Annotated in this window: 204 protein-coding genes and 9 pseudogenes (2 of these 213 only partly in view); 117 read left to right on the plus strand and 96 right to left on the minus strand. The window is 61.6% G+C overall.

What is annotated here, in order from left to right:
• Window positions 1–452, minus strand: partial view of an ABC transporter ATP-binding protein gene (locus ACL0K2_RS05810; RefSeq protein WP_413043992.1) — the 5' portion only. The gene continues 472 nt to the left of window position 1, outside the view; 452 of the gene's 924 nt are visible here — the first part of the coding sequence; it begins with the start codon at window positions 450–452; the stop codon falls past the left edge of the window.
• 316 nt (window positions 453–768) lie between these two features.
• Between ACL0K2_RS05810 and ACL0K2_RS05815 the strand changes: the two genes are divergently transcribed.
• From ACL0K2_RS05815 to ACL0K2_RS05825, 3 genes are all read left to right on the plus strand, one after another.
• The gene (locus ACL0K2_RS05815; protein ID WP_239611874.1) at window positions 769–1,344 is read left to right on the plus strand and encodes a cysteine hydrolase family protein; all 576 of its coding nucleotides are present in this window, start codon (window positions 769–771) and stop codon (window positions 1,342–1,344) included.
• Window positions 1,345–1,499: 155 nt separating this feature from the next.
• On the plus strand, window positions 1,500–3,983 hold the full coding sequence (gene plsB / locus ACL0K2_RS05820) for a glycerol-3-phosphate 1-O-acyltransferase PlsB (protein WP_413043993.1): 2,484 nt from the start codon (window positions 1,500–1,502) through the stop codon (window positions 3,981–3,983).
• Window positions 3,984–4,155: 172 nt separating this feature from the next.
• Window positions 4,156–5,793: a choice-of-anchor Q domain-containing protein gene (locus ACL0K2_RS05825; protein ID WP_413043994.1), complete on the plus strand. Its 1,638-nt coding sequence runs from the start codon at window positions 4,156–4,158 to the stop codon at window positions 5,791–5,793.
• Between the two features lie 100 nt (window positions 5,794–5,893).
• Here ACL0K2_RS05825 and ACL0K2_RS05830 read toward each other — a convergent pair whose 3' ends face one another.
• A complete protein-coding gene (locus tag ACL0K2_RS05830) occupies window positions 5,894–6,331 on the minus strand; it encodes a TerB family tellurite resistance protein (protein ID WP_413043995.1) in 438 nt (145 codons plus the stop codon).
• 305 nt (window positions 6,332–6,636) lie between these two features.
• On the opposite strand from ACL0K2_RS05830, the gene ACL0K2_RS05835 reads away from it, so the two are divergent.
• Both ACL0K2_RS05835 and trhA read left to right on the plus strand, forming a co-directional pair.
• Complete coding sequence (locus ACL0K2_RS05835) at window positions 6,637–7,323, plus strand: DUF4197 domain-containing protein (RefSeq protein WP_045162766.1); 687 nt, start codon at window positions 6,637–6,639, stop codon at window positions 7,321–7,323.
• A 29-nt stretch (window positions 7,324–7,352) separates the two neighbouring features.
• Window positions 7,353–7,970: a PAQR family membrane homeostasis protein TrhA gene (gene trhA, locus ACL0K2_RS05840; RefSeq protein ID WP_045162767.1), complete on the plus strand. Its 618-nt coding sequence runs from the start codon at window positions 7,353–7,355 to the stop codon at window positions 7,968–7,970.
• Window positions 7,971–8,005: 35 nt separating this feature from the next.
• Here the strand turns inward: trhA and ACL0K2_RS05845 are convergent, their stop codons facing one another.
• Window positions 8,006–8,461 (minus strand): ATPase, encoded by a 456-nt coding sequence (locus tag ACL0K2_RS05845; protein ID WP_413043996.1) that lies wholly within the window; start codon window positions 8,459–8,461, stop codon window positions 8,006–8,008.
• A gap of 285 nt (window positions 8,462–8,746) precedes the next feature.
• Here ACL0K2_RS05845 and ACL0K2_RS05850 point away from each other — a divergent pair, with 285 nt between their 5' ends.
• From ACL0K2_RS05850 to ACL0K2_RS05875, 6 genes are all read left to right on the plus strand, one after another.
• The gene (locus ACL0K2_RS05850) at window positions 8,747–9,010 is read left to right on the plus strand and encodes a heavy-metal-associated domain-containing protein (RefSeq protein WP_045162769.1); all 264 of its coding nucleotides are present in this window, start codon (window positions 8,747–8,749) and stop codon (window positions 9,008–9,010) included.
• Window positions 9,011–9,033: 23 nt separating this feature from the next.
• Complete coding sequence (locus ACL0K2_RS05855; protein ID WP_045162770.1) at window positions 9,034–9,477, plus strand: DUF411 domain-containing protein; 444 nt, start codon at window positions 9,034–9,036, stop codon at window positions 9,475–9,477.
• A gap of 84 nt (window positions 9,478–9,561) precedes the next feature.
• Window positions 9,562–11,409 carry a copper resistance system multicopper oxidase gene (locus ACL0K2_RS05860; RefSeq protein WP_413043997.1) on the plus strand — a complete coding sequence of 616 codons (1,848 nt, stop codon included), beginning with the start codon at window positions 9,562–9,564 and terminating at the stop codon, window positions 11,407–11,409.
• An 11-nt stretch (window positions 11,410–11,420) separates the two neighbouring features.
• The gene (locus ACL0K2_RS05865; protein WP_413043998.1) at window positions 11,421–11,714 is read left to right on the plus strand and encodes a hypothetical protein; all 294 of its coding nucleotides are present in this window, start codon (window positions 11,421–11,423) and stop codon (window positions 11,712–11,714) included.
• 115 nt (window positions 11,715–11,829) lie between these two features.
• Window positions 11,830–12,684 carry a copper resistance protein B gene (locus ACL0K2_RS05870; protein WP_413044444.1) on the plus strand — a complete coding sequence of 285 codons (855 nt, stop codon included), beginning with the start codon at window positions 11,830–11,832 and terminating at the stop codon, window positions 12,682–12,684.
• Between the two features lie 12 nt (window positions 12,685–12,696).
• On the plus strand, window positions 12,697–13,371 hold the full coding sequence (locus ACL0K2_RS05875) for a c-type cytochrome (RefSeq protein ID WP_045162773.1): 675 nt from the start codon (window positions 12,697–12,699) through the stop codon (window positions 13,369–13,371).
• Between the two features lie 46 nt (window positions 13,372–13,417).
• On the opposite strand, the gene mdoH is transcribed toward ACL0K2_RS05875, so the two are convergent.
• The 4 genes from mdoH to ACL0K2_RS05895 all read right to left on the minus strand — a co-directional run bounded on the left by mdoH (window position 13,418) and on the right by ACL0K2_RS05895 (window position 20,827).
• Complete coding sequence (gene mdoH / locus ACL0K2_RS05880) at window positions 13,418–15,991, minus strand: glucans biosynthesis glucosyltransferase MdoH (protein WP_413043999.1); 2,574 nt, start codon at window positions 15,989–15,991, stop codon at window positions 13,418–13,420.
• Window positions 15,984–17,501, minus strand: a complete 1,518-nt coding sequence (locus ACL0K2_RS05885) for a glucan biosynthesis protein G (protein WP_239611932.1) — start codon at window positions 17,499–17,501, stop codon at window positions 15,984–15,986. Before ACL0K2_RS05885 ends, mdoH begins: the two co-directional genes overlap by 8 nt.
• A 288-nt stretch (window positions 17,502–17,789) precedes the next feature.
• Complete coding sequence (bglX, locus tag ACL0K2_RS05890; protein WP_413044000.1) at window positions 17,790–20,081, minus strand: beta-glucosidase BglX; 2,292 nt, start codon at window positions 20,079–20,081, stop codon at window positions 17,790–17,792.
• A gap of 206 nt (window positions 20,082–20,287) precedes the next feature.
• Window positions 20,288–20,827, minus strand: coding sequence for a DUF3087 domain-containing protein (locus ACL0K2_RS05895; protein WP_045162794.1), 540 nt, complete (start codon window positions 20,825–20,827; stop codon window positions 20,288–20,290).
• Window positions 20,828–21,077: 250 nt separating this feature from the next.
• Here ACL0K2_RS05895 and ACL0K2_RS05900 point away from each other — a divergent pair, with 250 nt between their 5' ends.
• From ACL0K2_RS05900 to pdeM, 5 genes are all read left to right on the plus strand, one after another.
• Complete coding sequence (locus tag ACL0K2_RS05900) at window positions 21,078–21,641, plus strand: hypothetical protein (protein WP_413044001.1); 564 nt, start codon at window positions 21,078–21,080, stop codon at window positions 21,639–21,641.
• A gap of 146 nt (window positions 21,642–21,787) precedes the next feature.
• Window positions 21,788–22,804, plus strand: a complete 1,017-nt coding sequence (locus tag ACL0K2_RS05905; RefSeq protein WP_413044002.1) for a ligase-associated DNA damage response exonuclease — start codon at window positions 21,788–21,790, stop codon at window positions 22,802–22,804.
• Window positions 22,805–22,871: 67 nt separating this feature from the next.
• The gene (locus ACL0K2_RS05910; RefSeq protein ID WP_413044003.1) at window positions 22,872–24,581 is read left to right on the plus strand and encodes an ATP-dependent DNA ligase; all 1,710 of its coding nucleotides are present in this window, start codon (window positions 22,872–22,874) and stop codon (window positions 24,579–24,581) included.
• A 136-nt stretch (window positions 24,582–24,717) separates the two neighbouring features.
• Window positions 24,718–27,321, plus strand: coding sequence for a ligase-associated DNA damage response DEXH box helicase (locus ACL0K2_RS05915; RefSeq protein WP_239611864.1), 2,604 nt, complete (start codon window positions 24,718–24,720; stop codon window positions 27,319–27,321).
• Window positions 27,322–27,419: 98 nt separating this feature from the next.
• Window positions 27,420–28,076 (plus strand): ligase-associated DNA damage response endonuclease PdeM, encoded by a 657-nt coding sequence (gene pdeM, locus ACL0K2_RS05920; RefSeq protein ID WP_045162781.1) that lies wholly within the window; start codon window positions 27,420–27,422, stop codon window positions 28,074–28,076.
• Window positions 28,077–28,083: 7 nt separating this feature from the next.
• Here the strand turns inward: pdeM and ACL0K2_RS05925 are convergent, their stop codons facing one another.
• Complete coding sequence (locus tag ACL0K2_RS05925; protein WP_045162782.1) at window positions 28,084–28,317, minus strand: hypothetical protein; 234 nt, start codon at window positions 28,315–28,317, stop codon at window positions 28,084–28,086.
• A gap of 182 nt (window positions 28,318–28,499) precedes the next feature.
• Between ACL0K2_RS05925 and ACL0K2_RS05930 the strand changes: the two genes are divergently transcribed.
• Window positions 28,500–29,831: an erythromycin esterase family protein gene (locus ACL0K2_RS05930; RefSeq protein WP_413044004.1), complete on the plus strand. Its 1,332-nt coding sequence runs from the start codon at window positions 28,500–28,502 to the stop codon at window positions 29,829–29,831.
• Between the two features lie 15 nt (window positions 29,832–29,846).
• On the plus strand, window positions 29,847–30,560 hold the full coding sequence (locus ACL0K2_RS05935; RefSeq protein WP_413044005.1) for a phosphoribosyltransferase: 714 nt from the start codon (window positions 29,847–29,849) through the stop codon (window positions 30,558–30,560).
• Here the strand turns inward: ACL0K2_RS05935 and ACL0K2_RS05940 are convergent.
• The 6 genes from ACL0K2_RS05940 to cysM form a co-directional block, all read right to left on the minus strand.
• Window positions 30,533–30,688 carry a hypothetical protein gene (locus ACL0K2_RS05940; RefSeq protein ID WP_413044006.1) on the minus strand — a complete coding sequence of 52 codons (156 nt, stop codon included), beginning with the start codon at window positions 30,686–30,688 and terminating at the stop codon, window positions 30,533–30,535. The two genes, ACL0K2_RS05935 and ACL0K2_RS05940, sit on opposite strands and share 28 nt — an antisense overlap.
• A 107-nt stretch (window positions 30,689–30,795) precedes the next feature.
• Entirely contained in the window at window positions 30,796–31,335 is a 540-nt protein-coding gene (locus ACL0K2_RS05945; RefSeq protein WP_021207675.1) for a DUF2058 domain-containing protein, read from the minus strand.
• Window positions 31,336–31,440: 105 nt separating this feature from the next.
• A complete protein-coding gene (gene mazG, locus ACL0K2_RS05950; RefSeq protein WP_045162785.1) occupies window positions 31,441–32,271 on the minus strand; it encodes a nucleoside triphosphate pyrophosphohydrolase in 831 nt (276 codons plus the stop codon).
• Between the two features lie 161 nt (window positions 32,272–32,432).
• On the minus strand, window positions 32,433–34,679 hold the full coding sequence (relA, locus tag ACL0K2_RS05955; protein ID WP_045162786.1) for a GTP diphosphokinase: 2,247 nt from the start codon (window positions 34,677–34,679) through the stop codon (window positions 32,433–32,435).
• A 101-nt stretch (window positions 34,680–34,780) separates the two neighbouring features.
• Window positions 34,781–36,136, minus strand: a complete 1,356-nt coding sequence (rlmD, locus tag ACL0K2_RS05960; RefSeq protein ID WP_413044007.1) for a 23S rRNA (uracil(1939)-C(5))-methyltransferase RlmD — start codon at window positions 36,134–36,136, stop codon at window positions 34,781–34,783.
• A 33-nt stretch (window positions 36,137–36,169) separates the two neighbouring features.
• A complete protein-coding gene (cysM, locus tag ACL0K2_RS05965) occupies window positions 36,170–37,072 on the minus strand; it encodes a cysteine synthase CysM (RefSeq protein ID WP_045162795.1) in 903 nt (300 codons plus the stop codon).
• Between the two features lie 234 nt (window positions 37,073–37,306).
• Here cysM and ggt point away from each other — a divergent pair, with 234 nt between their 5' ends.
• Window positions 37,307–39,097, plus strand: coding sequence for a gamma-glutamyltransferase (gene ggt / locus ACL0K2_RS05970; RefSeq protein ID WP_413044008.1), 1,791 nt, complete (start codon window positions 37,307–37,309; stop codon window positions 39,095–39,097).
• Window positions 39,098–40,832: 1,735 nt separating this feature from the next.
• Here the strand turns inward: ggt and ACL0K2_RS05975 are convergent.
• Window positions 40,833–43,586 carry a response regulator gene (locus tag ACL0K2_RS05975; RefSeq protein WP_413044009.1) on the minus strand — a complete coding sequence of 918 codons (2,754 nt, stop codon included), beginning with the start codon at window positions 43,584–43,586 and terminating at the stop codon, window positions 40,833–40,835.
• Between the two features lie 126 nt (window positions 43,587–43,712).
• Window positions 43,713–44,339: a trimeric intracellular cation channel family protein gene (locus ACL0K2_RS05980; protein ID WP_413044010.1), complete on the minus strand. Its 627-nt coding sequence runs from the start codon at window positions 44,337–44,339 to the stop codon at window positions 43,713–43,715.
• A gap of 123 nt (window positions 44,340–44,462) precedes the next feature.
• Between ACL0K2_RS05980 and ACL0K2_RS05985 the strand changes: the two genes are divergently transcribed.
• A complete protein-coding gene (locus ACL0K2_RS05985) occupies window positions 44,463–45,362 on the plus strand; it encodes an HTH-type transcriptional regulator ArgP (RefSeq protein ID WP_045162964.1) in 900 nt (299 codons plus the stop codon).
• A 56-nt stretch (window positions 45,363–45,418) separates the two neighbouring features.
• Window positions 45,419–46,132, plus strand: a complete 714-nt coding sequence (locus ACL0K2_RS05990; protein WP_413044011.1) for a 4'-phosphopantetheinyl transferase family protein — start codon at window positions 45,419–45,421, stop codon at window positions 46,130–46,132.
• Window positions 46,133–46,196: 64 nt separating this feature from the next.
• Here ACL0K2_RS05990 and ACL0K2_RS05995 read toward each other — a convergent pair whose 3' ends face one another.
• Complete coding sequence (locus ACL0K2_RS05995) at window positions 46,197–47,819, minus strand: ATP-binding protein (protein ID WP_413044012.1); 1,623 nt, start codon at window positions 47,817–47,819, stop codon at window positions 46,197–46,199.
• Complete coding sequence (locus ACL0K2_RS06000; protein WP_045162967.1) at window positions 47,816–48,538, minus strand: winged helix-turn-helix domain-containing protein; 723 nt, start codon at window positions 48,536–48,538, stop codon at window positions 47,816–47,818. Before ACL0K2_RS06000 ends, ACL0K2_RS05995 begins: the two co-directional genes overlap by 4 nt.
• A gap of 736 nt (window positions 48,539–49,274) precedes the next feature.
• Between ACL0K2_RS06000 and ACL0K2_RS06005 the strand changes: the two genes are divergently transcribed.
• The 8 genes and pseudogenes from ACL0K2_RS06005 (at window position 49,275) to ACL0K2_RS06040 (ending at window position 59,114) form a co-directional block, all read left to right on the plus strand.
• Window positions 49,275–52,169, plus strand: coding sequence for a ribonucleoside-diphosphate reductase subunit alpha (locus ACL0K2_RS06005; RefSeq protein WP_413044013.1), 2,895 nt, complete (start codon window positions 49,275–49,277; stop codon window positions 52,167–52,169).
• 328 nt (window positions 52,170–52,497) lie between these two features.
• Complete coding sequence (locus ACL0K2_RS06010; RefSeq protein WP_413044445.1) at window positions 52,498–53,751, plus strand: ribonucleotide-diphosphate reductase subunit beta; 1,254 nt, start codon at window positions 52,498–52,500, stop codon at window positions 53,749–53,751.
• A 55-nt stretch (window positions 53,752–53,806) separates the two neighbouring features.
• A complete protein-coding gene (locus ACL0K2_RS06015) occupies window positions 53,807–55,624 on the plus strand; it encodes an HNH endonuclease (protein ID WP_413044014.1) in 1,818 nt (605 codons plus the stop codon).
• 172 nt (window positions 55,625–55,796) lie between these two features.
• The gene (locus ACL0K2_RS06020) at window positions 55,797–56,318 is read left to right on the plus strand and encodes an REP-associated tyrosine transposase (RefSeq protein ID WP_239611849.1); all 522 of its coding nucleotides are present in this window, start codon (window positions 55,797–55,799) and stop codon (window positions 56,316–56,318) included.
• A gap of 120 nt (window positions 56,319–56,438) precedes the next feature.
• Window positions 56,439–57,485, plus strand: coding sequence for a hypothetical protein (locus tag ACL0K2_RS06025; RefSeq protein ID WP_413044015.1), 1,047 nt, complete (start codon window positions 56,439–56,441; stop codon window positions 57,483–57,485).
• A gap of 250 nt (window positions 57,486–57,735) precedes the next feature.
• On the plus strand, window positions 57,736–57,981 hold the full coding sequence (locus tag ACL0K2_RS06030; RefSeq protein WP_155397656.1) for a hypothetical protein: 246 nt from the start codon (window positions 57,736–57,738) through the stop codon (window positions 57,979–57,981).
• A 208-nt stretch (window positions 57,982–58,189) separates the two neighbouring features.
• Window positions 58,190–58,328 (plus strand): annotated as a pseudogene (locus tag ACL0K2_RS06035) (transposase); the annotation flags it as partial.
• 261 nt (window positions 58,329–58,589) lie between these two features.
• Complete coding sequence (locus tag ACL0K2_RS06040; RefSeq protein ID WP_413044016.1) at window positions 58,590–59,114, plus strand: hypothetical protein; 525 nt, start codon at window positions 58,590–58,592, stop codon at window positions 59,112–59,114.
• A gap of 168 nt (window positions 59,115–59,282) precedes the next feature.
• On the opposite strand, the gene ACL0K2_RS06045 is transcribed toward ACL0K2_RS06040, so the two are convergent.
• The gene (locus ACL0K2_RS06045; RefSeq protein ID WP_413044017.1) at window positions 59,283–60,098 is read right to left on the minus strand and encodes an aminotransferase class IV family protein; all 816 of its coding nucleotides are present in this window, start codon (window positions 60,096–60,098) and stop codon (window positions 59,283–59,285) included.
• 83 nt (window positions 60,099–60,181) lie between these two features.
• Here ACL0K2_RS06045 and ACL0K2_RS06050 point away from each other — a divergent pair, with 83 nt between their 5' ends.
• The 8 genes from ACL0K2_RS06050 (at window position 60,182) to ACL0K2_RS06085 (ending at window position 67,443) form a co-directional block, all read left to right on the plus strand.
• Window positions 60,182–60,535 carry a MerR family transcriptional regulator gene (locus ACL0K2_RS06050; RefSeq protein ID WP_045162980.1) on the plus strand — a complete coding sequence of 118 codons (354 nt, stop codon included), beginning with the start codon at window positions 60,182–60,184 and terminating at the stop codon, window positions 60,533–60,535.
• A 176-nt stretch (window positions 60,536–60,711) separates the two neighbouring features.
• A complete protein-coding gene (locus ACL0K2_RS06055; protein ID WP_413044018.1) occupies window positions 60,712–62,052 on the plus strand; it encodes a hypothetical protein in 1,341 nt (446 codons plus the stop codon).
• Complete coding sequence (locus ACL0K2_RS06060) at window positions 62,049–62,438, plus strand: hypothetical protein (RefSeq protein WP_413044019.1); 390 nt, start codon at window positions 62,049–62,051, stop codon at window positions 62,436–62,438. The genes ACL0K2_RS06055 and ACL0K2_RS06060 overlap by 4 nt, the downstream gene beginning before the upstream one ends.
• A 370-nt stretch (window positions 62,439–62,808) precedes the next feature.
• Window positions 62,809–63,180: a hypothetical protein gene (locus ACL0K2_RS06065; RefSeq protein WP_413044020.1), complete on the plus strand. Its 372-nt coding sequence runs from the start codon at window positions 62,809–62,811 to the stop codon at window positions 63,178–63,180.
• The gene (locus tag ACL0K2_RS06070; RefSeq protein ID WP_413044021.1) at window positions 63,177–63,581 is read left to right on the plus strand and encodes a hypothetical protein; all 405 of its coding nucleotides are present in this window, start codon (window positions 63,177–63,179) and stop codon (window positions 63,579–63,581) included. The genes ACL0K2_RS06065 and ACL0K2_RS06070 overlap by 4 nt, the downstream gene beginning before the upstream one ends.
• A 107-nt stretch (window positions 63,582–63,688) precedes the next feature.
• On the plus strand, window positions 63,689–64,147 hold the full coding sequence (locus tag ACL0K2_RS06075) for an ABZJ_00895 family protein (RefSeq protein WP_413044022.1): 459 nt from the start codon (window positions 63,689–63,691) through the stop codon (window positions 64,145–64,147).
• A gap of 347 nt (window positions 64,148–64,494) precedes the next feature.
• A complete protein-coding gene (locus ACL0K2_RS06080; RefSeq protein WP_413044023.1) occupies window positions 64,495–65,352 on the plus strand; it encodes a DMT family transporter in 858 nt (285 codons plus the stop codon).
• Window positions 65,353–65,802: 450 nt separating this feature from the next.
• Complete coding sequence (locus tag ACL0K2_RS06085) at window positions 65,803–67,443, plus strand: BCCT family transporter (protein ID WP_413044024.1); 1,641 nt, start codon at window positions 65,803–65,805, stop codon at window positions 67,441–67,443.
• A 145-nt stretch (window positions 67,444–67,588) separates the two neighbouring features.
• On the opposite strand, the gene gcvA is transcribed toward ACL0K2_RS06085, so the two are convergent.
• Window positions 67,589–68,494 carry a transcriptional regulator GcvA gene (gcvA, locus tag ACL0K2_RS06090; protein WP_413044025.1) on the minus strand — a complete coding sequence of 302 codons (906 nt, stop codon included), beginning with the start codon at window positions 68,492–68,494 and terminating at the stop codon, window positions 67,589–67,591.
• Between the two features lie 117 nt (window positions 68,495–68,611).
• Here gcvA and ACL0K2_RS06095 point away from each other — a divergent pair, with 117 nt between their 5' ends.
• From ACL0K2_RS06095 to ACL0K2_RS06105, 3 genes and pseudogenes are all read left to right on the plus strand, one after another.
• Window positions 68,612–69,334, plus strand: a complete 723-nt coding sequence (locus ACL0K2_RS06095; protein WP_413044026.1) for an FMN-dependent NADH-azoreductase — start codon at window positions 68,612–68,614, stop codon at window positions 69,332–69,334.
• 369 nt (window positions 69,335–69,703) lie between these two features.
• Window positions 69,704–70,543, plus strand: a pseudogene (locus ACL0K2_RS06100) (cache domain-containing protein); the annotation flags it as partial.
• Between the two features lie 159 nt (window positions 70,544–70,702).
• Window positions 70,703–71,549: pseudogene (locus ACL0K2_RS06105) on the plus strand (methyl-accepting chemotaxis protein); the annotation flags it as partial.
• 159 nt (window positions 71,550–71,708) lie between these two features.
• Here ACL0K2_RS06105 and katG read toward each other — a convergent pair.
• Window positions 71,709–73,940, minus strand: coding sequence for a catalase/peroxidase HPI (gene katG, locus ACL0K2_RS06110; RefSeq protein WP_413044027.1), 2,232 nt, complete (start codon window positions 73,938–73,940; stop codon window positions 71,709–71,711).
• A gap of 310 nt (window positions 73,941–74,250) precedes the next feature.
• Between katG and ACL0K2_RS06115 the strand changes: the two genes are divergently transcribed.
• Both ACL0K2_RS06115 and ACL0K2_RS06120 read left to right on the plus strand, forming a co-directional pair.
• A complete protein-coding gene (locus tag ACL0K2_RS06115; RefSeq protein WP_413044028.1) occupies window positions 74,251–74,946 on the plus strand; it encodes a GNAT family N-acetyltransferase in 696 nt (231 codons plus the stop codon).
• A gap of 172 nt (window positions 74,947–75,118) precedes the next feature.
• The gene (locus tag ACL0K2_RS06120) at window positions 75,119–75,562 is read left to right on the plus strand and encodes a DUF2846 domain-containing protein (protein ID WP_045162989.1); all 444 of its coding nucleotides are present in this window, start codon (window positions 75,119–75,121) and stop codon (window positions 75,560–75,562) included.
• A 208-nt stretch (window positions 75,563–75,770) separates the two neighbouring features.
• Here the strand turns inward: ACL0K2_RS06120 and ACL0K2_RS06125 are convergent, their stop codons facing one another.
• From ACL0K2_RS06125 to ACL0K2_RS06145, 5 genes are all read right to left on the minus strand, one after another.
• On the minus strand, window positions 75,771–76,514 hold the full coding sequence (locus ACL0K2_RS06125; protein WP_045162990.1) for a class I SAM-dependent DNA methyltransferase: 744 nt from the start codon (window positions 76,512–76,514) through the stop codon (window positions 75,771–75,773).
• 163 nt (window positions 76,515–76,677) lie between these two features.
• A complete protein-coding gene (locus ACL0K2_RS06130; protein ID WP_045162991.1) occupies window positions 76,678–77,124 on the minus strand; it encodes an SRPBCC family protein in 447 nt (148 codons plus the stop codon).
• A gap of 388 nt (window positions 77,125–77,512) precedes the next feature.
• The gene (locus ACL0K2_RS06135) at window positions 77,513–78,826 is read right to left on the minus strand and encodes a TRAP transporter large permease (protein ID WP_413044029.1); all 1,314 of its coding nucleotides are present in this window, start codon (window positions 78,824–78,826) and stop codon (window positions 77,513–77,515) included.
• Between the two features lie 9 nt (window positions 78,827–78,835).
• A complete protein-coding gene (locus ACL0K2_RS06140) occupies window positions 78,836–79,333 on the minus strand; it encodes a TRAP transporter small permease (RefSeq protein WP_413044030.1) in 498 nt (165 codons plus the stop codon).
• On the minus strand, window positions 79,330–80,343 hold the full coding sequence (locus ACL0K2_RS06145; protein ID WP_413044031.1) for a TRAP transporter substrate-binding protein: 1,014 nt from the start codon (window positions 80,341–80,343) through the stop codon (window positions 79,330–79,332). The genes ACL0K2_RS06140 and ACL0K2_RS06145 overlap by 4 nt, the downstream gene beginning before the upstream one ends.
• Window positions 80,344–80,703: 360 nt before the next feature.
• Here ACL0K2_RS06145 and ACL0K2_RS06150 point away from each other — a divergent pair, with 360 nt between their 5' ends.
• Together ACL0K2_RS06150 and ACL0K2_RS06155 are read left to right on the plus strand one after the other, a co-directional pair.
• Window positions 80,704–81,192: an RNA methyltransferase gene (locus ACL0K2_RS06150; RefSeq protein WP_045162993.1), complete on the plus strand. Its 489-nt coding sequence runs from the start codon at window positions 80,704–80,706 to the stop codon at window positions 81,190–81,192.
• Window positions 81,193–81,709: 517 nt separating this feature from the next.
• A complete protein-coding gene (locus ACL0K2_RS06155; RefSeq protein WP_052679334.1) occupies window positions 81,710–82,186 on the plus strand; it encodes an AAC(3)-I family aminoglycoside N-acetyltransferase in 477 nt (158 codons plus the stop codon).
• Window positions 82,187–82,295: 109 nt separating this feature from the next.
• Here ACL0K2_RS06155 and ACL0K2_RS06160 read toward each other — a convergent pair whose 3' ends face one another.
• Window positions 82,296–82,916, minus strand: coding sequence for a TetR/AcrR family transcriptional regulator (locus ACL0K2_RS06160; protein ID WP_045162995.1), 621 nt, complete (start codon window positions 82,914–82,916; stop codon window positions 82,296–82,298).
• A 100-nt stretch (window positions 82,917–83,016) separates the two neighbouring features.
• Between ACL0K2_RS06160 and ACL0K2_RS06165 the strand changes: the two are divergent.
• Together ACL0K2_RS06165 and ACL0K2_RS06170 are read left to right on the plus strand one after the other, a co-directional pair.
• Window positions 83,017–83,756: pseudogene (locus tag ACL0K2_RS06165) on the plus strand (SDR family NAD(P)-dependent oxidoreductase).
• Window positions 83,749–84,963: an MFS transporter gene (locus tag ACL0K2_RS06170; RefSeq protein ID WP_413044032.1), complete on the plus strand. Its 1,215-nt coding sequence runs from the start codon at window positions 83,749–83,751 to the stop codon at window positions 84,961–84,963. The pseudogene ACL0K2_RS06165 and the gene ACL0K2_RS06170 overlap by 8 nt, the downstream one beginning before the upstream one ends.
• A gap of 52 nt (window positions 84,964–85,015) precedes the next feature.
• Here ACL0K2_RS06170 and ACL0K2_RS06175 read toward each other — a convergent pair whose 3' ends face one another.
• Window positions 85,016–85,444 carry a helix-turn-helix domain-containing protein gene (locus ACL0K2_RS06175; RefSeq protein WP_413044033.1) on the minus strand — a complete coding sequence of 143 codons (429 nt, stop codon included), beginning with the start codon at window positions 85,442–85,444 and terminating at the stop codon, window positions 85,016–85,018.
• Window positions 85,445–85,526: 82 nt separating this feature from the next.
• On the opposite strand from ACL0K2_RS06175, the gene ACL0K2_RS06180 reads away from it, so the two are divergent.
• From ACL0K2_RS06180 to ACL0K2_RS06195, 4 genes are all read left to right on the plus strand, one after another.
• Window positions 85,527–86,024: a DUF2938 domain-containing protein gene (locus tag ACL0K2_RS06180; protein WP_413044034.1), complete on the plus strand. Its 498-nt coding sequence runs from the start codon at window positions 85,527–85,529 to the stop codon at window positions 86,022–86,024.
• A 44-nt stretch (window positions 86,025–86,068) separates the two neighbouring features.
• On the plus strand, window positions 86,069–86,665 hold the full coding sequence (locus ACL0K2_RS06185; protein ID WP_413044035.1) for a flavodoxin family protein: 597 nt from the start codon (window positions 86,069–86,071) through the stop codon (window positions 86,663–86,665).
• Complete coding sequence (locus ACL0K2_RS06190; protein WP_413044036.1) at window positions 86,665–86,892, plus strand: DUF2798 domain-containing protein; 228 nt, start codon at window positions 86,665–86,667, stop codon at window positions 86,890–86,892. The genes ACL0K2_RS06185 and ACL0K2_RS06190 overlap by 1 nt, the downstream gene beginning before the upstream one ends.
• A 217-nt stretch (window positions 86,893–87,109) precedes the next feature.
• Entirely contained in the window at window positions 87,110–87,496 is a 387-nt protein-coding gene (locus ACL0K2_RS06195; protein ID WP_413044037.1) for an ester cyclase, read from the plus strand.
• A gap of 107 nt (window positions 87,497–87,603) precedes the next feature.
• Here the strand turns inward: ACL0K2_RS06195 and ACL0K2_RS06200 are convergent, their stop codons facing one another.
• Complete coding sequence (locus tag ACL0K2_RS06200) at window positions 87,604–88,341, minus strand: GntR family transcriptional regulator (RefSeq protein WP_045163003.1); 738 nt, start codon at window positions 88,339–88,341, stop codon at window positions 87,604–87,606.
• Window positions 88,342–88,551: 210 nt separating this feature from the next.
• Between ACL0K2_RS06200 and ACL0K2_RS06205 the strand changes: the two genes are divergently transcribed.
• The 4 genes and pseudogenes from ACL0K2_RS06205 to ACL0K2_RS06220 all read left to right on the plus strand — a co-directional run bounded on the left by ACL0K2_RS06205 (window position 88,552) and on the right by ACL0K2_RS06220 (window position 93,258).
• Entirely contained in the window at window positions 88,552–89,385 is an 834-nt protein-coding gene (locus tag ACL0K2_RS06205) for an amidohydrolase family protein (protein WP_045163004.1), read from the plus strand.
• Between the two features lie 31 nt (window positions 89,386–89,416).
• Window positions 89,417–90,716 (plus strand): annotated as a pseudogene (locus ACL0K2_RS06210) (SLC13 family permease).
• 94 nt (window positions 90,717–90,810) lie between these two features.
• A complete protein-coding gene (locus tag ACL0K2_RS06215) occupies window positions 90,811–92,733 on the plus strand; it encodes a methyl-accepting chemotaxis protein (protein ID WP_045163006.1) in 1,923 nt (640 codons plus the stop codon).
• A 177-nt stretch (window positions 92,734–92,910) separates the two neighbouring features.
• Window positions 92,911–93,258 (plus strand): cupin domain-containing protein, encoded by a 348-nt coding sequence (locus tag ACL0K2_RS06220; protein ID WP_045163007.1) that lies wholly within the window; start codon window positions 92,911–92,913, stop codon window positions 93,256–93,258.
• A 129-nt stretch (window positions 93,259–93,387) separates the two neighbouring features.
• Here the strand turns inward: ACL0K2_RS06220 and ACL0K2_RS06225 are convergent, their stop codons facing one another.
• From ACL0K2_RS06225 to ACL0K2_RS06250, 6 genes are all read right to left on the minus strand, one after another.
• Window positions 93,388–94,278 carry an NAD(P)/FAD-dependent oxidoreductase gene (locus ACL0K2_RS06225; RefSeq protein WP_045163008.1) on the minus strand — a complete coding sequence of 297 codons (891 nt, stop codon included), beginning with the start codon at window positions 94,276–94,278 and terminating at the stop codon, window positions 93,388–93,390.
• 97 nt (window positions 94,279–94,375) lie between these two features.
• Window positions 94,376–94,834, minus strand: a complete 459-nt coding sequence (locus tag ACL0K2_RS06230) for an Rrf2 family transcriptional regulator (RefSeq protein ID WP_045163009.1) — start codon at window positions 94,832–94,834, stop codon at window positions 94,376–94,378.
• 81 nt (window positions 94,835–94,915) lie between these two features.
• The gene (locus ACL0K2_RS06235; protein WP_413044038.1) at window positions 94,916–95,518 is read right to left on the minus strand and encodes a DJ-1/PfpI family protein; all 603 of its coding nucleotides are present in this window, start codon (window positions 95,516–95,518) and stop codon (window positions 94,916–94,918) included.
• 123 nt (window positions 95,519–95,641) lie between these two features.
• Window positions 95,642–95,770, minus strand: coding sequence for a hypothetical protein (locus tag ACL0K2_RS06240; RefSeq protein WP_268988826.1), 129 nt, complete (start codon window positions 95,768–95,770; stop codon window positions 95,642–95,644).
• 148 nt (window positions 95,771–95,918) lie between these two features.
• Window positions 95,919–96,071, minus strand: coding sequence for a hypothetical protein (locus ACL0K2_RS06245; RefSeq protein ID WP_196298680.1), 153 nt, complete (start codon window positions 96,069–96,071; stop codon window positions 95,919–95,921).
• 160 nt (window positions 96,072–96,231) lie between these two features.
• Complete coding sequence (locus ACL0K2_RS06250; protein WP_045163010.1) at window positions 96,232–96,666, minus strand: transcriptional regulator; 435 nt, start codon at window positions 96,664–96,666, stop codon at window positions 96,232–96,234.
• A 240-nt stretch (window positions 96,667–96,906) separates the two neighbouring features.
• On the opposite strand from ACL0K2_RS06250, the gene ACL0K2_RS06255 reads away from it, so the two are divergent.
• Window positions 96,907–97,371 carry a hypothetical protein gene (locus ACL0K2_RS06255; protein ID WP_045163011.1) on the plus strand — a complete coding sequence of 155 codons (465 nt, stop codon included), beginning with the start codon at window positions 96,907–96,909 and terminating at the stop codon, window positions 97,369–97,371.
• A 91-nt stretch (window positions 97,372–97,462) separates the two neighbouring features.
• Here the strand turns inward: ACL0K2_RS06255 and ACL0K2_RS06260 are convergent, their stop codons facing one another.
• Window positions 97,463–98,314, minus strand: a complete 852-nt coding sequence (locus ACL0K2_RS06260) for a CAP domain-containing protein (protein WP_413044039.1) — start codon at window positions 98,312–98,314, stop codon at window positions 97,463–97,465.
• A gap of 157 nt (window positions 98,315–98,471) precedes the next feature.
• Here ACL0K2_RS06260 and ACL0K2_RS06265 point away from each other — a divergent pair, with 157 nt between their 5' ends.
• The 6 genes from ACL0K2_RS06265 to ACL0K2_RS06290 all read left to right on the plus strand — a co-directional run bounded on the left by ACL0K2_RS06265 (window position 98,472) and on the right by ACL0K2_RS06290 (window position 105,035).
• Window positions 98,472–99,173: a response regulator transcription factor gene (locus ACL0K2_RS06265; protein ID WP_045163013.1), complete on the plus strand. Its 702-nt coding sequence runs from the start codon at window positions 98,472–98,474 to the stop codon at window positions 99,171–99,173.
• The gene (locus ACL0K2_RS06270) at window positions 99,173–100,504 is read left to right on the plus strand and encodes a histidine kinase sensor domain-containing protein (protein WP_413044040.1); all 1,332 of its coding nucleotides are present in this window, start codon (window positions 99,173–99,175) and stop codon (window positions 100,502–100,504) included. Before ACL0K2_RS06265 ends, ACL0K2_RS06270 begins: the two co-directional genes overlap by 1 nt.
• Window positions 100,505–100,637: 133 nt before the next feature.
• On the plus strand, window positions 100,638–102,611 hold the full coding sequence (locus ACL0K2_RS06275) for a ligand-gated channel protein (RefSeq protein ID WP_413044041.1): 1,974 nt from the start codon (window positions 100,638–100,640) through the stop codon (window positions 102,609–102,611).
• A gap of 194 nt (window positions 102,612–102,805) precedes the next feature.
• Window positions 102,806–103,108 carry a hypothetical protein gene (locus tag ACL0K2_RS06280; protein WP_045163016.1) on the plus strand — a complete coding sequence of 101 codons (303 nt, stop codon included), beginning with the start codon at window positions 102,806–102,808 and terminating at the stop codon, window positions 103,106–103,108.
• The gene (locus ACL0K2_RS06285; protein WP_413044042.1) at window positions 103,105–104,703 is read left to right on the plus strand and encodes a PepSY-associated TM helix domain-containing protein; all 1,599 of its coding nucleotides are present in this window, start codon (window positions 103,105–103,107) and stop codon (window positions 104,701–104,703) included. Before ACL0K2_RS06280 ends, ACL0K2_RS06285 begins: the two co-directional genes overlap by 4 nt.
• Window positions 104,700–105,035: a DUF3325 domain-containing protein gene (locus ACL0K2_RS06290; RefSeq protein WP_413044043.1), complete on the plus strand. Its 336-nt coding sequence runs from the start codon at window positions 104,700–104,702 to the stop codon at window positions 105,033–105,035. The genes ACL0K2_RS06285 and ACL0K2_RS06290 overlap by 4 nt, the downstream gene beginning before the upstream one ends.
• Window positions 105,036–105,490: 455 nt before the next feature.
• Here the strand turns inward: ACL0K2_RS06290 and ACL0K2_RS06295 are convergent, their stop codons facing one another.
• Window positions 105,491–107,518, minus strand: a complete 2,028-nt coding sequence (locus ACL0K2_RS06295; protein WP_413044044.1) for a TonB-dependent siderophore receptor — start codon at window positions 107,516–107,518, stop codon at window positions 105,491–105,493.
• Window positions 107,519–107,945: 427 nt separating this feature from the next.
• Here ACL0K2_RS06295 and ACL0K2_RS06300 point away from each other — a divergent pair, with 427 nt between their 5' ends.
• The 3 genes from ACL0K2_RS06300 (at window position 107,946) to ACL0K2_RS06310 (ending at window position 111,550) form a co-directional block, all read left to right on the plus strand.
• Window positions 107,946–109,946, plus strand: a complete 2,001-nt coding sequence (locus tag ACL0K2_RS06300) for a peptidase U32 family protein (protein WP_413044045.1) — start codon at window positions 107,946–107,948, stop codon at window positions 109,944–109,946.
• 18 nt (window positions 109,947–109,964) lie between these two features.
• Window positions 109,965–110,660, plus strand: a complete 696-nt coding sequence (locus tag ACL0K2_RS06305) for a hypothetical protein (protein ID WP_413044046.1) — start codon at window positions 109,965–109,967, stop codon at window positions 110,658–110,660.
• Window positions 110,661–110,773: 113 nt separating this feature from the next.
• Window positions 110,774–111,550 carry a transporter substrate-binding domain-containing protein gene (locus ACL0K2_RS06310; protein WP_413044047.1) on the plus strand — a complete coding sequence of 259 codons (777 nt, stop codon included), beginning with the start codon at window positions 110,774–110,776 and terminating at the stop codon, window positions 111,548–111,550.
• A gap of 22 nt (window positions 111,551–111,572) precedes the next feature.
• Here ACL0K2_RS06310 and ACL0K2_RS06315 read toward each other — a convergent pair whose 3' ends face one another.
• Window positions 111,573–113,717 (minus strand): TonB-dependent siderophore receptor, encoded by a 2,145-nt coding sequence (locus ACL0K2_RS06315; protein ID WP_413044048.1) that lies wholly within the window; start codon window positions 113,715–113,717, stop codon window positions 111,573–111,575.
• 169 nt (window positions 113,718–113,886) lie between these two features.
• Between ACL0K2_RS06315 and ACL0K2_RS06320 the strand changes: the two genes are divergently transcribed.
• Complete coding sequence (locus ACL0K2_RS06320) at window positions 113,887–114,303, plus strand: septal ring lytic transglycosylase RlpA family protein (protein ID WP_413044049.1); 417 nt, start codon at window positions 113,887–113,889, stop codon at window positions 114,301–114,303.
• A 122-nt stretch (window positions 114,304–114,425) separates the two neighbouring features.
• The gene (locus ACL0K2_RS06325; protein ID WP_413044050.1) at window positions 114,426–115,739 is read left to right on the plus strand and encodes a methyl-accepting chemotaxis protein; all 1,314 of its coding nucleotides are present in this window, start codon (window positions 114,426–114,428) and stop codon (window positions 115,737–115,739) included.
• 119 nt (window positions 115,740–115,858) lie between these two features.
• On the opposite strand, the gene ACL0K2_RS06330 is transcribed toward ACL0K2_RS06325, so the two are convergent.
• Complete coding sequence (locus ACL0K2_RS06330) at window positions 115,859–117,049, minus strand: sugar transporter (RefSeq protein ID WP_413044051.1); 1,191 nt, start codon at window positions 117,047–117,049, stop codon at window positions 115,859–115,861.
• Between the two features lie 339 nt (window positions 117,050–117,388).
• On the opposite strand from ACL0K2_RS06330, the pseudogene ACL0K2_RS06335 reads away from it, so the two are divergent.
• Together ACL0K2_RS06335 and ACL0K2_RS06340 are read left to right on the plus strand one after the other, a co-directional pair.
• Window positions 117,389–117,578 (plus strand): annotated as a pseudogene (locus tag ACL0K2_RS06335) (NAD(P)-dependent oxidoreductase); the annotation flags it as partial.
• A 220-nt stretch (window positions 117,579–117,798) separates the two neighbouring features.
• Window positions 117,799–118,395, plus strand: coding sequence for a hypothetical protein (locus ACL0K2_RS06340; RefSeq protein ID WP_045163025.1), 597 nt, complete (start codon window positions 117,799–117,801; stop codon window positions 118,393–118,395).
• 13 nt (window positions 118,396–118,408) lie between these two features.
• Here ACL0K2_RS06340 and ACL0K2_RS06345 read toward each other — a convergent pair whose 3' ends face one another.
• The 3 genes from ACL0K2_RS06345 to ACL0K2_RS06355 all read right to left on the minus strand — a co-directional run bounded on the left by ACL0K2_RS06345 (window position 118,409) and on the right by ACL0K2_RS06355 (window position 121,335).
• On the minus strand, window positions 118,409–119,191 hold the full coding sequence (locus tag ACL0K2_RS06345) for a dienelactone hydrolase family protein (RefSeq protein ID WP_045163026.1): 783 nt from the start codon (window positions 119,189–119,191) through the stop codon (window positions 118,409–118,411).
• Between the two features lie 126 nt (window positions 119,192–119,317).
• Window positions 119,318–120,064: a DUF72 domain-containing protein gene (locus tag ACL0K2_RS06350; RefSeq protein WP_413044052.1), complete on the minus strand. Its 747-nt coding sequence runs from the start codon at window positions 120,062–120,064 to the stop codon at window positions 119,318–119,320.
• A complete protein-coding gene (locus ACL0K2_RS06355; protein WP_413044053.1) occupies window positions 120,064–121,335 on the minus strand; it encodes an acyltransferase family protein in 1,272 nt (423 codons plus the stop codon). The genes ACL0K2_RS06350 and ACL0K2_RS06355 overlap by 1 nt, the downstream gene beginning before the upstream one ends.
• A 235-nt stretch (window positions 121,336–121,570) precedes the next feature.
• Here ACL0K2_RS06355 and ACL0K2_RS06360 point away from each other — a divergent pair, with 235 nt between their 5' ends.
• The 12 genes from ACL0K2_RS06360 to ACL0K2_RS06415 all read left to right on the plus strand — a co-directional run bounded on the left by ACL0K2_RS06360 (window position 121,571) and on the right by ACL0K2_RS06415 (window position 136,480).
• On the plus strand, window positions 121,571–122,611 hold the full coding sequence (locus ACL0K2_RS06360; RefSeq protein WP_413044054.1) for a serine hydrolase: 1,041 nt from the start codon (window positions 121,571–121,573) through the stop codon (window positions 122,609–122,611).
• Window positions 122,608–123,690: a serine hydrolase gene (locus ACL0K2_RS06365; RefSeq protein ID WP_045163029.1), complete on the plus strand. Its 1,083-nt coding sequence runs from the start codon at window positions 122,608–122,610 to the stop codon at window positions 123,688–123,690. Before ACL0K2_RS06360 ends, ACL0K2_RS06365 begins: the two co-directional genes overlap by 4 nt.
• A gap of 113 nt (window positions 123,691–123,803) precedes the next feature.
• Window positions 123,804–126,239, plus strand: a complete 2,436-nt coding sequence (locus ACL0K2_RS06370) for a helicase-related protein (RefSeq protein WP_413044446.1) — start codon at window positions 123,804–123,806, stop codon at window positions 126,237–126,239.
• Between the two features lie 200 nt (window positions 126,240–126,439).
• Window positions 126,440–127,471, plus strand: coding sequence for an ion channel (locus ACL0K2_RS06375; RefSeq protein WP_239611809.1), 1,032 nt, complete (start codon window positions 126,440–126,442; stop codon window positions 127,469–127,471).
• Window positions 127,472–127,684: 213 nt separating this feature from the next.
• Window positions 127,685–128,110: a DUF1810 domain-containing protein gene (locus ACL0K2_RS06380; RefSeq protein ID WP_413044055.1), complete on the plus strand. Its 426-nt coding sequence runs from the start codon at window positions 127,685–127,687 to the stop codon at window positions 128,108–128,110.
• A 462-nt stretch (window positions 128,111–128,572) separates the two neighbouring features.
• A complete protein-coding gene (locus ACL0K2_RS06385) occupies window positions 128,573–129,448 on the plus strand; it encodes an MIP/aquaporin family protein (RefSeq protein WP_045163032.1) in 876 nt (291 codons plus the stop codon).
• Between the two features lie 12 nt (window positions 129,449–129,460).
• Window positions 129,461–130,972 carry a glycerol kinase GlpK gene (glpK, locus tag ACL0K2_RS06390; protein WP_045163033.1) on the plus strand — a complete coding sequence of 504 codons (1,512 nt, stop codon included), beginning with the start codon at window positions 129,461–129,463 and terminating at the stop codon, window positions 130,970–130,972.
• A 143-nt stretch (window positions 130,973–131,115) separates the two neighbouring features.
• Entirely contained in the window at window positions 131,116–131,874 is a 759-nt protein-coding gene (locus tag ACL0K2_RS06395) for a DeoR/GlpR family transcriptional regulator (protein ID WP_045163034.1), read from the plus strand.
• 419 nt (window positions 131,875–132,293) lie between these two features.
• Window positions 132,294–133,853, plus strand: a complete 1,560-nt coding sequence (gene glpD / locus ACL0K2_RS06400) for a glycerol-3-phosphate dehydrogenase (RefSeq protein ID WP_413044056.1) — start codon at window positions 132,294–132,296, stop codon at window positions 133,851–133,853.
• A gap of 218 nt (window positions 133,854–134,071) precedes the next feature.
• Window positions 134,072–135,235, plus strand: a complete 1,164-nt coding sequence (locus ACL0K2_RS06405) for a Na/Pi symporter (RefSeq protein ID WP_413044057.1) — start codon at window positions 134,072–134,074, stop codon at window positions 135,233–135,235.
• A gap of 19 nt (window positions 135,236–135,254) precedes the next feature.
• Window positions 135,255–135,482: a hypothetical protein gene (locus tag ACL0K2_RS06410; protein WP_021207578.1), complete on the plus strand. Its 228-nt coding sequence runs from the start codon at window positions 135,255–135,257 to the stop codon at window positions 135,480–135,482.
• A gap of 20 nt (window positions 135,483–135,502) precedes the next feature.
• Window positions 135,503–136,480, plus strand: a complete 978-nt coding sequence (locus ACL0K2_RS06415) for a PstS family phosphate ABC transporter substrate-binding protein (RefSeq protein ID WP_045163037.1) — start codon at window positions 135,503–135,505, stop codon at window positions 136,478–136,480.
• Here ACL0K2_RS06415 and ppk2 read toward each other — a convergent pair.
• Entirely contained in the window at window positions 136,474–137,400 is a 927-nt protein-coding gene (gene ppk2, locus ACL0K2_RS06420; protein ID WP_045163038.1) for a polyphosphate kinase 2, read from the minus strand. The genes ACL0K2_RS06415 and ppk2 overlap by 7 nt on opposite strands.
• A 198-nt stretch (window positions 137,401–137,598) precedes the next feature.
• Between ppk2 and ACL0K2_RS06425 the strand changes: the two genes are divergently transcribed.
• On the plus strand, window positions 137,599–137,880 hold the full coding sequence (locus ACL0K2_RS06425; protein ID WP_025242533.1) for a peptidylprolyl isomerase: 282 nt from the start codon (window positions 137,599–137,601) through the stop codon (window positions 137,878–137,880).
• 174 nt (window positions 137,881–138,054) lie between these two features.
• Here the strand turns inward: ACL0K2_RS06425 and ACL0K2_RS06430 are convergent.
• Window positions 138,055–138,293: pseudogene (locus ACL0K2_RS06430) on the minus strand (type IV pili methyl-accepting chemotaxis transducer N-terminal domain-containing protein); the annotation flags it as partial.
• 316 nt (window positions 138,294–138,609) lie between these two features.
• Here ACL0K2_RS06430 and ACL0K2_RS06435 point away from each other — a divergent pair.
• Entirely contained in the window at window positions 138,610–138,981 is a 372-nt protein-coding gene (locus ACL0K2_RS06435) for an STAS/SEC14 domain-containing protein (protein ID WP_413044058.1), read from the plus strand.
• Window positions 138,982–138,990: 9 nt separating this feature from the next.
• Here ACL0K2_RS06435 and ACL0K2_RS06440 read toward each other — a convergent pair whose 3' ends face one another.
• Entirely contained in the window at window positions 138,991–139,884 is an 894-nt protein-coding gene (locus ACL0K2_RS06440; protein WP_155397657.1) for a CAP domain-containing protein, read from the minus strand.
• 220 nt (window positions 139,885–140,104) lie between these two features.
• On the opposite strand from ACL0K2_RS06440, the gene ACL0K2_RS06445 reads away from it, so the two are divergent.
• Both ACL0K2_RS06445 and ACL0K2_RS06450 read left to right on the plus strand, forming a co-directional pair.
• Complete coding sequence (locus tag ACL0K2_RS06445) at window positions 140,105–140,839, plus strand: sulfite exporter TauE/SafE family protein (RefSeq protein WP_045163040.1); 735 nt, start codon at window positions 140,105–140,107, stop codon at window positions 140,837–140,839.
• Between the two features lie 467 nt (window positions 140,840–141,306).
• On the plus strand, window positions 141,307–141,786 hold the full coding sequence (locus ACL0K2_RS06450) for a DUF3597 domain-containing protein (RefSeq protein ID WP_045163041.1): 480 nt from the start codon (window positions 141,307–141,309) through the stop codon (window positions 141,784–141,786).
• Between the two features lie 71 nt (window positions 141,787–141,857).
• Here the strand turns inward: ACL0K2_RS06450 and ACL0K2_RS06455 are convergent, their stop codons facing one another.
• The 11 genes from ACL0K2_RS06455 to ppc form a co-directional block, all read right to left on the minus strand.
• Window positions 141,858–142,682 carry an inositol monophosphatase family protein gene (locus ACL0K2_RS06455; RefSeq protein ID WP_045163042.1) on the minus strand — a complete coding sequence of 275 codons (825 nt, stop codon included), beginning with the start codon at window positions 142,680–142,682 and terminating at the stop codon, window positions 141,858–141,860.
• A gap of 184 nt (window positions 142,683–142,866) precedes the next feature.
• Window positions 142,867–143,115 carry a DUF2789 domain-containing protein gene (locus tag ACL0K2_RS06460; RefSeq protein WP_045163043.1) on the minus strand — a complete coding sequence of 83 codons (249 nt, stop codon included), beginning with the start codon at window positions 143,113–143,115 and terminating at the stop codon, window positions 142,867–142,869.
• 164 nt (window positions 143,116–143,279) lie between these two features.
• Complete coding sequence (locus ACL0K2_RS06465; RefSeq protein ID WP_045163044.1) at window positions 143,280–143,540, minus strand: hypothetical protein; 261 nt, start codon at window positions 143,538–143,540, stop codon at window positions 143,280–143,282.
• Window positions 143,541–143,853: 313 nt separating this feature from the next.
• Window positions 143,854–144,273: an HPF/RaiA family ribosome-associated protein gene (locus ACL0K2_RS06470; RefSeq protein WP_045163045.1), complete on the minus strand. Its 420-nt coding sequence runs from the start codon at window positions 144,271–144,273 to the stop codon at window positions 143,854–143,856.
• 358 nt (window positions 144,274–144,631) lie between these two features.
• On the minus strand, window positions 144,632–145,414 hold the full coding sequence (locus ACL0K2_RS06475) for a class I SAM-dependent methyltransferase (RefSeq protein ID WP_045163046.1): 783 nt from the start codon (window positions 145,412–145,414) through the stop codon (window positions 144,632–144,634).
• Between the two features lie 56 nt (window positions 145,415–145,470).
• A complete protein-coding gene (locus ACL0K2_RS06480; protein WP_045163047.1) occupies window positions 145,471–146,163 on the minus strand; it encodes an extensin family protein in 693 nt (230 codons plus the stop codon).
• Between the two features lie 56 nt (window positions 146,164–146,219).
• Window positions 146,220–147,095 carry a DUF72 domain-containing protein gene (locus ACL0K2_RS06485; protein ID WP_045163048.1) on the minus strand — a complete coding sequence of 292 codons (876 nt, stop codon included), beginning with the start codon at window positions 147,093–147,095 and terminating at the stop codon, window positions 146,220–146,222.
• 17 nt (window positions 147,096–147,112) lie between these two features.
• A complete protein-coding gene (locus ACL0K2_RS06490) occupies window positions 147,113–147,475 on the minus strand; it encodes a hypothetical protein (protein ID WP_230623663.1) in 363 nt (120 codons plus the stop codon).
• Between the two features lie 59 nt (window positions 147,476–147,534).
• Window positions 147,535–148,212: a tRNA (adenosine(37)-N6)-threonylcarbamoyltransferase complex dimerization subunit type 1 TsaB gene (tsaB, locus tag ACL0K2_RS06495; protein ID WP_045163049.1), complete on the minus strand. Its 678-nt coding sequence runs from the start codon at window positions 148,210–148,212 to the stop codon at window positions 147,535–147,537.
• Window positions 148,213–148,489: 277 nt separating this feature from the next.
• Window positions 148,490–149,137 (minus strand): adenylate kinase, encoded by a 648-nt coding sequence (adk, locus tag ACL0K2_RS06500; RefSeq protein WP_045163050.1) that lies wholly within the window; start codon window positions 149,135–149,137, stop codon window positions 148,490–148,492.
• Window positions 149,138–149,391: 254 nt separating this feature from the next.
• On the minus strand, window positions 149,392–152,028 hold the full coding sequence (gene ppc, locus ACL0K2_RS06505) for a phosphoenolpyruvate carboxylase (protein ID WP_239611799.1): 2,637 nt from the start codon (window positions 152,026–152,028) through the stop codon (window positions 149,392–149,394).
• A 199-nt stretch (window positions 152,029–152,227) separates the two neighbouring features.
• Here ppc and ACL0K2_RS06510 point away from each other — a divergent pair, with 199 nt between their 5' ends.
• The 3 genes from ACL0K2_RS06510 to ACL0K2_RS06520 all read left to right on the plus strand — a co-directional run bounded on the left by ACL0K2_RS06510 (window position 152,228) and on the right by ACL0K2_RS06520 (window position 154,066).
• Window positions 152,228–152,569: a pilin assembly protein gene (locus ACL0K2_RS06510; protein ID WP_239611798.1), complete on the plus strand. Its 342-nt coding sequence runs from the start codon at window positions 152,228–152,230 to the stop codon at window positions 152,567–152,569.
• A 252-nt stretch (window positions 152,570–152,821) separates the two neighbouring features.
• On the plus strand, window positions 152,822–153,217 hold the full coding sequence (locus tag ACL0K2_RS06515) for a DUF4398 domain-containing protein (protein ID WP_045163053.1): 396 nt from the start codon (window positions 152,822–152,824) through the stop codon (window positions 153,215–153,217).
• Between the two features lie 45 nt (window positions 153,218–153,262).
• Window positions 153,263–154,066, plus strand: a complete 804-nt coding sequence (locus ACL0K2_RS06520; protein ID WP_239611797.1) for an OmpA family protein — start codon at window positions 153,263–153,265, stop codon at window positions 154,064–154,066.
• A gap of 85 nt (window positions 154,067–154,151) precedes the next feature.
• On the opposite strand, the gene ACL0K2_RS06525 is transcribed toward ACL0K2_RS06520, so the two are convergent.
• Window positions 154,152–154,490, minus strand: coding sequence for a hypothetical protein (locus ACL0K2_RS06525; RefSeq protein ID WP_045163055.1), 339 nt, complete (start codon window positions 154,488–154,490; stop codon window positions 154,152–154,154).
• Between the two features lie 282 nt (window positions 154,491–154,772).
• Between ACL0K2_RS06525 and ACL0K2_RS06530 the strand changes: the two genes are divergently transcribed.
• Window positions 154,773–156,332 (plus strand): class I adenylate-forming enzyme family protein, encoded by a 1,560-nt coding sequence (locus ACL0K2_RS06530; protein ID WP_413044059.1) that lies wholly within the window; start codon window positions 154,773–154,775, stop codon window positions 156,330–156,332.
• Between the two features lie 157 nt (window positions 156,333–156,489).
• On the opposite strand, the gene ACL0K2_RS06535 is transcribed toward ACL0K2_RS06530, so the two are convergent.
• The 10 genes from ACL0K2_RS06535 to ACL0K2_RS06580 all read right to left on the minus strand — a co-directional run bounded on the left by ACL0K2_RS06535 (window position 156,490) and on the right by ACL0K2_RS06580 (window position 168,565).
• Window positions 156,490–157,293, minus strand: a complete 804-nt coding sequence (locus tag ACL0K2_RS06535) for a hypothetical protein (RefSeq protein WP_045163057.1) — start codon at window positions 157,291–157,293, stop codon at window positions 156,490–156,492.
• Window positions 157,290–159,725 carry a glycoside hydrolase family 19 protein gene (locus tag ACL0K2_RS06540; protein WP_413044060.1) on the minus strand — a complete coding sequence of 812 codons (2,436 nt, stop codon included), beginning with the start codon at window positions 159,723–159,725 and terminating at the stop codon, window positions 157,290–157,292. The genes ACL0K2_RS06535 and ACL0K2_RS06540 overlap by 4 nt, the downstream gene beginning before the upstream one ends.
• 984 nt (window positions 159,726–160,709) lie before the next feature.
• On the minus strand, window positions 160,710–161,639 hold the full coding sequence (locus ACL0K2_RS06545) for a 2-hydroxyacid dehydrogenase (protein WP_413044061.1): 930 nt from the start codon (window positions 161,637–161,639) through the stop codon (window positions 160,710–160,712).
• Window positions 161,640–161,690: 51 nt separating this feature from the next.
• Window positions 161,691–162,437: a class II aldolase/adducin family protein gene (locus tag ACL0K2_RS06550; RefSeq protein ID WP_045163061.1), complete on the minus strand. Its 747-nt coding sequence runs from the start codon at window positions 162,435–162,437 to the stop codon at window positions 161,691–161,693.
• A 65-nt stretch (window positions 162,438–162,502) separates the two neighbouring features.
• Window positions 162,503–164,185 carry a long-chain fatty acid--CoA ligase gene (locus ACL0K2_RS06555; protein WP_413044062.1) on the minus strand — a complete coding sequence of 561 codons (1,683 nt, stop codon included), beginning with the start codon at window positions 164,183–164,185 and terminating at the stop codon, window positions 162,503–162,505.
• Window positions 164,185–164,988, minus strand: coding sequence for a 5'/3'-nucleotidase SurE (gene surE / locus ACL0K2_RS06560; protein WP_045163063.1), 804 nt, complete (start codon window positions 164,986–164,988; stop codon window positions 164,185–164,187). Before surE ends, ACL0K2_RS06555 begins: the two co-directional genes overlap by 1 nt.
• Window positions 164,985–166,055, minus strand: coding sequence for a phosphotransferase (locus ACL0K2_RS06565; RefSeq protein ID WP_413044063.1), 1,071 nt, complete (start codon window positions 166,053–166,055; stop codon window positions 164,985–164,987). The genes surE and ACL0K2_RS06565 overlap by 4 nt, the downstream gene beginning before the upstream one ends.
• A gap of 10 nt (window positions 166,056–166,065) precedes the next feature.
• Entirely contained in the window at window positions 166,066–166,833 is a 768-nt protein-coding gene (locus ACL0K2_RS06570) for an SDR family NAD(P)-dependent oxidoreductase (RefSeq protein ID WP_045163065.1), read from the minus strand.
• A gap of 33 nt (window positions 166,834–166,866) precedes the next feature.
• Window positions 166,867–168,078 (minus strand): acyl-CoA dehydrogenase family protein, encoded by a 1,212-nt coding sequence (locus ACL0K2_RS06575; RefSeq protein WP_413044064.1) that lies wholly within the window; start codon window positions 168,076–168,078, stop codon window positions 166,867–166,869.
• Window positions 168,071–168,565 carry a PaaI family thioesterase gene (locus ACL0K2_RS06580; protein ID WP_045163277.1) on the minus strand — a complete coding sequence of 165 codons (495 nt, stop codon included), beginning with the start codon at window positions 168,563–168,565 and terminating at the stop codon, window positions 168,071–168,073. The genes ACL0K2_RS06575 and ACL0K2_RS06580 overlap by 8 nt, the downstream gene beginning before the upstream one ends.
• Before the next feature lie 431 nt (window positions 168,566–168,996).
• Between ACL0K2_RS06580 and dctP the strand changes: the two genes are divergently transcribed.
• The 3 genes from dctP (at window position 168,997) to ACL0K2_RS06595 (ending at window position 171,961) form a co-directional block, all read left to right on the plus strand.
• On the plus strand, window positions 168,997–170,031 hold the full coding sequence (gene dctP, locus ACL0K2_RS06585) for a TRAP transporter substrate-binding protein DctP (protein ID WP_052679336.1): 1,035 nt from the start codon (window positions 168,997–168,999) through the stop codon (window positions 170,029–170,031).
• An 83-nt stretch (window positions 170,032–170,114) separates the two neighbouring features.
• The gene (locus ACL0K2_RS06590) at window positions 170,115–170,654 is read left to right on the plus strand and encodes a TRAP transporter small permease subunit (RefSeq protein ID WP_413044065.1); all 540 of its coding nucleotides are present in this window, start codon (window positions 170,115–170,117) and stop codon (window positions 170,652–170,654) included.
• Window positions 170,651–171,961: a TRAP transporter large permease gene (locus ACL0K2_RS06595; protein WP_413044066.1), complete on the plus strand. Its 1,311-nt coding sequence runs from the start codon at window positions 170,651–170,653 to the stop codon at window positions 171,959–171,961. The genes ACL0K2_RS06590 and ACL0K2_RS06595 overlap by 4 nt, the downstream gene beginning before the upstream one ends.
• Before the next feature lie 60 nt (window positions 171,962–172,021).
• Here the strand turns inward: ACL0K2_RS06595 and ACL0K2_RS06600 are convergent, their stop codons facing one another.
• The 6 genes from ACL0K2_RS06600 to ACL0K2_RS06625 form a co-directional block, all read right to left on the minus strand.
• Complete coding sequence (locus ACL0K2_RS06600; RefSeq protein ID WP_045163069.1) at window positions 172,022–173,317, minus strand: flavohemoglobin expression-modulating QEGLA motif protein; 1,296 nt, start codon at window positions 173,315–173,317, stop codon at window positions 172,022–172,024.
• A 374-nt stretch (window positions 173,318–173,691) separates the two neighbouring features.
• Entirely contained in the window at window positions 173,692–175,194 is a 1,503-nt protein-coding gene (gene lysS / locus ACL0K2_RS06605; protein ID WP_045163071.1) for a lysine--tRNA ligase, read from the minus strand.
• A 181-nt stretch (window positions 175,195–175,375) separates the two neighbouring features.
• A protein-coding gene (gene prfB, locus ACL0K2_RS06610) for a peptide chain release factor 2 (protein ID WP_413044067.1) occupies window positions 175,376–176,471 on the minus strand; the annotation gives its coding sequence in 2 pieces (ribosomal slippage) (window positions 175,376–176,398 and window positions 176,400–176,471; 1,095 coding nt in all).
• A 13-nt stretch (window positions 176,472–176,484) separates the two neighbouring features.
• A complete protein-coding gene (locus ACL0K2_RS06615; RefSeq protein ID WP_275589558.1) occupies window positions 176,485–176,610 on the minus strand; it encodes a hypothetical protein in 126 nt (41 codons plus the stop codon).
• Between the two features lie 19 nt (window positions 176,611–176,629).
• Entirely contained in the window at window positions 176,630–177,388 is a 759-nt protein-coding gene (locus ACL0K2_RS06620) for a tellurite resistance TerB family protein (protein WP_413044068.1), read from the minus strand.
• Between the two features lie 31 nt (window positions 177,389–177,419).
• On the minus strand, window positions 177,420–178,529 hold the full coding sequence (locus tag ACL0K2_RS06625) for an NADH:flavin oxidoreductase/NADH oxidase (RefSeq protein ID WP_413044069.1): 1,110 nt from the start codon (window positions 178,527–178,529) through the stop codon (window positions 177,420–177,422).
• Between the two features lie 325 nt (window positions 178,530–178,854).
• Here ACL0K2_RS06625 and ACL0K2_RS06630 point away from each other — a divergent pair, with 325 nt between their 5' ends.
• The 5 genes from ACL0K2_RS06630 (at window position 178,855) to ACL0K2_RS06650 (ending at window position 184,150) form a co-directional block, all read left to right on the plus strand.
• Window positions 178,855–179,751: a LysR family transcriptional regulator gene (locus ACL0K2_RS06630; protein WP_413044070.1), complete on the plus strand. Its 897-nt coding sequence runs from the start codon at window positions 178,855–178,857 to the stop codon at window positions 179,749–179,751.
• 3 nt (window positions 179,752–179,754) lie between these two features.
• Window positions 179,755–180,657, plus strand: a complete 903-nt coding sequence (locus ACL0K2_RS06635) for a LysR family transcriptional regulator (RefSeq protein ID WP_413044071.1) — start codon at window positions 179,755–179,757, stop codon at window positions 180,655–180,657.
• 206 nt (window positions 180,658–180,863) lie between these two features.
• Complete coding sequence (locus ACL0K2_RS06640) at window positions 180,864–181,493, plus strand: glutathione S-transferase family protein (protein WP_045163075.1); 630 nt, start codon at window positions 180,864–180,866, stop codon at window positions 181,491–181,493.
• 51 nt (window positions 181,494–181,544) lie between these two features.
• The gene (locus tag ACL0K2_RS06645; protein WP_413044072.1) at window positions 181,545–183,602 is read left to right on the plus strand and encodes a pyridoxamine 5'-phosphate oxidase family protein; all 2,058 of its coding nucleotides are present in this window, start codon (window positions 181,545–181,547) and stop codon (window positions 183,600–183,602) included.
• 71 nt (window positions 183,603–183,673) lie between these two features.
• On the plus strand, window positions 183,674–184,150 hold the full coding sequence (locus ACL0K2_RS06650; protein ID WP_045163077.1) for a DUF1348 family protein: 477 nt from the start codon (window positions 183,674–183,676) through the stop codon (window positions 184,148–184,150).
• A gap of 53 nt (window positions 184,151–184,203) precedes the next feature.
• Here the strand turns inward: ACL0K2_RS06650 and ACL0K2_RS06655 are convergent, their stop codons facing one another.
• The 3 genes from ACL0K2_RS06655 to ACL0K2_RS06665 form a co-directional block, all read right to left on the minus strand.
• Window positions 184,204–186,300, minus strand: coding sequence for a molybdopterin oxidoreductase family protein (locus ACL0K2_RS06655; RefSeq protein WP_045163078.1), 2,097 nt, complete (start codon window positions 186,298–186,300; stop codon window positions 184,204–184,206).
• Window positions 186,301–186,435: 135 nt separating this feature from the next.
• Window positions 186,436–188,151 carry a single-stranded-DNA-specific exonuclease RecJ gene (recJ, locus tag ACL0K2_RS06660; RefSeq protein WP_045163079.1) on the minus strand — a complete coding sequence of 572 codons (1,716 nt, stop codon included), beginning with the start codon at window positions 188,149–188,151 and terminating at the stop codon, window positions 186,436–186,438.
• A gap of 30 nt (window positions 188,152–188,181) precedes the next feature.
• Complete coding sequence (locus ACL0K2_RS06665; protein ID WP_025242572.1) at window positions 188,182–188,709, minus strand: winged helix DNA-binding protein; 528 nt, start codon at window positions 188,707–188,709, stop codon at window positions 188,182–188,184.
• Window positions 188,710–188,903: 194 nt separating this feature from the next.
• Between ACL0K2_RS06665 and ACL0K2_RS06670 the strand changes: the two genes are divergently transcribed.
• The 4 genes from ACL0K2_RS06670 (at window position 188,904) to ACL0K2_RS06685 (ending at window position 192,661) form a co-directional block, all read left to right on the plus strand.
• Entirely contained in the window at window positions 188,904–189,653 is a 750-nt protein-coding gene (locus ACL0K2_RS06670; protein WP_045163080.1) for a 5-oxoprolinase subunit PxpA, read from the plus strand.
• Window positions 189,650–190,354: a 5-oxoprolinase subunit PxpB gene (gene pxpB / locus ACL0K2_RS06675; protein WP_045163081.1), complete on the plus strand. Its 705-nt coding sequence runs from the start codon at window positions 189,650–189,652 to the stop codon at window positions 190,352–190,354. The genes ACL0K2_RS06670 and pxpB overlap by 4 nt, the downstream gene beginning before the upstream one ends.
• Entirely contained in the window at window positions 190,351–191,280 is a 930-nt protein-coding gene (locus ACL0K2_RS06680; RefSeq protein ID WP_045163082.1) for a biotin-dependent carboxyltransferase family protein, read from the plus strand. The genes pxpB and ACL0K2_RS06680 overlap by 4 nt, the downstream gene beginning before the upstream one ends.
• A gap of 163 nt (window positions 191,281–191,443) precedes the next feature.
• On the plus strand, window positions 191,444–192,661 hold the full coding sequence (locus tag ACL0K2_RS06685; RefSeq protein ID WP_045163083.1) for an NRAMP family divalent metal transporter: 1,218 nt from the start codon (window positions 191,444–191,446) through the stop codon (window positions 192,659–192,661).
• Window positions 192,662–192,709: 48 nt separating this feature from the next.
• On the opposite strand, the gene ACL0K2_RS06690 is transcribed toward ACL0K2_RS06685, so the two are convergent.
• Window positions 192,710–193,252, minus strand: a complete 543-nt coding sequence (locus ACL0K2_RS06690) for a YaeQ family protein (protein ID WP_045163084.1) — start codon at window positions 193,250–193,252, stop codon at window positions 192,710–192,712.
• Between the two features lie 217 nt (window positions 193,253–193,469).
• Here ACL0K2_RS06690 and ACL0K2_RS06695 point away from each other — a divergent pair, with 217 nt between their 5' ends.
• Both ACL0K2_RS06695 and bfr read left to right on the plus strand, forming a co-directional pair.
• A complete protein-coding gene (locus ACL0K2_RS06695) occupies window positions 193,470–193,688 on the plus strand; it encodes a bacterioferritin-associated ferredoxin (protein WP_045163085.1) in 219 nt (72 codons plus the stop codon).
• Window positions 193,689–193,887: 199 nt separating this feature from the next.
• On the plus strand, window positions 193,888–194,358 hold the full coding sequence (gene bfr, locus ACL0K2_RS06700; protein ID WP_021209934.1) for a bacterioferritin: 471 nt from the start codon (window positions 193,888–193,890) through the stop codon (window positions 194,356–194,358).
• Between the two features lie 157 nt (window positions 194,359–194,515).
• Here bfr and grxD read toward each other — a convergent pair whose 3' ends face one another.
• Window positions 194,516–194,842 carry a Grx4 family monothiol glutaredoxin gene (gene grxD / locus ACL0K2_RS06705; protein ID WP_045163086.1) on the minus strand — a complete coding sequence of 109 codons (327 nt, stop codon included), beginning with the start codon at window positions 194,840–194,842 and terminating at the stop codon, window positions 194,516–194,518.
• Between the two features lie 272 nt (window positions 194,843–195,114).
• Between grxD and argF the strand changes: the two genes are divergently transcribed.
• Together argF and ACL0K2_RS06715 are read left to right on the plus strand one after the other, a co-directional pair.
• Entirely contained in the window at window positions 195,115–196,035 is a 921-nt protein-coding gene (gene argF, locus ACL0K2_RS06710) for an ornithine carbamoyltransferase (RefSeq protein ID WP_045163087.1), read from the plus strand.
• The gene (locus ACL0K2_RS06715) at window positions 196,032–197,141 is read left to right on the plus strand and encodes an ABC transporter ATP-binding protein (RefSeq protein WP_045163088.1); all 1,110 of its coding nucleotides are present in this window, start codon (window positions 196,032–196,034) and stop codon (window positions 197,139–197,141) included. The genes argF and ACL0K2_RS06715 overlap by 4 nt, the downstream gene beginning before the upstream one ends.
• Before the next feature lie 19 nt (window positions 197,142–197,160).
• Here the strand turns inward: ACL0K2_RS06715 and tadA are convergent, their stop codons facing one another.
• A complete protein-coding gene (gene tadA, locus ACL0K2_RS06720; RefSeq protein WP_045163089.1) occupies window positions 197,161–197,676 on the minus strand; it encodes a tRNA adenosine(34) deaminase TadA in 516 nt (171 codons plus the stop codon).
• Between the two features lie 69 nt (window positions 197,677–197,745).
• The gene (locus tag ACL0K2_RS06725; RefSeq protein WP_413044073.1) at window positions 197,746–199,116 is read right to left on the minus strand and encodes a multicopper oxidase family protein; all 1,371 of its coding nucleotides are present in this window, start codon (window positions 199,114–199,116) and stop codon (window positions 197,746–197,748) included.
• A 362-nt stretch (window positions 199,117–199,478) separates the two neighbouring features.
• Here ACL0K2_RS06725 and ACL0K2_RS06730 point away from each other — a divergent pair, with 362 nt between their 5' ends.
• Both ACL0K2_RS06730 and feaR read left to right on the plus strand, forming a co-directional pair.
• The gene (locus ACL0K2_RS06730; RefSeq protein ID WP_045163091.1) at window positions 199,479–200,318 is read left to right on the plus strand and encodes a DUF1206 domain-containing protein; all 840 of its coding nucleotides are present in this window, start codon (window positions 199,479–199,481) and stop codon (window positions 200,316–200,318) included.
• Between the two features lie 196 nt (window positions 200,319–200,514).
• On the plus strand, window positions 200,515–201,501 hold the full coding sequence (gene feaR, locus ACL0K2_RS06735) for a transcriptional regulator FeaR (protein ID WP_230623665.1): 987 nt from the start codon (window positions 200,515–200,517) through the stop codon (window positions 201,499–201,501).
• Window positions 201,502–201,543: 42 nt separating this feature from the next.
• On the opposite strand, the gene ACL0K2_RS06740 is transcribed toward feaR, so the two are convergent.
• From ACL0K2_RS06740 to hpaR, 16 genes and pseudogenes are all read right to left on the minus strand, one after another.
• A complete protein-coding gene (locus ACL0K2_RS06740) occupies window positions 201,544–202,218 on the minus strand; it encodes a helix-turn-helix transcriptional regulator (RefSeq protein WP_239611762.1) in 675 nt (224 codons plus the stop codon).
• A 78-nt stretch (window positions 202,219–202,296) separates the two neighbouring features.
• A complete protein-coding gene (locus ACL0K2_RS06745; protein WP_045163093.1) occupies window positions 202,297–202,656 on the minus strand; it encodes a cupin domain-containing protein in 360 nt (119 codons plus the stop codon).
• Window positions 202,657–202,686: 30 nt separating this feature from the next.
• On the minus strand, window positions 202,687–203,985 hold the full coding sequence (locus ACL0K2_RS06750) for an NAD(P)/FAD-dependent oxidoreductase (RefSeq protein ID WP_045163094.1): 1,299 nt from the start codon (window positions 203,983–203,985) through the stop codon (window positions 202,687–202,689).
• 158 nt (window positions 203,986–204,143) lie between these two features.
• Window positions 204,144–204,593: a GlcG/HbpS family heme-binding protein gene (locus ACL0K2_RS06755; RefSeq protein ID WP_045163095.1), complete on the minus strand. Its 450-nt coding sequence runs from the start codon at window positions 204,591–204,593 to the stop codon at window positions 204,144–204,146.
• Window positions 204,594–204,666: 73 nt separating this feature from the next.
• Window positions 204,667–204,882 (minus strand): annotated as a pseudogene (locus ACL0K2_RS06760) (methyl-accepting chemotaxis protein); the annotation flags it as partial.
• A gap of 30 nt (window positions 204,883–204,912) precedes the next feature.
• Window positions 204,913–205,629 (minus strand): annotated as a pseudogene (locus tag ACL0K2_RS06765) (PAS domain-containing protein); the annotation flags it as partial.
• A 15-nt stretch (window positions 205,630–205,644) separates the two neighbouring features.
• Window positions 205,645–206,715, minus strand: coding sequence for an extracellular solute-binding protein (locus ACL0K2_RS06770; RefSeq protein ID WP_045163097.1), 1,071 nt, complete (start codon window positions 206,713–206,715; stop codon window positions 205,645–205,647).
• A 135-nt stretch (window positions 206,716–206,850) separates the two neighbouring features.
• Window positions 206,851–208,194, minus strand: coding sequence for an APC family permease (locus ACL0K2_RS06775; RefSeq protein WP_230623667.1), 1,344 nt, complete (start codon window positions 208,192–208,194; stop codon window positions 206,851–206,853).
• A gap of 282 nt (window positions 208,195–208,476) precedes the next feature.
• Window positions 208,477–209,418: a p-hydroxyphenylacetate 3-hydroxylase reductase component gene (locus ACL0K2_RS06780; RefSeq protein ID WP_045163099.1), complete on the minus strand. Its 942-nt coding sequence runs from the start codon at window positions 209,416–209,418 to the stop codon at window positions 208,477–208,479.
• A gap of 62 nt (window positions 209,419–209,480) precedes the next feature.
• Window positions 209,481–210,650, minus strand: coding sequence for a p-hydroxyphenylacetate 3-hydroxylase oxygenase component (locus tag ACL0K2_RS06785; protein WP_045163100.1), 1,170 nt, complete (start codon window positions 210,648–210,650; stop codon window positions 209,481–209,483).
• Between the two features lie 277 nt (window positions 210,651–210,927).
• The gene (locus tag ACL0K2_RS06790) at window positions 210,928–212,112 is read right to left on the minus strand and encodes a Bcr/CflA family multidrug efflux MFS transporter (protein ID WP_413044074.1); all 1,185 of its coding nucleotides are present in this window, start codon (window positions 212,110–212,112) and stop codon (window positions 210,928–210,930) included.
• 49 nt (window positions 212,113–212,161) lie between these two features.
• On the minus strand, window positions 212,162–213,484 hold the full coding sequence (locus ACL0K2_RS06795; RefSeq protein WP_413044076.1) for a TRAP transporter large permease: 1,323 nt from the start codon (window positions 213,482–213,484) through the stop codon (window positions 212,162–212,164).
• Window positions 213,481–214,011 (minus strand): TRAP transporter small permease, encoded by a 531-nt coding sequence (locus ACL0K2_RS06800; protein ID WP_052679337.1) that lies wholly within the window; start codon window positions 214,009–214,011, stop codon window positions 213,481–213,483. Before ACL0K2_RS06800 ends, ACL0K2_RS06795 begins: the two co-directional genes overlap by 4 nt.
• Window positions 214,012–214,015: 4 nt before the next feature.
• On the minus strand, window positions 214,016–215,032 hold the full coding sequence (locus tag ACL0K2_RS06805; protein ID WP_413044077.1) for a TRAP transporter substrate-binding protein: 1,017 nt from the start codon (window positions 215,030–215,032) through the stop codon (window positions 214,016–214,018).
• A gap of 352 nt (window positions 215,033–215,384) precedes the next feature.
• Window positions 215,385–216,299 carry a 4-hydroxyphenylacetate catabolism regulatory protein HpaA gene (hpaA, locus tag ACL0K2_RS06810; protein WP_045163104.1) on the minus strand — a complete coding sequence of 305 codons (915 nt, stop codon included), beginning with the start codon at window positions 216,297–216,299 and terminating at the stop codon, window positions 215,385–215,387.
• Between the two features lie 29 nt (window positions 216,300–216,328).
• Window positions 216,329–216,748, minus strand: coding sequence for a homoprotocatechuate degradation operon regulator HpaR (gene hpaR / locus ACL0K2_RS06815; RefSeq protein ID WP_045163105.1), 420 nt, complete (start codon window positions 216,746–216,748; stop codon window positions 216,329–216,331).
• A gap of 207 nt (window positions 216,749–216,955) precedes the next feature.
• Here hpaR and ACL0K2_RS06820 point away from each other — a divergent pair, with 207 nt between their 5' ends.
• From ACL0K2_RS06820 to ACL0K2_RS06870, 11 genes are all read left to right on the plus strand, one after another.
• Window positions 216,956–218,452, plus strand: a complete 1,497-nt coding sequence (locus tag ACL0K2_RS06820) for an aldehyde dehydrogenase family protein (protein WP_239611753.1) — start codon at window positions 216,956–216,958, stop codon at window positions 218,450–218,452.
• A 152-nt stretch (window positions 218,453–218,604) separates the two neighbouring features.
• Window positions 218,605–219,264, plus strand: coding sequence for a fumarylacetoacetate hydrolase family protein (locus ACL0K2_RS06825; protein WP_413044078.1), 660 nt, complete (start codon window positions 218,605–218,607; stop codon window positions 219,262–219,264).
• A gap of 10 nt (window positions 219,265–219,274) precedes the next feature.
• Entirely contained in the window at window positions 219,275–220,048 is a 774-nt protein-coding gene (locus tag ACL0K2_RS06830; protein WP_413044079.1) for a fumarylacetoacetate hydrolase family protein, read from the plus strand.
• Between the two features lie 4 nt (window positions 220,049–220,052).
• Window positions 220,053–221,513 (plus strand): 5-carboxymethyl-2-hydroxymuconate semialdehyde dehydrogenase, encoded by a 1,461-nt coding sequence (hpaE, locus tag ACL0K2_RS06835; protein ID WP_045163109.1) that lies wholly within the window; start codon window positions 220,053–220,055, stop codon window positions 221,511–221,513.
• Between the two features lie 72 nt (window positions 221,514–221,585).
• Window positions 221,586–222,443: a 3,4-dihydroxyphenylacetate 2,3-dioxygenase gene (hpaD, locus tag ACL0K2_RS06840; RefSeq protein WP_413044080.1), complete on the plus strand. Its 858-nt coding sequence runs from the start codon at window positions 221,586–221,588 to the stop codon at window positions 222,441–222,443.
• A gap of 20 nt (window positions 222,444–222,463) precedes the next feature.
• On the plus strand, window positions 222,464–222,874 hold the full coding sequence (locus ACL0K2_RS06845) for a 5-carboxymethyl-2-hydroxymuconate Delta-isomerase (RefSeq protein WP_045163111.1): 411 nt from the start codon (window positions 222,464–222,466) through the stop codon (window positions 222,872–222,874).
• 9 nt (window positions 222,875–222,883) lie between these two features.
• Complete coding sequence (gene hpaH / locus ACL0K2_RS06850; RefSeq protein ID WP_239611745.1) at window positions 222,884–223,687, plus strand: 2-oxo-hept-4-ene-1,7-dioate hydratase; 804 nt, start codon at window positions 222,884–222,886, stop codon at window positions 223,685–223,687.
• 95 nt (window positions 223,688–223,782) lie between these two features.
• Window positions 223,783–224,586 (plus strand): 4-hydroxy-2-oxoheptanedioate aldolase, encoded by an 804-nt coding sequence (hpaI, locus tag ACL0K2_RS06855; RefSeq protein WP_045163113.1) that lies wholly within the window; start codon window positions 223,783–223,785, stop codon window positions 224,584–224,586.
• Window positions 224,587–224,597: 11 nt separating this feature from the next.
• Complete coding sequence (locus ACL0K2_RS06860) at window positions 224,598–226,052, plus strand: NAD-dependent succinate-semialdehyde dehydrogenase (protein ID WP_045163114.1); 1,455 nt, start codon at window positions 224,598–224,600, stop codon at window positions 226,050–226,052.
• A 66-nt stretch (window positions 226,053–226,118) separates the two neighbouring features.
• Window positions 226,119–226,718: a hypothetical protein gene (locus tag ACL0K2_RS06865; RefSeq protein ID WP_413044081.1), complete on the plus strand. Its 600-nt coding sequence runs from the start codon at window positions 226,119–226,121 to the stop codon at window positions 226,716–226,718.
• Between the two features lie 139 nt (window positions 226,719–226,857).
• A protein-coding gene (locus tag ACL0K2_RS06870; RefSeq protein WP_045163116.1) for a helix-turn-helix domain-containing protein crosses the window boundary here: on the plus strand, window positions 226,858–227,082 show its 5' end (the start). Its footprint extends 750 nt past the window's final position; the window shows 225 of its 975 coding nt (coding positions 1–225); it begins with the start codon at window positions 226,858–226,860; the stop codon falls past the right edge of the window.

The following is a 227,082-nucleotide window of genomic DNA, read 5'->3' on the forward strand; positions in this document are numbered from 1 at the left end:
GGATCGTGAAGGATCGCCTGGGCCAACCCGACGCGCCGCTTGAAGCCCTTGGACAGGGTCTCGATCGACTGGTCCAGCACCGATTCCAGCTCCACCTGCCCCGCCGCGGTATCGACCCGCACGCGCTTGTCGGCGCCCCGGTAGCCGCGCACTTCGGCGATAAAATCAAGAAAGCCGCGTACGCTCATATCGCCGTAGCACGGTGCGCCCTCCGGCAGATAGCCGATCTGCCGCTGAGCCTGAAGCGTCTGGGTTTGAATATCACAACCGAAAATGCTCGCCGTGCCGGAAGTCGGCGCAAGAAAACCCGTCAGCATCTTCATGGTGGTGGACTTGCCAGCCCCGTTGGGACCCAGAAAGCCGAGCACTTCGCCTGGCTGGACGTTGAATGACAGGGCATCCACCGCCGTGTGTTGAGCAAATCTTTTTGTCAGGTTTTTCAGTTCGATCATCGTTCTCACCCATGACGGACCCACGGCCGAACTCGGCAAGACGGGGCCAATGCGGGCCGGACTATAAAAAGAGCGTGGCGGACATTGCAACCAGCAAGGGAGGGTGTTGCTGGTACCTCACAGCGCAGCGCGTGGGTTCTACTATTCTCGAGCCAGCCCGTAGCTCGCGAGACACGCAACACCAACGGCCGACCGGGCAAGCTCGTGCGATGGCGCCTGACAGGATCGACAAGTAGCGAAACCCAAGCAAGATTCGCTTCGTCGCTGGGATCGGCTACTGTCCGCGCTTTAACCTCAACGTTGGATCGACAAACGAATGGAAGACGCCGCGCTCTTGGTGATTGATCAGCAGAAAGGCATCGATCATCCCAAGTTGGGCCAACGAAACAACCCACACGCAGAAGCGGTGATGCTCGCCCTGCTCGTCCACTGGCAGGAGCACGGGCGGCCAGTGATTCATATCAGGCATCGGTCTTCGGATCCGGACTCGGTGTTCTGGCCCCACCAGGACGGCTTCGAATTCAAGCCCGCGTTTCAGCCAGGTGAGAACGAAACAGTCATCGAAAAATCCACGCCTTGCGCATTCACCAGAACCGATCTCGAAGCGCTTCTGGCGCAGTTGGGTGTTAGCTCGATCGTCATTACCGGCGTCGCAACAAACAATTCGGTCGAGGCAACGGCAAGAACGGCGGGCTGCAAAGGCATCGATGCCTACGTGGTCGAAGATGCCTGTTTCACGTTTGCCAAACGCGATTACCGGGGCCAGATGCGCAGTGCTGAAGCGGTGCATGACATGTCGCTGGCAAACCTGGACGGTGAATATGCGAAGGTCGTCAGCTCGGCGAAAATACTGTCGCACCGAGCCAATACCATCAAGGACGGCGCCCCGTAACAACCCGAACGAGCTAGCGGATGTACGCCGGGTGATTGGCACGAAGCTCATCCGCGAGCAGGCGCAAGCATCCCCCGCCCTTTTGCCTACAAGCCGCTTACGGCACACTTGCGTGCTTCGAGGGTATTAACCCCTTTCACAGTCGAATCTGCCGTATGACCCGTTCCCCAATCCGCCGTCTGATCTTCTCCCTCGTGCGCCGCGTGCTGTACTTCTGGGTGCGCTCCGAAACCATCAACCAGTCCGCCTTCACGCTCAAGCTGGACCGCAGCAAGCCGGTGTTCTACGTGCTGCAACGCGCATCGCTTAGCGATCTGGCGGTGCTCGATCACGAGTGCAGCAAGGCTGGGTTGCCGCGTCCGGTGGCCGAGGTGGCGGTGGGCGATCATATCGAGCCGGCAGCGTTCATCTTTCTCAGCCCAGCGGCCAGCTGGTTCGGTCGGCGGCCGCGGATTGCCGCGCCTGCGCCGCTGGTTCGGCTGGTCGGTGCGCTGGAACAGAACGCGGTGGACAACGCGCAGATCATCCCAGTGAGCGTGTTCTGGGGGCAAAATCCGGCGCGCGAAACCAGCCCCTGGAAGCTGCTGTTCGCTGACAGCTGGGCCGTGACCGGACGTCTGCGCAAGCTGATGAGCATCGTCATCCTCGGCCGCAAGACCCGCGTGCAGTTCTCCGCGCCGATCCAACTCAACGAACTGGTGGCACAGAACAAGGGCCACGAGCGCACCCTGCGCATGGCCCACCGCATGCTGCGGGTGCATTTCCGTAATCAGAGGACGGCGGTGATCGGCCCAGATCTGTCGCACCGTCGCAATCTGGTCAAGGGGCTGGTGCACGCACCGCAAGTACGCCAGGCGATCAAAGACGAAGCCGAGCGCGAGAACATTCCTCTGGAGAAGGCCGAAGCCCGCGCCCTGCGTTACGGCAACGAGATCGCCTCGGATTACGCCTACACCGCCGTGCGCTTTCTCGAGGTGGTGCTGTCCTGGTTCTGGAACAAGATCTACGACGGCATTCGCATCAATCATCTGGAGCCGTTGCAAGATGCGGTTCACGGCTACGAAGTCATCTATGTACCCTGCCATCGCAGCCATATCGACTATCTGCTGCTGTCCTACCTGCTGTTTCGCAACGGTCTGACACCGCCGCACATCGCCGCCGGCATCAACCTCAACATGCCGGTGATCGGTGGCCTGCTGCGCCGCGGTGGCGCCTTCTTCATGCGTCGCTCGTTCAAGGGCAACCCACTCTATACCTCGGTGTTCAACGAATACCTGCACACCCTGTTCAGCCGCGGCTTTCCGGTGGAGTACTTCGTCGAGGGCGGCCGCTCGCGGACCGGGCGGATGCTGCAGCCGAAAACCGGCATGCTCGCCATTACCCTGCGTAGCTATCTGCGCTCCTCGCGGCTGCCGATTCTCTTCGTGCCGGTGTACATCGGTTACGAGCGGGTACTCGAAGGGCGTACCTATCTGGGCGAATTACGCGGTGCAGCGAAGAAGAAGGAATCGATCTTCGACATCTTCAAGGTCATCGGCGCGCTGAAGCAGCGCTTCGGCCAGGTCTGGGTGAACTTCGGCGAGCCGCTGAAGCTCAACGAATTCCTCGACCGCGAGCAACCCGGTTGGCGCCAGCAGAACCTGGGACCAGGTTATCGCCCGGAATGGCTCAACGAGACCACCAACAAACTGTCCGAACGCATCGCCCAGCGCCTCAACGAAGCCGCCGCGGTCAATCCGGTCAACCTGGTGGCGCTGGCCATGCTGTCCACTAGCCGCCAGGCGCTGGACCGGCGCTCGCTGGGGCGCATTCTCGATCTGTACCAATGTCTTCTACGCGCGGTGCCCTACTCGCCCCACGTCACCCTGCCAGACGGCAACGGCGACACGCTGATCGACTATGTAAAAGACCTCGACCTGCTGGCCGAACAGAAGGACGCGCTGGGCAACATCCTCTATCTGGACGAGCAAAACGCCGTCCTGATGACCTATTACCGCAACAACGTGATGCATATCTTCGCCCTTCCGGCACTGCTGGCGAGCTTCTTCCAGAGCAGTTCGAGGATCAGCCGCGATCAGATCCTGCGCTTCACCGAGGCACTCTACCCCTACCTGCGCGCCGAGCTGTTCATGCGCTGGGAGCCGGAAGAACTGGAAGCGGTGATCGATCAGTGGCTGGCAGCCTTCGTCGAACAGGGCCTGCTCAAGCTCGACGGTGAGACTTACCTGCGACCGGCGCCCAGCTCGCGTCAGTTCGTGCTGTTGACGCTGCTGGCGCGGGTCATCGTGCAAACATTGCAGCGCTTCTACATGGCGATTTCGTTGTTGCTCAACAGCGGACAGAACACGCTCGACGCCGAGGAATTGGAAACGCTGTGCACGATCATGGCCCAGCGTCTGTCGATCCTGCATGGCCTGAACGCGCCGGAGTTCTTCGACAAAAGCCTGTTTCGGCATTTCATCAAAAGTTTGCAGGACCAGGATGTTCTGCGCCTGGACGAGGCCGGCAAGCTCGGCTACCACGACAAGCTCGGAGAACTGGCCGAGGGTGTCGCCAAGCGCGTGCTGCCGGCAGAGATTCGCCTTTCGATTCGCCAGGTGGCGCTGGAGCGGCACGATGAGGAACGGCTGACGAACTGATTTCTGTCGCGGACGCTCAAGCACGGGCGTCCCGCAGCGAGGCCATCAGTGAAAATCACGCTAACGACGCTAAGGCTTAATGCCGAAACGTTCGTTCGCCGACAAGCACGACGCCCATACTCAGCAGGCAGTCCAATAAAAATGCTTCGGACGCCTACCGAAAGGGGCCTGTATGACACGCACCGGCGTTATCGCATTGTCTCTGGTCATTGGACTGGCGGGCTGCGCCACCCCCAGCCTGACCAACCTCACGCCCTCCTCCGTTGCTCGCTCACCAGTGCCGCTCTACCCGTTGCGAGCACAGGTTGACGGTCGTGGCAACCGCATCGCGCACGTTAACGCGGTCATCCATGGCACCCCTTGGGCCATGATGCCGTTGCCAAGTGGTCAACACGCGGTGGGCTATTTCGCCGACACCTGCGAAACCAACATCCCATATCACTTCAGTGTTGGTTATCAGCGCCGCAACTGGCTCGGCTCCGGCTACTCGAGCACCGTCCATGAGAAGCGCTTCCCGGAAGCCTCCGGTTACGTCATGAATGTGACCGGCGAACCGGTGCCGGACGATTGTTCGGCACCCGTTGGCCTGACCTTAAGCGTGAACAGTACGGCTGATGAGGTGGATACGGAACCGGGGGACGGCATTTGCCGATCCGTTTCCAATCGCTGCACGCTCAGAGCGGCGGTGATGGAAAGCAACGCGCACCAGGGCCACGATCTGATAGAGGTGCCATCGGGGCACTACGTGCTGTCGTTAACCGGTAGCGAGACCGCGGACATACCGAACGATGCGATCGGCGACCTGGACATCACTGATGGATTGACGCTGACGGGACTTGGACGTGCGGCGAGGAACGCCGATCTCCAGGTCATCGTCGACGCAGGGGCCATCGACCGGATCTTCGATATCTATGCCAGCTCGCCGCGGGCGGTGACACTCAGCTATCTGCGACTGGAAAACGGCCGGCCCATGGGCAGCGGCGGCGGCGCGATCTGGAATCGCGGCAACCTGCGTATGGACCGGATGCTGTTGCGCGGCAACACCATCGATCATGAGCTGGAAACCTCCTGCGCGGCCTTTCCAAGCCGACGCCTGTGCAACCGTGGCGCGGGCCTGTTCAACGAGGGCCAGGCGCTGGTTGCGCGCTCGACCATCGAACAGAACTCGACCGGACGCGAGTCCGGGCATGCTGGCGGCATTTCCAACATGGGCCCGACGGCGCAGCTGTATGTGCGCGACAGTCTTATCACCGGAAATGACGCGCGCTTCTGGGGCGGGCTGCTGAACTATCAGGGCACCGTCGACATCCTGAATAGCACTTTCATCGACAATCGCAGCACCACCGGTGGTGTCCGAGCCGCAGAGATCGGCAATGTCGACGGCAAGATATCGGTCCGCAACGCGACGTTCAGCAATCACTCGCAGTTGTTCAGTCATACCGGTACCGGCGAGTTCCGCCTGGCCAACAGCCTGGTCGAAATACGCGCCTTCAACGATATGCCGTTCTGCAGTGGCACGCTGATCAGCGGCAGCTTCAATGCCATCGGTGGCTCCGGAAGCGGACTTTACGATTTCCTCGGTGGCTGCGGCTTCACCCCCACTACCGCAGACGAAGCCGGGGTACGCCTGTACCTCGGCGCACTGCAAGACAACGGAGGCCCGACTCGCACCGTCGCGCTGCGTGAACCGCTCGAAGACAGCCCCTACTTCGACCCCATCGACATGGGCGGCGTGCTTTGCCCTGACACCGATCAGCGCGGCAGCCCGCGTGATGATCGACAGTGCGATCCGGGTGCGTTCGAGTTCTGACCGGCATGGGGCGGCTTGTCATGACTTAGATCGTCGTCGGTCATGTGCAGGCTGCGGCGCGAACTGGCGAGATGAGTTTTCATCGGGCCCATAGCGGCACTCAGCTGCCAAGCACGTTCAGTTTGGTGCGTATGAACTCTGAATGCGGCACATACAGCAGCTCGGCGATACGGCGAATCAGGTGGTCTTCATACTTGTGAATGTCGCCATCGGCGGCAGCGACGCGCCACAGTGCCTCGATCAGCGCGACTCTATCCTCCATCGAATACTGCGCATTGATCAGCGTTGTGAATTCGTACAGCGATGTCGATCGCTTGGCCGATTCCTGCGCGGCGGCGACCAGGGATGCGAGCTCGGCATCTTCCAACCCCGAGCCCTGGCGAATGGCTTCGATGATAGCTTTCTGTTCTTCGGCCTCGCTTTCATAGTCCGCACGGCCGACCTCGATCAGCAGCGCCGCCGTAGCCACTTCGACGCCGGGCGGCGTACGGTCATCGTCCTCGCTGCGATCGAACAGCGCCTTGAGTGTTTTCAGCATGGTCATCCTCTCTGCACAGGTTGGTGTTCGACTGCGCGGCCTCGGCGAGTTTCGCGGATCCCGCGGCACGTTTCAGGTCACCACTGAAGAAGTTGTAGATCAGCAGGACCGTGATGATGCCACCATGACTGCGATCGAACACGCGTCGAGCATCGCCTCGACGCAGCCACGGTCAACGCCGGTCGACGATTTCGCAGGCTTGCGTCAACGATACGGTCGGTACAAGCTGCGGCCATCGTTTGGCACGCCGCGTCTGGCGCTTTAAGCTCTGCGGCCTGCCCGTTGCATCACTCAGAGGATTCCCCATGTTGCGCACCACTACCCTCATCGCCGGTCTGATGCTGTCCGCTGGCGCTTACGCCCTTTCGCTATCCGACCTCAGCCAAGGCGACGCCAACGCCGGCCTCAAGGATGCCCTCAGCCAGGGCGCGAAGGTGGCGGTGCAGCAGCTCGGGCGACCGGGCGGCTTCAGCAACGATCCGGATGTGCGCATCGAGCTGCCGGGGAATATCGGCAAGGCCTCTCGCATGCTGAAGATGATGGGCATGGGTGCCCAGGTCGAAGAGCTGGAAAACGGCATGAACAAGGCCGCCGAAGCTGCCGTACCACAGGCACAGGCGTTGCTGCTTGATGCGGTGAAGAAGATGACCGTGGCCGACGCCAAGGCGATCCTGGCTGGTGGCAATGACTCGGCAACTCAGTATCTGAACAAGACCAGTCGCGAGGAGATCCGCGCCAAGTTCCTGCCCATCATCAAGCAGGCCACTGACAAGGTCGGCGTCGCCCAGCAATACAATGCACTGGCCAGCAAGGCGTCCGGCCTCGGAGCGGTCGATGCCAAGTACGGCACGGTCGAAGGCTACGTGGCCGAACAGGCCCTCGATGGACTGTTCACCGTCATTGCCGAACAGGAAGCGAACATCCGTCAGAACCCTGCACAGGCGGCTACCAGCGTGGCGAAGAAGGTCTTCGGCGTGCTGATGGGCAATTGATCGCTGGAGCAGGTCGGGGCTGAACACCGATGTATCACGGAGAAAAATTCAACGCCTGGACGCATCTGGCCGGCGGCGTGCTGGCTCTGATCGGCACCGTCTGGTTGTTGGTATTGGCTGCCATGGATGGCGACCTGGCCAAGATCGTCAGCGTGGCCATTTACGGATTCACCCTGGTGCTGCTGTACAGCACCTCGACGATCTATCACAGCGTCCGGGGCCGCGCCAAAGCGGTCATGCAGAAGCTCGATCACCTGTCGATCTACCTGCTGATCGCGGGCAGTTACACACCCTTCTGCCTGGTTACGCTACGTGGCGCCTGGGGCTGGTGGCTGTTCGGCATCGTCTGGTCGCTGGCGGTGATCGGCATGCTGCAGGAAATCAAACCGCGTTCGGAGGCGCGGGTATTGTCCATTGTCATCTACGCAGTCATGGGCTGGATCGTGCTGGTGGCAGTCAAGCCGTTGCTTGCCGCACTGGGCACCGCCGGCTTCAGTTGGCTGGTGGCTGGTGGCGTGTCGTACACCGCTGGCATCGTATTCTTCGCTTACGATGAGCGTTTCCGCCACTGGCACGGCATCTGGCACCTGTTCGTCATGGTCGGCAGCCTGCTGCATTTCGTGGCGATCTTGCGCTACGTGGTCTGACGCCCGGTCGGCCAACCGAAACCCCGTCCAGTCGTTCAGAGTTCGTGCATGCGATTGACCTGCTGCGCCAGGCGCATGGTTTCGTGCTCTTCCAACTGCAGCATTTCCTCCAGCAGCTCGCGTGCCCGGTCAAGGCCGGGGCGGGTTTCCAGCGAACGGTACAGATCGATGATCTGATTGTGGATAGCGAAGATCTCCCGCGAGATATCGTCGACACTCATCTGTCCGTAGGCCTCGCCGTCAAGATCAAGCGCCAGCCTGTCGCCCTCGACGGCATCGTGCAGTCGAGTGTGTAACGCACGCGGGTCGGCATGCTCCTTGATCCGGGCGATGGTGCTGGTCAGGCCCTGCTCATGTTGCGCCAGATAGACCAGCAGCATCTTGGCCAACGAGTCGCTGCGTTCATTCGCCCCGTCGCTCATGCAGGTGGACAGCCGCGCATGGGCCTGGCTGGTCCAGTCGATAAGGTCTTCGCATCGTTCGATGTTCATGATTCCTCCCTGCGCCGCGGTAAGGTTGCCCGGCATCATCTCCGGACAGGTTGTCGAGCAGGACGGCAGCACAACGATGCAATCATGCTCGGCAGTAATTGAACAGTGCTGAGCGTCGGCGGAGGAAAATAACTCGGCGCCGAGCGCGATCAGGCACGACGGCGGAACCGCCTTTGCGCGCTATCTTCGAACAAACGCCATGTGAAGATTACTTGACCTTGCCATAAGGGAAAGCTTGAGGATTCAGCCAAAGCCGGATGGGCCGGCCGCTGGGGAGGACTTTCCGTGAGTTCCATCGATATTCAGGTACAGGGCATGACGTGCGGCGCTTGTGTTCGCCACGTCACTCAGGCGTTGAATCCCATTTCCGGTGTCGACGCGATCAACGTCGACCTCGAGAGCGGCCTGGTTCGCGTCGAAGGCGACCCGGACAGCACCGCGCTGCTTGCCGCACTGAATGACGCCGGCTACCCGGCGCAACTTTCCAGCCAGGCAAGCCCCGCCGCAGCACCCACCAAGGGTTGCGGCAGCGGCTGCGGTTGTCGCTGATTTCCATTAACTGGAGTGCTTTCATGGCTATCACCCAATCCAAACTTGCTGTCATCGCCGCCCTGTTCATGGTCGGTAGCGCCCAGGCCGCCCAGGTCATTGACGTTCACCGCGACGCCAACTGCGGCTGCTGCAAAGACTGGGTCAAATATCTGCAGGCCAACGGCTTCGAGGTTCGCGATCATGTCGAGACCAACATGAGCGCGGTCAAGCAGAAGCTGGGCGTGGTGCCCCGGCTGGGTTCCTGCCACACCGGCGTGATCGACGGGAAGTTCGTCGAAGGTCACGTGCCGGTGGCACAGATTCACGAGCTGCAACGTCGACAGGATCTGCGCGGCGTAGCGGCGCCGGGCATGCCGGCCGGCTCGCCCGGTATGGATTACGGCCAACCCGCCCAGGCCTACCAGGTTATTGGCTTGACCACAGACGGCAAGGACGTGGTGATGGCGGACTATCCGGCAGATTGAAGCAGGCCGACCGCAGAAACCTGACAGCCTGCCAACGGCTACCGTCGGCAGCGCGTTCGACTACGTCTGATGGAACGGAAAACCATGCGCTGCACCTCTTCACGCCGCACCTTCGTCAAAGGCCTGGCCGCCAGCGGCATCACCGCCGGGCTGGGCATCTGGCGCCAGCCGGTGTGGGCCGTTGCACGCCCCGATCAGCTGAGTGATCAGGGTGTGCTGGCTGGCACCGAGTTCGACCTGACCATCGATTCGATGACGGTCGACTTCACCGGCAAACGCCGCACCGCCATGGCCATCAACGGCAGCATCCCCGGCCCGCTGCTGCGCTGGCGCGAAGGCGACACCGTGACGCTGCGGGTGCGCAATCGGCTGCCACAGGACACCTCGATCCACTGGCACGGCATTCTGCTGCCGGCCAACATGGACGGCGTGCCCGGCTTCAGCTTTGCCGGCATCGCCCCGGACGGCCTGTACGAATACCGCTTCAAAGTGAAGCAGAGCGGCACCTACTGGTATCACAGCCACTCGGCCTTCCAGGAACAGCTCGGCGTCTATGGCCCGTTGATCATCGATCCAAAGGAGCCCGAGCCGTTCGCCTACGATCGCGACTATGTGGTGATGCTCAGCGACTGGAGCGACGAAAGCCCGGCCCGGGTGCTGGCCAAACTGAAAAAACAGGCCGATTACTACAATCGCGGGCGGCGCACGCTGGGTGATTTCATCAATGACGTGGCCGAACAGGGCTGGAGCGAAACCCTGAGCAACCGCTGGGCCTGGGCGAAGATGAACATGTCACCGACCGATCTCGCCGATGTCAGCGGCGAAACCTACACCTATTTGCTCAACGGCCAAGCGCCGGACGGCAACTGGACCGGTCTGTTCGAAACCGGCGAGCGCATTCGCCTACGGCTGATCAACGGCTCGGCGATGACCTACTTCGACTTCCGTATTCCGGGGCTCAAGCTTACCGTGGTCGCGGTGGACGGTCAGAACGTCGCGCCGGTGGAAGTCGAAGAACTGCGCCTGGCCGTGGCCGAAACGGTCGACATCATTGTCGCCCCGGTTGGCCACCAGGACGCCTATACCCTGTTCGCCCAATCCATGGACCGCAGCGGCTATGCCCGCGGGACTCTGGCCACGCGCCAAGGGCTGAGCGCCCCGGTACCGCAACCCGATCCTCGCCCCGAACTGAGCATGAGCGACATGGGCCATGGCGATCACGGCTCGCATGGCACTGGCGGCTCACAGCAGCCGATCTCCCCTGGCGCCACCAGGCACGACGCGATGAATCATGGCGAAATAGAACACGGGCAGATGGATCAGGAACAAATGAATCATGCGGGAATGACCGGCATGGGTCATTCAGCGATGGGCCATGGCAGCGCCCGCCCCATGAGCGGCAGCCAGATGCAGACCCACCCGGCCAGCGAAACCGACAATCCCCTCGTGGATATGCAGACCATGATGCCCGTTGCCAAGCTGGACGATCCCGGCATCGGACTGCGCGACAACGGTCGCCGTGTATTGACCTATGCCGACCTGCGCAGCGTCTTCCCCGACCCGGATGGCCGCGAGCCGACACGCACCATCGAGCTGCACCTGACCGGCCACATGGAGCGTTTCGCCTGGTCATTCGATGGCGTCCCCTTCGCCAATGCCAAACCGGTTCGCCTGACGTACGGCGAGCGGGTGCGCTTCGTGTTGGTCAACGACACCATGATGCACCACCCCATCCATCTGCACGGGATGTGGAGCGACCTGGAAGACGAGCACGGCAATTTCAAGCTTCGCAAACACACCATCGACATGCCACCCGGCTCCAGGCGCAGCTACCGCGTCACCGCCGATGCTCTCGGTCGCTGGGCCTATCACTGCCACATGCTGATGCACATGGACCTCGGAATGTTCCGTGAAGTCCGCGTTGAAGAATGAAGGAGAACCCCATGACCAGGTTCAAGCAAAACACCCTGCTCGCCTTCGGCCTGTTCGCCGCCCTGCAACTGGGCGTCGCCCATGCACAGCGCGAACACGAAGGGCATCACTCCGAGAATGCACCGCAAGCAACCCAATCCAGGTCGCAGCAAGGCGGCATGAGTCAGGGCATCGGTCACGACAAGATGATGCAGATGCATGACGAGCACATGGACGGTCACATGGACCACGGCAACATGGACAATGGCCAGATGAACCAGAACATGCCCAAGGGAGCCGAACAGGGCCAGCAGCATGACCACTGACAGGCCGCGCACCACCATAATCCAGGCGAGGCAAAAGGCCTTCAGGTCGCCTGTTCGGCTGTCGCTTGCCATCGCCCTGGGCCTGGTCGCTGGAGCGAGCCAGGCCCAGGAGACCATGGGCCATGCCGGTCACGGAGCGCCGATGGACCACAGCCAGATGAATCACGAAGCTATGGATCATGGCGGCATGCACCACGGCTCCACATCACAGGACGCCGGCGCGCATCCGCCGACAACCGGAATTCCGCCAGGACAGGAAACCCGTTCGCCGGTACCGACGATTAGCGATACGGACCGCGCTGAGGCATTCCCCAACTTGCCGCCACACCAGATGCACCAAGGTGGGTCGAATTTTTTTGTCCTCGCCGATCAGGTGGAATGGCAGGATGCCGGCGACGGCAGCGCGCTGGCCTGGGACCTGTCCGGCTGGCTCGGCGGCGACATCGACCGCATGGCCTGGCGCTCCGAAGGCGAACGCACCAACGGCCACACCGACGAAGCTGAACTGCAGCTGCTCTGGAGTCATGCCATCAGCCCTTGGTGGGAGACTGTCGCCGGCATTCGCCAGGACTTCGAGCCCGGCTCGGCGCAAACCTGGGCGGCTCTCGGCATACAGGGAATGCCGCTGTATGGGTTGGAGACCGAAGTCACCGCTTTCATCGGCGAAGGCGGCCAGAGCGCGCTGCGCCTGGAGGCCGAATACGACATGCTGCTGACTCAGCGCTGGGTGCTGCAGCCCACTGTCGAAATCAATCTGCATGGGCGCAATGACGAATCTCGCGGCGTCGGTTCGGGCCTCAGCGAAGCCAGCGCTGGATTGCGCCTGCGCTACGAGATCAGCCGGCAATTCGCACCATATGTGGGTGTAAGCTGGAACCGTGCTTATGGCAACAGCGCTGACCTGCAGCGTGCCGAAGGTGAAGATGCAAATGAAGCCCGCCTGGTGGCGGGTATCCGATTCTGGTTCTGAGACTGCCGGTCCATGCTTAAAACCCTGACAATATTGCTGCTGGCTGCCCTCGCGATCCTTCTGATCGGAGCAGGTGTGCTGTACTCCGGCGCGATCAATATCGCCGCAGACAGTCCTCACACCTCACCGGTTCACGCACTGCTGGAAATCGCTCGCGAACGCGCCATTACGATTCGTGCCCGCAACATCGAGGTGCCGGATCTCACTGACGCGGAGCTGATCCGATCGGGCGCTGGCAACTATGACGCCATGTGCGTCGCCTGCCACCTGGCACCCGGTATAGAGGCCACAGAACTGAGCAATGGGCTCAACCCGGCGCCCCCGGCCCTCACCGATACCAATCGGACGCATGATCCGGCCAGCGATTTCTGGATCATCAAGCACGGGATCAAGGCCACCGGCATGCCCGCCTGGGGCAAGAGCATGGAGGACCCGTACATCTGGGGTCTGGTCGCGCTTTTGGAGCAACTGCCGTCCCTGACTGCCATGGAGTACCGCACGCTGGTGACCACCAGCGCCGGCCATCAACATGGTGGAGGCGAGACGCTCGATCACCATGGCAGGCAGCCTGATTCGAACGATCACGGGCAGGGCGACCTGCCACACGACGCCAACGGTCAGCGGTCCGTGCCGGCACCTGGCAGCAATGTCCACCACCACGCCGATGGCACCAAGCACGTGCATTGACGGGCCTGCTGCGACGCCTGGAGGCGTCGCAGCAGGCTGTGCGGTGTCAGCTCGGCGGGGTTTCAGGCAGCGCCTGGTTCTGGCTGGGCTGACGGTAGGCATCGCGCCAACCCTGATAGCGCTGCTCCTGCCAGACGAGATGGTGCAGTCGCGCCATACCGTCCGGATCGTTGAGCAGGCGCCAGCGTGCCGCTTCGACTAAACCGTTGGGGCCGGCCTCGAGAATCTGCTGCAGGCGCTGCTCTCGCAGCAGTTCGGCACCGGGTACTACCTTGGCGTGACGCGCCCGTGCCATTGCACACACCAGCGCGTTGTAGATCGGATCAACCGTCGCGGCGAGGAAGCCGTCGTGCAAGGCGTTGTCCTGGTTCTGCCGAGTGTAGCGATCGGTCGAAGCCAACTCCTGCGGCGGATTGAACTCCTCCGGAATCAGAAACAACTTGCGGCGAAAGGCTGCGAGTCCCAGGCCGGTGCGACTGGTGATCACCGACACCGGAGCCGAGAGGATCAGCGACACCACGATCGGTGCCAACCACCACAGGAACGCCGGATCGAGCCAGGCGACCAGACCCGTCCAGAGCACGCCCAGGAGCATCTGCGAACCATGCCGACGTAGGGCCTCGCTCCAGGGCGTGGCGTTGTCGGCGCGCTGCGGTGAGTTCCACTGCACCGACCAACCGAGAAACGCAGCGGTGACGAATACCGTGTGAAACAGCATGCGCACCGGTGCCGCCAGCATCGAAAACAGGGTTTCCAACAGCATCGACAGCAACAGGCGAATGCGCCCGCCATACTCGTGGGCGCCCTGAATCCAAATCAGCAGCACGCTGAGCAGCTTCGGCAGGAAGAGCAGCGTCAAGGTCGCCGAGAACAGCGCAATGGCTTCCTCCGGATGCCATTGTGGCCACAGCGGGTAAAGTTGGTTCGGCTGCAGAAAGTACTCCGGCACCATCAGCGTGTGGATCGCCAGCAGCCCGGTCGACAAGGCCAGGAAGACGAACCAGAGCGGGGCCGACAGGTAAGACATGACACCCGTGAGGAACACGAAACGATGCACGGTGTGCATGCCCTTGACCAGAAACAGCCGGAAGTTCATCAGGTTGCCGTGGCACCAACGGCGGTCGCGCTTCAACTCATCGAGCAGGTTCGGTGGCAGCTCTTCGTAGCTGCCCGGCAGATCGTAGGCGATCCATACCCCCCAGCCAGCCCGCCGCATCAATGCGGCCTCGACGAAATCGTGGGACAGGATGTCGCCGGCGAAGGCGCCTTTGCCCGGCAGCGGCGCCAAGGCGCAATGCTCGATGAAGGGTTTGACCCGAATGATCGCGTTGTGCCCCCAGTAATGGGACTCGCCCAACTGCCAGAAATTGAGCCCGGCAGTGAACAGCGGGCCGTATACCCGCGTCGCGAACTGCTGCATCCGTGCATAGAGGGTATCCATGCCCGACGCCTTCGGAGCGGTCTGGATGATACCCGCACCTGGATTGGCTTCCATCAGCCGCACCAGGCTGGTCAGGCAGTCGCCGCTCATCACGCTGTCGGCGTCGAGCACCACCATATAGCGATAGCTGCTGCCCCAGCGACGGCAGAAGTCGTCGATGTTGCCGCTCTTGCGCTTCACTCGGCGACGGCGACGGCGATAGAAGATGTGGCCGAAGCCGCCGACATCCCGGCAAACCTCCAGCCAGGCCTTCTGCTCCGCGACGCAGGTGTCCGGATCGTTGCTGTCGCTGAGCACGAAGATATCGAAATGCTCGATTTGCCCGGTCGCCTTGAGCGACTCGTAGGTCGCCCGCAAACCGGCGAACACCCTTGGGACGTCTTCGTTGGCGATCGGCATCACCAGCGCGGTGCGCGCCTCGCGCGGAATCGGTTCGTCACCCAGAGTATTGGCCGAGATGTTGTATCGGTCATGACCTTTAAGCAGCTGGAAGAAGCCCATCAGCGCCGTCCAGAAACCCACCGATACCCAGCAGAACAACAACGCGAACAGCATCAGAATGCTGGTTTGAACCACGTAGGGGAGGATCTGCCTCGCAGACTCCTGCCATGGCTGCTGGAACACTTCCTGTAGATCCACCAGCGCCCAACCCTGGTACGGCAGCACTGATTTCATGTGCCAGGTGGCGATGACGGTCTGTACCAGCATCAACACGAGCAAGGTCGTGCGTCGGAAGGCTGCGACCTGACGCCAGCCCGAGCGATCAACGGACTGAGCGGGGGGCAGCTCAACCGTGCGGTTCTTCTTGCGTAGAAAACGCCACCAGCTCAGACGCAACACGTTGGTATGCCAGGGCTCTGGCACCATTCGAGTACGCACGATAGGCGGCGTCGAATGAATGCAGACACGCCCTTGATGATCGAGCCCGAGCGCCCTGGCACGCTCCAGAACGCTCCCCCAGCCGAGCTTCAACCGTGCGGCGACCGAGCCCAGCGGTTCGTCTGCCTGCGCCTCACCGTCACTGGAGGCAGGCAGCGTGCGCGCCAGAACCCGGTGCACATCCTCCAGCCCACCGCCGGCCTGCTCCACCTCGTGAAGCAAGACCTGACGTTGCTCGACATCGAGCGGTAGCTGGCTGACATAGCGGCCTGCTATCGAAGGTTCCCCAGGGTTATTCATGAGTAGGAATCTGGTAGCTCCAGGTTTCGGACAGCGTCTTCTCGCCATCCACCAGCGCGGCGCGCAGCTCGACCGGCCGTTTGGGATCGCGCACCTTCAACCGCAATGTCAGACGCCAGCCCTTGGTCACCGGGTTATGCCGAAGGTTGTTCTCCACCAGCTCGGCATTGTCGCCGATGCTCACCCGTGTGCTGACCGGCGCATCCGCCGCCAGCTCGGCCAGGTTGGGGCCGACAAAATCGACGATCAAGGCGGTACTGCCATCGGGTTGGCGGATCAGGTTGGATTGCTTCACATCGCCGGTGGACAGACGCGTCTGGTGGACCCAGGCCAGCGCGGGATCATGCAGCGCCGGCTCGTCCATGGTGAAGTGCAGGCGATAGTCGAGGTTCAGCGGCTCACCTGGCTCCGGCCGTTGTTCGGGCACCCAGAAGGCAACGATGTTGTCGTTGGTTTCGTCCGGTGTGGGGATCTCTATGAGCTCCACACGCCCTTTGCCCCAGTCGCCCCGGGGCTCCACCCAGCCGCTCGGGCGCAGATCGTAACGATCGTCCAGATCCTCGTAACGGCCGAAGTCCCGAGTGCGCTGAAGCAGTCCGAAACCACGGGGATTTTCAACGCTGTAGCTGCTGATCGACAGCCGCTTGGGGTTATTAAGCGGTCGCCAGATCCACTCGTCAGCGCCGGTATGGATCGCCAGCCCTTCGGAGTCATGCAGCTGCGGACGGTAATTGAGCAAGGCGCTGGGTTGGTTGGCGCCGAACAGATACATGCTGGTGAGCGCAGCGATACCGAGCTTCTGCACCGGCTCGCGCAGATAGACCCGTGCCTGGACGTCGACGGTGCTGTCCTTGCCGGGCGTGACCACCATTCGGTAGGCCCCGGTGGCACGAGGCGAATCCAACAGCGCATAGATCACCAGATTGCGCCGATCGGCTTGCGGGCGCTCGACCCAGAACTCGCGGAAGCGCGGAAATTCCTCACCGCTCGGCAGCGCCGTGTCGATCGCCAGACCGCGGGCCGACAGGCCATACACCTGCCCCTTGCCGATAACGCGGAAATAGCTGGCGCCGAGCAGCGTCATCAGCTCATCCGCCTTGTCCGCCTTGTTCAGCGGATAGAGCACCTTGAAACCGGCGAAGCCGAGATTCTTCAATGATGCAGGGTCGATCTGCACCTTGCCGAAGTCGAACATTTCCGGCTCGTAGCGGACCTCTTCGACCCCCGCAGCGGTGATCTCGTTGATCTTCACTGGCACGTTGAAGTGCATGCCCTGATGGTAGAACTGCACCTCGAACGGCGTCGGCTCGTCGTGCCAGAGTGCCTTGTCGCCCCGAAAGCGAAGTTGCTGATAATCGGCGAACGCCATGTCGCGAAACACCGGCGGCAGATTGCTCTGCGGCGCCGCGTAATCCTGCGCCGCCAGTTTTTCAGCTTTTTTCGCTACATCGTCGAGGTTGAATGCCCAGCCATGGCTGGCAAACAGACTCATGCACAGACTCAACGCCATTCCCAGCGCCCGCCCTTTGCGAGCGCCTGTTCCGAAATGAAAGGTACGTGACACATCGCCTCCTGAGCTATCACGATTACCGCCGACCGTTTTCCGGCCCGGTTTGCTCTCGTTGGTCTACCGCAACGGGAAATGATTCCCTGCGTAAACAAGCGAAGCGGCGAATCATCCCATGCCGCACAAGCGCCGGATAGCTACCTGAAGAAGACTTTTTGCGGTCGCCGAGCAGCTCTGCATCGCCAGTCCGAGAGGGCCAGGCGCGCGACGCCCAACGGCGACCGCGACACCTCACTGCAACCTGAAACGCCCTTGCGTCACGTGTTGCGAATCCAGCCCGACCTGCACCTCGAACTCGCCTGGTTCGGCGACACGTTGCAGCTGCGCATTGACGAATTTCAGGTCGTCTTCGTCCAGGCTGAAACGGATCTCTCGCGCCTCTCCCGCTTTGAGGGCGACCTTGCGAAAGGCCTTGAGTTCCTTCACCGGACGAATCACCGAAGCCACCTCATCGCGGATATACAGCTGCACCACGGTGGCGCCGTCACGCTGCCCGATGTTCTTCACCGTTACGCTGGCTTCCAGGCTACCTCCACGTGGCATGGTTGGGCTCGACAAACGCACCTCGGACAGCTCGAAATCGGTGTAGCTCAGGCCATAACCGAAGGGATAAAGCGGTCCATTGGGCTCTTCGAAATACTGCGACGTGTAGTTGCCAGGCTTGCCCTCTACGTAGGGTCGGCCGACTCGCAGGTGGTTGTAATAGGTCGGGATCTGTCCCACCGAGCGCGGGAAGGAGATCGGCAGCTTGCCGGAGGGGTTGTAATCGCCGAACAGTACGTCGGCGATGGCATGGCCGCCTTCGGTGCCGGTGAACCAGCTTTCCAGGATTGCATCGGCATTCGCCTTCGCCCAGTTGAGGTCCAGCGGTCGGCCATTCATCAGCACCAGCACCAGCGGCTTACCGGTTTCCTTGAGTGCCTTCAGGAGCGCCTGTTGGCTTGGTGGGATCTGCAGGCTGGTACGGCTCGACGCCTCGTGGGACATGCCACGCGATTCGCCCACCGCAGCGACGATCACGTCGGCCTGCTTCGCGACCGCTATCGCCTCATCGATCATCGCCTCGGGCGAGCGCGAGTCCTGCACCACCTCGGGGTTATCCCAGTTGAGAAAGTTCAGATATTCGACCATATGCGGGTCGTCCGTGATGTTAGCGCCCCGTGCATGGAGCAAATTCCCCTCCTCTCCCAGTGCATCGAGCAGGCCTTGGCGCAGCGTCACCGATTGTTTAGCGACCCCCGCTGCGGACCAGCTGCCCATCATGTCGATAGGCGAATCGGCCAGCGGGCCGACCAACGCGACGGTGCTGCGCTTGGTCAGCGGCAGCGTCTGGGCATGGTTTTCCAGCAATACGATCGACTGGCGCGCAACCTCCCTCGCCGCCTGACGGTGCAGCCGGCTTTCCGCATTGACGTCTTTCGGGTCGTCCTTGGCTACACCGATACGCCGGAACGGATCGTGAAACAGACCCATGTCGTATTTGGCGCCGAGCACCTCGCGCACCGCCGTGTCGATTTCAGCTATCGCGACCTCACCTGCCTTAACCAGGCCCGGCAGCTCCTGGCGATACAACGAGTCGGCCATGCTCATGTCAATGCCAGCCTTGATCGCCAACCGGGCGGCCTCGCGTCCATCGCTCGCCACGCCATGACGCAGCAGCTCGCTGATCGCGCCGTGGTCGCTGATGGCGATGCCATCGAATCCCCAATCGCGCCGCAGCAGATCCTGCAACAACCAGGTATTGGCGCTGGCTGGCACGCCGTTGATGGAGTTCAGCGCAACCATCACCCCACCCGCCCCTGCGTCGATGGCGGCGTGATAGGGCGGCAGGAAATCCTGATGCATGCGCATCGGACTCATGTCCACCACGTTGTAGTCGCGTCCGCCTTCGACCGCACCGTAAAGGGCGAAGTGCTTGACGCTGGCAGTCACGCTATCAGGCGCGGCCGGTGATTCGCCTTGATAGGCATGAACCACGGTGCGAGCAATTTCAGAGACCAGATAAGGGTCTTCGCCAAAGCCTTCGGACGTCCGCCCCCAACGTGGATCGCGGGAAATATCGACCATGGGCGCGAAAGTCATGTCCAGCCCGTCAGCACTGGCTTCGATGGCCGATACGCGTCCGCTGGTAGCGATGGCATCTAAGTCCCAACTCGACGCCAGTCCCAACCCGATGGGGAAAATTGTCCGATGGCCGTGCACCACGTCGTAGGCGAAGAAGATTGGGATCTTCAACCGGCTGCGCAGGGCTGCTTCCTGCATCGGGCGGTTGTCGGCACGCGTGACCGTATTGAAGGTGCCACCGATATGGCCGCCTGCCAGCTCTTCGAGGATGCGCTCACGCGGCATGTCTGCGCCGATGCTGATCAACCGCAATTGACCGATCTTCTCCTCCAGCGTCATCTGCTCGATAAGACTGCCGATGAATGCCGGCTTGTTGTCCAACAACGAAGATGGTGGCTCGGCAGCGGCCGATTGCAACGAAAGACCGGCGATCAGACCGAGCAGATAAAGCCTTTTCATTATTTGGATATTCCTTGGCCTGCGAGGCGTATGGACGAACCACTGGGGGCCGGTATGGACCGGCTGGAACAACTGCTGAGTATGGATACTCCACGAGCGCGCAACCAGTGATATACGAGCGCAACACGCCCGCGTTCCCGCATCGGGGTCGACTTGCCCAGCGCGCGGCTCAGCGGAAACCCGCTCGCACGGTATTCGATCAGCTGTTATTTCACCGCGGCGAAACGCTTCACCGAGCCGAGCCAGGCGTCGTCCAGCGCCTGCTGATCGGGATCCAGCCCGCGTGCCTCCATCAACTGGCGGTGCCGCTCGATGTCGCCCCTGACTTCACCAAGCGATGCACTGTTGCCGTCCAACTGATGCATCTGCGTCAGGCCGAGGTGATAAAAACGCAGCAGCTTGATCGCCTCCGGATCGTCCGCCGCGATGCCTGCGGTCACGTGGTGCATGAGGTTGGTCACGCTCATCAGGCTGCGCTTGAGCCGCCAGCCATAGGCGGCAGCCGTCATCCAGGGCTGTTTCCAGTAGACGAAACGCACCAGAGCGGCGGTCAGAAAGAGTCCGAGCGCGACGCCGGCGATGTTCCAGCGCAAGTTATCCGTGCCCGGATCGCCGAACAGCGCGACGGCCAATGCGGCCAGCCCCATCGCCAGCACCGCGAAGGTCGCCACTATCACCAGCGTGCTGCGACGTGTCTGCTGCCGATAGGCCTCAGGATTGAGAGGCTTGATTTCGAATACCACCATGTTCGCGATCCCTTGGTTGAGCAGGCTGAGCAAGGCAGCAGCCGGGGCCACATTATCACCCAGCTCACCGCCGGACAGCTGACGCCGGACAGCGATTGCATCAGTTGACAGCGAACGATGGGGCTGTGTCTGAATCTCCTTCCATCCAAAGGCGTGACGCCGCTACCGAAGCGGGCACATCGACTTTCACGCACCCACCGCAGCCTCTATGATCAGCGAATCGCCGCCGCCCAGAAAAAGGACCACCATCATGAGCCGCTACGAGATCTCGTTTTCCGGTGAGCTCGCACCGGGCGCTACGCTCGAACAGGTCGAGGCCAACCTGGCCCGTCTGTTCCAGGCCGATGCCCAACGGATCGCCGTGCTGTTTTCCGGTCGCCGCATCGTGATCAAGCAGGACCTCGACCATGCCAGCGTGGAGAAATACCGCACGGCCATGGCCCGCGCCGGTGCCGTCGCCGAGGTCAGACCGATGCCGGTGGAGGTTGAGGAAATCGAGCTCGCCCCGCCACCAGCAGAGACGCCGCCAACGGCCACACAACCGACCGCTTCCACACAGACCGGCACGACCCCAGGTCCGCTGAAAGTGGCGCCACGTGACGAATACATGGCCGCGTTCGCCGATGTCGAGGCGCCGGATTTCGGCATCGCGCCCGTCGGTGCCGACCTGCAGGATGCCCGCCCCGCTGCCGAGCCTCCGGCTGTCGATCTGTCACAGTTCAGCCTCGCCCCGGTGGGCAGCGACATGGGCGAACGGCGCCGCGCCAGCGACGCGCCCGTGCCGGACACCTCGCATCTCAAATTGCAGGACTGATCGCCCGTACCCCAGCCGTCCCTTAGATGCTCACCTTGGTGAGCACACCTTCGTTAGGTGGGCTTTAGCCCACCAGTGTCCCCGCGAGCGAACTCGCAGCGCTGCGCCGTGCTCCAACCCTACAAGCCCGCCAAGTGCCTGTATTCATGGATCTCGTCGTTGCCCGCCCCGAAGGTCTCTACTGTCCACCCGGTGATTTCTACATCGATCCCTGGCGGCCGGTAGAGCGCGCCGTCATCACCCATGCCCACGGCGATCACGCGCGTTGGGGCATGGACCATTACCTGGCCTCCAGCGACAGCGAAGGCATCCTGCGCTCGCGCATCGCCGCCGACATGCCGCTACAGACGCTGGCCTACGGCGAATCCATCGAGCATCACGGAGTGAAGCTCAGCTTCCACCCAGCCGGCCACGTGCTCGGCTCGGCCCAGGTGCGGTTGGAGCACAAGGGCGAAGTCTGGGTCGCCTCGGGCGATTACAAGGTGGAGCCGGACGGGACCTGCGCGCCCTTCGAGCCGGTGCGCTGCCATACGTTCATCACCGAATCGACCTTCGGCCTGCCGATCTACAAATGGCCCGCGCAAGCCGAAGTATTCCGCGAGATCAACGACTGGTGGCGCGCCAACGCCGCCGCGGGCCGGCCGAGCGTGCTGTTCTGCTACGCCTTCGGCAAGGCGCAACGGATCCTTCATGGGCTGGATGAAACCATCGGCACCATCGTCGTCCATGGCGCCGTCGAGCCGCTGAACAAGGTATACCGCGAGGGCGGCGTCTATCTGCCACCCACCGTGTATGCCGGCGACCTGAAAAAAGGCGATCCGCGGCTCAAGCAGGCGCTCGTCCTCGCCCCGCCCTCTGCCGGTGGCAGTACCTGGATGCGCCGTTTCGGCGACTACGCCGATGCCTTCGCCAGCGGCTGGATGATGCTGCGTGGCACCCGCCGCCGGCGCGGCGTGGATCGCGGCTTCGTGCTGTCCGACCATGCCGACTGGCCCGGCCTGCTCTGGGCCATCGAGCAGACCGGCGCCGAGCGGGTGATGGTGACCCACGGCTCGGTGCCGGTGCTGGTGCGCTATCTGCGTGAGATACGAGGGCTCGATGCCCAGGCCTTCGAGACCGAATACGGGGAAGAAGACGACGCGAATACCCAGGAGGCTGAATGACCCACCTGCTCTATTCGCGCTATCCGCATAGCGAGTCCGCTCAGGCGTCCCCTGAAGGCGGCTGCCGATGAAAGCCTTCGCCACCCTCTACAGCCGTCTCGATGCCACCACCTCGAGCAACGCCAAGCTGGCGGCCATGCGCGACTACTTCCGCGAAGCCGACCCCGCCGATGCGGCCTGGGCCGTCTATTTCCTGGCCGGCGGCCGGCCGCGTCAGCTGGTGCCGACCCGCGTGCTGCGCGAGACCGCGATGCAGGCCTCGGGGTTGCCGGAGTGGTTGTTCGAGGAGAGTTACCAGGCAGTCGGCGACATGGCCGAAACCATTTCGCTGTTGATTCCCGAAACCCAGCACAGCTCGGACGACGGACTCGCGGTGTGGATGCAGGACAAATTACTGCCCCTACGCGGCCTGCCGCCGGAGCAATTGGCGGAGCGCCTGCCAATGCTCTGGGCGCAGCTGGACCGACTTAGCTTGATGGTCTGCATCAAGCTGATCACCGGCGCGTTCCGTGTCGGCGTTTCCAAGCTGCTGGTGACGCGGGCGCTCGCCTCGCTGGTCGATCTCGATCCTAAACGCGTGGCGCAGCGGCTGGTGGGCTACACCGACCTGTCTCACCGCCCTAGCGCCGAGGGCTACCTGGCGCTGATCGCCGACGAGTCCGAACACGAACATGCGCAACGCGGCGGCCAACCCTATCCCTTCTTTCTCGCTCATTCGCTGCAGGCACCGGTCGAAGAGTTCGACACCCTACTCGGCCCGCCGGAGAACTGGCTCGTCGAGTGGAAGTGGGACGGCATCCGCGCCCAGTTGGTCAAACGCGACGGGCAGATCTGGATCTGGTCGCGCGGCGAGGAGCTGGTCAGCGATCGCTTTCCGGAACTGTGCGAGCTGGCCGACGGCCTGCCGGACGGCACGGTGATCGACGGGGAAATCCTGGTCTGGAAGCATGCCCCCGACGCGTCGCCGAATGAGTTGTTCGACGTCCACCAAGGCCAGCCAGCAGGTGGCTCAGAGCGATTCGGCGTGCAGCCGTTCGCCCTGCTGCAACAACGCATCGGCCGCAAGAACCTCACCGCCAAGGTGCTGCAAGACGCGCCGGTCGCCGTGCTCGCCTACGACCTGCTGGAATGGCAGGGCGATGACTGGCGACAACGCCCGCTGCGCGAGCGCCGACAGCGACTCGAGGCGGTGGTTGAGCAATGCCCCAGCCCGCGCCTGATGACCTCACCGCGGGTGGAGGGAAACAACTGGCCAGACCTGGCCCGCCAGCGCGAGGCCTCACGCGCCCTGGGCGTCGAAGGCATGATGATCAAGGCGCTCGCGGCGCAGTACGGTGTCGGCCGTACCAAGGACGTCGGCGTCTGGTTGAAATGGAAGATCGATCCCTATTCCATCGATGCCGTGTTGATCTACGCCCAGCGCGGTCATGGGCGTCGCGCCAGCCTTTATACCGATTACACCTTTGCCGTGTGGGACGGCGAGCCGGGCGATCCCGAGCGCAAGCTGGTACCGTTCGCCAAGGCCTATTCGGGTCTCACCGACGAAGAGATGCGCAAGGTCGACGCCATCGTGCGCAAGACCACCGTGGAGAAATTCGGCCCGGTACGCAGCGTGACGCCGACCTTGGTGTTCGAACTCGGCTTCGAAGGCATTGCCGCCAGCAGCCGTCATAAGAGCGGCATCGCCGTCCGCTTTCCACGCATGCTGCGCTGGCGCCTGGACAAGCCGGTGGACGAGGCGGATAGCCTGGAGACGTTGAAGGAATTGCTCGGATGAGCAACTGCCGGCAATGCTCGCCTAGGTCTGCGAACCGTGCTTCGATGGGTTTCACCCATCGCCGCGCGCCAATTGAGCGTCCCCACGCTCCCGTACGGGAGCAATTACCAACCGTACCCTTTGCGCGGCGCCACCCATGCCGTTAAAAGCACCAACCCTGCCCGAATTCTGGTTCGGCAGCCGAGGCTGGCAGCCTTTCGCGTTCCAGCAGGAGGTATGGCAGGCCGTGCAGAACGGCGAATCCGGTCTGCTCCACGCCACGACCGGGTCCGGAAAAACCTACGCGGTCTGGCTCGGTGCGCTGAATAGATTCGCCGCCGCGCCGAATGCTAAAAACGAACCGCTGAAGAAGACCGCACCTTCGGACCAGCCCGCGCCCCTGACCGTGCTTTGGATCACGCCAATGCGGGCGCTGGCGGCCGACACCGCCCGCGCGCTGCAAGCGCCGCTGGACGATCTGGGCATCAATTGGCGCGTGGGCCTGCGCACCGGTGATACCTCCAGCACCGAGCGTGCACGCCAGAGCCGACGGCTACCCAGCGCACTGGTCACCACGCCGGAAAGCCTGACGCTGTTGCTCACCCGCGCTGATGCCCGTCAGGCCTTTGCCGGCTTGCGCATGCTGGTGGTGGACGAGTGGCACGAGCTACTCGGCAACAAACGCGGCGTCCAGCTGCAACTGGCGCTGGCCCGGCTGCGCCGCTGGATGCCGGAGCTGATCGTCTGGGGCCTCTCCGCGACGCTGGGCAATCAGCCGCACGCGCTGGACGTCCTGCTGCACCCCGGGAAGGGTCGGCTGGTGCAGGGCAAGGTCGACAAGGAGCTGCACGTCGACACCCTGCTTCCGCCGAGCATCGAGCGCTTCCCCTGGGCCGGCCATCTCGGCCTGCGCATGCTACCGCAGGTGGTTGAGGAGATTGACTCGGCCGCCACCTCTTTGGTCTTCACCAACACCCGTTCGCAGTCGGAGCTCTGGTACCAGGCAATTCTCGATGCGCGCCCGGACTGGGCCGGGTTGATCGCCCTGCACCACGGCTCGCTGGCACGCGAGGTACGCGACTGGGTCGAGCAGGGCCTCAAGCAGGGCGCGTTGAAGGCCGTGGTCTGCACCTCCAGCTTGGATTTGGGCGTGGATTTCTTGCCGGTCGAGCGAGTGCTGCAGATCGGCTCTCCCAAAGGTGTAGCGCGGCTGATGCAACGCGCCGGCCGTTCCGGTCACGCGCCGGGACGGGCCTCTCGAGTCACCCTGGTGCCGACCCACAGCTTCGAGGTGGTGGAGGCCGCTGCGGCCAAGGTCGCGGTTGCCGAACGACGGATCGAGGCACGCAGCGCGCCGCATCGGCCGCTGGACGTGCTGGTGCAACACCTGGTGAGCATGGCGCTGGGCGGCGGTTTTCGTCCCGACGACTTATTCGCCGAAGTCCGACAAGCCTGGTCCTATCGCGAACTGGACGACTCGCAATGGCAATGGGCACTGGCCTTCGTCCGCCACGGCGGGCACTCGCTAACGGCTTACCCGGACTATCAACGGGTCGAACCGGACGAAACGGGCCTATGGAAGGTCCCCAGTCGGCGTGTCGCGCTCCGCCATCGGATGAGCATCGGCACCATCGTCAGCGATGCCAGCCTGACGGTGAAATTCTGGGCCAAGGGTGGCAGCGGCCGCGCCTTGGGGACCATCGAAGAGGGCTTCATTGCCCGCCTGCGCCCCGGCGACAACTTCCTGTTTGCCGGCCGGCTGTTGGAGTTGGTGCGGGTCGAGAACATGACCGCCTACGTCAGCCGCGCCACGGGCAGGAAAGCCGCCGTGCCGCGCTGGAATGGTGGCCGCATGCCTCTATCCAGCGAACTCGCCGATGCCGTGGTCGAGCAGCTCGGCGCCGCCTCGCGTGGCGAGTTTGCCGGCGATGAAATGCACCTGGTAGAGCCGTTGCTGCGGGTTCAGATGGGCTGGTCGACGCTGCCGACCGAAACCACGCTGCTGGCTGAGGTAATGAAGTCCCGCGAGGGCTGGCACCTGTTTCTTTACCCGTTCGCGGGACGTCACGTGCATCTGGGGCTTGCCAGTTTGCTGGCCTGGCGCATGGGTCAGCGGCAGCCCGTGACCTTTTCCATCGCGGTGAACGACTATGGCTTCGAGTTGCTCTCGGCGACCGAAGTGGACTGGCAGCACTGGCTGACCCCGACCTTGTTCAGTCGGGACGATCTGCTGCATGACGTACTCGCCAGCCTCAACGCCGGCGAACTGGCGCGCCGGCGTTTTCGCGAAATCGCCCGCATCGCCGGGCTGGTGTTTTCCGGTTATCCCGGCGCGCAGAAAAGCGCGCGGCAACTGCAGGCTTCCAGCGGACTGTTCTTCGATGTGTTCCGTCAGTACGACCCAAGCAATCTGCTACTGACCCAGGCCGAGGAAGAAGTGCTGCGCCAGGAACTGGAAGTCGAGCGACTGGAACACACACTAACGCGGCTGCAGCAGCGCCGGCTGGATATTCATCCGGTCAGGCGCACCACACCTTTGGCGTTCCCGCTGATGGTCGAGCGGTTCCGCGAAAGCATGAGCTCGGAGAAGCTGGCCGATCGCATTCGGCGGATGGTCGCCGAGCTGGACAAGGCCGCAGGGCCAGGCGGCTATCAGCCGGAAGCGAATGCCCAGATCGCGGTTGAACGCGAAACCAACCCGAAGCGCAAGCCGCGCAAGACCAAGGACGGAACGCCCCGATTGAAAAAGGCGAAACCATAGCCTGCCGCGAAAAACAGCCCTGCACCCGGATTGGTGGGAGGCGCGCCCGTGCCGCAGATGCATGGGAACACGCGCAAGCCCGCGATAGACTTGCTTGCATGACCCCACACCTGCCCATTGAGCTGGAACAGACCGAGCTCTGGTTGCTCGCCGACAAGGCCATCTACTGGCCAGAACGCCAGACGCTGCTGATCGCCGACATCCACTTCGGCAAGGCCGCCGCGTATCGTCGTCTCGGACAGCCAGTGCCGCATGGCACCACACAAACCAATCTGCTGCGGCTCGACGCGCTGCTGGCGCGCTACCCGTGCCATCAGCTGATATTTCTCGGCGACTTCCTGCACGCGCCGGAATCCCAGACGCCCGCCGTCCTGGCGCAACTCCAGCATTGGCGCGCCAGTCATCCTGAACTCGCTATCACGCTGATTCGCGGCAACCATGATCGGCGTGCCGGTGATCCGCCAGCGTATCTCGACCTGACCGTCGTCCCCGAACCGCTGCTGCTCGGCCCTTTCGCGCTGCAGCATGAGCCCGACCCGCACGCCACTCACCACGTGCTGGCCGGTCATCTGCACCCGGCTTTCCGCCTCACTGGGCGTGGGCGCCAACACCTGCGCCTGCCCTGCTTCTGCATCGGCGAGCGGGTGAGCCTGCTTCCCGCGTTTGGCGATTTCACCGGAATGATGGAAGTCGGCGCAAACGCGGGTCGGCGTCTGTTTGTGGTTGGGGATAACAGCGTGTGGCGAGTGGCTTGACCGGCAATCAGGCCTGCGAAATACCGGTTACGGTGATACCAAAGCGCTCGGCCAAGCGTGTGGCCGGTGTTTCCTCTATATCCGGATCATGCTCGTAAGCATCGTCCTCTCCGGCATAGTCCAATTCGGCCTTTTGCGTAACCAGCGCTACCGCCTCGTCGATATCCGGCTGGTGATCGGATTCGGTTCGGAGGATGGAAGTGTTGCCGTCTTTGCTGTACGCGATGATCCAAGTTGTCATGGATGCCCCCTCTTCTAGCGCCTTCGGCAATTCGTTCGCCGATATCGGCGTCGCTTTGTTTAGAGACTAGCCCGTCGTGTTCGGTTCTGCCGCTTATGCTTGATTCGGACGACCTGCCGAACGGTCTGAACAGGGCCTTAGAGCGTAGGTCATCGGTAGAGAGGAGAACAGGAGACGAGGCCATGATTCGATCACGCCCAAGGTCTACCGAGACGACCGAGGAACAACTGGTTGAACTGCTGCGTCACCATGCGACGCCGCTGCCTGCGGTCGACGACCCGGCGTTTGCGGCGCACTTCGACGCGTTCGCCGACGCCCGGGTCGTACTGATCGGTGAGGCCAGCCACGGCACTTCGGAGTTTTACCGCGCCCGAGCCGCCATTACCCGACGGCTGGTCGAGCACCACGGTTTCAACATCATCGCCGCCGAAGCGGACTGGCCGGATGCGGCGAAGATCGACCGCTACGTACGCCACCAACAGCCACCGAGCTGGGTCGAGGAAGGTTTCAAGCGCTTCCCGACCTGGATGTGGCGCAACCAGGAAGTCGCCGATTTCGCCGGTTGGTTGCGCAGTCACAACGAAGCCCTGGCACTCGAGCGACGCGTGGAGTTTCGCGGCCTGGACGTTTACAGCCTCGGCTCCTCGATCCGGGAAGTGCTGGACTACCTTGACCGCGTCGATCCGCAGGCTGCCAGCGCTGCGCGCCGCCGCTATGGTTGCCTCAGCCCCTGGCATGAAGAACCGGCCATCTACGGCCATCAGGTGATGCTCGGCGAGCCGTCCTGTGAGGACGCGGTGGTCGAGCAATTGCGTGCGCTGCTCGATCAGCGGCTGCAATACCTTGAACGGGACGGCGCCAGCTTCTTCAATGCCGAGCGCAACGCCCGCGTGGTACTCGCTGCGGAGCAGTACTACCGGGCCATGTACCAGGGCTCGGCAGAATCCTGGAACCTGCGCGACCGGCACATGTTCGACACCCTCCGCGCATTGCTGGAGCACCGTGGCGCCGATGCCAAGGCCGTGGTCTGGGCGCACAACTCGCATATAGGCAATGCCGCCGCAACATCCATGGGCTGGGGCGGCGAGTTCAATATCGGTGAGCTGTGCCGTACGGCCTTCGGGCGCGACGCGGTGCTGATCGGCATGGCCACCGATCGCGGCGAGGTGTCGGCTGCGGACAACTGGGACGAACCGATGCAACTCAAGCAGGTCCGCCCGTCACGCCCGGATAGTTGGGAGCAGCTGTTCCTGCGCACCGGTATCGCAGCGTCACTGACCAGCTGGCGCGACGATGCGCCGTTGCGCCAGGCCCTAGCCAGGCCGCGTCTGGAGCGAGCCATCGGCGTGATCTACCGTCCGGCGACCGAACGCCAGAGTCATTATTTCCAGGCCATACTGTCTGAACAGTTCGACGCCCTGATATGGCTAGAGCAGACCACCGCGGTGACGCCGATCGGCCCTCAGCAGATCGACGATGAAATCGTTCCGGATACCTACCCATTCGGAGAGTGAGTCATGCGTGCGTACATGTCTGAATCCCATCTGTTTCGCGACCGCAGCCATGCCGGCCAGGAACTGGCCGAAGCACTGCAGCACTTGGCCGACCTGAAGCCGCTGGTGCTCGCCCTACCCCGTGGCGGCGTCCCAGTTGCCTTCGAGGTGGCGCGTATCCTCCAGGCACCGCTCGACCTGGTGCTGGTGCGAAAGATTGGTGCGCCCGGCAATGAGGAATTGGCACTGGGCGCCGTGGTCGACGGCGCAGAACCTAAATGGGTCATCAATCAGGAGTTGTTCAACCAGATCGCACCACCCCCCAACTGGTTCGAGAAGGAAATGCAGCACCAACTCGCGGAACTGGAGCGCCGTCGCCAACGTTACTGTGGCGAGCGAGCCGCACCTGCGCTTAACGGCCGCTGCGTGATAGTCATCGACGACGGCGTCGCCACGGGCGCGACCGTGAGAGCTGCGCTGAAGGGACTGAAGCAATCGAGCCCCAGCAAAATCGTGCTCGCCGTGCCCGTGGGGCCGCGTGAGGAAATCGAGATGCTGAGAACGGAGGTGGACGAATTGGTCTGCCTGGCGATGCCCGAACCATTCATCGGTGTCGGCCGCCATTACGGTGACTTCGATCAGACGAGTGACGAGCAGGTCGTCGACCTGCTCGCGCGCGCTCAGGCCTTCGCTACCGACACGCCGGAGGCAAGTACGGGAAGTCAAGCCACCGGAGCGGGCGGCGGCTGATCCGGAATGGTCGGCTCGCCCGGCTCACTCGGTAGATCCGGTACACCGGGCTCTTCCGGATCGCCTGGCACGCCATTGGCCTGCAGGTCGAACCCGTCCAACGGGTCCGCATAACGGATGTTTCCCATGTCGTTGCCCTCCACTACATTTGGCCGGCAGTTCCGGCTGGTCTATATCAGTAGAGGGCGCGTCATCGGGTTCGATCCGTCCATCTGTCGGACGTGATGGCCAGGTATTACCACATCAGATCATCAGGGATCTGGTAGGCGGCGTAAGGATCGTCCGCATCCGGGGCTTCGGTCTGGGTATTGAGCTGCACGATGCGGCGCGGGTCGCGCTCTTGAATCTTCAGCGCCGCCTCGCGCGGGATCACCTCGTAACCACCTCCGTGGCGGACGATGGCCAGCGAGCCGCTGGACAGCTTGTCACGCATCAGTTTGTTCACCGAGAGGCGTTTGACCTTCTTGTCGTCGACGAAGTTGTAGTAATCCTCGGTGGTCAGCTTGGGCAGGCGGCTGGTTTCGATCAGTTGCTTGATCTGCGCGGTACGGGCTTTCTGCGCGGCTTTTTCCTGCTGCTGACGGTTCAGCTCTTGATCGCGGGCGAGCTTTTCAGCCTGGGCCTTGAGTGCCGCTTCACGCTGAGAGTCATCCTTTTCGATCTGGCCTTTCTTCACCAGGCGTTGCTGTTTCTGCTGCTGCTTGCCGGCCTGCTTGGCCTGCTTCTCATTGACCAGCCCGGCTTTGAGCAGCTGATCGCGAAGGGAAAGACTCATGTGTCGGCTCGTCTCGTGATGAATTCAAAATGGACGCAGGTAAACATGCGTAATGGCGCTGGAGCGCATTGTGGTGGATGTGAAAAGCGACATCCACCCTCGCGGCTAGCCGCAGGACGATGAGCGCTCGGCTTTCTTGGCCTCGCCCCACAGCGCGTCGAGTGTTTCAAGGTCGCAATTTTCGATGGCCCGTCCGCTGTCTCGCAAGGCTTGCTCGATGAAACGGAAGCGACGTTCGAACTTGCCGTTGGCCGCACGCAGGGCGTTTTCCGGATCGACCTTCAGGTGCCGCGCCAGATTCACCACGACGAACAGCAGGTCGCCAATCTCCTCGGCGATCGCCTCGGGATCGTTCTCGCTCATGGCTTCGAGCACTTCGTCCAGCTCCTCGCGGACCTTGTCCACTACCGGCAGTGCGTCCGGCCAGTCGAAACCGACCTGGGCGGTGCGCTTCTGCAGCTTGGCAGCGCGGCTCAAGGCAGGCAGCGCGTTCGGCACATCGTCGAGTAGCGACAACTGCTCCGGCGCGGCGGATTTCTCCGCGCGTTCCTCGGCCTTGATTTCTTCCCAGCGCGCTTTGATGGCTGCCTCATCGAGACGGGGCAGCTCGGGCGAGCCGTAGAGATCGCCGTCAGGGAAGACATGCGGATGCCGACGCAGCAGCTTGCGGGTGATCCCGTCGACCACCGCATCGAACTCGAAACGTCCTTCTTCTTTCGCCAGCTGGCTGTAATAGACGACCTGGAACAGCAGATCACCCAGCTCACCGGGCAAATGATCGAAGTCACCGCTCTCGATGGCATCCGCCACCTCGTAGGCCTCTTCGAGGGTATGCGGCACGATGCTGGCGTAATCCTGCTGCAAGTCCCATGGGCAGCCGTGCTGCGGATCGCGCAGCCGGGCCATCAGGTGCAGTAGGTCATTGAGCTGGTACATGGGAGTCCTCGGGCAAGCGGCAGCCGTTGCGGCAATTCGGTGGATGTAAAAAGCGACATCCACCCTACGGAGTCAAGCCGATTGTAGGGTGGATCGGGGCGCGTAGCTGACGCGTCACCCATCCACCGTGACGCGACCGGCGATTCCGCCGACCTTGTACCTTACGCAGCTCTTTGGCGCTTAGCTTCGATGATATTGGGCAGCTGAGAAATACGGCTCAGCAGCCTTCCCAGCGCATCCAGCCCCGGTATTTCAATGGTCAGGGTCATCTGCGCGGTGCTGTCTTCCTTGTTCGAACGCGTATTGACGGCGAGCACGTTGATCCGCTCGTTGAGCAGAATCTGCGACACATCTCGCAGCAGGCCAGAACGATCGTAAGCACGGATGACGATATCGACCGGGTAGGTTTTCTCCGGGATCGGCCCCCAGCTGACCTGGATGATCCGCTCCGGCTCGCGCCCAGCCAGTTGCAGCACCGAGGCGCAATCCTGGCGGTGGATGCTGACACCACGGCCCAGCGTGATATAGCCGACGATGGGGTCGCCCGGCAGCGGCTGGCAGCAGCCTGCCATCTGCGTGAGCAGATTGCCGACGCCCTGGATCTGTACATCACCACGCTTGCCCGGTCGGGTGCTGGTCGGGCGCCGGGGAATCAGTTCGAGCTGATCGGCGACGTGGCCATCCGGCTCCACCAATTGCTGCGCATGATTGACCAGTTGGGACAGACGCAGGTCGCCTGCACCGAGCGCGGCGAACATGTCCTCGGCGGTCTTCAGGTTGGCTTTTTCCGCCAGCTTGTCGAAGTCCACCGGGGGTAGATCCAGGCGTCCGAGCTCACGCTCGAGCAGCGCCTTGCCGGCCGCGACGTTCTGATCACGGGCCTGCAACTTGAACCAATGGACGATCTTCGCCCGCGAGCGCGAGGTAGTGATGTAGCCCAGGTTCGGGTTCAGCCAGTCACGACTCGGCGAGCCGTGCTTGCTGGTAATGATTTCGACCTGTTCGCCGGTTTGCAGGCTGTAGGTCAGCGGTACGATGCGCCCGTTGATCTTGGCGCCACGGCAGTTATGGCCGATCTCGGTGTGCACGCGGTAAGCGAAATCCAGCGGCGTCGCGCCCTTGGGCAGGTCGATCGCATGGCCATCCGGGGTAAATACATAGACCCGGTCCGGCTCGATATCCACTCGCAACTGATCGGCCAGACCACCGATATCGCCCAGTTCCTCGTGCCACTCGAGCACCTGACGCAACCAGGAAATTTTCTCTTCGTAGTGGTTGGAGCCGGAATTGACGTCAGTGCCCTTGTAGCGCCAGTGCGCACATACGCCCAGTTCGGCTTCCTCGTGCATAGCCTGGGTACGGATTTGCACCTCAAGCACCTTACCTTCCGGGCCGAGCACGGCGGTATGCAGCGAACGGTAGCCATTTTCCTTCGGATTGGCGATATAGTCGTCGAACTCCCTGGGAATGTGTCGCCACAGGGTATGCACGATACCCAGCGCGGTGTAGCAGTCGCGGACTTCCGGCACCAGCACGCGCACGGCGCGAACGTCATAGATCTGGCTGAACTGCAGGCCCTTTTTCTGCATCTTCCGCCAGATCGAATAGATGTGCTTGGCGCGACCGTCGATTTCGGGGTGAATACCGGTAGCGGTCAGTTCATCCTTGAGTTGCTGGACAACGTTCTGGATGTACTGCTCTCGATCCAGCCGGCGCTCATGCAGCAGCTGGGCGATCTGCTTGTATTGCTCGGGCTCGAGGTAGCGGAAGGACAGATCCTCCAGCTCCCACTTGATATGCCCAATGCCCAGGCGATGAGCCAGCGGCGCATAGATATCGAAGACTTCACGAGCAACGCGGTGGCGCTTGTCGTCATCGGCGTTCTTCACCGCGCGAATGGCGCAGGTGCGCTCGGCCAGCTTGATCAGCGCGACGCGAACGTCATCGACCATGGCCACCAGCATCTTGCGCAGGTTTTCTACCTGGGTCTGGGTCCCCAGCACCAACGACTCACGCGGGTTGAGACTGGCGCTGATGGCAGCCATGCGCAGCACGCCTTCGATCAGCTTGGCCACCACCGGGCCGAACTTCTGGTGCACCTCCGCCAGCTGAATCTTGCCCTCGCGTACGCCGCGGTAGATCACCGCGGCCACCAGACTGTCCTGGTCGAGCTTGAGGTCGGCAAGTATTTCAGCGATCTCGAGGCCGGTCTGGTAGCTGGAGGTGCCTTCGCTCCACAGATTCTGTGCCGCGTTGGCCTGCTGTTCGGCTGCGCGAGCGAACTCGCAGGCTTGCTTGAGTGCGTCGCGGTCGAGTGCCGGGTCCATCCCCAACACATGATCGAGCCAGCCATCGAGATTGATACTGCCGTCGGTGTTGATCGGCTGAAGCGCTCTGACCTGGACCATCTTTCAACTTTCCTCTACGCAGTTTCTGCGTCGAATACGCCGACTTTCTGGGAGTCCGTCGGTTGAACCACAGGCCGCTTGCCTGTCGAAAAAATCCGCTGTTATTCCGGTCGCTCGAACAACGCCATGGCCTCGACGTGTGCGGTTTGCGGGAACATGTCCAGCACGCCGGCCCGTTTCAGCCGATAACCCTGGCCGATCAACTCGGCTGCGTCGCGCGCCAGCGTCGCAGGGTTGCATGAAACATAGACCACACGCCTTGCGCCTAAAGTCGTCATCTGCCGCACCATTTCCAACGCGCCGTCGCGCGGCGGGTCGAGCAGCACCCCGGCAAAGCCGCCTTCGGCCCACTGCGCCTCGACAAGCGGCTTCGACAGGTCCGCTTGATAAAAGTGCATACCGTTCAGGCCGTTGTGCGCTGCATTGGTGCGTGCGCGCTCGACCATCTCCTCGCCCCCCTCCACCGCGACCACCTGCGCCCCGGCACGGGCCAGAGGCAGGGCGAAGTTGCCGAGCCCACAGAACAGATCCAGTACCCGCTCGCCCGCTTCGGGCGCCAGCCATTCCAGTGCCTGCACCACCATCGCCTCATTCACCGGGGCGTTGACCTGAACGAAATCACCGGGCCGCCAGGCCAGTTCCAGGTCCCACGCCGGCAGCCTGTAGCCCAGGGCATACGCGGTGTCCAACGGTTGCGGCGCGCCCTCGCCTTGCAGCCAGAGCTGTACGCTCTGTTCCTGTGCGAAGGCGGTCAGGCGCTGCAGATCCGCTTCGGCCAGCGCAACCGTATGGCGCACCAGCACGGCTTCGGCGGTGCCGCTGAACAGTTCCACATGGCCGATCGCCTGCGGCTTGTCCAGCGCATGCAACACGGCCAGCAAAGCCGGCAACAGCGTCTGCAAGGGCTGTACCAGCACAGGGCATTCATGAATGGCGACGATGTCCTGACTGGCGCTGGCACGGAAACCAACGTCCAGCCGCCGGGCCTTGTTGTCCCAGCGCACTGCCAGCCTGGCGCGCCGGCGATAACCGAACTCGGGCCCGCCCAGCGGTGCCGCCCATTCCTGCGGTTCGATTCCTGCCAGCCGCGACAACTGCTCGGCGAGGCTGCGCTGCTTCAGCGCCAGCTGCTCGGACGCCGGCAGGTGCTGCAGCGTGCAACCGCCGCAGACGCGCGCATGTGCGCAGGGCTCGATACGGCGCTGCGTGCTGGCGGTCAGCACCCGCTCGCTGCGCGCTTCGACGATCTGGCTGCGCGCCGTCAGGACACGCGCTTCGACGTCTTCGCCGGGCAAGGCTCCCTCGACGAACCAGGTGCGGCCGTCGACGAAAGCGATACCGCGACCGTCGTTGGCCAGCCGTTGCACGCTCAGCCGCTGCTTCTTGCCGGTCGGGATCTGCTGCTTCTTCTGGCCACCGCTGGGCTGGAAGCGCAAGCCGCCACTGCGTTTGGCCATCAGCAGGTTCCGCCTTGGGCCCGCGCGGTGCGATCAGTTGGGCTGGTCATAAACGCCCGTCGACAGATAGCGGTCGCCACGATCGCAGATGATCGCGACGATCACCGCATTCTCGACTTCCTGCGACAACCGCAGTGCAGCCGCCACCGCGCCGCCAGACGACACACCGCAAAAGATGCCTTCTTCGCGGGCCAGGCGGCGCATCACGCGCTCAGCCTCTTCCTGGGCCATGTCGACGATGCGGTCAACGCGCTCGGCCTGGTAGATCTTCGGCAGGTATTCCTGCGGCCAGCGGCGGATACCGGGGATCGACGCGCCCTCCATGGGTTGCAGGCCGATGATCTGGATCTCCGGGTTCTGCTCTTTGAGGTAGCGCGAAACGCCCATGATGGTGCCGGTGGTACCCATGGAACTGACGAAGTGAGTGATGCCGCCCTGGGTCTGCTGCCAGAGCTCGGGCCCGGTGCTGCTGTAATGCGCCTCGGGGTTGTCGCCGTTGGCAAACTGATCGAGCACTTTGCCACGGCCCTCAGCGGCCATTTTCACGGCAAGGTCACGGGCGCCTTCCATGCCTTCGTCCTTGCTCACCAGAATCAGCTCGGCGCCGTAGGCGGTCATCGCCGCCTTGCGTTCAGCACTGGAGTTATCAGGCATGATCAGAATGAATTTGTAGCCTTTGATTGCCGCGGCCATGGCCAGGGCGATGCCGGTATTGCCGGAAGTAGCCTCGATCAGCGTGTCGCCGGGCTTGATGTCGCCGCGTGCCTCGGCGCGCGCAATCATCGACAGAGCCGGGCGATCCTTCACCGAGCCGGCAGGATTGTTGCCTTCGAGCTTGACCAGAATGGTATTACTGGTTTCGCCGGGCAGACGCTGCAGGCGAACCAGTGGGGTGTTGCCGACGCAATCGGCGATGGTCGGGTACTGAATTGTCATGGCGTCGATGAACCGAGCGGCATTTGGGAAGGCGCACATGATACCGGCAACTATCGGACACGGGCAGACCGCTTGGCCTCGATCGACAATTGCCCACCGCCAGCTCCGTTAGCACCGCGGACTCAGCGGACGAAACGCTGAAGAAACGCAACGATCGGGCTTGGCAGATAGTTACCAGTGGTCTAGGTCTATAAGCAGCACTTCTAAACAGCGTTTCCCACAAGGAATCCCCCCATGTCCGTCAGACCTGACGCCCTGGTCTTCACGTTTCTCCTCACCAGCCTGACCGCCTGCACCAACCCGGACACGTCCAGCCAGACGCCGCCAGCCCCGGAGCGCGCCAGCGGTTACACCGCCAAGCCGGGCTGGGCCACCGAGCGCTTCGCCGTCGCTGCCGCCAACCCGCTGGCCACCGAGGCGGGCTACAGGATCCTCAAGGCCGGCGGCAGCGCGATGGATGCGGCCGTTGCCGTCCAGATGGTGCTGAGCCTGGTAGAGCCGCAGTCCAGCGGCCTCGGCGGCGGCGCCTTTCTGCTGTATTGGGATGGCGCGCATGTGACGGCATTGGACGGGCGCGAAACCGCCCCGGCGGCGGTCGACGAAACACTCTTCCTGAAGCCTGACGGCAAACCGATGGACTTCCAGCAGGCCGTCGTCGGCGGCCGCTCGGTGGGCGTTCCGGGCACCGTGAAAATGCTCGAACAGGCCCACCAGCAGTACGGCAAACTCCCCTGGCGGGAGCTGATGCAGCCGGCCATCCGTCTCGCCGAGGACGGTTTCGAAATCAGCCCGCGATTGCATGGACTGCTCGAGAGCGATCCGGCGCTGCGCGACAACCCGCCGGCGGCCGCGTTCTACTACCAGCCCGATGGGTCGCCGTGGCCGGTGGGCCATCGTCTGCGCAACCCGGCCCTGGCCCAGCTGCTGCGCAACATCGCCGAGCGCGGCAGCGATGCCTTCTACCGAGGCGCCAACGCCCAGGCGTTGGTCCGCCAGGTAAACGAGCACTACAACGCCGGCGCAATAACCCTCAGCGACCTGGAGGTCTACAAGCCGCGTCAGCGCGATCCGCTCTGCAACCTCTGGCGGCAGCGCTATCAGGTATGCGGTTTTCCGCCGCCCTCTTCCGGACACATCACGCAGATGCAGATCCTCGGCATCCTCGAGCAGCTGTCGCCGCTGCCGGCGCTAGACCAGGGCGTACCATCGGCCGAATTCCTACACCACTACACCGAAGCGTCGCGGCTGGCCTACGCGGACCGCGCCAAGTACCTGGCCGACCCCGATTTCGTACCGGTACCGGGGCGAACCTGGAACAGCATGCTCGCGCCCAAGTACCTCAAACAGCGCGCCGAGCTGATCAAGTCACGCAGCATGGGGACCGCCGAACCAGGTAACCCAGGCGAGATGCCCGTCACGTTCGCCTCCCAGCCCACGCAGCCGGAATACGGCACCAGCCATATCAGCATCGTCGATGAACAGGGCAATGCGCTGGCGATGACCACCACCATCGAACAGGCCTTCGGCTCACGCCTGCTCAACGACGGCGGTACCGGCTTGCCTGGCGGTTATCTATTGAACAACGAGCTCACGGATTTCTCTTTCGAGCCGCGTGACGCTCAGGGTCAGCCGATCGCCAACCGGGTCGAGCCGAACAAGCGCCCCCGTTCGAGCATGAGTCCGACGCTGGTATTCAATGCCGCTGGCGACCAGCTGCTCGCCAGCGTCGGCTCACCCGGCGGTGCGGCGATCATCCACTTCACGGCGAAGACCCTGCTGGGCATGTACGGTTGGGGGCTGGATGCGCAGCGGGCGATCGACCTGCCGAACTTCGGCAGTTTCAACGGGCCCACCGTGCTCGAAGCCGGACGTTTCCCTGAAGCCACGGTGGAGTCGCTTGAGGCCCGCGGGCATCAGGTCAACGAAGTCGAGATGACCAGCGGATTGCAGGCGATACAGCGCACCAGCAGCGGTTGGTTCGGCGGCGCCGACCCAAGGCGAGAAGGCGTGGTGATGGGCGAATAGCCCAGCCAAAAGCGGCGTTCAGCGCACCTCTGTGGGAGGCCCGACGTCGGGCCGAATGAGGTCGAGCACGCCTGACCGGATCACGCCTGACCCCGTGTTCGCGCCGAACCCATTCGCCGCGGGGGCGCGGCTCCCACAAAAGCGGCTTCCTGCGTCACTCTGTGGGAGGCCCGACCCCGGGCCGAATGATGTTGAGCACGCCTGATCACGCCGGCTCGGTGCGCGCGCCAACCCATTCGCCGCGGGGCGCGGCTCCCACAAAAGCGGCTTCCTGCGTCACCTCTGTGGGAGGCCCGACCCCGGGCCGAATGATGTTGAGCACGCCTGATCACGCCGGCTCGGTGCGCGCGCCAGCCCATTCGCCGCGGGGGCGCGGCTCCCACAATAGCGGCGTCCTGCGTCACCTCTGTGGGAGGCCCGACCCCGGGCCGAATGAGGTCGAGCAGCCCTGACCGGATCACGCCAGACCTCGAATTCGCGCCAACCGAATTCGCCGCGGGGGCGCGGCTCCCACAAAAGCGGCGTCCTGCGTCACCTCTGTGGGAGGCCCGACCTCGGGCCGAATGATGTTGAGCACGCCTGATCACGCCGGCTCGGTGCGCGCGCCAACCCATTCGCCACGGGGCGCGGCTCCCACAAGAGCGACGTCCTGCGTCACCTCGGTGGGAGGCCCGACCTCGGGCCGAATGATGTTGAGCACGCCTGATCGGATCGCCCCAGGCCTCGTATTCGCGCCGAACGAATTCGCCGCGGGGGCGCGGCTCCCACAAAAGCGACGTCCTGCGTCACCTCTGTGGGAGGCCCGACCCCGGGCCGAATGAGGTCGAGCAGCCCTGACCGGATCACGCCAGACCTCGAATTCGCGCCAACCGAATTCGCCGCGGGGGCGCGGCTCCCACAAAAGCGGCTTCCTGCGTCACTCTGTGGGAGGCCCGACCCCGGGCCGAATGATGTTGAGCACGCCTGATCACGCCGGCTCGGTGCGCGCGCCAACCCATTCGCCGCGGGGCGCGGCTCCCACAAAAGCGGCTTCCTGCGTCACCTCTGTGGGAGGCCCGACCCCGGGCCGAATGATGTTGAGCACGCCTGATCACGCCGGCTCGGTGCGCGCGCCAGCCCATTCGCCGCGGGGGCGCGGCTCCCACAATAGCGGCGTCCTGCGTCACCTCTGTGGGAGGCCCGACCTCGGGCCGAATGATGTTGAGCACGCCTGACCGGATCACGCCAGACCCCGTGTTCGCGCCGAACCCATTCGCCGCGGGGGCGCGGCTCCCACAAGAGCGGCTTCCTGCGTCACTCTGTGGGAGACCCGACCTAGGGGCGAATGATGTTGAGCACGCCTGATCAGATCACCCCAGGCCTCGAATTCGCGCCAAATGAATTCGCCGCGGGGGCGCGGCTCCCACAGAGCGACGTCCTGCGTCACCTCTGTGGGAGGCCCGACCCCGGGCCGAATGAGGTCGAGCAGCCCTGACCGGATCGCCCCAGGCCTCGTATTCGCGCCGACCCCATTCGCCGCGGGGGCGCGGCTCCCACAAGAGCGGCGTCCTGCGTCACTCTGTGGGAGGCCCGACCCCGGGCCGAATTGATGTTGAGCACGCCTGATCAGATCACGCCGGCCCGGTGCGCGCGCCAACCCATTCGCCGCGGGGGCGCGGCTCCCACAAGAGCGGCTTCCTGCGTCACTCTGCGGGAGGCCCGACCTCGGGCCGAATGAGGGGTCGACGACGTCGCGCTAGACGACGCGAGCCTCTACTTCCAGGCGTTCGATGGCGCTGTCGAGCTCATCCAGCGCCTGCGCAGCGCTCGGATGGTTCTGCTTCAGCAGGGTTTCACTGCGCTCGCAGGCCGCCCGCAACTGCGGAACGCCGCAATAACGGGTGGCGCCGTGCAAACGGTGCACCCGATCGATCATGGCCTGCCGATCATTAGAAAGACGCGCCTCGCGAATCACCTGCCGATCGTCCTCCAACGATGCCAGCAGCATGCTCAGCATATCTGCCGCCAGATCGGCCTTGCCCGCCGCCAGGCGCAGCCCCTCTTCCGCGTCCAGCACCTTCAGGTTGTTTTCCGGTAGTAGCACTTCCACCGGCACGGCCAGGAAGCTGCGCGACAGCGGCAAGCCGGTCCACTTCAATACCACCTGGGCCAGTTGCCGCTCGCTGATCGGCTTGGTCAGGTAATCGTCCAACCCACTCTGCAACAGCGAGCGCTTTTCATTGGATAGCGCATGCGCGGTGAGCGCGATGATCGGCATCGGCGGTTGACCGCTATCACCCTCCCAGCGGCGAATCGCCTCAGTGGTCTGGCGTCCGTCCATGCCGGGCATCTGTACATCCATGAACACCATATCGAAGGACTTGTGCTTGACCGCCTCCAGTGCCTCCGGCCCACTGCTCACCGCTTCGACTTCGCCGCCCATATCAATCAGCAGGGTTTCCAGCAGCAACAGGTTGGCCGGGTTGTCATCGACGCACAGGACGCGAGGCGGACGCGTATCGGGCAGCGCCAGGCTCTCGGGCAGCGTCTGTGGCGGGCGCAGCAGATCGAGCAGCACCCGCTGCAGCTTGCGGGTGCACGCCGGCTTGCTCTGTAGCTGGGTATGTGTGTGCGACTCGGGCAGGGCTTCGTGATACTGCGCCTGCTCGCTGGTCGGGCAAAGCACGATGCACTTGCAGCCTAGCGCTTCGAATTCCCACAGCCGCTGACAGAGCTGCTGCGGTGCGATTTCACGATGCGCCACGCCGAGCACGGCAATTTCGATCGGCGTCTCACTCGCCTGCGCCGCAGCCACCGCCTCTTGCAATTGGTCAAGCGTATCGAACGGCAACACTTCCAAGCCGCAGCTTTCCAGCTGATGTTGCAAGGCCTGACGCGCCAGCGGATGTCCCTCCAGCAAGCCGACCGTGCGCCCCAACAGCGCCGCCCGAGGCAGATCCTCGATATCATCGCGGGCTTTGGGCAGGCTCAGGCTGAGCCAGAATTCAGAGCCCTCATCCGGAATGCTGTCGACCCCGATCTCGCCGCCCATCTGCTCGATCAGGCGCTTGGAAATCACCAGCCCGAGCCCCGTACCTCCGGGCTGGCGTGACAACGAGTTATCCGCCTGACTGAAGGCCTGGAACAAGGCGCGCAGGTCCCGGTCGGTCAGGCCGATACCGGTGTCCTGCACGCTGATACGCAGTTGCGCGCGATCCGAGCGCTCGTCCTCGACCATGGCACGGACCACCACGGTGCCTTCGTTGGTGAACTTGATGGCGTTGCTGACCAGGTTGGTCAGCACCTGCTTGAGCCGCAGCGGGTCGCCGACGAGCGACAGCGGCGTGTCGCGATAGACCAGGCTGACCAACTCCAGATGCTTGGAGTGCGCCGCCGGGCCGAGAATGGTCAGGGTGTCCTCGATGAGGTCGCGCAAGTTGAACGGGATGCTGTCGAGTACCAGCTTGCCGGCCTCTATCTTGGAGAAGTCGAGGATCTCGTTGATGATTCCCAGCAGGCTGTCGGCGGATTTCTCGATGGTCGATAGATAGTCCTGCTGACGCGGCGTGAGATCGCTCTTCTGCAGCAGATGGGTGAAGCCGAGGATGCCATTGAGCGGGGTGCGGATCTCGTGGCTCATGTTGGCGAGGAATTCGGATTTGATCCGACTGGCTTCCAGCGCCTCCTTGCGTGCCAGGTCCAGTTCGATGTTCTGAATCTCGATGGTTTCGAGGTTCTGCTGCACGTCCTCGGTGGCCTGATCGATGCTCTGTTGCAGCTCCTCACGCGCACTGAGCAACGCCTCGGCCATCCGATTGATGCCCGCCGCGACCTCATCCATTTCGTGGCTGCCGAGCGGTGGCAGCCGGGTTTCCAGATAGCCGTCCTTGAGCTGCGCCACCGCTACCTTGACCTTGTGCAGCGGCTTGCTGATCGCGGTACTCATGCGCAACGCCAGCAGCGCGGTGATGATCAGCCCGGCGCCGATCAATAGCAGGCTGGTGAACAGGCTGCGATAACCGCGCAGCAACGTGCCCTGGTGCGACAGTTCCAGTTCCAGCCAGCCGATCTGACGGAGATCGTCGTTGGGATTGTCCGTGGCGAGGTTCAGATGCTTGCCGAGCACAGGCAGGAGGATGCGTGTGGTGTCGACGCTGCTGACCTGGGTGAGGGCCTCAGGATCGCTCGGCGGCGAGGGGGTGATCATGTTCGGCCCTGCGTGGGCCTGCAGGTTGCGGTCGAGATCCAGGACGGACACCGCCCGCACGTCGGGCTGATCCAGCACCTGTTGGAGGATCCGCTCCAGACGCTTGCCATAGCCCTGAGCCATGGCAGGCGCCGCCAGAGGCGCCAGTTGCTCGGCAATCAGCTCGCCGCGCTCGTCGAGCTGGTGACGCATCTCCGCCAACTGCATCCATGTGAAGTACACGCCAAGCGCCACGGCCAGCGCCGTGCTGGGCAGCAATATCAGCACCAGCACGCGACTCTTTATTCCTAGGTCTTTAAGCACGGATCCATTCCCCTGGTTGCCAGGCCGCTAGTGTAGCGGCTCGCAGAAAGGGAATCTGCCTAGCTGATCCTTCTAGCGACGGGGAGCGAGCAACCAATGGATCAGCGCCGGGCAGTTTGCCGCTGCTCAGTCCAAGCCGCGGATATCGCGCCCCTGGAAGCCGGGAAGCTGCCACTCAAAGGTCATCGCCAGCACTCGGAACAGAAAGCCGGCACAAAGCGTGGCGAGCGAGGCGATGGTGTTGTCGACGCCCAGCCACAACAGCGCGACGTAGAGCACACCGGTGAACAGCGCCACCGTGGCATACAGCTCGCGCCGCAGCACCATCGGCACCCTGTTGCAGAGGATGTCGCGCAGCAGCCCGCCAAACACGCCGGTGATCACGCCGGCCAGCACGACGATCGAAAGGTGCGCGCCCACCTCCATCGCCACACCGCAGCCGATTACCGTGAACGCCACCAGGCCCAATCCGTCAACCAGCAGAAACACCTGCCGCAGGTGATGCATGTGCCGCGCCACCATGGCGGTAACGATGGCCGCACTGACGGTGAAACCGAGGTACTCGGGATTGGCAATCCAACTGATTGGATAGTGTCCCAGCAGCACATCGCGCGCGGTCCCGCCACCCAGCGCGGTGACCGTTCCCAGCATGCAGATGCCGAACAGATCCATTCCACGGCGCATGCCCATGATGGCGCCGGACATGGCTTCGGCGGTAATCGCGATGAGATAGATGATGTGCAACAAGGTCACGGCTCGACTCCAAAGGGTGCGGAACGCTGAAAGGCGCGCAATTATGGAGCACACTCCGGTTAGATCGGCGTAGCTAAGTAAATTTAGGCTATACGAATATTTTCTTAATCAGAGGGCCAGCGCGTGAATCTCGATCCCAAGCAGACCGAAGCCTTTCGCGCCGTCATCAAGACCGGCAGCTTCGAACAGGCAGCGCTGCGCCTGCACCTGACGCCGCCGGCGATTTCGCAACGTGTACGCGCCCTGGAAAGCGCGCTGGGTAACGCACTGGTGGTGCGCAGCCGGCCCTGCCGCCCTACCGAAATCGGTCAGAGGCTGATGCAGTACCTCAAGCGCGCCTCGCTGCTCGAAGCCGACCTGATGGCGGACCTGGCCGAACGCAGCGATGCCCCCTTGGTGGTGGTCGCCGCACTCAACGCCGATAGCCTTGGCACCTGGTTCTTCCCGGCGCTAGCCAAGGTACTGATTCGCGAGCGGGTGCTCTTGGACCTGACCATCGAAGACCAGGATCACACCTACAACCTGCTGGAAACCGGCCTGGCGATCGGCTGCATCAGCACCGAACCCAAACCGATGCGCGGCTGCACGGCAAGCCCGCTGGGCAGCATGCGCTATCGCCTGGTGGCGTCCGCTACATTCCGCCAGCAATACTTCGCCCATGGCCTGACCCGCCATGCCGCGCGCAAGGCGCCGGTGGTGGCGTACACGAGCAAGGACCGACTCACTTCCTCCTTCCTGCTGCGCCAGCTGGGGCTTCCCGAAGGCGCCTATCCCAGCCACTACGTACCCGGCGCCGAGCCACGCTTCCATGCGATCCGCTGCGGGCTGGGCTATGGCATGGTGCCGGAACTGCTGTTGCACGATGCACTGGCGCAAGGTGCGGTAGTCGACCTGGCCGCGGATACGCCGTTGGATATTTCGCTGTACTGGCACACCTGGAAGGTGCAATCGCCGCGGATGGAAAACCTCTCGCGGCAGATCATCGAGGCCGCGCCCAGGATCCTTGCGCGACCCACCGAATAGCCCGCCAAGCGCATCGGGCCTGCGTTCACAGCATCGGTTGAGGCACACTAGCGACCATGAATCGACCTCCGCAACATCCCGCTTGCTGCTCGCCGTTGCAGGATCACTGGCCGCTGCCACGCGCCCTTCCCGGCGTGCGGTTGCTCAGTACCCGCTTCGATCCCGACCGGCTCGACCCCGAAGACTTCCAGCGCTGGGGCCTTCCCGCCATGCGCGCGGTGAGCAAGCGCCAGACCGAGTTTCTCGCCGGTCGCATCTGTGCCCACGAGGCCTTGCGCAGAGTCACCGGCGTGGCGGCGATTCCCGAGATTGCACAGGACCGCTCGCCCATCTGGCCGACCGACGTGGTCGGCTCCATCACCCATGGCGCCGGCTGGGCCGCGGTGGTCGCGGCACGAAGCGATCAGTGGCGCGGCCTGGGCCTCGATGTGGAAAAATTGCTGCCAACAGCACGCGCTGACCGCCTGGCGGAAGAAATCCTCACCCCGCTGGAACTGGAAGCCTGCACCGGGCTCGACGATGCACAGCGAGCCTTGCGAGTGACCCTGACCTTCTCGATAAAGGAGAGCCTGTTCAAGGCACTCTACCCACTGGTGAAGACGCGCTTCTACTTCCACGAAGCCGAACTGATCCATCAGGGCACCGATGGGCATGCTCGCTTGCGCCTGCTCAACGATCTGTCTGAAGAATGGAAGACCGGCACCGAGCTGGAGGGCCAGTTCGCGCAGTTCGAGGATTACCTGCTCAGTTTGGTCAGCATTCCGGTCTGACCGCTTTCGAGCAAGGCAATGATGGCGCTTGCGGCTCGATGAGATTGATCCACGCAGGATGGGTCTATGACCGCGCCGGGCGCCGTGAATCCGTCTGTTTCCGTGGCCACACCAGGCTGAAGCGCGCACCACCCAGCTCACTGTGGGCGATCTGCGAGCGGCCGCCGTGCCAGTAGGAAATCCGCCTTACGATGGACAACCCCAGGCCATGTCCGCCGGAGGCGCGCGTGCGGCTATCGTCCAGGCGCAGGAACGGCGCGAACACCTTTTCCCACGCCTCTTCCGGCACGCCCGGTCCATCATCGTCGACCATCAGCTGCGCCCGCTCGGCATCGAGCACGAAACTCACCTGGACCCGTGTTTCGGCATGACGCATGGCGTTGGTGATCAGGTTGCTCAAGGCGCGGCGCAGGTAGTGCGGTTCGGCCTCGACGACGCTGCTGCCATCATCGGCCGGCACGCAGGGCCCACGCTCGACCCGAACATCCGCGCGCAACGGTGCCAGCTCACCGATCACTTGATCGACCAAGGCCTCGAGGTCGACCGCTTTGAAGGTGAGCTCCGGCGAACCGCGCTCCAGACGCGTATACACCAGCATTTCGTCCACCAGCCGGTCGAGGTCATCGATGTCGCCGTCCATGCCTTCCAGGTACTTGGTCCGCGCCTCTGGCTTCTGGGCCGAGCCGGCCATTTCCAGCCCGAAGCGCAGACGCGCGACCGGCGTGCGCAGCTCATGGGCCACTGCGCTGACCATCTCCCGCTGCACCGCCAGCAAGCGCTGCAGATGGCTGGCCATGCCGTTGAACGCCTTCGCCAGTCGTCCGACCGAATCGGTGCCGGCGTCCGGCACGCGGGCCTCCAGATGGCCACTGGCAATGCGCGTGGCGGCGCTTTCCACCTCGCGCAGACGCTGTTCCAGATGACGCACCAGCAGATAGACCGTTAACCCGATCAATGACAGGCCAAGCACACCGATCAATACCAGCAGCTCGGGCGGATAGGGATTCATCTGATGCAACGGCCCCAGCGCCATGATCCAGGACGTCCCGGCGATCGCTGCGAACACCCGGATGGCCTCGCCACCACCGACCAACGCCATCACCGTGTCACCCTCATCGAGCCGGCGGCGCTGATCGTCATCGAGGCTGGCACTGTCGCGGGTGAGCAGTTCCAGATCATAACCAAAGCCGCGCGCCTGCTTGAGTTCGGCCAGACGCCGAGGTTGCTCGGCTTCGGGATAGCGAATCAGCTCGTCGATCAGCAGGTAGATGGTGGCGCGCGCCAACTGCTCGCTGAGCTGCTCCACCTCACCGGTCAGGGCCAGATGATCCTCGGCGCTGACCAGCGAAAAGATCGTCACGCTGTTCGGCCGGATCTGCTCGACTAGCACCTGCCCGTTCAGCAGCCGCGCTTCCAGGCGACTCTCCAGACGGATGTCTTCCAGCGTACGCACGCGCAGCGGAATTCCCAGCAAGCGCCCCCAGAGATTGGCCGCCTGGCGCCGCTCGATGGGCGTCATGTTGCTCATGTTGTGCGCCATCAGGCGAAAGGTGCCACTGGCGAGCGCCTCGCGATGCTTATCGGCGCGCACCTCGTTGAGCAGATGCAGGCCGCCGGCGCCCAGCAGTCCGACCAGCACCAGGACGGCGAGCATGCCGCCGTAGATGCGCAGGAAGATGGAGTTCACTGCAGCGCTTCAGCCGCTTCGGAGACGAACAGGTAGCCCTTGCCGCGCACTGTCTTGATCAAGCGGGGATGATCGGGATCATCACCGATCTTGGGGCGGATTCGCGAAATGCGAACGTCGATCGAACGATCCTGGCCGTCGTATTCGATGCCGCGCAGCTCGGCGAAGATCTGCTCGCGGGACATGATCCGCCCGGGGTTGGAACTGAGCAGCCACAACAGGTCGAACTCTGCCCCGGTCAGCTCGATCCCCTCGCCTCGCAGCCAGGCCTCGCGCAGCGCGCTGTCGACCACCAGCGGGCCGTACTGGATACGCTTGGTACCGCTGGCAGGCGTGGCATCGGTACCCTCGCGCCGGCGCAGCAATGCTCGGATACGCGCCAGCAACAGCCGCGGGCGCACCGGTTTGCAAACATAATCATCAGCGCCGATCTCGAGTCCCAGCACCTGATCGAGGTCGTCGGCACGGGCCGTCAGCATCAGAATCGGGCCGTCGTAGCGATCACGCACCTTACGGCAGATCGACAGCCCGTCTTCACCTGGCAACATCAGGTCGAGCACCACCAGATCGGGCCGCTCGGCGATGATGCGTTCGGCCGCCAGAGCGCCGTTCGCTTCGATCGACACCTGCATGCCATTACTTTCCAGATACTCACGGGTCAGCTCTGCCAACCGCTGGTCATCTTCGACGATGAGAATTCGCCAAGCTTCCTGATCCATTCGCGCCTCCGCACAGCATCGCCACGCCCAACGAGGGGGCGCGCCATTGTACTCAAGCCCGGCCGTCAGACGAGCCTCATGAAAGGGCTTGCAATAAACACAACATATAGTGTTAGCCGCTTTGTCGAGAGCAGCCCGCAAGGCCTTGAAAACTCTTGGTAGTTCGTCGGATGCGGCGCAAGCCTTTGCCCGTGCGGGCTGGCCGCGTGCCAGCGCTTTTCACCCACAAACCACCCACATGTTATCCACAGGTTGTTCCTCTTGAACGCCTTGCGTTGCCCCAAAACCGGCACTATCGTGTCGTCCTTGGACGCCAGAACCCTACATATGGGGTTAAAAGCGCCGCACAGACACAAACGCCGAAAAAAGCAAGCAAAATAATTCGCTCTGATTTTTGACCGGTTCGCGCCCGCGCCGAGCGCAATGGATCGATGCCGCAGGCCGCGCGCCTGCGGAGCCCAACGTTGATTTCGCTCAAGACCAGCAGTAGCGCACGCGCCAAGTGCATCACACTACATGTTGTGTTTTGAGGTTGTGAACTTCACAACGCCTGACTATGCTTCGGGACATTCGATTCGCCACCTCCAGTGCTGGATCGTTACCCCTTATCGAGACACCCATGCGCCGGTTCGCCGGGGCATGGTTCATGCAAGAAACAAGCAGTACCCGACAGGGCCGCCCATGAAGCCGGCCTGCCACCAAACGTGCACCGAGACAGAGAGAATCCGGAGACCCCATGCAGAACGAGTCCATTCGCGAGAACCCGCAGGCAGCCGACAGCACGCTGGACCTGGCCGCTACTGCGCCGGGCCAGCTGCGCGTGATCAAGCGCAACGGTACAGTCGTCCCCTACACCGATGACAAAATCACCGTCGCCATCACCAAGGCGTTTCTCGCAGTGGAAGGCAACAATGCCTCCGCCTCGTCGCGCATCCACGACACCGTCGCGCGCCTGACCGAACAGGTCACCGCCACCTTCAAGCGCCGCATGCCTTCGGGCGGCACCATCCACATCGAAGAGATCCAGGACCAGGTCGAACTGGCCCTGATGCGTTCCGGCGAGCAGAAAGTCGCCCGCGACTATGTGATCTATCGCGAATCCCGTAGCCAGGAGCGCAAGCGCGGCGCAGTCGACGCACCGGTCGACGCCCATCCGAGCATCCGCATCAAGCGTGCCGACGGCAGCCTGTCGCCGCTGGACCTGGGCCGCCTGAACACCATCATCAGCGAAGCCTGCGAAGGCCTCGAAGAAGTCGATGGCGCACTGATCCAGAAAGAAACCCTGAAGAACCTCTACGACGGCGTCGAGCAGACCGACGTCAACACCGCCCTGGTGATGACCGCCCGCACCCTGGTAGAGCGCGAGCCGAACTACTCCTACGTCACCGCACGCCTGCTGATGGACACCCTGCGCGCCGAAGCCCTGAGCTTCCTGGACGTCGCCGAGGCCGCCACCCATCACGAAATGGCCGACATCTACGCCAAGGCGCTGCCGGCTTACGTGGAAAAGGGTGTGGAATTCGAGCTGCTCGACCCGCGCCTGAAGGAATACGACCTGGCCAAGCTGGGCGCCGCGATCAACCACGAGCAGGACCAGCAGTTCACCTACCTCGGCCTGCAGACTCTCTACGACCGCTACTTCATCCATAAGGATGGCGTGCGTTTCGAGCTGCCGCAGATCTTCTTTATGCGCGTCGCCATGGGCCTGGCCATCGAAGAAGAAAACCGCGAAGCCCGCGCCATCGAGTTCTACAACCTGCTGTCGTCCTTCGACTACATGGCCTCCACGCCGACCCTGTTCAACGCCGGCACCCTGCGTCCGCAGCTGTCGTCGTGCTACCTGACCACCGTGCCGGACGATCTGGGCGGCATCTACGACGCCATCCGCGATAACGCCCTGCTCTCCAAGTTCGCCGGCGGCCTGGGGAACGACTGGACCCCGGTGCGCGCACTCGGCGCCTACATCAAGGGCACCAACGGCAAATCCCAGGGCGTCGTGCCCTTCCTGAAAGTGGTCAACGACACCGCCGTTGCGGTCAACCAGGGCGGCAAGCGCAAGGGTGCGGTCTGCGCCTACCTGGAAACCTGGCACCTGGACATCGAGGAATTCCTCGAGCTGCGCAAGAACACCGGTGACGACCGTCGCCGTACCCACGACATGAACACCGCCAACTGGATTCCGGACCTGTTCATGAAGCGCGTCTTCGACGACGGCAAGTGGACGCTGTTCTCGCCAAGCGAAGTACCCGATCTGCACGACCTCACCGGCAAGGCCTTCGAGGAGCGTTACGAGTACTACGAAGCCCTGATCGAATACGGCAAGATCAAGAACTACAAGACCCTGCAGGCCAAAGACCTGTGGCGCAAGATGCTTTCCATGCTGTTCGAAACCGGCCATCCATGGCTGACCTTCAAGGACCCGTGCAACCTGCGCAGCCCGCAGCAGCACGTCGGCGTGGTGCACAGCTCCAACCTCTGCACCGAGATTACGCTCAACACCAACAAGGACGAGATCGCCGTCTGCAACCTGGGCTCGGTCAACCTGCCGAACCACATCGTCGACGGCAAGCTGGACACCGCCAAGCTGGAGCGCACCGTGCGCACCGCCGTGCGGATGCTCGATAACGTCATCGACATCAACTACTACTCGGTGCCGCAGGCGCGTAACTCCAACTTCAAGCACCGCCCGGTGGGCCTGGGCATCATGGGCTTCCAGGACGCGCTGTACCTGCAGCACATCCCCTACGGCTCCGATGCCGCCATCGACTTCGCCGACAAGTCCATGGAAGCGGTCAGCTACTACGCCATCCAGGCCTCCTGTGACCTGGCCGACGAGCGCGGCGCCTACGAAACCTTCCAGGGTTCGCTGTGGAGCCAGGGCATCCTGCCGCTGGATTCGCAGCAGATCCTCATCGAAGCGCGTGGCCAGAAGTACATCGACGTCGACCTGACCGAGTCCCTGGACTGGGCCCCGGTACGTGCCCGCGTCAAGAACGGCATCCGTAACTCGAACATCATGGCCATCGCGCCGACCGCGACCATCGCCAACATCACCGGCGTGTCGCAGTCCATCGAGCCGACCTACCAGAACCTGTACGTGAAATCGAACCTCTCGGGCGAGTTCACCGTGATCAACCCCTACCTGGTTCGCGACCTCAAGGCGCGTGGCTTGTGGGATGCAGTCATGATCAACGACCTCAAGTACTACGACGGTTCCGTGCAGCAGATCGAGCGCATCCCGCAGGAGTTGAAAGACCTCTACGCGACCGCCTTCGAAGTGGAAACCAAGTGGATCGTCGACGCCGCCAGCCGCCGCCAGAAGTGGATTGATCAGGCCCAGTCGCTGAACCTCTACATCGCCGGCGCCAGCGGTAAGAAGCTGGACGTGACCTACCGCATGGCCTGGTACCGTGGCCTGAAAACCACCTACTACCTCCGTGCCCTGGCCGCGACCAGCACCGAGAAGTCCACCGTCAACACCGGCAAGCTCAACGCCGTGTCCAGCGGTGGCAACGGCAGCGCCAGCACTGCTCCGGTGAAAGCTGCGCCAGCTCCAGAAATGGCCGCAGGCCCAGCACCGGTGCCGAAGGCCTGTGCCATTGATGAGCCAGACTGCGAAGCCTGCCAATAAGGAGCCTGGCTGACGCACGAATCTGAGCGGACCGCGCGTTGTTGTCCGCCAAGCCGGCCCTCATCACGTACAGCTGTACGCTCAGGGGCTCCGACTTGGCAGACGCCTAGCGCTGCCTCGCTCAGCTTCGCGCTCACACAGAGCTGCGCTGATAAGCGCTACTCCGGGGCAACGTAACTCGTAGGGTGGATGCCGCCTTTTGCATCCACCGATGGGCACCACTCCGCTGCCCACAGACACAACACATTCCGCGCTTTTGCGTGCACAACCAAAAGCCACCCAATATTTTCGACCGGCCATGACCGGTCCCCAATCAGGAGAAACCGCCATGCTGAGCTGGGACGAATTCGACGAAGAAGAAACCACCACCGCCACCGCGCAGGCCGCCCCGCAAGCCGCTGCCGCAAAGACTGAATCTCCCGCCAAGCTCGACCAGGACGCTGCCGGCTCCGTCGAAGAAGCCCGTGCCGTCGCCTCTGACGACTCCGCAGCCGTCGCCCGCGCTAAGAAAGCCCTGGACGACCTCGACATCCAGGAAGGCCTCGACGAACTCGAAGGCGAATCCGCCCGCGTTCACGTCGGCGACAAGCAGATGATCAACGCCCGCGCCGACCTCAACCAGCTCGTACCCTTCAAGTACGACTGGGCCTGGCAGAAGTATCTGGATGGTTGCGCCAACCACTGGATGCCGCAGGAAGTGAACATGAACGCCGACATCGCCCTGTGGAAGACGCCGGACGGCCTCTCCGAGGACGAGCGTCGCATCGTCAAGCGCAACCTTGGCTTCTTCTCCACCGCCGACAGCCTGGTCGCCAACAACCTCGTGCTGGCCGTGTACCGCCTGATCACCAACCCCGAGTGCCGCCAGTACATCCTGCGCCAGGCCTTCGAAGAGGCGATCCACACCCACGCCTACCAGTACTGCATCGAATCGCTGGGCATGGATGAAGGCGAGATCTTCAACATGTACCACGAGATCCCGAGCGTCGCGAAGAAAGCCTCCTGGGGGCTCAAGTACACCCGCTCCATCTCCGACCCGACCTTCCAGACCGGCACCGTCGAGACGGATAAAGAATTCCTGCGCAACCTCATCGCCTACTACTGCGTACTGGAAGGCATCTTCTTCTACTGCGGCTTCACCCAGATCCTCTCTATGGGCCGCCGCAACAAGATGACCGGCACCGCCGAGCAGTTTCAATACATCCTGCGCGACGAGTCCATGCACCTGAACTTCGGCATCGACGTGATCAACCAGATCAAGATCGAAAACCCGCACCTGTGGGACGCCGCCATGAAGGACGAAGCAACCCAGATGATCCTCCAGGGCACCCAACTGGAAATCGAATACGCCCGCGACACCATGCCCCGCGGCGTCCTCGGCATGAACGCCGCGATGATGGAGGACTACCTCAAATTCATCGCCAACCGCCGCCTGACGCAGATCGGCCTGAAGGAAGAGTACCCAGGCACCACCAACCCGTTCCCGTGGATGAGCGAGATCATGGACTTGAAGAAGGAGAAGAACTTCTTTGAGACGCGGGTTATTGAGTATCAGACGGGTGGGGCTTTGAGCTGGGATTGAATTGATACTACTTTTAAAAAGCGGCCACTGAAGCCGCTTTTTTTTGGGGGACAACATGTCAAACGAAGCACGTGTCTATCTGGATCACCTAATTGAGCGGCAGAGCCTACGTTACTCTCCAACAGTAAACTCTGGCGCAAGCTACAACGACAGCTCATCACAACGCTCCGACCACAGCATCCGATTTGATGACATTCGCCAAAAAGATGGCTGGTTCACTAAGTTAGTAAAGCCAGACTTTCAAAGAGCCACTTGCGCTTGGAGTCCTGAGGGCTGCGTAAATTTCTTAAGCTCTGTAATTCGCCGTCGCATTATTCCGTCGATTATTCTATGGCGCAATGACGAGACTGGTTTGGTATACGTACTAGATGGCGCCCATCGTCTGTCTGCTCTGAGAGCGTGGATGTTAGATGACTGGGGCGATAAAGCTGATGGTTTCTATGAAAAAAACGAAAACCTTGACGAGATAATCGCCTCAGCCGCAACAACTAGACAGTTAGTAAAAGACCAAATCGGCAATTTTGTAGAATTCGCGGAGGCGGAGAAAGAATGGCGAAAAATATCTTTCGACGGGGAGGCCCCGAAAAAGATAATGTCAGCGAAACGCTTCGAAATGGCACGCTTCTACTCGGACATTACTTCTTCCACAAGAACATTGCATGCTCAGTGGGAAGGTGGTGATTATGAAGCAGCCGAAGAGTCCTTCCTTGCGATAAATAGGCAAGGTGCACCTTTAGACGACCTTGAGTCAACGCTAATTGAGTTTAGAAAAGGCAGCTTTGCGCGTGTAATCATGAGCATCGCGAACAATGGGGCATCCGGTCACTACTGGCCCACCCCAAACACGTCTGACAGTATAAGTGCCGAACTCATCGAGAAAACAGCCAGCTTCAGTAGTCGATGCAGAGAGCTTCACAACATATTTTTCATTCCGCCGTTCGACTCAAAAATCCTAGATATAAACGTACCCTTTATGGTTGCGCCGGGTCATTTCCGCAAACACCAACACTTAATAGAGCTACTACCTCTCCTGGTAGAGGGAACAGCGATAAGCAAAGAAAATATCAATGACCTCTTGAGAAAGGACCACTTGTCCGCCCCTAGCACAATAATAATTAATGCCGACCTCATTATATCCACGCTTGAAGAAAAAGCAGCGCACCTAGGAAATAGAAACCATAGCTCCCACTCCCTATCACTTGTACCTCTTATATATTGGTACAACAAACAAGGTAGTTATGTCCGCGCACTATTTTATGGGCTCTGTCAGTGGTTATTTTCAGGTTCAGCTGAGGAATTAAAAACAAGAAAAATTGCATTGTCTTCTATTAGAGGTGAGCTTGAATCAACCTTAATTAACTACAAAAATGAATTCGCTGAAATCCAGCATCGTGGAGGCGCCGGCTTGAAATCTACGACTCGGATCGCAGACACTATTCAAAACCTAGTAAGCATTTTAATATCAAACAGAAGAACTGACAAAGAGACGTTAGATGCAAATATTAAGGAGCTGTTAGGCTCAAAATCTAAACCTACCACGAAAACTAAAATTGGTCGCGCTTTTACGACAAAGAGTAAGGCTGAGATTAATATTCGAGAAATGCTCCTGTCTTCTGTCAAGTGCCAAATATGTGATGGCGTGGTCGACTTAAAACAGGGGGTCCAGTACGACCATATAAATCACTGGTCAACGGATAAAAATAGCTCACCGGATAACGGCCGACCAACGCATCCTTTTTGTAACTTGTTTAGGGAGCATATACTAGAACTTAGATCTGGCGCCCGGAGCATTGAACTACCCCGAATTAGCTCCGATGGTTTCTCCGAGATCGGCACGCAACTGACTTTATTTGACTCATTTCCAGGCAGCTAGCGAGGTAGCCTGGAAGAGACGCGTGGAATAGGCTTCGCCGTTTTCCACCCTACGCTCCGGCAACGTCCATGCGTCGGCGGTGTGGGCAGGTGAGATGGCGTAGGGTGGATAACGCGTTGCTTATCCACCGATACCGACCTCCCGTCAACACAACGCTCAAGGATGAGCCGCCATGTCTCGATACCGCCGCGCCCAAGTGCCGGGCGCAACCTATTTCTTCACGGTCAATCTGCGTAACCGCCGAAGCGATCTGCTGGTCCGCCATGTCGACCTGCTGCGCGAAACGGTTCGCGCCACCAGAGAACGCCACCCCCTCCATATCAATGCCTGGGTTGTCCTGCCTGATCACATGCACTGCGTCTGGACGCTACCCGACGGCGACGCCGATTTCGCGCTGCGCTGGAAGGTCATCAAGTTTGCGTTTGCAAGGCGGCTACCAAAAACGGAGGTGCTGACGGCAACGCAACGATCCCGTGGTGAGCGAGGGATCTGGCAACGGCGCTATTGGGAGCATCTGATTCGTGACGAACGCGATTACCGACATCACGTCGACTATGTCCACCTCAACCCGCTGAAGCATGGATGGGTTACCCGCGTCGCCGATTGGCCCTACTCAAGTTTCCATCGTGCCGTCAGGGCTGGGATTTATCCCAACGACTGGGGCGGGGAAGAGCTGCCTGCTCCAATGCCTTAAGCACAAGGCCATACGCTGTGACCCAAGGTAAGAACCAACGCATTCCGCGCGATGTATATTGCAGCGCTCCGCTCGCTCCCGTAGCTTGGCCGCCTTCGAGTCGGCTTCAAGGATGACGTGATGCAACAACGATGGATCGACCAGCCAGCGTCAGATGAAGAGGTATTTGACCGCTTTCTTGAATCATCGAGCGCGTTTCTCAGTCGGTATATATCGATCATTCTCAAGGCCGGACCACCACTGTTCGGCTTCGCGATATTTGTTCTCTATTTCTACCGTCATCAGTTTTATCCGAGCTTCGATCTGTTCCAATTTTCATCACTACTAATCGCCGCGGCCGCTATTGGATTCACGATTATCGGCTTGCTTGTTTTGGCGCTGTTCAGCCCAGGCATATGGATCTATTACCAATTTCTCCAGCACAAACAGGTCAAAGACGATCTCAAGTACTCACTGCCGTATCTGAAGGACCGTCGAGGTTGGTGGGTACTTAAATTAGGAAGCCTGGTCTTTGGGGGACCGTTCATAGCTTGCACGTTAGGCCTGATGGCCGTGCTAATCCTGGCGCCATCACTATTCCCGTTATCAGTCGTTCTGGTCCCGATAGCGGTCACACTTTTGTTCGGTCTGATCATCCAAATCGTCTTCGAACTGAAGCCATTCAGCTTTCTTCGATACATGTGGACGGCAGACATTGGGGTGATGATTGCAGGACTCCTGACGACCTTTACGCTCGGTCAATCCGCTCCGATCATTGAAGGCTTTGAGATCGGCGTGTGGAGGTGGGCAATCTACGTAGCTGTAGTTCTAGTCGTTCCGCTCATTGCAGCGTTGTGCGCGTTCGTTTTCATTGCGGGTTGGAACGCCGCTTTGCACTTTTCGATTTTCTTCGCACTAGTGATTGCACTCTACAGCGGCCTGCTAACCACTTTGCCCGATAAGACTGTGCATGCATTGGGGTTGGGTAATTTTCGAGCCGAATCGATTCTGTTCGAACCTGGCTTTTGCGATGAGCCAATGGAGCATCTGCCCTTGGATGGCACTTGTGTAATGAATAACGTCCAAGTTATATGGTCCCTTGGCGAGACATTGATCCTGCGGCGCGACAATCGCGTTGTGCAAATCCCTTCCAGGTTCGTTCGGGCAATAATCAAACCAGCTGAGTAACGCATGGGCTGGCAGCGTAGCCCGCAGCAACGCGTGGAAAAGGCTTCGCCGTTTTCCACCCTACCTGGCTAAGCCGGCGGGATAGCCGCATTGATAATGGCAGCCGCTAGGTTCTCTGTGCTTGCAAGAAGCGTGAACACAGACCAGCTCACTTTTTCGAAAGCATCACGTATGTAGAATTTGCCGCGCTAAAGAGGCGCCTTTGCTAATGAGGGACTGCCGCCGCGCCAACACTAGGAGCGTCATCAATATGGATATCAAACGTTTCGAAAAAACGCGTCTGTCATATGAAGCCGTACCCATTTACCGAAAGCGCTGGTTCGTCTTACTTACACTGCTGCTCTGCCTACCAGTCACGATTCTTATCGCGCTGACTGGAGATGTTTACGCCAAAAAGGACGGTACGGTTTATAAATTCAAAGACGGCGCCCTACTCCATCTGGCCTTTATGGCAATGATCTTTCTGATCGTTGGACTTTTTCTGGCGGCGAGGTAGCCGGAAACGACGGGGAACTTCCTAGGAAAAGGGAACAGCGAGGTAGCCTGGAAGAAACGCGTGGAAAAGGCTTCGCCGTTTTCCACGCTACGCTCGGGCAACGTCGATGCGTCGGCGGTGTGGGCGGGTGAGATGGCGTAGGGTGAATAACGCTTTGCTTATCCACCGATATGGACTTACCGCCAACACACGCTCAAGGATGAGCCGCATGTCTCGATACCGCCGCCCCTAGTGCCGGGCGCAACCTATTTCTTCACGGTCAATTTGCGCAACCGCCGAAGCGACTTCTTGTCCGTCACATTGACCTTCACCGCGAGACGGTACGAGCCACCAGAGGAACGCCACCCCCGTGGGCGTTCTTTTTTGCTTACTTTTCTTCGCGCCAGCCTGCGCTCCGGCAGCAAAGAAAAGTGAGGCGCCCGATGGGGCGCAACGCCTTCTTATAACGATTCAAAGCTGCGGCCAAATGTCTGTTGAGAAGCAACCACAAGAAACCGGGGGGCAGACCACGTTTTCCGAGATTGGCTAGCGCAGCCAGCGCCCTGATCTGCTCAAATGCCCTATAGCTCATCGGCGCTCTTAAACAACTTCGAGGGGATAACACGCGCATGGACACCCGCTTTCTGACCCTAATGGAATTCCACAACGTCCATTTTTATCGATTTATTACGCTCGCCATTTTCGTGACGAGCGGCGTTCTGTTGTTGTTCGCACTGCCCGAAATGAAACGCTCCGAGATATGGGTGATTGTGCCGGTGCTTTTCATCCTGGCGGGCCGCTTTGCCGTTGAGTATGTCCGGGTCAAGAAATGTGGCCCTGCGTTTATCCATAACGATGAGCTGGTGATTACCCGCGCCGCAAGTCACCGGCAAATACCCTTGACCCGCATTCGCTCGATTACCTCAAAACACAGCCTGTTCATGGTGCGCCGTTATCGCTCGTGGACGGATCACCTGGCATTTCTCCAGGTCACGCTGAACAACGGCGAGCGCGTTTACACCCTGGCTGAGAGCAAAGTGTTTGAATACCCGGCGGGCAAGAAAACGTTGAGCGCGATTCAGGCTGCTGTTCTTGCGGCCAAGACAAAGAGCCTCACATCACAGCCAAACCATGATGCGGGACGTTCGGTTTAGCGAGGCAGCCTGAAAGTCACGCGTTGAAAGGCTTCGCCGTTTTCCACCCTACTTGCTCACGCTTTCCTCGACCCGACTAACAGGTTAAGCACCGCTCGATACCTCTGGAGCAACGACGGAACCCGCCGAAGCCGGCGGGACTCAGGGGCAATATCTCTCCAGCCATTCTCAAGGAAAGTCGGCCGGCTCAGCCTCGTAGGCCTTGTGCAGCAGCTTGATGAAAGGTCTTGCCTCGTCAAGGGTATGGGAGGCGATCGCGGTAACTGGAATCCCCGGCGTCCATGAGTTCATCACTGCCGCACCGGAGAGTTCGTTCAGGCGTTCAAGCGTGATGAACTCGTGGCGCTGCGGCACATCCAGGCGTGCGAGTTGACGCTGAACCATGCCCATCATGGTGCCTTTCAGCATTTCGGCCCGGGGCCAGATCACCGTATCTCCATCCCAGAACACCAGGTTCCAGATGGTGGCCTCACTCAGATGCCCGCGAGCATCGAGAAACGCCGCATCGTCAAAGCCCTGCCGTATGGCCTGGTGCAGGTAGTAGGTCTTGCCTACTTCGCCGACATGCTTGATCGCGGCCAGAGGCCGCTGGTGCGCGATGGCACTCAAGCGTAACGGGCCTTTCGGTCCATCAGACGGAGCGGCGGTACGCACGAGCACGCCAGGCTCAACATCCATACTATCGGCGGTGAATTCGCCATGGGGAGAGAAGACGGTGACCGTCAGCGACTGGTCTCTCGCCCCCTCTTGAATCGCCATCCGAATGTATGAGCGCAGAAGCTCATCGGACGGCGCCCGGCCAAAAAACTCCAGGGAGGCATTGCGCAGACGATCGAGGTGAAGATCCAGCGCCTTGACCTTGGCGTTTCTCACCTGCATCGCCGTGAAGTGTGCAAACCCAGCAAAAGCCAGCGGGTTGAGTTGCAACGCGGTGACAGGTTGACCATTGATGAATGAAAGGTAAGGGTTCGGTTGGGTCGCCATGAGAACAGCTCCTGATGGTGCTCAGTTGATCGAGCCCCTATCATCGACTCTGACAGCGCTGTCAGAGTCAAGGCGAAAAAACGATGAAAATAGGCGAGCTATCCAAGCGTTCTGGCGTCAGTGTCAGAATGCTCCGTTACTACGAAGGCGAAGGACTGCTGAAACCCAAACGCACAGCCAGCGGGTATCGCGATTATGCTCCGGAAGAATTACGCACCGTCGAGCGCATAAGGTTACTGGGCGCGGCCGGCATGACCCTAGCGACCATATTGAAGTTCTTGCCATGCGTGAGAGGCGAAGGCCTGGCGTTCGAGCCCTGTGACGAGCTGCGTAACGTCTTGTATGAGCAAATCCGCGTTGCCGATCAGAAGGCCGCAGAGCTGGCTCAAAGCCGAAAGGTTCTGGAGAGTTTTCTGCACGAAGTTGAGCGAGGCTAAGAAGTCCTGGGCACTAGTTATTTCCTGGCCCTATCACTGGGTCCTGCCTCACTTCCGTCAGCCCTACCGACAGCTTCGCCTTTGCACGACGTGCGAAGTGGGCGGAAGAAGCGACAGTGACAGGCAGGTATTGACTCCGAACGAAATAGCCACTGGCCGCACCAGACGCAACTTTCGTGAACAGGAACTGGTTAGCAAAGGACTTCAAACAGATAGACTGCCCCCGATTCAACAGCACAGGGAAGATATCCATGGGGACGGACACCCTCAAAGACGCGAGCTACACGTTCGATCAGGACTGGGACTTGGACACTGGCTGGAAGCCTGACAGCACTGGCAGCCGCGACTCAAGTTGGCGGCCTGATCATGGCTGGGGCCGCCAGGCCGAGCTGCCAAAGACTAAGTCCGGTAACGGCGGCGCCTCCTTTGCCGCCTGGGAGCAGAAGGTCGAAACCACTCCAGAGCTTTCGAACTGGCCCCCACCCGATATGCTCAAGCTTCCCGAGGCCCCTCCGCCCGGCTTCTACAGGGTACCGCGTAGCATGTCCGGCGAGCAGGTGCTTGCCAGGCTGTTCGCCGACGCGCCTAACAAACATCTGGTCAATCGCATCAAGGCGCTGAATCCAACCTTTGCGAAAGGCTTCAAAGCCGGGGAAATGTTCGTCCTGGGCAACCTGATCAACCCAGCCGCGTGCTCACGTGAAGAAGCTGACCTAATGGCGGCTGCCGCCGAGGTGCGCGCGGCTCTGGAGTCATTGAGCGAGAGCGAAGCCAATTTCATGGCTGACCATCAAGCCGAAATCGCTTTGATGGTGGGTGGCGCAAGCGGGTCGCTGGGGCTCGGCACTGACGTGCTCGGGAACGGCTTGAAGCAAATCGAGAACACGCTGCGCGATATCGAATACCTTCATCAGCGCGAGTTCGCAGCGCATGGTCATCTGCGCAGCCAGCTATTCTTCACGTCCCGCCAACAGCTATACCGACAGCTCGACAATCAGCTGAAGGCGACCTTTCTCGGCAAGCAACTGGGACTGGGCAACTACCCAACCCTGCGCCAGGACCTCGGTATTTCCACCCGTAGCTTGGTGCACCATTGGAGCAAAGGCGGCGCACCGGGGCAGACTCCCGGATACGCGACCCACATGAATGAAATTGCTAAGGCGGCGAAGTACCTCAAGAACGGCACCTATATAGGTATTGCCCTGGGCGGCACGGCCTCTGCCTTGAAAGTCCAAGAGGTTTGTCAGGCCGGCGAAACCCAGGCTTGTCGAAAGATTAGATTTGCAGAGACGGGGGGTTTTGCCGGAGCACTGAGTGGCGGAGGTGTTGCTGTACCACTGGCTAGCCGTTTGGCAGCAGCGCCTATTTGCGCTGCAATTGGTTTGGGATCAGGCGGTATAGGCGGCGTTGTATGCGGCTTGGTGGTGGTCGGTGGGGCTTCCATTGCGGGCGGCGCTGGCGGACAGGCAGGCGGAGAGTGGATGGGCGAATTCTTGTACGAGCAAACCAGACCATGACTGCTTTCTGGGACTCCTGGTGGGCATTCGCTTTTATGCTGGCCCCCTTCGTGATCGGAGCAATCGGGCAGATTATCACCATCTACATGGTTTATTACGACTTGGATGAAATGAAGGCGGCGTTCCCTAACAGCAAACATATCCGCAACCAGTTGAATATATGGTCTGGCCCAGGATTTGTTGCACGCTATATGCAGGTAAACGCAATAACTGGCGCGGTGCTACTTTCTAACTTCTATATCCGCCGAGCCGAACTTGAAGCTGATGAAGTGGAGAGATTTCCGAAGCATCTCAAACATCGAATGGTTTGGTCGACATGGCTATTGGGAATTGCTCTCGCGTGGTTATTCATGGCAGTCGGTCTTCTTAAACTCAGCAATGGCTGAACATATTGATAGTCCAAAGCAAACCGAAGTTGTGATCATCGCCAGTGGCGCCACCAACTAGCCGGGGCTTGGTACCTATGTGCTGGGCAAAGAGTTGAAGCAAATCGAGAACACGCTGCGCGATATCGAATATCTTCATCAGCGGGAGTTCGCAGCGCATGGTCATCTGCGCAGCCAGCTATCGTTCACGTCCCGCCAATAGCTATACCGACAGCTCGACAATCAGCTGAAGGCGACCTTTCTTGGCAAGCAACTGGGCCTGGGCAACTACCCAACCCTGCGCCAGGATCTCGGTATTTCCACCCGTAGCTTGGTGCATCATTGGAGCAAGGGCGGCGCGCCAGGCCAGATACCCGGATACGCGACCCATATGAATGAAATTGCCAAGGCGGCGAAGTACCTCAAGTATGGCGGCTACGTTGGTGTCGCTCTTGGCGGGACGGCCTCATTATTGAAGGTCCAAGAGGTGTGCCAGGCAGGCGAAACCCAGGCATGTCAGAAGATTCGATTTACCGAGACGGGTAATTTTGCTGGGGCGCTGGGTGGTGGAGCGCTAGCTGTGGCCCTTGCTAGCCCAGCGGCGGGTTCGATTTGCGTCGCCCTTGGAATTGCGACAGGCGGACTGGGCGGTGTTGCCTGCGGTCTGGTAGTGGTTGGCGGAGCTTCGGTTGCTGGTGGGGCCGGTGGCGGATGGGCTGGCGAGCTTGCGGGCGAGAAGATTTATGAGGGGAGTAAGCATTGAACTTCAGCACATGGTTTGAAACCTGGCCGTTAGACCTTCAAATCACCTTTCTCTTAGCCCCTTTCGCAATCGGGTTCTCAGGCCTGCTCATGATTCTTGTAATGGCCTACCGAAATCTCGACACGATACTCCATACGTTCCCAAACAGCGGATACGTGATTAGACAGAAAATGCTTTGGGGTGACAGCGGCCTTTACTCCCGTTTTGTGTTAACCAGCAGTTTGGCAGCTATAGCATTGTTCCCCAAAGGTCACATAAGCCGGGGAGACCTGTTGGAAAGCGAACTACGCAATCTCCCCCACTTCATTAAACACCGCATGGTAGTGGCCTGGTGGCTCTGCTTCGCCGGGATGGCTTGGCTGCTTCTCGCAGTCGGCCTGCTGAAGCTCACGTCAGATTGAAGGAGACACCAGCGATCAACACCCTCTCGTTGATCGCTTTGCAATTGACTCACATACGTGAATTCTAGCTCACCTGCTAATTAAACGATGAAATACAAGGACGTTCCATGACATCTAAAAACGAGATACCTGTTACTAAATATGTAGGATTGTTTGCATTGCTAAACGCAGCATTAATGCTATTTTTCAACGTGCTTGCACACGGCTTCGACATTGACCTCGGCTCCGGAGCAAACATAGCAATGCTTATGGGCGCATCTATAGTCACTTCCAATAAATTTGTAGCAATCAACAAAAGAGCACCAGATAAGACAGAAAAAAACAAGTTGATATTAGGCTGCCTATTATCATCAGTTGCCATATCGGCTGCTGGCGTTGCGATATTGATTTCCGTTGCATTAGGCCCACAAGGGCTTGTTGAAATAACCAGAATTCTTCCCGCGCTCTCTACGCAGACGTGGCTCATCATGATAACCGCAGTAACCTTGTTCTATTATTTAATGCTAAGCCTTTCATTCGGATGGCATGCAAACAAATTAGCCGCGAAGATTCGATCAAAAACGTAACGCAACATTGCGGGTCCGGTCATTTCATGCGCAGTGATGGCTTATGCACGCCCCCATGCTTCACGGGGGGCGCGCTAAGGCGTTGGCCTGCTCAAACTCACCGAAAGTCGAACGAACAAAAGAGCAGATTTATTCCCCTGCATGGCAGTCTGCATTTTCGCCACGCTTTCCCTGCGCCACAGCGTGAGCCGAACGCCTTAGGTCGCGAACCGAAGCGCCCGGGCCGCTTCTGGGCAGGCTTAGGGGCAGTACGGAGGCCATCATAGGGGCCCGTCTGGGGCGGTCCTTCATCATGGTGCGCCGAGGCGACGTAACAATGCTTATCAAGGGCTGGCCGAGGGAATTAGATGAAAGATTCAGCACGCGGTTTGTTGCTCGTGACGAGCGGTATCGTCTTACTCAGCTTCGATGGCCTATTGGTGCGGCTGGCGCAGGCAGACGGCTGGAACATCGTGTTCTGGCGCGGGCTGTTGATGTTCGTGGCCCTGGGCGTGTTCTCGCTGTCCGCCAAAAGCCGGGTAAGTATCAAGGCGCAACCGCTGATCAGCGCGGGCTCCGCACTGCTGCTGGCGTTTACTTCGATCTTTTTCGTGCTGGCTGTTATTCACACCACGGTTGCCAATGTGGTGGTCGTGCTCAGCACGGCACCGTTGTTCGCTGCGCTGTTCACACGCTTTTTCTTGCGCGAGCACGTGGGGTTGCACACCTGGCTGGCGATCGGCGTGGCTGCGCTGGGGATCATGATTGTATTCGCCGGTGCCTTTACTCCGACGGATCTGGCCGGTAACGGCTATGCGCTGTTGTCCTCGGCGGCGGTGGGCGCCAACCTCACGCTGCTACGCCGCCATCCGGCTATTGATCGGATGCCGCTGATCGCGCTCGGCGGGTTGGCGGCCGCGCTAATTGCCCTACCCAACGCCCAGCCGTTTAGCCTGGGCGCCACCAGCTACTGGGTATTGACTGTCATGGGTCTGGTCCAGATGCCGCTGGCCACGCTGCTGATCAATAACGCGACCCGCTATCTGCCCTCGGCCGAAGTGGCGCTCTTCTATCTATTGGAGAGCGTGCTGGGATCGCTGTGGGCCTGGTATTTCCTGCAGGAGATGCCCGCCAGTGCGACGCTCTACGGCGGAGCGCTGGTTATCGCAACGCTGGTGGTACACGCCGGTTTGACCTTGCGCCCACGCCCGGCGCTGCCGGCCTAAACGGACCGGCTAGTCGTCCGGATAATCGCCTCGATCGGTGCATGGCTAGCTCGGCTGCCTCGCGCGAGCCAGCCCGAAGAAAGCACCGGAAAGGCTTGCACCGACAGACCGCCCTCTTCACGCATCGATGGGCAGTCAGGAGCATATCCACGCCGCAACCGGCCAAACGCCGTGCATTCGAACAAAGGCCGGTCAGTTCCCTGAACGCTCGAAATAAACGCCACTGCTGACGGTGACAAAGACGCCGCTGTCGCAAGGGGAGCGGTTTCGGCTATGAATCCTGTGTAAGGATGGCTGAACAAGCAGGCAGGAACCACTGGTGCCGGAACCGTGGTTATTCTTGTTGGCCTCAGGGCCAGCAAACTCGTCAATACCGATACCAAGGGTGGAAAGCAAGCGCGGGGCAGTACGCGCGCACGGACAGGTTTCATTATCACTGGAGAGCAAGCAATGGCCGATACCAGCGAAATCCCGGCGCCAGGCGGGAATCTGATCGACACCGATTATCAGATCGGCCAGGACAATCTAGTCACGAACATCGGCCCCTTCGATGTCGACATCCACAACCCCGTGTTTGCTATCTCCGGTCTGATGACGATCGTATTTGTCATCTTCACGCTCGCGTTTCCGGACTTCGCCACCGGCATATTCAACGCTGCAATGAATTGGGTGACGGTCCGCTTCGACTGGCTTTTCATCCTTGCCTCCAACATCTTCCTGGTGTTCGCCATCGCGGTTGCTCTCTCGCCCTATGGCAAGGTCCGGCTCGGCGGAGTGAATGCGAAACCCGATTTCTCCCTCCTCGCATGGCTTTCCATGCTGTTCGCAGCGGGCATGGGTATCGGGCTCCTGTTCTGGAGCGTAGGTGAGCCGATGACGCACTTCGTGAGCTCCGTAGCGGAGGACGCCGGAAGCCCTGACAGTTGGGCTCCGCTGGGTGGATTGCCCGGAGACGTAGAAGGCTCTACTAGGCTCGGGCTTGCCGCCACGCTCTATCATTGGGGGCTTCAAGCGTGGGCCATCTATGCCGTCGTGGGGCTTGCTCTAGCGCTGTTCGCCTTCAATAAAGGCCTTCCGCTGGCGATAAGATCCACCTTCTATCCGATCTTCAAAGAGCGGGTTTGGGGCTGGGTCGGCCATACCATCGACATTCTGGCCGTGCTTGCGACGCTATTCGGCCTTGCGACCTCGCTTGGGCTTGGCGCCGAACAGATCAACGCGGGCCTGTTCTTCCTTTATGGTGTTCCGGTTAGCGACACGACGAAAATCGTGCTGATTACGGTGATCACCGGTATCGCGACTTATTCCGTCCTGCGTGGACTCGAAGGCGGCGTCAAGCGTGCCTCGGAAATAAACATGATCCTTGCGTTCGTGCTGCTGGTCGCCGTGTTCGTGTTTGGCCCGACAGTCGCAATCATGGAGCGGGTCGCGGACTCGGTCGTGAGCTATTTCGCCTATCTGCCGGCACTGTCGCAGCCCTTTGGTCGCGAGGACGCGAACTACGCACAGGGCTGGTCGTCGTTCTACTGGGCGTGGTGGGTTTCGTGGTCGCCGTTTGTTGGGATGTTCATCGCACGTGTGAGCCGCGGCCGCACGGTGCGCGAATTCATGATCTGCGTGCTTATCGTGCCTTCTGCCGTCTGCATCCTCTGGATGTCGATCTTTTCCGGCGTCGCCTTCGACCAATACATCAATGACGGTTACCGCGCGGTGGCGGATGCGGCGCTGGAGGTAAAACTCTTCGCAATGTTCGACCTCTTGCCGTTTACTCAGGCGATGTCTCTCTTGGGCATTGTGCTTGTCGCCGTTTTCTTCATCACCTCATCGGACAGCGGCTCGCTGGTCATCGACACCATTACCTCCGGCGGCAAAGACGACGGCCCCATTCCCCAGCGCGTATTCTGGTGCGTGTTCGAAGGCCTCGTTGCCATCGCTCTGCTCTTGGGTGGTGGCCTCAAAGCCTTGCAGTCCATGGTGGTAACGACTGGCTTCCCGTTCACCTTTGTCTTGCTGCTGATGTGCGTCAGCATCATCATCGGCCTGAAAAGCGAGCTCAAGGCGCCACGCCCAACGGTCGCAAAGGCGAGATAACACCGCGCCGCGTCTTCCTCCGCCTCGTTGTGCATTTAGCGCGCTGGAGAGCTAGCAAGTAGCCTGGAAGATACGCGTGGAAAAGGCTTCGCCGTTTTCCACCCTACGGCCGGACCTCGCGTAGCGCGGCCCGGCGTTGTCGGTATCATCCCGTCAACTCACACAACCCGCCCGGCACCGCCATCACCCAATCCCGCACTGCCTGAATCGTCGGATCGTCCCGACGGCTTTCCGGATACACGAGGTGAAACGGCTTGCCCGGCATCTCCGGCCCAAACGGCTGCACCAGCCGCCCTTCCTTCAGTTCATCTTCGATCAATTGACGGCTCATCAAAGACACGCCTTGGGCGCCGATGGCAGCTGAGATGGCGTGGGTCTCGTCGGAGAAAACCAGCCCCGCGCTGACGTCCAATCCTGGCACGTTGGCTAGCTTCTGCCATGACGCCCAATGAATCGGGGCGGAGGCTGCGGCTTGAGCATGAAAGTGAATCAACGGGTGCTTGGGCAGCTCGGCTACATCACGCAACCCGAGGTGTGGGCTGCAGACCGGGACGAAGGTGTTGTCGAACAACTTCTCCGCGACCAGCCCTGGCCAGCGGCCATCGCCGTAACGGATGGCGATATCCGCCGTGACGCCATCCAACGCGACCGGCTCGTGGGAGGTGTGAAAGCGCAGATCGATATCGGGATGGGAATCGCGCAGCATGCAGACCCAAGGCACCAGCCAGCGGACCGCTATTGCGGGTGTGGTGCTCAGGGTGATCGCTTGCCGACAGGGCTTCGCACGGAGGCGTTCGACCGCCCCGCTGATGCTGTCGAACGCTGTTTCCAGCACCTGGTGCAGCTCTCGTCCCTGAGTGGTCAGCTCCAACTTTCTTGGCTTTCGCAGGAACAGCGAGACGCCGAGCGATTCTTCCAGCAAGCGAATCTGGTGGCTGATCGCCGTGGCGGTAACGTTCAGCTCCTCTGCGGCCTGCTTGGCACTCTCGTGGCGGGCCGCCGCTTCGAAAGCACGCAAAGCGGAAAGCGAAGGTAACCGGCGGTGTGCCATGGCTGAGTTTTCCTCATCTGTATTGGAAAGAAATGGTCGTTTGTCGCCCATCGAGCCTAACTCTAGGCTGGGTCTACCGCGAATGACAGATGAATTCATTCACAGAGGAGACTCACCATGACGCACCTTCTGCACCTTGATGTCAGCGCCCGCCCCGGCCTTACCGGCAAGGACGAGCACGGCTCCCACAGCCGCAACCTCACCCATCGCTTTGTAAGCCAGTGGCGGGCCCAACGCGCCCAAGACAGCGTCATCTACCGAGACATCGGGCAATACCCGCCCTCTTTCATCAACCATGACTGGATCGCCTCCTCCTTCACGCCGGCGGAACGTCGTGAGCCGTGGATGAAGGAAACGCTGGCGGAAAGCGACAGGTTGGTCGATGAGCTGATTGCAGCTGATGTGCTGATCATCGGGACACCGCTTTACAACTTCGGCATGCCCGCCGCGCTCAAGGCGTGGATCGACCAGATCGTGCGCCCGGGCCGGACGGTCGAGGTCGACGAAACCAAACTGCCCGATCCTTACGTCCCCTTGCTGGCCGATCGGCCACGGCACGCAGTCATTCTCACCGCCCGGGGCGGCATCGGTTTTGGCCCCGGCGGCGAGATGGCGCATATGAATCACCTGGAGCCGAACCTGGTGACGGCGCTTAACTTCATCGGCATCACCCGCATTCATCAGATCGCCATCGAAGGGCAGGAAACAGGTGGCGACGTGTTGGCGGCCTCGGTGGCCGAGGCGCTGCGTCAGGTGGACGTGTTGGTGGCGGATCTTCAGATGGCGCTTGAGCCTAGTCCTTCCATCCAGGCCTCCCAATGGCAGGTCGAGGCAGTCTAGGACTGCGATTTTGGCGGGGCTTGATCGTTCCCGCGTTTGAGTGGGAACGCAGCCTCTAACGCCCCAGCATCCACCAGCCAGCCAGCCAGCCAGCCAGCGCCTGAGGCAAATGCCCCGTCGCATTCCCGCTCGGAAGAACCCCGGCTCGACGCCCCCTACCGCGCATCCGAATCGGGGCGCCCGACTCAAGCCGTGACGGCTACCTGCCGATAACTTAGTTACCCGCTACCGCTTACCAACGCATCGACTGGATGCGCTGCCAAGGCGCGGGGCCGCTCATCGCATTGGATTAGCGTAAAGAGCTCTCTAAAAGACGAAAGCGCAGGCCGGCGTGTGCGTCTTAACAATCGGCTAGAGGCTTCTACTGCAATGAAAATAAAGCACAAGCTGCTGCTGAGCTTTCTGGTCGCGACGCTTGTTCCCGTCCTTGTCGTGGCGCTGTTCACCATCCGCAACGTAACCGAGGAGGCCAAGATCCAGTTCGAGGAAAGCAGCAGCCTGGACGTCAAACTGGTGAACAACACCTTCGTGACCCTATTCGATTCGGTTGGCCACACCGTGTCGGCCATGGCCGACTACCCCGCCGTCCGTGACACCGAGGGTGGCGAGCTGACCACTTACTTCGGGCCGGCCCGTAAGCCCGGAGCGACCGCCACAGCTAACGGTGGCCGCGAAAAAGCTATCTTCGACTACTTCTCCGGTATCGGTAACAACAACCCGACCTTTGGCTACGTCTATATGAGCGATACCAAAGGCGGCTACGTGGAGTGGCCGGGCACTGGAGATTACGGCGATTGGGATCCGCGGCAGCGCCCCTGGTACGGCCTGGGTAAAGATGCCAACTTCCAGCTGGCACGCCGCGACGGCTACTACTGGGTACCGGACGACGCGGTTTATGTGTCGGTGCTCAAAGGCTTCAAGGATCAGTCCGGCAACTTCGCCGGGGTGGTCGCGGCGGATGTATCGCTCAAGGCCCTGACCGACATGGTCCAGAAAACCCGCTTCGGCGAAACCGGTTTCTTCATGCTGGTGGAGAGCAGTGGAACCTTGCTGGTCGACGGCCACCAGCCGGCCAACAATTTCAAGAAGCTCAGCGAGCTGCCGGGCGATTACGTCACAGAAATCGCCAAAACAGAGAACGGCGTGATCGAGGTGAGCATCGATGGCGTCGACTACCTGGCCAATGTGTTCACTTCGCCGACCCTGGGCTGGAAGTTCATCGGCTTCATGCAGACCGATGAAATCCTGGCCGGCGCACACAGGCTGGCCTGGCTGACGCTGATTGCCTGCGCCGTACTGGTCGTGCTGTTCGGTGTCGCCGGGGTCGTATTCGCCAATCGCATCGTCACCCCCATCAATCTCGTCAAGGAGGGACTGCGCACCATCGCCCAGGGCGAGGGTGACCTGACCCATCGGCTCCCGGTGCTGGCCCGCGACGAAACCGGCGAATTAGCCAAGTGGTTCAACCAGTTCATCGAATCCACACAGTCGATGATCACTGTCATCAAGGAAAACGCCATCAGCATGCACGGTGTTTCCACCCAGACCAACGATCGCACCACCGCCATGTCGGACAGCTTGCACCGGCAGTCGAGCGCGGTGGAGCAGATTGTCACCGCCGTGACCGAAATGTCTTCGGCCGCCAACGAGGTCGCTCATACCTGTGTGAGAACGGCTGAAATTTCCGAGCAAGGTCTGAGCGCGACGCACAACGGCAAACAAGTCATTGCCCGAAGTACCGCAGGCGTTAACGATCTGGGCGCGAGTATTCAGGCCTCGAGCAAGGTGATCCGCGATCTCGAACGCGAGACCGTGAGCATCAACAATATCCTGTCGACTATCCAGCAAATTGCCGAACAGACGAACCTTCTGGCGCTCAATGCTGCGATAGAAGCGGCGCGGGCGGGCGAACAGGGACGCGGGTTCGCAGTGGTGGCCGATGAGGTCCGCAACCTGGCCAAGCGCACCCAGGACTCCACTGGCGAGATCAACACCATCATCACCCTGCTGGTCAGCCGCATCACCGAAGTGACGGTGAGCATGGATCGCAGTCTGTCGGAATCGACCAAGGCCATCGAGCGGTCCGGTGAGGTCATGGGTGCTTTCGAGAACATCGAGAGTGCGGTGCAGATGATTCGCGACATGACCACGCAGATCGCCACCGCCACCGAAGAACAGCACCTGGTGACGGAAGAGATCAACCGAAACGTAGTCGCCATCAACGACGCGGTCGGACAGGTGACCGATCAGGCGACGGAAGTAGAGCGCTACTCACATGAGCAGCGCGAACTCAGCAGTGCACTCAAACAATTGGTGGGACGTTTCCGTACCGAGTAGCGGTTCAGGCGGCGCCTTGAGGGCGCCGCCGCGAGCCTTACGCTGAGAGCTTCTGGCTGAAATTATCGGCTGGCTTGCCAATATCGAGCCGATCCGCGTTCATCACCTTGTCCCAGGCTTTGACGAAGTCGTGGACGAACTTCTCGTTGCCGTCGGCCATGCCATACACCTCGGCCTGAGCACGCAGCTCCGATTGCGCACCGAAGATCAGGTCCACGCGGGTGGCGGTCCAGGTGGGCTGGCGGGTTTTACGGTCGAGGCCCTGGAAGCGGTTCTTGTGCTCGGTGGCGACCCACTCGTTCTGCATGCTCAGCAGGTTGACGAAGAAGTCGTTGGACAGCGTGCCCACTCGGTTGGTGAAGACACCTTCAGGACCACTGTCCGCGTTGGTGCCCAACACGCGCATGCCACCGACCAGCACGGTCATTTCCGGCGCACTGAGGCGAAGCAGGTGCGCCTTGTCGACCAGCGCTTCCTCGGGTGCCATGAAGTGCGACTCGTGATAGTAGTTGCGGAAGCCATCGGCCACCGGGCGAAGCGCTTCGAAGGACTGTGCATCGGTCCACTCTTCCGAGGCATCCATGCGACCCGGTGTGAACGGCACGGTGACGTTCACACCACCCTCCTGTGCCGCTTTCTCGATCGCGGCGCAGCCGGCCAGCACGATCAGGTCGGCCATCGAAACCTTCTTGCCGCCGGTGGCCGAGCCGTTGAACTCGGTCTGGATATCGGTGAGCTTGTCCAGCACGCGGGCCAGCAAGGCCGGGTTGTTGATCTCCCAATCCTTCTGCGGCGCAAAGCGGATTCGAGCGCCGTTGGCGCCACCACGCTTGTCCGAGCCGCGATAAGTCGATGCGGACGACCAGGCCACTGACACAAGCTCTGGCACGGTAAAGCCCATGTTCAACGTCTTCTGCTTCAACGAAGCGATGTCGGCTTCATCGATCAGCGGGTGGTCGCACTCTGGGATCGGGTCCTGCCAGATCAGTGTTTCCTGCGGCACCAGCGGGCCGAGGTAGCGTCCGATGGGCCCCATGTCGCGGTGGGTCAGTTTGAACCAGGCCTTGGCGAACGCGTCGGCGAACTCGTCCGGGTTTTCCAGAAAGTGCCGTGAGATCGGTTCGTAGATCGGATCGAAGCGTAGTGCCAGGTCGGAGGTGAGCATGGTCGGCTTGCGCTTCTTGTTCGGGTCGAACGGGTCGGGAATGATTTCCCCCACGTCCTTGGCTTGCCACTGGTGCGCGCCGGCCGGACTCTTGGTCAGCTCCCATTCGAAGTTGAACAGGTTTTCGAAGAAGTAGTTGGACCACTGGGTCGGCGTCTGGCTCCAGATGACTTCCAGGCCGGAGGTGATGGCGTCCGCGCCCGCCCCGGTCTGGAACCGGCTGCGCCAGCCCAAACCTTGGTCTTCGATCACCGCGCCTTCCGGGTCCGGCCCCAGCAGCGAGGGATCGCCCGCACCGTGGGTTTTGCCGAAGGTGTGACCACCGGCGATCAGCGCGACGGTTTCGTAATCGTTCATCGCCATGCGGGCGAAGGTTTCACGAATGTCGATGGCGGAGGCTCTCGGGTCCGGGTTGCCGTTCGGGCCTTCCGGATTCACATAGATCAAGCCCATTTGTACGGCGCCTAGGCCCGGGTGCAGCTGGCGCTCGCCACTGTAGCGCTCGTCGCCCAACCATGTGCCCTCGGGGCCCCAGAAGAGCTCTTCAGGCTCCCAGGTGTCGGCACGGCCGCCGGCGAAGCCGAAGGTTTTGAAGCCCATGGATTCCAGCGCTACGTTGCCGGTAAGCACATAGAGGTCGGCCCACGAGAGGTTGCGCCCGTATTTTTGCTTGATTGGCCACAGCAGGCGGCGGGCCTTGTCCAGCGAAGCGTTGTCCGGCCAACTATTGAGCGGGGCGAAGCGCTGCTGACCGCCGCCCGCGCCGCCACGGCCATCGGTAATACGGTAGGTGCCGGCGCTGTGCCAGGCAAGCCGGATGAACAGGCCACCGTAATGACCAAAGTCCGCCGGCCACCAGTCCTGAGAATCGGTCATCAGAGCGTGCAGATCGGCGATCACCGCGTCGAGATCGAGGGAATTGAACGCGGCGGCGTAGTCGAAATCGCCCCCGTATGGATTGGAGCGCGGCGAATGCTGGTTGAGCGATGTGAGGCTCAGTGCCTCAGGCCACCAGTCTCGATTAGTTGGGCGTTTGCGGGGCGCACCTGCGCCATGCCCGAACGGGCATCCACCACCAGTGTTTTCTCCAGACTCAGCGTTCATGTTTTGCTCCTTATGGCTGTCGTTGACGCACTCACGCGTCGCTGAATAGAAACTTAGCAAACGTGCCAAGCCCGACCGAGCCATATGGATAGCAGCTTGTTACCGCTAAAATCCTTAAACGGTTCTGAAAATAACGCGATCATGCCGCGTACAGCAGCACATGAATTTGAAAATGGCCTGAGCATCATATTTGCCTATGCGTACGATAGGCGATGCTTGTTACGAGCAACGCAGCCCCTGCCATAGCTCGCTAGGCACCAATCGCCCGGTACAATGCCGCGTTTGCCTCACCGTCCCGGAGCCATTGTCAATGTTCACCCTCGCCCACTTGAACACCCCGCCGCCGGAATCGATCAAGAGCCAGGTGCTGCAGATGGTGGTGGACTATCTCGGCGATATCAGCCCTGTGTCCCTTACCCCCAACAACCCGCTGTATCAGCTGTATCAATACGTCGTGGGTTACGAAGTGCACCGCTACCTGGACAGCATGAATGGAGCGCAAGCAGGCAAGCCCGAACTGATCATGGCGCTGGATGCCAATGACCCGGCAAGCCTGCTCGGCTTCGCGCTGTATTTACCCTATGTGAATGATCCCGAAGCCTGTGCCCTGGTCTACCTGGCGGTGCACGCCGAACATCGACGACAGGGCGTCGGCCGAGCCATGGTCGACGCGATGGTGGCGCGCTATCCCCATGCGGAAGTAGCCTGCGTGGCCAGCAAGGTGCCGTACTTTCAAGCGCTGGGCTTTCAGCCCTTGGCCGCTCGCGGCCCGCAAGTGGTGATGAACACCCGGAGCCAAGCGTCCAGCGGCATGGTGGCGGTGCAAGACCTGGAGCCGATTTTCCAGTCACAGGAAGTTCGCCAGATTCACACTTACCTGGTGCAGCAACACGGCACCAAAGCCATGAGCGACGCGGAAAAAAGCCGCGATCAGTTACTTGATGAGCTGGCGCAACAGGCCATTCATCTGACTCAGACGTCCTCGACGGCCAATCGCTTGCATTGACCGGGTGATGAAGCACATACGCCGAACCGCCCATCCGACCCTTCCGCGTAAAGCGTGACCCACACCACCAAACCGCTCACCAAGCCTTGCCTGGCTGGACCTTGGCGCTAATGTGCGCATGCTGGCAAATTAATATCACCAGCTATCTGCCTACACTCAGGAACGAGTATCTATGTTTAAGCACTTTATGATGAGCGCCGCGGCGCTGAGCTTCGCCGTGTTGTCCGGTTGCGCGTCGGTACCAATGGAATCTCCAGAAAAGGATCAGGCGTTCAAGTCCTTCTCTGCCCCTCCGCAAGACCAGGCTGGCCTGTACATCTTCCGTGACTCAATGCTCGGAGCCGCACTTAAGAAGTCGGTGAAGATAGACGGCGAAGTTATCGGCGAGACCGCCGCGAACACCTACTTCTACCGTCTCATCACGCCGGGCCCACACACTCTGGCCACCGAGTCGGAGTTCAGCGATAACCTCCTGGAGCTGAACGCCCAGGGCGGCAAGAACCACTACGTACGTCAGTCCATCAAAATGGGTCTGTTCGTTGGCGGTGCCAAGCTGACCGAAGTCTCGGAAGCCGAGGGCCAGAAAGCCGTGGCAGAGACCAAACTCGCACGCTAGTGCAAGTGACGTTCGAACGGAAAGGCCCAGCAGATTGCCGCTGATCCCGGCACGCTAGCGGCCCGGACTAAATCCGTCGCCACAGCACAGAAGCCCCGCAATTGCGGGGCTTCGTTCATTGTTCGGTCGCAAAACGTCCGGATGGCTCGTAGTCTCACATGAAACAAGCCCTGACGCGCCGGCGGTTCCGGCCTCAACATTCAAGCTGTCAAAGCTTCACACAGACAAATATCGCGTTCCCCGAAGTCCCATTCCAAGGGACAATCTTCTCGTAATCGTGCTCAAGCACATGAACTTCGAAGGTCGGCTGCAATAGTTCGATCAGCTCCCCGAAGCTCACCGCCACCATGCGGTGTTCGTCATGCCATACCTGGCTTTCATCGGCGACCGTCTTTTCAATGCGGAGCTTCAACAGCTGCTGCTCGCCTGCGCCGGGGTAGTGCCAACCGGAGCTGAAGCTGAACAGGCCGTCGGCATGCTGGGCGCTATGCGAAACGAACGAGCGGTTGTCGATGCTGTGCTTGTCCACTGCGTTGAAGCAGAACAGCCCGCCCGCCTCCAAGCCGCAGTGCACGCTCGCGATACAGGCTTTCAGCCGTTCGACGCCGGCGCTGTAGTGGATGGAGTACAGAAAGCAGGTGATCAGATCGACCGACCCATCCAGAGCGAAACCACACATGTCCTGCACGGAGAAGCATGCTTCCGGGCAGCGCAGCGCCGCGCGGTCGAGCATCGGCTGGTTGATATCGAGCCCGCCGCTCGTGTATCCGGCATCGATGAAATGCCGCACATGCGGCCCGGTACCGCAGGCGAGATCCATATGCCGCCTGCCGCCGTTGCCGAACAGTTGCTGCAGCCGCTGGATACAGTGGCTCTGCGCGCGGTAATCGATATCGGCGCACATGAGATCGTAGTAGCCCGACAGGTCGGTATACAGAGCATTGCCGGGCATGATGGCCTGCTGGTCGAGCGGAGCATTGAGGGGCGCGCATCATAATCTCAACCCAACCACGGTGGAATGGCCACGTGGCTAAGGCGTCATCCACGAGGAAGCGGCAGATCATCTGCGCCATACAGGCGCCCCGAAGCTCCGCCGTCCTCGTCGCGCCAATCAATTACTCGTCCGGAATATCCGCCTCGACCAGCTTTGCCAGTAGCGTCAGCGATTCCTGCCAACCGAGGTAGCACGCCTCGGCTGGAATGACGTCGGGAACGCCTGCCTGGGTGATGTTCAGCTCGGTACCACAGGAAACCGGTGTGAACGTCACGGTCACTTCCATGGCGCCCGGCAGGCCCGGATCGTCGAACCTGTCTTCGTATCGGATCCGCTGGTTTTCCAGCAGCTCAAGATACTGGCCACCGAAGCTGTGGGTCGCCCCTGTGGAGAAGTTGGTGAAGGACATCCGATAACTGCCGCCAACACGGGCATCGAGCTCATGCACCTTGCCGGTGAAGCCATTCGGTGGCATCCATTTGGCCTTGGCGTCAGGGTCGAGAAACGCGCGGTAGAGTCGATCAGGTGAAGTTCGCAAGACGCGATGAAGGCGGATGGTGCTGGGCATGGCTGTCTCCTTTGATTGCGGGTTTGCCTTGATGGCCTTGATAGTCGAACGAAGGAGAAGGATTTCGACGCCAGGCTTAAAATTTCAGCGCACTCGCACTCGCCGCGACCCAGCGTGAAGCCACGAACGATATGCCCGCATCGGCCTGAGCCGTCCGACAATGCCGTCCAACGCCGAGCCGGTAGGTGCACGATTGGCCGTGATGGCGGCGTATTTTTCATCAGCACGCGCCACGACCGCGCCAAAGGACTTTAAGAAAGACATTCAGAAGGACCGCTAGGACAACGTTGATGATCCTCGCAGGATTCCGCCGCCCGGCGGCGTACCGGTAGCGGTGAAGCTGGCCGAGGGTGTCTCTGAACGGTCTGCGCATGAAAGATGGTGCCCGTTACGCCCGGCCCCCGCTCAGCACCTGCGGCAGCCACAGCGCGATTTGCGGCCAGCCGGTAATCAGGGCGGCGGCAAGGCACATCAGCAGGAAGAACGGCAACGCCGCCATGGCCACGCGGCCTATCGGCTCGCCCGACAGCGACTGGATGACGAACAGATTGAAGCCAACCGGCGGCGTTATCTGCCCGAGTTCCACCATGATCACGAGGAACACGCCGAACCAGATCGGATCGTAGCCGGCGGCGACGATCACCGGCAGGGTGATCGGCAAGCTCATGACGGTCAGCGAGATACCGTCGAGAAACATCCCCAGCAACACATAGAACAGCGCGATGGCCAGTAGGAGCAGGACCGGCGACAGCTGCTGAGCGGCAATCCAGGCCGCCAGCTCGCGGGGAAGATGCAGATAGGCCATGGCCGCCGATAGCATCGCGGCGGCCACCAGCAGACTGCAGACCATGGCGGAGGTCAGCAACGTGCCCTTGAGCGCATCGAGGATCAATCCGACGCTCAATTGCCGCTCGGCCAGCAACAGCAACAACGAGGCCGTGACGCCGATGGCGGCCGATTCCGACGGGGTCGCGATGCCGCTATAGATGGCCCCGATGACCAGACCGATCAGCAGCAGGATTGGCATCAGCAACCCCAGCGCGGCGAGCAGACTGGTGTCGCCGCGAGGCTCACGAGGCGCGACCTTGGCGTTCGCGACGGTCCGCACGATGATGAACGCAGAGAACAGCGCCGCCATCATCAGACCGGGTAGCAGGCCGGCCATGAACAGCTTGATGATGGAAACCTCAGCCTGCACTCCGTAGACGATCATGATGATCGACGGCGGAATCAGCAGCCCGAGACTCCCTGCGCCGGCCAGCGAACCGAGCGACAGGTCGCGGTTGTAGCCGCGGTTCGCCAGTTCGCGTGTGGTGATCTTGCCCACCGTGGCGGTGGTCGCCGCGCTGGAGCCGCAGACCGAGGCGAACAGCGTCGAGCCGAACACGTTGGTGTGCAACAGCCCACCGGGTAGGTAACGCGTCAAAGGCGCCAGGCCCCGGAACAAACGCTCCGAAATATCCGACCGAAAGATCAGCTCGCCCATGAGGATGAACAAGGGGATCGCTGCAAGCTCCCAACTGTTGCTCGCGCGAAACAGGATTTTCGACATCATCAGGCCGATGCGTTCGAACCCGAAGCCGCCGAAGCCCCACAGGGAAAGAATCGCCGCCAGGGCCAGCGCGGCGAATACCCAGACGCCGAGCGCCAAGGTAGTGAGCAGGATGGCGACGACGCCAAGCGCGACTACGATCATCTCCATGCTTGCTCCTTAGGCGCGATAGTCGCCGCGCTGTTGCAGTATCACCAGTGCGCGCACCAACAGAGTCAGGCAGAGCATGCAGAGGCCGACCAGCACGGCCGACTCGGGGATCCACAGCGGCGTCTGCGCCATGGTGTCGCTGATCAGGTTGCGCTGATAGCTACGCTGCACGCCCTTGAACCAGATGGTCGCCACCAGGCCGAATGCCGCCAGTGCGCCCAGCGTGGCAGCCAGCTCCAGCGGCCAGCGCCACCGCGGCGCCAGGCGCTCGAGCAGGATCGAGACGCGGATCAGTCCGCCCTGCTCCAGTGCGTACGGCAGGCTGAGGAAGATCATCGCGGCCACGGCGTAGCCGATGAACTCATCGAGTACGTAGGTGGACTGGCTGAACAGGCGCAGCGCCACCTCGGCGAGGATGTGACCCAGCATATAGACGATGATCAGCATGCTGACGCCGGCGCCGAGGCGGTTGAGCCCGCCCGACAGACGCGCCATGGTTTGGATCACTGTTTGGCCTTCCATGCATCGAAGGCGGACATCACCTGCTGGCCTCGTTCGCCGGTATCCTCCAGCCATTCGGCAATCGCCGGCTTGGAGGCATTGCCGAGGAATTCGCGGAAGTCGTCCGGGATCGGATCATGAATTGCTACCTTGTGCTCGGCGAGCGTCTCGTAATTGCCCGCAACACGGCCACGCACCGCCTCCCAGTTGCGCGCCTCGGTGCGTTTGGCCGCCTCCAGAATCGCCGCCTGGGCCTTCTCGGATAGCTCGTCGAAGGCGTCTTTGTTCATGTGCACCATGTTCAGCGGAACGGCGTATTGCACACCACTGAAATCGCTCTGCTGCTCCCAGAAGCTGGCAGCCGCGCCGAGATCAGCCGAGGTCAACACCGCTTCGATGCCCCCGGTGGCCAGTTGCGGAACGACGTCGCCCCAAGCCAGGCTGATGGACGCAGCGCCGGCTTCCTTGAAGACCTGCGTGCCGGTGCGGTCGAAGGTACGAATCTTCAGATTCTTCAGGCTGTCGGCGGACACGATGGGCTTCTTGGCCCAGATTCCGGTAGGCGGCCAGGGCGAGGAATAGAGCAGGATCTGGCCGTTCTCGGCGAAGACCTTTTCGTATTCGGGACGCGCGATGTCGTACAGCGCCTTGGCCTCGCTCACGTCACTGACGATGAAGGGCAGGGACGACAAGAGCAGGATCGGGTCCACCCCACCGAAGAATGCCGCCAGGGTATCGGCGATCTGAACCGCATTGTCCGCCACGGCATAGAAGTGATCGGGCGATTTGTAGCCCAGGCTGCCGCCCATGTGCAGGGTGATGTCCACCTCGTCGCCAGCCAGTTCCTCGACCTGCTGGACGAAGAAGGTGTCCCCTTCGACATGAATGGAGCCGGCGTTGTATTCGCTGGAGAAATCCAGCTTCGGCGCCGCCGTCGCGGTGTTCAGGCCAAGCCCCAGGCAGACCGCCAGAGCCATTGTCTTCCATGTACAAGCACGCGTCGCAGTCGTATTCACGTTTCTGTTCCTCGGTGGCTGGCAATGTCGCTTCGCGATCCGGGCGTTGCGTAGCCTGCGGCCAAAGTCCGCCCGCCTCGACGGAGCCGGATGCGAAAAGCGCTTCGGTTGAGCTTACGGGCTATCTGATGGCGCTATTAGCCGGAAAAACGACGGCCAAGTGCCAGTGAGCGTCGCGTTTCGCGGTCAAGACAAGATGCCGAAGCGGCGAATCGGGACATCAGCTCAGTTTTTTTGATCAGTCTCGGCCGAAGTAGGCCATCTGCGTGCGGGCAAGCTGAGTCCCTGATCACGGCAAGCAACCGGCCGCGGACAGAGCTGTCCCGTATACTCGCGCGTTTTCCGCGTGAGTCTTCCCTTGTGAGCAACAAACGATATGCCTGCATCGGCCTGAGCAATCCGAAATCGCCGTCCAACGTGGGGGCAATCATGCGTGCGGCAGGCTGCTATGGCGCCGCCTCGGTGTTCTACACTGGCACCCGCTACGACCGCGCCAAGGATTTCATCACCGACACCAAGAAGGTCCATCAGGATATTCCACTGATCAACATCGACGACCTGCGCAAGATCCTGCCGCTCGGTTGCGTGCCCGTCGCCGTGGAGCTGGTCGAGGGTGCTCGCGCCCTTCCCGAGTACACGCATCCGGATCGTGCGCTGTACATCTTCGGCGCGGAGGATGGCTCGCTGAGCAAGGAAATCCGCGACTGGTGCGAAGACGTGGTCTACATCCCCACCAACGGCTGCATGAATCTCGCGGCGACAGTGAACGTGGTGCTCTACGACCGCCTGGCCAAAGGCAACAACACCCGTTCCGGCCCGCAATTTGGCGCCGCGGCGAAAGGCACCTGATTCGCCGCCGCCACGCCTCGGCCACCCTGGCCGCCGACGTCAGCGATCGACTGACGGGCCACGATTAGCGCACGATATCCATGAACGGCGTGACGATCAGGCTGTAGAGCCAGGATCGACGAATGGTTGATCTCAAGAACGCCCCATGAGCCGGCCGCCTCAAGGAAAAGGTCGCGAATCGTCGATTCAGCCTAGTCGTTGGTGAATGCCAATCCATATCAGCGCTTGGCCAAGCCGAACAGCGCGCCTGATTCGGTTGGCGGTGTGATGACGCGCGGATGACGACGACGCCTGGCCCCGCCTTTTCTCCGGCGCATGACATCCAAGCCCTTGCAACGAGCCGGGACAAACCAGACGAAGCCGTACCGGTACGGGCCCTGCGCGGTCGCAGGCAACCGATCATGAGGCAGGCGCCGAGCGTCTATCGTTATGGGCGAAGAACCTGAACCAACCCTGCCGACCAAGCCGGTCAACCCGGCCTGACAACCTTAACGCCAGACGGCACGAGGCGATCAATATGACTCCGGAGATCAACATACGCCGGCTCACCGCGAACGATGTCTTGCACATGCGGAACATGCTCGCCATGTTCGGGCAGGCTTTCGAAGACATTCCCACCTATACCAAGGATCAGCCCTCGACGCCGTATCTCGCCGAGCTTCTGTCTGGCAACAGCTTCGTCGCGCTCGCTGCGTTCGAGGACGATCGCGTCATTGGCGGGCTGGCTGCCTACGTGCTGCCGAAATTCGAGCAGCCGAGGCGCGAAATCTACGTCTACGACCTGGCAGTCGCACAATCGCACAGACGCCTCGGCGTCGCCACGGCACTGATACGAACGCTACAACGCGTGGCCAAGGAGCTGGGCGCCTATGTCATCTTCATCCAGGCCGACTACGGCGACGAACCGGCAGTGGCGCTTTACACCAAGTTGGGCACTCGCGAAGAGGTTCTGCACTTCGATATCAACACCGAATCCCAGGATAACCCCGCCTGACGCGCTCATTCCTTGTGGGCACATCAGTGCGCGACCCGGTACGTTTTAGCTCCCACAGCCCCGCTTGCCGGTCTGCCACCAGTGCAATGGAGCCGGCAGGCAGACCGAATCACGCCGGTGAAGGCGTCGCCTGCGTCAGCGGCTGCCACGCCGCCAGTGCGCTACGAGCGATGCTTTCGAGCGCCTCGCGATCCGCACCGTCGCGCGCCTGGATCGACATGCCCTGTTGCACGGTGATGTAGTAGCGGGCCACGGCTTCGAGATCCACGGTGGGTGAGAGTTCTCCACGCTCGATGCCCTGGGCCAGATGTTCGGCGAGCAGGCGGGTGTTATGCGCGCGCCTGGCGGCTAGCTCGGCGCGGACGTTCGCACTGGCTTCCGTCGCGTGCAGTGCGGAAAGGATCACCAGGCAGCCACGCGGCTTGTCGCTGCGGCTGAACTCGCGCGCGGTGGTCATGAGCAATGCCTCGACCGTGCCATAGGCGGTCGACGCAGCCAGCGCCGACGCCCAGATCGGTGCGCCGTCCGTGGCGCTGTAAAGCGCTACTGCCTCGCGGAACAAGCCTTCCTTCGAGCCGAAGGCGGCGTACAGGCTCGGTGAGCCGATGCCCATCGTCGAGGTGAGTTCCGCCATCGAGGCGCCTTCGTAACCTTTTTCCCAGAACAGCTCCATCGCCTTCGCAAGCGCCTGTGTCCGGTCGAAACCCCTGGGTCTGCCGCGCTCTGCCATCGCTCTCACCAATTATGTATTGATCGACACAGAAAATGATTGACAGCCTTTCCGAGGCCACCGCATTCTGTATCGGTCATTATATATTGAGGAACAGCTCATGTATCCACTCGAAGGAAAACGCGCTTTCATCACCGGTGCAAGCCGGGGCATTGGCGCAGCCATCGCACGTCGTCTGGCAGCAGACGGTGCTGACGTCGCCATCGGTTATGAACGTTCTGCAGGCCCAGCACAGGCGCTCGCCGACGAGATCGTCGCCCAGGGCCGACACGCCGTGGCGGTCCAGATGCAGGCCTCCTCGCCGGATTCGATCCGCGAAGCGGTGGACCAGGCGGCTGAGCAGTTGGGCGGATTGGACATTCTGGTCAACAACGCGGGCATCATTCGCGGCGGCCCGATCGAGACGATGAGCCTGCAGGACATAGACGACACGCTGTCCATCAACGTGCGTGCGGTAATCCTTGCGTCGCAGGCGCGCTGACACACATGCCGGAAGGCGGCCGGATCATTTCCACCGGCAGCAACCTGGCCGAGCGCGTACCCGAAGACGGCCTGAGCCTCTATTCGGCAAGCAAGGCGGCGCTCGTCAGCTGGACCAAAGGGCTGGCACGTGATCTCGGCCCGCGAGGCATTACGGTGAACGTGGTGCATCCCGGTTCGACCGATACCGACATGAACCCGGCCGAAGGCCCCCGTGCCGAAGCCCAACGCAACCGCATGGCGATCAAGCGCTATGGCCAAGCTGCAGACGTAGCGGCCCTGGTCGCGTTTGTCGCCCGCGACGAAGCCCGCTCGATTAACGGCACCGGACTGACCATCGATGGCGGCGCCAATGCCTGAGCCGGGGCAAACCGGGCGCGATGCGGTCTTGCGGCACGCACTCTGGCTACTTGCACCGGCCATCACACTGGTGGTCGCCAGTGAGTTCGTGGTGGTGGGGCTGCTGCCGCTGGTGGCAGGCGAACTGGGCGTCTCGCTCGCCGAAGCGGGACGCCTGACCGGCCTGTTCGCGGTGTCCGCAGCGGTGGCCGGCCCGGGGCTGACCTTGCTGGCGAGCCGCTGGCCGCCTCGCCACGTCATGGCGGCGACGTTGCTGCTGTTCGCGCTGGGCAATGCGGTGATGGCCTGGGCATCGGATTTCAGCCTGTTGCTGATGGCGCGTATCGCACAAGGCGCGGTGCTCCCTGCGTTCATCAGCGTTGGTGCGGCAGTGGTGACAGCGCTGGCGCCACCAGAGCGCAGAGGCAGGGCGCTGGCCAACGCCAACCTCGGTTTCGTGCTGGGCGTGCTGTTGGCATTACCGGCGGGTGCAGCACTCGCCCAATGGGGCAGCTGGCGTTTGCCGTTCATGCTGCTGACGGTCGGGTCGTTGGTAGCGGCGGTGGTGATAGGGCGAAGCTTTCCCGTGGGGCGTCCCGCCGACGCTCCTTGTGTAGCCGAACAGCTCGCTCTATTGCGTCGGCCGACGTTCCTCGGCCATCTGCTGGTGACCATTCTGTTGTTCGCCTCGATGTTCGCCGCCTACACCTTCGTTGGCGCCTGGCTGGATGCGTCGTTGGCCCTTTCCGGAAGCCAGCTCGCCATCGCCCTGCTGCTCTTCAGCGCGGTGGGCGTGCTCGGCAATGGTCTAGCCGCTCGTGTGGCCGATAGCGCGCCGGTCGCAGCAACGGTAACGGCCGTGCTAGCGCTGGTCGCCGCCATCAATCTGGCCCAGGCATTTGTCGGCGTACTACCGGCGATGGTCGTGCTGCTTGGCGTCTGGAGCGTCGCACACACGGCCGGCGTCACACTGAGCCAGGTGCGGGTGACGATGGCTGGCGATCACGCACCGGCGTTCGCCATGACCCTGAATATTTCGTGCGCCAACCTGGGCATCGCCGCTGGTGCGTTCGCCGGTGGCTGGGGCATCGATCGATGGGGCCTGGACGCTATCGGCTGGGTACCGATCACCTTTGCGGCGCTGGTCGTGGTGCTGAGCGCCCTGCTCGTCCTCCCGCCCTCACGTCGTCCCCGCCCCCTTGGGCAACGCCGCGAATCCGCCGGATAAGCGCGCGGTAGAGCAGGCCCTGGGTGGCGCTTAGGTACAGTGCGCCTGTCGATCACCTCTCCGGGCGACGGGCGCGCTTGGTCCGCCCGCGCTTAAGCGTTCCCGGCACCGCCGCTTTCAGCAATCGCTGGAACGTAGGGCATTCGGCATGGCTGGGTGCCGGACAGACGGCGGCGTGGCGCAGACCTTTGCTCATGGCACGAAGACGCCTGATGGTCGCGTCCAGTTCATCGGCCTTGGCCACCAGCATGGACCGGTCGATGTTGGGTGTGCCGTTGGGCGCGAACATCGCGCGAATTTCCTCGAGCGTGAAACCGGCCGACTGGCCGAGCGCGATCAACGCCAGTTGATCGAGGACCTGCGGCGCGAAACGACGCCGTTCGCCGGGGCGGCCGAGCGAGGTAATCAACCCCTTTTCTTCGTAGAAACGCAGCGCTGACGCCGGTACGCCAGAACGTCTGGCCACGTCTGAAATATCCATGAGCGAGCCTCTTGACCTCAAGTTCACTTGAACTTGTAGAGTCGCGCCGAAACACCATTCAGTCAATCAGCGGGAGGCTCCCATGACATCACTGACGCACTTATTCATTCTGGCCTGTGGCCTGGGTATCGGCGCAACCGCGGTCATGGATCTGTGGTTGATGCTCCTCAACCGCCTGGGGGTGGCGACCCTCAACTTCGCCTTCATCGGACGCTGGGGCGGCCATCTGCTGCACGGCCAGTGGAGGCACGCGGCAATTGCCAAGTCGTCGCCGATCAGAGGCGAGCTGGCCTTCGGCTGGCTGTTGCATTACGCCACTGGCATCGCCTTCGCCGCGCTGCTGCTCGCCCTGCAAGGCAACGCCTGGGCCTTCGAACCGACCCCGCTGCCCGCGCTGGCTCTGGGACTCGCCACCGTCATGGTGCCCTTGTTCGTCATTCAGCCTGCCATGGGGTCGGGCTTCGCTGCGCGCCGGACACCCACGCCCCTGAAGAACTGCCTGCGCAGCCTGGCCAACCACGGCGTGTTCGGACTCGGTCTGTACCTGACCGCCGTCGCGCTCGCCGCCTGGCTGAAATGAACACGCCACTTTCTTACCCACGACCCCCCGTTGGAGAGCACGCCATGACACAGATCGCAATCATCTACCACAGCGCCAAGGGCCGCACCGCGCACATCGCCCGAATGATCGCCGAAGGGATCGGCCAGGTGTCCGGCACCGAAGCGCAGCTGCTCGAGGCCGGGGCGCTTGCCTCAGCGCCCGACACCATGCTGCCGTTCGACGGTTATATCCTCGGCTCGCCGACCTATCTGGGTGGCGTGTCGGCGCCGGTCAAGGCGTTCATGGACGCCACCGGGCCGCTGTGGCGCACGCAGCGATTGCGCGGCAAGCTGGCCGCCGGCTTCACCGTGTCGTCGCTACCGGCCGGCGACAAACAGTCCACGTTGCTGTCGATGTTCACCTTCTGCATGCAGCACGGGATGCTCTGGGTGGGCAACCCGATCCTGCCGGAGCAGCACCAGGGCGTGCCTTATGAGGAGGCTGCCAATCGTCTGGGTTCCTGGTCCGGGCTGATGGCTCAGGCGGACAAACGGTCGGCTGCCGATGCCTTCGCGCCGGGCGATATCAGGACGGCGCGGATGTTCGGCCAGCACTTCGCCGAAACGCTGCTGCGCCTGCACGGCCAAGTGCCAGTCGCACCGACGCTGGAGGCCTGCTGATGATCGCCCGTCGATACGCCCCGCTGCTGTTCGCACTGCTGCTTTCCGGGTTCATGTCGCTGATGGTATCCGGCATCTCGACGCTGCGCGCGACAGGCCCGGTACCCGGCTTCCTGGGTCTGTGGGTCAGTGCCTGGCTGGCGGCCTGGCTGTTCGCCTTTCCTGCGGTGCTGCTGGTCACGCCGTTGGCCCGTCGCGCGGTCGGGCGGCTGGTCAAGGCCGAGTGATTGGCAGGTCCGTCCCGACGTGGCGAGCTGTCCCGCCACATCGTCGCCGGATCTGCCGGCTCGCGGCCAGCGTTATCGCGATGGTATGGACTGGAAATGACGCGTGGAAAAGGCTTCGCCGTTTTCCACCCTACGCCCCCAATCAAATGCCGCAGCTCTGCTAGGCTCAGTCGTTCGCACTTCACTGAGAACCAGCAGTGACACCTGGAGGGCAACCATGACCGGCGCCGAGCTCACCGATTGCTACCGCGGCTATATTGCCTGCCTGAATAGCCAGAACTGGCCGGAACTGGGCCGTTTCGTCGACAACGAGGTGCAGTACAACGGTCAACGAGTCGGTCTGGACGGTTATCGCAGGATGCTAGAGGAAGACTTCCTGGCGATCCCGGATCTGCATTTCAACGTGGATCTGCTGGTAGCCGAGCCGCCTCGCGTGGCGTGCAGGCTGCTGTTCGACTGCACGCCAGCAGGCACGCTGTTCGGTTTTCCGGTCAATGGAAAGAGGGTCGCCTTCAGCGAGAACGTGTTCTACGAATTCCAGAATGGGAAGATTCGGCACGTTTGGTCAGTGATCGATAAAGCGGCGGTTGGCGCCCAGGTCTAGCACCCAAGGCGCGCGATCACGGTTACAGGTCGTTTGCATGCCAACGCGATGAAACGCCGCTGGGCAATCCACGCAGCCCGTTAGCCCGACTTTCGTTTGCGCTCGCCTCAGGAAATGTCGATCTGATAGCGAAAGCCATCGGCCGTCGCGCGGGACATGCGGTATTCCAGTGGGGATCGATCGTAGCCCAGAGCCGTTCGCTCGATAACAACTACCGGCGCGCCCTCGTCGATCGACAGGGTCTTCGCCATGGCGCTGTCGGCTGCGCCGACGGTGAGCGTTTCCTTGGCCGAGGCGATGCACTGGCCGCACTGCTGCTCGTAGAACGGATAGAGCAGTTCGCCAAAATCCTCGGAGTCGATCTCCAGTAGCGCCCCGAAACGTGTGGCGGGCAGCCAGATCTCTTCATGGAACAGGGTCCGGCCTTCGATCATGCGCAGCCGTTCCATGTGCACAACCTTCTCGCCGTGCTCCAGTTTCAGTGCCATTGCTACCTTCGGCGACGGCTTTTGCAGCGTCTTGGACAGGATTCGGCTGGTGGGAATTTCGCGCCCACCGCTGGCGTTCACCTGCCGGAAGAAGCGCGCCAGCGACGCATCGAAGTTGGGTCGGCGGACGAAGGTACCGCGACCCTGGCTACGCAGCAGCAAACCTTCATTGACCAGCGTATCCACGGCCTTGCGCACCGTGCCGATGGCCACGCCGTAAAACTTGGTCAGTTCCGCTTCGGTCGGAATGGGCGCACCGGGCGTCCATTCGCCGGCCGCAATCTTGGCCAGCATTTCTTCCCGCAAACGCTGATAGAGCGGCAAGCGTTGGTCGTATCCAAGTGTCGGGGCATTCATCTTTTATCGGTCCTGTTCCGCAGCGCAATCACTCTACCACTGACCCGTCGATTGACAGATATCCACTGCTGCATATATGGTCATCCATTCATATATATGACTAGATGTCAGCGTAATGATATGACCACACCTGTCGGCTTGCGTTTCGCGGCCTGACGTTAGCGGACGAAAGGACGTTCGTCACAACAATCGACCAGGGTTATTTCGCTTATGACCGGCCTTCAACCGCCCGCGCTCACCGGCGTGGACACCCACGCTCATATTTTCCGCCAGGATCTGTCGATGGCTCCGGACCGTCGTTACAGCCCCCATTACGATGCGCAGGTGGAGCAGTTCCTCAAGCATCTCGATCGCAACGGTTTATCGCATGGCGTGCTGATCCAGCCGAGCTTTCTGGGGACGGACAACCGGTTCATGCTCGATGCGCTCCGCCGTTACCCACAGCGGCTGCGTGCCGTGGCGGTGGTCGAGGTGGATATCAGCGAGACGCAGCTGGACGAGCTGGCGGCAGCCGGCGTGGTGGGTATCCGCCTGAACCTCATCGGCAAGACGTTGGCCGACTACTGCGGGCCCGCCTGGAGCGCCCTGTTCGAGCGCCTGGCCCGACGCGGCTGGCAGGTCGAGATCCAACGCGGCATCGATGACGTGGCGTTGATCATCCCGGCCATCGTGGCTTGCGGCGTCGACGTGGTGATCGATCACTTCGGCCTGCCCACCGGCGGCATCGACAGCGAGAAGCCCAGCCACAAGGCCTTTCTCGCGTTGCTCGGCGACCCGCGCGTATGGCTCAAGTTGTCGGCGCCTTATCGCAGCCAGTCGGACCTGGCTCGGGCACGGCAGATTCTGGCGCAGGTTCGCGAGGCCAGCGGTGGCCTTTCGCGCTTCCTCTGGGGCAGCGACTGGCCCAACACCCAGTTCGAAGACCAGACCGACTACGACCGACAGGTCGCATTCATCACAGCGCTGCTACCGGACGCGGACGAACGCGCCCAAGTGCTAACGAAAAACGCGGCGAAGCTGTTCGGCTTCGACGTTTCTCGCTAAACGATCCATAACAACAATAGGACTTCCTCTCATGATGAGCCTGCTCGTCGTCGCGGCAATCGTGGTTGCCGTCGCCCTTGGCTACAAGACCAAGATCAATATCGGTCTGTTCGCGATCGCCTTTGCCTACCTGATCGGCTGTTTCGGGATGGGACTCAGCCCCTCTGAAGTGATCAGCATGTGGCCGCTGAAGATCTTCTTCATCATCTTCGCGGTGTGCCTGTTCTACAGTTTCGCCACCGTCAACGGCACGTTGGAAAAGCTCGCCGAGCACCTGATCTACCGCTGCCGGACGATGCCACAGCTGCTGCCGTTCGCCGTCTTCTTCACCGCCACGGTGATCTCGGCGATGGGCGCTGGCTACTACACGGTGCTGGCCTTCATGGCGCCGATCACCCTGCTGCTCTGCGAGCGGACCGGCATGAGCCTGATAGCCGGCGGCATGGCAGTGAACTATGGCGCCCTGAGCGGGGCGAATTTCGTTTCCAGCCAGAGCGGTATCATCTTCCGTGGCCTTGGTCAACGCCGGCATCCCGGAAAACGACGCCTTCATCAACGCGGCAGCGATTTTCACCAGCACCCTGGTGATCCCGCTACTGGTGATCTCCGTGCTGGTATTCCTGACCGGGCATGGCAAGGCCATGAAGACCTCGGCCTACGTGGCGGCGGAACCGACGCCGCTGAACCGCGAACAGAAGATCACGCTATGGCTGACCCTGACGATGATGGCCATCGTGCTGGTGGCGCCCATCATGCGGATCGCTTTTCCGGATAACGCCACGGTCGGCTTCATCAACTCGAAAATGGACATCGGCCTGATCGCCAGCCTGTTTTCCGTGATCGCCCTGCTGCTCAAGCTGGGCGACGAGCGCAAGGCCATGGCCTCGGTGCCCTGGGCGACGCTGATCATGATCTGCGGCGTGGGTATGCTCATCTCGGTCGCGATCAAGGCCGGCACCATCGACCTGCTCGCCTCGTGGATGGGCAGCAGCATCCCGCCGATCATGGTGCCGATCGTCTTTGGCATCGTCGCGGCGTTCATGTCGCTGTTCTCCAGCACCCTGGGCGTGGTCACGCCGGCGCTGTTTCCGATGGTGCCGCCGATTGCCGCAGCGCTCGGGATCGACCCGATGATCCTGTTCGTTGCCATCGTGGTCGGCGCGCAAGCCACCTCGATCTCGCCGTTCTCCTCCGGTGGCAGCCTGATCCTCGGCTCCTGCCCGACGGAGCAAAGCCGCTCATCGCTGTTCCCGCAGTTGCTGTTCCGCGCTGCGCCCCTGGGCTTCGTCGCGGCACTGATCTTCAACGCGCTGCTGACCTTCGTCTACTGAAACCACGCAGCCCGGCGCATAGGCACCGGGCTGCGCGCTGGCCCCGCGCAGGGCAATCGGCACCGAATCGATTTTTGGAAAGGAGAAACACTCAATGAAGAACTGGTTCGCCGATATCAGCATGACCAGGAAGCTGGCGATCGGCTTCGGCTCGGTGTTGCTGCTCACCGCCGCGTTGGCCGTCTATGGCTGGCTCAGCCTCGGCAAAGTGACCCACCGCGGCGAGCTGATGGCCCAGATCGCTTCGCTGAACGAAGCATTGGCCGAGCTGAAGGTCGCACGCCTGCAGTACATGCTCGATAACGGCGACGTGAAGTCGTCCGAGGCCGTCGACGAGGCCATCGAGTGGTTCTCGACTCGGCTCGAGGAGATCTCTCCGAACTTTTCCAGCGCCGAAGATTTGGCGCTGCTGCGCAAGCAGGGTGAACTGATCCAGCAATACCGCACCTCGCTGCAACGGATGCGTGACGCCTATGCTGCCGGCGCCGCCGCCCGCGCGAACATGGGTCAGCAGGCAATGCTTGCCAGCAAGCCGATCGACGCCATGGGCAAGACGATTGAGCAGATGCCGGCGGACGCCGAAAACCGCTACGCAGGCCTCAAGGCGATCTCCGAGCTGCGCATGAACTGGCAGCTGGTGCGCTACCAAATGCGTGGTTACAACACGACGCCGACCGACCAGGTCGCGGCGCTGGTCGAACAGCAGATCGGGCAGGCTCGGCAATCCGCCGCGCGCCTCAAGACGCTACTCGGGGAGTCGTTCTCCACTCAGGTCGCCGTCACCGAGCAAGCCCTCGACGGCTATCTCGCCGCGCTCAAGGCGGTGGTCGCGCAGACCGAAGCGATCGCGACAGCGCGCCAGGCCATGACGAACCAGACCGCCGAAATAAGCCGTCTCAGCAAGGCCCTGACCCAAGCCCAGGATGCCAGACGTGCCGACGAGACCGCACAAGCCCGCATCACCCAGATGACGGTTGCCGGTCTGGCCCTGCTCATCGGCCTGCTGGCCGCCTGGCTGATCACTCGGCAGATCACCCAACCGCTGGCGGATACGCTGGTGGTGGTCAGGAAAATCGCCGCCGGCGATCTGACCGACCAACGCCGCATCGCGCGCCGGGACGAAATGGGCGCGCTGCAGCAAGGCGTGATGGGCATGGCGGCAACCTTGCGCGAACTCATCAGCGGGATCCGCGACAGCGTTACGCAAATGGCCAGCGCCGCTGAGCAATTGTCCACCATCACCGAGCAGACCAGCGTCGGCATGAACGGTCAAAAGATCGAGACCGATCAGGTGGCAACGGCGATGCACGAGATGTCTGCGACGGTGCAAGAAGTTGCACGCAACGCCGAGGAGGCCTCGCAAGCCGCCAGCGAAGCGGATCGCGAAGCACGCGCGGGCGATGCGGTGGTGGCCGAGGCGGTCACCCAGATCGAACGGCTGTCGCAGGAGATGCTGCGCTCCACCGAAGCCATGGCCAAACTGGAGTCCGAGAGCAACCGAATCGGCAGTGTCATGGACGTGATCAAGACGGTGGCCGAGCAAACCAATCTGCTGGCCCTCAATGCGGCGATCGAGGCGGCGCGTGCCGGTGAAGCGGGACGTGGTTTCGCGGTGGTCGCCGATGAGGTTCGCGGCCTGGCCCAGCGCACACAGAAGTCGACCGAAGAGATCGAGCTACTGGTTGCCGGTTTGCAACAGGGCACACAACAGGTGGCCGTCGCCATGCAGAACAGCCACAACCTGACCGAAAGCAGCGTCGAACTCACGCGCAAGGCCGGACTGGCGCTCAACGACATCACCGCCAAGGTCTCGAACATCCAGGCGATGAACCAGCAGATCGCCGCCGCTGCCGAGGAGCAAGGCGCCGTCGCTGAAGAGATCAGCCGCAGCGTGATCAACGTACGCGACATCTCCGAGCAGACCGCCACGGCCAGCGACGAGACCGCTGCCTCGAGTGTCGAACTGGCTCGTCTCGGCAACGAGTTGCAGGCGATGGTCAGCCGGTTCCGTGTGTAAACGCTACGTATCGCTGGGCAGGTCGACGCACGAACGCCGGAGCCTAAAAGCGCTGCGCACGGCAACGTTCACTGCCGCGTACAGCGCAGATGGGCATCCAGGCGTCGACCCCAGACAATTGGACAACGTAACGCCGCTCTATGGTGGGCGACCTACCCCGCCTCACCAGGAGCGCCCATGGCCAACCCACCGATCACCGTACTGCGCGATACCCAGCCCATGCCCGTCGTCGATGCCTGCAAATGGGAGCGAATCGAAGGCGAACCGCATACCGTCAATCTCAATGCCTACACCTCCGATGACGGCAGCAAAATCATGGGCACCTGGATCTGCACGCCGGGCAAATGGCGGGTGGAATACGTCAAATGGGAATACTGCCATTTCCAGGAAGGCTACTGCATCATCACGCCGGACGGCATGGAGCCCATCCACCTCAAAGCCGGCGACATCTTCGTAGTCGAGCCGGGCATGACAGGAACTTGGGAAGTCGTCGAGACCGTCCGCAAGTACTTCGTCTTCGCCTGACGGCCGCGGCATTGGCGAGCGTTCCCATGTGCGATATGGGAACGTCTCGGCTCCAGCCTTACTGCCTCCAAACCGTTGAATGGTAGAGGGACTCGCGTTTCACTACCGACGTTTCGCCGTTCTTCGCCGTCAGATCCCGAACATCAGCGCCCGATGTGCCGCGGCACCCGCCATCGCACCATCACCTACCGCCAAGGGCACCGATCCTGCCGCTCGTGCCGCGTCGCCGCATGCGAATACCCCCGGGATCGAGGTGGCCTGGGTAGGATCGGTTTTGATGAAGGGCCCCAGCGGGCCCTCCTGCATCGCGCAACCCAGTTGCTCGATCAACGCCGAAACGCGTATGCGCGGCGCGAGGAAGATGCCGTCGAACGGCAACCGGCGACCATCGGCCAACTCCACATTCATCGGTTCGCCCTCCTTCAGCCGGATCACCCGGGTTCGCTCCAGTGCGGCGCCTCGCGCTTCGAGCTGCGCCAGTTCTTCGGCGGAAGGCTCGAACACCTCGTTGAGCAGTAACGTCGTGCTGCCCCAGTCGGGCAGCATCAGGGCTTGGTGCATCGACAGCGACGAAGTCGCCAGCACGCCAATCCGGCCCTGGTCGAGCTCGTATCCGTGGCAATACGGGCAATGGAAAACCTGCTTGCCCCAACGCTCGGCCAGCCCCGGGATCGCAGGCAATTCATCGACGATGCCGTTGGCCAGGATCAACAGCCGTGCCCGGTGGTCGTTTCCGCGTGCATCGGTCAGACGAAAGCCCTGCTCGTCGCGCTCGACCCGCGTTACTTCGGCGTGTAGCCAATCGACGGTGTCGTAGTTCATCAGTTGGGCACGACCTTCGGCGGCAATTTCATCCGGGGGAGCGCCATCCTGAGTCAGAAAGCCATGGGACGCCGCAGCAAAACGGTTGCGCCGCAAACCTGCATCAATCACCAACACCCGCCGGCGGGCCCGCGCCAAGGGTAGTCCTGCCGATAACCCCGCATAGCTCCCGCCGATAATGATCACGTCATAGAACACAGCGCTCACCTCTTCGGCAATTTATGTATCTTTTAAAGTTACACTAATAATCGAACGAAAAGAAACTGCTTTCCATTGAGGCTTCAGATGAGCTTGATCAGTGGGGCTTATGCGTGGCAGGCATCGCCTGGCAGGTGCTGTAAAGCGCGTTGAACTCGTTCGACAGATCGGCCAGGGTCAGCGAGCCCAGCCTTTGCAACAGCAGGGCTTCAGCTTGTTGCAAGGCTTCTTCGAGTGCCGAATTGACCACCCGTTCGACCAGGCAATCTGGGTTGTCGCGATCCGCGCCGATGGCGAAGATGCGCGGTCCGCCAACAGCGTGATGAATGTCCAGCAGCGTCACCTGCTGCAAATCGACCGACAGGCTCCAGCCCCCGTTGTAGCCTTTGTCCGCACGCACGTAGCCGGCTTTGCGCAGGCCCGTCATGGTGCGGCGCACAACCGCCGCGTTGGTCCCGAGCATCTGCGCGATCTGCTCGGAGGTGACCGGGCGTTCGTCACGCGCCATGTGCAGCAGGACGTGAAGCATGCGGGAAAGACGGCTATCGGTTCTCATGGCGGGCTTTTCGAGTGGCGGCAAGGTCGGCTCGCACCATACCTCGCAACCGGTGCGAAGGCACGCGGCGGGTCGTTCGCGCTAGGGCAGATAGGGCTCGATGTTGCGCAACCCACGTTCGACGTAATCCGCCTTTTCTCCTACGGGTGCGACGTAATGCAACGCCTCGGCTGCAGCATCGAGCCCGACCAGGCGCGCAAGCGTCCAGGCGGCGAGGTAGATGGAGGCCAGGCAGCCCCCGGCGGTGGCCAGGTTGCCTCGCGCGAAGAAAGGCTGTTCGAGCACCTCGATACCGGTTTCTTCTACCCACGGCCGGGTCGTGAGATCGGTGCAGCCGGGAACGCCGTTCAGCAGCCCCAGTTTCGCCAGGATCAATGTGCCGGAGCACTGTGCGCCGATCAGCTGCCGTTCGCTATCGAGCCGCGCCAGAATCTGCATCGCGGTGGGGTCCCGGGCAATCTCACGGGTCTTGATACCGCTGCCAACCAGCACGGCATCGAATGATTCGATCTCATCCAGAGCGGCTTGGCGATGCAGCCGCACGCCGTTCATCGAGGTCACCGTTTCACTCGGCGAGGTCAGGGAGACGCGCCACTCCGACTGCCTGACACGATTCAGGATGCCCAGGGCAATGAGCGAATCCAGTTCATTGAAGCCGTCGAAAGTCAGAATGGCGATATGCATGGCAAAGCTCGGCGCTGGGCAGGTTGGATCATTCTCAGCGCGACGAGGATCGGCGAGTAGGCACAGTTATCCGTCGCGATACCGGTACAGGCCCGGAACGATACGGCTTCAACCAGCCGCCGTTCAGGACTGTTTGGCCAGCACCAGCACGAACCCCACCACGATCCCGGCCAGGGAGATCAACCAGCCGATCCGGTGCGCACGGTTCTTTTCGGCTTGGCGAACGGGATCTACGGGCTTCTTTTTTCTCACGGTTCCACTGCCTCTCGCTGAATAGGGCGCGTTCCGGGAGCGAACCGTCCCAAACGCAACGCGCGCCTTTGTAGGCCGTGAGCGCGGAATTGTCCAGCGAGCAGCCTGTCCTTCACCCTGGAAATACGTCTGGGCTGCTACCGCGAGACTACCCCAGCGGGCTTTCTCCCGGATTCGGTTCATTGCCGGGATCACCGCCCTCGTCCGGCTCGGCCGAATCACCCGACCCGGGTGCATCACCGTATTCATCGTAATCGGGTGGTGTCAGGCCATCCTTGAGTGGATCTTTCGGATCGGTCATGGCTGCACTCCTCTTCGCGATGAAAAGACCAGAACGACTTCCCCCTTTTTGATGCACGAGCCGCTTCATCGTTCGCCGTCGGCGAGCTAGCGCACGTCGGGTCGTATTTGACACAGACTTGCCGCTTGGGAATCCGTGTCGGACCGCAAGCGCGGTTGGCTCAAGGAGATCGCTTCGTGACTGTCCGAGCCGGAGGCCTTCCGGCTGCTTCGCCTGTCTTGGCGAAAGCCTTGATCACGTCGCGTACGACCTTACGCTGCTCATTTGGCAGTGCCAGGAAGGCGTCGATGGCCTCTCGGTCGTCATAGAAAGCCGGGTCTTCCCACTGCGCCCGCTGCTCACGGATCGCAGTCACCGCCCTGTCACCAAATCGCAAGGCCTGAGGCTCGACCTTCAACCACTGCGCGATGACCTGAAGCTTGTCCTGCGAGGGGATGGACTTTCCGCCGAGCCAGCGTGAAACAGCCTGAAAGGTCACCGACCGTCCCCAGTAACGCGAATTGAATTCGCGTTCCAGAACAGCAGGGCGATCAGGGTATCCCGCGGCAAGCATCGCAGTGCGCAGGCGTTCGGCAAATTCCATCTTCTCGTTCATGGAGTGGACGTTAAGTTCCAGCCCCATGCCCAATTGAACATGCTGTTGTACAGAAAACTGAATTCATGCTTTCATTTCTCAAGAATGCTGTGAAGGACGACGGCATGTCGTTCGATCACGGCAATACGCTTGGTATCCTGAGGCCGTGCACGATAGTTCGACGCATCAGGACACGGGGTAGCTGGGTAACGAATGAAGAAGCCTGACGCCAATGCGGTTCGGGCAGCACGAGGACAAGGAATGCCTACCCTTCATTATCTGAATTTCGAGGGCCACAACCTTTGCGTAGCGCATCGACCAGACGGCCTTGTGCTGCTGGACGGTACAGCGCTGGCACGTTTGCTCGGATACGTCGACGAACTCGGCGCTCTGCATTCACATTGCCGGGTCGAGGGTTTCATCTTCGGCAACCAGCCTCGTCCAACGATCTGGATCGATATACACAACACCTACTGCCTGGTAACTCACAGCGAATCGTCGGTAGCCGAGCGCCTTGGCCATTGGATCAGCCATTGGTTGCTACCGCGCTTCAGCGACCAACGCTCGCAGCCCCATGTTCGAAAGGCCGTTATCGGTGAGCAGCCCCTACGGGTGCTGAACTGGCGGGACGAGTGCTGGATTTCGCTTCACGGAGCGATACGGCTACTCCGCATCGCTGACCAGAACGTGGTCAAAGCACTCGCGGACTTACGCAACTTTCGCTAATGCCAACAACAAATGCGCAGCTCAATGCCGACCCCTAATTGCCCCTGAGCGGTTGCCAGGGAGCGATAGCGCAGCGTCTCGGCCCGCCTGTTCATCGACCGCCAAACATCCCCACCCAGTAGATTCCCGCATCGCTCTGCGGGTCCACCGCGTAGGCGCCGCCCAGCTCGCTGAATTCCGGGTTCATTACATTGGCACAATGCCCCGGGCTTGCCAGCCAGCCCTCGACGATCTGCCGGGGACGGTCGAGCGCCGCGGCGATGTTCTGCCCGACCGGCGAACCGGGATAACCCGCCAGCTCGGCGCGGTCGCCCGGGGTGCGACCTTCAGGGTCGAGATGGCCAAAAAAATTGCCATTGGCCATGGCGCGGCTGTGGGTTTCGGCGAGGCTGGCGAGCGTCGCGTTCCAGCTCAAGGGCGGTGCGGCGGCAAAAGCCTTGCCAGCGCACTGATGAGCGGTTCCGCGGACGCGGTTGACCTCTTCGAGCAACCGCTGCCCTTCGCTCTGGGAATCCTTCAGATGGCCGCCGATCAGCGGGCGCGCCAGCACGATGCGCCAGTCGCGTCCGGCACGGCTGACGCCGACATCGGCGTACTGCGGATCGAGCACCACGCGACAGAAACTTTCACGCAATGCCTGCATGGCCGACGCGGCGTCGCGCGGGCCGGAAAGGCTAATGGCCTGCACACTGACCATAGGGTAACCAGCACGGGCCAACGCGCCCTGCAGATCACCGGAGCCGGTCGCCGGCAGCACCAGGCGCGAGTCGGACTGAAGCGGTGTCAGCTCTTCGCTGGCGCGGTTGTCGCAGCGCTGTACCTCACTGCGATAGGCATTGATCGAGTCGATCAGCTGCGCCTCCCCTCCCACATCGGCGGCGACCACAACGCGACCGCCACCGAGCAGTGCCATCAGAAACAAGGAAGACGAAAGCAGGCGCACGAAATATCTCCAGCAACAGTTGGCGGGACGCTGAAGATGCACCCAGCACGCCCCGAAAGTCGAGCCGGTGCGGCAAAACGCTACCTACCGCGGCCCACTTGCCGTATGGCGAGGACTCCAACTTATAATAGTTCTTATTTGCACCGGAGCCTTTCCATTGGCAACTTGCTCAGCTCAGCGGCTTCTGGCTATCGAGGACGACCCGATCCTGGGGGCGCACTTGAAAACATCGCTGGAAAACCGTGGATTCGACGTAACACTCGCTGGCGACGGTTCTACCGGCCTGGCACTGGCTCGCGATTCGACCTACGACCTGATCCTGCTGGATGTCATGCTGCCGGAACTCAGCGGTATGGAGCTATTAACCCAGCTGCGGAAGCAACGCCGCACACCGGTGCTGATGATGTCCGCGCTGGGCAACGAGGCGCACCGCATCCAGGGCTTCGACAGCGGCGCCGACGACTACCTGCCCAAGCCCTTCAGCGTCGAGGAATTACAGGTTCGCATCTCCGCCATCCTGCGCCGCGTGGCCTATGAGCGCAGTGCACCATCGGCGGTGAATCATGAATCGATACGCTTCGACGATCAGCGCTGCGATCTGCGCTACGAGGGGCGCTGGGTTGGCCTGACCGCCACTGAATACCGGCTGATGAAGGTGCTGCATGACACTGCCGGCGAGGTGCTGAGCAAGCCGTTTCTCTACCAGCAGGCGCTGCGCCGCGGTTATTCGCAACATGATCGCAGCCTGGACATGCACATCAGCAACATCCGCCGCAAACTGGCGCGCGAACAGGTGCTGAATTTGCGCCTGGAATCGGTATGGGGCAAGGGCTACGTGCTGGACCTGCAGGTCGGTTGATGCCCAATCGTCATTCACTGTTCTGGCGCCTGGTGGTGCTGGTCGCGGGCTTCTGCCTGGCAATGATCTGGGCCGGCGGCTACGTCGGTCATCATATCGACCGGACCAGTTCCTATCTGTCGCAGGAAGCCCACAGGGTACTCGCCGGCTATGCCGACGAGGCCCAGGCTGCCTTGCAAACCGGGCCGCAGGCACTGGCCCGATGGCTCGCGGACATGCGCCAGCGAGAGCCGGGCTGGCTGGTCGTGGTCGACGAACAGCTGCAAGCCCTCGGCGGCCAAACCCTGACCGCCGCGGAGCGGCAGGGGCTCACGTTCGTGCGGCACTACGAGTGGCCAATGAGCCGCCGCTATGACGGCCTGCCGCTGATTTCCATCCCGATCGCTGATAGCGGCGCACGGCTGGTGATGCGTCTACCGGAACGCTTTCGCCCGTGGCGCCACTATGCGCTGCTCAGGGCCGGCGCGGTGTATCTGCCCCCGATACTGCTGTCCGTGCTGTTCTGCTGGTTGCTCTATCGCCTGTTGGTTTCGCCGCTCGATAGCTTGCGCCGGCAGGCCAATGCGCTACGCGGCAACCGCCTCGACTCGCTGCTGCCGCCCTCCATTGCCCGGCGCAACGATGAACTCGGCGAACTGGGCCACTCGCTGGAATACCTCACCCAGCGCCTGCGCGATTCGATCAACCAGCAACAACAACTGCTACGCGACCTGTCCCATGAATTGCGCACCCCGCTCAGCCGCCTGCGCGTGGCCTGCGAGAGCGAGCTCAGCGCGGAGGAAATGCGCAGCCGAACCGACCGCGAGATCACCCGTATGCAGCAGCTGGTCGATAGCACCCTGGAGTTCGCCTGGCTGGACAGTGAACAGCCCCGCTTTGAATGCGAGCCGGTGGACGTCGCAGCCCTGTGGGACGTGATCAGCGAGAACGCCTGCTTCGAAGCCGGCTGGCCGCGCGAGCGCATCCGGGCGCAGGTTCCGGAAGATTGCCAGGTGCTCGGCAACCTCAACGCGCTGGCGCAGGCCATGGAGAACATTCTGCGCAATGCCGTTCGCTACTCTCCCGCTCAGGGAACGGTGTGCCTGTCCGTCGATCGCGACGGGAACCACTGGAGGCTGCGCATCGAAGATCAGGGCCCGGGCGTGCCAACGGATCGGTTGTCGGTGATCTTCCTGCCATTCGCGCGACTCAGTGCCGCCCGTCCCGGCGGCGATGGTTTCGGCCTGGGCCTGGCGATCGCCCGTGGCATGGTGCTGATGCAAGGCGGCTCGATCTGGGCCGAAAACGGCGATACCGGCCTGATAATGACCATTCGCTTGCGAAGTGTATAGATTGTAAATGCGCTTTACTCTCAAATGAGAATACTTAGCATTGCCAGCAACATTGCGGCGCTCGATGTGCACGCTGGCATGTGGCGAGCTTTTAGCCGCGGACTATGTAGGTTTCTCAGGGAGACGGCAGTAAATGGTGATCTTGAATCGGCATCGGCTGGCTTGCGCAATCGCTGTAGCAACATGGATGAGCACTCCGGTCAGTGCCGAAGAGCCGGTCGAACTATCGAACGTCGTCGTGACCGCGTCAGGCTTCCAGCAACAGATCAAGGAGGCGCCCGCCTCCATCTCCGTCGTTACGCGGGAAGAGCTGGAAAAGAAGTCCTACCGCGATGTGACCGATGCCCTACGGGACATCCCCGGCGTCGTGATCACCGGCGGCGCCAGTTCCAGCGACATCAGCATTCGCGGCATGGCGTCCAAGTACACCTTGATCCTCATCGACGGCAAACGCATGGAGTCGCGTGCGACGCGCCCCAACAGCGACGGCCCGGGCATCGAGCAGGGCTGGACGCCTCCCCTGGAAGCCATCGAGCGCATCGAGGTCGTGCGCGGCCCGATGTCGTCCCTGTATGGCTCCGACGCCATGGGGGGAGTGATCAATATCATCACGCGCAAGGTGGCGGACACTTGGCATGGTGGCGTACGAACCGAAAAGACCTTCCAGGACCGCTCAGACTCCGGTGATTACCACAGCCTCAACGGATACCTGTCAGGTCCTCTGGTCGATGGTCTGCTAGGGCTACAGGTCTATGGGCAGGCGTCTCGCCGAGACGAGGACGACATCCCTAGCGGGTTCAACGAGCAGAAGACCAACAGTGGAACGGCGAAACTGTCTTTCACGCCCAACGCGGCTAACGACATCGTTCTGGAAGCGGGAAAGACCGAGCAGGAACGCAACGCCAAGATGGGCCGCTCCGGCACGGGTAACAGTGATTCGCTATCGGATTACGACCGTACTCATTATTCCATCAGCCATACCGGGCGCTGGGATTCGGGCCAGTCGGAAAGCTATGTGCAGCAGGAGCGTATCGAGAACCCAGGCCGCGAGATGGAGCTGGAGAACAGCGTCTTCAATACGCAGACCTCGCTCTTTCTGGGCGATCACATCGCCACGCTCGGCGGCCAGTACAAGTACGAGGATCTCTCGGACAAGGGCAACCAGCTGGCAGGTGCCGAAGACCTGACCCAACTGACACGCTGGTCCTGGGCGCTCTTCGCCGAGGACGAGTGGAGCCTGACCGACAGCTTCGCGCTGACCACCGGCCTGCGCATGGATCGTGATGAAAACTACGGCACTCATTGGTCTCCGCGCATCTATGGCGTGTGGCAAGCCGCGGAGCAATGGACGGTGAAAGGTGGCGTATCCAGTGGTTATCGCTCGCCTGACATTCGCGCCGCGGTGGATAACTGGGGGCAGATCACCGGCGGCGGCCGAGGCGATCCAGCAGTGATCGTGGGCAACTCCTCTCTCAAGCCAGAGGAAAGCCTGAGCCAGGAAATCGGGGTGTTATGGGACAGCCTGAACGGCCTGTCGGCCGGTGTGACGCTGTTCAACACGGACTTCAAGGATAAGATCACCGAGCTTCGTCGCTGCACGGATACCACCGGCAATGCGTCGGGCCAATGTGTCGTCAACGGCGCGGCGTACCGCTTCATCAGCGACCGAGTCAATGTCGATGAAGCTCGCATGCGCGGTGTCGAGGCAACGTTTGACTGGGACATCACCGAAACCGTTTCGCTGGGCGCCAACTACACCTATACCGAATCGGAGCAGCGCAGTGGCGACTTTCGTGGCGAGCCCCTTAATCAGATGCCCAAGCACATGTTCAACACCACGTTGGACTGGCAAACCAGCGACCGCCTCGGCACTTGGGCTCGGCTCAATTACCGCAGCGAAACATCTGAATACCTGTCGCGTACCAGCATGGCCGAAAGCACCCCTTCATACACTTTGGTTGACCTTGGCGGCACCTATGACGTGAACCGCAACGTCAAGCTGCTGGCGGGTGTTTACAACATTTTCAACGAGCAGATCGACTACAACAGCTACGAAACGGTGCTAGACGGGCGTCGATACACGGTCGGGATGAGCGCCTCTTTTTGATGCGATGAACGAGACGCCCATTACCAGGAGCGTCTCGATGGTCGACATGGGACCTGCGTCGCCAATCTTGAGCTTGGCCCCGAGCGTATCGGCGTAGGTCTACTCACCGCTCAACACAGACTCAATGCCCAGCCAGCTAACGCAGCAACGGCTGGGTATTTTCCGTATGGATTCGTTCGGTTCCGGAGCTCGTCGTGACCCGTTCCACATCGCAACCGGGTGGTAACTGGCGAGACATCGCCACGCGTACCGCCCTCGCCATCCTCGGTGGCTATACCTTCACCTACGCCGCGACCGCCGCCCTCGCGCGGCTGCTGCCACTGGACCGGATCGATGCACTGACTGCCGCCTCGCTGCTGTCGTTCGTGATCTATCTGGTATTCATTCTGTGGACGTTTTCCGCCGCCTCGGTGCGACGCGTGCTGATCGTTTTGTGCCTAGCCATACCCATGGCGGGCGTCGGCTTCTGGCCACAACTGCTGGAGGTCCTGCGATGAAACGCAGCCTGACACAATCCATGGCGTGGCTGCACACCTGGTGCGGACTGCTGCTCGGTTGGGTGCTGTTCGCCATTTTTCTCACCGGCACCCTGGCGGTGTTCGACAAGGAGATCAACTGGTGGATGCAGCCGGAGCTGACCGATCGGGCACAATCACCGGCGGCCGCCGCCAACGTCGCGCAGCGTTGGTTGACGGCGCACCACGGCGACGAGTCGAACTGGAACATCAACCTGCCGACCGAGCGCTCGCCGAATCTCGGCGTATCCGTCGGCGAGCGGCGCCGGGGCGGTGGTGGCACTCAGCTGGATCCGCTGACTGGCGAGACCATCCACGCGCGTGAAACCATCGGCGGCAACTTTTTCTTCCATTTCCACTACACCTTGCATATGCCGCGGCTGCTCGGAATCTGGGTGGTCGGGTTCGCAGCCATGGCAATGCTGGTGGCGCTGATCAGTGGAATCGTCATTCACAAGAAAATCTTCAAGGAGTTCTTTACCTTCCGCCCCGCCAAAGGCCAACGCTCCTGGCTCGACGGCCATAACGCCAGCGCCGTCCTGCTGCTGCCGTTCCACCTGATGATCGTCTATACCGGCCTGGTGATTTTCTTCCTGATCTACATGCCAGCAGCGGTAGACGCCCTCTATGACGGCGATCGTCAAGCCTACTTCCGCGAGGCGCAGCCAGCCCGTGCTGCCGAGCAAGGTCGAGGTGAGCAACAGAACACGCGTGAGCAGCAAGCGAGGCGTGTCGAAGGTCGCAGCGACAACCCAGCCTCCGCGCCGGCAGCCCCTCTACTGGCGTTGGGTGAAATCGTCAGCCGTGCCGAGGCGCACTACGGCAAGGGTATGATCGGTGCGCTGGCGGTGAGCAACCCAGGCCGCGCCAACGCCCTGGTCACGGCGCGTCCCGTGCTGGGTAATCGCATCGAGCTGACCAAGGGTGAAGGCATGGTCTTCAATGGTGTCACCGGCGAGCTGATCCAGGCACCAGAACCTTCTCGCCCCAGTCTACTGACCCAGCGGGTGATGGCCGGCCTGCACTTCGCCCAGTTCGGTGGCTACCCAATGCGCTGGCTGTACTTCGTCTGCGGCCTGATCAGCTGCGCGATGATCGGTACGGGACTGGTGCTCTATACCGTCAAACAACGCAAGCAGCCCAAGGCCAACGCGCACTTCCTGAGGATGGTCGAGAGCTTAAACGTAGCGATCGTCGCCGGGCTTTCGCTGGCCTGCGTTGCGCTGCTGTGGGGTAATCGCTTGCTGCCGTCGGAACTGGCTGGTCGGCAAGACTGGGAGCTGCGGCTTTTCTTCGGCGTCTGGGCTTTGAGCTGGTTACACGGCTGGGTCCGCAAGCCGCTGCGCGCCTGGCGCGAGCAGCTGTTCGTTGCCGCCGGATTGTCGATCGGACTGCCACTACTGGACTTGATGACTGCGAGCCCGGCGCTGGATCCCATGCGTCTATCGCTTGTCGCCAGCGTGTCGGTGATAGGGCTGACGCTCGCCTGGACAGCCTGGCGAATCCCGAACGCCGTTGCCGCCAGAAAGGCGCGTTCCACCCCACTCAACCACCCCGCTCCAGGAGCCTCGTCATGAACGGCTCAGCTTTGTTTGCCAGCCTCCTCTTGGCCTATGGCGGCATGCTGGGTTTCTGCCTCGGTATGGAACGGCACTGGAAGCAGCTGGTCAGCTCGCGAGCGCCCGCCCGGCTGCGCCGCCTCGGCACCCCGCTCGGCAGTCTGCTGCTCGGGTTGGCGGTCTACACGGCTGGCGACGTCTGGCCCGGCGGCATGGCGCTGGTTGGCTGGTTTGGCCTGATCTCGCTTGCCGGCTTCGCCCTGCTCATGCTGATTCCTTACGCGCCGCGCCTGGTTGTCAGATTGCCCGTGGTAGGTGTTCTGCTGTGGATAGTCGTCGCCTGGGTGTGATGTAGGCACGATGGTTGGAGCAGGCAGCGGACTGATCCGGCCATAGCTTAACGGTCACTGCTCGAACCGGCGCGGCCCGGGACCGAAAGGACACCACGTCAAATCTGGCCACCGGGAGGCCTGCACGGAGCTGACCGAATGACGCGTGCCTCTGCCCAACCGGAACGCGTCCGTGAAGCTGCTCGGAGTAGTGCCGGCGACGAGCTGCTTCCCCGATATAACGCATAGCGTCTCGGCCGGTTCGGCACAGAAAAGCGAGAATTAGCGAGCCTGGTGTCGGCTGTTCGCTCAGGGGTAATCAAGCCGCTCGCAAGACGGTATCCCCACATCGCAGCGGTATGATCGAGCGCAGATGAAGCTGACCGTTGTGCCACTTCCGTTTCACAGCGTAAAAAGCGGCACGGTCTGAAGAAGATCCGAGCTCGCCGTAGCGGCAAGGATCTTCAGGGCACCGCTTACCAGTTGTAGCTAACCTTTGCACTGATTTCACGGCCGGGGTTGTAGTAGTCCGCAGTGGCCGAGCCGACCACATGCTGCTCGTCCAGCAGATTACTGACGTTGACCGCTAGGTCGGTGCCTTTGGCGATCCGGTAGTTGAAAGCGGCATCAAAGAGCGTAGCCGCGTCGCTCTCAGAGGTGTTTTCAGCGTCGAAGTAATAGGCGCTGGTGTAACGGGCACCCAGACCAACGCTCATCTCCGTGCCCGGCAAGGTGTAGTAGCCCCAGAGTGACGCCGTATGATTCGGCGCGACGGTGAACTCGTTTCCTTCGATGGACGTGCCACTACGGAGCGTTCCGCGCACTACTTCAGATTCCATGTACGAATAGCCACCAATCAGGCTCAGGTTGGCGGTCAGCTCCGTCTTGGCTTCCAGATCAAGGCCACGTACACGTGATTCGCCCACGGTTTCGCGCTCGATGGTGCCGTTGGGCTGCACGATAGCGATGGTCACGTCTTCCTGATTGAGGTCGTAGATGGCTGCTGAATATAGCGAACTCGTGCCAGCAGGCGCGTACTTCACGCCGACTTCGTACTGCTTGCCGTGCTCTGGATTGACACCCACATCAGGCGGCGCGACAGATTCCACCATGCTGACGTAGGTGGAGATTTCATCGGTGACCTTGTAGGTCAGCGAGCCGCGAAGGGAGGTTTCCGAGAAGTCAGACGTGGCGGAGGCTCCAGAGATGCCCGTTTCAGACAGATCCAGGCGATCGTTGCGCACACCTGCAGTCACGATGAACCGGTCGATGGAAAAGTTCTGCTGCACGAAAGCTGATTTAGTCTTGAAGTCCCGGTCATAGCGAGCGTAGACATTCAGACTGGTCGGTGCGCCGCTGTACACCGGATTGGCAAGGTCGATCGAAGTGGCGTCGCCGTAGAAAGAAGATTCTTCAGTCGATGCATCACGGTACTCGACGCCCACCAATGTGCTGCTGTCGATGCGCTCGAAGCGGGCATCGTATTGCAGCATCACGTTGCCTATAAATTCCTGGGCTTCGCTATCGGTGCCGAAGTAGTCGCGGTCCACCACCGTGCCCGTCCGGGCGGCGGAATCGGTGATGTAGACGTAGCCGAAGCTGTCGGTCAGCTCGCTGTAACGCAGGTTACTGCGCAGGGTGAAGCCGTTGTCGAAATCATGGGTCACGGTACCAGTCACGCTGGTGCGCTCGACATCGTGGAAGTTGAAGCTGGGCTCGCCGAAGAAGTCGCTGCGGTCGTATTCGTCATCAAGCGGGTAGCCACCGCTGTTTGGCGTGCTGTCACGGTTGAGGTAGTCAAGGATGACGGTGGCCGAGGTGAATGCTGTCGGCTCCCACGTCAGGCCACCCATCAAGAACTCGTCATCGTCCTTGGAGTTATCGTATTCGCGCTCACTGTCCTGAAACTTGCCGGTGAGGCGGTATGCCAAGGTTTGGTCGGTGTTCAGAGCATCGCCAACATCAATGCCGGCTTCCTTATGATCAAAGGAGCCGTAGGTCACGAAACCTTGGCCGAAACTCTCGAACCGGGGTTGCTTGCTCACGAAGTTCACCGAGCCACCTGGATCTGCCGGGCCGAACAGTGTGGAGTTCGCACCGCGCAGCACTTCAACGCGCTCGTAGGCGAAAGGCTCTTCGCGAACGCCCCGCATCGAGCCCAAGGTCAGCCCGTCACGGTAAGTGGTGGCATCGAAGCCACGGATTTTGAAGTAATCGTTACGATCATCGGTGCCGTAAAAATCGGTGATGACGCCAGGAGTGTATTGCAGAACCTCTTCGGTGGTACTGGCGCTGCGTTGCTCGATTTCCTTTTCTGTAACCACTGAAACCGAGGCCGGTGTATCGAGGATACTGGTTGCGACCTTGCCGCCTACCCAAAGCTCCCTGGCAACTACCGAGTTCGCATCATCGTCGGGGGCAGCCTGGGCATTAACGATGATGGGCGCAAGACGATACGGTTCATCGACACTCCTGCCGCTCGACTCTTGCGCATTGGCGCTCAAAGGCGCAGCAACCAGCGGCGCGCAGCACAAGAGCGCGGTGGTGGTACGTCGCCAAGGTGTCTGTGCTTGATCAAGCCGGGCCTTACTACCAGTCATACTTGGGCTCCTTAAGTGTGGGAGGCGTGTCAGCGCGCCTTGTAATTTTTGTGCGAGGATGTTGTGCGTTTCGCGGCGAGATAATAATCAATCGCGAATAAGAAACGTAATCATTTTACAAAACTCATCACCTGCTAATGTTCTTCGGGCTTTGCTTTAGCCGCCCGAGCGCTCCAATGCCCATTCAGGTGCAGGTAAACAGGAGCGGTGCTCTCTCGGCCTCGGCCAAACCCCAGCGAAGGATCAACCCGACGCACTCGCCCAGCGGCCGTCCCAAATGGTCCGTAAGTCTTTACAATGCGCGCCTTCGATCTGCATCCGGTCCGCGCCCATGTCCTTGCCCCAACACCATCTCGAACTGCTCTCCCCTGCTCGGGACACCGTTATTGCACGCGAGGCCATCCTGCATGGCGCCGATGCGGTGTACATCGGCGGGCCGAGTTTCGGGGCGCGGCACAACGCCGAGAACAGCGTGGCGGACATCGCTGAGCTGGTGACATTCGCGCATCTGTTCCATGCGCGGGTGTTCGTCACCATCAACACCATCCTGCATGACGATGAGCTGGAAGCCGCGCGCACACTGATCTGGGAGCTCTACGAGATCGGTGTCGATGCGCTGATCGTGCAGGACATGGGCGTGATGGAAATGGACATCCCGCCCATCGAAATCCACGCCAGCACCCAGACTGATATCCGCACCCTGGAGCGCGCCAAGTTCCTCTCCAAGGCCGGCTTCTCGCAGTTGGTATTGGCCCGCGAGCTGAACCTGCAGGAGATTCGCGCGATTGCCGATGAGGTGGATTCAGCCATCGAGTTCTTCATCCACGGCGCGCTATGCGTGGCGTTTTCCGGGCAATGCAACATTTCCCATGCCCAGACCGGGCGTAGCGCCAACCGTGGCGATTGCTCCCAGGCGTGCCGTCTGCCGTACACGTTGAAGGACGACCAGGGCCGCGTCGTCGCATTCGATAAGCACCTGTTGTCGATGAAGGACAACAACCAGAGCGCCAACCTGCGCGCGCTGGTCGATGCCGGTGTGCGTTCATTCAAGATCGAGGGGCGCTACAAGGATGTGAGCTACGTGAAGAACATCACTGCTTACTACCGGCAGCGCCTCGACGAAATCCTCGAAGACCGCCCTGATTTGGCCCGCGCCTCCAGCGGCCGCACCGATCACTTCTTCGTGCCGGACCCGGACAAGACTTTCCACCGCGGCAGCACCGACTACTTCGTGACCGATCGCAAGATCGACATCGGCGCCTTCGACTCGCCGACCTTCACCGGCCTCGCCGTGGGCGAAGTGCTCAAGGTGGGCAAGCACGACCTCACCGTGCAGACCCGCGAGCCGCTATCCAACGGTGACGGCCTGAACGTGCTGGTCAAACGCGAGGTGGTGGGCTTTCGCGCCAGCGTGGTCGAGCCGCTGGGGCAGTTCGAAGAAGACGGCCAGCAGCTCCTGCAGTACCGGGTCGAGCCCAACGAGATGCCCGCTGCGCTGCGCCAGTTACGGCCGAATCATCCGCTAAACCGCAACCTGGATCACAACTGGCAGAACGCCCTGCTCAAGACCTCCGCCGAGCGCCGTATCGGCGTGCGCTGGCTGGCCAAACTGCGCGCCGATGAGCTCGAACTGCATGTCACCAGCGAAGAAGGCGCTTATGTCAGCGTCTCACTGGCCGGCCCGTTCGGCGAAGCGAAGAAGCCCGAGCAGGTGCCCGGTCAGATTGCCGATCTGCTGAGCCAGCTCGGTACCACGATCTACCACGCCGAAGAGGTGGACGTGGACGCGCCGCAGGCGTTCTTCATCCCTAACTCGCAGCTCAAGGCCCTGCGCCGCGAAACTATAGAGGCGCTGACCGAAGCCCGCGAATCGATTCGCCCGCTGGGCAGCCGCAAGGCCATCAGCGTGCCACCGCCGGTCTACCCGGAAGCGCACCTGTCATTTCTCTATAACGTTTACAACGAGAAAGCCCGCGCCTTCTACCACCGCTACGGCGTGCAGCTGATCGATGCGGCCTACGAGGCCCACAAGGAAACCGGTGAAGTCCCGGTGATGATCACCAAGCACTGCCTGCGCTTCTCGTTCAACCTCTGCCCGAAGCAGGCCAAGGGCGTGACCGGCGTGCGCACCAAAGTCGCGCCGATGCAGCTGGTGCACGGCGACGAGGTGCTGACCTTGAAATTCGACTGCAAGCCCTGCGAGATGCACGTGATCGGCAAGATCAAGGGCAACATTCTCAATCTCCCGCAGCCGGGCAGCGCCAGCGGCGTTGTCGGGCATATCACGCCGGACGACCTGAAAAAGACCATTCGCAGCAAGCCGCACGCCTGAAGCTCGAAAGGCACCGCCATGACTTTAATCGCGACATGGGCGGAAATTCGTTCGCTCTATCGGGAGTGCCACCCCAGCGTGTTCAAGGCAAGCTTCGTGCGGGGTGGGCTTCGCATGGTCTGGCCGTCCTGGGGACTGACGCTGGCTGTCGGCGTATTGCTGGTCAGCACCTGGTTCAATGGCCAATCGCCGCTGCAAGGGCTGGCTGCACTGGCGGGCACGACGCTGGCCCTGTTTGGCATGGTGCTGGCCCGCGAGCGCTATTGTGCCTGGCACTTCCGAGATATTTATGCGCGCGAAACGCTGCATCGTTACAGCTTCCTGCGACGAGAGGAGCTGCTCCGCTATGCGCTATTCAGGGACGCCCTACTCGCCCGTGGACTTGGTGCCGCGGATATCGACGAACTGGCACGCATCGCCGAGCTTGCCGGCCAACCGGCGCAGGAACGTTGGATCTCCCAGAACTTGGTGATCGTCATGCTCGTTTCGGCGATCGTCAGCCTGTCGACCGACGTCATCAAACTCACTGATACCTGGATCGCCGGCAAAGGCGTCGTCTTCGTGTTCGCCTTGGCACTGGTCACATATCTGATTTGCTCAGTGCTGGATGGCCTCCGCAGCAACCAGCACCGCGACCGCGTGATCCAACGCCATCTGGAGCGGGCGGCCTTGGACATAGCGCGCCACCCCGAGGCCATGAAAGGCCACACGTGATCTGTTCGGCCTTGTGAGTACCTGCCTGCGTCCGGTACGTTTCAGCTGTCCGCCGTATCTTGCGGACCCAGAACAATAACCGGGCCGCTGCGCCCGCCTTGCAAGGAACAACCATGAGATCTCTGATGGCGGCCGGCGTCTTGCTGGCCAGCGGCGTGAGTTTCGCCGCACCCTCTTCCTCAGTACTCGATCAAGTCCAACAGCGCGGTACGCTGAAGGTCTGCACGACCGGCGACTACAAGCCCTACACCTTCCTGCGCGACGACAAGCAGTACGAGGGGATCGACATCGCCCTGGCCGAATCGCTGGCCAAGTCGCTCGGCGTGACGGTCCAGTGGGTGCCGACGACCTGGAAGACACTGATGCCGGACTTCCTGGCTCAGTGCGACATGGCCGTCGGCGGCGTCTCCATTTCGCTGGAGCGGCAGAAAAAAGCGTTCTTCAGCGACCCGATCGCGGTGGACGGCAAGATTCCCTTCGTCCGCTGCGACGAGGTCGAGAAGTACCAGACCATCGAACAGCTCAACCGGCCTTCGGTCCGTCTGATCGAGCCACCGGGCGGCACCAACGAGGCCTTCGTCCATCGCGAATTACCCAAGGCACAGCTGGAGCTGTTCCACGACAACACGGTGATATTCCAATCCGTCGCCGATAACAAGGCCGACGTGATGATCACCGACTCGTCCGAGGCGCAGTACCAACAACGCAACTACCCTACGCTGTGCGCGGTGAACCCCGACAAGCCGCTGCAATACAGCGAGAAGGCGTTTTTGCTACCGCGTGGCGACGTGGCGTTCAAGGCCTATGTTGACCAATGGCTGCACCTGACCAAGGCGACCGGCGAGTACAAGCGCATCGCCGATAGCTGGCTGGCCAAGCCCGGCGAATGACGCGCCGGGATGAGCCGCACGTTTAGAAGGTCACGCTGGCGCTCAAACGTGCGGTTCTTGGCTCGCCGACGTTGACCTGCAACTGGCTGCCGGTGCTCGACGGGTAGTAGTGCTTGTCGAACAAGTTGTCTACGTTGAGCTGCAGCCGGACCTTCTGACCGAGCAGCGGGTACTCCCAACGCAGGAAAGCATCGGCCACCGTGTAACTGCTCATCCAGTAGTCGTTGGCGTTGTTGCCGGCGCGCTCGCCCACGTAACGCGCGCCGCCGCCGGCATGCCACTGGCCGAGACCGCTCGGCACACGCAGGTGGTGCGTCAGGTACAGGCTGGCGGTGTGTTCCGGCGCCTGAGTCAGGCGGTTGCCCTCGTCTTCGGGGTCGTCAAGGATTTCGGTCCGGGTGTACGCGTAGGTACCGATCAAGTCCCAGCGCTCGGCGAGGCGCCCGGTAATGTCCAGTTCCAGGCCGCGCGAGCCGACGGTACCCGCCGCATCGCTGACCGTCACGCCCCCGACCGTAGTGCTGGTCACCACGTTGTCCTTCTTGATATCGAACAACGCCAGGTTGGCGCTCAGGCCGGACGCAACCTCGTACTTGGCGCCGATCTCAACACTGCGGCCCTGCTCCGGATCGAAAGTATTGCCGGCATCGTCCATGCTCGTGTTGGGTACGAATGAGCGGCTGTAGCTGCCATACAGCGACAGCGCGTCGTTAACCTCATACACCAGCCCGGCAAATGGCACGGAGGTGTGATCACGCTTATCCAGATTCACCTTGTGATTCGCCCCAACCCCCTGCGCGGCGTGCTGCTCGTAGGTCTGATAACGCCCGCCCAGTACCAGAATCCAGCGCTCATCGAGGTGCCAGTTGTCCTTGACGTAGAAGGATGTCGATTGCAGCTCGCTGCGCTGATTGCTTTGCGCGGCGCTGACCACGCTCGGTGGGGCCAGATCACCTTGCACTGGTTCATAGATATCAATGGCGCGGCGGGTGGCGTTGGGATTGCGGTAGGTCTTGCCGCGATATTGGTCGGAGAGTTCATTGTCGACACCGACCAGCAGGTCGTGACGCTGGCCTAACAGCTCGGCCCTGCCAATGAAATCCCAGCTGGCGTAGCGGGTTTCATAGTCATAGTGGGCGCCGTTGGCGGCGCGGGTCAGCTGTCCCGAGGCTGACAAGGAGATCGGCTGGGCGATGGATAGCCCGTAGCGGTCGTTGTTCCAGCCGTAGATCAGCCGCGTCTTCCAGCTGTCGTTCAGTTCGTATTCGAAACGCGCCATCGCGGTCTCGCTGATACCCACCGCTTTCGCCCAGGTTTCATCCAGACGCTTGTCGTAGTCGACATCCGCTGGGTGCCCATCGACGAACACCGTGCCGCGATCGAAGGGGCTGGAGTAGTCGTTGTATTCATAGGCCAGGGTCAGGCTGGCACGCTCACCGACCCAACTCAGCGAGGGCGCGACCAGGCTGTGTTCATCAACACCGTAATTGCGCCAGTAATCCTCGTGTTGTCGCTCGGCGATCAGCCGATAGGCGAAGCCGCTATCACCCAGCGGGCCGGTGGTATCGATAGAGACGCTGCCGCCATCCTCGCTGTACAGCGAGCCGCCCAGCGTAGTGCTTTGGCTGTAGCGAGGCTGTTTGCTGATCACATTGATCAACCCGCCCGGATCGAGCGCGCCATAAAGCAGCGAAGCTGGGCCCTTGAGCACCTCAACGCGCTCGGTGGTGGCGCTGAAGTTGCGCGACAGGCTGGAGCGGATACCGTCGCGTAGAAACGAGCCATCGGCGTTGGTGCCGAAACCGCGCTTGATGAACGCATCCTTGGTGTTGCCCAGGGTATTGCTCTGGCTTACCCCACTGACGAACTTCATCGCATCGTCCAGCGATCGCACAGCGAAGTCGTCGATGACTTGCGGCGTCACCACGTTAACCGTTTGCGCCTCCTCACGGATCGGCACACTCCCCTTGCTCGCACTGCTGACTTGCCGCGCCCCGTAGCCCAGGTCCGATTCGACAGGCGCGCCGACGATTTGAACTTCGGGCAATACTGTTGTCTGCTGTTCAGCGCCGATGGCGAGTTCCAGCGGGCTGAGGGAAAAGGACAGTAGCAGGCAGCGCGAAATGTGCGCGCCGGTGTGGCGCGGAAGCGGAGAATGCACGGACAAACCCTGTTGGCGATGAGAAGGATTCGCAATTTACCACCACCAAACGCACACGGCTCGCATTCGAGAATAATTCTTATAAAGAGCCTGAGTGGGAGCCGGACGTGATCTCAATCTCGACATCGTCGGATGGCACGCCTGCCTGGTCCCGCCGGCAAACCAAGGACTGAACATGCTTAACGGATCAGCTCGCTGGATCATCACCCTGTCACTGGTCGCTGCGCTCGCAGGCTGCGCGACGCCGACCCCGGAGCCTGGATCCGTCCCCAGTCCCGCGCCACCATCGCCTGCGGGCGAGCAAATCGGCTCGGGAAAGGCGTCGTACTACGGCAGTCAGCACCACAACAAGCTCACAGCCAGCGGCGAGCGCTTCGACCAGGGTGCGCTGACGGCCGCCCACCGTACCCTGCCGTTCGGAACCAAAGTCCGGGTGGTCAACGCCCGCAATGGTAAGAGCGTCGTGGTGCGCATCAATGACCGCGGCCCCTATGTCCGCGGACGCGTCATCGACCTCTCCAAAGCGGCATTCCAGCGCATCGCCAGCACCCGCGCCGGGGTGATCCGAGTTCGACTCGAACGGGCTGACTGAGCAGAGCGACCATGGCGGAGGCAAGCTGAACGACCGCTTGCCGCTGGCCGCGGACGAGCTGCATCAAGAACCCGGAGGCAGCGCCGATAGAGCTGGCACACCAACTCACCTTTCGGTGCCACATGTTCAACGGCCATCTCAAAAAACAACTCGAAGAACAATCCGCGGAGCTGCTGCAGCTACGTCAGCTGCGCGAGCAGATGGAGGCCACCAAGCTCACCATCACGCTCGATCGCGATTTCCGCATGATGGCCATGAACCAGCGCTTCGCGCAGACCCTCGGCTACCCCGTGAGTCAGCTGCAGGGCCGGGTCATGACCGACATCGTGCCGGCTTATGTGAGGAACCTGTCCTGTTTCAAGAGTTTCACCAGCGCCGTGTCCCGGATGGAACCCATCAGCGACAACTATCGTTTCCTGGGCGGCAACGGCAACCTCGTCTGGCTGCACATCGAGTGGTATCCGATCCGCGACGCGAAGGGTGGGCTGCAGCACATGAGCGGCTTCGCCCGCGAAGTGACGCGAGAGCTGCAGCTGGCCAAGGAGAACGAAGCCTTCATCAAGGCCCTGCTACGCTCGACCGCGGTCATTCAGTTCAACTTGGACGGCACAATCGTGACCGCGAACGAGCAATTCCTGAAGGGCACCGGCTATTCGCTCCAGCAGATCGTCGGCAAGCACCACCGCATGTTCTGCACCCAGGAAGAGGCCTCGTCCACGCAGTACAGGGCGTTCTGGGAAACCCTCAATCGCGGCGAGTTCGTCGCCGACCGCTTCAAGCGTATCGACAGCCATGGGCGCGACCTCTGGCTGGAAGCGACCTACAACCCGGTATTCGATGCCGAGGGCAAGCTTTGCAAGGTGGTCAAGTTCGCCAGCGTGGTAACTGATCAGGTGGCGCGTGAGGAAGAAGTGCGTGAGGCGGCCAGTATCGCCTATGACGTCTCCCGGCAGACCGACACCCGTGCCGAACGCGGTGCTGTCGTGGTCAAGGACACAGTAGCGACCATGCAGCGCATCGCGGCGGAGGTGGAATCGGCCACCCAGGGTATCGAAGCCCTGGGCCAGCAATCGTTGCTGATCAGTTCGATCGTCCAGACCATCGGCGGCATCGCCGCGCAGACCAACCTGCTCGCGCTCAATGCGGCCATCGAAGCGGCACGCGCCGGCGAACAGGGCCGGGGCTTCGCGGTCGTGGCCGACGAAGTTCGCCAGCTGGCGGGCCGGACCAGCGCAGCCACCGAAGAGATCGTCGCCGTGGTGCAGAAGAACCAGACCCTGGTCGACGACGCCGTGCGGGAGATGGCCAACAGCCGGGAACAGGCGGCCGAAGGGCTGTCACTGGCCAACCAGGCCGGTGCCGTGATCGTCGAGATCCAGGACGGCGCCAAACAGGTCGTCAGCGCGGTCGGTCGCTTCGCCAACGAACTGAACTGACGCCACCCGCACCCCAAGCCGCCGGCCCTGCACTCGAGCAGGGCCGGCGTTCTGCTAGCCCGAGGCGGCCAAGGCCTGCCGGGGACCGCCTCGCTCGGCACCCCGCGCGAGCTGACGCCTCAGCCGACCGCCGTTTCCACCGGCCGCGCGAAGCGATAGGCGGCGAAACAGCAGAGCACCACGCCCGCCAGCGCCAGCAACCCGCCGACCATTCCCACATTCGCCAGGCCCAGCTGACGCACCACCAGACTGCCCATCAGGGCGCCTGCGCCTATGCCAATGTTGTAGATACCCGAAAACATCGCCATGGCCACGTCCGTCGCATCCGACGCCAGGTTCAGCACCTTCGCCTGCAGGCCAAGGCCGAAGCACATGCCGGCGATACCCCACACCACCACCAGCGCCCCGAGCAGCGAGCTGTCACGCGCAGCGGGCAGCAACAGCAGCAAGCAGGTTGCCATGACCGATATCGCCGCGATCAGGAACCCCTTCGGATAACGCGTGCTGTATCGGCTGAACAGCATCGAGCCGAGGATACCGGCACCCCCGAAGAGCAACAGCAGCGCCGTGGTCATGTCGCCGCTCAGGTGAGCGATGGTCTGAGCGAAGGGTTCGATGTAGGTGTACGCGGTGAACTGCGCAGTGATGACCAGGGCCGTCAGCACATAGGTGGCGACCAGCGCCGGGCGGCGGAACAGCACCGGCAGGCTGCGCAGCGAACCGGAGTTCTGGCTCGGCAGCAGTGGCAGCGTGCGCGCCAGGCAAATCACCACGAGGCTGGCGATGATCGCGATAGCGAGAAAGGTGGTCCGCCAGCCCAGCATCTCCCCGACCACACGCCCCAGCGGGATGCCCAGCACCATGGCCAGCGCACTGCCTGTCGCGAGCAACCCAAGCGCCTGCGCCTGCCGGCCCGGCGGCGCCACTCGCACCGCCAGGGACGCTGTGATCGACCAGAACACCGCATGCGCCAGGGCAATCCCGACACGACTGACCATCAGCATGCCGAAGCTCGAGGCCACGCTCGACACCAGATGGCTGCCGATGAACACCACGAAGACGAACATCAGCAAGGTGCGCCGTTCGACGTTGCGTGTCATCAGCATCATCGGCAGCGACATCAGCGCGACCACCCAGGCGTAGATCGTCAGCATCAGCCCGACCTGCGACGGTGGCATGTCGAACGAGCGACCAATATCGCTGAGCAAGGCGACCGGGACGAATTCGGTGGTATTGAAGATGAAGGCGGCCAGGGCCAGTGCGACGACACTGAGCCAGCTTCCGCCGGTGGCGCTTTGGGTTTCGTTCATTCGGGCAGTTCTGAAAAGCAATGCCTTCGTCCGCCAGAGCCTCCGGAACGGAGGTCAGCGCGAAGGACGGTGATGAAAAAGTGGATGCACCTGAAGCCGAACGACGAGGTCGCCCGCAGCCTCGAGCAAGCGCGGGGACGGGGACGGAAGAAAATTCAGGCGGCAGGTCTGAGCGGCGCGGATTTTACGCCTGGCGCGGAGCGCTGTCAGGTGCCGCGCGACCCCGGCGACCAGCGGCCACCTTCGCTGAGAAGCGAGGCCCTCCACTCGGCACCCGACCGAAACTTTCCTGGCGGGTATCAGCCGTAACTAGACCGACCCAGCCCCTTGGGAGCAGTCATGGCCCACCCAAAAATCCCCGCGCAGAAACAGGACCGCCAGCCCGGCATAGAAAAAGTGAAATGAACCCGCCCGCCGAATTCATCCGCGACAGCTACAAGGGCAGCGGCAAGGTCGCGCTGGTCAGTGATGGCGACAGCGGCATCGGTCGCGCCGCGGCGGTGCATTCGCCCGCGAGGGCGCGGACGTCACTCATCGTACGTTAGCGGCCAAACCATTCATGTCAACGGCGGGAAAGTGGTGAACGGCTGAGCGGCCACGGTGGCGTATGACGGCCTGTCGAAGCATCGCGTAACCCCTGCGCAGGGAACCATCGTCGAGCCTGTCGCGCCCAAGACTGAGGAAGGCTGGCAAGACGCCCGGCCCGTATCTCAATCGCAGCCAGCGCTGCCCATGAAACAGGTGAAGTCATGCCCCAGATCCTCATCGCGGCTTTCGACCGCTACGCCGAAGCCGAGCAAGTCAAAACCGAGCTCCTGAGCCAGGGCGTGGCCAGCACGGATATTCAGATTTCCGCGTCGTTCAATCCGGAGACGGTCAACAGCAGCCGGGTGGAAGTGATCGGCGAAGAGCCGGATGAAGACGCGACGGTCGCCGACAAGATCGGCAGCTTCTTTCACAAGGTATTTGGAGACGGTTCCAGCCAGCATGCCGGCCGTTATCCCGAGGCGGCTCGCCGCGGTTCGACGGTGGTGACCGTCAGCCTGGACGATGAAAGCCAGGTCTCGATGGTGGAACGCATCATGGAGCGAAACGGTGCGATCGATATCGACGAGCGCAGCGCAAGCTGGGGCAGCGACGAAGCGACTCCGGTCACCGCCAGCACCGAGACGCTGACCACCGGCTATCCCGAAGCCGCCTCGGTCAGCGAAGACGAGCGCAAGCTCAACGGTATGGCCAGCGCGGATCGCGGCGCGGACGACGGCTCGGTCCCGGGCCGCGCCGAGAATGACAAGGCCTCGCGCCGCGACAACACGGCGGGACGGGTCAGAATCATTCCGCGCTGACCATGAGCAGCGTTCACGGCGCCGTGAACACTTCGTCGAGCAGGTCGTTCATCGCCGCGAAGGCACGTTTCGCCACCTCCGGGTTGTACTCGTTGCGACCCGGTACGTTGGCGTAGGGATCAGTGAACGAGTGCACGGCGTTGCCGTAGCTCACGAGTTGCCAGTCCACATCGGTGGCTTTCATTTCGGTAATGAATCCCTCGACCTGCTCCGGCGGAACAGCCGGATCATCGGCGCCATGCAGCACCAGCACGGGCGCCTTGATCTGTTTAGCGTCATCGGGATCGGGCGTATCGAGGTTGCCGTGGAACGATATGAAAGCGTCAAGTTCCGCGCCGGATCGAGCCAGTTCGAGCACTGATCCGCCACCGAAACAGAAGCCGATCGCCGCCATTCTCCCGGTGTCGACCGGCACTATCGATTGCGCCTTTAATGCATCCGTCGCCGCCTGAGCACGCTTGCGCATGAGCGGGCGATCGCCGCGTACCGAGGAGGCCGCCGCCTTGGCCTCGTCGGGGTTGGAGGGGCGTACGGCCTTGCCGTACATGTCCGCCATGAACACTACGTATTTCTCACCAGCCGCACGCGCCGCCTTCTCCGCCGAACGCTCGGTCACGCCCAGCCAGTTGGGCACCATCACCAGGCCGGGCCGCGCGGTAGTGACCGCATCGTCATAGACGAGCAGCCCCTCGAAAGGCTCGCCGTCGATCTCGTAGGCGAGCGGTTTGACGACGGTTGCCGCCTCGACGGCTCCAATCGATCCCACCAGTGCCAAGGCCAAGCATGACTTTTTCATCGACGGACTCCCTCTCGTGAACGCGTTCATCAACAGTAGAGGAAATCCGCGCAGGCGCTTTACCGACTGGCCGGGAGAGCGTTTCGATTTATGTCGGCCGAACCCGGCCGGCCAGCCGTAATGCCCTTATCCGCATGGGTGCCGACCACCGGATCGCAACTCGTCCAGCGCGAGGGCGTTGGCTGTCGCGGCGCCGCTGGCAGTGTTATCGAAGATGCACCATTGCGGCACATCGACCGGAGCCTTGGCCAGCCGTGCGTCCAATCGGCACAGCCATTCGGGCTCGTAGGAGGAGTAATAAAGACGCGGCGAGCCGTGTAGCCGGTAGTAACGCAGGCCGGCCCAACCACCCGGATCGGCCGCCTCGGCAAATGGCGCCGGATCGGCGGCGACCCGTGCGATCCGCATGCGCTGAAGCAGAGCTTCGGACTCGAGCCAGCTCGGGTGGCGGGGCTCGAAGGCCACGAAGCCCTCATGGCGGGCCCGTAGCGCATCGAAGAAGGCCTCGGCACGGCCTGCTTCGTAGACAAGCGAGGGCGGCAACTGCACCAGCAGGCAACCCAGTTTCTCGCCAAGATGCCCGCACTCATGCAGGAAGGCCTGGAGCAAGTCCTCGCACCCGACCAGGCGCGCTTCGTGGGTGATCTGCTTCGGCACCTTCACGCTGAAGCGAAAGCCGGGCGGTACGCTGTCGGCCCAGCGCGCATAGGTCGCCGGCCGGTGCGCACGGTAGAAGGAGCTGTTGATCTCCACTGCCGGCAGCCGAGCGGCATAGCGCTGCAGGTGCGTGCCCACGGCCGGAAAATGCGGCCATTGTTCACGCGGCAGGCTCCAGCCCGCAGTGCCGAGATGAAGGCCGGCTACGGCGCGCATCAAGCTCGCCCCTCAGCATGCTTCGTCTGCACGGGCAGCCGCCTGAGCAGCCACTTTCGCACCGGCACCACAGCGTGTTCCTGCGCCCAGACACACAGCACGACGGTCAGTAGCAGATACAGCGGGTAGAGCCTCAGCGACAACGTCTGCTCTGCGGCTTGGGCGGCACAGGCCGCCCAGTCGTCCAGACAACGAGCCGAAGCCACGCCGAGCAGTTTCTCCATACGCGAGAACAGCACGAATGCCGGTACGTGCAACACGAACAGTGGCAAGGACGCGGTACCCAGGCGTTGCGCCCAGACGTTCAGCCGCTCGCGCTTAGGCATACGGATCAAGGCGAACAGATAGATCAGCATCAATTGCGCAGGCAACAGCAAGCCGTTGTGCAGCAGGAAGTACCAGTACTTCTCGCCCTTGAGTAGCCAGATGGCGAGCAGGAAGCAGAACAGGACGAACCCGGCCATCAGCAGCCGCAGCGCCCTGTTCGGCAGGCGGCCGGCGGTCTGGTGCTCGCGAAACAGCCCGTAGGCGAGAATGCCCGCGAGGAATTCCGGCAAACGCAGCAAAGGCATGCGGTGCAGCATGCCGGTGAAGGGAGTCCCGTACTCCTGCTGCAGGATGACCCACACCGGCGGGATCAGATAGAGCAGCACCACCACGGCCAGCCAGACGACCTTGTGCGGCGTACGCATCAACCGGGGCGCCAGCAACGGGAAAGTCAGGTAGAAGAAGAACAGGGTCGAAATCGACCAGAGCGGCGGATTGAAAGTCAGGTAATAGGGATTCCACGCCTGAAGCATGAACAGCTGAAGTACGAAATTGAGCAGCAGCTCGCCATTGCTCATGAAGTGCTCCAACGTCTCGCGCGAGGCGTCGCCCAGGTCCTCGTTGGTGTCATAGACGACGAATCGCAGCGTGGCCTTGGTGTCGTCCGGTGGGATGCCAAGGTTGGAGATGATCAGCAGCACCACGGCCGTCAGCGCCAGCGAGAACAGGTGCAACGGGTAAAGATTGGCGAAGCGCCGGCTGAGGAAACTCCGTCCGGGCTCGCGCATCCGCCCCTGTTGGCAGTAGACATGCGCCAGCAGGAAGCCAGACAGCGCGAAGAAGCTGCTGGTGGCGAAGAAGCCGACGCCGGTGAGATCCGCCACCCAGTCGGGCAACGAGGTCTCGGCATAGTTGTGCAGGGTGTGGAAACACACGATGTACAGACCAAGCGAGAAGCGCAGCCACTCGAGCCCGATGAATTTGTCCTTGCTGACCTGCTCCACTCGAGGCTCCTACATCCAAGACCGGCGAACATCCCAGCACTAGGACGCACAACGGCGGTCAGTCGTTCGATCAACGAGCGCAGCGGCGGTGCGCCGGATGAATTTAGTTACTATTGAGCGGCGCACGGGCCACGCCGGCTGGGGTCAAAACGGCAGAACCCATCCTGCAGGAGGTCCGACCGCAGTGCTGTCCCGAGTCATTAATCGCCTTCCCGCTAGCCATACCCTTTCCCTGATGCTGGCCGTACTCCTCCTCAATGTCTCGCTGCCGGCCTGCGCCCAGGAAGGCTTCAGTTGGGCGGAAGAATTTCTCCAGCGCGTGGCCGAGGTGGACGAGCGCACGCCCGGCGAGCTGGGCGTTTTCGTCAAGGATCTCGACAGCGGCGTATCGGCGTCCTATCACGGCGATGAACGCTGGTACCTCGCCTCGACCGTGAAGGTACCGGTGGCGATCGCTATCATGCGCCGCGTCGACGAGGGCGCGCTGAGCCTGGACAGCACCGTGCGGCTGATGGAGTCCGACTACGTCGACGGCGCCGGGCCGACCAACAGCCATGCGCCGGGGACCCGCCTCAGCGTGCGCTATCTTATGGATCAGATGCTGATCCACAGCGACAACACCGCCAGCGACATGTTGATCAGCCTGGTCGGGCTGGAGGCGGTCAATGCCGTCACCGCCGAGCTGGTCCCGGAGGGCTTCGGCCCCATCACGTCCCTCGCCGATGTGCGGCGGCTCATCTACGGCGAATTTCACCCCGCCGCACGCCAGCTGTCGGGCCGCGACTTTCTGCGCCTGAAACAGCAGCGCGGCGAAGCCGGCCGTTTGGATTTGCTGGCCAGACTGCTCGGCGTGCCAAAAAGCGAACTGCGCGCCATTCGCCTGCGCGAAGCCTACGAACGCTACTACGCCACCCCGAACAACTCCGCCACGCTGCAGGCCTACGGTGACTTGCTCGCGGCGCTGGTGGCCGGCAAGGCCGTGTCCCGGGCGAGCACCGAATATCTGCTGGGCGTGATGACACGGGTGCAGACCGGCGACCAGCGCATCAAGGCCGGCCTGCCGGCCACCGTCAGCTATGCCCACAAAACCGGCACTCAGGTGGCACGAATCTGCGATGCCGGTCTGATTGCCCCGCCCCCGTTCCACGTCGCCGAGGCCACCGGCCGCATCGTAGTGGTCGCCTGCGTGCGCGGCGCCGCCTCGACCGTGAAGGCCGAACGCGCCTTGCGGGGTGCCGGCGAAGCCATTACCGCCTCCGGAGTCTTACGCCTATGACAAGCGTCGCGCTCGGCAACGGAAAGCTTCTCGCATTGCCCGTGCTGATCGGCCTCGGCATAGCGCTTTGGGCGTACCGGGAACAGGCCTATTCGGACTCCTGGCGCAATGAGCTGGAACAGGACATGCGCCGCATCGACGAAGGCTCGCCAGGGCGGCTGGGGCTATACGTCAAACATCTGGGCGACGGCACGGCTTTCGTCTACGAAGCGGATCGATTCTGGTACCTCGGCTCGGCGGTCAAGGTACCGATCGCCGTGGCGGTGCTGCAGGGTGTCGATGAGGGCGAACACAGCCTGGACGATGAGCTGGCCCTCGAAGCCCGCGACAAGGTCGATGGCTCCGGCGATCTGGTCTGGCAAGACAACGGCGTCGCGTACTCGGTGCGCACCCTGCTCAACGAGATGCTCATCGAGAGCGACAACACCGCAGCCAACATGCTGATTCGGCTGGTCGGCGAGGACCGGCTCAACGAGCGCACCCACGAGAACATGGGCGGTAAGGGCTTCGAGCGCATCACCGACTTCACCCAGGTTCGCCGTGACGTCTATGGCGAACTGCACCCGGACGCGCGCGAGCTGGACAACCTCGACTTGGTCAAGCTGGCTTCCGCCCCGTTCAGCCAGCCGCGCTACGAGGCGGTGGCACGAGTGCTCAACCGCTCGCCCGATGAGCTCGAGGCGGACAGCATGGAGCAGGCCTACGAGCGCTACTACGCACGCAAGCTCAACTCCAGCACGCTGGAGGCCTACGGCACGCTGCTGGAAAAGCTGGTGAGCGGCGAGCTGCTCTCCGAATCCAGCCGGGACCTCCTGTTCAAGAACATGAAGCTCGACCGCTATGATGCCTACCGCCTTGAAGCGGGGCTGCCGCGCGACGTACCTTTCATTCAGAAGACCGGCACGCAACTGGAACGCGCCTGCCATGTGGGCGTGATCGACCCACTGTCGGAGGATCAGACCAATACCGTGATCGTCGTGGCCTGCGCCGAAGCCATGGACGAGGACAAGGAAGCCGGCGCCGCCTTCGAGCAGCTCGGCCAGGCAATAACCCAGGCATTGCTGGGCAAGCCCGAGTGACCCCTTCACGCCGCGCAACGCCTCAAACCACGGCCGCCCGTCGAGCCTGATGCTCGTATTCAGGCGAGTGATTGTCCAAACTGCGCAGTCATCTGATCAGTGAGGCGTCGATCATGCGCAAGGCCGGAACCAAACAACGCCACGCCTACAAGCTCGAAAGACTTCAGCGCTTTTTGGACTGGGCCAACACGCGCCATCCCGATTTCGTGCCGAAGAAAAATCACCAGGAAAAATGGTTCAGCACCTATCTCGGCCATCAGCCACCGGAAATCGGCCGCGCGGCGCGATTGTTCTGGTTGGGACTGGACCTGCCCACGGTCGAGGCGAATCTTGGGGACGCCGAACCGACTCGCCTGATCGGCCGGCTGCTGAACCGGGACGTGAACGATTTCAGTTGTACCGTCGATATCTTCGGTGTCGAAAAATCGCTGGATTGCGGCCCGGTGCAGAACCTGCTCGAACCCGAGTTCGCGCTGCGCATCGACGACAGCGGATCGATAGACGACTTCGAACGAAACGTGTGCGCCGCGGTGGAGGCCTTGGTCCGGGATCGCTTGCATGTCCTGGAACAGCCATTCACCAGCCTCAGCGAAGAACAGAAAGTTCAATGCTTGGAGCGCCTGCCCGTGCGGCTTTCACGCCTCGACGATTTCGCGGCGCGTGCCGTCGACATCGTCAACGAGGTCAAACACGACCTGCGCTATGTCGTCGAGCTGCGCCACGGCGACGTCGCGCTGGACATGCAACGGCGCATCTCAGGTGGCCAAGGCCATGTGCTCAGCGCGGACGAGGTCGCCGCGATCAAGCGCGAGGACCGCCAGGCCCTGCAGGCCAAGTTCGAGATGATGATCGAGGAGGCGCAGGACTTCGATCTGCAGTTGCTCGGCGAGAAGCGCCTGACTGAAGTCTTCTTGATGGAGCCGAAAAAGCTGCGCCGGACCATCCGTTTCGCCCGCGAGGACAACCGGGAAAAGATGGCCTTCGCTGTGCTGCTGGAGAACAACCCGCGCTTCGTCCACTACCACAAGCTGTACGCCGCTCGGCGCATCACCCGTACCTGGACCGCCCTGCTCGGCCCGACCAACAGCGGCAAGACGCATCAGGCCATCGAGGCGATGACCGCGGTCGAGCATGCCATTTACCTGTCGCCGCTTCGCCTGATGGCACTGGAGAACCAGGAGCGCATCGAGTCCATGGGCGTGCCTTGCTCGCTGGTCACCGGCGAGGAAGAGATCATTCGCGAGGGCGCCACTCATTTCTGCTGCACCGTCGAGGAGTTCGCGCGCTTCCGGCACGAATCCTGGGACGTGGTGGTCATCGACGAAGTGCAGATGATGGCCGACTCGCAACGCGGCTGGGCCTGGGTCGATGCGCTGGTCAGCGCCTACACGCAGGATCTGATCATGACCGGCCCGGAGCTGATCCAGCCGTCGCTGAAAACCCTTTGCGACCTCTGCGAAGACCAACTGGTGGTCAAACGCACCAAACGACTCTCACCGGTGGACGTGGCGCGCCGCTCGACCACCCTCAAGCAGCTCGAGGCAGGCTCGATGCTGGTCGCCTTCAGCCGCAAGACCGTGCTGGAACTCAAGGCATTGCTGGAGATGACCGGCAAGACCGTTTCGGTGGTCTACGGTGCGCTGTCGCCTGAAGTGCGGCGTGAGCAAGCCCGCCGCTTCCGTGAAGGCGAGGCGGACATCATGGTTGCCACCGACGCCGTCGGCATGGGCCTGAATATGCCGGCGCACACGCTGTGCTTCTACACCGACGAGAAGTACGACGGCATCCAGAGCCGTCAGCTCAAAGTGCAGGAGGTCAAGCAGATCGGCGGGCGGGCCGGACGCTTCGGGCATCACGACAGCGGCGTCATCACCGCGCTGGATGTGCAGACACTGCAATCGATCAGGCGTCTGTTCCACAGCCCGGACCTGCCAGTGGACCTGACGCAATTCCAGGTACGGCCTTCCATCGAGCACTTGCAGGCGATCGCCGAGCTGATGAACGAGCCGAGCCTGCTGCGGGCATGGCTGACCTTCAACCGCAACATCAACTACGGCGACGAATTCATCTCGATCCTGCCCGACGAGCTGGCGGAGTGGATCAAGCTGGTCGACGACCCGACCATCGATCTGCCGTTGCGCTGGATTTTTGCCTGCACGCCGATTCGCGGTGGTCTGGACAGCCCGGCGAGCATCTTTGCCCAGCAATGGCTGAAAAAGGTCGCCCAGGACAAGGAGATCCCATTGCCGCGGATGATCATCGATGCCGATTTGGCAACACTGGAAAGCTCGCTGCATGTCATCGAAACCTACCTGCACCTGTCGCGCACGCTGCCGGCACACTTCCCGGCGTTGGAGCAGGCCGAACAGCATCGCAGCCTGCTCAACGGTGCGATCACCCGCGAGTTGTCACGCCAGCGTAAGCCACGCAGTTCGGATCGCCGGCGGATTTCCGGAGAGACCCGCAACTGCGAGGGCTGCGGCAAGGCGATGCCGATGGCGGCGCGCAAATTTCGGCTGTGTCAGAACTGCTTCCGCGAGCGGCGTTGAGGCAGCTTGGGCGTTTCGGGCGACCAAAAGCAGGCGCTCGACAAGCGTAGTTGGTCGATGTTCGAACGAGCGACACGAGGCATCGAGGCTGGCCAGGGACGGCTTCGGCCCTTAGGATGCCGCAGGTTTATCCAGATGGGCGGCGCCTTTTCGGGCGTCGGTCATGACCCTAATCACCGCTTGCCAAGGAACCAGGGCCGATGTCGATCATCCTTCAGTTGCGCCAGCAACTGGCCGCGATCACCAGCAAGTTCGGCTGGGCCGCACTGTTGCTCGCACTAGGCGTCCATGTTGCCGTGTCCTATGCCGGCCTGCGTCTGTTCGAAGAAACACCACTCACCGAGCTGAAGACGTTCGTCTATTTCTATCTGACCACCGCGCTGACCGTCGGCTACGGTGACTTCTCACCGCAGACCGCTGGCGGTCGCATCTTTGTTTCCACCTGGTTGATGATCGGCGGCATCGCGCTGCTGACCGCCATCATCGGCAAAACCACCAATTCCATAATCGCAGTCTGGAGGAAAGGCATGAAAGGCAAGGGGACGTTCGCCACCTGCACGGGCCATACCGTTGTGATCGGTTGGGAAGGCGAAATCAGCGAGCGCGTCGTCGAACTGCTGCATGAAGACGAAACCTCCAACGACCACCTGATCGTCATCTGCGACACGGTGCTCGAAGAAAACCCAATGCCAGGCAAGACCGAGTTCATCCATGGCGAGAGTCTGTCGTCTCTGGCGCTGCTGCAGCGCGCCGGGGTGAAAGGGGCCGAACGCACCCTGGTGCGCACCGGCTCGGACGACCTGACGCTAGCCGTCGTGCTGACCATCAACCAGCTCAATCCGGTCGGCCACGTGGTTGCCCACTTCAGCAGCAGCGAGACCGCCCGACTGGCCCGCAGTTATGCGCCCAAGCTGGAATGCACCTCCAGCATGGCCATCGAAATGCTGGTGCGCTCATCGCAGGACCCGGGCTCCTCAGTGATCATTAATGAGCTGTTAAGCGTGGGCCAGGGCGCGACCCAATACCGCCTGCTACTGCCCGAGAGCTACGAAAGCACGGTCGGCGCGCTGTACAAGCAATTGAAAGACCGGCACAACGCGACGCTGATCGGCTACCGCGCCAAAGATCAGCCCCAGCCGACCATCAACCCGTCCAACGACACACCGGTACGAGGCGGCGAATTGTTCTATATCGCCAACACGCGCCTCGCTGGCCTGGGTGACGCAAGCTGAGCATGGCGCTGCGCCGAGCAGAGATGCGCCTGTAGGGCCGAACGAGTCGGCCCTACAACAAACGCATCGACACCGCGATCGCCGATAGGCCCAACGAAGCGCCACGGGCGTAGCACCTGCCCCCCGGCTACGACACCCGGCTCCCTTCATTTCGGGAATCAACCTCGCCATTCCGGCTCTGATTAGGACAGCCATGAGCAGCCGGGAGACACCATGAGCGACCCACACGACCTGCAGCGATTCGTCGACGCCCAGCAATCGATCTATGACCGCGCACTGGCGGAGCTGAAGGCCGGCCATAAGCAAAGCCACTGGATGTGGTTCATCTTTCCGCAGATAGCCGGCCTCGGCCGTAGTGATATGGCGCGTCGCTACGCCATCAAGGATGCAAACGAGGCGGCGGCCTATCTACAGCACCCGCTGCTCGGGCCCCGTCTTGAGGAATGCGCGGAGGCGCTGCTTGCCCATGCCGAGCGTCCGGCACGGCAGATTCTTGGTTCACCCGACGACATGAAGCTGCGCTCGAGCATGACGCTATTCGCCACCGTTGCGCCTGAGCGAACCGTATTCCAAACGGTGCTGGATGCGTTCTTCGCGGCCGACCCTGACCCGGCGACACTGTCGCGCCTGCATCGTTGAGCGGCGCGGAACGGACCTGCGATAGGCGAGCCAAGGCCGGCACGATAGGCTTCTCGCTTTTCCGGCAGGCCCGCCGCCCCCACACAGGTGCAATACATGGCGCAGGCCGACAGCTTCGAAGCCATGCCGCGGAAGACCGAGTGCGGTACCGCGCAAGCTGATCAGCAAAATCATGCTGCAGCGGATCTCCCCCAGACGCGATCCGGCTTGCGTGTCCCGCCCGGCCCTTAACACACGATCATCGCCACGCATCGAGTCAGCCGTTGCGACCGCTCACCTCGCCACGCCAGAAAACCGTCATCAGTGGCGGCGACAACAGCCTTTCGTCAGCTTTCCGTTGAAATGTTCAAGTTTTTACTTTGACAGCTCGGTGTTTTGACTTTAAGTTTTCATTTCCGAACATTTCCGAACCCTCGCAGTATTCGGACTACAACAACAACAGACTCAGAAGAGGACCTGCGCATGAGCAACCCGTCCACCCCGACGCTACGGGGGCAATGCATTGCCGAGTTTCTCGGCACCGCCCTGCTTATCTTCTTCGGCACAGGCTGCGTGGCCGCGTTAAAGCTTGGCGGCGCAGAGCTAGGTCTTTGGGAAATAAGCGTTATTTGGGGTATCGGGGTCAGTATGGGAGTCTACCTTGCCGCCGGTGTTTCCGGCGCTCATCTGAATCCCGCCGTGTCCATCGCGCTTTGGTTGTTCGGCACGTTCGAGCGCAACAAGGTCCCTGCCTACATCCTCGCTCAGACAGCGGGAGCCTTCTGCGCCGCTGCGTTGGTTTATGGTCTTTACAGCAGCCTGTTTTTCGATTTCGAACAGACGCAGCACATGACCCGCGGCAGCATCGCCAGCCTTGAACTCGCATCGGTATTTTCCACCTACCCTCATGCATCCTTATCGGTCGGTCAGGCGTTTGTGGTGGAAGTGGTGATTACCGCTATCCTGCTGGGGATGATCATGGCCCTGACCGATGACGGCAACGGCCTGCCTCGCGGCCCGCTGGCACCCTTGCTGATCGGCCTGCTGATCGCGGTGATCGGCGGCGCGATGGGCCCTCTCACCGGCTTCGCAATGAACCCGGCGCGTGATTTCGGACCGAAGCTGATGACGTATTTCGCTGGTTGGGGTGAAGTGGCCTTTACCGGTGGCCGGGAGATCCCCTACTTTCTGGTTCCATTGATCGCCCCGGTGCTGGGTGCCTGCATCGGCGCCGCAGGCTACAAGGCGCTGATCTGCAAGCATCTGCCAAATCTGGATGGAGGCGCTTGCGCCGCCGAGCCGGACCGCAAGGCCGAGCGCTACACCGCACACGATGTCACTGCCCAAGAAGCTCGTTAAGGAATCGACACCATGAGCACTCAGAACAACAAGCAATTCATCGTCGCCCTCGACCAGGGCACCACCAGTTCCCGCGCCATCGTGCTGGACCGCAACGCCAACGTGGTCACCATTGCTCAGCGCGAATTCGCGCAGATCTATCCGCAACCGAGCTGGGTCGAGCATGACCCCATGGAAATCTGGGCCACCCAGAGCGGCGTGTTCGTCGAAGCCCTGGCACAGGCCGGCATCACTAACGAGCAGGTCGCAGCGATCGGCATCACCAACCAACGCGAAACCGCCATCGTCTGGGACAAGAGCACCGGCCGGCCGATCTACAACGCCATCGTATGGCAGAGTCGCCAGAGCACGCCGATCTGCGATCAGCTCAAGCGTGACGGTATGGAAGAACACATCCGCAACACCACCGGCCTGGTCATCGACCCCTACTTCTCCGGCACCAAGATCAAGTGGATTCTCGATCACGTCGAGGGCAGCCGTGAACGCGCCCGTCGGGGCGAACTGTTGTTCGGCACCGTCGATTGCTGGCTGATCTGGAAGATGACCCAGGGCAAGGCTCACGTCACCGATTACACCAACGCCTCGCGCACCATGCTCTTCGACATCCACAAGCTGGAGTGGGATCCGGTGATGCTGGAGGCGCTGGATATACCGCGCGAAATGCTGCCAGAGGTGCGCTCATCCTCCGAAGTCTACGGTCACGCCTATCTGGGCTCCGGACAGAGCACCGGCATTCCGATCGCGGGTATCGCGGGCGATCAGCAAGCCGCGCTGTTCGGCCAGATGTGCGTCGAGCCCGGCCAGGCCAAGAATACCTACGGAACCGGCTGCTTCCTCCTGATGAATACCGGCACCAAGGCCGTTCAGTCCAAGCACGGCTTGCTCACCACCATAGCCTGCGGGCCGAAGGGCGAGGTCAACTACGCCCTGGAAGGCGCCATCTTCAACGGTGGCTCGACCGTGCAGTGGCTGCGCGACGAGCTGAAGGTGATCAACGACTCGCTGGACTCCGAATACTTCGCCACCAAAGTACAGGACAGCAACGGCGTCTACCTGGTGCCAGCGTTCACCGGGCTCGGCGCGCCCTACTGGGATCCGCGTGCCCGTGGCGCACTGTTCGGGCTGACCCGTGGGGTCAAGGTCGACCACATCATCCGCGCCGCGCTGGAATCGATCGCCTACCAGACCCGCGACGTGCTCGACGCCATGCAGCAGGACGCCGGCGAGCGCCTGCGCTCACTGCGTGTGGATGGCGGCGCAGTGGCCAACAATTTCCTCATGCAATTCCAAGCCGACCTGCTCGGCACGCACGTGGAACGTCCCCAGATGAAGGAAACCACCGCCCTCGGCGCCGCCTACTTGGCAGGCCTGGCGACCGGTTTCTGGAGCAGCCTGGACGAGTTGCGCAGCAAGGCCACAATCGAGCGCATCTTCGAACCGGCCTGTGATGACGAGAAGCGTGAAGCGCTCTACAAGGGCTGGAAGAAGGCGGTGGGTCGCACCCGCGACTGGGAAGAGGAATAGCCTCGACTACCGAATCGGCATCTTGATTGCGCCCAGCCGGATTCACTTCCGCGCTGGGCGCTGCTATTCGCAAATGAACAATTCTTTAATCACGGACCAGACTGCGGCATGCTTCCCGGCATATCGATAACAAGGAAGCCTCCATGAGTCTGGCCCCACGACAGCAGAGCATTCTCGAATTGGTGCGCGAACGCGGCTACGTCAGCATCGAAGAGCTGGCGCAACAGTTCTCGGTGACGCCCCAAACCATCCGTCGTGACATCAATCAGCTGGGCGAAGCCGGCCTGCTGCGTCGTTATCACGGCGGTGCCGCCCACGATTCCAGCGTGCAGAACACCGCTTACACCCAGCGTGCCCGGCAGATGCGCGACGAGAAACGCCGCATCGCCGACGCCATGGCCGCGCACATTCCTGATCAGGCTTCGCTGTTCATCAATATCGGCACCACCACCGAAGCCATCGCCCATGCGCTGCTCAATCACCGCGATCTCAAGATCATCACCAACAACCTGCACGTGGCGAGCATCCTCAGCCCCAAGGAAGACTTCGACGTGCTGATCGCCGGCGGCAATGTGCGCAGCGACGGCGGCGTGGTCGGCCAGGCCACAGCGGATTTCATTAGCCAGTTCAAGGTAGATTTCGCCCTGATCGGCATCAGCGGGATCGACGAAGACGGCACCCTGCTGGACTTCGACTATCAGGAAGTGCGCGTCTCCCAGGCCATCATCAGCAACGCGCGCAAGATCTTTCTCGCGGCGGATTCGAGCAAGTTCGGCCGCAGCGCCATGACCCGACTCGGCTCGCTGGAGCAGATCGACATGCTGTTCACCGAAGCCCGGCCACCGGAAACCTTCATGGAGCTGTTGAATCGCCACAAGGTCAAACTCGAAGTCACGGGTTGACCCGCCATTACAGAGCGTCTTCGGCGAGGCGCGCAACTCGCCACGACTGGATGGATGCCTCTACAAGCGCCAGCGCCGTAGGGTGGCTTTAGCCACCAATACGGACCATATCCCGACACCGTGGCTGGCGCCTACGAAACTGAGCCGTTCCACGAACTGCGTGCAGGCAAGGCGTTGCGCTTAACCGAACCAAGCCGAGTGACTTTCTGTCACACCCGCCTGCCACATTTCTTTGCTCGGCCCGCCTCTGCTTCCACTCCGAGCGGGACAATCCCGAATCACTACAACTGCACAAGCGCCGTCGCTAGCACCAATTGGCAGTTCGAATAGGTTCGATTACTTTCTTTTGATATAAAAAACGAACATACCACCTGGAGAGCGAACTTCTTCTGCGCTAGGATGTTCATATTCGAAAATAAATGTTCGTTCTTGAGGAGAACCCCGTGATCGAAGCCGCCTGCCCCGTCTCCGAACTCTACGACATCGCCGTCATCGGCGGTGGAATCAATGGTGTGGGTATCGCTGCGGACGCGGCTGGTCGCGGACTTTCGGTGTTTTTGTGCGAGCGCGACGACTTGGCGAGCCATACATCATCGGCCAGCAGCAAGCTGATCCACGGTGGCCTGCGCTATCTCGAACATTATGAATTCCGCCTGGTCCGCGAAGCCCTGGCCGAACGCGAAGTGCTGCTGGCAAAGGCGCCGCACATCGTCAAGCCGATGCGCTTCGTGTTGCCGCACCGCCCTCACCTGCGCCCCGCATGGATGATCCGTGCTGGCCTGTTCCTGTACGACCACCTCGGCAAGCGCGAGAAGCTACCGGCTTCGCGCGGCCTGCGCTTCGGCGATGACAGCCCGCTGAAGCCGGCGATCCGCCGCGGTTTCGAATATTCCGATTGCTGGGTCGACGATGCGCGCCTGGTCGTGCTCAATGCCATGGCCGCGCGAGAAAAAGGCGCGCATATCCATACCCGTACCCAATGCCTGAGCGCCAAGCGTGCCGCCGGTATCTGGCATGTCGAACTGCAACGTCAGGATGGCAGCCGCTTCTCCTTGCGGGCCAAAGCGCTGGTCAACGCGGCCGGGCCTTGGGTGGCGCAGTTCATCGGTGAGAACCTGCAGCAGCGCTCGCCATACGGCATCCGCCTCATCCAGGGCAGCCATATCATCGTGCCCAGGCTGTACGAAGGCGAACAGGCCTACATCATGCAGAACGAGGATCGGCGCATCGTTTTTGCCATCCCTTATCTGGATCGCTACACCATGATCGGCACCACCGATCGGGAATATCACGGCGATCCGGCTACGGTCAGCATTACCGAGCAAGAGATCGTCTATTTGCTGGGTATAGCCAACACGCATTTCCGCACGCAGTTGGAGCCTAAGGACATTCTGCACACCTTCGCTGGCGTGCGGCCGCTGTGTGACGACGAATCCGACAACCCCTCGGCCGTCACCCGGGACTACACGCTATCGCTGGCTGCCGAGCACAAGCAGGCCCCGCTGCTGTCGGTGTTTGGCGGCAAGCTCACCACCTACCGTAAGCTGGCCGAATCGGCGATGGCGCAGCTCAAACCGTACTTCCCGGACATGAAGCCGAGCTGGACGGCCAGCGCCCCGCTACCCGGCGGCGAAGGGATGAGCACCGTCGAAGCACTCATCGAAGCGCTGATGGGCAAGGTGCAGGGTATCGACTTCGCGTTGGCCAAGCGCTGGGCAACGCTTTACGGCAATCGCATCTGGCGAATGCTGGGCGATGCGCGCTCGGTCGACGCGCTGGGTGAGGACCTGGGCCACCAACTGTACGCGCAAGAGGTCGATTATCTTCGCCGCGAGGAGTGGGCGAACGATGTGGACGACATTCTTTGGCGTCGCACCAAACTCGGTCTGGCCTTCAGCGAACCGCAGAAGGAGCGCCTGCAACGCTATCTGCTCGAGCAGCCCAATGAGAACTCCGCGCGCAGCAGCGACGCCGCCTGATTCGATCGGGCCTGCCCATGGCAGGCCGGACATTAGCTCGACGACTAGCCCGCAACTGTCCGGGAAGTGTCCGCGATAGCGTATCGCTTACCCATTAAGCCGCCCTTCTGCCGAATCGAAACGCCTTCAACCCTTCGTCCCGCAGTCCGCTGCGGTCATCAAGCGTTCACACCAGCGCGGCACCGTTAAGCGACCTACACGCTCACGGGAGTTGCCTGATGACGACGAATACCGGTGCCTTGGCGGAAAGCCCCTCCTCCCCGATCACACGCCAATGGCTGTCCTGGCTTCTGGTCATCACGCTTATTTACCTCTTGCTGGCTGCAGTGGGCGCGATCGGCGACGGCTTCAAAGCCGCCACTGGCGATAACGCCAAGGAGCTGTTTGCCTTTGCCACCAACCCCTTCGTCGGGCTGATGATCGGCTTGGCAGCCACGGCGCTGATCCAGAGCTCCAGCACGGTAACTTCGATCATCGTTGGCATGGTCGCCGGCGGGCTGCCGATCCCGATTGCGATTCCGCTGATCATGGGCGCCAACATCGGCACCTCGCTGACCAGCACCATCGTCAGCCTGGGCCACATCCGCAGCGGGCCGGAATTTCATCGCGCCTTCTCGGCAGCGACCGTGCACGATGCGTTCAACATCACCGCCGTGACGATTCTGCTACCGCTGGAACTGCTCTTCCATCCTCTGCAGCGCATGTCCGAAGTCCTGGCGGGTCTGCTGGTAAACGACAGCGCCGGGGTCGACATGAAGAGCATGAACTTCATGAAAACGCTGCTCGCCCCGGCTAGCGACCTGCTCGATGCCAGCGTCTCCTGGTTGCCCAACAAGGTGTGGGCCGGGATCGCACTGATCACCATCGGAATCGGCCTGATCCTGTTCGTGGTGCAAGCCATCGGCAAAGTGCTGCGCAAGGTGATGGTCGGGCGCGCCAAGGACATCATGCACGCCAGCGTCGGACGCGGCCCGCTGTCGGGCATCGCTTCGGGCACATTGATCACAATGCTGGTGCAATCCTCCTCGACGACAACAGCGCTCATCGTGCCGCTGGCGGGCACCGGTGTGTTTACCCTCAAGCAGGTCTATCCCTTCACGCTGGGCACCAATATCGGAACCTGCGTCACTGCCCTGCTGGCCGCCACGGCAATTGCGGGACCAACGGCGGAACTCGCGATGCAGATCGCCTTGGTGCACCTGCTGTTCAATCTTCTCGGTATCTCGATCATCTACGTACTGCCCTTCCTGCGCGGAGTACCTCCGGCCATTGCCAACTACCTGGCGGATCTGGCGCAACGCAGCAAGCTGTATGTCGGGGCGTATATCGGAGGCGTGTTCTTCGGCCTGCCCTTGCTACTGATCGGCGGCAGCCAACTCTGACCCAGCCTGGAGCCCAATCATGCAAAGCGAACGTCGCATCCAGACCGAAAACCGCATCCGCGAATTGCGCGAATCGCTCAATGAGCTCGAAGCCCAACTGGAACGCATCGATGCCCAGGAACAACGTGCGCAGCACCGTGAGATCGAGCACCTGGACGAATACATCAATGCAGTGGATACCCGTTTCAACAGCCTTCAGCTGTTCTGGACCACCCTCAAGGCCGAATGGCTGAAAGCGAAATCCTGACACCCGTAGAGGAACGACACATGCGCGTCAAACCAGGCCCTCTGCTGCTGATCAGCCTCACGCTGAGTCTGCACACGGTGCTCGCCCCGTCCTCACATGCCGTTGAGCCGGTGTCCGACGGGCTGCTCGTCGATGGATCCAGCACCGTTTACCCACTGACGAAGGAAGCGGCACGACGCTTTCAACGCGCCCGGCCCGGCCATCCCATAGAGGTCAAGTTCTCCGGAACCACTGCCGGCTTTCGCCGCTTCTGCGCCGGCGAAACGGACATCAACGACGCTTCGCGCGAGATGAACGCCGAAGAGCAAGCGCATTGCGCCGAGAATGGCATCCGCTATCGCCAGGTTCCGCTGGCCATGGATTCCATCGCCGTGGTGGTACACCCGAGCAACCGCTGGGCAAACGACATCACGGTGGATGAACTCAAGACGTTGTGGGCACCGGCTGCAGAAGGGCATGTCATGCGCTGGAACCAGATCCGCCCGGATTGGCCGGATCGCCCGGTGAAGCTGTTCGGGCGAGGACAGGATTCAGGTACCTATGATGTTTTCACTCAGGAGATCGTGGGAACCACCCATCGCAGCCGCCAGGACTACACCGCCAGCGAAGATGAAGAGCAGTTGGCCGCAGGCATCGCGGCAGAGCCTAACGCGCTCGGCTTCTTCGGCATCGGCGCCTACCATCGGCACTGGGAGGAATTGAAGCTGCTCGCGGTGGACAATGGCAGCGGCCCGATCTTTCCAACGCTCGAAACGGTCAGCGACAACCGCTACAGGCCGCTGACACGCCCGCTGTTCCTGTACCTGAACGAACAGAGCCTTCAGCGCAAGCCCATCACCCAGGCATTCGTTGAACACTACCTGGACGGCTTGCCCAGCTGGATTCATTTCACCGGCTACATGCCACTCAAGGCCGAGCGCTATGCGCGCAGCCTTGCAGCTCTGCAGCAAGCGCAGGAACCGAGCACGACCGACGCAAACCGAACCGGCGCTCAATAGAGCGTCGGCACGACCATGTTGTCCGGCACCGGATTGCGCAGATAGTCCGGGTTGTAGACGCGCTCGGGCAACTTCACCGGGGCGCGTTCCACCTCGCCGTAGGGCAACTGGCTTAGCAGGTGACTGATGCAATTCAAGCGTGCACGCTTCTTGTCGTCGGCCTCGACGATCCACCAGGGCGCGTCGTCGATGTGGGTACGCTCGAGCATGATTTCCTTGGCCCGCGTATAGGCTTCCCAACGACGCCGGGATTCGAGGTCCATGGGGCTCAATTTCCATTGCTTCAGCGGATCATGGATGCGCGCCAGGAATCGGCGGTTCTGCTCTTCATCCGAGATGGAAAACCAGTACTTGATCAGGATGATGCCCGAGCGCACCAGCATCCGCTCGAACTCCGGGACCGAGCGGAAGAACTCCTCATATTCGTCGTCGCTGCAAAAGCCCATCACCTTCTCGACACCGGCGCGGTTGTACCAGCTGCGGTCGAACAGGACCATTTCGCCAGCGGCGGGTAGATGCGAGACGTACCGCTGGAAATACCATTGGGTGCGCTCGCGGTCGTTGGGTGCCGGCAAGGCGGCAACGCGGCAGATGCGCGGATTGAGCCGCTGGGTCACGCGCTTGATGACCCCACCCTTGCCCGCCGCGTCCCGTCCCTCGAAGAGCACGACCACGCGTAGCTTGTGATGCACGATCCAGTCCTGCAACTTGACCAGTTCGCCTTGCAGACGCAGCAGTTCGGAGAAATAGACCCGTCGGGACAACCCACTATCCGACGGTTGCGGCATGCCTTCGCGCCTTATCAACGCATCCATGCGCGCATCGTCCAACTCCATTTCAAACTCTTCGTCGAGGCTGTCCTGAAACTCGTGCAACAGGTGCTCGTATACCTGGAGCGAATTACTCAGATCATCGGTCATCGTCGGCTTCCGGTAAGCGTGAGATAAAAGCCAGGTTTGGTGGCTCCCAGGCTCACGCTAGTGAACAGCAATGACGAGATCATGACCGAAGCCTCCGCTGCGCCGATGGCCGACGTGCGAACAGACTTGGATGGAGGCAGCGTTTGAATCGCAGGGCAAATCCGGTAGGCTCGCAACTTTCCAACTGGAGTACACCCCATGGCCCGAGCCACTGCCCGCCACATCCTGGTTCCCACCGAAGAAAAGTGCAACGAGCTGAAAGCTGCCATCGAAGGCGGCGCCGATTTCGCTCAGGTTGCCAAAGACAACTCCACCTGCCCCTCCAGCCGCCAGGGCGGCGATCTGGGATCGTTCGGTCCGGGCCAGATGGTCAAGGAGTTCGACACCGTGGTGTTCAGCGCGCCGATCAACGTCGTGCAGGGCCCGGTGAAGACCCAGTTCGGTTACCACCTGCTGGAAGTGACCAGCCGCCAGGATTGATCCTGAGCCCCTGCGCCAAGGCGCGGGGGCTGTTCGCCTTCCCCTCGAATCCCTCTCCTACCCTTCTCCGATACCGCGAGATCGATCGCCCTGCCCCGCTCGCATACGCACGCTGTTACACGCAAGCCGGCGTCAGGCTTCCAGGCGGAAACGCCCGGTCAGGCTCTTCAAGCTTTCCACATCGCCCGCCGCGCCAACGCCCTGCGCAGCCAACAGCGCCTCCTTGACCATCTTCTGGCTCAGCATTCGCTGGGCTCCGGCCATATCGAGTTGTGAGGCGTCCCTGCTGGAAAGAAACAACCCCCTGCCGTGATCGCCGCGCACAGAAAGGTCAGGCTGTAGGAAAAGAAGATCTGGAGATTGATGGTACGCAGGCGGAGGCTGCGTAACAGGGTTCGGATGGCGTTCGCCAGAGCTGATCATGTGATCGTCCAGTGGCCAATTAAAAAGAGCGTCACGGCCATTGAAACGTCCTCCGACGCTGGCGCAGTTGCCCTTGTCTCGGCCTGGAATGCGCTACCTTTAATACCGTTGATCATGACTGAACTTACTGATCCAGACGGGCTAGTTGGCCTTCAAAAACAGTCCTGAGACAGCGTTTCAGCGCATTGACGAAGGTCAATGAAAACGAAAAATCAAGGTGCTTTTTTTCGAGCTGATGCGCCTCGACAGCTATGGTTCAAGTAAACGAGCCCGAGCCGTCATTCCCCGTGCTAAAGGAGCGATGAGATGTTCCATGTAACGCGTATAGGCGACAAACGTATCGACGTGGATTTTTCCGGCAAGCTCGACAGCAACGAAATGCGCTTTGCGCTTGATGAGCTGATGAGAAAGTCCGAAGGCATTACCCATGGGCAGATGCTCTTCCGAGTTGGGGACTTCGACATGCCAACGCTCGGCGCGGTCGGCGTCGAGCTGTCGCGAATTCCGCAGATGTTCCGTTTCATGCGCCGCTTCGACCGTTGCGCGGTCGTTTGCGCCAAGGAGTGGATGAGGAAGGCCAGCGAGATCGAAGGGGCGCTTATTCCTGGCCTGAAGGTCAAGGCCTTCGATCAGCATCAGTCCACCGAGGCGCACGAATGGCTGGAAGGAGCGCTGTAACGCGCCAGGCTAACGCGGCGTACCGAACACCTGCGTCCAGTAGATGGTCGCCGCGCTGCGTGGATGGGTCGCATAGGCGGCACCCATTTCCGTGAAGTCCGGATTCATGATGTTCTGGCAGTGGCCTGGGCTGGCCAGCCAGCCCGACACCGCCTGTTCGGCAGAACCATGACCAGCCGCGATGTTTTCACCGATGCGCTGCCAGCGGTAGCCCTGACGCCTGGCGCGGTCACCAGCCAGGCTCTGATCATGACCCTGGTGAGCGAAATAGTCCCTTTTAGCCATGTCCTGGCTGTGGGCCAACGCGGCTTCCCCCAGTTGCTCGTTCCAGCTCAGCGGCGGCGCCGCATCGAACCGTTGATTGCCACAGCGCCGCGGCTCGGCACGCGCTCGGTTGACCTGTTCGAGAACCGTCTTGCCGGCCTGCGGCCAGTCGCCGATATCGGCGGACAGCAACGGTTTTGCCAGAATCAATTGCCAGGTATTGCCCTCATGCGAGACGCCGATCTCAGCGAAATCGTCGTTCATCAATGCACTGCAGTAACGCTGCTTAAAGACGCGCATCACGGTGTTCGCATCGCCAGGACCGGTCACCGCCATGGCCTGCAGGCTGGCCGCCTGGTAGCCCGACTCCACCACCGCCTGCTGGATCTGCGCGCCGGCACCGGCAGGTATCGATGCCAGTGCAGCGGCGGGTGCGAGGGGGCCGACCGGTTCGGCCTTGGCGCCGCCACAACCTTCGCCCGAGGCGCGGAACTCGTTGACCAGACTCACCAACTCGTCCGTATCATCGGCGCTCGCGCCATTGGCGAATATCGCGGTCAGCAGTGCCGAGCCGACCACAAGACGGCGCAGCGGCGTTCCGAAGATGGATGACCATAAGGCTGATTTGCGTACATCCATACGGCACCTGGATCGAGCGGGAGAGAAAGACCGGTGACGTTCACCAGCCTTCCATGCTGACCACATTCAGCCCCGAGCTATCCCGACCAATGCATCTGGCCGGCACCACCGAGCGCATCGGCCCCATCGCGGCAAACTGATCGACCGGTAAAAAATGCGATGATTGATCCGTCGCCAAAACGACTCATCCGCACTCTTCCCGTCGAGCGCCAACACCGTCATGAACCTTGCCGATTTTCTGCTGTTCGCGCTGCCTGCGATCTTTCTCACAGGGCTATCCAAAGGCGGCTTTGGCGGTGCCCTGGGGGGCATCGCCGTACCCTTGCTGGCGCTGGCCATCTCACCGAAACAGGCAGCGGCCGTGATGCTGCCGATTCTCTGTCTGGCTGACGTGGTGGGTCTGAAAGCCTATTTCGGTAAATGGGACACCGCCAATCTCAAGGTCATGCTGCCTGGCGCGCTGATTGGCATTGCCCTGGGTTCGCTCACCTTCGGCCTGCTCGACGAGCGCATGATCGGCCTGATGATGGGCGTGATCGCGGTGGGTTTCGTGGTGCTCGGGCTGATCACCAACAACGACAAGCCACGACCACTGCAGCGCGGTCGCGGCACGCTGCTCTCGTCGATTGCCGGCTTTACCAGCTTCGTCGCCCATGCGGGCGGCCCACCGATCATGATGCATCTGCTGCCGCAACAGCTGGACAAGCTGCGCTACGTGGCGACCATCAATCTGTTCTTCCTGATGACCAACGCGATCAAGCTGGTTCCCTACGCCGCACTTGGCCAGTTCAGTCGCGAGAATTTGCTGCTGAGCCTGACGCTTGCGCCCATCGTGCCATTCGGCGTCTGGGCCGGGCTTTGGCTGCACAAACGTATCGATCACACCTGGTTCTACCGAATCGCTCGGATCGGCATGCTGCTCGCCGGCTTGCAACTGATCTGGAAGCACCTTTGACGCGGCATTTGCGCCGCTTACCCGCCGCTGTCTGAACGATCACCGCCCGCCCCAGTCGGAATTAGTGAACCCACTGCAACAGGAGTCATCCTCATGCTGAAGTTTCTGGGCAGCACCATTGGCATCATTTTCCTGATCGGTCTGTTGGTGGTGATCGGCCTGTTCATGCTGGTGTTCTGACACCGCTCCAGCCGAACAGCGCGACGAGGCGGCAGCAGTCGAGTCGAATGCCGAGTGAACGCGTTATCGCAAGGCCGCCGCGGCTCCGGCGGCTTGCTTATACCCGCCTACGTCATTGCGCGTCCTTTGATCCATCCATGCAAAAGCACATAGCCGACTCGCAGCGAAGGTCCGGTGCACCAGATGCGTACCAAATGACACCAGCGTCCGGCTTCCGACCTGCGGCGGTGAATGACCTGAGCGCCGCGAAGGTCCAACGGAAACCTACATCAACCGAGGATCGTGCAATGGGCCTGTTCGACAAGATCAAAGATGCGCTGGGCATGGGTGGCGTGAGCAACGAAGCGCACAAACCTGCCGCCCCGGATTCGGGCGTCAATCAGCACGCCACCGATACGGTGGTCGACTCCGAGCGGCCCACCGCGGCCAACAACGCGACCACGGCACCGTCTACCGCCGGTGGAGTGACCGCCGGCACCGTCGGCACTGCGGGCGGGACCACCAGTGCCGTTGACGTGCCCGCAAAGCTCGACGGTATGGCGGCCAATTTTCCGGAAAAGCTGAACTGGCGTACCTCCATCGTCGACCTGCTCAAACTGCTGGGCCTCGACAGCAGCCTGGAGTCACGCAAGGAGCTCGCCTCCGAGCTGGGTTGTCCGCCAGACAAAATGGCCGACTCGGCGCAGATGAACATCTGGCTGCACCGCACCGTGATGCACAAACTCGCCGAACACGGCGGGACGGTTCCCCCCGAGCTACGCACCTGATACCGAGCCATGGTCCGTTCGCACGCGGCCGTGCGAACGCAGCTGCGGACGCTTCGACGTCCGCTGCGACCTCAACCGTCCAGCGAAGGACCGATCATTTCCGCTAGTTGCGGATAGACGCCCGGGCAGGCGACCAGATAGGGATTGCCACGTAACAGCCCGTCATTACGGAAAAAGTCGTTCACGCAGCCACCCGCCTCCTTCACCAGCACCAGGCCGGCCATGCAGTCCCAGCTTTTCAGCTCGGTTTCGTAATAGCCGAGCAGACGCCCGGCCGCCACATAGGCGGTCATCAGCGCGCCGGAGCCGTTGCGAAAGAACATACCGCCTTCGGCCAGCAGCTTTTCCAGAAACGGGATGAAATGCTCCTTGCCACGCGGGTGAAAGGTGCCGGTGGCGGTCACGCCCTGTCCCACATGAGTGGCGCCGCTCACCTTCAGGGGCGTGTCATTGACGAACGCACCCTGGCCCAGGCAGCCATGGAACAGCTCGTTGTGATTGGGATCGGCGATGGCGCCCAAATGCGGCTCGCCGTCGATCAGCAGGCCGATCGAGACGCACCAGTTATGCAGTCCGTTGACGAAGCAGGCCGTGCCGTCGATGGGATCGATCACCCACACGCAACGGGCGCCGAGATCGGCGGAACCGCTCTCCTCGCCGAGAAATCCATCCTCTGGAAAACGCTCAGCCAGTCGGGCACGAATAAAATCTTCGATCTGCTTATCTGCGATGCTCACCACATCCTGAAGGTCGTCGCCCTTGTGCTCCACCGTCAGCACGTCGCGCTTGCGGTAGTAGTCCAGGCCCAGCTGCGCCGCCTCGAGTGAGAGGGCTTTGGCGCAGGCGTAACGGGCCGCGATATCGAGAGGGCTGGCCGCCGATGGGTCGCTATTCATGGTTGTCCTTCTTGCAGCGGGTCTACAACGAAGCGCGGCATCGCGCGGGAGCGGCGAATTCTAGTGAATCGTCATGGGCAGGCAAACACCGGCCTCGGCTAACCGCTCCCAGCACCACGTCAGGCTCGCGCTCGACCCAGTGGATTGGTTGGCGTTGCGCGCTCGCTGCAAGCCCAGGTTTGGGTCAGGGCTGTGCCTGCTTTTCGTGAAGGCGAGCGTTCAGTTCATCAATGATCGGCACCCATTCGGCGTCCTCTATCCATTCATCGGCGAGGAAGGCACGCTGCGCGTCGCTCCAGAACGGCGCTTCGGTAAGCTTGACGTGGTTGGGTAGCGGCGCATGCTCGGCGATGAAATCGTCAATGCTGGCTGGATCCGAAGGTAGGCCCAGCTGCTCGAACAGTGTGGTCATGTCTTTGTTGGGAAGTTCCATCGAACGGGTCCTCGTCCTGGTGGGTTTGGCGCTGCTCAGGCGCAGGCGACGTCCCCAGTAGAGGCTCCAGCACGGCTAACAGTTCAACGGAACGCTTAGCCACGCGCTCGGCAGTGGCCGTAAGAAAGAAGCGGGCCGCGCGAGGGGCGCGGCCCGCAGGAAATTCAGGCGGCCTTGTCGAACAGTTGCCTGCCTTGATCCAGATATTGGTCCACCAGCCACTTGCCGTGGGCGATGGATGCCCGCTGCGCTTGCTCGAGCTCCGCCATGAAGGCGTGCCCGACCGGAAGCGCCATACGCCGAGTGACCTGTCCCTGCGGGTTGCTGATTCGGCACCCACCGGCCCAGGGAGTCGGGGTGCCGGGATGTTCCATCACTTCGGCCGTAATGACGTGATCGCGGTACTCGCATTGCATCATGGTCATGGTGTCACCTCGCTGTTGATAGCCGTGAGCAATTATCAACAATGCTCATACGGCAAAATTGCCCCCCCTCGTCATGGTCCGCCACGAGCCGAGCGCGCCGTTAGCCGACGCTCCTCGCGCAGTACCTTGACTGGGTATAGCACAAGGACCGGCGTGCGAAAGGGCCGATGGTCGCTTAAGGGAAGATGGTGGAGCCGGCAGATTTGCGAGCAAGGCGCAGGCACCGCGGAGCGATGCCTGCCTGCTGAGATGGGAAATGAATGACAGGTGTAGCCATCAGGTTACGTCCCGAAGGAGCGATGGATGGCCAGTTTCAGGAGGTGCGCAGCTGCTCGTCCGCAAGGAAATCTTCTTCCAACAAGGCGTCCCGGCCCTCGACTTCGAGGGTCTCGCCTTCGATCGGCGTAGGTGCCGATACGCGCTTGCTGCGCAGTTTGCCGAATTGATGCTTGAGAGCGTTATTGAGCTTGTCGATGGCACCGTCCACGGCCAGTTCCAGGGATGCCGCCTTGTGTGTAACGGAGACCGGCTGCTGTCCTTTCGGGCGTGCCTCGATCTGGCATCGTTTGTCGTGGGCGCCGGCCTTGACGCCGTTTTCGTCGTTCAGATGCACCACGACGCGGGTGACTTCGTCGTCGAACCGATCCAGCTTGTCGGCAACATTGCCGCTGACCCAGTCCACGAGACGGGCGCTTCCTTCGATGTGGTTATCGCTATGTACTTGGATCTGCATATGCTCTTCCTTCTACGCGATCTAGGTAACCACCGTTCAGCCCACAAACGGTCTGATCCAGGACGTGTCCCGGTTCACTGCCGGCCACACCAGCCCTTAAAGGCGCGCGGCCCTTGGCTCAGCAGCCTGGCTTGCAAAGCAACGGAACACGGCCTAGAAATGCCATTGTTGGCGACATTAAGCAAGGCCAACGCAACGCCGCGAGCACGATGGTGGTCGGCCAACCGAACCCGCCCTTCGTGCAGCCACTGCCGAGCAGCCGGCGCACAAGACCTCCAGCCGCTTGGTTACAGAAGATTGCGAAGACTCATAAGTGCCCTGTGCTCCACCGCCGAATCGGATCATCGCCAGCCAGTGATCATTGACCGGCGGATAGCTTCTTTTTCGGGTAAATGTCGTAGCGGCTGGACTTACCCTCCAGGCTATAACCCGGTTTGGGTCCGTCAATGGCAGGCGCTTTACGTGGCCGCTTCACTACCACTCGGTGGCTGGCCAGCGCCAGCGCCCGCTCGAGCAGGACACCCGCGTCCAGATCGTCCCCGACGAAGGGTCTGAACAGGCGCATTTCCTTTTTCACCAACGCGCTCTTTTCACGATGCGGAAACATCGGATCGAGATAGATCACCTGCGGTGGATCACCCTGCCACTGGGCCATTAGCTCGATGGCATTGCCATGCCGCAGGCGCATGCGTTCGACGATCGATCGCACGTCGGCGTCCTCACACCCGCGCCTCAGGCCGTCCTCCAGCAAGGCGGCGATCAGCGGCTGGCGCTCGAACAGCACCAGGTCGCAGCCCAACGTCGCCAGCACGAAGGCATCGCGGCCAAGTCCGGCTGTTGCGTCCAGCACGCTGGGGCGAATCCCGGGTTGAATGCCGACCGCCTTGGCGATCATCTGCCCGCTGCCTCCGCCGAACTGACGACGATGTGCGGCGCCGCCCTCAACGAAATCCACCCGGACCGGGCCCGGCGCCTGAGGGCCGAGCAATTGCAGCTGCAACCCGCTCTCACCCAGTTGCAGGGCGAACTCTGCCTCGTCCGCCCGCAAAGGTAATTCCAGTCGCGATGCCCAGGCACCAGCCTGCTCGGCAAATTGAGGTGCAAGGGCTTCGACACGAACTAACGGGGATGAAGCAATCATACGGAGCTCGGTGGCGGGAAAACGCCGCATTCTGCCAGAGGCGACGCCGGCGTGCCTCAGCGACAGAGGCCAAAACCGCCCATATCCACATGGAAATGATCGTGATGAGCGGCGTTGTACTCCGGGCTCAGAGTAATCCTGAAGGCATCGCAGGCGGCTGCCTTGACCCTGCGAAGGAAGCGCGCCTTGGCGTCATCGCCTTTCCAGTCGCGAGCCACGGTAATGCGCGTACCGTCCTGCAGCCAAAACCCGGCCAGATCCAGCGCATTGGCCGAAGCATGCTGGCTGCGCCGGTTGCTGCGGGCGATGTTGCGGCAGGCGAAACTACCGAAGTGATCGACGCGCACCACCGGCTGACCGAACACCTGTTGCGCTGCGGGCTGCAAGCCATGGCGTTCGAACAACGCATAGGCGGCAGCCAGCGGGCAAGTCGCGAGAAAGGGGCCGTTGAAGCGCACCGCCGAGCCGCTCACGCGCACGGCATTCTCGACCGGACAGCCGGGTTGCGGCGTGCTGTCCGGCACGGCAACGTAGCTCAGATCGGACGTTTTCAGCGCCTGCTCGCATAGTTCCCGATCTTCCTGCAGACGCCGCAGCTTGAAGGAAGTGAGCAGGTTCGGCGCCTCGCGAATATCCAGCGGCGCCCAGGGATTCCACTTCGGCGGGACATCGACGTGACCGCGCCATACCGCGTAGACGAACCCGCCTAATGCGAGCAGCAGCAACAGGAAGAATCGGCCGAAAGTCATAGCGATTTTGGCAACGCCGACACGCCAAGGTTGCAGCGCCGCCCGCTACCGGCAAATCACGAGCAGGGTTCGCTATCGAGCAGAGACATCTGCGACTCGCTCTGTGTCGGCGCTACCGCCAGTGGGGGCAAACCCGGCAGCCGTCCGCTGAGCTGCTCATGGAAACGCATGGCCAAATCCGGCGCCAACCGGTTGTCCGGCGTATGCAGATATACATGCGGACGCTTGCCTGCCTCGATCCAGCCCGCCACCTTGTCCAGCCAGGGCGCGAGAAAGCGATCATTGGCTGCCAGCTCGGGATGCCCGACGAAGCGCAGCTGCGGTGACTGGCTGAACGCCGCCGGACGCACAGGAAGCCGCGGCTTCTTGCTTTGTGCATGAAGCACGGCGGGATCGCTCGTCCGGCAGCTGAACAGTGCGCGAGTGTCCATGCAGACGCGCTCGACACCGCATTCGTGCAATAAGCGGTTCAGCGCCCGCTCCTCCTCGCCTCTGGCGAAAAACGCGGGGTGACGCACCTCTACCGCCAACGGTCTATTCAAGGTTTCGATCAGAGGCACCAGTTCGCCCAGGCGAGCCGGGCCGAAGGTGGCGGGCAGTTGCAACCAGAACGGACTGACCCGCTGCCCCAGCGGAGCCAGCAGCGAACGGAACGACAGGATCAGATCCGTTGTTTCACGCAGATCCGTCGCTTGACTGATCTCCCGTGGCAGCTTGGCGCAGAAGCGAAAGTCGTCCGGCATCAGCGCCGCCCAACGTTCGATCTTCGCTACGGACGGCCAGGCGTAGAGCGTGGTATTGCCTTCGACGGAATTGAAGACCGCGCAATAGCGTGCAAGGAACTCAGTCGCCGGCAAACCTGGCGAATAGAGCGCCCCGCGCCAGGCGGCGTCATTCCAGGACGGGCAGCCGAGAAAGTAGGGAAGGTTCACGCGCGGTTCGCTACGCCTCAGGCGTAGAGATCCAGACCGAGCACTTCGTGGGCATCAAGATCGGCGCTGAAGCTCGCCGTGGTGCCGTAGCTCTGCAGCGCTTGAGAAGCACGACTGGTCAATGGCCGCTCCATCATGGCTTCGAAGCGGGCCGGCATGAAGTCGCCGGAGACTACCGAGGCATAGTCGGTGGACTCGCTCCGAGTGCCTCTGGAGAGGTGTTCATAGGTGGAATCGGCCTGGCTGGACGGGGTAACGATCGACTCACGCGCTTGCTCCGCAGCCCTTTCACTTTCGCGATAGGGCACCGGCGCGCTGCCATGCGGGGCAGGACGTTCGATGGGATAGGCAGAGGGGGCGAGACCGTTGAGGCGCATCATTCACCTGTTCAAGTGCCGCCGACTCTAGCGATCCGCCAGGAGTTTGGCAATGCCGCTGGTCACCGAGTGGCTTTCGGGGTGGCGACGTTGTCGCGAAGATAGGTCGGCTGGGCCTGATCGGCCTCCACCGCTTCTCCGCGTCGCCAGCCATAGGTCGCCAGACACAACAGATCCTCGGCGTGTGGCAGCAACGCCGCATCGACCGCGGCAGGCTTCAGCGCAAGCCGCTCGCCATAGCGCCAGCCCGTGCCAGCAGCGAACCAGTCTCCGCTGCCATCGCGTGGCAGGCTGACCTGTTCCGGCGGCAACACGGCTTCGATCCCAGCCAGCTGCATCTCGCCCTCATGCACGCGATAGCAGCCCCAATAGACCTCATCCATGCGCGCATCGATGGCCACCGCCACCTGCCCTGCGTCATGCTCGCGATACGCGCGCTGGGCGATCGTCGCCAGCGTGGAGATCGGCAGTACCGGGCGCTCCAGCGCGAACGCCAGCCCCTGCACCACGCCAACCGCAATACGCACCCCGGTGAAAGCGCCGGGGCCGCGACCGAAGGCCAGCGCATCAACCGCCGACAGGGCGATTCCCGCCTCGGCCAGCAGGGTCTGGATCATCGGCAGCAACCGTTGCGCATGCAGCCGCGGAATCACTTCGTAGTGGCTGATTACCTTGCCGTCATGCAGCAATGCAACGGAACAGGCTTCGGTCGCAGTATCCAGCGCCAGCAGAGTGGTCATGATGATTTATGCAGGTTGCCGAGTGGGCGGGCATTAAAACGGTTTAGGTCTTTTTTTGCCAGCGTTGCGGCCCGCCGAGCGACGGGGCACAGCGTCGTACGCCTGCGGGCGAGGCCAGGCGTAACGACATCATCCGAAAGCATGCGATTTTCCGGAGCTATGTCAAATTGCCTAGCCGAGCGCTGTAGCGCTCAGCGGCGTTTTTGCCTACCACTTCGATTTGCCTTGAAACGACAACGGCCCGCAAAAGCGGGCCGTTGGTTGACAGCAAGACCGTTTAGCTGAGTGCAGCCATCACCTTTGCAGTGATCTCTTCAACCGAGCCGACGCCTTCGACGCGGCTGCACTTGGGCGTGCCTTCGCTAGCTTCGAGGTTCTGGTAGAAGGCCACCAGCGGTTTGGTCTGCGAGTGGTAGACGCTCAGGCGATGGCGAACGGTTTCTTCCAGATCGTCCTTGCGCTGGATCAGCTCCTCGCCGGTGAGGTCATCGACACCGGCGACCTTCGGCGGATTGTGCTCGGTGTGATACACCCGACCGGAGGCCGGATGCACACGGCGGCCGGACAGGCGACCGACGATCTCTTCGTCATCCACGGCGATTTCAAGTACGTGATCCAGCTTGACACCGGCATCACGCAGCGCCTCGGCTTGCGGGATGGTGCGCGGGAAGCCATCGAACAGAAAACCATTGGAGCAATCGGGCTGCTGCAGCCGCTCCTGGATCAGCGCGATGATGATTTCATCGGAGACCAGACCACCGCTGTCCATGACGTCTTTGACCTGCAGGCCCAGCGGCGAACCGGCCTTGACCGCTGCACGCAACATGTCGCCCGTGGAGATTTGCGGAATGGCGAACTTCTCGGTGATGAAGCGTGCCTGTGTGCCTTTCCCGGCACCGGGCGCTCCCAGCAGAATTACGCGCATGGAGTGAGTCCTCAAGTTTTGCAAAGGGTGCCGCCAGGTCGATGAATGCAACCCTACCTCTGGCGAATCAAAAAATCGGGTTTGCCGCCATGCGACAAAAGGTTGAACACGATACACAGCGCACAGAAAGCAGACAAGCGACCCTCATGGCCCCCTTTGCGGTGAGCCTGCCGCCAAGGGTGAGGGCGGTAAAACGTCGCCGCGCGGGCGTGACGACGTTTACCCGACGCGCCACGCGCCGTCCTCTCATGCCGTCAGCCAGTGTTGCGCAACCCGGCAGCAATACCTGCGACACTGACCAGCAAGGCTTGCTCCAGAGGGCTTTCCGCCGGGCTCCGCTGTTGCCGTGAGCGGGCCAACAACTCGGTCTGCATCAGGTGCAACGGGTCGAGATAGGTATTGCGCAGACTGAACGCCTCAAGTGTCTCGGGGCTGTGTGCCAGCAGTTCGGACTGACCGGTCAGATCGAGTACCGCCGCCACCGCCTGCGACAATCTGTCACGTAAATCCTCACCCAGGGGCTGCAATTGCGCAGAGACCAGGCGCTCGTCGTAGCGCTTGGCGATGTCGCCATCGGCCTTGGCCAGCACCATCTCGAGCATATCGATACGGGTACTGAAGAACGGCCAACGCTGCCGCATCTGTTTCAGTCGATCACCTTCGCCACGCTCCAGTGCGGCTTGTAGCGCCTGATCCCAGCCAAGCCAGGCGGGCAACATCAGCCGTGTCTGGGTCCAGGCGAATATCCACGGGATTGCCCGCAGGCTCTCGACGCCACCCTCACGGCGTTTTGACGGACGGCTGCCCAACGGCAGGCGTCCGAGTTCCTGCTCGGGCGTGGCCTGCCGGAAATACTCGACGAACTGCGGGTGATCACGCACCACCCCGCGGTAGGCCTTGACCCCAGCGCTAGCCAGTTGCTCCATGGTTTCGCGCCAGTCCGGCTCCGGCATGGGTGGCGGCAGCAGCGTTGCTTCCAGAACCGCCGCCAGATACAGGCTGAGGTTCTGTTCAGCTATATCCGGCAGACCGAATTTGAAACGAATCATTTCGCCCTGCTCGGTGGTGCGGAAACGCCCCGCTACCGATCCGGGCGGCTGCGAGAGGATCGCCGCATGAGCCGGTCCGCCACCGCGCCCAACGGTGCCGCCACGGCCATGGAACAGCAGCAATTCGACCTGGTGTTGGCGGCAGATCTCGACGAGGCTTTCCTGCGCGCGGTACTGCGCCCAGGCGGCGGCCGTGGTGCCGGCGTCCTTGGCCGAGTCCGAATAACCGATCATCACTTCCTGCGGACCATGCAAACGCTGGCGATAGCCGGGCAAGCTCAACAACCGATCGATGGTCGGGCCTGCATTGTTCAGGTCGTCGAGCGTCTCGAACAGCGGCACGACCCGCATCGGTCGTTGCAGGCCCGCCTCTTTCAATAGCAACTGCACCGCCAATACATCCGACGCGCCGCGGGCCATGGAGATGACATAGGAGCCAAGCGATGCACCGGGTGCCTGCGCCACCACACGACAGGTCGCCAGCACTTCGGCGGTCTCGGCAGACGGCTGGAAATGGGGTGGCAGCAGCGGGCGGCGATTGTTCAGCTCGCGCTGGAGGAAATCCAGGCGCTGTTGCTCGTCCCACTGGTCATAGTGGCCAATCCCCAGGTAATCGGTGATTTCCGCCAGCGCCGCGACATGCCGGGTCGAGTCCTGGCGGATATCGAGGCGCACCAGGAACAGGCCGAACGCGGCCACCCGACGCAAGGAGTCGAGCAAGGTGCCGTCGGCGATCACGCCCATGCCGCAGGCATGCAGCGAGTGATAGCAGAGTTCCAGCGGTTCGCGCAGCTCACGGTTGTCCTGTAGCACGGCAGGGGGTGGCGGCTGGTCATGTTCAACCGCGGCGCTGGCCCAATCGCGCGTCGCCTGCAGTCGCTCGCGCAGGCCCTTGAGCAATGCCCGGTAGGGTTCGGCCGATTCGCCACTGTGACGCAGAAGTTCTTCGCTGGCAGCCTGCATCGACAGGGCGGTAATCAACCCCTCGATATCGCGCAGGAACAGATCCGCCGCCACCCAGCGCGCCAGCAGCAACACTTCACGGGTCACCTTTGCCGTCACGTTGGGATTGCCGTCGCGATCACCGCCCATCCAGGAGGCGAAGCGGATCGGCGCCGCATCCAGCGGCAAGTGCAGGCTGGTGCTGCGCTTGAGCGCCTGGTCGGTCTGCCGCAGCACATTGGGCAGCGCCTGCCAGAGCGAATTCTCGATAACGGCGAAGCCCCACTTCGCCTCTTCCACTGGCGTCGGCCGGCTGCGACGGATTTCCTCGGTGTGCCAGGCTTCGGCGATCAGCCGCTGCAAGCGCAGTTCGATACGTGCCAGCTCCGCCGTGCCGAGGTCGGTGTGATCGCGTGCAGCCAGTTGCGCGGCGATGGCGTCGTATTTTTGGATAAGCGTGCGTCGCGACACCTCGGTCGGGTGCGCCGTCAACACCAGTTCGATATCCAGCCGCCCCACCTGCCGGGCCAGAAATTCCTGCCCGAACCCCTCGCCCTTGAGCCGCTCTAGCAGGCCACCCAGCACGCCGATTTCGAACGGAGCCGGCTCGCCGGGCCGACGCCTGCGCACCTGGTGATACTGCTCGGCGATATTGGCCAGATTGAGGAACTGATTGAAGGCGCGGGTCATCGGCAGCAGCTCGTCGTCGGCCAGCCCGTCGAGGGTTTCCTTCAACAGTCTGGCCCCGTCGGCCGAACCACGGCGTGCGCCCTTGGCACCCTTGCGGACGCGTTCGATCTTGTCGAGGAAGGCATCGCCGTGTTGCTCGCGAATGGTGTTGCCCAGCAATTCGCCGAGCAGGTGAACGTTCTCGCGCAACCGCGCGTCGATCTTCGCCATGTTCTGTCTCCTCAGGCTGCGCCCCCAAAGGCTCACAACCGATATGCAACCGATGCTGAACGGCTACGCTGTAAGAACCCTCCAAACAGAGTGCCCAGCGTGTCCGTCGAAGACAAGGCGTCGCGAGGCAAGTCTGTTCGACGGTCGCTCGCATTACACGCCAATATCGCTCGCCACGGCGGGCTAAGGATGGAGCTAGATGAAGATTTCAGAACTTGTCCGTGAATGGGAAAGCAGCGCCACCGGGCGCATGAGCGCCACTCGATACACCATTCCACTGGACGTCGAAAGCGCCGCGCGGCTGGCCGCGCTGGCGGAGATGTATCCCAAGCGCAGTACCGAGGAACTGCTGGGGGAACTGGTCGGCGCCGCGCTCGAAGGCATCGAGACCAGTCTTCCCTACCAACGGGGTACCAAGGTGATTTCGACCGACGAGCAAGGCGATCCGATCTATGAAGACGTCGGCCCGACACCGCGTTTTCTCGCCCTGTCGCGCAAGCATCTCGAACGCCTGCTGGCCGAGCAATCGGCCGAGTCCTGACACCCACCACGGACACGGCCGGCCCCCGGCCGGCCAGCCGTTCAACTCAGCGAGGCGTTCTCATCCGGCCGCCCCGCTTTTCTCTCGACAGCTCTAAAAAGCCATCTTCAGGCGCTCCGTTTGGCTTTTCACTGGAACGATTGCGGCCTGACGCCCTCACAAAAACATGCCCGTTCTGATTGCTGGGTCCTCCCTAGGGGCCAAACACACGGCTCGCGGGCACCGTTCCCGATCTTCCACTGGAGACTGGCTATGAAAACGAACACCATCGAAAGCCCCCTATCGAGATTTCAGCTACCCAAGCTGGCAGCCGTTGCGCTGGGAGGTCTGCTGCTGGTTGGTTGTGCCGGCAATCCACCCAATGAACAGTTCGCGGTCACCGAGTCCGCAGTGCGCAGCGCGGTCAGCGCGGGCGGCACCGAATATGCCGCGGTGGAAATGCGCGCCGCGCAGGAAAAATGGAAGCAGGCCGAACTGGCCATGCAGAAAGAGAACTACGACGAAGCGCGCAAGCTGGCCGAACAAGCCGAGTGGGATGCACGCGTCGCCGAGCGCAAGGCTCAGGCGGCCAAAGCGCAGAAGGCTGTAGAGGACGCCAACCGGGGTATTCAGGAACTGCGCGAAGAAAGCATGCGCAGCGTCCAGTGATCACCACGATCAACTCTCCACGCCTTCAACACAGGATGATTCGCTATGAATAAATTACTGACGCTCCCTACCCTACTCGCCGTGACCATCGGACTGGCAGCCTGTTCTTCGCAGCCCAACCAGAACCTCGAGCAAGCGCGCGGGCAATATTCGCAACTGCAGGCCGACGCGCGCTCCAGCCAACTGGCCGCATTGGAAACCGAAGATGCGGGCAAGATGCTGGAAAAGGCCAACCAGGCCTACCTCAACGATGCCGACGAGGAAAAAGTCGATCAGCTCGCCTATCTGGCCAAGCGGCGCATCGAGCTCGCCGAGCAGACCATCGCCCTGCGTACTGCCGAGCAGGAGATCGAGAAGGCGTCCGCCAAGCGCGCCGAAGCCCGGCTCGAGTCTCGCGAGCAACAACTCAAGCGCCAGCAGGACGAAATCCGCAAGTTGCAGCAGGATCTGCAAGCCAAACAGACCGAGCGCGGCACACTGGTGACCTTCGGCGATGTGCTGTTCGATCTCAACAAGGCAGAGCTCAAGCCGGCCGGTATGCGCGGCATACAGAAGCTCGCCGACTTCCTGAATGAAAATCCCGAGCGCAAGGTGGTGGTCGAGGGCTATACCGACAGCACCGGTTCGGACTCCTACAACCAGCAGCTGTCCGAACGCCGTGCCGAGTCCGTCCGGCGCGCACTGACCCGCGCCGGGGTCGATGTGCAGCGCATCCAGGCGGTCGGTTATGGAGAAGAGTATCCGGTGGCGAGCAACGACTCGAACTCAGGTCGGGCAATGAACCGCCGTGTCGAGGTCACCATCTCTAACGACAACCAGCGTGTGGCACCGCGCTCATCGATGCAGTGATACTGCGCTGCCGTCATACGGCTGAGAGCATCTATCGTCGAGGCCCGCCATCATGGCGGGCTTTTTTTTGCGCCGAAGCGACGCCTCAGGGCCTGGTTGCTGGCTCTGCGGCAGCCGGCACCTTCTGCCCCATGCAACGAATCGCACGCTTTTTGTTATCCACCAGCACACCGCTCAGGCCCTTCTGCTCGGTGTCGAAGAGCACCAGCACGCCGTCGATGCATTCGGCTACCTGCGGTGCCGGCTTCAGCGAGACGCGATAGTCTTCGCCCGGAACGGTCTTGAGCATGGTGTAGTCAGCCAGCAAGAGCGCGTCTTCCGGCTTGGCGATGTGCACATAACCATAGTAGGTGAGCACCGCAACGGTGCCGATGACGCTGCCGATAGCGGTAAGGATCAGCGGGATGGGATTGCGTTCGGACATGGACGGATTCGCCTGATCAAAGAGGCGGCATTGTCGCAAAAAATCAGCGCGCCGAGGGACGCGAGCTTGGCCGACCGGACATGCAACACGGCCACCGTAACGGCCATTCGGCAATGGCGCCCACAGGTGGTAAGGCTGGTCTGTACTGATTGCTCGTCATCGCCGGTACGAATAACACTTCACGCACGCGCGTTTACCGCTGAAGGTGGTTTCCATTCCGGTGCCTGCCGTGCCTGCTGTTGCACGGCGCCGCCTTTCCCCATTCGACAGGACGAGCCAGCCATGGAATTTTCTGACCGCCCCGACGCCCTTCTTCTCGACCAACCTTTCGCGGCGATTCCCGATCTGATTGCGCACTGGGCCGAACGGCGGCCCGATCACCCCGCCTTGCTCCAAGACGAGCGGAGCATGAGCTTCGCCGAACTGGATGCACAGATGAACCGGGTCGCTTGCGCACTGCAGCGCGATGGCATGAAATCCGGCGACGTGTTGGCGATCTGCGCGCTGAATTCCATCGAATACGCCACGGCATTTCTCGGGGCGTTGCGCGCCGGCATGACAGTCGCGCCGCTGGCTCCGTCCGCCAGTGCCGACAGCCTGCTGACCATGCTGGCGGACGCCTCGCCCCGCCTGTTGTGCTTGGATGCGCTATCGGCTCAGCACCTACAGTCGGTCGCGGCACAGCTGCCTTGTACAACGATGCGGCTGGATCAGCAGGATGAGTGGTCCGCCTGGCTGAGCGATGCGACGCCTGAGGCCGTGACGATCCAGCCGGCCTGGGCGTTCAACATCATCTATTCGTCAGGCACCACGGGAGAACCCAAGGGCATCGTGCAGTCCCATGCCATGCGCTGGGCCCACGTGCGCCGCAGCGCCGCCTATGGTTATGACGATGCCACCACGCTGATTTCCACGCCGCTGTACTCCAACACCACGTTGGTGGCCTTCCTGCCGACCTTGGCGCTGGGCAGCACGGTGGTGCTGATGGGCAAGTTCGACGCCGGCCAATACCTGAGGCTGGCCCAGCAGCATTGCGTTACCCATACCATGCTGGTGCCGGTGCAGTACCAGCGGATCATGGCGCGCGACGACTTCGACCAGTACGACCTCAGCCACTTCCGGCAGAAGTTCTGCACCAGCGCACCGTTCAACGCGGCGCTCAAAGCCGAGGTGCTGGCACGCTGGCCGGGGGGGCTGGTCGACACCTATGGCATGACCGAAGGCGGCGGTACCTGCATCCTGGCCGCCCACGAGCACCCCGACAAGCTGCATACCGTCGGCAAACCCGCCGAGGGCCACGATATTCGCGTCATTGACGACGAGGGCAACGAACTACCCAAAGGGGAAATCGGCGAAATTGTCGGTCACTCCCCGGCCATGATGACCGGCTACCTGAACAAACCGGAGAAGACCGCCGAAGCTGAATGGTTCGACCCCAGCGGTAAGCGCTTCATCCGCACCGGCGATGTGGGTCGCTTCGATGAGCAGGGCTTTCTCACCCTGCTGGACCGCGAGAAGGACATGATCATCTCTGGCGGCTTCAACCTCTATCCGAGCGATCTCGAGGCCATCCTGCGCCACCACCCGACCATCGCCGACGTGGCCGTGGTCGGCGTGCCGTCCACACGCTGGGGCGAGACCCCGGTGGCCTTCGTGGTGCGCGTCACGGGCGCTGCGGTGGCACCCGAAGCGCTACTGGACTGGTTCAACGGACGCGTTGGCAAGACCCAGCGCCTGGCACGCCTGGAGCTAGCTGACGAACTGCCGCGCAGTGCCATCGGCAAGGTACTCAAGCGCGAGCTGCGGGATCGGTATCTGGCGGAACACGGCACGGCCGCTTGATGGGGAATACCCGACGTATTGGCACGCCTTGGTGGGTCAAGGCAGGTCAGTGGCCTTATCCAGCGTCGGGTTTGGTCTTGCAGCGCTCGGCCTCAAGGCGCTTTAACCACAGCAAAGGCCGTTGCGCTCCTAGTAGCCCAAGGCGACTGGTTTCAGTTTATTTTTTTAGAGAGCGGTTCTGATCCGAACATTCGAGCGTGTCCCGACACAGAACCCAGCCTTTGATGTCACCCTTTTTATTGTGGAACACAGCCTCCAACCATCCCGCTTGCCGATCGAGCACCTGTATCTGATCCCCTGCTACCAGATAACTGGTGGTCTTATCTGCGGTGTTGGCTTGATCGTATAGGTAGGTTTTTCTCATGATCCGGGTGACAACACGTTTTTGTTCGAGCCAAGCTCTATATCGCGTGGAGTCAAGCTCGCTTTCTACCTGTGCTTTGGACTTGTAAGGGTGCTTGTATATAAGATCGTCGCTAATCGGTGACGACAGAACATCCGCACCTGAACCAAAGTAGTTGCTGATACGCTCGTCCAGTTCGTATTTTTCTGCTGACCTGGGCCTGTATACCAGGGTCGTGAAGTAATCGGAGCCATAGCTTGTGCCGGTATCCGAGTAAAGAGTTGCCCGATGAATGACAAAAAGCTCGCTAATTCCGTCGAAATCTGCATCTTTCAAGAAGGCGCTCTCCACCTTCCCCGGGTCACCAAGGTAGGGAAGCTCAGCAACCTGCTTTTCGCTACTGGTATCGCATTTTTGCTCGAATATCATGATGGGATAGATATCACCATCCGGGTCAACCGATTCTTCCGCCTTATTAAATCGTATGGCAGTGTTAATACCTAGGCGCACAGAGGGGTATAGGTCATTTTGAGATGCTGTACAGGTCGAGTCGGCTGCATAGGCATTGAGAGCGATAAAGAGTGTGATGACACATGACATGGCCTCAAGGCTATTCATGAAGAACAGGCTCCATATAGTTCAACGAATACATCAGTGATTTCTCGCTTGAATTGTATTCTTTCTGCGAGGCCTTTGGCCCCACCATTGATGACCCGTGTGATTTTTTCCACGGCCTCATCGTCAGTAAGGTCGATGCTTTCAGCATATATTTTTAAGTTGTTGGTTTTCCAGAACCAAAGTCCTGTTTCGATAATCACAGAGGTGTCACTCTGCACCAGAATAGGCTCCGCATCGATCGGCTTTCCTATTGCCAAGGCACAAGCGTGATAGTTGGCGTAATGTGTGAGGTGGAGCAAACCTCGTCCTCGATAATCATTGCCAGGGTACTCGTTACTACCAAAGCAATGTTGCCCATATCCCGCGTCATTCTTAAGCAGGTGATCCTCAATATATTGGAGTTTGGCAGCATGATTGGGAAAGGTAAGGCCGTTCCGGGAAAAACCATTGTTTATTGCTGTCGGCGCCATGTTATAGAGAGACTGAGCTGAATAGCTGGAATAATAGAGCGATTCGCGAAACGCAGTGAAGCGCTTTGTCTCATGCTTTGCTTGGGCAAGCAAATGGGTTATTTGCGCACAGGAATTCACACCATACCGCTCAAATAGCCCGTCAGCATGCAGAGCAAAATCTCTGACAAAACCATCTTCTGCAGAGTTGCCGCATATCCTTCTCAGAAATTCATAGGTTATCGCAATTTGCTTTCCGCACTTGGTGCAGGCATTGCCCCTCTTCGTCTTAAAATTGTCGATTAACATCATGGCATGTATATGCCAGCTTTCCCCGTCTTCGGAAATCCCATGCTTCCCGCCCAACTCCTTCCACCACGACAGTTTCTCGATCCGCTTCTTCTCTTCGGTCCAGTCCAGATTCGGATCGGCGGGGCTGTGTTCCATTAGTTCATCCAGCTCGTCCCACTTGTCCGGGTTCCAGAGCCATTCGCTTTCATGTTTGGTGATCAGCTGTGCGATGGATTGGGCGTGCCAAGGCTTGCCGAGAGCAGTTCGGATTTCTTCCGGAGTGACCTTTTGATCGTCGTTACCGTCGAGGATGGCATATAGGCGTTGCTTGACCGGGCCCTTGTCGGATTGGTCGATCATGCCTTTGTAGCTAGCACGTTCGCTGTCGATCAGCCGACGCAGGGCTTCGAGGTGATACGCCAGGGCGCCTGCCGGGCGTTCACGGTCTTCGATGAAGTCGTAGCCTTCCCACTCCCAGGGGCTGTGGCGAGTAGTGATCATTTCCTGTTCGGCCAACCAGCCGCTGATCGGCTGGCCGTCCTTGTCGGCCAGCAGGTTATCGAGACGCCACCAACGGGTCTCGGGGCTGCATGACATGTCGCCAGTGCTGGCCGTCACCACCAGCTTGGCGTCTGCCGGCAGGCTGTCGAGCAGGCTCTGCGGCAGCACGAGGTCGACGCCGACCATCACGCCTTCGTCGCTGAGCCTGGGGGGATTGTCGGCACCAATGCCCTGGCGATGCGGAATCAGTTTGCTGGCGCCTTTGTAGACCTTTAGCAGGGTTTTCTGCGTCTCCGGCAGGCGAGAGGCATAAGCCCTGCTCTGGGCAACGAATGCAGGCACATCATCGCAGCTGAATAGCTCCAGATGCAGCAGGGGTTGGGGCATGGCTTCGTCGTGGTTCTGATAGCGGCCGAGGTGGCCGATAAGGCCGCCGGCCTTTATCGGCACGGGCTGGTCCAGTACCACGACGCTGCCTTTGGCTTTGGGTTCGCTTTGTGCCTTGAGGAACTTAAAGGCCAGGTAACCCGGTAGGATTCCCTCACCATCGGCGGGCGTCAGAGCAGGCCGTGCCGCTCCGCTGACAATGCTCAGCAACTTGCGAAACTGACCGTTGCTGGCGCCAACCTTGACCCGCGTTCCCTTGGGTAAAGCAGCCAATATGCTCGCGCTCTGGCTGGGCTCGGCACGGACATTGAGGTCCGAGCCCTGTGTTTCGACGCAATAGATCCCTTCGCCCCAGAAGTCAGGGCGTGGCAGGCTCGCTTGAGCTTGGTATCCGGCCCAGTCCTGCAGATGCATGTAGAGGCTATAGAACGTCAAGGCCGGCTCTGACGCGTCCGATGCAGGCGCAAGGTGCAATGACGGAAGTGCCAGCCGATGCCTGACCAACACGAACCCGGTGGAAAAAAGCGCGCGCTTGATTAGCGGAATCTCGCCGGTGTACTCGCTTATCGGATATTGCTCGTCGATGCGGTAGGCAATCACCTCGCCGTCGGCAATGCAACGCACGCTGGACTGATCGAAGGTACCAGCGGTGCCTTGGTCGAAGTGCACACCGCCATGCCACAGGCCGTTGGCGCCCATCGGGTAGTAGCCGCCCCTGGCCTGGGCCAAGCTGGTCAGGTTGGCTAACGGATTGCCTGCGTTGCCAGCACAGGGATAGCTCCAATGGTTAACGTTGCTCGTCATGGCTACTTACCTAAAGTCCTTTTCCTGGGTAACGCCGGCGTTCATTGCCTGCGCGTGTTGTGTCCCTTCAACCCGAGAGGTTGAGCCTTTGCCTCGCCGCTCAACCTTGCGACAAACCGCCTGGCGGGTGCAATTGAATAGAGCGGTTTTATGTTCTGGTTCGCGATAAAAAACCAAGCTGCGCAGTAAGTTGCGCAGCTTGGTATGGGCCTCGGCGTATGGCCCGCAGCAAGTAGCGCCAGTTCTTCCCAGAGCTGCTACATGCTTCCCGACCTTGGTAACCACAGCCAAAACGGGACGATTGTGGACAGAAGCCCGCTCCGGGATGAAGCGTTGTACCTCGCTGGGCAGGCCTGCAGCTGCATTCGCCGCGGGGGCGCGGCTCCCACAACGGCCGGGGCGGTTGGCCGGTTAGCCGTGGAGCCCCGACCTCGGGATGAAGTTTTCGGCTTCTGGATGCGAAGCGAGTATGGGGCGTTCTTCAGCACGACAGCAGGCTTGAGCGCTTAAGCAGGCCTGCAGCTGCATTCGCCGCGGGGGCGCGGCTCCCACAACGGCCGGGGGCGGTTGGCCACTTAGCTGTGGGAGCTCCGACCCGGGGGCGAAGTTTTGGCTTCTGGATGCGAAGCGAGTATGGGCCGTTCTTCAGCGCGACATGACCCTGAGCGCTTAAGCAGGCCTGCAGCTGCATTCGCCGCGGGGGCGCGGCTCCCACAACGGCCGGGTGCGGTTGGCCACTTAGCTGTGGGAGCTCCGACCTGGGGGCGAAGTTTTGGCTTCTGGATGCGAAGCGAGTATGGGCCGTTCTTCAGCGCGACATGACCCTGAGCGCTTAGGCAGGTCTGCGGCCTACATTCGCCGCGGGGCGCGGCTCCCGCAACGGCCGGGTGCGGTTGGCCACTTAGCTGTGGGAGCCCCGACCTCGGGGCGAAGTTTTTGGCTTGTGGCGGCAAACCGGTCGTTCGGGCCTGTTTCTACAGGGACTCAGTAGCCGCGCTGTATATCGATGACGCCGCTGATGGATTGACCCTTTTCCAGCGCCACGATCTTTTCCGCGATCTGGGCAACGGTCGCTTCGCGCAGGGTGCGGGCCGACACGTGCGGGGTGATGGTCACCTGCGGCATCCGCCAGAACGGATGCTCGGAGGGCAGCGGCTCCTCACGGAACACGTCGAGCACCGCGCGGGCCACCTTGCCCTCGTCGATGGCCCGGCAGAGATCTTCGTCGACCAGATGCTCGCCGCGGCCGACGTTGATCACCACCGCGTCGGGCCTTAGCCGCGACAGCAGGGAATAGTCGATCAGATCGCGCGTGCTGTCGGTCAACGGCAGGGTGTTGATCAATACCCGTGTCTGTCCGAGAAACCCGTCGAGCCCAGCCTCGCCGGCAAAGCTGCGTACGCCGTCGATGGCATGATCGGAGCGCGCCCAGCCACAGACCGGGTAGTCCAGCGCAGCGAACGTGCGGGCGACGCGCTGGCCGATCTGCCCCAACCCAAGCACGCCGACCGGCCATTCACTGCGCTCGATGGGCCGGCGCAGCTTCCACTGGCCCGCCGCCTGCTGGTCCCGGTAGTAGTCCATGTCACGGCTGATACCGATGACGTGATAGGCGACATATTCGGCCATCTGCACCGCCATACCGGCGTCTTCGAGGCGAACAATCGGGAGATCGCGTGGCAGGTTCGGTATCCGCACCAGCGCATCCACCCCGGCGCCGAGGTTGAACAGCGCCTTGAGTTGCGGCTCCTTGTCGAACAGCGCCGCTGGCGGGTGCCAGACGATGGCGTAGTCGGCCTCCCAACTGGGGTTGTCCGGCTTCCAGACCTGGATCTCGGCGTCCGGCAAATGCTGCTGGATCAAGTTGGTCCAGCGCTCGGGCTTGGGGTCGGCGGCGACGAAAAGAATCTTCATGGGCACTCGGCAATATTCCCTGGCAGGTAAGCGGATCGCGCTAGCGTAGCGCTATATCGCGTAGACGTGACCGTTGGCCTCCAGCAAGCGCAACAGTGCCGGCCAGGTCAGTTTCGACACCATGCCCAGCTCGGTCGACTGTTGGCGAGTGGTCTCGATGGCGGCCGCGGATGGCGTGTGCGTCGGACCGCAGGCCTGGGCGCGCACCTGAATCTCGCAGGCCTTCATCAGGAAATAGAGGTAGGTGAAGGCTTCGGCGACGGTGCCGCCCGCCGTGAGCACGCCATGGTTGCGCAGGATCATCATCTGTTTGTCGCCGAGGTCGCGAATCAATCGCTCCCGTTCGCTGAGGTCCAACGCGACGCCCTCGTAATCGTGATAGCAGAGATGACCGAGACAAAGCATCGCCGTCTGGCTCAGCGGCAACAGACCATCGCGATGCGCCGAGACTGCCACGCCATCAGCGGCGTGCAGATGCATCACCGCACCGGCGTCTTCCCGCCCCATGTGCACGGCGCTGTGAATGGTGAAGCCGGCCGGATTGACCCGGTGCAGGCTGCCGCTCTGGACGATCTGCCCTTCTTGGTCGACCTTCACCAGCGAAGAGGCGGTGATTTCCTGGAACAGCAAACCGTAGGGATTGATCAGAAAATGATGCTCAGGCCCCGGCACCCGCGCCGACAGATGCGTGAAGACCAAATCGTCCCAGCCGAAGTGCGCCACCAGCCGATAGGCCGCGGCAAGGTCCTTGCGCACCTGCCATTCCGCGTCCCGATTCGTCGAGGTTGAATCTTGCATAGCATCTTCTCCATTGGTTGCGAAGGCGCCAGGTGGCGCATTGGCCTGCAGTCGGCACGGTGTCGTCAGGCTTCTTGCGTATCGGCCGCGTGCTTGCGGTTTTCCTCTTCCTGCAGGACACGCCACATCAGCTTGCCGGTGGACGAACGCGGCAACGATGCGACGAACTCGACGTAAACCGGTGCCTTGTAGGCCGCCATCTCGGCCTTGCACCAGTCGATGATGTCCTGCTCGCTGACCTGCCCGGCCTGACCGTCGCGCAGTATCACGCAGGCCTTCACCGTCTCGCCGCGCTTGGGATCGGGGCGCGAGATGACGCAGCACTCCTGGATCGCCGGGTGGCGGTACATCAGGCTTTCGACTTCCGACGGCCAGACCTTGAAGCCGGACGCATTGATCATGCGCTTGACCCGGTCGACCAGGAAGAAATAGCCCTCTTCATCGTAGTAGCCCATGTCCCCAGTGCGAAAGAAACGCTTGCCGTCCAGCTCGATGAACGCGCGCTCGGTCTCATCCGGGCGGTTCCAGTAGCCTTGGAACAGCTGCGGGCCGTGACTGATGATTTCGCCCACTTCGTTGGGGCCCAGCTCCCGCTGCGTCTGCAAATCAATGACCCGGCTGTCGACATCGAACACCGGAATGCCCAGGCACTGTGCCTTGGGCCGCGGCACCGGATTGATATGGGTGGCGGCGATGGTTTCCGACAGGCCGTAGCCTTCGATGTAGCGCAGGCCGGTCAGCCGATGCAGTTTTTCCTCCACCGCCTTGGGCATGGCCGCGCCACCGCCGCCGACGCTGACCAGACTGGACAGGTTGTAGCGCTCCAGATCCGGGTCTGAAAGGAAATCGATGGCCATGGTGGCGATGTTGACCCAGCCGGTCACCTTGTGCCGCTCGATCAGCTCGGCCGCCACCTTGCGGTCCCAGCGAGTCATGATCACTGCGGTGCCGCCGTTATAGATCGGCCCGCTCATGGCGCCCTGCATGCCGGTCACATGGAAGTACGGCAGCGTGGCGAGGATCACCGATTCACTGGTGCTGTTGGTCCAGACCACGCGGTGGATGATCGTCGCCATGGCCGAGCGATGGGTGTGCATGCAACCCTTCGGCGCGCCGGTAGTGCCGGAGCTATAGGGAAACACGCAGAGATCGTCCGGGCCGGCCGTGTGGGGCCCCGGTGTATGGCCAGCACGGATGGCCTCATTCCAGCCGATGCCGCCAGTGAAGCTCGGTATGACCGCTGCTGCCTGGACCTCAGCCGGCAGGGCCAGGTCGGTGGATTGCCGCACGTATTCGGAATAGGCCGCGACGACCACATGGCGCAGCTGCGCCGTGCCGACCAGCGGCGCGATGAAGCCGGTCAGCTCCTGCCCGCAGAGACTCACCGTAGCGCCGGTGTCATGCAGATAGTGCTCCAGCTCGGCGCTGTGGTTCATTGGGTTGACGGGCACCACCACCGCGTCTGCACGAAGAATCGCGTAGTAGGCGATGGTGAACTGCGGTGAGTTCTGCATGTACAACAGCACCCGATCACCCTTGGCAACCCCCAGGTGCTGCAGATAGCCGGCCAGCGCTTCCACTTCACGCAGCAGCTCGGTGTAGGTGATCAGGGTGTCGTAATAGATGATCGCCGTCTTGTCCGGAAAACGCCGCGCGGATATCTCCAGATTGGCGAACAGACTGGTTTCCGGCACCGTCAGATGTTTCGGCAGATCCTCGGGCCAGACCGCGTGATGACGAGTGAACATTAAAGAACTCCTGAATCGCTATGGAGGGCCAGTTCGGCCATGGCCCGTTCTTCGCCCCACTCGAGCCAGCCCCGGGTGTCGCGCAAGGGAGTGATGGCGATGCGCTTGTCGCGCAGCGCGGTGACATCGAGTTCGGGATCGACGAGGTGCGCCGAAGAGTGCTCGAAACCGAGCCACCAGTACGGCAGTCCACGACCGTCCCGACCCGCCTGCAGACGCGGCCGGGCAATCGAACCACGTGATTGCCGGGCCAGTCGCAGATGGCTGACCGCATCGGCCGAGCAAGCCGGGAAGTTCACATTCCAGCAACAGCCGTTTTCGTCACGACGCGCCCAGAGCGCACGTATCGTGGTGGCCGCGTAGGTTTCGACGCACGACCAATCGATCAGCGTGCGATCAAGGAAGGCCTGGCTGAGGCCGATAGCCGGAAGGCCCAGCAGATCAGCGCTGAGCACCGCACCGAGGGTGCCCGAATAAGGCACGGAATCGCCGATGTTCGCCCCGCTGTTAACGCCGGAGAGCACCAGGTCCGGCGGAGAATCCTGCAGCCATTCGGCCATGGCGAACATCACGCAGTCCGACGGCGTCCCGGAGACGGCGAAGCGTCGCTCGCCATGGTGATACACGCGCAGAGGTGAATGCACCGAGATACCCTGACCGGTGCCGCTCTGGTCATGTTCAGGCGCGACTATCCAGACTTCCTCGGCCAGTTGGGCCGCAATGCGCTCGAGCAGTGCGAGCCCCGGCGCGGCGATGCCGTCATCGTTGGTCAGCAGGACGCGGCGCAGCAATGGACCGTTCATAGGGCCTCGCCTCCGTCGCCGGCTTGGGCGATGCGCCAACCGGCATCGGCGAGCAGACCGGCGCGTTGTCCAACCTGCAGCGCATCGGCGTTACTGGCATTGCCCTGCAGCGCACGCGCATAAACGCCCTGCAGAATGGCCGCGAGACGAAACAGCGAAAACGCCACGAACACGTGCCAGTCTTCAATGCTCGGTCGCCCGCTCTGCTGGCAGTAACGCGCCAGCAACTCCTGCTCGGATGGAATGCCCTGAGCTTTCAGATCGATCCCGACCAGGCCACGCAGGCCTTCGACGCCCGCCGGCAGGTGATACGGCAAACAGAAGTAAGCGAGGTCCGCCAGCGGATGGCCGAGGGTCGACAGCTCCCAGTCGAGAATTGCCGCCACCTTCGCCTGCTCCGGTTCGAAGATCAGGTTGCCGAGCCGATAGTCACCGTGGGCGATGGCGCATTCGTCGCGCTGCGGCGCCTGCTCCGGCAACCATTGCATCAGCCGCTCCATCGCCGGCATGTCGCCCGTACACGAAGCCTGATACTGGCCGGACCAACGCTTGACCTGGCGGGCGAAGTAACCCTGAGCCTTGCCGAAGCCGCCAAGCCCGACCGCCTCGACATCGACCTGGTGCAGCTCGGCCAGGGTGTCGATGGCGGCCAGATGGAATGCCTGGCGGTCCTGATTAGGCAGCTCTTCCAGCGCCGGGTGGCTGAAGATTCGTCCCGGAACGTAGTCCATCACATAGAAGGCCGTGCCGATGATGCCTTCGTCTTCGCATAACAGGCGCGCAGGCGGTACCGGCACACGGGTGTGCTTGGACAGCGCACGGATCACGTTGTATTCGCGTTCGACCATGTGCGCCGAGGGCAGCACCTTGCCCGGCGGTTTCTTGCGCAGCACGTAGCGGCGACCGGCGCTTTCCAGTAGGTAGGTGGGGTTGGACTGACCACCCTGGAACTGCTTCAACTGCAGACCATCTTCGATCTCTGGCACATGCTGGCGCAGGTAGCGACCTAGCGCGGCCTCATCGAAACGATGCGCCGGCAATACCTCGATCAGTTCGGGCTCGCTCATTACCGGTCCCTCAGCATGCGGTTTCGCCACCATCGGCGACGATTACCTGCCCGGTGATATAGGCACTGGCCGGTGTCGCCAGAAACACCGCCAGACCTGCAATGTCCACCGGCTCGCCGATGCGGCGCAGCGGAGTCCTTTCGGCGGCGCGGCGGACCCGCTCCGGATCGTCGAGCAGTGCCTTGGCGAAATCGGTACGCACCAGTCCCGGGGCGATGGCATTGACGCGAATGCCCTTCGGCCCCCACTCCGCCGCCAGATTGCGGGCCAGCGCCGCCTCGGCCGCCTTGGACACGCCATAGGTACCGATCACGGTGTTGCCGCGCAGCCCGGCGATGCTGGAGAGCATGATCACCGCGCCCTCGCCACGCTCGGCCATCTGCGGCAGCACCATGTTGGACAGCCAGAAGGTGCCCTTGACGTTGGTGTCCATGATCTTGTCCCAGGCGTCGTCGGTCAGCTCGCTGGTCGGGCCATAGACCGGATTGGTGGCCGCATTGCAGACCAGTACGTCGATACGCCCCCAGGTATGCAGGGTGGTATTGACCAACCGCTGCAAATCTTCCTTACGGCCTACATGACAAGGCACCGAGATAGCCTCGAAACCCTCAGCCTTGAGCTCTGCGGCCACCGTCTCGCAGGCATCGGCCTTGCGGCTGGAAATGACGACGCGCGCGCCGCAGCGGGCCATTTCTTCGGCGATGGAGCGGCCAATGCCGCGAGTGGAGCCGGTGATCAGCGCCACCTTCCCGGATAGATCGAATAGCGGATTGTTCATGACGGCATCCTTCTTGTAGGTTTTGTCGGAGGCTCAACGCTTGCTGGAGTAGTTCTGCAGCTCGAGTTTGGCGATGGTGTCCAGATGAACCTCGTCCGGGCCATCGGCCAACCGCAGCGTCCGCTGGTGAGCCCAGGCCGCCGCCAGGAAACTGTCCTGGCAGACGCCCTTGGCGCCGTGCACCTGGATGGCACGATCCAGCACCCGCAGCGCCATGCTCGGTGCGGCCGCCTTGATCATGGCGATCTCCTGCCGCGCCACCTTGTTGCCGACGGTGTCCATCATGCGCGCCGCCTTCAGGGTCAGCAGGCGAGTCTGTTCGATCTCGATGCGCGAGCGAGCAATGTCCTTGCGGATCGAATCGAAATCAGCCAGCGGCCTGCCGAACGCCACACGGGAATGCACGCGCTCGCACATGGCCTGTAGCGCGCGTTCGGCCACGCCGATGGTGCGCATGCAATGGTGGATGCGCCCCGGGCCAAGACGACCCTGTGCGATTTCGAAGCCTCGACCCTCGCCGAGCAGTATGTTGCTGGCCGGCACCCGAACATTGTTGTAGCGAATCTCGGCATGGCCATGGGGCGCATGGTCATAGCCGAACACGTGGAGTGCCCGGGTGATCTCCACGCCGGGCGTGTCCAGCGGCACGAGGATCATCGACTGTTGCCGATGGCGCTCAGCGCTGGGATCGGTCTTACCCATGACGATGGCGATCTTGCAGCTGGTCGCCATCGCGCCGGACGACCACCACTTGTGTCCATTGATCACATATTCATCGCCTTCACGGCGGATTTCACAGGCGATGTTGGTGGCATCGGACGACGCCACTTCCGGTTCGGTCATGGAAAAGCAGGAGCGTATCTCGCCGTTGAGCAGCGGTTTGAGCCATTTTTCCTGCTGCTCCGGCGTGCCGTAGCGCGTCAGCACTTCCATGTTGCCGGTGTCAGGTGCCGAGCAGTTGAAGATCTCGGCGGCACCGTGCGAGCGCCCCATGATTTCGCAGAGGTGGGCGTATTCGAAATTGCTCAGGCCGGCGCCGAATTCGCTTTCCGGCAGGAACAGATTCCACAGCCCCTGCTCCCTCGCCTTGGCTTTGAGCGCTTCGAGAACTGGCGGCGGCGCCCAGCGATTTTCTGCCGAGGCGGTCTGCTCGTGGAACAAGTGCTCATTGGGATAGACATGCGCTTCCATGAATGCCGTAAGCCGTTCATGAAGTTGTAGCGCTTTACCGGTCAGTTCATACATCGCCGTTTTCCTTTTGGTTGTGCTCCGCCAGAAGCGTTAACGGCACCCCTTGCGGGTGCTCGCTGCCGGAGCGCAGACGGAAAGTCGCTTCGCCGATCGCCAATAGACGGTCGTGCTGGTCGCGTATCTCGCCCGAGCTATTGAATATGCGGGTGCCGCCGGCACGCCGCTTGCCGATGGCGCGGATCACACCACCTGAGCACTGCCCAGTGAAGGTTGTGTTCAGCACCAGCGTGATGGCCTTGCGCACCCGTCCCGGATGGGGGCAATAGGTACCGGCCTCGGCTAGCACCACATCGAGTAGCGAGGTCAGCACGCCGCCATGGAGCACGCCGGCCATGTTCAGGTGGCAGGCCTGTACATCGAGCTCAATGACCGCCTCGTCGTCAGTCCAAGACACCTGGCGATAACCCAGCACCTGATGGAAACCCGGCAGGTCCTTGCCTCCGCTGATCGGCAAGCCGTCTGTCCGGGCTTCGCTTGGCATCGCGTCAGCGTCAGGCCGCTTCATTGCGCTGAATCTGCGCGGGGCGGTTCCATCCCGATGCTTGTTTAAGGAGTCGCATGGCCTGTCCTCTCGATTGTTTTTATGGCGAGTCTGCGTCTTTTTGAAGCTGGCACGACTGAAACCATGCGTCAATTCGAAATCAAGTTCCATCAGGCAGAATTATGATACCCCACAAACATAACGGTCTAAGATCAGTATCGAAGTGCCATATGCCCGGCGAGCCAGCCGCTTGGACACATCATGAAAAATTAGAAGGGCGACGATAGCCTTCTGCTAGTGGTTGAAAAAGCTCCCCGCTATGTTAGCTTTCGGATAACTTTGTAAAAATCAGTTTTGCTGTGCGAAACGCAAAGCGAAGCAAGTGCTAGAAAATGGCCGTCAGCCAGACAATTACAAGAAGAGGACGCGATATGAAATCCATGTTCAAGAAGCTGCTCGTTCCAGCCAGCCTGGTCGCCTTGGCGGTCTCGGCAGTGCTTCCGCAGATGGCGGCCGCCGCCGATGTCACGAAATGGCGTGTTCAATCGCACTGGCCGAGCGCCAGTAGCTCCTACAAAGACAGTCTTGTGCGCCTGAAAAACCAGATCGAACAGCGCACCGAAGGCCGGCTCGAACTGCAACTGTTCGAATCCGGCGCCCTGTTCAAACCGCAGGAGACGTTCAACGCGGTAAGCCGCGGCATCATCCAGATGGGCACCATCTCCCCCGGCTACGCACAGGACAAGATGACCCTCGCCGGCATCGCCTCCGGTCTGCCCTTCGCCTTCGATAACGTCTGGGAGGCGTCCTACTTCCACAAGCACATGGGCTTCGAGGACATGCTCCGCGAGGAAGCGGCCCAGCACGGCGTCTACTGGTCGACGGACAAGGTCTATCCCACTGAGATGGTGGTGAAAAAGCCGATCAACAGCTGGGAGGATTTCACCAAGCTGAAGATCCGCTCCTCGGGCGCCCTGCAGAAATTCCTCGATGAGGCCGGCGCTTCGACCACCTACCTGCCAGGTGGCGAACTCTATCCGGCGCTCGATACCGGCGTGGTAGACGGTGCTCACTGGGGTGCGGTGCAGGGCGCGGCGAGCATGAGCTTCTATGAGGTGGCCAAGTACCACGTCAGGCCCGCGCTCAACATCGCCGGCACCGATGTGATCATCATCAGTCAGAAGGCGCTGGAGAAACTCTCCGAGCGCGACCAGGAAATCGTCAAGCAGATCCTCGACGAGCAGTTCTGGTACCGCACCAACGAGTACCTGTATCAGGAGCAGGTCACGCTGCGAAAGGTCATGGCCGAGCAAGGCGTTCAGGTCAACACGCTGCCGGATGATGTGCAAAAACGCCTGCGTGAAGTGGCACAGAAGACCTGGGAAGAAGAAGGCCAGCGCAGCGACAAGGCGGCCGAAGCACTGAAGAAGCTCAAGTCCTTCCTCGGCGAACTCGGTTACCTCTGACACCCCTCGCCTGTTCGGCTCGTCCGGCGCGATAGCTCGCGCCGGGCAGCTGATCCGCTCAACCCTTGCTCGTAGGGCTCGTCATGCGCGCGATTCATGCCTACATCAATGGCATCACCCGGCTCAACGAATTCATCGGTCGCTGGGTGGCCTATCTGATCTTTCTGATCTTCGTGCTGTTGCTGCTCGAAGTGTTCATGCGCTACCTGTTTTCGAGCCCGACCTCTTGGACCAACGAGCTCGGCCAGATGCTGTTCGGTGCCTACGTGGTCCTATCCGGCGGTTACGTCATGGCGCACCGCGACCACGTCAACGTCGACCTGCTCCATTCAACCTTCAGCCCGCGTGTTCGCGCCTGGGTCGATATTTTCACCTCGAGCATGTTTTTCCTGTTCATGGCCGCACTGCTGTACTTCGGCAGTTCCATGGCCTGGGAATCGGTACAGGGCATGGAAACCTCCTATTCGGCGTGGAACCCACCGGTGTGGCCGATCAAGATCATGATTCCGCTCGGTACCCTGCTGCTGTTATTGCAAGGCATCGCCAAACTGCTGCAGGACATCCTGATCGCGCTGGGCCGCGAGCCCACTAACGGCGCCAAGCACGCGGAGGATGCCCAATGAGCATCGAAATCACCACGCTGCTGTTCTTTTTGACGCTGGTGTTTTTCCTGGTGCTGGGGCTGCCGCTGGCCTTCGTGCTGGGCGGAGTCTCGGTACTGTTCCTGTATTTCACATGGGGCGTCGATGCCTTCTACATGGTGGCCTCGCAGATGTGGGGCACCATGGAAAGCTTCACCCTGGTGGCTATTCCCTTGTTCGTCTTCATGGCGATGTTGCTGGAGCGCACCGGGGTCGCGCGCGATCTCTATCGGATGATGCACCTGTGGTGCGGCGGCATGCGCGGCGGGCTGGCGATCGGCACCTTAGGCATCTGCGCGGTGTTCGGCGCCATGGTTGGCATCAGCGGCGCGGCGGTAGTGGCGATGGGCACCATTGCCCTACCGGCCATGCTCGAACGCGGCTACGACAAACGCATGGTGCTCGGTTGCATCAACACCGGCGGCGGCTGGGGCATCCTGATACCGCCGAGCATCATGATGATTCTCTACGCCATGATCAGCGGCCAGTCGGTCGGCAAGATGTTCGCCGCCGGAGTGCTGCCGGGCCTGTTGCTGGTGGCGCTGACGGTCACCTACGTGCTGGTTCGCTCTTTCCTGCAACCTCATCTCGCACCGGCACTGCCGAAGGAAGAGCGAGGCAGCTGGGGCGAGAAACTACGGGCGATACGCGCGGTGCTGCTGCCCATTGGTATCGTGGTAATGGTACTCGGCTCGATCATCGGCGGGCTGACCACACCCACCGAAGCCGCCGCCATGGGCGTGTTCGGCGCGCTGATTTCAGCCGCTGTCTACCGCAAGCTGAACTGGCCTGTGCTGCAGGAAGCCGCTATCCGCACCTTCAAACTGACCGGTATGATCGCCTGGATCCTGTTCGCAGCCCACGCGTTCAGCTCGGCCTACCAAGGTATGGGGGCGCAGTCGCTGATCGAAGGACTGATGATGGATCTGCCTGGGGGCAGCTGGGCCATCATCATTTTCATGATGGCGATCGTCTTTGTCATGGGCATGCTGCTCGACCCTGTCGGCATCATGCTGATCACGCTGCCGGTATTCCTGCCGATCGTCGCTTCACTCGGCTTCGATCCGATCTGGTTCGGCGTGCTTTTCGTGATCAACATGGAAATCGGCTACATGACGCCACCGTTCGGGTTCAACCTGTTCTACCTCAAAGGCATTGTGCCGCCCGGCATCACCATGAAAGACATCTACTGGTCGGTCATACCCTTCGTGATCGTCAACATCATTGGCATGGGCATCATCATGCTATTCCCAGAGATCGCAACCTACCTGCCGAATACGTTGTTCTGACGACGGGCCGCTTAAACGAAAAAGCCGGAGCGAAAGCTCCGGCTTTTTTGTGCGCTCCGATCAGATGATGTTGGCGTAGTCGGCTTCGATGCGATCCAGGCTCAGATGATTGAGGAAGTTGGAAAAGCACATCCAGGCCGACAGCGCGTTCAAATCCTGGAATTGCTGCGGCAGGTACTTGGGCGGCACCACCATTCCCTCCTCGACCAGCTGGCGCAGGGTACGCATGTCTTCCAGCGTGGTCTTGCCGCAGAATAACAGCGGGATATGTTCCAGCTTGCCCTTGCGCACCGCCAGCTGAATATAGTTGTAGATCATGATGAAACCCTTCAGATAGGACAGGTCCTTGGTGAAGGGCAGACCATTCGGGAGCGAGCCGCGGAAAACCCGACTGGCATTGCTGTAGCACTCGTCCTCCGTATAGCCCTGGTCACGGAAAAAGCCGAACACATCGAGAAAGTCCGCGCCCTCCTCGGCCATGTGGATCGCACGGGTACGGTTGGTCAGCTTGCGCAGGCGGGTCGGGTAGGAGGCAAAAGCGATTACCTCCATCAGAATCGCCAAGCCTTCCTGGGTCACTGTCGAGGACGGCGGGCCCTTCGCGAGGAAGGTGCAGATCGGCTGGTTCTGGCCGTTGAGCGTGGTGCCGACGTGCACCAGCCCCTCATGGACTTCCAGCGCACGCACATCGCGGGCATTGAACATCGCGTCGCTGCGGATCTTGATGTAGTCGGCCCCCGCCGCGGCGTCGGCGAGAATGCCGTCGGATTCAAATACGCGAATCACGCCTTCACCCTCACCGAACACCAGATCCAGCCGCTGCTGCAACATGTCCACGGCTTGCGGCGCACTGAGTGTCTTGGCTTCGTCTTTGAGATCGCCCCGGTCGGCGATGTTGTTCAGGTAGTCGGAAAGCATCAGACCGAGGTCCGCCAGCGTCGGATCGCCCGCGTGAAAGGCGTCCGAAGCGGCGCCGTAAAGCTCTTGGGAAATCAGACCGAAATCGGCGGTGCCACGCGCTTCGAGCATGCGGATCACCATGCGGTACTCCTTGCACATGCGCCGCATGATCTGCCCGACCGGATTGAACTGTCCTAGCTGGCGCGTGATGTCACGCTCGATATTCTGAAATTCTTCCTTCTTCGCACTGGAATCGAAGCCCAGCGGCCGTCCCTCGTAATACCCACGATCAACCTGTGGCAGCTCGCGAGCACCCGCGGCGAAGAAGCCCTGGCGAATGCTGTCGTCCCACTTCACCGCATCAAGCACCCGCATAGGGGTTTGCGCCTCGACGATACGATCGGACAGGCCGCGCACCGTGCTTTGGTACTCATCGAGATTGTTACGGGTATTCATCCGTACCTCGTCAGTGATGATCCGTAGCGTTCAAGTTATACATCAGTGGGCCCTCGCCTTCCGTGTTCGGTTCACGAACGCCGCGTGCCATATATGAAGCTTTCGGCAGGCGACGACCGATCTGAAGCCATCGAGCCTAGCGCTCGATCGTGGTGCCATGCGGCTCAGCTGTGCATCTTCGGTGCTGACGCAACCACCACGATGGGCGAACGCGGCCGGCTGCGGCGTGGCGCCTGTCCGTGGCGGTTCCACCTGCGGATGGCCCGTCCGTCGCTTGCGTGCACCGACGCAGGCCAGCAGAACGATGTCGGGCGCAGCCAGTCGCCGAGGACGATTGGCTCCGTCCACGGCGGATTTTGCGCGTCCTGGTCTGATCAGACTTCTGGACGCATATGCGGGAACAGAATTACGTCGCGGATCGACGGCGAGTTGGTCAGCAACATCACCAGACGATCGATACCGATGCCCTCACCTGCGGTCGGCGGCATGCCGTATTCCAGCGCGCGGACGAAGTCGGCGTCGAAGTGCATGGCCTCATCGTCACCCGCGTCCTTGTCACGGACCTGCGCGTGGAAGCGCTCGGCCTGGTCTTCGGCGTCGTTCAACTCGGAATAGGCGTTGGCGATCTCGCGGCCGCCAATGAACAGCTCGAAGCGGTCGGTCACACTCGGGTCGTCGTTGCTACGACGCGCCAGCGGCGACACTTCGAACGGGTAACGGGTGATGAACGTCGGCTGCTCGAGCTTGTGCTCGACCAGCTCTTCAAAAATCATCACCTGCAACTTGCCCAGCCCCTCGAAGCCGAGCACCTTGGCGCCGGCTTTCTTGGCGATGGCGCGCGCGGTGTCGATGTCCTGCAGATCGGCGGCGCTGATGTCCGGGTTGAATTTGAGGATCGAATCGAACACCGACAGCCGCGCAAAGGGCTCGCCGAAATGAAACACCTTGTCGCCGTAGGGCACGTCGGTGCTGCCGAGGACCAGCTGCGCCAACTCGCGGAACAGTTCTTCGGTGAGGTCCATGTTGTCTTCGTAATCGGCGTAGGCCTGATAGAACTCGAGCATGGTGAACTCGGGGTTGTGCCGAGTCGAAACACCTTCGTTGCGGAAGTTGCGGTTAATCTCGAAGACCCGCTCGAAGCCGCCGACCACCAGGCGCTTGAGATAGAGCTCCGGCGCGATACGCAGGAACATCGGCAGGTCCAGCGCGTTGTGGTGGGTCTCGAACGGCTTGGCCGCGGCACCGCCAGGGATGGTCTGCAGCATCGGTGTCTCGACTTCGAGGAAGTCGCGTTCGTTGAGGAACTTGCGGATGTGGCCGATCACCTGCGAACGCACACGGAAGGTGTGGCGGGTTTCTTCGTTGACGATCAGGTCGACGTAACGCTGGCGGTAGCGCTGCTCGGTGTCGGTCAGGCCGTGGTGCTTGTCCGGCAGCGGACGCAGCGACTTGGTCAGCAAGCGTACGTCGGTCATCTCGACGTAGAGGTCGCCCTTGCCGGACCGCGCCAGCGTGCCTTCCGTCGCGATGATGTCGCCCAGATCCCAGTGCTTGATGGCTTCCAGGGTCTCAGCCGGCAGCGTCTTGCGGTTGACGTAGACCTGAATGCGCCCGGTCATGTCCTGCAGCACCATGAAGGCGCCGCGGTTGAGCATGATGCGCCCGGCAACCTTCACCGGGATCGCCGCTTCTGCCAGCTCTTCCTTGGTCTTGTCGGCGTATTTCAGCTGCAGGTCGTTGCAGTAGCTGTCGCGACGGAAGTCATTGGGGAAAACATTGCCCTTGGCGCGCTCGGCGGCCAGCTTTTCCTTGCGCTGAAGGATCAGGCTATTTTCTTCCTCTTGGATGGCGTGCTGGTTCAGCGGTTGTTCGCTCATGGTTTCAAAATGCCTGGATCGATTGGATGAATCCTGGGACGACCGTGCCGGAAAGTGCTCCGCAGCAGGTACTGCCCCGTTTTGGTCGGCTGAAGCCCACCCTACTTGTATGCAAAGCTGATGCAGAGAGGGCCAGGCGACGTTCCGCTTCAGCCCACCTCCACTCGCCAAGCACAGCGGCTTAGAGCCCCTGTTTCAAACTGGCTTCGAGGTACTGGTCGATGTCGCCATCCAGAACCTTCTGGCAGTCGCTACGTTCCACACCGGTACGCAAATCCTTGATGCGCGAGTCGTCGAGCACATAGGAGCGAATCTGATGACCCCAGCCGATATCGGACTTGGTGTCTTCCAGCGCCTGGGAGGCCGCGTTGCGCTTCTGCATTTCCTGCTCGTACAACCGGGCCCGCAGCATTTTCATGGCGGTGTCCTTGTTGGCGTGCTGGGAACGCTCGTTCTGGCAGGCCACCACCGTGTTGGTTGGTACGTGGGTGATACGTACCGCCGAGTCGGTGGTGTTGACGTGCTGACCACCAGCACCGGATGACCGGTAGGTGTCGATGCGCAGATCCGCCGGATTGATGTCGATCTCGACCCTGTCGTCGATCTCGGGCGAGACGAACACTGCCGAAAATGAGGTGTGGCGGCGGGCGCCAGAGTCGAACGGGCTCTTGCGCACCAGGCGGTGCACGCCGATCTCGGTGCGCAACCAACCAAAGGCGTACTCGCCTTTGATGTGTACGGTCGCGCCCTTGATACCGGCGACTTCACCCTCGGACAGCTCGACGATCTCGGCGCTGAAACCGCGCTTGTCTGCCCAGCGAAGGTACATGCGCAGCAGGATGTTGGCCCAGTCCTGGGCTTCGGTGCCACCGGAGCCGGCCTGGATGTCGAGGTAGGCGTTGTTGGGGTCCATCTCGCCGCTGAACATGCGGCGGAATTCCAGCCCTTCGAGGATGCCGCGCAGGCGGTCGAGTTCGGTGACGACATCGTCCACGGCGCTCTGGTCGTCTTCTTCGACAGCCATGTCGAGCAGGTCGCGGGAATCGGCCAGGCCGCCCTCGAGGTCGTCGATGGTCTCGACGATCTGCGCCAGGGTCGCGCGCTCACGGCCCAGGTTTTGGGCGTACTCAGGTTTGTTCCAGACGTTGGGGTCTTCGAGTTCGCGGTTTACTTCGACGAGACGATCATGCTTCTGATCGTAGTCAAAGATACCCCCGAATTGACTGGGTGCGCTCGGACAGGTCCTTGATGCTGTTGAGGATCGGGTTGATTTCCATAGGTAGGCAGCTCTCAATCGGACGGTGCGAAAAGCCGGCGATTATAGCGCAGCAGACCGCCGCTGACAGCCCACGCGAGACCGCCGGCATCGCCGCTGTCAAGCAGCTCGACCGGAAAGAACACAGCCAGGGCGATCAAGCACCGCCCCTACAAGGCATCAGGCGGAAACGCCGCGCACCTGGCTCTCCAGTTCGACCTTCAACTGCGCATCGAGCTTCAACTGCCGAGCTAGTTCGTCGAGGTAGGCTCGCTCCATGAATTGCTCCTCATCCACCATCAGCACGCTGGCCAAGTACATTTCCGAAGCCATTTCCGGTGTGGTGGCGGCCGCGGCGACATCAACCGGATCCAGCGGCTTGTTCAACTCCGTCTCGAGCCAACGCTGCAATTCGGGATCATCAGTGAGCTGGGCCAGCTCGGCTTCGATCATTTTCCGCTCCTGGTCATCGACGTGGCCATCGGCTTTTGCCGCCGCGACCAGCGCCTTGAGGATCCCGCGGCTGTGCTCCTCGACCTGATCCGGAGGCAGCCGATCGACCGTCTTCGGCTCCGCCCGTGTAGCGGTTGTTCGCGCTGTGCCACCCTGCTGTGCCTGTTGTGCCTGCCAGTTACCGTAGGCCTTGTAGGCCAGCATGCCGAGGGCGGCCAGGCCGCCATAGGTGATCGCCTTGCCACCCAAGCGGCGGCCGCCCCGGCTTCCGAGGAGCATACCCAGTGCCCCGGTCGCCAGCGCGCCTTTTCCAGCTCCGCCGACGCCACCGAGTATGCTTCCAAGCGGGCCACCGGCACCGGCCAGCATGTCGCCGAGCGACCCCTTTCCATTGGTCGTCGGTGAACGGGAGACCGACCCTTGCTGCTTCTGCAGCAGGTCCTGGCCGGACTTGAGTAGCTGATCGAGCAAACCACTGGTTTTCATGGAGATTACCTGAAGCGAGTTTATGGGGGATTCAATCGAGCGAATCGGGAACTTGGCGAATGGGCGTGTTTCGGTGAGCTGCGCGGACGTACTGGGCGGGCCAAGGCACCGAGCTGTCACGTAGGTCCTCAGCCGCGTGCAACGGCCAGTAGGGATCACGTAGTAGCTCGCGCGCCAGCAGGATCAGATCGGCCTGGCCGGTACGCAGGATGTGCTCGGCCTGCACCGCCTCGGTAATCATGCCGACCGTACCGGTGGCGATGCCGGCCTCACGCCGCACCTGCTCGGCAAACTGGGTCTGATAGCCCGGGCCGACCGGGATCTCGGCATTGACGGCCGTGCCACCAGAGGACACGTCGATCAGATCGACGCCGAGAGTCTTCAGCCGCCGCGCGAGTTCAACGGTTTCTTCCGCATTCCAGCCGTCCTGTACCCAGTCGGTCGCCGACAGCCGCACGAATAGCGGCAACGCCTCCGGCCATACCGCCCGCACCGCCTGGGTAACCTCCAGCAGCAAGCGGATACGGTTGTCGAAGGAGCCGCCATAGCGGTCCTGACGCTGATTAGAAAGCGGTGAGAGGAACTGATGCAGTAGATAGCCGTGCGCCGCGTGCACCTCAGCCACCTTGAAGCCTGCCGCCAGCGAGCGCTCGGCGGCACGCACGAACGCCTGGATGATCTCGTTGATTCCCGCCTCGTCCAGCGCGGTGGGCACCGCATGCTCCGGATCGAAAGCGATGGTCGAGGGGCCGACCGGCGTCCAGCCCCCGGCCGCGATCGGTACGCTTCCGTGCCGTCCGAGCCAGGGCTGCCAGGTGCTCGCCTTGCGGCCGGCATGGGCCAGCTGAATGCCGGCTACCGAACCCTGAGACTCGATGAACCGCGTGACGCGGCGCAACGGTTCGACATGATCGTCGGACCAGATACCCAGGTCTTCCGGCGAGATGCGCCCATCAGCCGTCACTGCGGTGGCTTCGATGATGACCAGCCCCGCCCCGCCGACGGCCCGGCTACCCAGATGAACCAAATGCCAATCGTTGGCCATGCCGGCTTTGGCCGAGTACTGACACATGGGAGAAACGGCGATGCGATTGGGCAGCGTCAGCTGACGCAGGGTGAGCGGCTGGAAAAGCTGTGTCATGGAAACCTCACTGCGATGGATGCGCGTTGGACATCCTCCAGTACAGACTGTTTCGACGACTTTGCTCGGCCAACGTCGCATGGGTGGCGAATCGGTGACAGAGTGTTGCAGTTGGCTAGCTCATCACTGTGGGTGGGCGGTTTCGTGGGAAAACAAATCAGCCTTGGACGATCGATTCGTGCCTGCCCTTTCCCAGCGCAGCGCAAATGGGACGGCACTGCCCGTGCCGGTTGTTTTCTTTCGACGGTGACTCGCAAACACTAAGCTGGAATCCATTTAACGAAGACTCGAATCTGGACGGTGGAGTGTGGACAGGTTTCAGGAGATGAAAGTACTGCTGGCGGTTGCTGATGCGCAGAGCTTTGCGGGCGGGGCGAAACGGATGGGCATGTCGCCGCCGAGCGTGACGCGCGTGATAGCGGGTCTGGAGCGCCGCCTAGGCACTCTGCTATTGGCGCGCAGCACCCGCAGTCTGCGTCTGACCGAAGCAGGCCGGCGCTATGTGGAAGACTGCAAGCGCATCCTGCTGGATCTGGAAGAAGCCGAAGAACTGGCCACCGGCAGCAGCATTCGTGTGCGCGGCAATCTGACCGTGACAGCTCCGGTGATGTTTGGTGAGTTATTCCTGATTCCGCTGATCACCGAGTACCTTGGTGAGCACCCGGACGTAGTCATCCACGCGCTGTTGGTGGATCGTCTGGTGAACGTGGTTGAGGAAGGCGTAGATGTGGCCATACGCATCGGCCAGCTGCCTGAGACCGGTCTGCAGGCTATCCATGTCGGGCAGATCCGCCCTGTCATCTGTGCCGCACCCGCATTCCTCGATCGCGTCGGCAGACCGATATCCCCAAAAGAGGTACTGGCGTCACCGATAGTGATGTCCTCTACGAGCAGCCTGCTTACCGATTGGCAATTCCAGGTGGGGCCGAACTCCATCACCTTGCACCCCAAACCGCGGCTGGTGGTCAGCTCCAATCAGGCGGCAATCAATGCCGCGCGCATTGGCTGGGGGTTCACCCGGGTGCTGTCTTACCAAGTTGCCGACCTGGTATCGAAGGGGGAACTGGAAATCGTCCTCGATGAGTTCGGTACATCGGCATTGCCGGTGCATGTGCTCTATCAAGGCGGTAAACGGGTGCCTGCCAAGGTGCGCACTTTCGTCGACTATTGCGCCAGTCGGTTTCTGGAAAATCCAGGGCTGCACGTGGTTACACGGACCTAGCGCATGAGCCGATACCGCGAAATGCAGGTATTCGAAGCCGTTGTGAAATCGGGCAGCCTCGCCGCTGCCGCGCGGAATCTGAATCTATCGCCAGCGACAATCACGCGCACGGTAGCGTCATTGGAAGCACGCCTGAATAACACCCTGTTGATTCGTGGTCCGCGCGGCGTCGAGCCGAGCCCTGCAGGCGAACGGTTTGCCTTGGACTGTCGAGAAATCCTGGAGCGAATCGACCACGCCGAACACTCCGCTGCCGGCTTGCATGCATGTCCCACCGGGGAACTCACCGTCTCGCTACCGCTGCTGATGGATCCCCACGTATTCACGCCGATCGCCACTGCTTACTTGGCGGCCTTTCCTGACGTAAGTCTGGTTATCCGGACCAGCGAAGGCGTGCCCAAACTCCTCGAGGAGGGCATCGATGTCGCCCTTGTCGTTGGCCAGCTGCCAGACTCGTCCGGGTTCGCCATGCTAGTGGGCATGGTGAGACCCATTGTCTGTGGTTCGCCCGGCTACCTGGCAACATGGGGGCGGCCCGAGACCCCCGACGATCTCCACGCTCACCGCACCGTCCTTACCGCGTCCGCAAGCCCTGAGGCCGAATGGCGTTTTCGCGGCGAGCGCGCCACACGGCTGATGCGGCCTGCCCCCGTGCTGACGTGCACCACCCAGCGTGCGGCTATTCGTGCCGCCACCCTGGGGTTGGGGCTGATTCGCTGCATGAGCTACGAAGCGCACCATGAGCTGCAGAGCGGCTTGCTCGAGCCCGTCTTGGACGGCTTCGCCAACCAGAGCATGCCGGCCCATTTGATCTACCGCGATGGCCGCCGGGCCGAGGCGCGCGTGCGCACCTTCGTCGACTTCGCGACGCCCCGATTACGCGCCCACCCGGCCTTTTCCAGATGAAGCCACCAGGCTTCGATCGATCCATTTCCCACCGTCGCCCTTTGTCAGCTGGCAATACGATTATTTCGTAGAACGAAATTATGGATTGCTCCGTGTGGCGATTCTATCGAGCCGCGAGCAGGCGCAGCATTCATCTGGCAGCGCAAGGTTCTCTACCCGACTCGAAGCTGCGCTGACTTCTCTCAACCAGCTACGGAGCCACGACCATGACCCAAGCCGCCATCAAACTGTATCGCCATCCTCTTTCGGGCCATGCCCATCGCGTCGAGCTGCTGCTCTCGTTGATGAAGCTGCCAACCGAGCTGGTTTTCGTAGACCTGGCGAATGGTGCGCACAAAAAGCCTGAATTCCTGGCCATCAATGCGTTTGGCCAGGTTCCGGTTATCGAAGACAACGGCACCACGCTCAGCGACTCCAACGCGATCCTGGTCTATCTGGCAAAAAAATACGGTGGCGGCAGTTGGCTGGCTGAAGATTCCCTCGGTGCCGCGCGCATTCAGCGCTGGCTATCGGTTGCCGCAGGCCAGATTGCCTATGGGCCGGCCGCCGCGCGCCTGATCACGGTATTCGGCGCCCCGTTGAATGCCGATGACGTCACCGCGCGCTCCCACGCCTTGCTCAAGGTGATGGACAGCGAGTTGACCAACTCGCCGTTCCTGGCCGGCAACACCGCAACCATCGCCGATGTCGCCAACTACACCTATATCGCCCATGCCCCGGAAGGCAACGTGTCGCTGCAGGCCTACCCCAATGTGCGCGCCTGGCTGGAGCGTATAGAAGCGCTTCCCGGCTTCGTACCCATGCAGCGCACTGCCGTCGGTTTGCAGAGCAACTGAGTGGGCACCGGCTGCTGGGCTTTCCGGCAGTCTTCCCAAGGAGCGTCTTCCATGAATCATCTCCCCAAGCACCGTCAGTCACCCTGGCATGCCGGCGAAAAAATGCTTCAGGAAACAGTCGGCGCGACCGAGCGAATGGACGTTGTTGGCCAGAAGGCCATTCGTGACTACATGCCCGACCAGCACCGGGAGTTCTATCATCAATTGCCCTTCATGGTCGTCGGCGCGGTCGATGCGCGGAACCGTCCTTGGGCCACGCTGATGGAGGGGCCGGAGGGTTTCGTCGTTTCTCCGGATCCACAGCATTTGGTGCTTGCGGCACCTCTCGACAGCCAGGACCCGGCCGCGGCTGGCCTGCAGGCGGGTCATGCCGTCGGCATGCTCGGTATCGAGCTGCATACGCGCCGACGTAATCGCATCAACGGCATGATCGAACACGCCGCACCGGACCGCCTCGAGGTTGTGGTCGAGCATTCCTTTGGTAACTGCCCGAAGTACATCCAGGAAAGGTCCTATACGCGCTCGACGGAGCGGTGGAAAGACCGCGGAGCGCGCGAGGATTTCACTGCGTTGAACCCTCGAACCACCGAGATGATCCGCGCCGCCGACACATTTTTCATCGCCAGCTACTTCGATCATGACGACCACCACCGCTCCGTGGATGTCTCCCACCGGGGAGGTCGCGCCGGGTTTGTGAAGGTCGAACGCAACCGGCTGTTCATTCCCGACTATGCGGGCAATCAATTCTTCGCCACGTTGGGGAATCTGAAGGTCAACTCCCGCGCCGGGCTGTTGTTTGTCGACTTCACCAGCGGCGACATGCTGCAACTTAGCGGGCGCACGGAACTGATTCTGGACGGCCCGATCGTCCGCGCCTTCGAAGGCGCCGAGCGGCTGTTTACCTTCGACGTGGAGCACGTGGTGCTGAGGCCGGCCGCCGTGTCTCTGCGCTGGACGTTCCATGGCTACGCACCGACCAGCTTGATGACCGGCACCTGGGCCGCGGCAGACGAAAAGCTGCGGCAGAACGAACAGCATCGGCGGTGGCAACCGTGGCGGGTGATGCGGCTGCAGGACGAAAGCAGAGACATTCGCTCATTCATCCTCCAACCGCTGGACGATACTCCGGTGGAATTCAACCCCGGACAGCACCTGCCGATGCGCCTATACGCCGACGGTGAAGCGGCACTGATCAGGACCTACAGCATCTCCAGCGCCCCTTCCGATGGTCACATTCGCATCAGCGTCAAGGCGCAGGGGCTCGCATCCCAACATCTCCACGACAAGGTGCAGGTGGGCGACATTCTGGAGGTTCGTCCGCCACTGGGCGGCTTCACCCTGACGGTTGACACCGCAAGACCGGCGGTATTGATTGGCGCGGGGGTCGGCATTACACCGCTTATTTCCATGTTCAGGGAGCTGGCCTGGCAAAACCAGACGCAGCAAAGGGAACGCCACATCCATCTGTTCCAGAGCGCCAGGGCGCTGGAGGACCTTCCGTTTCAGGAGGAGCTTGAGCAACTGTTACAGCGCGATGCTGGGCAGCTGCACGTCCACCGGGCGCTGAGCAGGCCGGGCACGGAAGCGGTTCTTGGGCGCGACTACGAAATAGCCGGTCGCCTCGGCTTAGCCGACGTCAAGGCCAGGCTCGCGTTCGATGACTACGACTTTTATCTCTGCGGGCCAGCCGGGTTCATCCAGGACCTGTACGACGGTTTGCGCGCACTGAACATTGCGGATGAGCGAATCCACGCCGAGGCATTCGGCCCTTCGATGCTTCAGCGGTCAGCGGCCGAACATTCCACCGCCTTGATTCAAGCGCCGGCTGCCAGCGCTCCGGTGCCGGTGCTTTTCTCGTTATCGGCACTGGAAGCACGCTGGACTCCAGGAAGCGGCAGCCTGCTGGAGCTGGCGGAAAGCCGCGGTCTGAACCCCGATTTCAGCTGCCGTGGAGGCTCCTGCGGGACCTGCAAGACACGTCGGATCAGCGGCATTGTCCATTACCCCAATCCTCCGGTGGAAATGCCGGAGAGCGACATGGTGCTGATCTGCTGCGCCGTACCCGCGGAAGGTGAGAATGGGAGTCAGCCCTTGGTCCTTGAACTCTAGTGCCGCCAGCCGCAACAGCCCGAACCGACGACTATCCTCAATATCTCTTTCTCGAAACCGGAGCGATCGCCATGTCTACCACCGAAATCCGTCAACCTGTTCCTCCCTTCACTCGGGAGTCAGCGGTATTGAAAGTCCGACTGGCCGAAGATGGCTGGAACAGCCGCGATGCGGCAAAAGTGGCCATGGCCTATACCCCGGACACCAAGTGGCGAAACCGCTCGGAATTCGTCACCAGTCGAGCTGAGGCGCAGGCGTTTCTGACCCGCAAATGGAACAAGGAACTGGAATACAGGCTGATCAAAGAGCTTTGGGCGTTTACCGATAACCGAATCGCCGTGCGTTACGCCTATGAATGGCACGACGATTCGGGTAACTGGTTCCGCTCCTACGGCAACGAAAACTGGGAGTTCGCTGAAAACGGCCTGATGGCTCATCGATTTGCCTGCATCAATGATTTACCCATTCAGGAGTCCGACAGGAAATTCCGCTGGCCGCAAGGTCGCCGTCCCGATGACCATCCAGGACTGTCGGATCTAGGCCTATAACAGCCCACCTCGCGCCCGCCAAAAGCTCCGGTGATCGCCCGATGGCCGGGACGCTAGGCGGCTTCCACCCGCACCGGCACACCGTTGAGCGCAGCATTGCCGGACAGCGCGTCCAGCTGGCGCTCATCGGTCAGATCGTTGGCGCTGGCGCCCGGCTGGCTGCTGGCGATGCCCATCTGCACGCCGGGGCGAGCGTGGCCCCAGCCATGCGGCAGGCTGACTACACCGGACATCATCTCGTCGCTGGCAGCAACCTCCACCTCGATCATGCCGACCCGCGAACGAACCCGCACACGCTGACCATCGGTCAATTCGAGGCGGCTCAAGTCCGCCGGATTCATCAGCAACTGATGACGCGGCTTACCCTTCACCAGACGATGGTAGTTGTGCATCCAGGAATTGTTGCTGCGGACATGACGGCGTCCAATCAGCACCAGTTGATCCGACGCCGACTGCGGCGCGGAGGCGAAGCGCTTCAGGTCTCCGAGGAACAGTTCCGGTGCGACCTGCACCTGTCTGGTCGCGGTCTTCAGGCGGCCGGCGAGGTTCGGCTGCAGCGGCCCCAGATCCAGGCCGTGCGGGTAATCACGCAGTTTGGCGAGACTCAGGCCAGACGTGCTGCCGTCGCCATGCGGACCGGCACGCAAGCCCAGATCGATCATCTGCTCGGGCGCCATGGTCGATTTCAGCTCGATTCCGGTACGCGCCGCGAACGCCTTGGCCAGCCCGACGAAGATTTCCCAGTCATGCAGCGCACCCGCCGGCTTGGCGAGCACCGCTTCGTTGAAGCGAGTGACGTTGCGCACCGCGAAGACGTTGAAAGTGGTGTCGTAGTGATCATGCTCCAGCGGCGCCGTCGGCGGCAGGATCAGATCGGCGTAACGGGTGGTTTCGTTGATGTAGAAGTCGACGCTGAGCATGAACTCCAGCCCATCCAGCGCCTGTTCCAGCTGACGGCCGTTGGGCGTGGACAGTACCGGATTACCGGCCACGGTGACTAACGCACGCACCTGCCCTTCCCCTTCGGTGAGCATCTCCTCAGCCAGCGCCGATACCGGTAGCTCGCCACCATATTCCGGCAGCCCCGAGACTCGGCTTTGCCAGCGATTGAAGTGGCCACCCGAAGTGCTGGCCACAAGGTCCACCGCCGGCTGGGTGCAGAGCGCGCCGCCCACCCGGTCGAGGTTGCCGGTGACCAGATTGATCGACTGCACCAGCCATTGGCACAGCGTGCCGAACGCTTGCGTGGAGACGCCCATGCGCCCATAGCAGACCGCTTTGTCGGCCGCAGCGAAATCCCGGGCCAGTTGACGAATCTGCACGGCCGGCACCCCACAGCGTGTACTCATAGCCTCCGCGGTGAAAGGCGCCACTGCCGTGCGCAGCTCATCCAGCCCCTCCACAGGTAAATGACTGGCACGGGTCAGGTCTTCTTCGAACAGGGTATTGAGCAAACCGAACAGCAGCGCTGCGTCTTCGCCAGGGCGAACGAACAGATGCTGGTCGGCAATGGCCGCCGTTTCACTGCGACGCGGATCCACCACCACCAGTTTGCCGCCACGCGCCTTCAAGGCTTTGAGACGCTTTTCCACATCCGGCACGGTCATGATGCTGCCGTTGGAGGCCAACGGATTGCCACCCAGTATCAGCATGAAATCGGTGTGATCGATGTCCGGGATAGGAATCAGCAGACCGTGGCCGTACATCATCAGGCTGGTCAAGTGATGCGGCAGCTGGTCGACCGAGGTGGCGGAGAAACGATTGCGAGTCTTCAGCTGACCGAGGAAGTAGTTGCTGTGGGTCATCAACCCATAGTTGTGCACGCTGGGGTTGCCCTGGTAAACGGCCACCGCGTTATTGCCATGGCGCTCGCGAATCTCGGCGAGGCGCTCGGCGACCAGCTCGAACGCAGCGTCCCACTCGATGGCCTGCCACTCGTTGCCGACGCGGCGCATGGGATGACGCAGACGGTCCGGATCGTTCTGGATGTCCTGCAGCGCGACGGCCTTGGGACATATGTGGCCGCGACTGAAGCTGTCCTGCGGATCGCCCTTGATCGAAACGATTTGCTCGTCGCGAGTTTCGATTGTCAGGCCACAGATGGCCTCGCACAGATGGCATGCACGGTGGTGCTGGGTCGATTCGCTCATCGCGGGCTCCGAAGGATTGTTCTTTTAATCCAATCACTCTAGGCCCACGACGACCAGGCAACAATCAATTGCGCCCTGGTAAATGCTCCTCGATTCAGCAGGCCGATCTTGGATCCCGAACGAGGGCCTGGCGAATCAACGCGCGGCGATATGCGCCACCAGCAGCTGCACGCTTTCACGGCCGCGGAATTCATTGACGTCCAGCTTGTAGGCCAGGTCGGCCCAGCGCACGTTGGGGTTGGGCCAGAGATCCCGGTCGATATTGAATGCGATGCCATCGAGAGTCAGCGAGCCGCATTCGCTCTTGAGCACCATCTTCAGGTGCTTCTCGCCGACCAGGCGCTGCTGCACCAACTGGAACACACCGTGGAACACCGGCTCTGGGAAATGCTGTCCCCAGGGGCCGGCGTTGCGCAGTGCCTTGGCCAGTTCGAGATGAAACTCCTCGATGCTCAACTGCCCATCGGTGAGCAGCCGTCCGGTCAGATCGTCTTCGCACAACTGCCGGCGCACTTCGGCATCGAAGGCGGCCGCAAAGGCGCCAAAGTTCGCTTCTGGCAGCGATAGACCTGCCGCCATCGCATGGCCGCCGAACTTGCTGATCAGACCCGGATGACGTGCCGCCACCGCATCCAGCGCATCACGAATATGGAAGCCCGGCACCGAACGTGCCGACCCCTTGAGCACGCCTTCGCCAGCATCGGCAAAGGCGATGGTCGGCCGGTGATAGCGCTCCTTAAGCCGCGAAGCGAGAATACCGATGACGCCCTGGTGCCAGTCCGGCTCGAACAGGCAGAGGCCGAACGGCATGTCTTCGAGCGGCAAGTCCTTGAGCTGGGCCAGCGCCTCGCGCTGCATGCCCTGCTCGATACCCTTGCGGTCCTGGTTGAGTTGATCCAGCTGCACGGCCATGTCCCGCGCCAGTGCCTCGTCTTCGCAAAGCAGGCATTCGATGCCCAGCGCCATGTCATCCAGGCGCCCCGCCGCATTCAGCCGCGGGCCGAGAATGAAGCCGAGATCGGTCGAGGTGATCCGCCGATGATCGCGCCCGGCAACCTCGAGGATTGCCCGCAGCCCAGGCCGCGCGCGACCCGCGCGTATGCGCGCCAGGCCCTGGTGCACCAGGATGCGGTTGTTGGCATCCAGCGGGACCACGTCGGCGACGCTGCCCAGCGCCACCAGATCCAGCAATTCGCCCAGGTTCGGCTCCGCCCAACCATTGCGGGCGAACCAGCCCAACTCGCGCAACCGGGCACGCAGCGCCAGCAGTACGTAAAAGATGACGCCGACGCCCGCGATGCACTTGCTCGGGAAGGCGCATTCCGGCTGGTTGGGGTTAACGATGGCGTCCGCCGCCGGCAGTTCGGGCCCGGGCAGGTGGTGATCGGTTACCAGTACTTTGAGTCCGGCCACCTTGGCTGCCGCCACGCCGTCGACACTGGAGATGCCGTTGTCCACCGTCACCAGCAGATCGGGCTGGCGCTCCAGCGCCACAGCGACGATCTCAGGGGTCAGGCCATAGCCGTACTCGAAGCGATTGGGCACCAGGTAATCCACATGCGCGGCGCCCAACTGGCGTAGGCCCAGGACGCCAACCGTGCTGGCGGTGGCGCCGTCGGCATCGAAGTCACCGACGAAGAGAATGCGCTGACGCTTTTCCAGCGCCTCGACCAACAGCGTCACGGCCGCGTCGATACCTTTGAGCTGGTCGTACGGGATCAAGCGCGCCAGGCCCTTGTCCAGTTCAATCACCGACTGCACGCCACGTGCCGCATAGAGGCGTGTCAGCAGAGGCGGCAGGTCACCCAGATCGGGCAACAGGTCGGGCAACGGGCGGGGTTCAATGCGCATTCTGGGATTATCCGGTTCAGCGTGAGGCGTTCAGAGCGAAGTCGCGGCGCGCGCGGCCTGATCGTACAGGCCCGACATGGCGCGCAGCATCCCGGCGAGGCGGTGAATCTCCTCCGGGTCGATATTCAGGTTCTCGAAGGACGCGATCAGGCATTCGCGACGGATATCAGCGTATTCCTGACACAGCTCGCGGCCTTTGTCGGTGGTTCGGTAGAACATTTCCTTGCCTTGCTTCTCACCCGTCACCAGGCCCAGCTTGCCGAGCTTTTTCAGCGCGTAGGTCACGGTGTGCGTGTCTTCGATGTTCAGCAGCAGACAGATATCCGCCTGTCGCTTGGCACGGCCGCGGCTGGTCAGGTTGTGCAGCACCATGACGTCCAGCGCATTCATTTCCACCGCACCGGAGGCCTTCATGCAGCGTTCCATCCAGCGCATCAGCGCGGCGCTGGCGATGATGATGCCGTATTCGAGTTCTGAGAGTTCCTGCGACTGCTCGGCGAGATGCGCCGACGCCACGATGGACGATCGCAACGGACGAGGGGATTTGGCGTCAACCATCTTGCGGACCATGAAAAATGAGGATGGCCGCTGGCTGCCATCCAGGTGAATCGGGTCCGCAAGCATACAGCAATGCGCACCGAGAGACGGCTCGGCGGCGCTACGAAAAATATTTATTGATAAATTATCGATAATTTATCATCGTATTTCCACGCATCGACTTGTTACACGGGACAGCCCGTTACAGAGGACCCATGAACGCCCTACTCCTGAATTGCGATATCGGCGAAAGCTTTGGCGCCTGGACCATGGGCATGGACGCCGAGGTCATGCCCTTCATCGACTGCGCCAACATCGCGTGCGGCTTCCACGCGTCGGATCCCCAGGTCATGCGGCGCACCGTGGCGCTGGCGACACAGCATGACGTGCAGATCGGCGCGCATCCGGCTTATCCCGATCTGGCCGGGTTCGGTCGCCGCTCCATGGACTGCAGCCCGAAGGAAGTGGAGAACATGCTGCTCTACCAGATCGGCGCGCTGGACGGCATCTGTCGCGCCGAGGGCACCCGGGTTCGCTACGTCAAACCCCACGGCGCGCTGTACAACGACATGATGCGCAAGCCAGAACTGCTGCGCGCCGTGATGACTGCAATCGTTTCCTACGCGCCGTCGCTGCCGCTGATGCTAATGTCGACACGCGACAACAGCGCCAGCCAGACAATGGCGGACGAGCTCGGCATCACGCTCTGGTTCGAAGTATTCGCCGATCGGGCCTATGACGCCTCCGGCATGCTGGTTTCCCGCGCCCTGCCCGGTGCGGTACATCACGATGCCAATACTGTCGCGGCCCAGGCGCTCAGCCTGGCCAAAGGCGAACCATTGACCGCCAGCGATGGCAGCGCGCTGGTTCTGCGCGCTGACACGCTCTGTGTGCATGGCGACAACGCCGGCTCGGTTGCTGCGGTGCAGCGCATCCGCCAGACGCTCGAGAGCCTTGCGGGATGAAGCCGCGTATCGAAGTGGTCGGCATCGACAGCCTGATGCTGCGCCTGTTCGATGAGATCGACGAAGCCCATATGCCCTGGCTTCTGGCTGCGGCCAGCCGTCTGCGTGAGGCCTTCGGTGCGGCGCTGATCGACCTGGTGCCCTCTTATACGACGCTGCTGGTGCATTACGACCTGACACGACTGGACGACCATCAGGCGCGCCAGTGCATCGCCGATGCCCTGCATGAATTGCAGCCGGACGCAGGTGGTCAGGCGCGCGAGCTGAACATTCCGGTGTGGTACGACCCCAGCGTCGGGCCGGAGCTCGAGGCCCTCGGCCAGCGCAGCGGGTTGGGAATATCCGGTGTGATCGAGCAGCACAGCGCCCGAACTTATCAGGTGTTCGCGCTGGGCTTTGCGCCGGGCTTCGCCTTCATGGGGTTGGTCGATGAAATCCTCGCCAGTCCTCGCTTGCAGACACCCCGTAAACAGGTCCCGGCTGGCAGCTTGGGCATCGCTGACCGCCAGACCGCGATCTATCCGCTCGTTTCGCCCGGGGGCTGGAACCTGATCGGCCGCAGCCCAACCCGGCTGTTCGATCGAGAAATGGAGGGTTACAGCATCTGGCAGCCTGGCGACCATGTGCGTTTTCAGCCTATCGAGCACGATGAATTCGTGCGCCTCGGCGGTGACGACAGCCCGTTCGAGGTGATGCCATGAGCCTGCTGATCGAACGCAGTGGCGCGTTGGCCAGCTTGCAGGACGGCGGCCGGTTCGGTGTCCGTCACCTGGGCGTGACCCAGGGCGGCGCTGCTGACTGGGTCTCCCAGGCTTGGGCCAACTGGCTGCTGGGTAATCCGCTGCAGGCCGCTACCCTGGAAATCACCCTTGGTAATGTCGTGCTGCTCGCCGAAGCCGATACCTGCGTGGCGCTGTGCGGCGCCGATCTGGGCGCCACACTGGACGGTCAGCCCATCGCGCCGGGACGCAGCTTCAGCATTCGCAGGGGGCAACGGCTCAGCTTCGCCCAGCCGCGCCAGGGCGTGCGCGCCTACCTTGCCGCGCCCGGTGGTTTCGTGGCCCCGCAGCTACTCGGCAGCTGCGCGACGGTACGCCGGGAAGAACTAGGTGGGCTACACGGAAACGGCCAACCATTGGCGTCAGGCGACCGGCTGCACTGGAATGGCGCAGCCCCCCTACCGCGAACTCTGGATGCCACCCAGACACTGCCGCTGATCACTTCTGATGCGCTGCCGGTGGTATTGGGTGCACAGATCGGTGACTTCAGCGGGCGAAGCCTGTTCGATGCATTCAACTGCGAATGGACCGTGGACCAGCGGGCCGATCGTATGGGCGTTCGCCTGCGCGGGCCGGTACTGCGCAGCTCGCGCCAGTCGATGATTTCCGAAGGCGTTCCGCTCGGGGCCATTCAGGTCCCGCCGGATGGCCAGCCCATCGTGTTGCTCAACGACCGGCAGACCATCGGTGGCTATCCGCGGCTCGGCGCCCTAACGCCCCTGGCAGTCGCTCATCTGGCTCAGTGCATGCCGGGAACCACATTGCGGCTCAAACCAATATCCCTGGAGCGCGCGCAGAACGAGCAACGCGGGCTGCTAGGTAGCTGGCGTCGTCCGCCCTCTCGATAGCGAAGCGAATCAACGGACCGTACTCCCGAACGCGATAGAAAACCCAAAGGTGATCCGACCCAGACCAGACCACACAAAACCAAAACAACAATTACAAGAGAGTCCGGTTCACGCCCGGCTGCATTCCTACCTGCCCCAACGCCAATAAAGAAAAGGTACTCCAATGCACCCCACCTCCAGCGCCACCCCTGCGTCGCAACGCAACGTCCTGCGCGGCGCCATCTTCATAATGGCAACCTCGTCGATCGGCCCCGCCTTTCTGACCCAAACTTCGCTGTTCACCGAGAAATATCTGGCGAGCTTCGCCTTCGCCATTGTCATTTCGCTGCTGATCGACATCGGCGCCCAGCTCAACATCTGGCGGATCATCACCGTTGCCAACATGCGCGGTCAGGACGTTGCGAACCGGGTTCTGCCGGGGGTCGGCCACCTGATTTCCGCATTCATCGTGCTCGGCGGAGTCGCCTTCAATATCGGCAATATCGGTGGTGCCGGCCTGGCAATGAACGTGATTTTCGGCGTACCGCCGGTGATCGGCTCACTGATCGCAGCGGTACTGATCATCGGCATCTTTCTACTGCGCAACGCCAAAAGCGTCATGGACTCGGTGATGCAGCTGCTTGGACTGGTCATGCTGTGCATGATCGGCTACGCCATGCTGCAATCGAGCCCGCCGGTCATGGAAGCCTTGAACCGCAGCTTCAATCCCGACGACCCGCTGATCCTGCTGCTGCCGATCGTGACACTGGTGGGCGGTACCGTGGGCGGTTATATCTCGTTTTCAGGCGGCCATCGCCTGGTGGAAGCCGGCATCACCGGCGTACAGAACGTGGGCGTCGTGACGCGCGCCGCAGTGACCGGTATCGCGACGACGGGCGTAGTACGGATCTGCCTGTTCCTGGCCGCCCTGGGCGTCGTCAGCCAGGGGCTGAGCCTGGATCCCGGCAACCCGGCCGCGTCGGTGTTCTCCCATTCGATGGGTACGGTGGGTTACAAGATTTTCGGTGTGGTGCTGCTGGCCGCTTCAGTGTCTTCGGTGATCGGTGCCGCCTATACCAGCGTAACCTTCATGTATTCGCTGCATGAGAGCATCCAGCGCAACAATCAGCGCGTAGTGATCGCTTTCATCGCCTGTTCGACATTGATCTACAGCCTGGTCGGCCAACCGGTCAAGGTACTGGTCATCGCCGGCTCGTTGAATGCACTGGTGCTGCCGCTGGCACTGGGTTGTGTCCTGTGGGCAGCCAAGAAGCCGAGCATTGTCGGCACCGAGTACCGCCATCCCTCCTGGATGCTGGTATTCGGCCTGCTGGCAATGATCGCCACCGCAGCGGGCGTGGTGCTCTCCTTCAACGCCCTGGTGCAGTTCTGGCAGTCCTGAATCGCTGCTTGCCGGGGCACAGACGCCCCGGCGAGTCCTTCCGGCGCTTTAGCCGCGCTCGCCGATCAACCATTCCAGCGGTACTTCATGCTGGCCGCGCTCATCGGTGATGAACAATCCGCCCTCGCTGATCATGACACTCCAGCTGATTGCCCGCGGCAGATCACGCGCCACGGTTTCCAGCGCCTCCTGATCGACCGCCACCACGTTGATCTTCTTCAGGCTGCGCACGCTGTCGAGAACCTTGGTCTGCCAGACACGCAAGTTGCCGTAGGCCACCAGGCTGAATCGTTCCGCACGCCGTGAACACCAAGTGATCCGCTCGGCGTCTGGCTGGCCGACTTCGATCCAGTGCAGCACGCGATCGTCCAGGCTTTTCTCCCATAGCGCCGGCTCGTCGACATCCGATAGCCCGCGGCCGAACGCCAACTGCTCGCCGTACCAGAGCACATAGGCGATCAACCGGGCGGCGAGACGCTCTTCGGTTTCCGACGGATGCCGGGCAACCGTAAAGCGCAGATCCTGATAAACGTGGCGATCGAGGTCAGTGAGATTGATCTCAACTTTATAGGGCGTGGCTTGCAGGGCCATGACGGCTCCAGACACAGAAAAGGGGACGCAGTTTAACCCATCGCGCGTTCGGACTTTTATCACTCGATTAGCGCAATTCAGCCAACCGTCTATACGCATGCAACCACAGCGACAATTCGGCTATCCAGGCGGCGCACGCTACCCGACGAACGATCTTTGACAATCATTCTCATTCTGTTTAGCATCTCAAACATCGCAGACCCAACGGGTAGTTCATATGTACGTGTGTCTTTGCCAGGGTGTTACCGACGGCCAGATCCGTGAAGCCATCTACGAAGGCTGCTGCAGCTATCGTGAGGTGCGTGAGGCCACCGGCGTTGCCAGCCAGTGCGGCAAATGTGCATGCCTTGCCAAGCAAGTGGTCCGTGAAACGCTGAGCAATGTCCAAAGCGCTCAGGTTTCCCTGGCCTACCCCGCCGGTTTCGCTCCCGCCTGATAGAAACAGCATATTTAGAAGCCGGGCCTATGCCCGGCTTTTTTCTGACCATAAATCAAAGTGTTGCTCCCCATTCGCGGAACAGACGTATTCTTATTCAGTTTTACCCTTTTGCATTCAACGACTTAGGTTTGACAGCCCACGAGTTGGTGGCCAGACTGCCTGCATCGAACATATTGATTCAACGCAGGACACCGACATGAAAGGCGACAAGCTAGTCATTCAGCACCTCAATAAAATCCTCGGCAATGAGCTGGTCGCCATCAACCAGTATTTTCTGCATGCCCGCATGTATGAAGATTGGGGACTCGGCAAGCTCGGCAAGCATGAATACGACGAATCCATCGACGAGATGAAGCATGCCGACAAGCTGATCAAGCGAATCCTGTTTCTCGAAGGTCTGCCCAATCTGCAGGATCTCGGCAAGCTGCTGATCGGCGAGAACACGCGTGAAATGCTCGACTGCGACCTAAAGCTCGAGCAGGGGGGCGTCCAGGATCTCAAGGTTGCCATTGCCTACTGCGAGAGCGTCGGCGACTACGGAAGCCGCGAGCTGCTGGAAGACATCCTCGAGTCCGAAGAAGAACACATCGATTGGCTGGAAACCCAGTTGAGCCTGATCGACAAGGTCGGCATGGAAAACTATCTCCAGTCCCAGATGGACGACTGATTCTTCTGCCTGTAATGCGAACGGGAGCCATCGGCTCCCGTTTTCATTCCAGCATCTACCCAGCGCAACGCGGCTTTGCAGCGACCGCCATGCCTCGATCGAAAGGCGTCGAGACATAAAAAACCCGCCGTGCGGCGGGTTCAGTCGGGCATCGCGATCAGGCGCCGGCTTTCTGCACGGCTTCCTTGATCAGCGGTTGCAGTTCACCTTTCTCGAACATTTCCAGAATGATGTCGCTGCCACCGACCAGCTCGCCGTTGACCCACAGTTGTGGGAAGGTCGGCCAGTTGGCGTATTTCGGCAGGTTCGCCCGAATCTCGGGATTCTGCAGGATGTCCACGTAAGCGAATTTTTCGCCGCAGCCCATCACAGCCTGCGTCGCGCGGGCGGAGAAGCCGCACTGCGGGGCGTTGGGCGAGCCTTTCATGTACAGCAGCACCGGGTTCTTTTCGATCTGCTCTTTGATGGTTTCGATGATATCCATGGGGCACCTCGGCTAGTCACGGTTGGCGCGCATTGTACCGTAACAACAGGTTAAAAGCCGAGTCGCGGACTCGGCTTTTCTCTTCCACCACTTATAAATGCTCGCTTGTGGGGCACGTTTCCAGCGTGCTGAGGCCGATTTGCGCCCGTGAATGCTTTCTGGATAAGATCGCGCCTTTCCCGTTTCGTCGCTTCTGGTGCGACCCCTGTCGTAGGCCCCCTTTTTTCTCGAAAAACCCCCAGGCCTCGATTGCGGCAATAAAGGTAGTTGATATGAGCGCAAGGCATTTTCTCTCACTGATGGATTGCACGCCCCAGGAGCTACTTGGCCTGGTTCGTCGCGGCATCGAGCTGAAGGATCTGCGCGAGCGCGGCATTCTGTTCGAGCCGCTGAAGAATCGGGTTCTGGGAATGATCTTCGAGAAAGCCTCGACGCGGACTCGATTGTCGTTCGAGGCCGGCATGATTCAGCTGGGCGGCCAGGCGATCTTCCTCTCGCCTCGCGATACTCAACTGGGGCGCGGCGAGCCGATCAGCGACTCGGCCATCGTCATGTCGAGCATGCTTGATGCGGTCATGATTCGCACCTTCGCTCACGCCACCCTGACCGAGTTCGCGGCCCACTCATCGGTGCCCGTCATCAATGGCCTGTCCGACGATCTGCATCCCTGCCAACTGATGGCCGACATGCAGACGTTCCATGAGTACCGTGGCAGCATCGCCGGCAAGACGGTGGCCTGGATTGGCGATGGCAACAACATGTGCAACTCCTATATGGAAGCAGCGATCCAGTTCGATTTCCAACTGCGTATCGCCTGCCCTGAAGGCTACGAGCCCGAGGGCGAACTGCTGGCCAAAGCGGGTGATCGGGTAAAGATCGTCCGCGACCCGCGAGAAGCGGCTGCCGGCGCTCATCTTATCAGTACCGATGTATGGGCCTCGATGGGCCAGGAAGACGAAGTCGCCGCGCGGATCGCCACCTTCCGCCCCTATCAGGTCGACCGCGCCCTGCTCGACGTGGCGGACGAAGACGTGCTGTTCATGCATTGCCTGCCGGCTCATCGAGGCGAGGAGATCAGCCACGACCTGCTCGACGACCCTCGCTCAGTCGCCTGGTCCCAGGCCGAAAACCGTCTGCATGTACAGAAGGCCCTGCTTGAATTTCTGGTCGAGCCGGCCTACCACCACGCATGAGCCATCAGCCGCTGCTGCATCTGCGCAATCTGGACTGCGGTTATGGCGGACAGAGCGTCGTCCAGAACCTCAATCTGCACTTGAATCGCGGCGACATCGGCTGCCTGCTGGGGCCTTCCGGCTGCGGCAAGACCACCACGCTAAGGGCCATCGCCGGTTTCGAGCACATTAACGAAGGCGAGATCCAGCTGGGCGACGCCGTACTCTCGCGACGTGGCTTCACGCTCTCGCCGGAGAAGCGCCGGATCGGCATGGTTTTCCAGGACTATGCACTGTTCCCCCATCTGACCGTGGCGGAAAACATCGGCTTCGGCATTCGCAAGCACCCGCACAGCCAACGTATCGTTCGCGAAATGCTCGAGCTGGTGCATCTTTCGCCCCTCAGCAAGCGCTACCCGCACGAGCTATCCGGCGGTCAGCAGCAACGTGTCGCGCTTGCTCGAGCACTCGCTCCCGAACCCGAGCTGCTGCTGCTCGACGAGCCTTTCTCCAACCTTGATGGCGACCTGCGGCGCCGCCTGAGCCATGAAGTACGAGAGATTCTCAAGGCGCGAGGCACCAGTGCGATTCTCGTCACCCATGATCAGGAAGAAGCGTTCGCCGTCAGCGATCAGGTCGGGGTATTCAAGGATGGTCGCCTGGAACAGTGGGACACGCCGTTCAACCTGTACCACGAACCGCTTACGCCTTTTGTCGCAAGCTTCATCGGCCAGGGTTACTTCATTCGCGGACAGTTGATCGATCCGGAAACGGTACAGACCGAGCTTGGCGTCATTCGCGGCAACCGTGCCTATACCATGCCGGCCGGCAGCTCGGTGGACGTTCTGCTGCGCCCCGACGACATCGTCTATTCGCCGCAAAGCGCGCTCAAGGCGCTCATCGTCGGCAAGACGTTCCTCGGCGCCTCGACCTTGTATCGCCTGCAATTGCCGACCGGCAATCTGCTCGAAGGGATCTTCCCCAGCCATGCGGACTATCCGACCGGCCAGGATGTCGGTATTGGCATCGCCGCCGACCATTTGGTGGTATTTCCCGCCCAGGGCAGCATTGCCGCCCACGAAAAGCTGCCGGAAGCAGGCGTGCGTCGCTACAGCGGCAACGTCTGATCGTCAGACGTTCGCCCTCTCAGCCTTCCACCTGCCCCAGTGCCCCACCTTCACGAGCCTTGAGGCGCCGAGCCCGAAAGAACTCGCTCAGCATTGCGCTGCACGCATCTGGCATAACGCCACCTTCGACCACCACGCGGTGGTTGAGAAACGCCTGGGAAAAGAACTGCCCGCGGCTGATCGCTACACCAGCCTTGGGCTCCGTAGCGCCGTACACCACTCGTTGGATGCGTGAATGCACAATCAGTCCGGCGCACATACTGCAAGGCTCTAGCGTCACGTACAGCGTACTGCCCGACAGTCGGTAGTTTGCGATATTCGCTGCTGCGTCACGGATCGCCACCATTTCGGCATGCGCGCTGGGGTCGTGGCGAGATATCGGACAATTGAAGCCGCGGCCGATGACCTGGCCGTTCTGCACCACTACCGCCCCTACCGGAACTTCTCCCAACTGCGCACCTTCTGCGGCCAGCGCTAACGCTTCACGCATGAAGTCCTCGTCACGAGAACGATCGATGATCACGGGTCTTTTCATTTCAAATCCAGCTTACCCACTCCAGACACTCGCTGTTCACTTGCTGTTGTGACGCTTGGCAGCAGCTGCTTACACCACTTCGATGGCCGCCATCAGCCCGGTTTCCATATGGTCGATGACATGGCAGTGAAACATCCAAACGCCCGGATTATCCGCCACCAACGCGATTCTGGCGGTTTCATTCTTGCCCAGCAGATAGGTATCGGTGAGCCAGGGGTCGATCTTCTTGCGGTTGGACGAGATCACCTTGAAGGTCATGCCGTGCAAATGAATCGGGTGTTGATATTGGCTGAGGTTACGCAGTTCGAAGATGTAGTGGCCGTTCTTTCTCAGCGTCGCGATTGGTCGGTCCGCACAGGTCTTGTCGTTGATGTCCCAGGCCTGGCCGTTGATTTGCCAGAAGGTGAACGCCTTGTCCTGCCCCGCGTCGCTGGACAAGGTGCCGGCCCATTCGAAGTTGAAGCGCAGGGTTTCGGCCTGCTGCAGATTCGGCTCGGCGATAGGATTGGCGGGTAGCGCCGCAGGCCAGTCCCCCCCTACCTCGTTGGTGTTCACCGACTTCAGGGTGGCCAACCGTAGCGGACCATTACGCAGCGACAGCTCCTCGCCAGCCGGCGGAACCTTCAACGCCAAATCCGCGCGCATGCCCGGCCCCAACCAATAACCCTTGCCGAGCGGACGCGGATCGATCGGGTTGCCATCGAGCGCATAGAGACGCGCTTCTCCGTCCGGCAGATTCAACCGGTAGGTCAGCGTGTTGTCCAGGTTGAGAATGCGCAGGCGCACCACCTGTCCGGCGGGTAATTCCAATGTCGGCGCATGCTCGCCATTGACGCTCGAGAGCACGCCCGGAGTGCCGCCGCGTGCGGCTTCGCGCGGTACGCTGAAGGCTGTGAATGCGCCTTCCTTGTCGACGTGCCAGCTCTTCAGGCTCAGCGTGCGCTCGTGGCGGAAGCCGCTCGGCTCACGTTCCTCAATGATCAGCGGCCCGACCAGGCCGCGACCAAGCTGTTCGGCGCTGCGAGTGTGCGGGTGATACCAGAAACTGCCTGCATCAGGCACCTGAAAGCGGTAATCGAATGACTCGCCCGGCAACACCGGAAGCTGCGATACGTACGGCACGCCATCCATGTTCAACGGCAGACGGATGCCATGCCAGTGGATGGTGGTCGGTTCCGGCAGATGATTGGTGAAGCGCACCCGCAGCCAGTCACCCTGTCGTGCACGCAATTCTTGGCCTGGAGCTTGCCCGCCGTAACACCAGGCGGGCGTCGCCGCACCGGGAATCAGCTCGATATCAGCGGGTGCTGCGATCAGGTCGTAATCATGGGTGGCGACATCAGCGGGACGCCCGAGCCAGTAGCGTACGCCCCCGACGCCTGCGCCGACGGCGCCCAGCCCGACCAGCCCGGTGAGTATCTGTCTACGGCTAAACGACATGATGCTCGGAAGTTCCTTACGTGAAGACGGCACAGTTTCTCATTAACTGTCGGGATTGTGCGACCGCCACGACGCCTTGATCTGTGTCCGATAGCCGCAACCTCGCGACGGCCAACCGTGCCGGCAGGATTTGCCGCGCTCAGAAGCCGCTGGCAATCGGCATCAATAGCCCTGCAGCACTAGCAGCCATGCCGACGGCTCAGTGGTGCCTGGCGCCGCTGCCTAGCAGGCTCGGCTCGGCGTCCCGTTTACGTTCGCTCTCATTGCTACCACCACCGGCCGGCAGCTGTGTCCCGAGTTTCGCGAACCGTTGCGCGACGTTACGCGTCTACTGAACACACTTACATACACAAGGATGCTCTATGCACACCAACCCAGCCAGTGCAAAAGATGACGACAGCATAAGCAAAGGCATCGTCTGGCTCGCACGGAGCGGGTACGCCGCTCGAGGCGTGGTCTACCTGATCATCGGCGCTTTCGCGTTCCTTGCCGGTATCGGCAGCGGTGAAACCATCGGCACAAAAGGCGCCATCCAACAATTGTTGAGCCAGCCGTTCGGTGAAACCTTGCTCTGGATCTTGGTGGTAGGGCTCGTGGCCTATGCGGCATGGCGCCTGACTCAGGCAATCGCCGATCCGGAAGGTCATGGCGCCGACGCCAAAGGCCTCGCGATCCGAGCTGGTCTGGTCGGCAGCGCGATCGCCTATGCCCTGCTCACGCTGTTCACGCTGGGCCTGCTCGGCAGTCCGATAGGCAATGCAGGTGGCAGTGGCGGCTCTGATGGCCAGGACTTCCTATCGGGTCTGCTCGGCTGGAAGTTTTCCAACTACCTGGTCTACGCCGTTGCACTGATTCCGCTTGGCGTGGGTATCGCTCATATCATCAAGGGCTGGAAAGCAAAGTTCGAAAAATATTTCTACGCCTCCGAAGATGTCATGCGCTGGGTCCGACCGATTTCACGCGCAGGTCTGATTGCGCGAGGTGTTGCCTTCCTGATCATTGCCGGCATGCTTTTCAGTGGCGGAGCGCGCTACGAACCAACCGATCCGCCTGGTCTGGAAGATGCGCTGAATGCGTTACAAAGCCTGCCCTTCGGTGCCTTCTGGCTCTCGCTGGTCGGTCTCGGGTTGGCGGCTTTCGCCCTGTACAGCGTCTTCGAAGCCATCTGGCGCCGTATCGATATGCCGGCGGTCATCCACTAGCAGCAAAGCCGGGAAAGCTTTCGTACAAGCCGACGCAATGACTAGGCGCGAACCAGCGTACTGCTATCCACAGCAGCTCGATCAGGAATTATCCATTCACCGCTGACGAGCGCTGGCACAAAAAATGCTCCTTTCTAATTATGGTTGGCCTAAAGGAGCAAATTGCTCCGATAGGTAACATATTAACGAATTACGAATGAGCAGCTGTGCTTCGGAGGGCGCCATGTTGGGGCAACAGACCACACACCACGCATTGGAACGTTGGCAGCAATCAATCGAATCGGTTTGCGGCGCCTATGAAACACAGCTCGCCTATAACCGCTCCCTGTTCATTGGCGAAGTTGAAGCCCGAGCTCATGCAGGAATCACACTTGCCCACTTGAAGACCAATGCCGGCTTGATCAGACGCACTCGCCGCCCGGACCGCGAGGATGAGAGCAATTGCTTTCTGGTCAGTCAGCGCAGCGGTACGTCTCAGATTTCACAGAACGGCATAACCTTCACGCTCGTTCCGGGCGATATCGTTTTGATGGATTCGGTGGGCAGTTGCGAAATCACTCCCCAGGGACTGATCGAACATGCCTCCTTTGCGCTCCCCCGAGCTGAGGTGGTCAAAGTGCTGCGCAGCCCCGGTACACAGTTCGGCAAGGTCTCGACCAATCACACCAGCGGCCGCATGCTCAAGCTGCTCATCGACCAGCTCTGCCTGTATGAAGAAGGGTCTACCGCAGATACCAGCGAGGCGGGCTCCCTACTATCTGCGTTCACGACGCTGCTAAGTCCGTCGCTTTGCCGCAACGCCAACCAGGACATGGTGTTCGAGTCGCTGGACAGCCAAAGCCTCCGTGCTTGCGTGTACAAGCTAATCGATGAGTCGCTCGGTCAGCCGAACCTCACACCCCTCTCGCTTGCGACTCGGTTGGAAATATCCGTTCGACATCTGTACCGCCTGTTCGAAGAGCAGGGAGACAGTGTCTGCCGTTACATTCAGCGCATGCGACTCAAACGCAGCGCGGCCGACCTGGCCAACCCGAACCTGCGCCATCAGTCGATCACCTCGATCGCATACAAATGGGGTTTCACCGATTCGGCGCATTTCAGTCGCTCGTTCAAGAAACAGTACGAGGCCAGTCCCAAGGACTATCGTGCCGTCTCGCTCCAGGCGTTGATGCGCTTGAACTAAGCCGGGGCAAGCGATTTACGCCGGACGCTTACTGCAGAACCCTCAGTTCTGCAGAAAAAGCGTCGCGATCAGCTCGGTGCGATTATGCACGCCCAACTTGCGATAGAGGTTGTTGAGATGCGTCTTGATCGTGGGCAAGCCAACCCCGAGTGTCTGGGCCAGCACCTTGTTGCTCGCTCCCTGACGGAGCAGTTCGGTCAATTCGCGCTCACGACTGGTCAAGCGCTTGAACGCGTCGGCCGACGGTGGACAGAGCGATGGTAGAGCCAGCTGGAGCAAGCCGCGCATGCCCGCCAGGCAGTCAAGGTCGCGATCATTGAACGTCCCCTGCCCTACGATACGCAGCAGCGAGATACCCAACACAGGTCGGCCTTGATCGCTGACCAGCAGCTCCACGACATCGCACACGCCAAAACGGGCAAGAAATCGGCCGTAGGTATCGCAGGCAGAACGTGACTGGACGGCCCGGGCTTCATCGAGGGTGACGAGATCCAGGCCTAGCGCCTGACATCGGACGGGTCTCAACGGATCGAAGCGCTGGTAGGTATCGAGGTAGCGCTGGTGCATGGTGGGCGTCAGCCCGAGCAGTTCGTAGTCGAAGGCGTCGAGCCCCTCATCGATGCGGTACAGCGCAGCGCTAGCCGCAGGAACCGCCAAAGTCACCGCCCTGAGGCATGCCTGGGTGGCGGACACCCCGGACCCTTCAATCGCAAGCATGTAAGGCCCCCCTTGTATGGCTCTTCGAAGCCAACCGAGAGAATGAGCCCGCCAGACCTTCCGGCGGGCTCGGATGGGTCAGACGACCGCGAGGTAGTGCTTGGTGAAGCTGTCGCTGACGACGTCCCACAGAACGGGCGTGCCTTTTTCGACGAACCAGCTCTCGCCAGCTTTGTATCGGGTGCTTTGTCCGGTCTTTTCATCGGTCAGGACCACTTCGCCGTGCACGACGGTGGCCTGTTCGGTGAACGGATAGACCATGCGGAACTTGCTCCTGGTCGCGGCGAAGTAGCCAGCGCTGACCGGATCGGTCGGTGCACCGAAGGTCATGCGACCGGCTATCTTCGCTTCACCTTCGAGGATTTCCGAGCCAAGGTCAGCGACAGTGCCCCAGCTATCCAGTTCTTGATACGTAACACCCTGTTTGATCGGGGTCATGGCAGTTCCTCCAGTTGAGGTGAGTCGTTATTAGCGGCGCCCGGTCCAGAAGCCTTCGAGCTGATGCCAGGTTTTGCCGCCCGTGAGAATGAGGGCACGCAAGGTGTCCTTGGCCGGGATATCGGCATGCTGTACAGAACTGATCAGATCGTAGCGGGCCGAACCTTCGTTCATCCCCTCGGCGAGAACCTTGCAGATGATGTGGCTCGGAGTGACGCCGAATCCTGCGTAACCCTGTACGAAGAACACGTTTGGATGACCGGGCAAGGAGCCGATCTGCGGGAACAGGTTCGCACCGACGGCCATCGGCCCGCCCCAAGCCAGATCGATCTTCACGTCCTTGAGATAGGGGAAGATCTTAAGCATCAGGTTGCGATTCCAGGCCTTCAGGTCGCTGGGAATATGCTCCACGTACGGGGTAGCAGAACCGAACAGGAGCCGGTTCTCAGCCGTGACCCGGTAGTAGTCGATGACCGGACGGATATCGCTGAACGCACCGCGGATCGGACTGATGCGCTCGATGAGCGCGTCGGACAGCGGCTCGGTCATGATCTGGAAGGCGTAGGTGTTGAGCGTCTTCTTATGCAGCGTGGGCTCGAGCTTGTTGAGAAAGCTGTCGCAGGCCCAGAGCAGCTTGCTCGCCCTGACCGAGCCCTTGGCGGTGCGCACCGTGACTCGGTCGCCGTACTCGACGGCCAGCGCCGGGCTGTTTTCGTAGAGCCTGGCGCCATGGCTGGTCAGAGCCTGTGCTTCGCCGAGCAGCAGATTGAGCGAGTGAACATGGCCACCGCCCATGTGAAGAAGACCACAGCTGTAAGCATCCGACCCGACCATCCGCTTCAGATCAGACCCGGTCAGCAGCTCGATTTCCTGATCCGGCGCGATGGCGCGAAATTCTTTTTCCCAGCCCCGCAGCGTCTTCTCCTGGCGGCTGTTGAAGCCCATGTAGCCATAGCCATGGGTGAAATCCGCATCGATGTTGTAACGCTCGATACGGCTCTTGATGATCTTGGCGCCCTGATCACTGATTTCGAAGATCTTCGCCAGGCCATCCTCGCCCACTTGCTTGCGGATCGTTTCAAGATCATGGCCAATACCCGCCATGATCTGTCCGCCGTTGCGCCCGGTGCCGCCGAAGCCTAGATAGCGCGCTTCCAGCAACACGATATTGGTGATTCCTTTCTCGGCCAGTTCCAGCGCGGTGTTCACGCCGGAGAACCCGCCACCAATCACGACGACATCCGCCTCGATATCACCTTCGAGTGAAGGGAAGCTCAGGTCGTATTTCTTCGTGGCGGTGTAATACGTCGGGGTTTCGATATTGATCATGGGACAACCTGCACGAGGTGAACGCTCTGGCGGTAAACATCTGGTTTGCCGGCAAAGCTACAACGGAGTGGCCTATTAACGGTTTTCAGCGCGCAAAAGTCTTGACCATCACTGACGCCGGCTTGACCGATCATGCCAGGACTGAAAAAGCCGGGCATCTAGTCGGGCAGGCCCTGCAGCAAGGCCTTCACCCGTTCGCTGGCCGCGCGAGCGCACGCGACATCGACCGACTCGGACGCACCTGAAAGACCAACCGCACCGATGACGTCGCCCTGATGCACGAAGGGTTCGCCGCCACCGAAAAATGCAAGACCCGGCTGCAACGGTAAGCCTTGCCTGACCATTGCAGAGCAGCAGGCCAGCCGCTCCTCCCACTCGGCCGTTGAGTCACGGAACGCGGCAGCGGTCATCGCCTTGCTCAGCGCAATGGCGCGGCTTGGCGGCGGTGCGCCATCCATATGCGCGGTCAACACCACTTCGCCTCCGGCACCGACAATAGCGACGCTGACGGCCACCTCCTGGCGCTCGGCCTCCTCAATCACGCACGCCAGGATTTCGCGGGCCAGGCTCAAGGTAATGCTCGGGACGACACGCAGCAGCTTCGACATGGCGTGACTCTCCTGGCTCATTTACTTGTCAGCTCGCCTCGGATCCACTGCCCGTACCGCGCAGCGTCTGCGCCTCGAGCATCTCCTGGATCTGCTGGGTGGCCTGCCGAGTCCGGTCCGCCAGTTTCTTCACCTCGTCGGCGACCACCGAGAATCCCCGCCCCACTTCGCCGGCGCGGGCGGCCTCGATCGCCGCATTGAGCGCCAGCAAGTTTGTCTGATCAGCGATGCCCTTGATGACGCTGACGACCTGGGCGATCTGCGCGTAGGTCGCCTGGTTCTGCCGCACCATCTGCTCATGGACCGAGCGCGCGCTGTGTTCGTCCGAGATGTCCCTGACCGCCCCGATCACCCGATAGAGCACGCCAGCGGCGTCGCGCACTGCACGCCCGCGCTCGCGGCACCAGATATAGCCGCGGGTCTTGTGCCGCATACGGTATTCGATGACGTACTCACCGCTACCGGCGGGACTGACGATTTCTCGCTCGAACAACGCGAAGATGGCCGGCGCATCGTCCGGATGAGTAATGCTGACCTGGCTATCCCAGCCATCGGGCAGCTCCTCCGCACCATACCCCATCAATGCTCGGAACTGCCCAGACAGCCGCATCAGGCTGGCCGGGTCGTCGACTCGTCCGTTGACTACCGTGATGTCCCAGCAGCCCTCGGTGAGCGTCGACTGCATGATCTCCCAGACATGCGCTTCACGAGCATGCAGTTCGTTCTGTTCCGCGAGGACTTCACGCGCACGAGCGGCCTCGCGGTGCGCATGCTCGAGGGCGATGCAATCGCGCTCCAGGCTCGCGATACGTTGCTCGGCCGTGCTCAGAGCGCTACGGGAGCCAGCCGCCTCGTGTTTGAAGCGCTCTAACCGTTCGGCTGTAGCTTGTTCCCGGCGTTGAAGCTGGTCGAGTGCCTCGATCAGCAGCGGGAACGGCCGCAGAGACGCGGATGCCGCGACGGGTTCGCCCCGCCCCAGGGCCTCCAGCTGCTGTACGAGATCTTCGGCGAGCCGTTGGCGTTTATCGATGAACATGAGCACTCCACACGGTTATGGCACCAGGTCAGGCGCCCGATCCTGTTTCAAGCGCGACCACTCTCGATCAATGACCGCTTTCTGATCAGGGGACAGCTGCTCCAGGAAATACAGGCGCTGCCGCGCAGCGGCGGTTGGCACAAGACGGGCGTCGGTGATCGCCAAAGCCTCCATCTCGGCCAGCGTGGTCTTCATCGGTGAGTAGAAGCCCGTCGCCTGGGTGTTGCGGACCGCAACCGGAGCCATCAGCATGAAGTTGATGAATCGATGGGCAAGTTCCGGGTTGCCGGCATTGGCAGGTATCGCCCAGCTGTCAATGGTCAGCAAACCGCCTTCACGCGGGATCCGGTATCGCAGCGACGGGCGCTGCTGCGCGGCGGTGATCGCGTGCCCTGCCCACGCCATGGCAACGCAGAGCTGCCCCTTGGCGAGGCCATCCACATAGGCGTCATTGTTCAGCGAGCCAACCCGTGAAGCCGACTCGCCAATGCGCCGCGCATAGCGCTCCAGGGCCCGTGGGCTGGCTCGCCCAAGCTGTTTGCCGCGATAGTTCAACCAGAGCGAGAAGATTTCCTCCGGCGCGTCTATCCAACCGATGCCGCAATCGCTCAGCCTGTTGGCAATAGTTGGATCGAACAGAACGGACCAGCTGTCGGCTGGCGTCTCACCAAGCCGCTCGGCCAGCTTGGCGTCATCCGTCACGAGGCCGACGGTGGTCCAGAGATAAGGCACGACGTAATCGTTTGCCCTGGAAAAGGCCGCCAGGGAGGCGAGTAGTTTCGGATCCAGATTGTCGTAGTGGCTCAGGCGGAATTTATCCAGGCGCAGGAGCCGGCCGCTGTCGATCAATCTGGTGAGCTGGAAATGCGAGGGCACGATCAGGTCGTAGGGCGTGCCGGCATCCAGCAGGCGGTCGAGTTCATCGGCCGAGGTGAAGGTCTGGTAGTCGATGCGCACCGCATGCTCGGCCTTGAAGCGTTCCAGCACCTCGGGTTCGATGTAGTCCTTCCAGTTGAGCACTCTGAGTGTGGTATCGGCCCGGGCCAGACCGGCCAACAGCGTCAGCAACAGCAGCAATCCTCTCATGAGCACTCTCCCCCCGATCCGTTCAGAGAATTAAGTCCTCAACCGCACCCCCCGTCTTGCCTCTCGCTGCTGTGGTGTTGTTTGCCGCTGCCATGCAGACGAAAAAAAGGCGCCTTGCGGCGCCTCGTCGAGCGGTTACGACAGATCCGGTTCGAACAGGTTGCGCTTCATGTAGAACTTCACCCAGAGCGCCGCAATGACACTGATCAGCAACAGGATGCCACCGGTAATCTTGTAGACCAGCGCCGTGATTTCCGGCGACGGCGAGTTGTTCAGAGCCACATAGGCCATGCCGAGAATACCCAGCAGCTGTGGCAGCGGATAGAACGGCGTCCTGTAGGGACGCGCGTGCTCCGGCATGCGGCGGCGCAGAACCAGCACGTTGACGTGCGCGACGATGTAGGCGAGCAGCCAACTGGTGGATGCGGCGATCACCAGCGTGATGAGCGAATCGATATCGGCGAGCAGCACAGGAACGGCGATGATGATGGCCATGAACAAGATCGCAACCCAGGGCGTGCCGAAGCGCTCGCTGACGATCTTCATCTGCGGGAACGCCTGACCATTCTCGGCCATGCCCTGCAGCATCCGCGGTACGGCCGCGAGTACGGTATTGATCGTGCTGCAGGTCGCTGCGATAGCCATGACGGTAGCAACCAGCAGACCGGCCTTACCGAACACAGCGTTCGCATAATCCAGGTACGGCAACGGCGCCGTCGCCAGGGTTTCCGCGCTCAGGTAGCGAGAAGCGCCAACCACGAACGTCAGGAAAATCGCCAGCATCAGCACCAGCGAAAGCATCATCGCCCGCGGGATGTTGCGTTCGGGCTTGTCGACCTCGTTGATCATCGGGCAGATGAATTCGACCCCGACCATCAGCCACATCGCCAAGGCGACCAGCCCCAGGAAGCTGCCATCAGCGACCGAGGCGAAGCTCCAATCGACCCCTGCTCCCTCGATCGCCGGATACGGCTCGGCGATACCGGTCACAGCGCACAGGCCAATCAGCACCAGTGCGCAGACGAGGACGAACGCCAGCAGATTCTGCACCCTGGCGAAAACATCTGCCCCCACCAAGTTAGTGATCGTCAGCAGGACCAGGATGGCAATAGGCACGACCTTCGCTGGAAACATGCCGGGGAGCAACTCACCGATGATGGCATCGACCAGGAACATCTCGACCGGCAGCGCCAGCATTGCCACCACCACGTAACCTGCAAACACCGCGACGATGGCCGGGAAATGGCCGATCGCTTTCTGCGTGTAAGTGGCCAGCGTTCCGGCCTGCGGGAACATCAGCGATAGCTCGGAAAAGGTCATGGCGTTGAATTGCGCCAGCACGAAAGCGACGAACATCGCCGCGATGAAGCCCATGCCGCCGATACCGATTCCCTGCGTCGCCGAGATCATCGAGCCCTGCACGATGACCACGCCGATACAGATCGACATCATGGTCAGAAAGCCCAGCTTTTTCGTCATGGTCGAAGCGCTCCCTGGTGCAGCGTTCGCAAGACTGGATACCTGTGTCGGGTTCATAATTGTTCGTCCCGTATTCGTATTCGGCCCAAGCCGTCGGTTGCAGTAGTACGCGATCGTCTCGATCAGGCGTCGCGCAATCGCTTGCTACTGTGAAACGCGGCGGCCGGAGTTTCTTGCCCCTGGCTGCCGAGCTCTTGCATCGGGCTGTCATGGTGGCTTTTCAATATCACAGCGCGATGGAGCCGCCAAACGTAAAACGGCGCCCTGAGGCGCCGTCCGTACTCAACAACCGGCTATCAACGCTCTCAATACCTGCTTGAAGGCCGACATCTGCTCGTCGCTGAAACGTCCGAACACAGCGTCTTGCTGTTCCTTGGAAATGCTCCAGAGATCCTCGGTCTGCTCGTTCCCTGACGGGGTGAGCGCGTAGCCGGCAGCGCTGTCACTGACCAGCCCCTTGCGTTTGAGTATCTCGGCCGCCTGCTCGATCTCGCGCAGGGGCATGTCGACCTCACGCTGCAGGTCCGCCATGCTCAGGCCCGAATCGTTCTCGAGCACCATCAGCATGCGCGCCTCGCTGGTGCGCAAACCGGTGGACAGCTGACGAGGTTGATAACTGGCCTGGTAGCAGCGCACCGCTTGGGTCATCAAGTAGTACATATTGTCGGCCAGACGTCCCTGAAAGGCGCTCGTCGGCCGCTGCACTTCGTCCTGACGGTGCATCCGCGTGTGCGGCAGCACCATGGAATAGGCGCCCTGGTGATAGAGCAGCGGCGACCGACCGAAGTCGTCGAACGCAACCACCTTACCGATCAGAATCCAGTGATCACCACCTTCGACGATCTGATGCCGTTCGCACTGGAAGCGTGCCGCGCAGTCGGCCAGTAGCGGCGCGCCACCGGCGCCGCGCTCGAAGTCGATCCCGGCGAACTTGTCGTCCTTGGGGCGGGCGAACTGGTTGGATATCTCGATCTGGTCTGCCGCCAGGATGTTGACCGCGAAGTGGCTCGCCTCCGCAAACACCTCATAGCTGGTGGAACGCTTGTCGATGCTCCAGAGGATCAGCGCGGGGTCGAGCGATACCGAGTTGAAGCTGTTGGCCGTGACGCCGGCCTGCTGACCGGCAGGCGTGGCGGCCGTCATGACGGTTACGCCTGTGGCGAAATTGCCGAGCGCACGGCGGAAGGCGCGCGGGTCGAAACCCGACTCGTGGGGGGTGTTCATGCAGGGCTCCTCGGCTGCCGGCGCCCGACAGCCAGTTGTTCTTGTAGTGAAAGGGCAGCGGCTCAGAGCAGGGTCGGATCGGGCTCCAGGCCCATAAGCTCTCGGCCGAGGATCTGTGCGCACACGTCGTAATCGGTGTAGGCATGAGCACCGGTCATGTGCACGTCGCGGAACAAGCGCTGCATTTCGTTGGCTTCCATCCAGGCGCCACCGCCCGCTGCCTCGAACAGGCGATCCACTGCTTGGATGCACATCTTCACCGCATAGGCCTGGTTGGTCCGCCAGAACGCCAGCGTCTCTCGATCGGGATAGCGATGTGCTTCGCTGTACTCGGCATGCTGCTGCCAGGTTTTTTCCAGAAACGCGCGAGCTGCGGCGACCTGGTGGGTGGACTCGGCCAGGCGCATCAGCGCTGGTGTTGCCGCACCGACATTGGCGCCGGTGTATGCCCGCACGCGGTTTTTAGTCTTTTCCTTGAAGGCGACGAGCATGCGTTCGGCGATCCCGAGACTGACAATCGAGAAACCACTGGCGAAATATGGACGGTACGGCGAATAGAAGATTTTGCTGTCCGGGTACAGACCAAAACCGGCCGACTTGCCTTCCATCATGTCCTTGGCGGTCTGGATGCGATGGTTGGGCACGAAGGCATCCTTGACGCTTAGCGTCTTGGTGCCGCTGCCCCGCATGCCGACGGCATACCAGTCGTCACGGATTTCGTAATCCGAGCGCGGCAGCACCGCGAAACAGTAGTTCAGGTTGCCTTCAGCGTCTTTGCGCTTGCAACCCATGATTGCCCACTCAGCGTGGTCGGAGCCGCTGCTCCAGCCCATCTCGCCATTGAAGATGACCCCGCCTTCGACCTCCTCCACCTTGCCGAAGGGCGCGATGCTGCTGCTGGCCGTGGCATCCGGGTTCTCGCCCCAGACTTCGTCCTGTAGCTGCCTGGGAAACATCGCCAGTTGATGGCTATGCGTGCACAGCAAGCTCATCGCCCAGGCCGTGCTGGCGCAGGCGCCGGCCAGCGCGGCTATGCAATCGGCAAATTCGGGCAATGAAATCTCAAGGCCACCGTAGGGCTTGGGCTGGAAGGCCCGATGCATGCCAATGCCCTTGAGCATCTCGATATTTTCCGGTGGCACCATGCGCAGCCCTTCGGCTTTGGAAGCATTGGCGGCAATGGCAGGCAGGATGTCCTGAAGGCTTTCGAGTAGCGGGTTTGGCTTTTTCATACGGTGACCCTGATTATGGTTGTGCTTTCCGGCCGACCCATTCGTGACAGGACAACGACGGGCATTCACGCAAGGATGCCCCGCCCACGCCACGACTGGATCGACTTGGGTATGGCTCGATTATGAATGTGTGAACGATCCATCGAAATGTATGTTCCGGGGAGTGAGTTGCACTTTTCATGAAAATACGGCAGCCCCCGAAACACCCTAAACACACACCATTCGCCGCCCCTCGGATGTTCCCCCGTACAGGTGCCCATACGGGCTAAGCCGAGTCTTACGGGTGAGTCCGGCAGGCCAGACCATAGGCCAGCGCACTGCCGATTCCGGTGGTCGCGATGATCAGGGTCATGGGGAGCGGCGTGCCGTCATGCCATGCGCTGACCCAGGCACTCGCCAGCATGCCCAAACCGAACTGGGTAGCGACGGCCAATCCCGCAGCGGCCCCCGCCTGCTCGGGAAAGTCGCCAAGGAGCCGGGCCAGGCAGTTGGCGCCCAGCAGTCCGGTGACGCTGATATAACAAAGCAGCCCGACCACGATGGCAGCGAGCCCGCCGGCTTCGATCAACCCAACGATCAGCAGCCCAATACCCGATGCAGCTGCCATGAGCACGCCAAAGACCAGCATGCGGTGGGGCCCGACGCGGGTCACCAGCCGTGCGTTGAACAAGGTGACGACAATGACGCCGACGATATTCAGTGCGAACAGCAAACCATAGCGCTGCGCCGACACGCCGAAGTAATCGATGTAGATAAAGGGCGATGCGGTGATGTAGGCGAACATCCCGGCGAAGCACAGCGACATGCAGAGAATCAGCCCCACCGCGTGCGCGCTGCGCAGCAATCGTCCATAGGCACGGAACGCGCGGCTCACCGACGCGCCCCGCCGTTCCGAGGGATGGGTTTCAGGTATCGCCAGATAGACGCACACCAGGCAGATTGCCGCATAGCCTGCGAGCGAAATGAACAGTGATCGCCAACCGGTGGTCAGCATCAGGTAGCTGCCGAGAATGGGCGCGATCAGCGTCGCGACCATGGTCACCAGATGCATCAGTGAAAGGGTTCGGGCTGCCTGCGACACCACGAAAATATCGCGCACGATGGTTCGCGCCAGCACCGTCGCCGAAGCGGCGCCGAGGGCTTGGACCAGCCTTAGCACGGTGAGCTGCTGCGCATCGGCGCTAACCGCACAGCCCAGGCTGGCGAGAATGTACAAGAGCATGCCGCCAAGCAGGAGCCGCCGCCGACCGAAGCGATCGGACAACGGCCCATAAAGCAACATCCCGGCGCTGACGCCGCCCAGGAACACCCCGATGGTCAGTTGAATAGCCGACTCGGTCGCGCCGAGGTCGGCAGCGATCACGGGTAGGCTCGGCAGGTACATATCGATGGAAAGCGGACCGAATGCAGTCAGTGCCGCGAGCAGCACGATCAGCCGCTGCGGTCGGGTTACGGTGGTCATTGTTTGCTCCAGCAGCTGCAGCCGTCAGGGCGACGGCTGCGATGTCGATCTACAGGCTAAGCAAGCCGAGGCTGATGATCGGAAACAGCGCCAGCAGCACGATGCGAACCAGGTCGGAGGCCAGGAACGGCAGCACGCCCCGCGCCGTCTCGGAGAACGGCACGTCGCCCGCCGCTTTCTGCACGATGAACAGGTTCATGCCCAGCGGCGGCGTGATCAGCCCGATCTCCACCACCATCAAGGCGAGGATGCCGAACCAGATGGACTTTTCGGAGGCATCGAGCCCGTAGAAATCCAGCCCGATGATCAGCGGATAGAAGATCGGGATGGTCAATAGGATCATCGCCAGCGAATCCATCACGCAGCCCAGCAGTAAGTACAGCACCAGGATCGCCGCTAGCACGATCATTGGAGCCAGGCCGGACTCGCTCACCCGTGTGGCCAGTTCGGTCGGCATCTGGGTCAGCGCCAGGCCTGAATTGAGCAGGTCAGCTCCGAGCAGCACCAAGAAGATCATCGCGGTGGTTTCGGCCGTGCCCAGCAGGCTGGTACGCATGCCGGCCCAGCGCATGCCGCCCTGCAGCACCGCGAGAATGCCGCAGGCCGCCGCGCCGATGGATGCCGCCTCGGTCGGGTTCGCCCAACCGCCGTAGATCCCGACGATCACCACCAGAAATACCCCGATCACCGGTAGAACACGCACGAACGCACGCAGACGCTCGCTTGCCGACGCTTTTTCGATCACATCGATGGTGTCCTCGTCGCGTGCCACCATGATGCGCAGGACGATCATGTAGCCGATCACCGCAAGGATGCCTGGGATTACCGCCGCGACGAACAGCTTGGCGATCGACTCCTGGGTCAGCACCGCATAGATGATCAACGGCACCGAGGGCGGTATGAGAATGCCCAGGGTGCCGCCCGCCGCGACTGTGGCCGTCGCCAAACGTCCGGAATAGTGATGACGCCGCAACTCGGGTAACGCCACGTGACTCATGGTCGCCGACGTTGCCAGCGAGGAGCCGCAGATGGCACCGAAGCCGGCGCAAGCGCCGATGGCGGACATTCCCAGCCCGCCCCGCAGATGCCCCACGAAAGCCGCTGCGCAGCGGAAGATGCCCTTCGACAATCCTCCGTGCGTGGCGAACTGCCCCATCAGCACGAAAAGCGGGATCACCGCCAGGTCATAATTCGATAGGCGCGAATAGGCCAGGTTATTCAGGGTGAACCACAACGCGTTGAAGTCGCCGTCATTCACCGCCAGGTAGCACAGCGCACCGCCAACCAGCATGGTGACGCCGATATGGATGCGCATCACCAGCAGGAACATGGTCACAGCCAGCGCGATGAGCCCCAACGTCAAGCCGCTCATGCCCGCACTCCCGCACCGCGAATGATGTCTGCCACCCTTGCCAGCGCACACAGCGCAAGCAATGCAAGGCTGGGCACAATCAGCGCCAGCGGAATCCACAGAGGAATGGAAAGCAGCGTGGTTACGTCCCCGTATTCCAGGCTTTCAAGTGCCTGCAGGCTGGTTCGCCAGACGAGAATCGCGGCCGCGAAGAAACACAGAAAATGGGCGAGCCCATCCAGCACTCTTCGCACCATCAAGGGCGCCTTGAGCGTGAAGGCATCAGCCTTGAGATGGTTGCCTCTGAACTCACACAGAGGCAGAAAAGCCGCAATGGCTACGGCAGCCCCCACTTCCATGATCTCCATGTCACCGCGTATCGGCGTGGAGAACAGCTTTCTACCGACGATCGATACCAGCGACATGTTGATCAATCCCAGCAGAATCAGCCCGCCCGCCAGGGCGAAGGATCGGGTGGTGATATCCAGCACACGCCGGAGGAAGCCGGCATGCTGAGGCGTAGTGGGAAAGGACAGGGACTCGTTCATCTAATCACCGGTCACCGGCAACCAGCTTGCGCACGCCGTCTACCAGCGCAGCACCGTCGAGCCCGTTATCGCTGGCCTCTTTCGCCCACTGATCCGGTACCGCAGCCACGGCGGCTTCCATGGCTTGGTACTCCGCGTCAGCAATCGGCACGATCGAGTCAGCCGGTACCTTCTGTTTGGCCTCGGCGATCGCCTTGTCCCAGGCGGCACCAAAGCGCTCGGCCAGCGCCTTGCCGCTGTTGCGGTCGAGAATGGCCTTTAGATCATCCGGCAGTTGCTCGTATTTGCGCTTGTTCATCAGCATCGTCAGCACCGTGTAGCCGAATGCCTGGCGGCCTTCGGCAGCGCTGTGATATTGGGTGACTTCATCGAGTTTGGTAGGCGGCACCACTTCCCAGGTCGCCATCGCACCGTCGACCACGCCCTTGGATATCGCCTCGGTCATCTGTGCGGGGGGCATGCTCACGGGCGTCGCGCCGAGGCTTTCCAGGGTCCTGGCAATGGTTCGGCTGGATGCGCGCAGTTTCAGGTCCTTGAAGTCCGCTGCCGTTCTTACCGGTGTGCTGCGCGTGTGTACATCCATGCCGCCGTCGCCAAACAGCGCGAGCATTTTGTAGTCTTTGAAATCATCCTTCGCGTACTGCTCGTAGAAGTCCCAGATGATGCGATTGCCAGCCTGACCGCCATACGGGAGCAGGAATGGCAGCTCCAGCGCCTCTACCCGCGGGAACTTGCCCGCGGAGTAGCCGGGAGCTGTCCAGACGATATCAGCCACACCGTTTCTGGCCATGTCCGCCAGCTTGGCCGGGGTGCCGCCCAGTTGCATCGACGGATAGATCTGGCATTTCAGGCGACCCTGCGACTCTTTTTCCAGATCTGCACACCAAGGCTCGATGACGTTGGCATGCGCATTTGACGCGGCGGGAAGGAAATGGCCGATCTTGAGGGTGACGGTCTCGGCACTGACCAGTGACGATATCCCGAGCAGGACGGCAGCGGCAGCAGCTTTGGCGGTATGCATCGTAGGGTCCCTTCGTTGTTGTTTTAGAGACAGGGGGCAAGGTCGCCCGGACTTTGGTTAATACATTAACCTTCTAACGACTAAAGTCAACATACAGACAAATGGGCCAAGCTAGTTATGCGTTGCTCCATCTAGGCATGAGTAGATAAATACTTTAAATTCAATCGCTTATTTGTTTTCACTCACGAATAAAAACAACGACCGCTATCAAAAAAGCGCCGATCCAACATTGTTAATCTATTAATAGTAGATCGCTGGCTAAGCAGCGCTTACCTCCGCGCGCAACGCGCCAGCGCCGTCGACGAAAGGTGCATCCTCAGAGGGCGATCGGGTGCAACCGGCAGGCGCCCTCCTAGCCTGCGTGCGGATCGTTGCGAGCCGCACGCAGGCGGTACTCACCCGGCGTGACATCCGCGTTACGGCTGAAGAAACGGCTGAAATACGCCGGGTCCTTGAAGCCCAGCTCGTAGCAGATCTCGTTGACCGAATGCCCCGTGAACAGCAGAAGCCGCTTGGCCTCTTGCATAAGCCGATCATGGACCAGTCGTTTGGACGGCAGGTCGGCGATACGCCTGCACACATCGTTGAGTCGCGCTTCCGTCGCGCCCAACGCCTCGGCATATTGCGACAGCGACCAATGCGCCTGGTAGTGCGCCTCGATGAGTTCGTTGAAGCGTTGATAGATGTGAAGGTCCTCGCCGCGTGCCGGCTGTGCAGTGAGCGAGCGCGAGGACAGGCGCAGCAGGCTGATGAAGATTAGCCGTGTCAGCGAGATAAGACTCAATGCACGGCCCGGACGCTGCTCGGCGAACTCGCTGCGCAACTCGTCGAACAACAGATTCAGGCGCATGATTTCACGTCCGAACTCAGGCCCCAGCTCGGCCAGCCCTACACAAACCGGCGAGATGTTCGGGCCCGACGCAAGCCCGAACTCCTCGGACAACAGCGGCCAGATCAGTTGCTGGCGAACCGTAATGACGTGCCCGTCGCTTTCGGCATCCGTGACGAAGGCATGGGTGAAGGTCGGCGGCGTGAGAAAGAACATCGGCCCTTGCTGCTGATAGCGCTGGTCATCGAGATAGACCCGCACCGTGCCGCTCTTGACGTAGTGAACCTGAAAGAAGCGGTCATGCCGATGCACGGGCATGTTGCGACCGAAGAAGTCAGCCAGATTGCCAAGCGCCTCGTAATGCACCTCGGCGTCGGCGTAGCGCTGGTCGTAGACCTGGCCGATATCGATATTGGGAATGGGTTGCTGATCTCGCATGTGCCCTCCCGATGCCTGCATTTAGCCCGTCAGGGCTTGATCTGCTTGAACTCGTTGAGCAAGCCGAACAGCTGCTGCAGTTTTTCCTCGCCGAATTGCTCCTGGATCCGCCGATAGTTGGCTTCCATGTCCTCGCTCATGGACAGGAAGCACTGATGCCCCTTCTCCGTGAGGTTGATGTGCACGCGCCGCTGGTCGTGGGCCGGCTTACGGCGGCTGACGATACCGTCGCGCTCCAGACGCGTCAGCACGCCAGTCATGCTCGGTTTGAGAATGCAGGCGAGCTCGGCCAGCCGATAGCTCTCCATCTCGCCATGCTGGCGGAGTATGCGTATGACCCGCCATTGCTGCTCGGTCAGGCCGTGCTGATTGAGCGACGGACGGAAAAAGCTCATGGCGGCCTCGCGGGCCTGCAAGAGTGTCAGCGTGAGGGATGGACGTGTTGGCATGGGATTCCGAGTTCGAGTTGGAATGATGAACATTTTAACGTTCGCATGATGATCCCTGGCAAGCGCTGCCGACAAAAGCAGGCTTCTGGCAAGCATGAACATATCGCGCTGCACGCAGAGTCAAGCCACCTGCAACGAGGGATCTTAACCTCCGACATCCAAGAGGCATCTGTTCAGCGATGCCAACATTGAAGCGGGAGCACTCAAATGTCTGCCTTGATCGACGTGATCCAACCAGTAACTCAATTCCTTCAGAAACGACACGCCTCGTTCATTGACGGTCAATCCTTATCCGACCAAGGCGGCGCCAGCCACACGCTGCATAACCCGGCCACCGGCGAGCCGTTGGCTACAACAGTCCAGGCCGACGCTGCCGAAGTCGATGCGATCGTGCTGTCGGCACACCAGGCGTTCACCTCCGGGCGTTGGAGCAAGCTAGCACCGGCCGAACGCGAACGTACACTGCTGCGCTTCGCCGATCTGGTCGAAGCGCACGGTGAAGAACTGGCGCAGATCGAAACGCTGAACCAGGGCAAGTCGATCCACCTGTCCCGCGCCATCGAGGTTGGCGCCTCGGTCAACTACATGCGCTACATGGCGGGCTGGGCCACCAAGATCGAAGGCCAAACCTTCGACGTCTCGATCCCTATCCCGGCTGGTGCGCGTTTCAATGCTTATACCCGTCGCGAGCCTGCAGGAGTGGTTGCGGGCATCGTGCCGTGGAATTTTCCGATGATGATCGCGCTGTGGAAGGTCATGCCTGCACTGGCCTGCGGCTGCACCATCGTCATCAAACCGGCCGACGAAACGCCACTGACGGCATTACGCCTGGCCGAACTGGCCATCGAAGCCGGCATCCCTGCAGGCGTGTTCAACGTACTGATCGGCAAAGGTTCGCAAGCCGGCGCAGCACTGGTCGCCCATCCGCTGGTCAACAAGGTCTCGTTTACCGGCTCGACCGCGGTCGGCAAGCAGGTCGGTATCGCCGCGTTGAACAACATGACCCGCTTCACCCTGGAGCTCGGCGGCAAGAACCCGATGCTGGTTCTGGAAGACGCGGACATCGAGAAAGCTGTCGCCGGCGCCATTGGTGGCGGTTTGCTCAATCAGGGACAGGTGTGCGCAGCCGCCTCTCGCCTCTATGTGCACCGCAGCCAGTACAACCGGTTCGTCGAGGCGCTCAGCGCAGCAGTGTCGGGAATGACCATCGGCGCGGGCCTGGACCCGAATGCGCAGATCAACCCGCTGGTATCCCAAAAGCACCAAGCCAGCGTATTGAATTACCTCGAAATCACCCGAAGGGAAGGCGCACGTTTCGCAACCGGCGGCCAGACCATGGACCTTCCGGGCTATTTCGTTCAGCCCACGGTGCTGTGCGACATGGAACAGAAATCCACCCCCATCCAGGAAGAAATCTTCGGCCCGGTGCTTTCAGTCATGGCCTACGACGACCTGGAGCGCGCGGTGGAGATGGTCAATGACAGCCGCTACGGCCTGACCGCGAGCATCTGGAGCAACGATCTGGGCCGGGTCATGGACCTGATCCCCCGTATCGAAGCCGGAACCGTCTGGGTCAACAACCACGTGCCGGTCGATCCGAACATGCCGTTCGGCGGTTTCAAGCAGTCGGGCATGGGCCGTGAATTCGGCCGCGCAGCGATTGAAGGATTCACCGAAACCAAGTCGGTGTGCATCACCTACTGATCGAAGTGGATGCCGTGGGCGCACGGCTCGGCCAGCAAGTCGACCAAACGACCAGCAGACTCCCTTGACATTCATTAACATATTAACTACAAAGTTAACATCTTAACGAGCTGCAGACGGACAGGTTCGCAGCCAAGTATCGGAGAACAACGATGGCCCGCTCCCTAGACCAGGCAGCCTCCGGCACCCTGTTCGGCATTGCGCTGAACTACAAAGGGCTGCTCGATAGCCGGATGGATGAGTTCCAGCAAGCGCCTTACCAAAAGCCGCCGGTCAAGCCGGTGCTGTTCATCAAGACGCCTAATACGCGCAATGCCGATGGTCAGCCGGTGGTATTCCCCGCTGGGGTGGAACGCCTTCAGCCCGGCCCTGCACTGGGCGTGGTGATCGGCAAGCGCGCCAGCCGCGTGAGCGAAGCCGACGCCATGAGCCATGTGGCGGGCTACACCATCGTCAACGAATTCAGCCTGCCGGAAGACAGCTACTACCGCCCCGCGGTGAAAGCCAAATGTCGTGACGGCTTCTGCCCGATTGGCCCTGAGCTGGTGGAAGCCAGCCAGATCACCGACCCGAACGCCCTGACCCTGCGCCTGCTGCTCAACGGCGAAGTCCGCCAGGAAAACAGTACCGCCAACTGGGTGCGCACCATCCCCCAGCTGATCGCCGAACTGAGCGACTTCATGACCCTGAACGAAGGCGACGTGCTCATCACCGGCACCCCGGAGGGCCGTGTGGACGTCAAGCCCGGTGACACCGTAGTGGTGGAAATAACCGGTCTGGGCAAGCTGACCAACACCGTGGTTGCGGAATAAGGAGCCAATGATGAAACGCGCACGTATCCGCTATCAGGGCGAAACCTATGACGTCACCGTCGAAGCCGAAAACGCCGTCCGCCTGCCCAGCGGTGAGCTGCTGCTCGAAGACCAGGTCGAATGGCTGCCCCCGGCCAATGGCAGCATGTTTGCCCTGGGGCTGAACTACGCCGACCACGCCGCCGAGCTTTCCTTCAAGGCGCCGACCGAGCCACTCGCCTTCATCAAGTCGCCGGGGACCTACACCGGCCACAAGCAGGTCACCTGGCGCCCGGACAACGTGAAGTACATGCATTACGAGTGTGAACTGGTGGCCGTGATCGGCAAGCCGGCGCGCAACGTCAAACGCGAAGAAGCCCTCGACTATCTGGCCGGCTACACCGTCTGCAACGACTACGCGATCCGCGATTACCTCGAGAATTACTACCGTCCCAACCTGCGCGTGAAGAACCGCGACAGCACCACCCCGGTCGGCCCCTGGATCGTCGACGCCGCCGAAGTGCCGGACCCGTCCAATCTGAAGCTGCGCACCTGGATCAACGGTGAGCTGAAGCAGGAAGGCTCCACGTCGGACATGATTTTCGATATCCCCTACCTGATCGAATATTTCTCCAGCTTCATGACCCTGCAGCCGGGCGACATGATCGCCACCGGCACGCCCGAAGGCCTGGCCGATGTGGTGCCGGGTGATGAAGTCGTTGTGGAAGTGGAAGGCGTAGGCCGTCTCGTCAATACCATCGTCAGCGAAGAAGAGTTTTTCGCGGCGCGTGCAGAAGAGGTTTGAATACATGATCAAGCATTGGATCAACGGCCGTGAGGTCGAGAGCAAAGAGACCTTCACCAACTACAACCCGGCCACCATGGAAGCCATCGGCGAAGTCGCCAGCGGCGGTGCCGACGAGGTGAACCAGGCTGTTGCGGCCGCCAAGGAAGCCTTCCCCAAGTGGGCTGGCCTGCCGGCCAAGGAACGCGCTCGCCTGATGCGCAAGCTGGGTGAGCTGATCGACCAGAACGTGCCGAAGCTGGCCGAACTGGAGACACTGGACACCGGCCTGCCGATCCACCAGACCAAGAACGTGCTGATCCCGCGGGCCTCGCACAACTTCGACTTTTTCGCTGAAGTCTGCACGCGCATGAATGGTCACACCTACCCGGTCGATGACCAGATGCTCAATTACACCCTGCATCAGCCGGTGGGTGTGTGTGGCCTGGTGTCGCCGTGGAATGTGCCGTTCATGACAGCCACCTGGAAAACCGCGCCCTGCCTCGCACTGGGCAACACCGCCGTTCTGAAGATGAGCGAGCTGTCACCGTTGACGGCGAACGAACTGGGCCGCCTGGCCCTTGAAGCCGGCATCCCCAACGGCGTATTGAACGTCATCCAGGGTTATGGACACATCGCCGGCGACGCGCTGGTCAAGCACCCGGACGTGCGTGCCATCTCCTTCACCGGCGGCACCGCCACCGGCAAGAAGATCATGGCCAACGCCGGCCTGAAGAAGTACTCCATGGAGCTGGGCGGCAAGAGCCCGGTACTGATCTTCGACGATGCCGATCTCGACCGGGCGCTGGATGCCGCGCTATTCACCATCTTCTCGCTCAACGGCGAGCGCTGCACCGCTGGCAGCCGTGTCTTCATCCAGGAAAGCGTCTACGCGAAGTTCGTCGACGAGTTCGCCGCCCGCGCCAAGCGGCTGATTGTCGGTGACCCGCAGGATCCGAAGACCCAGGTCGGTTCGATGATCACCCAGGCTCACTACGACAAGGTCACTGGCTACATCAAGATCGGCATGGAAGAAGGCGCCACCCTGGTTGCCGGTGGCCTCGAGCGCCCTGCGGGCCTCCCGGCTCATCTGTCCAAAGGCCAGTTCATCCAGCCGACGGTGTTCGCCGACGTGAACAACAAGATGCGCATCGCCCAGGAGGAAATCTTCGGCCCGGTGGTCTGCCTGATCCCCTTCAAGGACGAAGCCGAAGCCCTGCGTTTGGCCAACGACACCGAGTACGGCCTGGCCTCCTACATCTGGACCCAGGACATCGGCAAGGCGCACCGTCTGGCTGCGGGTATCGAAGCGGGCATGGTGTTCATCAACAGCCAGAACGTGCGCGACCTGCGTCAGCCGTTCGGTGGCGTGAAGGGCTCGGGCACCGGCCGCGAAGGTGGCGAGTACAGCTTCGAGGTGTTCACCGAAGTGAAGAACGTCTGCATCTCCATGGGCAGTCACCACATCCCGCGTTGGGGCGTGTAAGGCAGCCGGCGGGCGCCAGCGCGCCCGCCACCACTGAACAACAAGAGCCCTCCGGGGCCAGGGAGAACCGTCATGGGCGAAGTCGTCCTCGCAGCAAAGATCTGCCACGTTCCTTCGATGTATCTGTCCGAACTGCCCGGCCCGAACCACGGCTGCCGGGAACAAGCGATCGCCGGCCACAAGGAAATTTCCCGCCGCGCCCGTGAGTTGGGTGCCGACACCGCCGTGGTGTTCGATGTGCACTGGCTGGTCAACAGCGGCTATCACATCAACTGTGGCGAGCACTTCAAGGGCATCTACACCAGCAACGAGCTGCCGCACTTCATCAAGGACATGGACTACGAGTATCAGGGCTGCCCGGAGCTGGGCGCGTTGATCGCTGAAGAGGCCAATGCCGCCGATGTGCGTACCCTGGCGCACAACATCCCGAGCCTGGAGCTGGAATACGGCACCCTCGTCCCGATGCGCTACATGCACATGGGCGTGCCCGACGATCAGCAGCTGAAGGTGGTTTCCATCGCCGCCTGGTGCGCCTGGCACCGCCTGGAAGACAGCTTCACCTTTGGCGCAGCCGTGCGCCGCGCCATCGAGAAGAGCGACCGCAAGGTGCTGGTGCTGGCCTCCGGCTCGCTGTCGCACCGCTTCTCCGATGACCGCATCGCTCAGCAGAACCTGAACAACTGGAGCCGCGAATTCGACAAGCAGGTCGACCATCACGTGGTCAAGCTTTGGCAGGAAGGCCGCTTCAAGGAGTTCTGCGCCATGCTGCCGGACTACGCCGAGCACTGCTATGGCGAAGGCAAGATGCACGACACCGCAATGCTGCTCGGCCTGCTCGGCGGCCCGGAATATAGCGGCAAGGTGGAAGTCATCACTCCGCTGTTCGGCAGCTCCGGCACCGGCCAGATCAACGCCATTTTCCCGCTCTGACCCGGCACTCGGAGGCCCCTATGCCACATCTGGTTCTGCTCTATACCGCCGACCTGGAAGCCGAGGTGCCGATGGGCACACTCTGCCGCGAGCTGGCTGACACCATGCTCGAGCAGCGCGACGAGGCCGGCAAAGCCGTGTTTCCCAAGGGCGGCACCCGTGTGCTGGCCTACCCTGCCGCGCATTCGGCGGTGGCTGACGGCCAGGGCGACTATGGCTTTCTCTACGCCAACCTGCGGATGGGCAGCGGTCGCAGCCAGGCCGTGCACCAGACGGTCGGCGCGGCCCTGAGCGCCGTACTAGCGCGCCACACCGAGGCCGTGCGAGCGCGTCGCCCAGTAGGCGTGACGCTGCAGATCGATGAAAGCCCGGGTCAGGTATTCGATGCCAAGCACAGCAGCCTGCACCCCCTGTTCAACAAGAATTCCTGAGGACACCCAATGCTCGACGCCTCCGTCATCCAACAGTGCGCCGCACGGCTGGACGCAGCCGAACGCTCACGGCAGCAGATTCGCCAGTTCTCGCTGGAGCATCCCGAAATCTCCATCGAGGACGCCTACGCCATCCAGCGCGCCTGGGTGGACATGAAGATCAAGGATGGCCGCAAGCTGGTCGGCCACAAGATCGGCCTGACCTCGCGAGCCATGCAGGTCTCGTCCAACATCACCGAGCCGGACTACGGCGCGCTGCTCGACGACATGCTGTTCGACGAGGGCACCGACATTCCCTTCGAGCGCTTCATCGTGCCGCGCGTGGAAGTCGAACTGGCGTTCATCCTCGGCAAACCGCTGAAGGGCCCGAACTGCACCATCTTCGACGTGCTGGACGCCACCGAATACGTGATTCCCGCGCTGGAAATCATTGATGCACGCATCCATCAGGTTGACCCCGACACCAAGGTCACCCGCAAGGTCTTCGATACCATCTCCGACAACGCGGCCAATGGTGGCGTGGTCATGGGCGGCCGGCCGATACGACCCCACGACATGGACCTGCGCCGCGTCCCGGCGATCCTCTACCGCAACGGCGTCATCGAGGAGTCGGGCGTTTCCGCCGCGGTGCTCAATCACCCGGCCAAAGGCGTGGCCTGGCTGGCGAACAAGCTGGCGCCGTATGACGTCACCCTGCAGCCGGGCCAGATCATCCTCGGCGGCTCCTTCACCCGTCCGGTCGCCGCCAACCCAGGCGACAGCTTCCACGTCGATTACGACCAGCTGGGCTCCATCGCCTGCCGGTTCGTTTAACGAGCACTGGGGCTGGGGACGGGGGGTAGGCATGGGACAGACAGAATTCCGTGAGCCGTGCACCCAGCCCCAGCGCCTCAATTGAGGAGTCCACCATGGACCTTCCAGTCAACACCTTCAAACAACGCCTGAAATCGGGCGAAGCGCAGATCGGCCTCTGGGTCGGACTGGCCGAACCCTATTGCGCCGAGCTGGCAGCCAATGCCGGCTTCGACTGGCTGCTGCTCGATGGCGAACACGCGCCGAACGATGTCCGCAGCCTGCTCGGCCAGCTCCAGGCCGTGGCCGCCTACCCTTCCCATCCGGTGATCCGCCCGCCCATAGGCGATGCCGTGGTGATCAAGCAGCTACTGGATCTCGGTGCGCAGACGCTTCTGGTACCGATGGTGGATTCCCGTGACCAGGCCGAGCAGCTGGTACGCGCCATTCACTACCCGCCCAAGGGCATTCGCGGTGTGGGCAGTGCGCTGGCTCGCGCCTCGCGCTGGAACACCGTTCCTGGCTACCTCACTCATGCCGACGAACAGATCTGCCTGCTGGTGCAGATCGAGAACCTGGAAGGTCTCGCGCATCTCGATGAAATCGTCGCAGTCGATGGCGTGGATGGCGTGTTCATCGGCCCGGCTGATCTATCCGCTTCGATGGGCCATCGCGGCAATCCGGGCCATCCGGATGTACAGGCTGCCATCGAGGATGCCATCGAGCGTATCCGTCGCGCCGGCAAGGCCGCGGGCATCCTCTCGGCCGACCAAACGCTGGCACGCCGCTACATCGAACTCGGCGCAGCCTTCGTCGCGGTCGGCGTCGATACCACCATTCTGATGCGCGGGCTGCAGAGCCTGGCCGCCGCATTCAAGGACGCCCCCGCCCCGACTACCGGTGGCGGCGGCGTTTACTAAACGAGGTCGAGATGAATCTGAATGACTCCTCACTGCTGCGCCAGAACGCCTACGTTGATGGCCAGTGGATCGAAGCCGAAGACGGTGCCCGCTTCGCCGTGCGTAACCCAGCCGATAACAGCGTCATCACCGAAGTCGCCTCGGTTGGCGTGAGCGAAACCCGCCGCGCCATCGAGGCCGCCGAACGGGCCTGGCCGGCCTGGCGCGACAAGACCGCCAAGGAACGCGCCGCCATCCTGCGCCGCTGGTTCGAACTGATCATGGCCAATCAGGAAGACCTGGCGCGCCTGCTGAGTTGGGAACAGGGCAAGCCGCTGGCCGAAAGCCGTGGCGAAATCGCCTACGGCGCGAGCTTTATCGAGTGGTTCGCCGAAGAGGCCAAGCGGGTTTACGGCGATGTGATCCCGCACGACAAACAGGGCCGTCGCCTCGTGGTGATCAAGCAGCCGATCGGTGTGGTTGCAGCCATCACACCGTGGAACTTCCCCAATGCCATGATTACCCGCAAGGCCGGTCCGGCCCTGGCCGCCGGTTGCACCGTGGTGCTCAAACCCGCCTCGGAGACGCCGCTGTCAGCCCTCGCACTGGCCGAACTCGGCGAGCGTGCGGGCATTCCGGCCGGTGTGTTCAACGTGGTGCCGGGCACCAATTCCCGCGCCATCGGTGGTGAACTGACCGGTAACCCGAAGGTGCGCAAGCTCTCCTTCACCGGCTCCACCGGCATCGGCAAATTGCTCATGGCCCAATGCGCCGAAAGCATCAAGAAGGTCAGCCTGGAGCTGGGCGGCAACGCGCCCTTCATCGTCTTCGACGACGCCGATCTGGATGCGGCCGTACAGGGCGCGCTGGGATCGAAGTTCCGCAACACCGGGCAGACCTGCGTCTGTACCAACCGCGTATTGGTCCAGGCCGGCGTGTATGAAGAATTTTCCAAGCGTCTGAGCGAGGCCGTTGCCGCCATGAAAGTCGCCCCGGCCACAGACGACGGCGCTCAACAGGGCCCGCTGATCAACGAGAAAGCAGTCGCCAAGGTCGTCGAGCACATCGAAGATGCCGTGTCCAAGGGTGCCCGCGTGCTCACTGGCGGCAAATCCCATGCCCTGGGCGGAAGCTTCTTCGAGCCGACCGTGTTGGCCGATGTCACGCCTGACATGCTGGTCGCACGCGACGAAACCTTTGGCCCGCTGGCGCCGATCTTCCGCTTCGAGACCGAAGAGCAGGCAATCGCCATGGCCAACGATACCGAGTTCGGTCTGGCCTCCTACCTCTACACCCAGAACCTGGGCCGCGCCTGGCGCGTGAGCGAGGCACTGGAGTACGGCATGGTGGGCGTCAACGAGGGGCTGATTTCGACCGAAGTCGCTCCCTTCGGCGGCATCAAGCAATCGGGCCTCGGTCGCGAAGGCTCCCATTACGGAATCGACGATTACATCGAGCAAAAATACATGTGCCTTGGCATCGGCTGAGGCTTCCGAACTCCTCGTGTCACCTTCTTAGCCGGCTCACCACCGGCTCTTTTTTGGGAGTTGAGTATGAATAGACGCCTCCTACAGGCGGTTCTCCCACTGGCCGTAACGCTTGGCTTATCCGGCTGCAGCACCTCCAGCGATACCGATCTGCACGCGCGCTTCACCGCCGCGCTGCAGAAGGAAATCGATAACCGCGCGCTCGCTAGACACGTAGTGCCGGTTCTGGCTGAACGGCATGCGGGTAGCGACCAAGGCCAGTTCTGGTCCAGCTACACCGCGCTGGAGATTCTTCAGGCGCCCCGTTACACCGCCATTGCCGAACGCCACGGCTTCGCACCCGCCAGGCTGAAGACGCGGATCAAGGGGGATGCTTCGCTGTTGATCAGTTGGGCTTTCCCGCAGCGCTTCACTCGCTCTCTGGCCGGCGCAACGGAGAAATACGTCGAGGAGCTGCGCGCCATCCCGGTGCCACCTGATCCGGAAGATGCCGAATTCCGTCAGTACATGATCGAGCAGGAAGAGGCTCAGGTTAAGGCGCTCGCCCAAGCGGCCGCTGGGCGCTATCAGGCAGCGGCTGACGAACTTGAGGCGTTCATTGCCATGACCCGATGCGCCTCGGGTGAAGCCAACAGCTCGGCAGCTCTGGCGGGCTGCGATGGCTGAGCCGTAAGGCGCACAGAACCGTGTTCCCTGCGCTCGGCTTCTAGCCGATATCGGCAAATATTGAGCGCATCGGCCCGCATGGGAATGGAAATTGCCTTAACCAGATATCGCAGGATTCAACCCCCAGAGGGTTACCGAAATGCACAGTGCCATCATCGATCAAGCCGTGCCGCTACCGATCATTCGCTATCGGCAGACATTCGACATCGAGGATCACGCCGGCGGCTTGGACGGCTGGCAGTTGCGCTACGACCAGCTCACCCCCGGTGTATTCAAGGGCAGCATCAGCCAGATGCACCTCGAAGGCCTGCAACTGGTTCATGATCGAGCCAACCAGGCAATGACCAAGCAGGGCGAAACCTGG

The organism is Pseudomonas sp. YJ42, from assembly GCF_047225135.1.
Classification (GTDB): domain Bacteria; phylum Pseudomonadota; class Gammaproteobacteria; order Pseudomonadales; family Pseudomonadaceae; genus Stutzerimonas; species Stutzerimonas stutzeri_E.

Excerpts from the sequence above, each read along its gene's own strand:
- ACL0K2_RS05815 (WP_239611874.1), top strand. The coding sequence starts at position 769 with ATGGAAGACGCCGCGCTCTTGGTGATTGATCAGCAGAAAGGCATCGAT.
- plsB (WP_413043993.1), top strand. The coding sequence starts at position 1,500 with ATGACCCGTTCCCCAATCCGCCGTCTGATCTTCTCCCTCGTGCGCCGC.
- ACL0K2_RS05825 (WP_413043994.1), top strand. The coding sequence starts at position 4,156 with ATGACACGCACCGGCGTTATCGCATTGTCTCTGGTCATTGGACTGGCG.
- ACL0K2_RS05830 (WP_413043995.1), bottom strand. The coding sequence starts at position 6,331 with ATGCTGAAAACACTCAAGGCGCTGTTCGATCGCAGCGAGGACGATGAC.
- ACL0K2_RS05835 (WP_045162766.1), top strand. The coding sequence starts at position 6,637 with ATGTTGCGCACCACTACCCTCATCGCCGGTCTGATGCTGTCCGCTGGC.
- trhA (WP_045162767.1), top strand. The coding sequence starts at position 7,353 with ATGTATCACGGAGAAAAATTCAACGCCTGGACGCATCTGGCCGGCGGC.
- ACL0K2_RS05845 (WP_413043996.1), bottom strand. The coding sequence starts at position 8,461 with ATGAACATCGAACGATGCGAAGACCTTATCGACTGGACCAGCCAGGCC.
- ACL0K2_RS05855 (WP_045162770.1), top strand. The coding sequence starts at position 9,034 with ATGGCTATCACCCAATCCAAACTTGCTGTCATCGCCGCCCTGTTCATG.
- ACL0K2_RS05860 (WP_413043997.1), top strand. The coding sequence starts at position 9,562 with ATGCGCTGCACCTCTTCACGCCGCACCTTCGTCAAAGGCCTGGCCGCC.
- ACL0K2_RS05865 (WP_413043998.1), top strand. The coding sequence starts at position 11,421 with ATGACCAGGTTCAAGCAAAACACCCTGCTCGCCTTCGGCCTGTTCGCC.
- ACL0K2_RS05870 (WP_413044444.1), top strand. The coding sequence starts at position 11,830 with ATGGGCCATGCCGGTCACGGAGCGCCGATGGACCACAGCCAGATGAAT.
- ACL0K2_RS05875 (WP_045162773.1), top strand. The coding sequence starts at position 12,697 with ATGCTTAAAACCCTGACAATATTGCTGCTGGCTGCCCTCGCGATCCTT.
- mdoH (WP_413043999.1), bottom strand. The coding sequence starts at position 15,991 with ATGAATAACCCTGGGGAACCTTCGATAGCAGGCCGCTATGTCAGCCAG.
- ACL0K2_RS05885 (WP_239611932.1), bottom strand. The coding sequence starts at position 17,501 with ATGGCGTTGAGTCTGTGCATGAGTCTGTTTGCCAGCCATGGCTGGGCA.
- bglX (WP_413044000.1), bottom strand. The coding sequence starts at position 20,081 with ATGAAAAGGCTTTATCTGCTCGGTCTGATCGCCGGTCTTTCGTTGCAA.
- ACL0K2_RS05895 (WP_045162794.1), bottom strand. The coding sequence starts at position 20,827 with ATGGTGGTATTCGAAATCAAGCCTCTCAATCCTGAGGCCTATCGGCAG.
- ACL0K2_RS05900 (WP_413044001.1), top strand. The coding sequence starts at position 21,078 with ATGAGCCGCTACGAGATCTCGTTTTCCGGTGAGCTCGCACCGGGCGCT.
- ACL0K2_RS05905 (WP_413044002.1), top strand. The coding sequence starts at position 21,788 with ATGGATCTCGTCGTTGCCCGCCCCGAAGGTCTCTACTGTCCACCCGGT.
- ACL0K2_RS05910 (WP_413044003.1), top strand. The coding sequence starts at position 22,872 with ATGAAAGCCTTCGCCACCCTCTACAGCCGTCTCGATGCCACCACCTCG.
- ACL0K2_RS05915 (WP_239611864.1), top strand. The coding sequence starts at position 24,718 with ATGCCGTTAAAAGCACCAACCCTGCCCGAATTCTGGTTCGGCAGCCGA.
- pdeM (WP_045162781.1), top strand. The coding sequence starts at position 27,420 with ATGACCCCACACCTGCCCATTGAGCTGGAACAGACCGAGCTCTGGTTG.
- ACL0K2_RS05925 (WP_045162782.1), bottom strand. The coding sequence starts at position 28,317 with ATGACAACTTGGATCATCGCGTACAGCAAAGACGGCAACACTTCCATC.
- ACL0K2_RS05930 (WP_413044004.1), top strand. The coding sequence starts at position 28,500 with ATGATTCGATCACGCCCAAGGTCTACCGAGACGACCGAGGAACAACTG.
- ACL0K2_RS05935 (WP_413044005.1), top strand. The coding sequence starts at position 29,847 with ATGTCTGAATCCCATCTGTTTCGCGACCGCAGCCATGCCGGCCAGGAA.
- ACL0K2_RS05940 (WP_413044006.1), bottom strand. The coding sequence starts at position 30,688 with ATGGGAAACATCCGTTATGCGGACCCGTTGGACGGGTTCGACCTGCAG.
- ACL0K2_RS05945 (WP_021207675.1), bottom strand. The coding sequence starts at position 31,335 with ATGAGTCTTTCCCTTCGCGATCAGCTGCTCAAAGCCGGGCTGGTCAAT.
- mazG (WP_045162785.1), bottom strand. The coding sequence starts at position 32,271 with ATGTACCAGCTCAATGACCTACTGCACCTGATGGCCCGGCTGCGCGAT.
- relA (WP_045162786.1), bottom strand. The coding sequence starts at position 34,679 with ATGGTCCAGGTCAGAGCGCTTCAGCCGATCAACACCGACGGCAGTATC.
- rlmD (WP_413044007.1), bottom strand. The coding sequence starts at position 36,136 with ATGGCCAAACGCAGTGGCGGCTTGCGCTTCCAGCCCAGCGGTGGCCAG.
- cysM (WP_045162795.1), bottom strand. The coding sequence starts at position 37,072 with ATGACAATTCAGTACCCGACCATCGCCGATTGCGTCGGCAACACCCCA.
- ggt (WP_413044008.1), top strand. The coding sequence starts at position 37,307 with ATGTCCGTCAGACCTGACGCCCTGGTCTTCACGTTTCTCCTCACCAGC.
- ACL0K2_RS05990 (WP_413044011.1), top strand. The coding sequence starts at position 45,419 with ATGAATCGACCTCCGCAACATCCCGCTTGCTGCTCGCCGTTGCAGGAT.
- ACL0K2_RS06000 (WP_045162967.1), bottom strand. The coding sequence starts at position 48,538 with ATGGATCAGGAAGCTTGGCGAATTCTCATCGTCGAAGATGACCAGCGG.
- ACL0K2_RS06005 (WP_413044013.1), top strand. The coding sequence starts at position 49,275 with ATGCAGAACGAGTCCATTCGCGAGAACCCGCAGGCAGCCGACAGCACG.
- ACL0K2_RS06010 (WP_413044445.1), top strand. The coding sequence starts at position 52,498 with ATGCTGAGCTGGGACGAATTCGACGAAGAAGAAACCACCACCGCCACC.
- ACL0K2_RS06015 (WP_413044014.1), top strand. The coding sequence starts at position 53,807 with ATGTCAAACGAAGCACGTGTCTATCTGGATCACCTAATTGAGCGGCAG.
- ACL0K2_RS06020 (WP_239611849.1), top strand. The coding sequence starts at position 55,797 with ATGTCTCGATACCGCCGCGCCCAAGTGCCGGGCGCAACCTATTTCTTC.
- ACL0K2_RS06025 (WP_413044015.1), top strand. The coding sequence starts at position 56,439 with ATGCAACAACGATGGATCGACCAGCCAGCGTCAGATGAAGAGGTATTT.
- ACL0K2_RS06030 (WP_155397656.1), top strand. The coding sequence starts at position 57,736 with ATGGATATCAAACGTTTCGAAAAAACGCGTCTGTCATATGAAGCCGTA.
- ACL0K2_RS06040 (WP_413044016.1), top strand. The coding sequence starts at position 58,590 with ATGGACACCCGCTTTCTGACCCTAATGGAATTCCACAACGTCCATTTT.
- ACL0K2_RS06045 (WP_413044017.1), bottom strand. The coding sequence starts at position 60,098 with ATGGCGACCCAACCGAACCCTTACCTTTCATTCATCAATGGTCAACCT.
- ACL0K2_RS06050 (WP_045162980.1), top strand. The coding sequence starts at position 60,182 with ATGAAAATAGGCGAGCTATCCAAGCGTTCTGGCGTCAGTGTCAGAATG.
- ACL0K2_RS06060 (WP_413044019.1), top strand. The coding sequence starts at position 62,049 with ATGACTGCTTTCTGGGACTCCTGGTGGGCATTCGCTTTTATGCTGGCC.
- ACL0K2_RS06065 (WP_413044020.1), top strand. The coding sequence starts at position 62,809 with ATGAATGAAATTGCCAAGGCGGCGAAGTACCTCAAGTATGGCGGCTAC.
- ACL0K2_RS06075 (WP_413044022.1), top strand. The coding sequence starts at position 63,689 with ATGACATCTAAAAACGAGATACCTGTTACTAAATATGTAGGATTGTTT.
- ACL0K2_RS06080 (WP_413044023.1), top strand. The coding sequence starts at position 64,495 with ATGAAAGATTCAGCACGCGGTTTGTTGCTCGTGACGAGCGGTATCGTC.
- ACL0K2_RS06085 (WP_413044024.1), top strand. The coding sequence starts at position 65,803 with ATGGCCGATACCAGCGAAATCCCGGCGCCAGGCGGGAATCTGATCGAC.
- gcvA (WP_413044025.1), bottom strand. The coding sequence starts at position 68,494 with ATGGCACACCGCCGGTTACCTTCGCTTTCCGCTTTGCGTGCTTTCGAA.
- ACL0K2_RS06095 (WP_413044026.1), top strand. The coding sequence starts at position 68,612 with ATGACGCACCTTCTGCACCTTGATGTCAGCGCCCGCCCCGGCCTTACC.
- katG (WP_413044027.1), bottom strand. The coding sequence starts at position 73,940 with ATGAACGCTGAGTCTGGAGAAAACACTGGTGGTGGATGCCCGTTCGGG.
- ACL0K2_RS06115 (WP_413044028.1), top strand. The coding sequence starts at position 74,251 with ATGTTCACCCTCGCCCACTTGAACACCCCGCCGCCGGAATCGATCAAG.
- ACL0K2_RS06120 (WP_045162989.1), top strand. The coding sequence starts at position 75,119 with ATGTTTAAGCACTTTATGATGAGCGCCGCGGCGCTGAGCTTCGCCGTG.
- ACL0K2_RS06125 (WP_045162990.1), bottom strand. The coding sequence starts at position 76,514 with ATGCCCGGCAATGCTCTGTATACCGACCTGTCGGGCTACTACGATCTC.
- ACL0K2_RS06130 (WP_045162991.1), bottom strand. The coding sequence starts at position 77,124 with ATGCCCAGCACCATCCGCCTTCATCGCGTCTTGCGAACTTCACCTGAT.
- ACL0K2_RS06135 (WP_413044029.1), bottom strand. The coding sequence starts at position 78,826 with ATGGAGATGATCGTAGTCGCGCTTGGCGTCGTCGCCATCCTGCTCACT.
- ACL0K2_RS06155 (WP_052679334.1), top strand. The coding sequence starts at position 81,710 with ATGACTCCGGAGATCAACATACGCCGGCTCACCGCGAACGATGTCTTG.
- ACL0K2_RS06160 (WP_045162995.1), bottom strand. The coding sequence starts at position 82,916 with ATGGCAGAGCGCGGCAGACCCAGGGGTTTCGACCGGACACAGGCGCTT.
- ACL0K2_RS06170 (WP_413044032.1), top strand. The coding sequence starts at position 83,749 with ATGCCTGAGCCGGGGCAAACCGGGCGCGATGCGGTCTTGCGGCACGCA.
- ACL0K2_RS06175 (WP_413044033.1), bottom strand. The coding sequence starts at position 85,444 with ATGGATATTTCAGACGTGGCCAGACGTTCTGGCGTACCGGCGTCAGCG.
- ACL0K2_RS06180 (WP_413044034.1), top strand. The coding sequence starts at position 85,527 with ATGACATCACTGACGCACTTATTCATTCTGGCCTGTGGCCTGGGTATC.
- ACL0K2_RS06185 (WP_413044035.1), top strand. The coding sequence starts at position 86,069 with ATGACACAGATCGCAATCATCTACCACAGCGCCAAGGGCCGCACCGCG.
- ACL0K2_RS06190 (WP_413044036.1), top strand. The coding sequence starts at position 86,665 with ATGATCGCCCGTCGATACGCCCCGCTGCTGTTCGCACTGCTGCTTTCC.
- ACL0K2_RS06195 (WP_413044037.1), top strand. The coding sequence starts at position 87,110 with ATGACCGGCGCCGAGCTCACCGATTGCTACCGCGGCTATATTGCCTGC.
- ACL0K2_RS06200 (WP_045163003.1), bottom strand. The coding sequence starts at position 88,341 with ATGAATGCCCCGACACTTGGATACGACCAACGCTTGCCGCTCTATCAG.
- ACL0K2_RS06205 (WP_045163004.1), top strand. The coding sequence starts at position 88,552 with ATGACCGGCCTTCAACCGCCCGCGCTCACCGGCGTGGACACCCACGCT.
- ACL0K2_RS06215 (WP_045163006.1), top strand. The coding sequence starts at position 90,811 with ATGAAGAACTGGTTCGCCGATATCAGCATGACCAGGAAGCTGGCGATC.
- ACL0K2_RS06220 (WP_045163007.1), top strand. The coding sequence starts at position 92,911 with ATGGCCAACCCACCGATCACCGTACTGCGCGATACCCAGCCCATGCCC.
- ACL0K2_RS06230 (WP_045163009.1), bottom strand. The coding sequence starts at position 94,834 with ATGAGAACCGATAGCCGTCTTTCCCGCATGCTTCACGTCCTGCTGCAC.
- ACL0K2_RS06235 (WP_413044038.1), bottom strand. The coding sequence starts at position 95,518 with ATGCATATCGCCATTCTGACTTTCGACGGCTTCAATGAACTGGATTCG.
- ACL0K2_RS06245 (WP_196298680.1), bottom strand. The coding sequence starts at position 96,071 with ATGACCGATCCGAAAGATCCACTCAAGGATGGCCTGACACCACCCGAT.
- ACL0K2_RS06250 (WP_045163010.1), bottom strand. The coding sequence starts at position 96,666 with ATGAACGAGAAGATGGAATTTGCCGAACGCCTGCGCACTGCGATGCTT.
- ACL0K2_RS06255 (WP_045163011.1), top strand. The coding sequence starts at position 96,907 with ATGCCTACCCTTCATTATCTGAATTTCGAGGGCCACAACCTTTGCGTA.
- ACL0K2_RS06270 (WP_413044040.1), top strand. The coding sequence starts at position 99,173 with ATGCCCAATCGTCATTCACTGTTCTGGCGCCTGGTGGTGCTGGTCGCG.
- ACL0K2_RS06275 (WP_413044041.1), top strand. The coding sequence starts at position 100,638 with ATGGTGATCTTGAATCGGCATCGGCTGGCTTGCGCAATCGCTGTAGCA.
- ACL0K2_RS06285 (WP_413044042.1), top strand. The coding sequence starts at position 103,105 with ATGAAACGCAGCCTGACACAATCCATGGCGTGGCTGCACACCTGGTGC.
- ACL0K2_RS06290 (WP_413044043.1), top strand. The coding sequence starts at position 104,700 with ATGAACGGCTCAGCTTTGTTTGCCAGCCTCCTCTTGGCCTATGGCGGC.
- ACL0K2_RS06300 (WP_413044045.1), top strand. The coding sequence starts at position 107,946 with ATGTCCTTGCCCCAACACCATCTCGAACTGCTCTCCCCTGCTCGGGAC.
- ACL0K2_RS06305 (WP_413044046.1), top strand. The coding sequence starts at position 109,965 with ATGACTTTAATCGCGACATGGGCGGAAATTCGTTCGCTCTATCGGGAG.
- ACL0K2_RS06310 (WP_413044047.1), top strand. The coding sequence starts at position 110,774 with ATGAGATCTCTGATGGCGGCCGGCGTCTTGCTGGCCAGCGGCGTGAGT.
- ACL0K2_RS06320 (WP_413044049.1), top strand. The coding sequence starts at position 113,887 with ATGCTTAACGGATCAGCTCGCTGGATCATCACCCTGTCACTGGTCGCT.
- ACL0K2_RS06325 (WP_413044050.1), top strand. The coding sequence starts at position 114,426 with ATGTTCAACGGCCATCTCAAAAAACAACTCGAAGAACAATCCGCGGAG.
- ACL0K2_RS06330 (WP_413044051.1), bottom strand. The coding sequence starts at position 117,049 with ATGAACGAAACCCAAAGCGCCACCGGCGGAAGCTGGCTCAGTGTCGTC.
- ACL0K2_RS06340 (WP_045163025.1), top strand. The coding sequence starts at position 117,799 with ATGCCCCAGATCCTCATCGCGGCTTTCGACCGCTACGCCGAAGCCGAG.
- ACL0K2_RS06345 (WP_045163026.1), bottom strand. The coding sequence starts at position 119,191 with ATGAAAAAGTCATGCTTGGCCTTGGCACTGGTGGGATCGATTGGAGCC.
- ACL0K2_RS06350 (WP_413044052.1), bottom strand. The coding sequence starts at position 120,064 with ATGCGCGCCGTAGCCGGCCTTCATCTCGGCACTGCGGGCTGGAGCCTG.
- ACL0K2_RS06360 (WP_413044054.1), top strand. The coding sequence starts at position 121,571 with ATGCTGGCCGTACTCCTCCTCAATGTCTCGCTGCCGGCCTGCGCCCAG.
- ACL0K2_RS06365 (WP_045163029.1), top strand. The coding sequence starts at position 122,608 with ATGACAAGCGTCGCGCTCGGCAACGGAAAGCTTCTCGCATTGCCCGTG.
- ACL0K2_RS06370 (WP_413044446.1), top strand. The coding sequence starts at position 123,804 with ATGCGCAAGGCCGGAACCAAACAACGCCACGCCTACAAGCTCGAAAGA.
- ACL0K2_RS06375 (WP_239611809.1), top strand. The coding sequence starts at position 126,440 with ATGTCGATCATCCTTCAGTTGCGCCAGCAACTGGCCGCGATCACCAGC.
- ACL0K2_RS06380 (WP_413044055.1), top strand. The coding sequence starts at position 127,685 with ATGAGCGACCCACACGACCTGCAGCGATTCGTCGACGCCCAGCAATCG.
- ACL0K2_RS06385 (WP_045163032.1), top strand. The coding sequence starts at position 128,573 with ATGAGCAACCCGTCCACCCCGACGCTACGGGGGCAATGCATTGCCGAG.
- glpK (WP_045163033.1), top strand. The coding sequence starts at position 129,461 with ATGAGCACTCAGAACAACAAGCAATTCATCGTCGCCCTCGACCAGGGC.
- ACL0K2_RS06395 (WP_045163034.1), top strand. The coding sequence starts at position 131,116 with ATGAGTCTGGCCCCACGACAGCAGAGCATTCTCGAATTGGTGCGCGAA.
- glpD (WP_413044056.1), top strand. The coding sequence starts at position 132,294 with ATGTTCGTTCTTGAGGAGAACCCCGTGATCGAAGCCGCCTGCCCCGTC.
- ACL0K2_RS06405 (WP_413044057.1), top strand. The coding sequence starts at position 134,072 with ATGACGACGAATACCGGTGCCTTGGCGGAAAGCCCCTCCTCCCCGATC.
- ACL0K2_RS06410 (WP_021207578.1), top strand. The coding sequence starts at position 135,255 with ATGCAAAGCGAACGTCGCATCCAGACCGAAAACCGCATCCGCGAATTG.
- ACL0K2_RS06415 (WP_045163037.1), top strand. The coding sequence starts at position 135,503 with ATGCGCGTCAAACCAGGCCCTCTGCTGCTGATCAGCCTCACGCTGAGT.
- ppk2 (WP_045163038.1), bottom strand. The coding sequence starts at position 137,400 with ATGACCGATGATCTGAGTAATTCGCTCCAGGTATACGAGCACCTGTTG.
- ACL0K2_RS06425 (WP_025242533.1), top strand. The coding sequence starts at position 137,599 with ATGGCCCGAGCCACTGCCCGCCACATCCTGGTTCCCACCGAAGAAAAG.
- ACL0K2_RS06435 (WP_413044058.1), top strand. The coding sequence starts at position 138,610 with ATGTTCCATGTAACGCGTATAGGCGACAAACGTATCGACGTGGATTTT.
- ACL0K2_RS06440 (WP_155397657.1), bottom strand. The coding sequence starts at position 139,884 with ATGGATGTACGCAAATCAGCCTTATGGTCATCCATCTTCGGAACGCCG.
- ACL0K2_RS06445 (WP_045163040.1), top strand. The coding sequence starts at position 140,105 with ATGAACCTTGCCGATTTTCTGCTGTTCGCGCTGCCTGCGATCTTTCTC.
- ACL0K2_RS06450 (WP_045163041.1), top strand. The coding sequence starts at position 141,307 with ATGGGCCTGTTCGACAAGATCAAAGATGCGCTGGGCATGGGTGGCGTG.
- ACL0K2_RS06455 (WP_045163042.1), bottom strand. The coding sequence starts at position 142,682 with ATGAATAGCGACCCATCGGCGGCCAGCCCTCTCGATATCGCGGCCCGT.
- ACL0K2_RS06460 (WP_045163043.1), bottom strand. The coding sequence starts at position 143,115 with ATGGAACTTCCCAACAAAGACATGACCACACTGTTCGAGCAGCTGGGC.
- ACL0K2_RS06465 (WP_045163044.1), bottom strand. The coding sequence starts at position 143,540 with ATGACCATGATGCAATGCGAGTACCGCGATCACGTCATTACGGCCGAA.
- ACL0K2_RS06470 (WP_045163045.1), bottom strand. The coding sequence starts at position 144,273 with ATGCAGATCCAAGTACATAGCGATAACCACATCGAAGGAAGCGCCCGT.
- ACL0K2_RS06475 (WP_045163046.1), bottom strand. The coding sequence starts at position 145,414 with ATGATTGCTTCATCCCCGTTAGTTCGTGTCGAAGCCCTTGCACCTCAA.
- ACL0K2_RS06480 (WP_045163047.1), bottom strand. The coding sequence starts at position 146,163 with ATGACTTTCGGCCGATTCTTCCTGTTGCTGCTGCTCGCATTAGGCGGG.
- ACL0K2_RS06490 (WP_230623663.1), bottom strand. The coding sequence starts at position 147,475 with ATGATGCGCCTCAACGGTCTCGCCCCCTCTGCCTATCCCATCGAACGT.
- tsaB (WP_045163049.1), bottom strand. The coding sequence starts at position 148,212 with ATGACCACTCTGCTGGCGCTGGATACTGCGACCGAAGCCTGTTCCGTT.
- adk (WP_045163050.1), bottom strand. The coding sequence starts at position 149,137 with ATGCGCGTAATTCTGCTGGGAGCGCCCGGTGCCGGGAAAGGCACACAG.
- ppc (WP_239611799.1), bottom strand. The coding sequence starts at position 152,028 with ATGGCGAAGATCGACGCGCGGTTGCGCGAGAACGTTCACCTGCTCGGC.
- ACL0K2_RS06510 (WP_239611798.1), top strand. The coding sequence starts at position 152,228 with ATGAAGATTTCAGAACTTGTCCGTGAATGGGAAAGCAGCGCCACCGGG.
- ACL0K2_RS06515 (WP_045163053.1), top strand. The coding sequence starts at position 152,822 with ATGAAAACGAACACCATCGAAAGCCCCCTATCGAGATTTCAGCTACCC.
- ACL0K2_RS06520 (WP_239611797.1), top strand. The coding sequence starts at position 153,263 with ATGAATAAATTACTGACGCTCCCTACCCTACTCGCCGTGACCATCGGA.
- ACL0K2_RS06525 (WP_045163055.1), bottom strand. The coding sequence starts at position 154,490 with ATGTCCGAACGCAATCCCATCCCGCTGATCCTTACCGCTATCGGCAGC.
- ACL0K2_RS06530 (WP_413044059.1), top strand. The coding sequence starts at position 154,773 with ATGGAATTTTCTGACCGCCCCGACGCCCTTCTTCTCGACCAACCTTTC.
- ACL0K2_RS06535 (WP_045163057.1), bottom strand. The coding sequence starts at position 157,293 with ATGAATAGCCTTGAGGCCATGTCATGTGTCATCACACTCTTTATCGCT.
- ACL0K2_RS06540 (WP_413044060.1), bottom strand. The coding sequence starts at position 159,725 with ATGACGAGCAACGTTAACCATTGGAGCTATCCCTGTGCTGGCAACGCA.
- ACL0K2_RS06545 (WP_413044061.1), bottom strand. The coding sequence starts at position 161,639 with ATGAAGATTCTTTTCGTCGCCGCCGACCCCAAGCCCGAGCGCTGGACC.
- ACL0K2_RS06550 (WP_045163061.1), bottom strand. The coding sequence starts at position 162,437 with ATGCAAGATTCAACCTCGACGAATCGGGACGCGGAATGGCAGGTGCGC.
- ACL0K2_RS06555 (WP_413044062.1), bottom strand. The coding sequence starts at position 164,185 with ATGTTCACTCGTCATCACGCGGTCTGGCCCGAGGATCTGCCGAAACAT.
- surE (WP_045163063.1), bottom strand. The coding sequence starts at position 164,988 with ATGAACGGTCCATTGCTGCGCCGCGTCCTGCTGACCAACGATGACGGC.
- ACL0K2_RS06565 (WP_413044063.1), bottom strand. The coding sequence starts at position 166,055 with ATGAGCGAGCCCGAACTGATCGAGGTATTGCCGGCGCATCGTTTCGAT.
- ACL0K2_RS06570 (WP_045163065.1), bottom strand. The coding sequence starts at position 166,833 with ATGAACAATCCGCTATTCGATCTATCCGGGAAGGTGGCGCTGATCACC.
- ACL0K2_RS06575 (WP_413044064.1), bottom strand. The coding sequence starts at position 168,078 with ATGTATGAACTGACCGGTAAAGCGCTACAACTTCATGAACGGCTTACG.
- ACL0K2_RS06580 (WP_045163277.1), bottom strand. The coding sequence starts at position 168,565 with ATGCCAAGCGAAGCCCGGACAGACGGCTTGCCGATCAGCGGAGGCAAG.
- dctP (WP_052679336.1), top strand. The coding sequence starts at position 168,997 with ATGAAATCCATGTTCAAGAAGCTGCTCGTTCCAGCCAGCCTGGTCGCC.
- ACL0K2_RS06590 (WP_413044065.1), top strand. The coding sequence starts at position 170,115 with ATGCGCGCGATTCATGCCTACATCAATGGCATCACCCGGCTCAACGAA.
- ACL0K2_RS06595 (WP_413044066.1), top strand. The coding sequence starts at position 170,651 with ATGAGCATCGAAATCACCACGCTGCTGTTCTTTTTGACGCTGGTGTTT.
- ACL0K2_RS06600 (WP_045163069.1), bottom strand. The coding sequence starts at position 173,317 with ATGAATACCCGTAACAATCTCGATGAGTACCAAAGCACGGTGCGCGGC.
- lysS (WP_045163071.1), bottom strand. The coding sequence starts at position 175,194 with ATGAGCGAACAACCGCTGAACCAGCACGCCATCCAAGAGGAAGAAAAT.
- ACL0K2_RS06620 (WP_413044068.1), bottom strand. The coding sequence starts at position 177,388 with ATGAAAACCAGTGGTTTGCTCGATCAGCTACTCAAGTCCGGCCAGGAC.
- ACL0K2_RS06625 (WP_413044069.1), bottom strand. The coding sequence starts at position 178,529 with ATGACACAGCTTTTCCAGCCGCTCACCCTGCGTCAGCTGACGCTGCCC.
- ACL0K2_RS06630 (WP_413044070.1), top strand. The coding sequence starts at position 178,855 with ATGAAAGTACTGCTGGCGGTTGCTGATGCGCAGAGCTTTGCGGGCGGG.
- ACL0K2_RS06635 (WP_413044071.1), top strand. The coding sequence starts at position 179,755 with ATGAGCCGATACCGCGAAATGCAGGTATTCGAAGCCGTTGTGAAATCG.
- ACL0K2_RS06640 (WP_045163075.1), top strand. The coding sequence starts at position 180,864 with ATGACCCAAGCCGCCATCAAACTGTATCGCCATCCTCTTTCGGGCCAT.
- ACL0K2_RS06645 (WP_413044072.1), top strand. The coding sequence starts at position 181,545 with ATGAATCATCTCCCCAAGCACCGTCAGTCACCCTGGCATGCCGGCGAA.
- ACL0K2_RS06650 (WP_045163077.1), top strand. The coding sequence starts at position 183,674 with ATGTCTACCACCGAAATCCGTCAACCTGTTCCTCCCTTCACTCGGGAG.
- ACL0K2_RS06655 (WP_045163078.1), bottom strand. The coding sequence starts at position 186,300 with ATGAGCGAATCGACCCAGCACCACCGTGCATGCCATCTGTGCGAGGCC.
- recJ (WP_045163079.1), bottom strand. The coding sequence starts at position 188,151 with ATGCGCATTGAACCCCGCCCGTTGCCCGACCTGTTGCCCGATCTGGGT.
- ACL0K2_RS06665 (WP_025242572.1), bottom strand. The coding sequence starts at position 188,709 with ATGGTTGACGCCAAATCCCCTCGTCCGTTGCGATCGTCCATCGTGGCG.
- ACL0K2_RS06670 (WP_045163080.1), top strand. The coding sequence starts at position 188,904 with ATGAACGCCCTACTCCTGAATTGCGATATCGGCGAAAGCTTTGGCGCC.
- pxpB (WP_045163081.1), top strand. The coding sequence starts at position 189,650 with ATGAAGCCGCGTATCGAAGTGGTCGGCATCGACAGCCTGATGCTGCGC.
- ACL0K2_RS06680 (WP_045163082.1), top strand. The coding sequence starts at position 190,351 with ATGAGCCTGCTGATCGAACGCAGTGGCGCGTTGGCCAGCTTGCAGGAC.
- ACL0K2_RS06685 (WP_045163083.1), top strand. The coding sequence starts at position 191,444 with ATGCACCCCACCTCCAGCGCCACCCCTGCGTCGCAACGCAACGTCCTG.
- ACL0K2_RS06690 (WP_045163084.1), bottom strand. The coding sequence starts at position 193,252 with ATGGCCCTGCAAGCCACGCCCTATAAAGTTGAGATCAATCTCACTGAC.
- ACL0K2_RS06695 (WP_045163085.1), top strand. The coding sequence starts at position 193,470 with ATGTACGTGTGTCTTTGCCAGGGTGTTACCGACGGCCAGATCCGTGAA.
- bfr (WP_021209934.1), top strand. The coding sequence starts at position 193,888 with ATGAAAGGCGACAAGCTAGTCATTCAGCACCTCAATAAAATCCTCGGC.
- grxD (WP_045163086.1), bottom strand. The coding sequence starts at position 194,842 with ATGGATATCATCGAAACCATCAAAGAGCAGATCGAAAAGAACCCGGTG.
- argF (WP_045163087.1), top strand. The coding sequence starts at position 195,115 with ATGAGCGCAAGGCATTTTCTCTCACTGATGGATTGCACGCCCCAGGAG.
- ACL0K2_RS06715 (WP_045163088.1), top strand. The coding sequence starts at position 196,032 with ATGAGCCATCAGCCGCTGCTGCATCTGCGCAATCTGGACTGCGGTTAT.
- tadA (WP_045163089.1), bottom strand. The coding sequence starts at position 197,676 with ATGAAAAGACCCGTGATCATCGATCGTTCTCGTGACGAGGACTTCATG.
- ACL0K2_RS06725 (WP_413044073.1), bottom strand. The coding sequence starts at position 199,116 with ATGTCGTTTAGCCGTAGACAGATACTCACCGGGCTGGTCGGGCTGGGC.
- ACL0K2_RS06730 (WP_045163091.1), top strand. The coding sequence starts at position 199,479 with ATGCACACCAACCCAGCCAGTGCAAAAGATGACGACAGCATAAGCAAA.
- feaR (WP_230623665.1), top strand. The coding sequence starts at position 200,515 with ATGAGCAGCTGTGCTTCGGAGGGCGCCATGTTGGGGCAACAGACCACA.
- ACL0K2_RS06740 (WP_239611762.1), bottom strand. The coding sequence starts at position 202,218 with ATGCTTGCGATTGAAGGGTCCGGGGTGTCCGCCACCCAGGCATGCCTC.
- ACL0K2_RS06745 (WP_045163093.1), bottom strand. The coding sequence starts at position 202,656 with ATGACCCCGATCAAACAGGGTGTTACGTATCAAGAACTGGATAGCTGG.
- ACL0K2_RS06750 (WP_045163094.1), bottom strand. The coding sequence starts at position 203,985 with ATGATCAATATCGAAACCCCGACGTATTACACCGCCACGAAGAAATAC.
- ACL0K2_RS06755 (WP_045163095.1), bottom strand. The coding sequence starts at position 204,593 with ATGTCGAAGCTGCTGCGTGTCGTCCCGAGCATTACCTTGAGCCTGGCC.
- ACL0K2_RS06770 (WP_045163097.1), bottom strand. The coding sequence starts at position 206,715 with ATGAGAGGATTGCTGCTGTTGCTGACGCTGTTGGCCGGTCTGGCCCGG.
- ACL0K2_RS06775 (WP_230623667.1), bottom strand. The coding sequence starts at position 208,194 with ATGACGAAAAAGCTGGGCTTTCTGACCATGATGTCGATCTGTATCGGC.
- ACL0K2_RS06780 (WP_045163099.1), bottom strand. The coding sequence starts at position 209,418 with ATGAACACCCCCCACGAGTCGGGTTTCGACCCGCGCGCCTTCCGCCGT.
- ACL0K2_RS06785 (WP_045163100.1), bottom strand. The coding sequence starts at position 210,650 with ATGAAAAAGCCAAACCCGCTACTCGAAAGCCTTCAGGACATCCTGCCT.
- ACL0K2_RS06790 (WP_413044074.1), bottom strand. The coding sequence starts at position 212,112 with ATGACCACCGTAACCCGACCGCAGCGGCTGATCGTGCTGCTCGCGGCA.
- ACL0K2_RS06795 (WP_413044076.1), bottom strand. The coding sequence starts at position 213,484 with ATGAGCGGCTTGACGTTGGGGCTCATCGCGCTGGCTGTGACCATGTTC.
- ACL0K2_RS06800 (WP_052679337.1), bottom strand. The coding sequence starts at position 214,011 with ATGAACGAGTCCCTGTCCTTTCCCACTACGCCTCAGCATGCCGGCTTC.
- ACL0K2_RS06805 (WP_413044077.1), bottom strand. The coding sequence starts at position 215,032 with ATGCATACCGCCAAAGCTGCTGCCGCTGCCGTCCTGCTCGGGATATCG.
- hpaA (WP_045163104.1), bottom strand. The coding sequence starts at position 216,299 with ATGCGAGATCAGCAACCCATTCCCAATATCGATATCGGCCAGGTCTAC.
- hpaR (WP_045163105.1), bottom strand. The coding sequence starts at position 216,748 with ATGCCAACACGTCCATCCCTCACGCTGACACTCTTGCAGGCCCGCGAG.
- ACL0K2_RS06820 (WP_239611753.1), top strand. The coding sequence starts at position 216,956 with ATGTCTGCCTTGATCGACGTGATCCAACCAGTAACTCAATTCCTTCAG.
- ACL0K2_RS06825 (WP_413044078.1), top strand. The coding sequence starts at position 218,605 with ATGGCCCGCTCCCTAGACCAGGCAGCCTCCGGCACCCTGTTCGGCATT.
- ACL0K2_RS06830 (WP_413044079.1), top strand. The coding sequence starts at position 219,275 with ATGAAACGCGCACGTATCCGCTATCAGGGCGAAACCTATGACGTCACC.
- hpaE (WP_045163109.1), top strand. The coding sequence starts at position 220,053 with ATGATCAAGCATTGGATCAACGGCCGTGAGGTCGAGAGCAAAGAGACC.
- hpaD (WP_413044080.1), top strand. The coding sequence starts at position 221,586 with ATGGGCGAAGTCGTCCTCGCAGCAAAGATCTGCCACGTTCCTTCGATG.
- ACL0K2_RS06845 (WP_045163111.1), top strand. The coding sequence starts at position 222,464 with ATGCCACATCTGGTTCTGCTCTATACCGCCGACCTGGAAGCCGAGGTG.
- hpaH (WP_239611745.1), top strand. The coding sequence starts at position 222,884 with ATGCTCGACGCCTCCGTCATCCAACAGTGCGCCGCACGGCTGGACGCA.
- hpaI (WP_045163113.1), top strand. The coding sequence starts at position 223,783 with ATGGACCTTCCAGTCAACACCTTCAAACAACGCCTGAAATCGGGCGAA.
- ACL0K2_RS06860 (WP_045163114.1), top strand. The coding sequence starts at position 224,598 with ATGAATCTGAATGACTCCTCACTGCTGCGCCAGAACGCCTACGTTGAT.
- ACL0K2_RS06865 (WP_413044081.1), top strand. The coding sequence starts at position 226,119 with ATGAATAGACGCCTCCTACAGGCGGTTCTCCCACTGGCCGTAACGCTT.